Annotated in this window: 226 protein-coding genes, 3 tRNA genes, 1 other RNA gene and 2 pseudogenes (1 of these 232 only partly in view); 123 read left to right on the top strand and 109 right to left on the bottom strand. The window is 69.6% G+C overall.

Annotation, left to right across the window (positions count from 1 at the left end; genetic code table 11):
* A protein-coding gene (locus AB0H54_RS23760; protein ID WP_357347932.1) for a hypothetical protein crosses the window boundary here: on the top strand, positions 1-473 show its final stretch. 496 nt of this gene lie to the left of the window's left edge; 473 of the gene's 969 nt are visible here — the last part of the coding sequence; the start codon falls outside the window, past its left edge; the stop codon is at positions 471-473.
* Between the two features lie 36 nt (positions 474-509).
* Positions 510-1,217 (top strand): MafI family immunity protein, encoded by a 708-nt coding sequence (locus AB0H54_RS23755; protein WP_357347930.1) that lies wholly within the window; start codon positions 510-512, stop codon positions 1,215-1,217.
* A gap of 18 nt (positions 1,218-1,235) precedes the next feature.
* Here the strand turns inward: AB0H54_RS23755 and AB0H54_RS23750 are convergent, their stop codons facing one another.
* A complete protein-coding gene (locus tag AB0H54_RS23750) occupies positions 1,236-2,846 on the bottom strand; it encodes a GMC family oxidoreductase N-terminal domain-containing protein (protein WP_357347928.1) in 1,611 nt (536 codons plus the stop codon).
* Between the two features lie 137 nt (positions 2,847-2,983).
* Here AB0H54_RS23750 and AB0H54_RS23745 point away from each other — a divergent pair, with 137 nt between their 5' ends.
* Positions 2,984-3,832, top strand: a complete 849-nt coding sequence (locus tag AB0H54_RS23745) for a hypothetical protein (protein ID WP_357347926.1) — start codon at positions 2,984-2,986, stop codon at positions 3,830-3,832.
* 6 nt (positions 3,833-3,838) lie between these two features.
* Here the strand turns inward: AB0H54_RS23745 and AB0H54_RS23740 are convergent, their stop codons facing one another.
* The 10 genes from AB0H54_RS23740 to AB0H54_RS23695 all read right to left on the bottom strand — a co-directional run bounded on the left by AB0H54_RS23740 (position 3,839) and on the right by AB0H54_RS23695 (position 11,576).
* The gene (locus tag AB0H54_RS23740; RefSeq protein WP_355278765.1) at positions 3,839-4,609 is read right to left on the bottom strand and encodes an ESX secretion-associated protein EspG; all 771 of its coding nucleotides are present in this window, start codon (positions 4,607-4,609) and stop codon (positions 3,839-3,841) included.
* The gene (locus tag AB0H54_RS23735; protein WP_357347924.1) at positions 4,596-5,906 is read right to left on the bottom strand and encodes a hypothetical protein; all 1,311 of its coding nucleotides are present in this window, start codon (positions 5,904-5,906) and stop codon (positions 4,596-4,598) included. The genes AB0H54_RS23740 and AB0H54_RS23735 overlap by 14 nt, the downstream gene beginning before the upstream one ends.
* Positions 5,903-6,283, bottom strand: a complete 381-nt coding sequence (locus AB0H54_RS23730) for a hypothetical protein (RefSeq protein WP_357347922.1) — start codon at positions 6,281-6,283, stop codon at positions 5,903-5,905. The genes AB0H54_RS23735 and AB0H54_RS23730 overlap by 4 nt, the downstream gene beginning before the upstream one ends.
* A gap of 10 nt (positions 6,284-6,293) precedes the next feature.
* Positions 6,294-6,875, bottom strand: coding sequence for a DUF3558 domain-containing protein (locus AB0H54_RS23725; protein ID WP_357347920.1), 582 nt, complete (start codon positions 6,873-6,875; stop codon positions 6,294-6,296).
* 128 nt (positions 6,876-7,003) lie between these two features.
* Entirely contained in the window at positions 7,004-7,513 is a 510-nt protein-coding gene (locus tag AB0H54_RS23720; RefSeq protein WP_357347918.1) for a hypothetical protein, read from the bottom strand.
* A complete protein-coding gene (locus tag AB0H54_RS23715; protein ID WP_357347916.1) occupies positions 7,510-9,366 on the bottom strand; it encodes a hypothetical protein in 1,857 nt (618 codons plus the stop codon). The genes AB0H54_RS23720 and AB0H54_RS23715 overlap by 4 nt, the downstream gene beginning before the upstream one ends.
* On the bottom strand, positions 9,366-9,656 hold the full coding sequence (locus AB0H54_RS23710) for a type VII secretion target (RefSeq protein WP_357347914.1): 291 nt from the start codon (positions 9,654-9,656) through the stop codon (positions 9,366-9,368). The genes AB0H54_RS23715 and AB0H54_RS23710 overlap by 1 nt, the downstream gene beginning before the upstream one ends.
* A 127-nt stretch (positions 9,657-9,783) precedes the next feature.
* Complete coding sequence (locus tag AB0H54_RS23705) at positions 9,784-10,233, bottom strand: Fur family transcriptional regulator (RefSeq protein WP_355278784.1); 450 nt, start codon at positions 10,231-10,233, stop codon at positions 9,784-9,786.
* Between the two features lie 4 nt (positions 10,234-10,237).
* Positions 10,238-10,588: a metalloregulator ArsR/SmtB family transcription factor gene (locus tag AB0H54_RS23700; protein ID WP_355278787.1), complete on the bottom strand. Its 351-nt coding sequence runs from the start codon at positions 10,586-10,588 to the stop codon at positions 10,238-10,240.
* Positions 10,589-10,670: 82 nt separating this feature from the next.
* A complete protein-coding gene (locus AB0H54_RS23695) occupies positions 10,671-11,576 on the bottom strand; it encodes a hypothetical protein (protein ID WP_357347911.1) in 906 nt (301 codons plus the stop codon).
* Positions 11,577-11,780: 204 nt separating this feature from the next.
* Between AB0H54_RS23695 and AB0H54_RS23690 the strand changes: the two genes are divergently transcribed.
* Positions 11,781-13,166 carry a glycine--tRNA ligase gene (locus tag AB0H54_RS23690; RefSeq protein ID WP_316573924.1) on the top strand — a complete coding sequence of 462 codons (1,386 nt, stop codon included), beginning with the start codon at positions 11,781-11,783 and terminating at the stop codon, positions 13,164-13,166.
* 149 nt (positions 13,167-13,315) lie between these two features.
* Complete coding sequence (locus AB0H54_RS23685; protein ID WP_357347909.1) at positions 13,316-14,587, top strand: acyltransferase; 1,272 nt, start codon at positions 13,316-13,318, stop codon at positions 14,585-14,587.
* 18 nt (positions 14,588-14,605) lie between these two features.
* Here the strand turns inward: AB0H54_RS23685 and AB0H54_RS23680 are convergent, their stop codons facing one another.
* Both AB0H54_RS23680 and AB0H54_RS23675 read right to left on the bottom strand, forming a co-directional pair.
* On the bottom strand, positions 14,606-15,424 hold the full coding sequence (locus AB0H54_RS23680) for a MerR family transcriptional regulator (protein WP_355278799.1): 819 nt from the start codon (positions 15,422-15,424) through the stop codon (positions 14,606-14,608).
* A gap of 45 nt (positions 15,425-15,469) precedes the next feature.
* Positions 15,470-17,443, bottom strand: coding sequence for a TPM domain-containing protein (locus tag AB0H54_RS23675; protein WP_357347906.1), 1,974 nt, complete (start codon positions 17,441-17,443; stop codon positions 15,470-15,472).
* 114 nt (positions 17,444-17,557) lie between these two features.
* Between AB0H54_RS23675 and AB0H54_RS23670 the strand changes: the two genes are divergently transcribed.
* The 4 genes from AB0H54_RS23670 to dnaG all read left to right on the top strand — a co-directional run bounded on the left by AB0H54_RS23670 (position 17,558) and on the right by dnaG (position 22,907).
* Complete coding sequence (locus AB0H54_RS23670) at positions 17,558-18,235, top strand: MBL fold metallo-hydrolase (protein ID WP_357347904.1); 678 nt, start codon at positions 17,558-17,560, stop codon at positions 18,233-18,235.
* A 759-nt stretch (positions 18,236-18,994) separates the two neighbouring features.
* The gene (locus AB0H54_RS23665) at positions 18,995-19,687 is read left to right on the top strand and encodes a YdcF family protein (protein ID WP_355278805.1); all 693 of its coding nucleotides are present in this window, start codon (positions 18,995-18,997) and stop codon (positions 19,685-19,687) included.
* A 6-nt stretch (positions 19,688-19,693) separates the two neighbouring features.
* Positions 19,694-20,947, top strand: coding sequence for a deoxyguanosinetriphosphate triphosphohydrolase (locus AB0H54_RS23660; RefSeq protein ID WP_355278807.1), 1,254 nt, complete (start codon positions 19,694-19,696; stop codon positions 20,945-20,947).
* Positions 20,948-20,972: 25 nt separating this feature from the next.
* Positions 20,973-22,907, top strand: a complete 1,935-nt coding sequence (gene dnaG, locus AB0H54_RS23655; protein ID WP_357347902.1) for a DNA primase — start codon at positions 20,973-20,975, stop codon at positions 22,905-22,907.
* Between the two features lies 1 nt (position 22,908).
* On the opposite strand, the gene AB0H54_RS23650 is transcribed toward dnaG, so the two are convergent.
* Positions 22,909-23,154, bottom strand: a complete 246-nt coding sequence (locus AB0H54_RS23650; RefSeq protein ID WP_355278813.1) for a hypothetical protein — start codon at positions 23,152-23,154, stop codon at positions 22,909-22,911.
* 214 nt (positions 23,155-23,368) lie between these two features.
* On the opposite strand from AB0H54_RS23650, the gene AB0H54_RS23645 reads away from it, so the two are divergent.
* The 5 genes from AB0H54_RS23645 (at position 23,369) to AB0H54_RS23625 (ending at position 27,549) form a co-directional block, all read left to right on the top strand.
* A tRNA-Asn gene (locus tag AB0H54_RS23645) sits at positions 23,369-23,441 on the top strand.
* 728 nt (positions 23,442-24,169) lie between these two features.
* Positions 24,170-24,547 (top strand): hypothetical protein, encoded by a 378-nt coding sequence (locus AB0H54_RS23640; RefSeq protein ID WP_357347901.1) that lies wholly within the window; start codon positions 24,170-24,172, stop codon positions 24,545-24,547.
* A complete protein-coding gene (locus AB0H54_RS23635) occupies positions 24,544-25,446 on the top strand; it encodes a hypothetical protein (RefSeq protein ID WP_357347900.1) in 903 nt (300 codons plus the stop codon). The genes AB0H54_RS23640 and AB0H54_RS23635 overlap by 4 nt, the downstream gene beginning before the upstream one ends.
* A gap of 97 nt (positions 25,447-25,543) precedes the next feature.
* Entirely contained in the window at positions 25,544-26,512 is a 969-nt protein-coding gene (locus tag AB0H54_RS23630) for a hypothetical protein (protein ID WP_357347899.1), read from the top strand.
* Between the two features lie 191 nt (positions 26,513-26,703).
* Positions 26,704-27,549 carry an ImmA/IrrE family metallo-endopeptidase gene (locus tag AB0H54_RS23625; protein ID WP_357347897.1) on the top strand — a complete coding sequence of 282 codons (846 nt, stop codon included), beginning with the start codon at positions 26,704-26,706 and terminating at the stop codon, positions 27,547-27,549.
* Positions 27,550-28,099: 550 nt separating this feature from the next.
* Here AB0H54_RS23625 and AB0H54_RS23620 read toward each other — a convergent pair.
* Together AB0H54_RS23620 and AB0H54_RS23615 are read right to left on the bottom strand one after the other, a co-directional pair.
* Positions 28,100-28,864 (bottom strand): ABC transporter permease, encoded by a 765-nt coding sequence (locus AB0H54_RS23620; RefSeq protein WP_357347895.1) that lies wholly within the window; start codon positions 28,862-28,864, stop codon positions 28,100-28,102.
* Positions 28,865-28,945: 81 nt separating this feature from the next.
* Complete coding sequence (locus AB0H54_RS23615; RefSeq protein ID WP_357347893.1) at positions 28,946-29,767, bottom strand: sterol desaturase family protein; 822 nt, start codon at positions 29,765-29,767, stop codon at positions 28,946-28,948.
* Positions 29,768-30,044: 277 nt separating this feature from the next.
* Here AB0H54_RS23615 and AB0H54_RS23610 point away from each other — a divergent pair, with 277 nt between their 5' ends.
* From AB0H54_RS23610 to AB0H54_RS23580, 7 genes are all read left to right on the top strand, one after another.
* A complete protein-coding gene (locus AB0H54_RS23610; protein ID WP_355278821.1) occupies positions 30,045-31,064 on the top strand; it encodes a trypsin-like peptidase domain-containing protein in 1,020 nt (339 codons plus the stop codon).
* Positions 31,065-31,075: 11 nt separating this feature from the next.
* Positions 31,076-32,230, top strand: a complete 1,155-nt coding sequence (locus AB0H54_RS23605) for a S8 family serine peptidase (protein ID WP_357347891.1) — start codon at positions 31,076-31,078, stop codon at positions 32,228-32,230.
* A 71-nt stretch (positions 32,231-32,301) separates the two neighbouring features.
* Entirely contained in the window at positions 32,302-36,510 is a 4,209-nt protein-coding gene (locus AB0H54_RS23600) for a TIR domain-containing protein (RefSeq protein WP_357347889.1), read from the top strand.
* 3 nt (positions 36,511-36,513) lie between these two features.
* Positions 36,514-37,398 (top strand): DUF4231 domain-containing protein, encoded by an 885-nt coding sequence (locus AB0H54_RS23595; protein WP_357347887.1) that lies wholly within the window; start codon positions 36,514-36,516, stop codon positions 37,396-37,398.
* A 251-nt stretch (positions 37,399-37,649) separates the two neighbouring features.
* On the top strand, positions 37,650-38,876 hold the full coding sequence (locus AB0H54_RS23590) for a serine hydrolase domain-containing protein (RefSeq protein ID WP_357347885.1): 1,227 nt from the start codon (positions 37,650-37,652) through the stop codon (positions 38,874-38,876).
* Positions 38,877-39,526: 650 nt separating this feature from the next.
* Entirely contained in the window at positions 39,527-41,416 is a 1,890-nt protein-coding gene (locus AB0H54_RS23585; RefSeq protein WP_357347883.1) for an NACHT domain-containing protein, read from the top strand.
* A gap of 384 nt (positions 41,417-41,800) precedes the next feature.
* Positions 41,801-42,010 (top strand): TOBE domain-containing protein, encoded by a 210-nt coding sequence (locus AB0H54_RS23580; protein WP_357347881.1) that lies wholly within the window; start codon positions 41,801-41,803, stop codon positions 42,008-42,010.
* A 12-nt stretch (positions 42,011-42,022) separates the two neighbouring features.
* On the opposite strand, the gene AB0H54_RS23575 is transcribed toward AB0H54_RS23580, so the two are convergent.
* The 3 genes from AB0H54_RS23575 to AB0H54_RS23565 all read right to left on the bottom strand — a co-directional run bounded on the left by AB0H54_RS23575 (position 42,023) and on the right by AB0H54_RS23565 (position 44,436).
* On the bottom strand, positions 42,023-42,889 hold the full coding sequence (locus AB0H54_RS23575; protein ID WP_357347879.1) for an alpha/beta hydrolase: 867 nt from the start codon (positions 42,887-42,889) through the stop codon (positions 42,023-42,025).
* Between the two features lie 69 nt (positions 42,890-42,958).
* Positions 42,959-43,540, bottom strand: coding sequence for an NAD(P)H-dependent oxidoreductase (locus AB0H54_RS23570; RefSeq protein WP_357347877.1), 582 nt, complete (start codon positions 43,538-43,540; stop codon positions 42,959-42,961).
* On the bottom strand, positions 43,540-44,436 hold the full coding sequence (locus AB0H54_RS23565) for an alpha/beta hydrolase (RefSeq protein WP_357347875.1): 897 nt from the start codon (positions 44,434-44,436) through the stop codon (positions 43,540-43,542). Before AB0H54_RS23565 ends, AB0H54_RS23570 begins: the two co-directional genes overlap by 1 nt.
* A 108-nt stretch (positions 44,437-44,544) precedes the next feature.
* On the opposite strand from AB0H54_RS23565, the gene AB0H54_RS23560 reads away from it, so the two are divergent.
* Positions 44,545-47,781: a BTAD domain-containing putative transcriptional regulator gene (locus AB0H54_RS23560; protein WP_357347873.1), complete on the top strand. Its 3,237-nt coding sequence runs from the start codon at positions 44,545-44,547 to the stop codon at positions 47,779-47,781.
* Between the two features lie 88 nt (positions 47,782-47,869).
* Here AB0H54_RS23560 and AB0H54_RS23555 read toward each other — a convergent pair whose 3' ends face one another.
* Positions 47,870-48,763, bottom strand: coding sequence for a sterol desaturase family protein (locus AB0H54_RS23555; RefSeq protein WP_357347871.1), 894 nt, complete (start codon positions 48,761-48,763; stop codon positions 47,870-47,872).
* Positions 48,764-48,850: 87 nt separating this feature from the next.
* On the opposite strand from AB0H54_RS23555, the gene AB0H54_RS23550 reads away from it, so the two are divergent.
* Entirely contained in the window at positions 48,851-49,456 is a 606-nt protein-coding gene (locus AB0H54_RS23550) for a TetR/AcrR family transcriptional regulator (RefSeq protein WP_357347869.1), read from the top strand.
* A gap of 48 nt (positions 49,457-49,504) precedes the next feature.
* On the opposite strand, the gene AB0H54_RS23545 is transcribed toward AB0H54_RS23550, so the two are convergent.
* Positions 49,505-50,089 carry a TetR/AcrR family transcriptional regulator gene (locus tag AB0H54_RS23545; protein ID WP_357347868.1) on the bottom strand — a complete coding sequence of 195 codons (585 nt, stop codon included), beginning with the start codon at positions 50,087-50,089 and terminating at the stop codon, positions 49,505-49,507.
* A gap of 76 nt (positions 50,090-50,165) precedes the next feature.
* Here AB0H54_RS23545 and AB0H54_RS23540 point away from each other — a divergent pair, with 76 nt between their 5' ends.
* Genes AB0H54_RS23540 through AB0H54_RS23520 form a run of 5 tightly spaced genes read left to right on the top strand, consistent with a single transcriptional unit; the run spans position 50,166 to position 52,711 of the window.
* Positions 50,166-50,555 carry a nuclear transport factor 2 family protein gene (locus tag AB0H54_RS23540; RefSeq protein WP_357347866.1) on the top strand — a complete coding sequence of 130 codons (390 nt, stop codon included), beginning with the start codon at positions 50,166-50,168 and terminating at the stop codon, positions 50,553-50,555.
* 17 nt (positions 50,556-50,572) lie between these two features.
* Positions 50,573-51,052, top strand: a complete 480-nt coding sequence (locus AB0H54_RS23535) for an anthrone oxygenase family protein (RefSeq protein WP_357347864.1) — start codon at positions 50,573-50,575, stop codon at positions 51,050-51,052.
* Positions 51,053-51,095: 43 nt separating this feature from the next.
* Positions 51,096-51,425, top strand: a complete 330-nt coding sequence (locus AB0H54_RS23530; RefSeq protein WP_355278857.1) for a metalloregulator ArsR/SmtB family transcription factor — start codon at positions 51,096-51,098, stop codon at positions 51,423-51,425.
* Complete coding sequence (locus AB0H54_RS23525; protein ID WP_357347861.1) at positions 51,425-52,096, top strand: cation transporter; 672 nt, start codon at positions 51,425-51,427, stop codon at positions 52,094-52,096. The genes AB0H54_RS23530 and AB0H54_RS23525 overlap by 1 nt, the downstream gene beginning before the upstream one ends.
* 15 nt (positions 52,097-52,111) lie before the next feature.
* Positions 52,112-52,711 carry an isoprenylcysteine carboxylmethyltransferase family protein gene (locus tag AB0H54_RS23520; protein WP_357347859.1) on the top strand — a complete coding sequence of 200 codons (600 nt, stop codon included), beginning with the start codon at positions 52,112-52,114 and terminating at the stop codon, positions 52,709-52,711.
* Between the two features lie 18 nt (positions 52,712-52,729).
* Here the strand turns inward: AB0H54_RS23520 and AB0H54_RS23515 are convergent, their stop codons facing one another.
* A complete protein-coding gene (locus AB0H54_RS23515; protein WP_357347857.1) occupies positions 52,730-53,398 on the bottom strand; it encodes a response regulator transcription factor in 669 nt (222 codons plus the stop codon).
* Positions 53,395-54,495, bottom strand: a complete 1,101-nt coding sequence (locus AB0H54_RS23510) for a histidine kinase (RefSeq protein WP_357347855.1) — start codon at positions 54,493-54,495, stop codon at positions 53,395-53,397. The genes AB0H54_RS23515 and AB0H54_RS23510 overlap by 4 nt, the downstream gene beginning before the upstream one ends.
* Before the next feature lie 212 nt (positions 54,496-54,707).
* Between AB0H54_RS23510 and AB0H54_RS23505 the strand changes: the two genes are divergently transcribed.
* On the top strand, positions 54,708-55,100 hold the full coding sequence (locus AB0H54_RS23505) for a DUF6223 family protein (RefSeq protein WP_357347853.1): 393 nt from the start codon (positions 54,708-54,710) through the stop codon (positions 55,098-55,100).
* A gap of 98 nt (positions 55,101-55,198) precedes the next feature.
* On the opposite strand, the gene AB0H54_RS23500 is transcribed toward AB0H54_RS23505, so the two are convergent.
* The 4 genes from AB0H54_RS23500 to AB0H54_RS23485 are packed head-to-tail and all read right to left on the bottom strand — an operon-like array spanning position 55,199 to position 58,093.
* On the bottom strand, positions 55,199-55,825 hold the full coding sequence (locus AB0H54_RS23500; RefSeq protein ID WP_355278873.1) for an MBL fold metallo-hydrolase: 627 nt from the start codon (positions 55,823-55,825) through the stop codon (positions 55,199-55,201).
* Positions 55,822-56,907, bottom strand: coding sequence for an S-(hydroxymethyl)mycothiol dehydrogenase (locus AB0H54_RS23495; protein ID WP_357347851.1), 1,086 nt, complete (start codon positions 56,905-56,907; stop codon positions 55,822-55,824). The genes AB0H54_RS23500 and AB0H54_RS23495 overlap by 4 nt, the downstream gene beginning before the upstream one ends.
* Positions 56,908-56,960: 53 nt before the next feature.
* A complete protein-coding gene (locus AB0H54_RS23490) occupies positions 56,961-57,179 on the bottom strand; it encodes a three-helix bundle dimerization domain-containing protein (protein ID WP_357347849.1) in 219 nt (72 codons plus the stop codon).
* A gap of 38 nt (positions 57,180-57,217) precedes the next feature.
* Complete coding sequence (locus AB0H54_RS23485; RefSeq protein WP_357347847.1) at positions 57,218-58,093, bottom strand: hypothetical protein; 876 nt, start codon at positions 58,091-58,093, stop codon at positions 57,218-57,220.
* A gap of 247 nt (positions 58,094-58,340) precedes the next feature.
* Between AB0H54_RS23485 and AB0H54_RS23480 the strand changes: the two genes are divergently transcribed.
* Together AB0H54_RS23480 and AB0H54_RS23475 are read left to right on the top strand one after the other, a co-directional pair.
* Positions 58,341-59,108, top strand: coding sequence for an ankyrin repeat domain-containing protein (locus AB0H54_RS23480; RefSeq protein ID WP_357347846.1), 768 nt, complete (start codon positions 58,341-58,343; stop codon positions 59,106-59,108).
* A 65-nt stretch (positions 59,109-59,173) separates the two neighbouring features.
* Entirely contained in the window at positions 59,174-60,094 is a 921-nt protein-coding gene (locus AB0H54_RS23475; protein WP_357347844.1) for an alpha/beta hydrolase, read from the top strand.
* A gap of 100 nt (positions 60,095-60,194) precedes the next feature.
* Here AB0H54_RS23475 and AB0H54_RS23470 read toward each other — a convergent pair whose 3' ends face one another.
* On the bottom strand, positions 60,195-60,713 hold the full coding sequence (locus AB0H54_RS23470) for a hypothetical protein (RefSeq protein ID WP_355278885.1): 519 nt from the start codon (positions 60,711-60,713) through the stop codon (positions 60,195-60,197).
* Positions 60,714-60,829: 116 nt separating this feature from the next.
* Here AB0H54_RS23470 and AB0H54_RS23465 point away from each other — a divergent pair, with 116 nt between their 5' ends.
* A complete protein-coding gene (locus tag AB0H54_RS23465; RefSeq protein WP_357347842.1) occupies positions 60,830-61,504 on the top strand; it encodes a TetR/AcrR family transcriptional regulator C-terminal domain-containing protein in 675 nt (224 codons plus the stop codon).
* Between the two features lie 7 nt (positions 61,505-61,511).
* Here AB0H54_RS23465 and AB0H54_RS23460 read toward each other — a convergent pair whose 3' ends face one another.
* Entirely contained in the window at positions 61,512-62,165 is a 654-nt protein-coding gene (locus AB0H54_RS23460; RefSeq protein WP_355278890.1) for a TetR/AcrR family transcriptional regulator, read from the bottom strand.
* A 162-nt stretch (positions 62,166-62,327) separates the two neighbouring features.
* Between AB0H54_RS23460 and AB0H54_RS23455 the strand changes: the two genes are divergently transcribed.
* Positions 62,328-64,361 (top strand): CocE/NonD family hydrolase, encoded by a 2,034-nt coding sequence (locus AB0H54_RS23455; protein ID WP_357347840.1) that lies wholly within the window; start codon positions 62,328-62,330, stop codon positions 64,359-64,361.
* 54 nt (positions 64,362-64,415) lie between these two features.
* Here AB0H54_RS23455 and AB0H54_RS23450 read toward each other — a convergent pair whose 3' ends face one another.
* Complete coding sequence (locus tag AB0H54_RS23450) at positions 64,416-65,168, bottom strand: DUF72 domain-containing protein (RefSeq protein WP_357348478.1); 753 nt, start codon at positions 65,166-65,168, stop codon at positions 64,416-64,418.
* Between the two features lie 90 nt (positions 65,169-65,258).
* On the opposite strand from AB0H54_RS23450, the gene AB0H54_RS23445 reads away from it, so the two are divergent.
* The 4 genes from AB0H54_RS23445 to AB0H54_RS23430 all read left to right on the top strand — a co-directional run bounded on the left by AB0H54_RS23445 (position 65,259) and on the right by AB0H54_RS23430 (position 69,912).
* Positions 65,259-65,945 (top strand): rhomboid-like protein, encoded by a 687-nt coding sequence (locus AB0H54_RS23445; RefSeq protein ID WP_357347838.1) that lies wholly within the window; start codon positions 65,259-65,261, stop codon positions 65,943-65,945.
* Positions 65,946-66,101: 156 nt separating this feature from the next.
* Positions 66,102-67,004 carry a metal-dependent hydrolase gene (locus tag AB0H54_RS23440; RefSeq protein ID WP_357347836.1) on the top strand — a complete coding sequence of 301 codons (903 nt, stop codon included), beginning with the start codon at positions 66,102-66,104 and terminating at the stop codon, positions 67,002-67,004.
* Entirely contained in the window at positions 67,001-68,107 is a 1,107-nt protein-coding gene (locus tag AB0H54_RS23435; protein ID WP_357347834.1) for a PDR/VanB family oxidoreductase, read from the top strand. The genes AB0H54_RS23440 and AB0H54_RS23435 overlap by 4 nt, the downstream gene beginning before the upstream one ends.
* Before the next feature lie 32 nt (positions 68,108-68,139).
* Entirely contained in the window at positions 68,140-69,912 is a 1,773-nt protein-coding gene (locus AB0H54_RS23430; protein ID WP_357347832.1) for an SDR family oxidoreductase, read from the top strand.
* A gap of 7 nt (positions 69,913-69,919) precedes the next feature.
* Here the strand turns inward: AB0H54_RS23430 and AB0H54_RS23425 are convergent, their stop codons facing one another.
* Entirely contained in the window at positions 69,920-70,423 is a 504-nt protein-coding gene (locus tag AB0H54_RS23425) for a hypothetical protein (protein WP_357347830.1), read from the bottom strand.
* A gap of 74 nt (positions 70,424-70,497) precedes the next feature.
* Between AB0H54_RS23425 and AB0H54_RS23420 the strand changes: the two genes are divergently transcribed.
* Complete coding sequence (locus AB0H54_RS23420; protein ID WP_357347828.1) at positions 70,498-70,857, top strand: hypothetical protein; 360 nt, start codon at positions 70,498-70,500, stop codon at positions 70,855-70,857.
* An 89-nt stretch (positions 70,858-70,946) separates the two neighbouring features.
* Entirely contained in the window at positions 70,947-71,951 is a 1,005-nt protein-coding gene (locus tag AB0H54_RS23415) for a zinc-binding dehydrogenase (RefSeq protein WP_357347826.1), read from the top strand.
* Positions 71,952-72,141: 190 nt separating this feature from the next.
* Here AB0H54_RS23415 and AB0H54_RS23410 read toward each other — a convergent pair whose 3' ends face one another.
* Complete coding sequence (locus AB0H54_RS23410; protein ID WP_357347824.1) at positions 72,142-72,582, bottom strand: nitroreductase family deazaflavin-dependent oxidoreductase; 441 nt, start codon at positions 72,580-72,582, stop codon at positions 72,142-72,144.
* Between the two features lie 106 nt (positions 72,583-72,688).
* Here AB0H54_RS23410 and AB0H54_RS23405 point away from each other — a divergent pair.
* Positions 72,689-72,762 (top strand) — tRNA-Ile (locus tag AB0H54_RS23405).
* A 248-nt stretch (positions 72,763-73,010) separates the two neighbouring features.
* Here the strand turns inward: AB0H54_RS23405 and AB0H54_RS23400 are convergent.
* Positions 73,011-73,562: a TetR family transcriptional regulator gene (locus AB0H54_RS23400; RefSeq protein WP_357347822.1), complete on the bottom strand. Its 552-nt coding sequence runs from the start codon at positions 73,560-73,562 to the stop codon at positions 73,011-73,013.
* Positions 73,563-73,617: 55 nt separating this feature from the next.
* A complete protein-coding gene (locus AB0H54_RS23395) occupies positions 73,618-74,118 on the bottom strand; it encodes a hypothetical protein (protein WP_357347820.1) in 501 nt (166 codons plus the stop codon).
* An 83-nt stretch (positions 74,119-74,201) separates the two neighbouring features.
* Between AB0H54_RS23395 and AB0H54_RS23390 the strand changes: the two genes are divergently transcribed.
* From AB0H54_RS23390 to AB0H54_RS23380, 3 genes are all read left to right on the top strand, one after another.
* Entirely contained in the window at positions 74,202-74,594 is a 393-nt protein-coding gene (locus AB0H54_RS23390; RefSeq protein ID WP_357347818.1) for a PPOX class F420-dependent oxidoreductase, read from the top strand.
* 66 nt (positions 74,595-74,660) lie between these two features.
* Positions 74,661-75,011, top strand: coding sequence for a hypothetical protein (locus AB0H54_RS23385; protein WP_357347816.1), 351 nt, complete (start codon positions 74,661-74,663; stop codon positions 75,009-75,011).
* 90 nt (positions 75,012-75,101) lie between these two features.
* Positions 75,102-75,962, top strand: a complete 861-nt coding sequence (locus AB0H54_RS23380) for an alpha/beta hydrolase (RefSeq protein WP_357347814.1) — start codon at positions 75,102-75,104, stop codon at positions 75,960-75,962.
* Here AB0H54_RS23380 and AB0H54_RS23375 read toward each other — a convergent pair.
* Complete coding sequence (locus tag AB0H54_RS23375; RefSeq protein WP_357347812.1) at positions 75,959-76,552, bottom strand: TetR-like C-terminal domain-containing protein; 594 nt, start codon at positions 76,550-76,552, stop codon at positions 75,959-75,961. The genes AB0H54_RS23380 and AB0H54_RS23375 overlap by 4 nt on opposite strands.
* A gap of 86 nt (positions 76,553-76,638) precedes the next feature.
* On the opposite strand from AB0H54_RS23375, the gene AB0H54_RS23370 reads away from it, so the two are divergent.
* Positions 76,639-77,508, top strand: coding sequence for an alpha/beta hydrolase (locus tag AB0H54_RS23370; RefSeq protein ID WP_357347810.1), 870 nt, complete (start codon positions 76,639-76,641; stop codon positions 77,506-77,508).
* Here AB0H54_RS23370 and AB0H54_RS23365 read toward each other — a convergent pair.
* Positions 77,445-78,047 carry a helix-turn-helix domain-containing protein gene (locus AB0H54_RS23365; protein ID WP_357347808.1) on the bottom strand — a complete coding sequence of 201 codons (603 nt, stop codon included), beginning with the start codon at positions 78,045-78,047 and terminating at the stop codon, positions 77,445-77,447. The genes AB0H54_RS23370 and AB0H54_RS23365 overlap by 64 nt on opposite strands.
* A gap of 181 nt (positions 78,048-78,228) precedes the next feature.
* Between AB0H54_RS23365 and AB0H54_RS23360 the strand changes: the two genes are divergently transcribed.
* Together AB0H54_RS23360 and AB0H54_RS23355 are read left to right on the top strand one after the other, a co-directional pair.
* Positions 78,229-80,016 (top strand): ABC transporter ATP-binding protein, encoded by a 1,788-nt coding sequence (locus AB0H54_RS23360; protein WP_357347806.1) that lies wholly within the window; start codon positions 78,229-78,231, stop codon positions 80,014-80,016.
* Positions 80,013-81,722: an ABC transporter ATP-binding protein gene (locus AB0H54_RS23355; protein ID WP_357347804.1), complete on the top strand. Its 1,710-nt coding sequence runs from the start codon at positions 80,013-80,015 to the stop codon at positions 81,720-81,722. Before AB0H54_RS23360 ends, AB0H54_RS23355 begins: the two co-directional genes overlap by 4 nt.
* Before the next feature lie 87 nt (positions 81,723-81,809).
* On the opposite strand, the gene AB0H54_RS23350 is transcribed toward AB0H54_RS23355, so the two are convergent.
* The 5 genes from AB0H54_RS23350 to AB0H54_RS23330 form a co-directional block, all read right to left on the bottom strand.
* Positions 81,810-83,009, bottom strand: coding sequence for an FAD-dependent oxidoreductase (locus AB0H54_RS23350; RefSeq protein WP_357347802.1), 1,200 nt, complete (start codon positions 83,007-83,009; stop codon positions 81,810-81,812).
* A gap of 75 nt (positions 83,010-83,084) precedes the next feature.
* A complete protein-coding gene (locus tag AB0H54_RS23345; protein ID WP_357347800.1) occupies positions 83,085-83,396 on the bottom strand; it encodes a hypothetical protein in 312 nt (103 codons plus the stop codon).
* An 11-nt stretch (positions 83,397-83,407) separates the two neighbouring features.
* The gene (locus AB0H54_RS23340; RefSeq protein WP_357347798.1) at positions 83,408-83,905 is read right to left on the bottom strand and encodes an alpha/beta fold hydrolase; all 498 of its coding nucleotides are present in this window, start codon (positions 83,903-83,905) and stop codon (positions 83,408-83,410) included.
* 66 nt (positions 83,906-83,971) lie between these two features.
* Positions 83,972-84,730: an ATP-grasp domain-containing protein gene (locus tag AB0H54_RS23335; RefSeq protein ID WP_357347796.1), complete on the bottom strand. Its 759-nt coding sequence runs from the start codon at positions 84,728-84,730 to the stop codon at positions 83,972-83,974.
* A 51-nt stretch (positions 84,731-84,781) separates the two neighbouring features.
* A complete protein-coding gene (locus tag AB0H54_RS23330; RefSeq protein WP_357347794.1) occupies positions 84,782-85,360 on the bottom strand; it encodes a TetR/AcrR family transcriptional regulator in 579 nt (192 codons plus the stop codon).
* Between the two features lie 133 nt (positions 85,361-85,493).
* On the opposite strand from AB0H54_RS23330, the gene AB0H54_RS23325 reads away from it, so the two are divergent.
* Positions 85,494-86,513: an aldo/keto reductase gene (locus AB0H54_RS23325; RefSeq protein ID WP_357347792.1), complete on the top strand. Its 1,020-nt coding sequence runs from the start codon at positions 85,494-85,496 to the stop codon at positions 86,511-86,513.
* Between the two features lie 2 nt (positions 86,514-86,515).
* On the opposite strand, the gene AB0H54_RS23320 is transcribed toward AB0H54_RS23325, so the two are convergent.
* Positions 86,516-87,136, bottom strand: coding sequence for a helix-turn-helix domain-containing protein (locus AB0H54_RS23320; protein WP_357347790.1), 621 nt, complete (start codon positions 87,134-87,136; stop codon positions 86,516-86,518).
* A 38-nt stretch (positions 87,137-87,174) separates the two neighbouring features.
* Here AB0H54_RS23320 and AB0H54_RS23315 point away from each other — a divergent pair, with 38 nt between their 5' ends.
* From AB0H54_RS23315 to AB0H54_RS23275, 9 genes and pseudogenes are all read left to right on the top strand, one after another.
* Entirely contained in the window at positions 87,175-87,858 is a 684-nt protein-coding gene (locus tag AB0H54_RS23315; RefSeq protein ID WP_357347788.1) for a hypothetical protein, read from the top strand.
* A 109-nt stretch (positions 87,859-87,967) separates the two neighbouring features.
* Positions 87,968-88,909 (top strand): annotated as a pseudogene (locus tag AB0H54_RS23310) (ABC transporter ATP-binding protein).
* On the top strand, positions 88,906-89,709 hold the full coding sequence (locus AB0H54_RS23305; RefSeq protein WP_357347786.1) for an ABC transporter permease: 804 nt from the start codon (positions 88,906-88,908) through the stop codon (positions 89,707-89,709). Before AB0H54_RS23310 ends, AB0H54_RS23305 begins: the two are co-directional and overlap by 4 nt.
* Positions 89,706-90,848, top strand: a complete 1,143-nt coding sequence (locus AB0H54_RS23300) for a histidine kinase (protein ID WP_357347784.1) — start codon at positions 89,706-89,708, stop codon at positions 90,846-90,848. Before AB0H54_RS23305 ends, AB0H54_RS23300 begins: the two co-directional genes overlap by 4 nt.
* The gene (locus tag AB0H54_RS23295) at positions 90,845-91,465 is read left to right on the top strand and encodes a response regulator transcription factor (RefSeq protein ID WP_357347782.1); all 621 of its coding nucleotides are present in this window, start codon (positions 90,845-90,847) and stop codon (positions 91,463-91,465) included. Before AB0H54_RS23300 ends, AB0H54_RS23295 begins: the two co-directional genes overlap by 4 nt.
* A gap of 64 nt (positions 91,466-91,529) precedes the next feature.
* Positions 91,530-92,522, top strand: coding sequence for a hypothetical protein (locus AB0H54_RS23290; protein ID WP_357347780.1), 993 nt, complete (start codon positions 91,530-91,532; stop codon positions 92,520-92,522).
* Between the two features lie 85 nt (positions 92,523-92,607).
* Positions 92,608-93,846 (top strand): VWA domain-containing protein, encoded by a 1,239-nt coding sequence (locus AB0H54_RS23285; protein ID WP_357347778.1) that lies wholly within the window; start codon positions 92,608-92,610, stop codon positions 93,844-93,846.
* A gap of 150 nt (positions 93,847-93,996) precedes the next feature.
* On the top strand, positions 93,997-95,334 hold the full coding sequence (locus tag AB0H54_RS23280) for a carotenoid oxygenase family protein (protein WP_357347776.1): 1,338 nt from the start codon (positions 93,997-93,999) through the stop codon (positions 95,332-95,334).
* A 72-nt stretch (positions 95,335-95,406) separates the two neighbouring features.
* Positions 95,407-95,934 carry a cupin domain-containing protein gene (locus AB0H54_RS23275; protein WP_355278964.1) on the top strand — a complete coding sequence of 176 codons (528 nt, stop codon included), beginning with the start codon at positions 95,407-95,409 and terminating at the stop codon, positions 95,932-95,934.
* A gap of 30 nt (positions 95,935-95,964) precedes the next feature.
* Here AB0H54_RS23275 and AB0H54_RS23270 read toward each other — a convergent pair whose 3' ends face one another.
* Positions 95,965-96,978 (bottom strand): TIGR03617 family F420-dependent LLM class oxidoreductase, encoded by a 1,014-nt coding sequence (locus AB0H54_RS23270; protein ID WP_357348476.1) that lies wholly within the window; start codon positions 96,976-96,978, stop codon positions 95,965-95,967.
* A gap of 118 nt (positions 96,979-97,096) precedes the next feature.
* Here AB0H54_RS23270 and hpnE point away from each other — a divergent pair, with 118 nt between their 5' ends.
* Positions 97,097-98,455 (top strand): hydroxysqualene dehydroxylase HpnE, encoded by a 1,359-nt coding sequence (gene hpnE, locus AB0H54_RS23265; RefSeq protein WP_357347774.1) that lies wholly within the window; start codon positions 97,097-97,099, stop codon positions 98,453-98,455.
* A 3-nt stretch (positions 98,456-98,458) separates the two neighbouring features.
* On the opposite strand, the gene AB0H54_RS23260 is transcribed toward hpnE, so the two are convergent.
* Both AB0H54_RS23260 and AB0H54_RS23255 read right to left on the bottom strand, forming a co-directional pair.
* Positions 98,459-99,421 (bottom strand): antibiotic biosynthesis monooxygenase, encoded by a 963-nt coding sequence (locus AB0H54_RS23260; RefSeq protein WP_357347772.1) that lies wholly within the window; start codon positions 99,419-99,421, stop codon positions 98,459-98,461.
* A 1-nt stretch (position 99,422) separates the two neighbouring features.
* Entirely contained in the window at positions 99,423-99,989 is a 567-nt protein-coding gene (locus tag AB0H54_RS23255; RefSeq protein WP_355278973.1) for a nucleoside deaminase, read from the bottom strand.
* A 279-nt stretch (positions 99,990-100,268) separates the two neighbouring features.
* Here AB0H54_RS23255 and AB0H54_RS23250 point away from each other — a divergent pair, with 279 nt between their 5' ends.
* Complete coding sequence (locus AB0H54_RS23250; RefSeq protein WP_355278975.1) at positions 100,269-100,757, top strand: FBP domain-containing protein; 489 nt, start codon at positions 100,269-100,271, stop codon at positions 100,755-100,757.
* Between the two features lie 166 nt (positions 100,758-100,923).
* On the opposite strand, the gene AB0H54_RS23245 is transcribed toward AB0H54_RS23250, so the two are convergent.
* Complete coding sequence (locus AB0H54_RS23245) at positions 100,924-101,196, bottom strand: hypothetical protein (protein ID WP_110040220.1); 273 nt, start codon at positions 101,194-101,196, stop codon at positions 100,924-100,926.
* Positions 101,197-101,400: 204 nt separating this feature from the next.
* Between AB0H54_RS23245 and AB0H54_RS23240 the strand changes: the two genes are divergently transcribed.
* Positions 101,401-101,691, top strand: coding sequence for a hypothetical protein (locus AB0H54_RS23240; protein WP_110040221.1), 291 nt, complete (start codon positions 101,401-101,403; stop codon positions 101,689-101,691).
* A 41-nt stretch (positions 101,692-101,732) separates the two neighbouring features.
* Here AB0H54_RS23240 and AB0H54_RS23235 read toward each other — a convergent pair whose 3' ends face one another.
* Positions 101,733-103,916, bottom strand: coding sequence for an MMPL family transporter (locus AB0H54_RS23235; RefSeq protein ID WP_357347770.1), 2,184 nt, complete (start codon positions 103,914-103,916; stop codon positions 101,733-101,735).
* 89 nt (positions 103,917-104,005) lie between these two features.
* Between AB0H54_RS23235 and AB0H54_RS23230 the strand changes: the two genes are divergently transcribed.
* Positions 104,006-104,611 (top strand): TetR/AcrR family transcriptional regulator, encoded by a 606-nt coding sequence (locus AB0H54_RS23230; RefSeq protein WP_357347768.1) that lies wholly within the window; start codon positions 104,006-104,008, stop codon positions 104,609-104,611.
* Here AB0H54_RS23230 and AB0H54_RS23225 read toward each other — a convergent pair.
* Complete coding sequence (locus AB0H54_RS23225) at positions 104,608-106,410, bottom strand: TerD family protein (RefSeq protein WP_357347766.1); 1,803 nt, start codon at positions 106,408-106,410, stop codon at positions 104,608-104,610. The genes AB0H54_RS23230 and AB0H54_RS23225 overlap by 4 nt on opposite strands.
* Positions 106,411-106,566: 156 nt before the next feature.
* Here AB0H54_RS23225 and AB0H54_RS23220 point away from each other — a divergent pair, with 156 nt between their 5' ends.
* Positions 106,567-107,055, top strand: coding sequence for a hypothetical protein (locus AB0H54_RS23220; RefSeq protein WP_357347764.1), 489 nt, complete (start codon positions 106,567-106,569; stop codon positions 107,053-107,055).
* Here the strand turns inward: AB0H54_RS23220 and pabB are convergent.
* Positions 107,052-109,100, bottom strand: a complete 2,049-nt coding sequence (gene pabB / locus AB0H54_RS23215) for an aminodeoxychorismate synthase component I (RefSeq protein WP_357347762.1) — start codon at positions 109,098-109,100, stop codon at positions 107,052-107,054. The genes AB0H54_RS23220 and pabB overlap by 4 nt on opposite strands.
* 124 nt (positions 109,101-109,224) lie before the next feature.
* On the opposite strand from pabB, the gene AB0H54_RS23210 reads away from it, so the two are divergent.
* From AB0H54_RS23210 to AB0H54_RS23200, 3 genes are all read left to right on the top strand, one after another.
* On the top strand, positions 109,225-110,214 hold the full coding sequence (locus tag AB0H54_RS23210; RefSeq protein ID WP_357348474.1) for a phosphotransferase family protein: 990 nt from the start codon (positions 109,225-109,227) through the stop codon (positions 110,212-110,214).
* 70 nt (positions 110,215-110,284) lie between these two features.
* Positions 110,285-110,809, top strand: coding sequence for a DinB family protein (locus tag AB0H54_RS23205; protein ID WP_357347761.1), 525 nt, complete (start codon positions 110,285-110,287; stop codon positions 110,807-110,809).
* 105 nt (positions 110,810-110,914) lie between these two features.
* Positions 110,915-112,045: an NDMA-dependent alcohol dehydrogenase gene (locus AB0H54_RS23200; RefSeq protein ID WP_357347759.1), complete on the top strand. Its 1,131-nt coding sequence runs from the start codon at positions 110,915-110,917 to the stop codon at positions 112,043-112,045.
* Between the two features lies 1 nt (position 112,046).
* Here AB0H54_RS23200 and AB0H54_RS23195 read toward each other — a convergent pair whose 3' ends face one another.
* On the bottom strand, positions 112,047-112,403 hold the full coding sequence (locus AB0H54_RS23195) for a DUF1801 domain-containing protein (RefSeq protein ID WP_357347757.1): 357 nt from the start codon (positions 112,401-112,403) through the stop codon (positions 112,047-112,049).
* Between the two features lie 48 nt (positions 112,404-112,451).
* Positions 112,452-113,126, bottom strand: coding sequence for a zinc ABC transporter ATP-binding protein AztA (gene aztA, locus AB0H54_RS23190; RefSeq protein ID WP_357347755.1), 675 nt, complete (start codon positions 113,124-113,126; stop codon positions 112,452-112,454).
* Between aztA and aztB the strand changes: the two genes are divergently transcribed.
* From aztB to aztD, 3 genes are all read left to right on the top strand, one after another.
* A complete protein-coding gene (gene aztB, locus AB0H54_RS23185) occupies positions 113,118-115,196 on the top strand; it encodes a zinc ABC transporter permease AztB (protein ID WP_357347753.1) in 2,079 nt (692 codons plus the stop codon). The two genes, aztA and aztB, sit on opposite strands and share 9 nt — an antisense overlap.
* Before the next feature lie 218 nt (positions 115,197-115,414).
* Positions 115,415-116,323, top strand: a complete 909-nt coding sequence (aztC, locus tag AB0H54_RS23180; RefSeq protein ID WP_357347751.1) for a zinc ABC transporter substrate-binding protein AztC — start codon at positions 115,415-115,417, stop codon at positions 116,321-116,323.
* 26 nt (positions 116,324-116,349) lie between these two features.
* The gene (aztD, locus tag AB0H54_RS23175; RefSeq protein ID WP_357347749.1) at positions 116,350-117,516 is read left to right on the top strand and encodes a zinc metallochaperone AztD; all 1,167 of its coding nucleotides are present in this window, start codon (positions 116,350-116,352) and stop codon (positions 117,514-117,516) included.
* A gap of 49 nt (positions 117,517-117,565) precedes the next feature.
* On the opposite strand, the gene AB0H54_RS23170 is transcribed toward aztD, so the two are convergent.
* The gene (locus tag AB0H54_RS23170) at positions 117,566-118,762 is read right to left on the bottom strand and encodes a serine hydrolase domain-containing protein (protein ID WP_357347747.1); all 1,197 of its coding nucleotides are present in this window, start codon (positions 118,760-118,762) and stop codon (positions 117,566-117,568) included.
* 38 nt (positions 118,763-118,800) lie between these two features.
* Here AB0H54_RS23170 and AB0H54_RS23165 point away from each other — a divergent pair, with 38 nt between their 5' ends.
* The 3 genes from AB0H54_RS23165 (at position 118,801) to AB0H54_RS23155 (ending at position 120,668) form a co-directional block, all read left to right on the top strand.
* The gene (locus tag AB0H54_RS23165) at positions 118,801-119,616 is read left to right on the top strand and encodes a serine hydrolase domain-containing protein (protein ID WP_357347745.1); all 816 of its coding nucleotides are present in this window, start codon (positions 118,801-118,803) and stop codon (positions 119,614-119,616) included.
* Between the two features lie 101 nt (positions 119,617-119,717).
* A complete protein-coding gene (locus tag AB0H54_RS23160; protein ID WP_355279011.1) occupies positions 119,718-120,254 on the top strand; it encodes a DUF3145 domain-containing protein in 537 nt (178 codons plus the stop codon).
* A gap of 237 nt (positions 120,255-120,491) precedes the next feature.
* Complete coding sequence (locus AB0H54_RS23155; protein ID WP_357347744.1) at positions 120,492-120,668, top strand: hypothetical protein; 177 nt, start codon at positions 120,492-120,494, stop codon at positions 120,666-120,668.
* Positions 120,669-120,683: 15 nt separating this feature from the next.
* Here the strand turns inward: AB0H54_RS23155 and AB0H54_RS23150 are convergent, their stop codons facing one another.
* From AB0H54_RS23150 to AB0H54_RS23140, 3 genes are all read right to left on the bottom strand, one after another.
* Entirely contained in the window at positions 120,684-121,373 is a 690-nt protein-coding gene (locus AB0H54_RS23150) for a hypothetical protein (protein ID WP_357347742.1), read from the bottom strand.
* Positions 121,370-121,969 (bottom strand): GNAT family N-acetyltransferase, encoded by a 600-nt coding sequence (locus AB0H54_RS23145; RefSeq protein ID WP_357347740.1) that lies wholly within the window; start codon positions 121,967-121,969, stop codon positions 121,370-121,372. The genes AB0H54_RS23150 and AB0H54_RS23145 overlap by 4 nt, the downstream gene beginning before the upstream one ends.
* Before the next feature lie 116 nt (positions 121,970-122,085).
* Complete coding sequence (locus AB0H54_RS23140; protein ID WP_357347738.1) at positions 122,086-122,901, bottom strand: NAD(P)H-binding protein; 816 nt, start codon at positions 122,899-122,901, stop codon at positions 122,086-122,088.
* A gap of 182 nt (positions 122,902-123,083) precedes the next feature.
* Here AB0H54_RS23140 and AB0H54_RS23135 point away from each other — a divergent pair, with 182 nt between their 5' ends.
* From AB0H54_RS23135 to AB0H54_RS23105, 7 genes are all read left to right on the top strand, one after another.
* Positions 123,084-123,425: a DUF4377 domain-containing protein gene (locus tag AB0H54_RS23135; RefSeq protein WP_357347736.1), complete on the top strand. Its 342-nt coding sequence runs from the start codon at positions 123,084-123,086 to the stop codon at positions 123,423-123,425.
* A 124-nt stretch (positions 123,426-123,549) separates the two neighbouring features.
* Positions 123,550-124,659 carry an NAD(P)/FAD-dependent oxidoreductase gene (locus AB0H54_RS23130; protein ID WP_357347734.1) on the top strand — a complete coding sequence of 370 codons (1,110 nt, stop codon included), beginning with the start codon at positions 123,550-123,552 and terminating at the stop codon, positions 124,657-124,659.
* Between the two features lie 53 nt (positions 124,660-124,712).
* Positions 124,713-126,338, top strand: coding sequence for a response regulator transcription factor (locus AB0H54_RS23125; RefSeq protein WP_357347732.1), 1,626 nt, complete (start codon positions 124,713-124,715; stop codon positions 126,336-126,338).
* Positions 126,339-126,484: 146 nt separating this feature from the next.
* Positions 126,485-127,057: a hypothetical protein gene (locus tag AB0H54_RS23120; RefSeq protein WP_357347730.1), complete on the top strand. Its 573-nt coding sequence runs from the start codon at positions 126,485-126,487 to the stop codon at positions 127,055-127,057.
* 215 nt (positions 127,058-127,272) lie between these two features.
* The gene (locus tag AB0H54_RS23115; protein WP_357347728.1) at positions 127,273-128,079 is read left to right on the top strand and encodes a methyltransferase domain-containing protein; all 807 of its coding nucleotides are present in this window, start codon (positions 127,273-127,275) and stop codon (positions 128,077-128,079) included.
* Between the two features lie 153 nt (positions 128,080-128,232).
* Positions 128,233-128,793 (top strand): RNA polymerase sigma factor, encoded by a 561-nt coding sequence (locus tag AB0H54_RS23110; RefSeq protein ID WP_355279037.1) that lies wholly within the window; start codon positions 128,233-128,235, stop codon positions 128,791-128,793.
* Positions 128,783-129,064 (top strand): hypothetical protein, encoded by a 282-nt coding sequence (locus tag AB0H54_RS23105; RefSeq protein ID WP_357347726.1) that lies wholly within the window; start codon positions 128,783-128,785, stop codon positions 129,062-129,064. The genes AB0H54_RS23110 and AB0H54_RS23105 overlap by 11 nt, the downstream gene beginning before the upstream one ends.
* 30 nt (positions 129,065-129,094) lie before the next feature.
* On the opposite strand, the gene AB0H54_RS23100 is transcribed toward AB0H54_RS23105, so the two are convergent.
* The 4 genes from AB0H54_RS23100 to AB0H54_RS23085 form a co-directional block, all read right to left on the bottom strand.
* Entirely contained in the window at positions 129,095-129,424 is a 330-nt protein-coding gene (locus tag AB0H54_RS23100) for a hypothetical protein (RefSeq protein WP_357347724.1), read from the bottom strand.
* Positions 129,425-129,447: 23 nt separating this feature from the next.
* Positions 129,448-130,080: a histidine phosphatase family protein gene (locus AB0H54_RS23095; protein WP_357347722.1), complete on the bottom strand. Its 633-nt coding sequence runs from the start codon at positions 130,078-130,080 to the stop codon at positions 129,448-129,450.
* 234 nt (positions 130,081-130,314) lie between these two features.
* A complete protein-coding gene (locus AB0H54_RS23090; protein WP_357347720.1) occupies positions 130,315-130,803 on the bottom strand; it encodes a hypothetical protein in 489 nt (162 codons plus the stop codon).
* Between the two features lie 4 nt (positions 130,804-130,807).
* Positions 130,808-131,683: an alpha/beta hydrolase gene (locus tag AB0H54_RS23085; RefSeq protein WP_357347718.1), complete on the bottom strand. Its 876-nt coding sequence runs from the start codon at positions 131,681-131,683 to the stop codon at positions 130,808-130,810.
* A 190-nt stretch (positions 131,684-131,873) separates the two neighbouring features.
* On the opposite strand from AB0H54_RS23085, the gene AB0H54_RS23080 reads away from it, so the two are divergent.
* A complete protein-coding gene (locus AB0H54_RS23080) occupies positions 131,874-132,512 on the top strand; it encodes a TetR family transcriptional regulator (protein WP_357347716.1) in 639 nt (212 codons plus the stop codon).
* Between the two features lie 72 nt (positions 132,513-132,584).
* On the opposite strand, the pseudogene AB0H54_RS23075 reads toward AB0H54_RS23080, so the two are convergent.
* The 5 genes and pseudogenes from AB0H54_RS23075 to AB0H54_RS23055 all read right to left on the bottom strand — a co-directional run.
* Positions 132,585-132,722 (bottom strand): annotated as a pseudogene (locus AB0H54_RS23075) (ATP-dependent DNA ligase); the annotation flags it as partial.
* A gap of 14 nt (positions 132,723-132,736) precedes the next feature.
* A tRNA-Val gene (locus tag AB0H54_RS23070) sits at positions 132,737-132,808 on the bottom strand.
* Positions 132,809-132,840: 32 nt separating this feature from the next.
* Positions 132,841-133,305, bottom strand: a complete 465-nt coding sequence (locus AB0H54_RS23065) for a peroxiredoxin (protein ID WP_218718893.1) — start codon at positions 133,303-133,305, stop codon at positions 132,841-132,843.
* A gap of 73 nt (positions 133,306-133,378) precedes the next feature.
* Complete coding sequence (locus tag AB0H54_RS23060) at positions 133,379-133,801, bottom strand: DUF3052 domain-containing protein (RefSeq protein WP_189033190.1); 423 nt, start codon at positions 133,799-133,801, stop codon at positions 133,379-133,381.
* Positions 133,802-133,918: 117 nt separating this feature from the next.
* The gene (locus tag AB0H54_RS23055) at positions 133,919-134,476 is read right to left on the bottom strand and encodes a hypothetical protein (RefSeq protein ID WP_357347714.1); all 558 of its coding nucleotides are present in this window, start codon (positions 134,474-134,476) and stop codon (positions 133,919-133,921) included.
* Positions 134,477-134,810: 334 nt separating this feature from the next.
* On the opposite strand from AB0H54_RS23055, the gene aceE reads away from it, so the two are divergent.
* From aceE to AB0H54_RS23025, 6 genes are all read left to right on the top strand, one after another.
* Positions 134,811-137,705, top strand: coding sequence for a pyruvate dehydrogenase (acetyl-transferring), homodimeric type (gene aceE, locus AB0H54_RS23050; protein ID WP_355279056.1), 2,895 nt, complete (start codon positions 134,811-134,813; stop codon positions 137,703-137,705).
* A 44-nt stretch (positions 137,706-137,749) separates the two neighbouring features.
* Positions 137,750-139,051, top strand: coding sequence for a helix-turn-helix domain-containing protein (locus AB0H54_RS23045; RefSeq protein ID WP_357348472.1), 1,302 nt, complete (start codon positions 137,750-137,752; stop codon positions 139,049-139,051).
* A 127-nt stretch (positions 139,052-139,178) separates the two neighbouring features.
* Positions 139,179-140,093, top strand: coding sequence for an ACP S-malonyltransferase (locus tag AB0H54_RS23040; protein ID WP_355279059.1), 915 nt, complete (start codon positions 139,179-139,181; stop codon positions 140,091-140,093).
* Positions 140,094-140,174: 81 nt separating this feature from the next.
* Positions 140,175-140,474: a meromycolate extension acyl carrier protein AcpM gene (gene acpM / locus AB0H54_RS23035; RefSeq protein ID WP_019046010.1), complete on the top strand. Its 300-nt coding sequence runs from the start codon at positions 140,175-140,177 to the stop codon at positions 140,472-140,474.
* A gap of 10 nt (positions 140,475-140,484) precedes the next feature.
* Complete coding sequence (locus AB0H54_RS23030; protein WP_218718888.1) at positions 140,485-141,735, top strand: KasA/KasB family beta-ketoacyl-ACP synthase; 1,251 nt, start codon at positions 140,485-140,487, stop codon at positions 141,733-141,735.
* Between the two features lie 129 nt (positions 141,736-141,864).
* Positions 141,865-143,295: a carboxyl transferase domain-containing protein gene (locus tag AB0H54_RS23025; RefSeq protein WP_218718887.1), complete on the top strand. Its 1,431-nt coding sequence runs from the start codon at positions 141,865-141,867 to the stop codon at positions 143,293-143,295.
* A gap of 76 nt (positions 143,296-143,371) precedes the next feature.
* Here the strand turns inward: AB0H54_RS23025 and AB0H54_RS23020 are convergent, their stop codons facing one another.
* Positions 143,372-143,818: a DUF4279 domain-containing protein gene (locus tag AB0H54_RS23020; RefSeq protein ID WP_357347711.1), complete on the bottom strand. Its 447-nt coding sequence runs from the start codon at positions 143,816-143,818 to the stop codon at positions 143,372-143,374.
* Between the two features lie 677 nt (positions 143,819-144,495).
* Here AB0H54_RS23020 and AB0H54_RS23015 point away from each other — a divergent pair.
* On the top strand, positions 144,496-145,971 hold the full coding sequence (locus AB0H54_RS23015; RefSeq protein WP_357347709.1) for a hypothetical protein: 1,476 nt from the start codon (positions 144,496-144,498) through the stop codon (positions 145,969-145,971).
* Positions 145,972-146,246: 275 nt separating this feature from the next.
* Here AB0H54_RS23015 and AB0H54_RS23010 read toward each other — a convergent pair whose 3' ends face one another.
* Genes AB0H54_RS23010 through AB0H54_RS22995 form a run of 4 tightly spaced genes read right to left on the bottom strand, consistent with a single transcriptional unit; the run spans position 146,247 to position 150,318 of the window.
* Positions 146,247-147,287: an MlaD family protein gene (locus tag AB0H54_RS23010; protein WP_357347707.1), complete on the bottom strand. Its 1,041-nt coding sequence runs from the start codon at positions 147,285-147,287 to the stop codon at positions 146,247-146,249.
* A 38-nt stretch (positions 147,288-147,325) separates the two neighbouring features.
* Positions 147,326-148,042: an MBL fold metallo-hydrolase gene (locus tag AB0H54_RS23005; RefSeq protein ID WP_357347705.1), complete on the bottom strand. Its 717-nt coding sequence runs from the start codon at positions 148,040-148,042 to the stop codon at positions 147,326-147,328.
* Between the two features lie 7 nt (positions 148,043-148,049).
* Positions 148,050-148,976 (bottom strand): fumarylacetoacetate hydrolase family protein, encoded by a 927-nt coding sequence (locus AB0H54_RS23000; protein WP_357347703.1) that lies wholly within the window; start codon positions 148,974-148,976, stop codon positions 148,050-148,052.
* 4 nt (positions 148,977-148,980) lie between these two features.
* A complete protein-coding gene (locus tag AB0H54_RS22995) occupies positions 148,981-150,318 on the bottom strand; it encodes an alpha/beta hydrolase (protein WP_357347701.1) in 1,338 nt (445 codons plus the stop codon).
* Positions 150,319-150,419: 101 nt separating this feature from the next.
* On the opposite strand from AB0H54_RS22995, the gene AB0H54_RS22990 reads away from it, so the two are divergent.
* Positions 150,420-151,049, top strand: coding sequence for a TetR/AcrR family transcriptional regulator (locus AB0H54_RS22990; RefSeq protein ID WP_357347699.1), 630 nt, complete (start codon positions 150,420-150,422; stop codon positions 151,047-151,049).
* 62 nt (positions 151,050-151,111) lie between these two features.
* Positions 151,112-151,576, top strand: a complete 465-nt coding sequence (locus AB0H54_RS22985) for a helix-turn-helix domain-containing protein (RefSeq protein WP_357347697.1) — start codon at positions 151,112-151,114, stop codon at positions 151,574-151,576.
* A gap of 72 nt (positions 151,577-151,648) precedes the next feature.
* Here the strand turns inward: AB0H54_RS22985 and AB0H54_RS22980 are convergent, their stop codons facing one another.
* Positions 151,649-152,344, bottom strand: a complete 696-nt coding sequence (locus AB0H54_RS22980) for a nitroreductase (protein ID WP_357348470.1) — start codon at positions 152,342-152,344, stop codon at positions 151,649-151,651.
* A gap of 123 nt (positions 152,345-152,467) precedes the next feature.
* Entirely contained in the window at positions 152,468-154,321 is a 1,854-nt protein-coding gene (locus AB0H54_RS22975) for a VWA domain-containing protein (protein WP_357347695.1), read from the bottom strand.
* A gap of 208 nt (positions 154,322-154,529) precedes the next feature.
* On the opposite strand from AB0H54_RS22975, the gene AB0H54_RS22970 reads away from it, so the two are divergent.
* Positions 154,530-156,485, top strand: a complete 1,956-nt coding sequence (locus AB0H54_RS22970) for an N-6 DNA methylase (RefSeq protein ID WP_357347693.1) — start codon at positions 154,530-154,532, stop codon at positions 156,483-156,485.
* On the opposite strand, the gene AB0H54_RS22965 is transcribed toward AB0H54_RS22970, so the two are convergent.
* From AB0H54_RS22965 to AB0H54_RS22950, 4 genes are all read right to left on the bottom strand, one after another.
* A complete protein-coding gene (locus AB0H54_RS22965; RefSeq protein ID WP_357347691.1) occupies positions 156,479-157,102 on the bottom strand; it encodes a TetR/AcrR family transcriptional regulator in 624 nt (207 codons plus the stop codon). The genes AB0H54_RS22970 and AB0H54_RS22965 overlap by 7 nt on opposite strands.
* A 13-nt stretch (positions 157,103-157,115) precedes the next feature.
* Positions 157,116-157,298: a hypothetical protein gene (locus AB0H54_RS22960; protein ID WP_357348499.1), complete on the bottom strand. Its 183-nt coding sequence runs from the start codon at positions 157,296-157,298 to the stop codon at positions 157,116-157,118.
* Positions 157,299-157,414: 116 nt separating this feature from the next.
* The gene (locus tag AB0H54_RS22955; RefSeq protein WP_355279100.1) at positions 157,415-157,930 is read right to left on the bottom strand and encodes a gamma carbonic anhydrase family protein; all 516 of its coding nucleotides are present in this window, start codon (positions 157,928-157,930) and stop codon (positions 157,415-157,417) included.
* 7 nt (positions 157,931-157,937) lie between these two features.
* On the bottom strand, positions 157,938-158,894 hold the full coding sequence (locus tag AB0H54_RS22950; protein ID WP_357347689.1) for a helix-turn-helix domain-containing protein: 957 nt from the start codon (positions 158,892-158,894) through the stop codon (positions 157,938-157,940).
* A gap of 71 nt (positions 158,895-158,965) precedes the next feature.
* Here AB0H54_RS22950 and AB0H54_RS22945 point away from each other — a divergent pair, with 71 nt between their 5' ends.
* From AB0H54_RS22945 to ald, 3 genes are all read left to right on the top strand, one after another.
* Positions 158,966-159,736: an MBL fold metallo-hydrolase gene (locus AB0H54_RS22945; protein WP_357347687.1), complete on the top strand. Its 771-nt coding sequence runs from the start codon at positions 158,966-158,968 to the stop codon at positions 159,734-159,736.
* An 80-nt stretch (positions 159,737-159,816) separates the two neighbouring features.
* On the top strand, positions 159,817-160,422 hold the full coding sequence (locus tag AB0H54_RS22940; protein WP_357347685.1) for a hypothetical protein: 606 nt from the start codon (positions 159,817-159,819) through the stop codon (positions 160,420-160,422).
* Between the two features lie 60 nt (positions 160,423-160,482).
* On the top strand, positions 160,483-161,595 hold the full coding sequence (gene ald, locus AB0H54_RS22935) for an alanine dehydrogenase (protein ID WP_357347683.1): 1,113 nt from the start codon (positions 160,483-160,485) through the stop codon (positions 161,593-161,595).
* Between the two features lie 53 nt (positions 161,596-161,648).
* On the opposite strand, the gene sigJ is transcribed toward ald, so the two are convergent.
* The gene (gene sigJ / locus AB0H54_RS22930; RefSeq protein ID WP_357347681.1) at positions 161,649-162,587 is read right to left on the bottom strand and encodes an RNA polymerase sigma factor SigJ; all 939 of its coding nucleotides are present in this window, start codon (positions 162,585-162,587) and stop codon (positions 161,649-161,651) included.
* Between the two features lie 118 nt (positions 162,588-162,705).
* On the opposite strand from sigJ, the gene AB0H54_RS22925 reads away from it, so the two are divergent.
* Complete coding sequence (locus AB0H54_RS22925) at positions 162,706-163,638, top strand: cobalamin biosynthesis protein (RefSeq protein WP_357347679.1); 933 nt, start codon at positions 162,706-162,708, stop codon at positions 163,636-163,638.
* A 55-nt stretch (positions 163,639-163,693) separates the two neighbouring features.
* Complete coding sequence (locus AB0H54_RS22920) at positions 163,694-164,245, top strand: dihydrofolate reductase family protein (RefSeq protein WP_357347677.1); 552 nt, start codon at positions 163,694-163,696, stop codon at positions 164,243-164,245.
* 13 nt (positions 164,246-164,258) lie between these two features.
* On the opposite strand, the gene AB0H54_RS22915 is transcribed toward AB0H54_RS22920, so the two are convergent.
* Both AB0H54_RS22915 and AB0H54_RS22910 read right to left on the bottom strand, forming a co-directional pair.
* On the bottom strand, positions 164,259-165,116 hold the full coding sequence (locus AB0H54_RS22915) for an SURF1 family protein (RefSeq protein ID WP_357347675.1): 858 nt from the start codon (positions 165,114-165,116) through the stop codon (positions 164,259-164,261).
* Entirely contained in the window at positions 165,116-165,619 is a 504-nt protein-coding gene (locus tag AB0H54_RS22910; protein WP_357347673.1) for a low molecular weight protein-tyrosine-phosphatase, read from the bottom strand. The genes AB0H54_RS22915 and AB0H54_RS22910 overlap by 1 nt, the downstream gene beginning before the upstream one ends.
* A 71-nt stretch (positions 165,620-165,690) precedes the next feature.
* Between AB0H54_RS22910 and AB0H54_RS22905 the strand changes: the two genes are divergently transcribed.
* The 6 genes from AB0H54_RS22905 (at position 165,691) to AB0H54_RS22880 (ending at position 171,536) form a co-directional block, all read left to right on the top strand.
* The gene (locus AB0H54_RS22905) at positions 165,691-166,986 is read left to right on the top strand and encodes a pyridoxal phosphate-dependent aminotransferase (RefSeq protein WP_357348468.1); all 1,296 of its coding nucleotides are present in this window, start codon (positions 165,691-165,693) and stop codon (positions 166,984-166,986) included.
* A 257-nt stretch (positions 166,987-167,243) separates the two neighbouring features.
* Positions 167,244-168,359 (top strand): Nif3-like dinuclear metal center hexameric protein, encoded by a 1,116-nt coding sequence (locus AB0H54_RS22900; protein ID WP_357347671.1) that lies wholly within the window; start codon positions 167,244-167,246, stop codon positions 168,357-168,359.
* Between the two features lie 161 nt (positions 168,360-168,520).
* Positions 168,521-169,258 carry a C4-type zinc ribbon domain-containing protein gene (locus tag AB0H54_RS22895; RefSeq protein WP_355279123.1) on the top strand — a complete coding sequence of 246 codons (738 nt, stop codon included), beginning with the start codon at positions 168,521-168,523 and terminating at the stop codon, positions 169,256-169,258.
* A 4-nt stretch (positions 169,259-169,262) separates the two neighbouring features.
* Positions 169,263-170,414: a bifunctional RNase H/acid phosphatase gene (locus AB0H54_RS22890; protein WP_357347669.1), complete on the top strand. Its 1,152-nt coding sequence runs from the start codon at positions 169,263-169,265 to the stop codon at positions 170,412-170,414.
* Positions 170,415-170,543: 129 nt separating this feature from the next.
* On the top strand, positions 170,544-171,248 hold the full coding sequence (locus AB0H54_RS22885) for a S1 family peptidase (RefSeq protein ID WP_355279129.1): 705 nt from the start codon (positions 170,544-170,546) through the stop codon (positions 171,246-171,248).
* A 75-nt stretch (positions 171,249-171,323) separates the two neighbouring features.
* Entirely contained in the window at positions 171,324-171,536 is a 213-nt protein-coding gene (locus AB0H54_RS22880) for a GNAT family N-acetyltransferase (RefSeq protein WP_357347667.1), read from the top strand.
* A gap of 5 nt (positions 171,537-171,541) precedes the next feature.
* Here the strand turns inward: AB0H54_RS22880 and AB0H54_RS22875 are convergent, their stop codons facing one another.
* Complete coding sequence (locus AB0H54_RS22875) at positions 171,542-172,333, bottom strand: helix-turn-helix transcriptional regulator (protein WP_357347665.1); 792 nt, start codon at positions 172,331-172,333, stop codon at positions 171,542-171,544.
* A 111-nt stretch (positions 172,334-172,444) separates the two neighbouring features.
* Here AB0H54_RS22875 and AB0H54_RS22870 point away from each other — a divergent pair, with 111 nt between their 5' ends.
* On the top strand, positions 172,445-172,840 hold the full coding sequence (locus AB0H54_RS22870) for a hypothetical protein (RefSeq protein ID WP_357347663.1): 396 nt from the start codon (positions 172,445-172,447) through the stop codon (positions 172,838-172,840).
* Here the strand turns inward: AB0H54_RS22870 and AB0H54_RS22865 are convergent.
* Both AB0H54_RS22865 and AB0H54_RS22860 read right to left on the bottom strand, forming a co-directional pair.
* Positions 172,827-173,369 carry an NUDIX hydrolase gene (locus tag AB0H54_RS22865; RefSeq protein WP_357347661.1) on the bottom strand — a complete coding sequence of 181 codons (543 nt, stop codon included), beginning with the start codon at positions 173,367-173,369 and terminating at the stop codon, positions 172,827-172,829. The two genes, AB0H54_RS22870 and AB0H54_RS22865, sit on opposite strands and share 14 nt — an antisense overlap.
* 54 nt (positions 173,370-173,423) lie before the next feature.
* Positions 173,424-174,311 carry an alpha/beta fold hydrolase gene (locus tag AB0H54_RS22860; protein ID WP_357347659.1) on the bottom strand — a complete coding sequence of 296 codons (888 nt, stop codon included), beginning with the start codon at positions 174,309-174,311 and terminating at the stop codon, positions 173,424-173,426.
* A gap of 36 nt (positions 174,312-174,347) precedes the next feature.
* On the opposite strand from AB0H54_RS22860, the gene rnpB reads away from it, so the two are divergent.
* Positions 174,348-174,752, top strand: an RNA gene (gene rnpB, locus AB0H54_RS22855) — RNase P RNA component class A.
* A 63-nt stretch (positions 174,753-174,815) separates the two neighbouring features.
* Here the strand turns inward: rnpB and AB0H54_RS22850 are convergent.
* A complete protein-coding gene (locus tag AB0H54_RS22850; RefSeq protein ID WP_357347657.1) occupies positions 174,816-175,187 on the bottom strand; it encodes a hypothetical protein in 372 nt (123 codons plus the stop codon).
* Positions 175,188-175,600: 413 nt separating this feature from the next.
* On the opposite strand from AB0H54_RS22850, the gene AB0H54_RS22845 reads away from it, so the two are divergent.
* From AB0H54_RS22845 to AB0H54_RS22835, 3 genes are read left to right on the top strand one after another with little or no spacing between them, the layout of a single operon-like run.
* The gene (locus AB0H54_RS22845; protein WP_019046039.1) at positions 175,601-175,933 is read left to right on the top strand and encodes a hypothetical protein; all 333 of its coding nucleotides are present in this window, start codon (positions 175,601-175,603) and stop codon (positions 175,931-175,933) included.
* 20 nt (positions 175,934-175,953) lie between these two features.
* Positions 175,954-177,384 carry an RNB domain-containing ribonuclease gene (locus AB0H54_RS22840; RefSeq protein WP_357347655.1) on the top strand — a complete coding sequence of 477 codons (1,431 nt, stop codon included), beginning with the start codon at positions 175,954-175,956 and terminating at the stop codon, positions 177,382-177,384.
* A 38-nt stretch (positions 177,385-177,422) separates the two neighbouring features.
* Positions 177,423-177,602, top strand: coding sequence for a hypothetical protein (locus AB0H54_RS22835; RefSeq protein WP_357347653.1), 180 nt, complete (start codon positions 177,423-177,425; stop codon positions 177,600-177,602).
* 10 nt (positions 177,603-177,612) lie between these two features.
* Here the strand turns inward: AB0H54_RS22835 and AB0H54_RS22830 are convergent, their stop codons facing one another.
* The 4 genes from AB0H54_RS22830 to panB form a co-directional block, all read right to left on the bottom strand.
* On the bottom strand, positions 177,613-178,470 hold the full coding sequence (locus AB0H54_RS22830) for a CHAD domain-containing protein (protein ID WP_357347651.1): 858 nt from the start codon (positions 178,468-178,470) through the stop codon (positions 177,613-177,615).
* Between the two features lie 3 nt (positions 178,471-178,473).
* Positions 178,474-179,436, bottom strand: a complete 963-nt coding sequence (gene pip, locus AB0H54_RS22825) for a prolyl aminopeptidase (protein ID WP_357347649.1) — start codon at positions 179,434-179,436, stop codon at positions 178,474-178,476.
* The gene (locus AB0H54_RS22820; RefSeq protein ID WP_355279160.1) at positions 179,436-179,876 is read right to left on the bottom strand and encodes a hypothetical protein; all 441 of its coding nucleotides are present in this window, start codon (positions 179,874-179,876) and stop codon (positions 179,436-179,438) included. The genes pip and AB0H54_RS22820 overlap by 1 nt, the downstream gene beginning before the upstream one ends.
* Positions 179,877-179,998: 122 nt before the next feature.
* The gene (gene panB, locus AB0H54_RS22815) at positions 179,999-180,856 is read right to left on the bottom strand and encodes a 3-methyl-2-oxobutanoate hydroxymethyltransferase (RefSeq protein ID WP_357347647.1); all 858 of its coding nucleotides are present in this window, start codon (positions 180,854-180,856) and stop codon (positions 179,999-180,001) included.
* A 212-nt stretch (positions 180,857-181,068) separates the two neighbouring features.
* Here panB and AB0H54_RS22810 point away from each other — a divergent pair, with 212 nt between their 5' ends.
* From AB0H54_RS22810 to AB0H54_RS22800, 3 genes are all read left to right on the top strand, one after another.
* Positions 181,069-182,601, top strand: a complete 1,533-nt coding sequence (locus tag AB0H54_RS22810; RefSeq protein WP_357347645.1) for an alpha/beta hydrolase — start codon at positions 181,069-181,071, stop codon at positions 182,599-182,601.
* A gap of 121 nt (positions 182,602-182,722) precedes the next feature.
* Positions 182,723-184,060: a type I glutamate--ammonia ligase gene (glnA, locus tag AB0H54_RS22805; RefSeq protein WP_218721857.1), complete on the top strand. Its 1,338-nt coding sequence runs from the start codon at positions 182,723-182,725 to the stop codon at positions 184,058-184,060.
* Positions 184,061-184,120: 60 nt separating this feature from the next.
* Complete coding sequence (locus AB0H54_RS22800; RefSeq protein ID WP_357347643.1) at positions 184,121-187,132, top strand: bifunctional [glutamine synthetase] adenylyltransferase/[glutamine synthetase]-adenylyl-L-tyrosine phosphorylase; 3,012 nt, start codon at positions 184,121-184,123, stop codon at positions 187,130-187,132.
* A 57-nt stretch (positions 187,133-187,189) separates the two neighbouring features.
* Here the strand turns inward: AB0H54_RS22800 and AB0H54_RS22795 are convergent, their stop codons facing one another.
* On the bottom strand, positions 187,190-187,393 hold the full coding sequence (locus tag AB0H54_RS22795) for a cold-shock protein (RefSeq protein WP_218721900.1): 204 nt from the start codon (positions 187,391-187,393) through the stop codon (positions 187,190-187,192).
* Positions 187,394-187,615: 222 nt separating this feature from the next.
* Between AB0H54_RS22795 and AB0H54_RS22790 the strand changes: the two genes are divergently transcribed.
* A complete protein-coding gene (locus AB0H54_RS22790) occupies positions 187,616-188,635 on the top strand; it encodes a hypothetical protein (RefSeq protein WP_355279168.1) in 1,020 nt (339 codons plus the stop codon).
* Positions 188,636-188,751: 116 nt separating this feature from the next.
* On the top strand, positions 188,752-191,265 hold the full coding sequence (locus tag AB0H54_RS22785; RefSeq protein ID WP_357347641.1) for a DUF262 domain-containing protein: 2,514 nt from the start codon (positions 188,752-188,754) through the stop codon (positions 191,263-191,265).
* A gap of 15 nt (positions 191,266-191,280) precedes the next feature.
* On the opposite strand, the gene AB0H54_RS22780 is transcribed toward AB0H54_RS22785, so the two are convergent.
* Both AB0H54_RS22780 and AB0H54_RS22775 read right to left on the bottom strand, forming a co-directional pair.
* Positions 191,281-191,946 carry a phosphoribosylanthranilate isomerase gene (locus AB0H54_RS22780; RefSeq protein ID WP_357347639.1) on the bottom strand — a complete coding sequence of 222 codons (666 nt, stop codon included), beginning with the start codon at positions 191,944-191,946 and terminating at the stop codon, positions 191,281-191,283.
* A 28-nt stretch (positions 191,947-191,974) separates the two neighbouring features.
* Complete coding sequence (locus AB0H54_RS22775) at positions 191,975-192,259, bottom strand: hypothetical protein (RefSeq protein ID WP_357347637.1); 285 nt, start codon at positions 192,257-192,259, stop codon at positions 191,975-191,977.
* 106 nt (positions 192,260-192,365) lie between these two features.
* Here AB0H54_RS22775 and AB0H54_RS22770 point away from each other — a divergent pair, with 106 nt between their 5' ends.
* A complete protein-coding gene (locus AB0H54_RS22770) occupies positions 192,366-193,316 on the top strand; it encodes an endonuclease/exonuclease/phosphatase family protein (protein ID WP_357347635.1) in 951 nt (316 codons plus the stop codon).
* A 76-nt stretch (positions 193,317-193,392) separates the two neighbouring features.
* The gene (locus tag AB0H54_RS22765) at positions 193,393-194,838 is read left to right on the top strand and encodes a metallopeptidase (RefSeq protein WP_357347633.1); all 1,446 of its coding nucleotides are present in this window, start codon (positions 193,393-193,395) and stop codon (positions 194,836-194,838) included.
* Here AB0H54_RS22765 and AB0H54_RS22760 read toward each other — a convergent pair whose 3' ends face one another.
* The 3 genes from AB0H54_RS22760 to AB0H54_RS22750 are packed head-to-tail and all read right to left on the bottom strand — an operon-like array spanning position 194,839 to position 197,573.
* Positions 194,839-195,303, bottom strand: coding sequence for a 6,7-dimethyl-8-ribityllumazine synthase (locus AB0H54_RS22760; RefSeq protein WP_355279183.1), 465 nt, complete (start codon positions 195,301-195,303; stop codon positions 194,839-194,841).
* 24 nt (positions 195,304-195,327) lie between these two features.
* The gene (locus tag AB0H54_RS22755; protein ID WP_357347631.1) at positions 195,328-196,164 is read right to left on the bottom strand and encodes a lysophospholipase; all 837 of its coding nucleotides are present in this window, start codon (positions 196,162-196,164) and stop codon (positions 195,328-195,330) included.
* On the bottom strand, positions 196,161-197,573 hold the full coding sequence (locus tag AB0H54_RS22750; protein WP_357347629.1) for a M20/M25/M40 family metallo-hydrolase: 1,413 nt from the start codon (positions 197,571-197,573) through the stop codon (positions 196,161-196,163). The genes AB0H54_RS22755 and AB0H54_RS22750 overlap by 4 nt, the downstream gene beginning before the upstream one ends.
* A 127-nt stretch (positions 197,574-197,700) precedes the next feature.
* On the opposite strand from AB0H54_RS22750, the gene AB0H54_RS22745 reads away from it, so the two are divergent.
* Positions 197,701-198,444, top strand: a complete 744-nt coding sequence (locus AB0H54_RS22745) for a DUF4191 domain-containing protein (protein ID WP_357347627.1) — start codon at positions 197,701-197,703, stop codon at positions 198,442-198,444.
* A gap of 56 nt (positions 198,445-198,500) precedes the next feature.
* Here AB0H54_RS22745 and AB0H54_RS22740 read toward each other — a convergent pair whose 3' ends face one another.
* Positions 198,501-198,884 (bottom strand): YrdB family protein, encoded by a 384-nt coding sequence (locus AB0H54_RS22740; protein ID WP_357347625.1) that lies wholly within the window; start codon positions 198,882-198,884, stop codon positions 198,501-198,503.
* A gap of 40 nt (positions 198,885-198,924) precedes the next feature.
* On the bottom strand, positions 198,925-199,380 hold the full coding sequence (locus AB0H54_RS22735) for an RDD family protein (protein WP_357347623.1): 456 nt from the start codon (positions 199,378-199,380) through the stop codon (positions 198,925-198,927).
* 251 nt (positions 199,381-199,631) lie between these two features.
* Here AB0H54_RS22735 and glnA (AB0H54_RS22730) point away from each other — a divergent pair, with 251 nt between their 5' ends.
* Positions 199,632-201,068, top strand: a complete 1,437-nt coding sequence (gene glnA, locus AB0H54_RS22730; protein WP_357347621.1) for a type I glutamate--ammonia ligase — start codon at positions 199,632-199,634, stop codon at positions 201,066-201,068.
* A 77-nt stretch (positions 201,069-201,145) separates the two neighbouring features.
* Here the strand turns inward: glnA (AB0H54_RS22730) and AB0H54_RS22725 are convergent, their stop codons facing one another.
* Positions 201,146-201,736 (bottom strand): TetR family transcriptional regulator, encoded by a 591-nt coding sequence (locus tag AB0H54_RS22725; protein WP_357347619.1) that lies wholly within the window; start codon positions 201,734-201,736, stop codon positions 201,146-201,148.
* Between the two features lie 44 nt (positions 201,737-201,780).
* Here AB0H54_RS22725 and AB0H54_RS22720 point away from each other — a divergent pair, with 44 nt between their 5' ends.
* Entirely contained in the window at positions 201,781-202,686 is a 906-nt protein-coding gene (locus AB0H54_RS22720; protein ID WP_357347617.1) for an SDR family NAD(P)-dependent oxidoreductase, read from the top strand.
* A gap of 60 nt (positions 202,687-202,746) precedes the next feature.
* Here the strand turns inward: AB0H54_RS22720 and AB0H54_RS22715 are convergent, their stop codons facing one another.
* Both AB0H54_RS22715 and AB0H54_RS22710 read right to left on the bottom strand, forming a co-directional pair.
* Positions 202,747-203,217 (bottom strand): hypothetical protein, encoded by a 471-nt coding sequence (locus AB0H54_RS22715; RefSeq protein ID WP_357347615.1) that lies wholly within the window; start codon positions 203,215-203,217, stop codon positions 202,747-202,749.
* Between the two features lie 109 nt (positions 203,218-203,326).
* Entirely contained in the window at positions 203,327-203,953 is a 627-nt protein-coding gene (locus AB0H54_RS22710) for a TetR/AcrR family transcriptional regulator (protein ID WP_357347613.1), read from the bottom strand.
* Between the two features lie 108 nt (positions 203,954-204,061).
* Here AB0H54_RS22710 and AB0H54_RS22705 point away from each other — a divergent pair, with 108 nt between their 5' ends.
* Together AB0H54_RS22705 and AB0H54_RS22700 are read left to right on the top strand one after the other, a co-directional pair.
* The gene (locus AB0H54_RS22705; RefSeq protein WP_357347611.1) at positions 204,062-204,862 is read left to right on the top strand and encodes a thioesterase family protein; all 801 of its coding nucleotides are present in this window, start codon (positions 204,062-204,064) and stop codon (positions 204,860-204,862) included.
* 60 nt (positions 204,863-204,922) lie between these two features.
* The gene (locus AB0H54_RS22700; protein ID WP_357347609.1) at positions 204,923-206,575 is read left to right on the top strand and encodes a CocE/NonD family hydrolase; all 1,653 of its coding nucleotides are present in this window, start codon (positions 204,923-204,925) and stop codon (positions 206,573-206,575) included.
* Positions 206,576-206,735: 160 nt separating this feature from the next.
* Here AB0H54_RS22700 and AB0H54_RS22695 read toward each other — a convergent pair whose 3' ends face one another.
* Positions 206,736-207,671, bottom strand: a complete 936-nt coding sequence (locus AB0H54_RS22695; RefSeq protein ID WP_357348466.1) for a nitronate monooxygenase — start codon at positions 207,669-207,671, stop codon at positions 206,736-206,738.
* Positions 207,672-207,842: 171 nt separating this feature from the next.
* On the opposite strand from AB0H54_RS22695, the gene AB0H54_RS22690 reads away from it, so the two are divergent.
* The gene (locus tag AB0H54_RS22690; RefSeq protein ID WP_355279213.1) at positions 207,843-208,139 is read left to right on the top strand and encodes a hypothetical protein; all 297 of its coding nucleotides are present in this window, start codon (positions 207,843-207,845) and stop codon (positions 208,137-208,139) included.
* On the opposite strand, the gene AB0H54_RS22685 is transcribed toward AB0H54_RS22690, so the two are convergent.
* A complete protein-coding gene (locus tag AB0H54_RS22685; RefSeq protein WP_357347607.1) occupies positions 208,072-208,653 on the bottom strand; it encodes a helix-turn-helix domain-containing protein in 582 nt (193 codons plus the stop codon). The genes AB0H54_RS22690 and AB0H54_RS22685 overlap by 68 nt on opposite strands.
* Before the next feature lie 100 nt (positions 208,654-208,753).
* On the opposite strand from AB0H54_RS22685, the gene AB0H54_RS22680 reads away from it, so the two are divergent.
* On the top strand, positions 208,754-209,410 hold the full coding sequence (locus AB0H54_RS22680; RefSeq protein ID WP_357347605.1) for a methyltransferase domain-containing protein: 657 nt from the start codon (positions 208,754-208,756) through the stop codon (positions 209,408-209,410).
* A 62-nt stretch (positions 209,411-209,472) separates the two neighbouring features.
* Entirely contained in the window at positions 209,473-210,114 is a 642-nt protein-coding gene (locus tag AB0H54_RS22675; RefSeq protein ID WP_357347603.1) for an HD domain-containing protein, read from the top strand.
* 860 nt (positions 210,115-210,974) lie between these two features.
* Here AB0H54_RS22675 and AB0H54_RS22670 read toward each other — a convergent pair.
* From AB0H54_RS22670 to AB0H54_RS22645, 6 genes are all read right to left on the bottom strand, one after another.
* Positions 210,975-211,700 carry a copper homeostasis protein CutC gene (locus tag AB0H54_RS22670; RefSeq protein ID WP_357347601.1) on the bottom strand — a complete coding sequence of 242 codons (726 nt, stop codon included), beginning with the start codon at positions 211,698-211,700 and terminating at the stop codon, positions 210,975-210,977.
* Between the two features lies 1 nt (position 211,701).
* Positions 211,702-212,481, bottom strand: coding sequence for a glucosamine-6-phosphate deaminase (gene nagB / locus AB0H54_RS22665; RefSeq protein ID WP_357347599.1), 780 nt, complete (start codon positions 212,479-212,481; stop codon positions 211,702-211,704).
* Positions 212,481-213,656 carry an amidohydrolase family protein gene (locus tag AB0H54_RS22660; RefSeq protein ID WP_357347597.1) on the bottom strand — a complete coding sequence of 392 codons (1,176 nt, stop codon included), beginning with the start codon at positions 213,654-213,656 and terminating at the stop codon, positions 212,481-212,483. The genes nagB and AB0H54_RS22660 overlap by 1 nt, the downstream gene beginning before the upstream one ends.
* 364 nt (positions 213,657-214,020) lie before the next feature.
* Positions 214,021-215,685 carry a phosphoenolpyruvate--protein phosphotransferase gene (ptsP, locus tag AB0H54_RS22655; RefSeq protein WP_357347595.1) on the bottom strand — a complete coding sequence of 555 codons (1,665 nt, stop codon included), beginning with the start codon at positions 215,683-215,685 and terminating at the stop codon, positions 214,021-214,023.
* Complete coding sequence (locus tag AB0H54_RS22650; protein WP_357347593.1) at positions 215,685-215,945, bottom strand: HPr family phosphocarrier protein; 261 nt, start codon at positions 215,943-215,945, stop codon at positions 215,685-215,687. Before AB0H54_RS22650 ends, ptsP begins: the two co-directional genes overlap by 1 nt.
* A gap of 4 nt (positions 215,946-215,949) precedes the next feature.
* Positions 215,950-217,296, bottom strand: coding sequence for a PTS transporter subunit EIIC (locus tag AB0H54_RS22645; protein ID WP_355279233.1), 1,347 nt, complete (start codon positions 217,294-217,296; stop codon positions 215,950-215,952).
* 227 nt (positions 217,297-217,523) lie between these two features.
* Here AB0H54_RS22645 and AB0H54_RS22640 point away from each other — a divergent pair, with 227 nt between their 5' ends.
* Entirely contained in the window at positions 217,524-217,754 is a 231-nt protein-coding gene (locus AB0H54_RS22640) for a PTS glucose/sucrose transporter subunit IIB (RefSeq protein WP_218721810.1), read from the top strand.
* Complete coding sequence (locus AB0H54_RS22635; protein ID WP_357347591.1) at positions 217,751-218,206, top strand: PTS glucose transporter subunit IIA; 456 nt, start codon at positions 217,751-217,753, stop codon at positions 218,204-218,206. Before AB0H54_RS22640 ends, AB0H54_RS22635 begins: the two co-directional genes overlap by 4 nt.
* Before the next feature lie 72 nt (positions 218,207-218,278).
* On the opposite strand, the gene AB0H54_RS22630 is transcribed toward AB0H54_RS22635, so the two are convergent.
* Positions 218,279-218,596, bottom strand: coding sequence for a hypothetical protein (locus tag AB0H54_RS22630; RefSeq protein ID WP_357347589.1), 318 nt, complete (start codon positions 218,594-218,596; stop codon positions 218,279-218,281).
* Between the two features lie 166 nt (positions 218,597-218,762).
* On the opposite strand from AB0H54_RS22630, the gene AB0H54_RS22625 reads away from it, so the two are divergent.
* On the top strand, positions 218,763-219,818 hold the full coding sequence (locus AB0H54_RS22625; protein ID WP_357347587.1) for a class I SAM-dependent methyltransferase: 1,056 nt from the start codon (positions 218,763-218,765) through the stop codon (positions 219,816-219,818).
* Here the strand turns inward: AB0H54_RS22625 and AB0H54_RS22620 are convergent.
* Both AB0H54_RS22620 and AB0H54_RS22615 read right to left on the bottom strand, forming a co-directional pair.
* Positions 219,800-223,117, bottom strand: coding sequence for an AAA domain-containing protein (locus tag AB0H54_RS22620; protein ID WP_357347585.1), 3,318 nt, complete (start codon positions 223,115-223,117; stop codon positions 219,800-219,802). The two genes, AB0H54_RS22625 and AB0H54_RS22620, sit on opposite strands and share 19 nt — an antisense overlap.
* A 93-nt stretch (positions 223,118-223,210) precedes the next feature.
* Positions 223,211-223,405 carry a hypothetical protein gene (locus AB0H54_RS22615; protein WP_355279243.1) on the bottom strand — a complete coding sequence of 65 codons (195 nt, stop codon included), beginning with the start codon at positions 223,403-223,405 and terminating at the stop codon, positions 223,211-223,213.
* A gap of 215 nt (positions 223,406-223,620) precedes the next feature.
* On the opposite strand from AB0H54_RS22615, the gene AB0H54_RS22610 reads away from it, so the two are divergent.
* Positions 223,621-224,190: a hypothetical protein gene (locus AB0H54_RS22610; RefSeq protein ID WP_357347583.1), complete on the top strand. Its 570-nt coding sequence runs from the start codon at positions 223,621-223,623 to the stop codon at positions 224,188-224,190.
* Between the two features lie 100 nt (positions 224,191-224,290).
* Here the strand turns inward: AB0H54_RS22610 and AB0H54_RS22605 are convergent, their stop codons facing one another.
* Positions 224,291-224,872: an ElyC/SanA/YdcF family protein gene (locus AB0H54_RS22605; protein ID WP_357347581.1), complete on the bottom strand. Its 582-nt coding sequence runs from the start codon at positions 224,870-224,872 to the stop codon at positions 224,291-224,293.
* Positions 224,873-225,444 lie beyond the last annotated feature (572 nt).

Here is a 225,444-nt window from a genome sequence, read left to right as displayed (position 1 = left end):
GCCGCCTCGCCGGCCTGCTCACGTTCGGCGTCGCCGGTGGTCTGCTCAGCACCCTGGTCTTCCACACCTGGCTCTCGATCGTCCCCGGCTCCTACCTGGAACTCGCCGCGATCGCCGGCCTGGCCGCCTTCGCGGTCTCCGCCACCATCGTCGGCCTGGCCGCCGCCATCGGCCGCCCCGGTATCGGCCTCGGCGCGCTGCTCATGCTCCTCATCGGCAACCCGTTCTCGGCCGCCACCTCCGCCCCCGAACTCCTGCCGCAGCCCTGGGGCGCCATCGGCCAGCTGTGCCCGCCCGGCGCGGCCGCGTCGCTGCTCCGCTCGGTCGCCTACTTCGACGGCGCGGGCGCGCTGGCTCCGCTCGCGGTGCTGCTCACCTGGTCGGCGGCCGGTCTCGCCCTGCTCGGCGTCGGCGCACTGCGCTCCTCGGCCACCCCGGAGGCCACCCCGGCACCGGTCGCCGTTCCCGCCTGAGATTCCTCGCGAAGATGCTCCGCACGAACGACTTTCGTGCGGAGCATCGCCGTGTCAGCGGTCCGCACGTCGATGCAGCCGTGGCACGCCGGGATCGACTTGGCTACGGTGGCGAAGAAAGCGGAGTCCGAGGGGGGAAGTCATGAGTGCGGACCGGAACCGACCCGCATCGGCCCACGCGATGGCATCCCCCGCACCCTCCCTCCTCGATTCCTTGGTGGTCTGATGAACGAAGACGACACGATGTTGCTCGGGTTGGTCGACGATTCACCGATCACCTCGTCCGCGATCTGTGACGACATTCGGGAGTTGGTCGGGGCGGGCGAGTACGGAATCGCCTTCGACACTCTGTGTTCGTCGCTGTACGAGGACGAACACCAGATCACTCGTGCGTATTTCGAGCGGCTCCAGGCTGCGGCGAAGTCGCTCTACCTTCCTCGAACTACCGATGGCCTGTGCGAACTGATAGCCGACACGAGCATCGAAGCGATGGCCACACGCGGCGACTACGCGCTGCTCAGATGGTTCGGACGCAAGTTTCCCGGTCTGCTCGTTCAGGGTGACACGCTCAGCGTCCTGAACGAGACCCTCGCCGAACTGAAAGACCTCCTGAACACCGGCGACATCGAGGAGGCCACCTTCGTCCTCGGCGAATTGACTCGAACGATGCACGGTCTACAGACGTCGTACGAGGACATGATGAAGTCGGCGAAGATCGCGCTTCCCTATGCGAAGCGCGACTAGTCCGGAACTTCAGCCGTCTCAGCCGTTCAGGATCAGGGCGGCGCATTTCTCGCCGATCATGATCGTGGGGGCGTTGGTGTTGCCGCCGGTCACGCTGGGCATGATCGAGGCGTCGGCGACGCGGAGGCCGTCGATGCCGCGTACGCGGAGGTCGGGATCCACGACCGCGCGGTCGTCGACACCCATGCGGACCGTGCCGACCGGGTGGTAGACGGTGTGGATGCGGTTCGGTAGTTCCGCGCGCATCGCGGCCGGGTCGGTGAAGTCCGCGCCCGGGATGATCTCGCCCTGGTTGTCGCCGGTTCCCGCCATGATCGCGCGGACCATGTCGATGCCTTCCAGGAGCACCTCGGTGTCCGCGGGCGCCGTCAGATAGGCCGGATCGATGAGTGGCGCTGCCCTCGGATCGGCCGAGGCCAAGCGGACGGTGCCCCGGCTCTCGGGGTAGATGAGCGCGGGGAAGACGCTCTGACCCGGCTTCTTGGTAGCCGGGACGACGCGCTTGTCGGAGTCCTGATTCGGTGACGGATACACCCAGTACAAACTGAGCAGTTGCAGGTCGGGGATCTCGCGCGCGTGCGAGGTGCGCACGAAGGCGACGGACTCGAACGAGGAACCGGCCGCCCACGACGATCCCGGACGGAGCTGCTCGGCCGCCAATCCGCGCAGGAAATAGGGCGCTGTCGGCTTGCGCAACGCCGACCGCATCCGGAAGGAGAGCGGGACGAACAGATGGTCGTGCAGGTTGTCGCCCACCGGCAGATCCGCGACGACCGCGATACCGTGCTCGGCCAGGTGCGCGGCGGGGCCGACCCCCGACAGTTGCAGAATCTGCGGCGACCCGAACGTGCCCGCCGAGACGATGACCTCGCGCGACGCCCCGATCACCCGCGTACCGCCGTCGACCAGGATCTCCACCCCCGTCGCCCGCGAGCCGTCGACGACGATCCGCGTCACCGTTGTCTCCGTGAGCACGACGAGATTGGGCACCGGGTCCTCGTGTAGGTAGCCCTTGGCCGCGGAGTACCGCACACCGTGCGCGGCGCTCTGCTGGAAGACCGCGACACCTTCCTGACTCGCCCCGTTGTAGTCGTCGATCTCCGGCACACCCAGGCGTGCCACGGTGGCGTCCATGAAGGCACGTGCCGCGTCGGTGATGCCGTGCTGGCGGGTGACCTTGATCGGACCGCCCGCCCCACGCCATGCGTTCGCGCCGCCCTCCCAGTCCTCCATCCGCTGGAAGTACGGCAGCACGTCCTCGTAGGCCCACCCGCGACAGCCTTCGGCGGCCCAGTCGTCGAAGTTCTGCCGGTTACCCCGGACGAAGAGCATGCCGTTGACCGAGCTCGACCCGCCGAGCACCCGGCCGTGCGTCATGGGAATCCGGCGGTCGAGCGCATGGTGCTGCGGTGTCGACTTGTCGCCCCAGTCGAACAGCTTCTTCAGCTGCGGCGTCGAGTGCATGACATTGATCGCGCCGGGAATCCGGAACAGCGCCTTCGCCCAGCCCTTGTCATCGGCCGTACCCGCCTCGATCAGCACCACGGCCGCGCCGCTGTCGGCGAGCCTGCGCGCGACCGCACAGCCCGCGCTCCCCGCTCCCACGACGATGTAGTCGGCTTCGGTCACAGTGTTCTCCGGTCAGGAGTCGACCTCTACGAACCCCGAATTCTATCGCGATCTCCCGCGCGCCGGAAACGTCTCGCTAGCATCGGGGAAGGCGACCGACGGTGTCGTAGTTGCCGATTCTGATCGGAGGAATCGTCGTGGGTGGTGTGGTGGTGGCGCCGCGCGGGATGCGGTTGTCCGGGCGTGGGGTCGCGGGGCTCGGCGGGATGGCGGTGTTGCTCGGCATCGCGTTCGTGCTCGTTCCGGGGATCGTGGCGGGATGGGGATCCGAGGGCGGGATCGGCAGTGAAGGAGAGCTGCGACGGGCGCTGCGGGTGGCCTTCGCCGGGTACTGGAGTTCCGGGGACGGGGAGTTCTCGCCCGCGCTGAACGACGTGGTCGAGTACTGGTTTCGGTACCACCTGGTCAAAGGGCTGATCGCCGTTGTGCTGCTGGGGGTGCTGGCGGTGCTGGCCGCGGTGCTGTGGGATGCCGTCGGGCGGGACAGCGATGCGGGGTGGGTGCGTCGGCTCGCGCTCGGCACGGCCGGCGCGGTGGTCACGCTGTTCGCGGTCCTCGCCCTGCTCGCGGTGATGGCGAATGCGCAAGGCGCGGTGGCGCCCTACGCGTCGGTCTTGCCGATGCTGTTCGACGATCCCGTCGGGCCCGAATTGGCCGGGACCTTGGCGGAGGTGAATCGGCAGTTGGCGGTGTCGGCCGAGGCGGGTTCTTCGCCCGCGCTCGAGGTGATGATCGACGACTTCACGCGCTATCACGTGGCGATGGTGGTGATTTCGTCCGTGGTCGCGGTGGGCTTCGGCATCGCGACCATGGTGCTGTGGACACGGCGGGCGGGGAAGTCGTCGGGGGAGCGGGCGGTGCTCGCCGGGCTCGGGTTGCTCGCGATGGGGTTGGCCGTGGTGTTCGTCGTTGTCGCCGTGGCGAATACGACGACGGTCGCGGAACCGCTGCCCGCGCTGCGAGCACTGTTCGACGGTGGGTGGTGACGGCGCTCAGGCGAGGCGTTCGTCGGGCTCGCCGAATTCCTGGTGGTAGCGCTGGGCCCGGGCGAGCATGCGACGGATGCCGGCGATCATCCGGTCGGTGGGCAGCGGTTCGGCGATGATCGGATCGCCGGTTTTCACGTAGTAGCGGCCGTCGTCGTAGTCCATCCACCAGAAAGTGCGGCCGGGACCGGGCCGGGCGTCCACGGCGGGTCCGGAGAAGGCGGAGATCTCGCCGAAGGCGTGGCGTTTGCGGCGGAAGACGCGATTGAGCTGGTCGGCGGAGCTGAGCTGGCCCGCCCGGTATTCGAAGTGTTCCTCTTCGGCGGCGAGCTGTTCGCGCCGGACCTCCACCGGCGGCTTGGTCCCCGCCTTCGCGCGGGGCAGGGCCGCGACCGCGAGGGCGGCGACCTGATCGGCGGTGCAGTACGTCATGACGACGTCACCGCCGATGTCCTCGGCCGGACCGCGGGCCTGCGTCAGGGTCGCGCCCGCGCGGCCGCGGATCGCGCCGTGGAAGCGCACGACATTCGAGTCGTCCTGCCCGACATAGCCTTTGGATTCGACCCTGGCCTCGGGTTCGAGCAGCACGGCCAGAGCGTATTCGACGGCGGGGTCGTACTTGCCGAGCAGCTTCTCGACCGCCGCCTCCCGGTGCCGCTTCAACTCGTCGAAGTCGGTGATGTCGGTGCGGTACTGCAACGGGTAGGGCAGCCGGTCCCGACCGTAACCCGACCACAGGATCTCGAACTCGATGCCGGTGAATTCAGCCCGCTGCACTGTCGCTGTCTCCGCCGATCACCGGGGGCACGGTCCGGAGCCCGTCCGTGCCGATCAGTAGTTCGCCGTTTTCCTGGGTGATCAGGTAGTCGGGGACGCCCTTCGTCCGTTCGTCGTCGGATCCGCCGCGACCCGCGCCCGGCGCACCCATCCCGCCCATGCCCGCCGCACCGCGCGCCCCGGTCGCCGCACCCGCGCGACCCGCCGCGGCGGCCGCGGCGGCGGGGGACTGGCTACCGGGAGTACTGCGACCCGTTCCCGGCGTCGACGGCGACCCGCCGCCGGGTGAACCGCCCGAACCGCGCCCGGTGCCGGTGGGGCGACCTGTTCCCGGCGTGGTCGTGCCCGGGGTCGTCGTCCCGGGAGCGGTCGTCGTTCCCGGGGTGGTCGAACCCGGGGTTGTGGTGTTCCCCGTGGTGGACTGCGGCGTGGTGCTCTGCGCCGTGGTCGACCCGGCGTCGGTGGACGACGGCGTGGTCGACGACGAGGTGTCGGTGTCCTCGGGGGAGGTGCCCTCGCCCGGCGTCTCCGGCACCGTGCCGTCGGTGGTCGCACCGTCGGTCGTGGTCCCGCCTTGGGTCCCACCGGTATTCGTGCCGCCGTTGCCGCCCGTCACGCCGGTGTCACCGGTCCCGCTGGTGATCGTCGGCGCGGAGGGCAGAAAGGGGACACCGTTGTCGGTCTGGACGGCCACCTGACCGTAGACGGTGCGCAGGATCCGGCGACCCTCGTCCTCGGCTTCCTTCTGGTTGTGCTCGTCGACCTTCATCACCCCGTCGCCGGGCAGGGTCTTGCCGGTGACCGACTCCCGCGCGGTCAGACCCGGCATGAGCGCCTGGGTCTCCTCGATCCCGGTCCGCATCTCGGACAGTTTCAGGCTGATCGCCGTCGCCGCCTGAGACAGCGGAATCGACTGCTCCGCATAGTTGTTCACCGCGGTCACCGCCGCCGACGCGGCGGCGCCCGTCCACCCGCTGTGCCCGTTCGCGCCGGTGACGGTGCGGGCGAACTCCTGATTGAACTTGTAGAACGTCCCCATCAGGTTCATCCCGATATTGGCCCACGCCGTCACCGCGTCGTCGACGAGTTTCGGCTTCATCGCCGCCACCGCGGCCTGCATCTGCGCGAGCGACATGCTGTCGTAGCTGTCGGGCGTGGTGATGTGCGGGGGCTGGGTGTCGCCGCCGAAGATCGTGGCGTAGTTGCCCTGCTGCTGCCGGTCGTAGATGCGGGTGCGCTCGTCGTTCCACTGCTGCTGCGCGGCGATGACCCTGCTCTTGTACTCGTCGTAGGTCACTGCGGTTCTCCTGTCGCGGAGATCTCGGTGGCGAGGGCGCCGTCCTGGGCGACGAAGTTGGCAATCGCTTTGGCGACAACCTCTTTCGCGGTCTGGACTGCTTCGATGTGCTGCTGGATCACCGTATCCAACGCTCGGTCGCTCCCCGAGGCGGTGAGGGAGAACTTCTTCTCCAGAGTGACACCCGAGTTGAGGGTGCCGAAACCGGAGATGAAGCTCACGGTGCCGATCTTTCCCAGCACCTCTTCGAGCCGATCGAGGTGGTCGTCGCAGACCCTGTCCAGGTCTCGGCCGACCTCAGGATCTAGAGCCAACTCTCCCGAATTTGCCTGGGAGAGTAGCTGCTTCCACTCGGTTGGATTGATGCCTAGTGGCATGTGCGCCCCCTCACACCGTAGGAAGGTACTGGGCCAGTGCCCCGCTAACGCGCTGGGCTTCGCTGCACGGAGGGAGCGCTCCGACTGCGCTGTACCGGTTCTGCACCTTGAAGACAACTGTTCCGGCAGGTACCTCGACGGCAACGAAGCAGGTTTGATCGTGGATGGCGCCCACCGGACGGAACTCGAGCGCCGCACGTGAGCCGATGGTGAGTGTGTTCCACTCGCTGTAGTCGGTTCGCTGCCTGACTTCGGCCAAAGAACGCTCCGACGACATGACAGCGAGACCGTATTTCCGGCCCTGATCGTTCCAGTTGCAGACTTTCCATCCGGTGAAGTCGACGCCCGCGGCTCCTGATTCTTTGCTACCGGCCTTCAGCCCGGCCGCATCGATCGCCGAATCCGGCAGCGAACACGGATCCCACACCTTCGCCTCGGCATCCACCGAAGTCGGGCTCGCCGCCACGCTCACCGCGGTCGTCGTCGGCGCGGCCGTTCCCCCTCCGCTGTCTCCGCAACCGGCGACCACCAGCCCGATGGCGGCGATGCCGACGGCCTTCCACGCATGGCCTCCCACTGTCATGTCGACCATCCCCTCCTGGTGTAGACAGCTGTGCGCTCGTGCCCGAGCGATGACGGCTGTGCAGAGTCTAGTCCGAACCTCGATCGCACTGCCGGGTCGTCCGATGGCGCGCGGTGCGGTGCCCGGCCGGTCGGCCGTCACTCCGCCGCGCACGGGGAGGTGGAGGCCATGATGAACCGCACCTCCTCGTTGTTCTTGCCGACCCGCGTCCGCGACGACGCCACCGAGAACCCGCGAGAGTCCCGGTAGTACCTGCTCACCGGGTCTTCGGAGGGATTCTGGCTGGGCACGAGGGTGAAGCCGCGGGCGGTCATCGCCTCGAGATTCGCCATGGCGCGGTCGATGAATTCCTGCGAGGGATTGACCTCCTGCCTTTCGTACCTGGGGTGCCAGGGCGGGCCTTCCGAACGCAGCGAGTTCGGGTCGGTCCGGCAACCTGCCCCCAGATCGACCTTGTCCGGCTCGACGGTGATCGGCCTAGGCCAGATGAGCTCGAAATTGTCCGCGACGATGGGGCGTGCGGCGGCCACGGTCAAACCGGTGGTGTCCTTGACCTGTTGATTGGTTGGACCTTCGTGAATCCAGCCGGAACATCCGGCGAGGGTGACCGTCACGATCGCGAGAGCGGCAAGCGTCATCGATTTCATGAGATATCGATCTTCGGGCCGAGTTCGGGGTTGTCCGTGATACGTGGGTTCGCGTAGGGGTCGATCTCGAGGCCGAGCGCCCCGGCAGCACGGCCGGCTGCTGCTGCTTTCGCGGCATCGAAGCCTTCTTTGCTGCCGTTGCCGTTGTCGCCCAATCCGATATCGACGTAATCCGTTTCGATCCCACGCTCGACATATCCGGTGGCCTCGGTGCCCTTGATGACGCCGACGATGTTCTCGAACGCGGTGGACCCCGGATCGTCCCAGTAGTCGCCGTGGCCCTCAGCTCCGAACACCACCTCGTCCGCGTGCTCCCGGGAAGTATCGCTGTAGAAGCCGGTGTCCAGGCGAATGACGCCAGGCACCTCGTCCGGATCCCCACCCAGCGCCTCGGACGCGTGCGGATTGCCGGGGAGATGGATTCCGCCCGGAATATTCAGTCCCCCTTCGGGATACGACTGCACCACCCCGATCAGATCGCCCGGCGCCGTCATCGAGTACCGCTGCACGTTCGGGTTCGGGTTGTTCCAGCCGGTGTCGAATACGCCGGTCCCCGCGGAGGAGGCGTGCAAGGCGCGATCCGCGCGCAGACCGAGCTGCTCGGCGGAGCCGACGATCGAACCGCCGTAGGAGTGGCCGACGTAGGTCACCGGAGTGCCGGGGGTGCTCGCGGCCACCTCCCGGTCGATCTCCTGACCGAACTCCACCAGCTTCGGTGCCATGTCGGCGGCGAACCGGGGGCTCGGCGCACCGTCGGAGAGGCTGGTCAGACTCTGTGGGAAATCGCCTTCCATATAGAGGAAGACGGGGCTGCCGGTCTGGTCGGCGAGATTCCACGCGGCGACGTGATTGGAACCGGACCCGTTCAGGTTGGTCGAGGTGCCGGGAACGTACACGCCGACACCGGGTGAGCCCGCCTTCATCGAGCCGAGCATCTCGATCATCCGGCCGTTGCCCTCGGTGCTGAACATGACGAACTTGCGGTCGACCATGTCGAGCCGGGGCGTCGCGTTGTCGCCGGTCGCGGCGGCGGCAGCGGTGAGCGTGCCGGTGCCTTCGGGATTCGGGATCGGCGCGAGCATCGCCTCCAACTGCTTGACCCGTGATTCGTCGGGATCCGGTTTCGCCTTCTCCGTCGTCAGCGCGTTGCGGATGTTGATCTCGTTGGCCTCGATCCGCAGGGCGAACGGCACGCCGTTGAGATTGCCGAGTTTCTCCGGCGCGGCGATCACCAGCTGACGTTGCGCCTCGGGGCTCAGCCCGGCCAGGAAGGTCGCGCGCTCGTCGTCCGACATCGCGGCCAGCTGGATCGCCACGGCATCGGGGTCGCGGACGGTGCCGTCGGCGAGGGTGATGTCGGGCTGGCCGTCGCGGATCGCGGTCAGGTCGGCCAGCGATTCCTTCAGCCGGGTACCGAACTGGCTGTCCAGGCGCTCGATTTCGTCCAGGCCGCCGAACAGGTTCAGCTGGAAGACGCCCGCCGCGCCCTCCTTCTCGGGATCGGAGTGCGAGACCCGGCCGTCGGGCTCGACCTGGAAACCCTGGCCAACGGCCGAGGTTCGCTGGTCGAGGACGTAGGTGCGGGCGTGCTTCAGGCCCTGGTACGCGTCTTCGGCGTCGTCGGCGATCCGCAGCAGCACGGTGCGTACTTCGTAGCCGTGGTCGACTTCCTCGTCGATCCGGCTGCCCGCCGCGTCCCTGGTCCGGCCGTGCCAGCCGCCGGCCGTGGCAATGGCGCGCGAGCAGTCGTCGACCGAGGTGGACACGACATCGGCACTGGCGCGCGCGGCGTCGGCGGCGCGGTGCAGGCCGTCGAGGTTCCAGCCGTCGAGCTGGGGGAGGGTCGGGCGCATCAGCGGGAACCCAGCTTCCCGATCTCGCCCGCGATCTCGGCGTCCTTCGCCTGGATGTCGGCGGAGAACTTGTCGATCAGGTCGGCCAGGGTGGTGTATCTGGTCGAGATCGAGGACATCGCCTGCTGCGCGGGGTCGGTCATGGCGCGGACGGTGGCGAGGACATCGCTGCCCTCGCCGGTGGCCTCGCCCATGGCCGACCAGGCGAGCGTGCCGACCGTGTCGGCCTCCTGCCGCCACGTCGTCGCCAGCGATTTCAGTTGATCGGGTTCGACACCGAGTGTGCTCACGATTGCCCCCTCCTTCGGCGCCGAGGCGGCCACGGGCCGTCGGTACCACCGTGCGGATCGGTCTCTTCGTGAAGGTTGGACGGGGCAGTCGAACCGGGGGTTCCATCATGTGACGTGAGTCACATAGCTAGACCGTCGCGGTCTCGTCCTTCTCGGCGCGGGCGCGGGCGTCGACGCACTCGCGGCAGGTGCCGAAGATCTCCAGGGTGTGGCTGACCTCGGTGAAGCCGTGCTCGCCCGCGATGGTCGCTGCCCACGCCTCGACCGTCGGGCCCTCGACCTCGACGGTGCGGCCGCAGTGGCGGCAGACCAGGTGGTGGTGGTGCCCGCTCGAGCACTGGCGGTAGACGGACTCGCCGGAGTCGGTGCGCAGCACGTCGACCATGCCCGCGTCGGCCAGCGACTGCAGGGTCCGGTAGACGGTCGTCAGGCCGATGCCCTCGCCGCGCTTGCGGAGCTCGTCGTGCAGTTCCTGGGCGGAACGGAATTCGTCGATATCGCTGAGCAGCGCCGAGATCGCGCTGCGCTGCCGGGTGCTGCGGATCCCGACCTGCTTGCCGGAGGGATTGTCTGCCACCGGATTACCCTTCCTCGGCGTGGGCGACGGCGTCGACGACGATGTGTGCCAGATGGTCGTCGACGAGTTCGTAGAGCACCTCGCGGCCCGAGCGCTCGCCGTGCACGACGCCCGCCGACTTGAGGATGCGCAGGTGCTGGCTGACCAGCGGCTGGGTGACCCCGAGGGCGTCGACCAGTTCGTGCACACAGCGCGGCGACTCGCGCAGCTGCAGCACGATCGCGATCCGCACCGGAGCGGCCAGCGCGCGCAGCAGCTCGCCCGCGTCCTCGAGCACCTGGCGCGCGGGCACCGTGGCGGGGGCGGGGGAGTGATACGGGCTGTGCGCGTGTGCGGCCGTGGCATCGGTGGTCATCAACCAACTCCTTAATGGAAACCGATGCCATTTTGACATGCAGACGTGCGCATGTCGAACGTGGCGCGCTGAGCTGCGGCGATCAGCAGTTGCTGTGCTCGTCCAGCGGCGCGTTCGGATCGAAGTAGGCCTCCACCGGCTGGCTGCTCGGGCCGGTGGCCAGGCCGGTGTCGCTGTAGCCCGGCGCCAGGAACCCCCTGCGGACCATCGGGCAATTGGCGCCGAAGGTGAACCCGCGCGTCGCGCCGAGGTGCAGGCCCTGGGACTCCTCGGCGTACCGCGAATCCTCGACCCACTCGTAGTCGACCTCCCAGCGGTCGACGGCCACGATATCGAGTGGGTCGTCGAGCTGGGTCACGTTCCAGGCCTCGAAGGCGTAGGCCACCAGGTAGTTGGTGCTGATCACCAGTTCGCCGTCGGGGCCGACGCGCGGCGTCATCGTGCCGATCACCCTGGGCGTCGCGGGCAGCAGCGAATAGCCCTCGGCGATCTTGGCCGACACCCACCAGGTCTCGGCCTCGTTGCCCGGCCGGATCAGTTCGCGCGCGCCGGTGGCCGCCTGGGCCGACAGCAGCGCGAGCACCGGCTCGGCGTCGTGGGATTCGAGCACGTGGCGATTCAGCCGGGCGGCGACGATCACCTGCCGCACCCGCTCCATCACCGCGGCCACCTGCTCGGCCGGGTACCGGCCCACCGCTGTCGCCGGGGCGACGACGACTCCGGCCTCACCTTCGGCCCAGGTGATCGCGGGCGTATTCAGGAACGGCCGCGCCGGATCGATCGCGGCTCGCTCGGGGACCCTAGGCAGCACCAGGGTGGGCGCGGCGCCGCGGTCCATCCGCAACAGCACCAGGGTCACCGCGAGCAGCAGCGTCGCCACCAGTGTCAGGACGGCGACGGCGGCCGCCCGTTTCGACCGCGGTCGCACGGACTCGGCCGGGCGACGCGGGGCCGCGGCATCGAACGGATCGGATGGCAGCTGATGCATGACGAACCCCCCGGTTCGAACTCGACTGCCTCCATTGAAGAACACCGGCGGACACCATGCCGCCGGTTGTTCGAGAATGTGCCGAACCTGTCGCCGAGCGGCCGTCGCGGCGCTACTTCGCCCGTGCGGTGCAAAACCGGTTGGCCGGTGCCGATACCCTTGTCGACATACTTGTCCGACTCCCAAGGGATGGAGAAATCTCGCGTGGCACCCAAGTCGAAGGTGGACACCGTTGCCAACCTCGCCAAGCGCCGGGGCCTGGTTTACCCGTGCGGTGAGATCTACGGAGGCACCAAGTCGGCGTGGGACTACGGTCCGCTTGGCGTCGAACTGAAGGAGAACATCAAGCGGCAGTGGTGGCGGACCATGGTCACCAGCCGCGACGATGTCGTCGGCCTCGACTCCTCGGTGATCCTGCCGCGCCAGGTCTGGGAGGCCTCCGGCCACGTCGAGACCTTCTCCGATCCGCTGGTCGAGTCGCTGCACACGCACAAGCGCTACCGCGCCGATCACCTGCTCGAGGCGTACGAGGAGAAGCACGGCCACCCGCCGGCCAACGGCCTGGCCGACATCAACGATCCCGAGACCGGCCAGCCGGGCAAGTGGACCGAGCCGAAGAACTTCTCCGGCCTGCTCAAGACCTTCCTCGGCCCGGTCGACGACGAAGAGGGCCTGCACTACCTGCGCCCCGAGACCGCGCAGGGCATCTTCGTCAACTACAAGAACGTCGAGACCACCGCGCGCAAGAAGCCGCCGTTCGGCATCGCCCAGATCGGCAAGAGCTTCCGCAACGAGATCACCCCCGGCAACTTCATCTTCCGAACCCGCGAGTTCGAGCAGATGGAGATGGAGTTCTTCGTCAAGCCCGGCGAAGACGCCGAGTGGCACAAGTACTGGATCGAGACCCGCCTGGCCTGGTACACCGACCTCGGCATCGATCCCGACAACCTGCGCCTCTACGACCACCCCAAGGAAAAGCTGTCGCACTACTCGGCCGGCACCACCGACATCGAGTACCGCTTCCGCTTCCAGGGCAGCGAGTGGGGCGAGCTCGAGGGCATCGCCAACCGCACCGACTACGACCTGCGCACGCATTCGGAGCACTCGGGCACCGACCTGAGCTACTTCGATCAGGCCTCCGGTGAGCGCTACATCCCGTACGTCATCGAGCCGGCGGCCGGTCTGACCCGCTCGCTGATGGCGTTCCTGGTCGACGCGTACACCGTCGACCAGGTGCCCACCGCCAAGGGCACCACCGAGGAGCGGATCAGCCTGCGGCTGGACCCGCGGCTGTCGCCGGTCAAGGCCGCGGTGCTGCCGCTGTCGCGCAACGCCGACCTGACGCCCAAGGCCAAGGACCTCGCCGCGCAGCTGCGCAAGCACTGGAACGTCGACTTCGACGACGCAGGCGCCATCGGCCGCCGCTACCGTCGCCAGGACGAGATCGGCACCCCGTTCTGCATCACCGTCGACTTCGACACCCTCGACGATCAGGCCGTCACGATCCGCGAGCGCGACTCGATGGCGCAGGAGCGCATCGCCCTGGACAAGGTGGAGTCCTACCTCGCCACCCGCCTCCTCGGCGCCTGATACCGACCGCCCGGAGCCCGCGTCGCCACGTGCGACGCGGGCTCCGCGCGTTCCCACGCGACGATCGCGCACGGGCTGCGGCGTGCAGGTGATCACAGTACGTACCCGGCGGTTTGCGTCGGTGGGCCGCGTGCCTCACTCTTTCCGTTGTGCTGTGGGAACCGGAAGACGTGCTGCGGGAGCTCGACCCGTCGGAACAACGATTCGTTCGGCACGCCACCTTCACCGGACGCTCGGTGACCCTGCGCGGTGAACTCGACGCGGCCGCCCTCGGCGCGGCCTTCGCCGCACTGCAACACGCCTTCCCGATCCTGGTCTGCCGGATCGTCGAGGACGACACCGAGACCGGAATCCTGGTGCGCCCCGGGCACATCGAGCCGGTCGGCGCCTGGGTGAGTTTCGGTGATCCCGACGAGGTACGCATCCCGACCGAGTCGATGGATCCCGGCGCCCAGCTGGGCTATCTGGATGTGGTTCTCGCCGAAGAGGATCGGGCCAGGGTCACGCTGTTCGTGCACCACAGTGTCGCCGATGCCGGGCACTGTGTGGAGCTGTTCGAGCGGCTGTGGGGGTACTACACCGACCACGTGGAGACCGGCACCATCGCGGCCGCCGCCCGGGATTACCCGGTATCGCTGGAATCGCTGCTGGCACGGCGGGGGACCACGCGCGGACCGAAGTCGGGGCTCGAAGCCGTGATCCGGCCGCTGGTCGTCGCCGACGCGGTCGGGGTCGTCGAACCCTCGCCACCCGCGACGCCCGCGCTGGCGCGGCCGGACCGGATCCACCTGGATCCCATCGAGACGGCGCGGGTCCTGGAACTGGCGCGCACCCACGCGGTGAGTGTGAACGGGCTGGTCACCGCGGCGGCGTTGCGCGCCTTCGCCGCGCTCTACGATGTCGCGCAGGTCGGTTGTCTCTACCCGGTCGATATGCGCAGGCGCCTCGACCCGCCGCTCGCGGCCGCCGCGGGCACCAATATCTCCGGCCTGGCCGCGTTCACCACCGACGTCACCGAGACCGACGACATCGTCGCGCTGGCCCGCCGGATCGGCACCGCGCTGCACGACGACCTGGCCGGTGGCGTGATCGAACAGTCGGTCCTGCACTTCCCCGACTTCTTCGGTCCCACCCGCGTGCACTCCACCGCCGGGCACATCGCCCTGACCAATACCGGCACCGTGCCCACCTTCCGCGCGCCGGCCGGGCTGATCCTCGACGACTACGAGATCGTCTACCTCTCGGCCCACCCCCGCCCGTCCACCGGCGCCTCGGCGGCCGTGACCTTCCTCGTCTACACCTACCTCGGCCGGCTCACCCTGGCCAGGCTCGGCGGCGGACCGCGGGCGAGCGAACTGCTGCCCGCGCTCGCCGCCGAGCTGACCGGCCGCCCCGCGGCGGCGGAGGCGGCCAGCGCCTGACCGGGCCTTCCGCGGCAATCAGCGCGGCGCGATCGGTTCCTGGAGCTCGGTGACCCATCCGGCGGGGTCGGGCGTCCACTCCAGGGTGACCTCGCGGACCGGAGCCGCGGTGCGGTACCCGTTGTCCTCCACCCAGCGGCCCAGCGCCTGCCAGGCCGCGCCGATCCCGTCGACACTGCCGCGGTGGATGGTGGTCGCCACCCGGCCCTGGGCGGGCAGGTCGACGATCGAGAATCCCGGCGCGGCATCGGGTTCCACGTCGACCGGCACGCACGCGTGGATACCGACGGTGCCGTCGGGCAGCTCGCGGTAGTACGCGATGGCGGGCCCGACCACGGGGATCCCGGCCTCGGTGATCTGCTCCCAGAGCCCGCCGAACAGCGGCTGGATCACGGGGCTGATCGCGGCGGGCTCGAATCCCGCGGCGACCCCGGTCGATTCGGCCACCCGGACCGCGGGCAGCGACTTGACGACGACATCCTGATCGGGCATGACGCCCTCCTTCTCGATGATGCGGAGTCGCACCTCGACCTCGGTCAGCCGAGCGCCGTCGGCCGCGATCCGCTGCTCCAGCTCCGCCCGGCGCACCGCGAGCATGCCGCGCAGCTCGTCGGGCCCGGGGCCGGGGTCGAGCATCCGGCCCACCTGTTCCAGGGTGAACCCGAGCTCCTTGAGCGCGACGAGCCGGTTGAGCCGGGCCAGCTGGGCGGCCGCGTAGAACCGGTAGCCGGTGGCCGGGTCGACCCGGGCCGGCCGCAGCAATCCGACGGCGTCGTAGTGGCGCAGCATGCGCACCGACACCTGACCGTGTCTGGCGAAATCTCCGATACTGAACATGACGCCTTCCGGTGTACGGCCTCACACGGTGTGAGGGTCAAGCGCTCAGAATCGGCCGCCCCGGCTGACCCGGCGCGACCCCGACGAGCCGCCGTAGGACCCCGGCCGGTACCCGCCGCCGCCACCGAAACCGCCGCCACCGCGCCGGGTCGCGCCGCCGATCGAGCCGCGCAGGAAGCCGTCGAGCAGGATGCCGCCGAGCACCGCACCGGCCTGTGAACTGCCCGCCACGGGCTGTCGCGACTCCCACGCGCGCACGCTGGCCTGCGCCTGCTGCAAGGCCTGTCCACCCAGATCGGCGGCGGTCTGCGCGCTGACGAGCGCGCGCTCCGGCGCGGTGGCCGCGAGCCCGCGGGCCTCGGCGAGATGACGCTGGGCCTCCGAGAGCCGGGTCCGCGCCTCGGCGTCGACGCCACCGCGCCGGGTGGTGATGAACGAGGACGCGGCGTCGATGCGGGCGGCCGCGTCGGTGAGCGTCCGATCGAGCCTGCGCCGCAGATCCTCCACGGCGAGTTTGCGATCCGAGGCGGCCGCGATGGCCCGGTCCAGCTCGGCGTCGGCGGTGACGGCGTCGTGGAAGGCGTCGAGCGGATCGGATTCGGCACCGGTGGCGGCGGTGTTCAGCGTCGTGGTGGCCGCGCCGACGGCCGCGGCCAGTTCGGGCCCGCCGTACTCGGTCAGGGCCGCCGCGGCCGCGAGGTCGGCGCGGAGTTCGTCGAGGGCGGCGGGCAGGCCGTCGCGGGCCTGCTGGATGTTGGTCGCGGCCTGGTCCACCGCGTCGAGCAGCGTGCGGGCCTGGCCGATCGCGCCCTCGGCCGCGCGGATCGCCGCGACCGCGCCGCCCTGCTGCCCGACCGGCTGGGTCAGCGCGGTGCGGGCGGTGTCGATGTTCTGCTCGGCGAAGGTGATCCGTTCTGTCGCCATCCGCACGTTGTCGTGGATCGGCGCCAGCACCGAGGCGGGGTAGGCCGAATCCAGCCGGGCCAGTTCGGTGTCGGACGCGGGTGTGCGCGCGGTCAGGTCGACGATGTCGCGGGTCAGCCCGTCCAACCGGGCGGGCGCGTCGATGAGCAGATCGCGCATGGCGTCGAAATCGGCCACCTGGGCGTCGAGTTCGCGGTCGGCCTTGCCCGCGGTGGAGATCAGGTCGATCAGCATGCCGCGCTGCTGGTCCGGGGTTTCCGGGACGGCGTCGTCGAGCTGCTGGCGGATCGTGAATGCCTTCGCGGTCGCGGCGCGGGCTGCGTCGAGCGCGGTGCGGAACGGCGTCACCGCGGTCTCGCCGAATTCGCTGGTGGCCAAGGCCAGTTCCTCGGTGCTGGTGCGCACGGCGTCGTCGATCTCGACGAGCCGTTCGCGCGAGAGCGCGTGCAGCGTCGGCAGTGACAGCTTCGCCAGCGCACCCGAATCCGCCGGGTCGACCGCGCGGGCATTGCTCAGTTCGGCCCGGTCCCGATCGCGACGACGCTTGCGGGAGAACAGGATCAGCCCGCCCGCCCCGACGACGACCACCAGCCCGATGCCGACCAGCCAGCCCCACGGCACGCCGGCGCCGCGCATCGCCGCGCCGATGCCGTCGGCGGTATCGACCCCGGCCTGCGCCCATTTGCGTTCGCGCAGATCGGGTTCCACCGTGCTCGCGAGCAGCGTGTCCAGCTCGCCATCGGTGACGCCGTCGGGCAGGGTGCCGTGCAGCCAGTAGCCGCGATCGTCGACGGCGACCGCGAGCAGCAGATCGCGGTCGGCGAAGCCGGAGAGCTCGGCGGTCCGGGCGGCCCAGTCCCGCGGCGCCTGCGCGGCGAAGTTCCGCACGTAGATCACCCAGAGCTTGACCTGGTGATCGCGGTAGAGCTGATCGACGGCCGCGAGCACCCTGGCCTCGTCGGCGCCGCTGAGCACCTCGGCGGTGTCGACCACCTGCGGTCCCATCCGCGCGGGTGGCTCGGCGGTCGCGCCCGCCGCGCACAGCAGGCTCAACGCGGCCAGCACCGCGCAGAGCAGACCGGCCGTGGCGCGCACCGGAACCGATCGTGGGGCCGAACTCTTCCTCGACTGCCGCATGTGTCGAATCTAACGGGCGCACGGCAACGACGCGGGTACGACAGCGCGCAGCGTGGCTTCTACGATCGGCGGATGGCCACAGTCGATCGTCTCTACACCGGACATGTCACCGCGACCGGAGCCGCCCAGCAGCGGGATGTCCCCGGCGCCCGCATCGTGAAGATGTCGGTCGGTCCGATGGACAACAACACCTACCTCGTGCAGAGCACGGCCACCGGCGCCGCGATCCTGATCGACGCGGCCAACGACGCCGCCCGCATCCTCGAGCTCACCGGTCAGGAGACCCCCGGCCAGATCGACCTGATCGTCACCACCCACCAGCACCCCGACCACTGGCAGGCACTGTCCGAGGTCACCGCCGCGCTCGGCGTCGAGACCGCGGCCCACCCCCTCGACGCCGACCCCCTGCCGGTGCGGCCCGACCGGCTGCTCGCCGACGGCGACACGGTCCAGGTCGGCGATATCGTCCTCGAAGCGATCCACCTGCGCGGCCACACGCCCGGTTCCATCGCCCTGGCGCTCGTCGACGGCGCGGGCCGCGCCCACCTGTTCACCGGCGACTCCCTGTTCCCCGGTGGCGTCGGCAAGACCCACAACCCGGCCGATTTCGACACCCTGCTCACCGACGTCACCACCAAGCTGTTCGACCGCTTCGCCGACGACACCGTCGTCTATCCGGGCCACGGTGACGACACCACGCTCGGCGACGAGCGCCCGCACCTCGCCGAATGGCGGGAACGAGGCTGGTGAACCGGCCAGAGACGGAGCAACGGCACCAGGCCCGGGCCCTGATGCCGTTGCTCCGACGGTTCTGACGCCGCCTACTCCAAAACGGTGATCACACCGCCGACCCGATGGACCTTCTTGATGGTCCGGGGACGGAATATCCAGTGGAAGATGACTGAATCTCCGCGGGACACCGTCACCGCGAAGGTCTCGTTGTCTAGCTGGGTCACGTGGCCGCTCCGGAATCGAGATTCGGGGAGGTCGCGCGGAGATACCTGTTAGGGCGGGCACCCCCTTCGAGGAGCCGTGAAAAACACAACAAATCAGGTTCGCGCATCCTGGTTGTGGGAAACCCTTATGTGGAACCTTCTGCGGCCGGTCCACGGGGATCGACCGATGCCGCCCGGTGCGCGGGCGACCGTGGGAGGGACACCCGGTTGCCCGGACCACCCAGCAGAGGTGTCCTGGTGTCGTAGCAGGCCACCGTTTTCAGTACACGCCCCTGACCAGGCAATTGTCGAGTAGTTGGACTACTCGAATCGAAGCGGCGCGCTCGTTCCCGCCACAGCCGTGACCACACCGGCGCCGGACACCGCGGCATTCGGCGCGAAACTCACCCCCGCCGGGCTGGTTGGCACACAGCCCGCTGGTCCGTTCGATGGTCGAGATCGCCGCGCGGATCACCTGGGCGGACGGTCCCGCTGTCGGTCGTTCACCGGACCGGAATCCGGTGGTGACCGCTGGCATGATCGGTCGTCGGCCGGACCTGGCACACTGATCAGGATGAAATCGGGTTTCCCGCGCACGGCCGCACCTGCCCCGGATGCTCGTCGCCCGCACGGGCTCGCGTCGTCGGTCTCGCGATGGATCGGCCGGTTGATCGCCGGTGCGGTGCTGATGGGCGTGGTCCTCGTGGCCGGGACCGCCTTCCGGGTGTGGCAGGTCGCCCGCATCGACGACTACACCAAGGCCGACGCGATCGTGGTGCTCGGCGCCGCGCAGTACTCGGGCACCCCCTCGTCGGTCTTCGAGGCGCGGCTGTACCAGGCGTGGCGGCTCTACGAGGTCGGCGTCGCGCCCCGGGTGATCACCGTCGGCGGCAAACAAGAGGGCGACCTCTACACCGAGGCCGCCTCGGGCAAGCGCTACCTCGAGGACAAGGGCGTCCCCAGCGAGGACATCCTCGCGGTGGAGACCGGATCGGACACCCTGCGCAGCGTCGAAGCGGTCGCGACCGCGATGACGGCGCGCGGGATGTCATCGGCCGTACTCGTCAGCGATCCGTGGCATTCACTGCGGACCAGGACGATGGCTCGCGACGCCGGACTGGACGCGTGGACCGCGCCGACCCGCACCGGACCGGCGGTCTACACCAGGGAATCGCAGTTCCACGGCATCGCCCGCGAGACCGGCGCGCTGCTCTGGTACCAGCTGACCCATTTCTCGGCAGACTTCTCTTACACGGCGGGACAGTGAGATTCGATGAGCGACAGCTACACCCCGCACGACCGGGAACGGATGGTCCACGAGCCGGGCAAGACCGCCTGGCCGGGCGCCGCGGACAAGGGCCACCGCAGTGAGTTCTCCCGCGACCGGGCCCGCGTGCTGCACTCGGCGGCGCTGCGCCGCCTCGCCGACAAGACCCAGGTCATGGGCCCGCGCGAGGGCGACACCCCGCGCACCCGGCTCACCCATTCGCTCGAAGTGGCCCAGATCGGCCGCAGCATCGCCGACGGCGTCGGCGCCGACCCCGATCTCGTCGACCTGGCCGGCCTCGCCCACGACATCGGCCATCCGCCCTACGGCCACAACGGCGAACGCGCCCTCGACGAATTCGCCGACGAATACGGCGGTTTCGAGGGCAACGCGCAGAACCTGCGCATCCTGACCCGCCTCGAACCGAAGGTGCTCGACCCGGCGGGGGAGAGCGCCGGGCTCAACCTGACCCGCGCCGCCCTGGACGCGACCCTCAAATACCCGTGGGGCAGAAGCGGTTCCGGCACCAAGTTCGGCGCCTACGAGGACGACCTGGAGCGCCTGGCCTGGGTGCGCAAGGACGCGCCGGACCGCAAGCAGAGCCTGGAATGCCAGATCATGGACTGGTCCGACGACGTCGCCTACTCGGTGCACGACGTGGAGGACGGCGTGATCGTCGGCCGGATCGACCTGCGCGCCCTGGCCGACCCCAGCGAACAGGCCGCCCTCGCCGAGCAGGGCCACGGCCAGCACCCGGACCAGTCGATCGACGCGCTGGCCGCCGCCGCGCAGCGCCTGTCCGAACTCGACGTCGTCGCCGACGCGGTGGACTACGACGGCACCTTCGCCGCCTCGGTGGCGCTCAAGCGGCTCACCAGCGAGCTGGTCGGCCGGTTCGCGACGGCCGCGATCGCCGCCACCCACGAGCGGTACGGGCCGGGCCCGCTCATCCGCTACGAGGCCGACCTGATCGTGCCGCCGATCGTGGCCGCCGAGGTGGCCGTCCTCAAGACGGTCGCCCTGCGCTACGTGCGGTCCGACCGCGGCCACCTGGCCCGCCAGCAGACCCAGCGCGAACGGGTGCAGGCCGTCGCCGACCGCCTGCTCACCACCGCGCCCGCCCACCTGGACGACCAGATGCTGCCCTGGTGGAACGCCGCCACCGACGACACCGCCCGGGTGCGCGTGGTGATCGACCAGATCGCCTCCTACACCGAGAGCCGCTTCGAGCGCGTCGCCGCCTCGCTGGACTGCCGCTGAGCCGGCCCGACTAGACTCACTGATCGTGGCCGGACGAATCCCAGATCGCGATATCGCGGCGATCCGTGACCGGGTCCGGATCGAAGATGTCGTCGGTGAGTACGTCGCGCTCAAGCGCGCGGGCGCCGACTCGATCAAGGGCCTGTGCCCCTTCCACGACGAGAAGTCGCCGTCGTTCCACGTGCGGCCCAACCACGGCCTGTTCCACTGCTTCGGCTGTGGTGAGGGCGGTGACGTCTACAAGTTCCTGCAGCAGATCGAGCACATCGGCTTCGTCGAGGCCGTCGAGCAGATGGCCGACCGCATCGGCTACCAGATCAACTACGAGGGCGGCGGCACCTCGGTCCAGCGCGACCGCGGTACCCGCTCCCGGCTGGTCGCCGCCAACGCGGCCGCGCACGAGTTCTACATGGCGCAGCTGCGCGAGCCCGAGGCCGAGACCGCGCGCAAGTACCTGACCGACCGCAACTTCGACGGCGCCGCCGCCCAGCAGTTCGGCTGCGGCTACGCGCCCGGCGGCTGGGACGCGCTCACCAAGCACCTGCTGCGCAAGGGTTTCGAGTTCAAGGAGCTGGAAGCGGCCGGGCTGTCCAAGCAGGGCAAGCGCGGGCCGATCGATCGGTTCCACCGCAGGCTGCTGTGGCCGATCCGCAACCTCGGTGGCGAGGTGATCGGGTTCGGCGCGCGCAAGCTCTTCGACGACGACACCATGCCCGGCAAGTACGTGAACACGCCGGAGACGTTGCTGTACAAGAAGTCCCAGGTGCTCTTCGGGCTCGACCACGCCAAGCGCGAGATCTCCAAGGGGCATCAGGCCGTCGTCGTCGAGGGCTACACCGACGTGATGGCCATGCACCTGGCCGGGGTGAAGACCGCCGTCGCCTCGTGTGGCACCGCCTTCGGCGAGGAGCACCTCCAGGTGCTGCGCAGGCTCCTGATGGACGACAACTTCTGGCGCGGCGAGATCATCTACACCTTCGACGGTGACGCGGCGGGCCAAGCCGCCGCTCTGAAGGCGTTCAGCGGCGATCAGCGCCTGGCCGGCCAGACCTACATCGCCGTCGCCCCCGACGGTCAGGACCCGTGCGAACTGCGCCAGCACTCCGGTGACGCCGCGGTCCGCGATCTGGTCGCGCGCCGGACCCCGCTCTACGAGTTCGTGATTCGCGGTCTGCTCGCCGAACACAACCTCGACGACGTCGAGGGCAGGGTCGAGGCGCTGCGCCGCACCGTGCCCGTGGTGGCCCAGATCAAGGACAACGCGACCCGCAAGGGCTACGCGACCAAACTGGCGGGCTGGGTCGGCTGGGACGACATCCAGCTCGTCGTCCGTCGCGTCGGCGAGGAAGCCAAGAAGAACCGGATGGGCGGTGCCGCCGGTCCGGGCAAGCAGGCCGGAAAGGCGAGCGCCGAACCCATTGCCGCGCCGCGAGTCGAGGAGAGCTCCTCGGTGCGCCCGGCGCCCAACGACCCGGTGCTGCTCGCGCAGCGCCAAACCCTCAGCGCCGCACTGCAATACCCCGGCATCGCGGGTGTGGTGTTCGACTCCATCGACACCGCCGCGTTCACCCATCCGGCCTATGTGGCCGTGCGCATCATGATCGCGCAAGCCGGTGGCACGGCGGCCGGGCTCGGCGGCGCGGAGTGGGTCGCGGCGGTGGCCGACCACACCGACGATCTGATGACGCGCGCGCTGGTCTCCGAGCTCGCCAACGAGCAGCTGCCGGTGCGCTCCCAGAACGACATCCCGCGCTTCATCACCGGCGTGCTGGCGCGCACCCAGGAAGCCTGGGTCGGCCGTCAGATCGCCGAACTGAAGTCGAAGCTGCAGCGACTGTCGGCCAGCGAGGAGCCCGACACCTACATGACCCTGTTCGGCGACCTGGTCGCGCTCGAGCAGTACCGCAAGAGCCTCGCCGCCCAGGCGATGGGCAGCGAAGGCTTCGCGGCGGGCGCCTGAGTCAGCGGCGCAGCTGGTTGTGCGGCACCAGCACCGTGGTGCGCTCGTCGATCGGCGTCATCGGCTCCAGCTTCGGCTGCGTGCTCAACTTGTCGGACAGCTTCTGCCGGCTCACCGACACCAGCTTCTTCGTCACCGGGCTCCCCGCGACGGCGCGCGTCGCCGCACTGATCTGCTCGTAGCGCGCGCGCCCGGCCTTGGTGCCCAGCACATAACCGGCCGCTACGCCGATGATCAACCGCAGCATCTCCTGGAGCTCCTCCCACGTCTGTGTGCGGGCTCCATCCTGCCCCAGTGGCCCCACCCCTGTCGATCCGGCCACCGTTCGTCAGCACATCGTTATACGCCGCATGTCCGCAGGTAGCGGCCCGATTTGGGAACCTGCGATGCCATGCGCTAAAGTTTCATCTCGGTCAGCCCGCCAAGGCAGACCGCCTGAGTCTAACGGTTCAGGAGAGTATTCCCCTATAGCTCAATTGGCAGAGCAGCCGACTGTTAATCGGCAGGTTTCTGGTTCGAGTCCAGATGGGGGAGCAGTAGAAAGGCCCCTGACCAGAGGTTCTGTCCATTTGGTCAGGGGCTTTTTCATGTCTGGCAGTGGAAAAGGTCCGGCATGGGTCCGTTGACCGTATGTCTGCAGGTCACGCCCGGCGTGTCTGCCCTGGGCGCCGTCCGAGTGCGGCTCGGTGGTCGATTTCGGCATTGCGGGCGGCGTAGTAGCGGGCGGCGACCAGGGGCGAGTCGGCGTGACAGAAACGACTGGAACCGATTGCTTGGCATCGGCATCCATGTGAAGGACTTACCTCCTTGGTTCCCCGCAGCGGTTGTCCCATCTGAAATCCGACGTCAGTATCCGGATCTCCAGCCTGCCGACCGATACACCACCAGCAATGAGGATGTCGCTAGAGGCATTGCTGCCCAAGTCCTCGATATCGAGTCCCGGTCCGTCTAACCGGCGGACAGTTTCCGGCCGGTCCGCCGTCCCGTCCCTCGGACGGATGAAGGGAGGTGATCGAAGTGGCCAAAGGCAAGCAGACCAGCAAGGCTGCCGCGCAAGCGGCATCGAAGGTCTTGCGGGACGGGCGCACCAGCAAGGCGTCGAAGACAGCAGCGGGTTCGGCGTTGTCGCAGACCCCACGGAAACGGGGGTCGAAGTAAGTCGGATGGCCGGGCGGAGCGGGTAAGCCCGGCTACCTGATCGATTGGTGTCCAGATCGATTGCTCGCGTCGGCCAGATGCGGGAGGCATGAGGAGGAGACAAGGTGGCATCCGGGCTTCCACCGGCGCAGCCGCATCCCACAGGCACACCTGGCGTCGGTGACGTGTACTGGTTAGACACCGTGTGTTACGGCGGCAACAAGAAGCCGACTCGCCCGGCCGTGGTGATCAGAGGCCCGATTCCGGGACTGCTCGATGATGTCATCGTGATCTGCCGCACCAGCAAACAGGAATACTCGCACACACATGTCCGCCATCCGGCAGATCTGGCACTCGGATTGGATCGCCCCGGGGCCTTCGCCAAGAGCTATCGGCGTCACGTGGACCTCGGGTTCTTCACCCAGCCGCAGTTCACCAGCTATCAAGGACAACTCGGCGAACCGTATCTCGATCAGATTCTGCGAATGACGGGTATGGCATGAGCATCCTCGACAATCTCCTGGCCGGGCACCTTGACGCACAGGGCGCCCAGTTGCTGTACGCCACCGTGTCGAAGATTGGTCGCGGCCGCAACTTTCCGCCTCCCACAGGGTTTCGTGCCTGGAACCAAGACGCCGTGATCACGACAGCTCACGACTTCTTGACATCCACCCGTGCTGTCGAGCGCCTGGTACAAATCGCGGCGACCGCCTACGACGACGACTCACTGACCAGGCTTCTCGAGACCGCCGTCTTGAACTTCCTGCGCGACCAAGCTCGCCAGACGGTCATCGGTACCCAAATCCGGCGGCTGAAGACCATCCTCGCCGCAGACGACACGTTCGTGATCCACGGGGAAACCGTCGGGTTGGCAGGAGGGCCCGCCGACCCGTATGCCGCCGACGAAGCGGTCCTGGTCCGCGCCGCGCGTCGAATCGACGCCGGGACGCGGCGGTGGCGCCCAGATGCGAAGCGGCAGGGCCCATTGGCCACCAAGGAAGAAATGGTCGCTCTCATCGTGGCAGTGCTCACCGCTGCGGAAGCAAGACTGACGTTCGCGTCATTGGCGCGCGTGATCGCCCGTCGGTTCGACCTGGACCCTCTCGCCGCCACGACGGAAATCGACGCACTCGACCCGACTCCGCAGCACTCCTATGACGAGGTCGACGTCGGCGACCAAGCCGCGCATATCCTGGATCAGCTCACCGACCGCGAACGGCTCGTTCTGCCCTACCTGGACATGAGCACGCGGGAAGCCGAACAGCTGCTCCCACTGGGCCGCACCACCATCGCCAACACCCAACTGCGCCTAAAGACCTTGCTGGCCGACCTACTGCCACATGGTGATGCAGGCGCAGCCATCCTGCGCGTTTTGACCAGGCTGATCACGACCGCCGACTAGGCGGCGGACACCTGATAGATGGTTCGCCGTCTTGGTACTACGTACTCGTTGAGAGGCACTCGTAATAGAACGGAACGCAGCGGAGAACGGAGGCATGATGGGTGACGAGGACGATTTCGGAGCCGACATCGGCGCTGCCTCGCTGACTGAGAACATCCAACTGCCCGGTGCGGTTGCCGACGCGCTCCAGAGTGTCGGACGCCTGCCGCGGCAAGCTGTTCCGGAGGTGAGAGCCGGGCAATTGTGGCGCGTTGTCTGGGAAGAAATTGCCGTACTGGGGGCGATTCTGGAATCGAATGATGGCTACGCCGACTTCGCACCGGTGACCGTGGACACTCACTACGCCGATCCATACACGGTGATAGTGGCGGCCGCCGACAGTCCTATGCCGGTGGATGTCGCAGTGTATTCGAGCATGACTACCCCTATTCCAGAATTCACCCTACACGCGTGCCTGGGAGTGTTCACCGATAATGCGGTCGCAGAGATCGAAACAATGTGGCGCGCATGCCGCTCGGGTCGCGCGGTGGAAATGCGATCTGGCGCATCGAGTGCTGACGCCGACGCTCTGGAGGCACGCCGCGGCTTCAGGCGGAGCGTGACCGCCCAACTCGGGAAAATCGCCGCTGCTGACGCCGGTTTAGACGACCGAACTGAGGTGGGCGAAAGGCTGCCCGAAATCCTCAAACGCGCTGGGATCGGGCCGTCGAAGCTGGCCGAAATCCTCACCGTGCCCTTACAGAATGCGATATCTATTGCGCGTGGCGATCTTCCGCTCGATGATGAGCAAGCGGCGAAGCTGTCGCCGATGGTCGGCGGTGGTGATCCCGAGTTTCTCATCCGCTCGGTGCAGCCGATTCCGGAAGGACTGAAAATGGCGCTAAGGGCACCAGCCCAGTTCGCGCGTATTCGAAAGATTGCGACCAAGAATAATATTACCTATGAGCGGGCAGCTCGAGATATTGCCTGTTCTCATGCAGCTCGCACCGCAGGCGCAATCAAGAAAGAAGAATCGGTCGACTATTGGAATGGTATTTTGGACAATATCGGAATCGGAGAGCCATAATGTCCAGGAGCGGAAGGCCGACCCGAGAAATCAAACACCTCGCCGTAGGCCTGCTGCACCGGAGAGAATGTCAGGAACCAGGTCTTTCCGTCCGTCTGCGAGATGACCTGGACCAAGAGATTCGCAATCGCGCGGACCTCGTCGTCGAGTTCGCAGCAGAGGCATTGCAGTCCGAGTGCTCTATTGCGGCCATGCTGATCAAGACCCGGGTTCCCGCCGCTATCGTCCTGGCCCCCTCGTACAGTACGGGACGGCAACTCTTCAGCCTCGGACACGAGTTCTGTCACTTCCTGATCGGCCAGGACGCCGAGTTGGCCGATCTGCTTTTCGAGGAGCCGGACGAGGGCAGAGCTCTTGAAGAGGACATCTGCGACGCTTTCGCCGCGATGGTCCTGATCGATGATGCGTTGGTGAAGCGTAGCCTCGACGGCGGGGTTACCGCATCCAACCTCGTCCGCCTTTTCGAGGCCTCCCAGGCCAGCCGCGCAGCATGCGCCATCGCGGTGTCCGAGTACCTCAAGGTGCCCGGGTACGTCATCATTGCCGAAGTCGACCGCGCTGAGTCCGCCGTCCGAACGCGGATCGCTGCTGGCGCACATGGAGTACTTCCTATTCGACACGGAACCGTGCAAGAGGGAACCTTGCTTGAAGTAGCCGCGCGAACAGGACATGCTAGGGGGACCGGTCAGCTTCGCTTTGCTTCCGGTGCCTACACCGATACATTCCATTGCGATGTCATCTGCCGCGGCGGTTACGTCTTTGCGGTCATGGTCAACGATGGCCCCGCGTGGGAGAGCTTGTCGGTGCATCCGGGGGTCCGCGGCGGGTTCGACCACGAGTACTGCGCGCATTGCAGCGCAGAATTCTACCCTGCCGGCGCCGCCTGCCAGCTGTGCGGAAGCCATACCTGTTCGACCTGTCGCCGCTGCTCGTGCGAAGCCGCTGCACCGCCTCGAGCGCGAGTGTGTAAGGCGTGCTTCCTCGAGAAGCCCGGCAGCTATTTCGACGGAGACTCCTGCCTCGACTGCACGGGCTGATCCAGCTCGTCTGCAACTGCGGCAGCATGACGCGAAAGTCTCGGTCGGCGAGTCCAACAGAATGTTGGCTCGGACCCACCGTCAAGGGCGAGTTGACGACCACCGCCGTGGTGTGGGCGAAGGATGCGCGTGTCGGTCTCGGCGATTTGCGCCAGGCAGCCTTGGCCCAGGCGGGAGTCGGCTCGTACAGTTCCTTGTCGTGCGGCTGGACGGATGGACTCGTCATACAGGGCCGGATCGAGAACTCACAGCGCGGGACTTGAACCGCAACACGGAAACAACACGGATTCAACGGGAATCAACGGGCCCGAGTGGGATCCAGCGGGAACTCCTTGAATGTCAAAAATGCAGGTGATGGGAAGTTTCGGGATTCCTTGAAAAGTGTTGAGATGCAAAGCATTTGGATCGGCAGGTTTCTGGTTCGAGTCCAGATGGGGGAGCATAACCAACAGGCCAGGCGCGATTCTCGTGCCTGGCCTGTTTCAGTTTGTGGGCTGTGATCCAGGGGAATGCCGAGAATTCCGGTGCGAATTTCCCGGCCGCGGCAGTCTCACGACAGGCAGCTGCCGGACCGGCCTGGATGGTCGCGGTGCACCCGGCCCCGGGCGACCAATTCGACCGTCACCGCTACCGCACAAGCCTGTGACAGCATCAATCCGATCAGGACCAGGATTTGTACGGCGCCTGCTTGCACGGCCGAACCGCTGGTGAGCAGCACGCCGATGAAAGCGCCGGGGAGAGTGACCAATCCGACCGTGCGGGCCTGGTCGACGCCGGGGATCAGCGCGTCGATCGCGGTGTCGCCGAGGACCACCAGGCGGGCCGTCCTGGCGCCGAATCCCAGGCTCAACGCGGCCTCGACCTCGCCCCGGCGTCGGGTGACGGCGTCCAGGCCCCGGCGGGCGGCCAGCGAGGTCGCCGTCATGGTGCCGCCGAGCAGGATGCCGCCGATCGCTACGAGGGTGACTCCGTGGATCGGGACGACTCCGCTGAGCAGTGTCGCGGGCAGCACCGCGGTGATACCGGCGGCGATGGCCAGTCCGAGCCAGGATCCCGACCGGCCCGCCTCGGCGCGTCGCGCGGCGGTGACGGCCGCCGCGCCGAACATGACGAGCAGCACGAGCACCGCCGACCACACGTGCCGCACGGCCGCGGCGAGAATCAGCGCGACCGCGCCCAGTTGCAGTACCGCTCGTCCCGCCGCCGCGGGCACCACGGCCGGTCCACCCAGGTGGGCCAGCCGGTAGACCAGGGCCGCGGCGGCCACCAGTCCCAGGCAGAGCAGGGCCAGGCCGAGACCGGGCGTGACCACCATGCTGTCTCCTCACCGCGAGATCAGCCGAATCCTACGGATCATGCGGCGTGGGCTGGGATCGCCGGATCGGATCCCGGCGGCTCAGGTGGGCTGTGGCTGCCACCCGGGCCCACGGAAGAGGTAGCCGAGCCTGTCCGAGAAGGACGACGCGTTCCGGACGTCCCGCCAGATCGCGATCAGCTCGCGGGCGTTGATCTTCGCGATGTTGTAGGTGTCGACGTTGCTGGTGAGGCCGTAGACCGCCCGCTCGCCCTCCGGCTCGAAGGTGCCGAAGAGGCGGTCCCAGACGATGAGCACGCCACCGTAGTTGCGGTCGAGGTAGTCGGCGTTGGAGCCGTGGTGCACGCGGTGATGGCTCGGAGTATTGAACACGAATTCGACAGGCGCCCAGAGTTTGTCGATGACCTCTGTGTGGATGCCGAACTGGTACAGCAGGTTGATCGCGTAGGCGGCGGCGATGATCCTGCCGTCGATTCCCGTCAGCGCCAGTGGCACCAGGAACGGCAGCGAGGTGACGACCAGCCACGGCGTGCGCAGTGCGGTGGTGAGGTTGAAGCTCTCGCTCGAGTGGTGCACGACGTGGACCGACCAGAACACCCGGATCTCGTGGTGGGCGCGGTGGAACCAGTAGTAGGCGAAGTCGACCCCGATCAGCGCGACGGCCCACGCGACCCAACCCTCGAGCTGCCACGGCACCAGCGAGGAGACAGCGGCGAAGATCGCGAGCTCCACCAGCGCCCAGGGGATGTTGAGGAGCTGGTAGCCCAGACCGGCGGCGAGGGAGGTCGCCGAGTCACGGAAGTCGTAGGACTTGCCGTGACGCTTCAGGTACACGATCTCCGCCACGACGGCGACGACGAACACCGGTACCGCCAGCCAGATCAGCAGGGTCGAGACGTCCATCACCACACCTGGGGGGTCGATGTCGTTGCTGTCATAGGTCAACTGTCGTCCGCGGCGCCGTACCGGACCAGGGACCCAAGGGGTGGCCGATAGCCACCTCGTTGCGGGGCCGGGCCGCGTGATCCGGCGGCGTAGTACGCAGGTAGTACGCCCGGGAATTGGGGTAGCCGTGTACTCGCGTCGACCGGTGCGCGTCTTCGTACGTTGAGAGCGGCCAAACAATCCGCGGCTGACGTGGCGATGGGCATCGGAAGCCGCTCGGAAACGAGGAGTCCGCATGTCTACCGCCATGACCACCCTGACCTCGCCCAAAGGCAAACCGCTGACGCTGGTCGGCGACGCGAAGGTGTCACCGAACTCGGTGTACCCCCGCGTCGAGCCGCCCTACGGCGACGAGCTCGGCTCCGTCCTCGAACTGTCGGACTACGAGCTCGCCGAAGCGCTGCGGCCGGTGATCTACAACGAGGGCAAGGAGTACACGACCGACGCGCCGAACACCTCGCTCGTCGAGTTGCTGCGGGCCGACCGCGCCCGGCAGACGTCGTCCTACACCGCGCTGCCGCGCTCGGAGTCCGAGCACATCGATTCGAAGTCGCTGCACGCGCTTTCGGGCATCATCGGCCCCGACAACCGGGTCGTGCGACGCGACAACACCGCGTATCCGATGAGCACGGTCACCTATCTCGCGCTGCCGGGTGGGAGCTACTCCGGGTCCGGGACGATGATCGGGCCGTCGACCGCGCTGACCGCGGCACACGTCGTGCACAACGGGACGAATTGGCTGCCGTTCGCCTCCTTCGCGCCCGGTACCGACCGTCAGGACGCGACTCCGATGCCGTTCGGCAGCCACGGCGGCTACAACGTGACGGTGCCCGGCGGCTGGGTCAACAACGCGGGCGGTGACGCGCGCTTCGACTACGCCGTCATCGAGTTCTCCGGCTACGGCGACTTCCCCGGCCGGGCGTCTGGATGGAAGGGCCTGTGGGTCGCGCCCGACAATGTGGTGACCGGCAACCGGATGTATCTGTACGGGCACCCGAGTGACAAAGCGCAGCCGCAGATCTGGGGCAACGAGGGCAACGGCCTGCTCAACGGCCAGTACATCAACTTCTTCATGGACGCCTGGTACGGCGACAGCGGTTCCGGCCTCTACGTCTACGACACCGACGGCTGGCCCTATGTCGTCGGCGTGCTGCGCGGTGCCACCGGCGCGATCGGCGACAACTCGAAGCCCAATTTCGGCAGGCGGATGACCCGCGACGTCTTCGACTTCATCGTCGAGTACTCGGCGCTGTAGGAGGAATCATCATGTCCGACATCATCTCCGCCGAGCCGGAAGCCGGCGTCGCGTTCGATACGGTCGTGCCCGTCGAGCAGCCGTTGCAGTCCGACCTGTCGGTGCTGCCCGAACTGCTCGAGGTCGATCTGCTGGTGCGCGCGGCCGAGGCGCGCGCCAAGTTCAATGTCGACGGAACCGGTTTGACCGTCGCCGTCCTCGACACCGGTCTGCGCACCACCCATGTCGATTTCGCCGGACGGGTCAAGGCGAGCCGGAATTTCACCACCGACAACAACGGTTCACCCACCGACGCGAAAGACGGGCAGGGCCACGGCACCAATGTCGCCGGCATCATCTGCGCGGGCGGCGTGCACACCGGGATGGCGCCGCGCGCGAACGTCGTGCCGGTCAAGGTGCTCGACAACTCCGGTGGCGGTAGCTTTCTCGCGATCCGCGACGCCCTGCGCTGGGTGCTGGCCAATCGGGCGGCGCTCGGGATCTCCGTCGTCTGTATGTCGCTGGGCGCCTCGGACAACAACACCACCGACGCCGGTTTCGCGGGAGACGGCGTCGGCGTGGAGTTGCGCAAACTCACCGACGCCGGGGTCGCCTGCTGTGTCGCGGCGGGTAACGACTACTTCGGGCACAGCAGTGCCCAGGGGATGAGTTACCCGGCGATCTTCCGGCAGACGATCAGCGTCGGCGCCGTCTACGACGCCGACGAGGGATCGTTCAGCTACGGATCGGGGGCGACCGCCCTGTCCACGGCACCGGACCGGATCACGCCGTTCTCGCAGCGCCTGCACGCGACCGCGGGCGGCGACTGCGCGACCGACATCTTCGCGCCCGGTGCCCCGACGACCTCGTCGGGAATCCGCAACGACACCGGTGAGTCCATCCAGCACGGCACCAGCCAGGCCACGCCCGTGGTCGCCGGGGTCATCCTGCTGGTGCAGCAGCTGCACCTGCGGGCGACCGGGACGATGCCGTCGGTCGCCGACGTCCGCAAGTGGCTGCTGGCCGGTGCCGTGCCGATCGTGGACGGCGACGACGAGCACGACAATGTCGTCCACACCGGGCAGACGTTCAGCCGGATCAGCGCGTTCGGTGCGCTCACCGCGTGCGCGAAGGACGTCGCGCGGACGGCACTGATCGAAGCGGGCATCGACCGTTCCCGGGCCTGACCACCATGAACGCCGATCGCTGCGCCGGGCGCGGGGTTGACCCGCGCTCGGCGCGAGCGCATTCTGGCACAATGGCCAGGCTGTTCCTCAGCCATTCGAGCCGGGACAGCCGCGAGGCGGTCGCGCTGCGGGCGTGGCTGATCGAGGCGGAGCCCGGTCTGGCAGGCGAGATCTTCCTCGATCTCGACCCGGACACCGGGATTCCGGCCGGCGTCCGATGGAAGGACGCGTTACGTCGGGCGGGTGATCGCTGCGAGGCGGTCATCTGCCTGTTGTCGAACAATTGGGACAATTCGCACGAGTGCAAGGTCGAATACCGCCAGGCCGAGTCGCTGAACAAGCCCATCTTCACGGTCCGCCTCGAACCGCTGACCGGGCGTGACATGACCAGCGAATGGCAGCGCTGCGACCTGTTCGGCGACGGACCGAAGACCGCGATCACCGTGAACGGGGACACGGTCGAGTTCCTGACCGAGGGGCTACAGCGGCTCCGGCACGGCCTGCGCGCCGCGGGCATCGGCGCCGACACCTTCGCCTGGCCACCGCCCGGCGACCCCGGCCGCGCGCCGTTCCGCGGCTGGGAACCACTCGAATCGATCGACGCCGCAGTGTATTTCGGCCGCGACGCGCAGATCGGGCGGGCGATGGACACGGTGCGCGGGCTGCGTAGCCTCGGCGGCGGCCATCTGTTCGTCGTCCTCGGTCCGTCCGGTGTCGGCAAGTCGTCGTTCGTGCGCGCCGGGCTGCTGCCGCGGCTGACCCGCGACGACCGCCACTTCCGCACGATGGGAATCGTTCGCCCGCACCGCAAAGCGCTCACCGGTGACGCCGGCTTCGCCCGGTCGATCCACACGCTGCGCGTCGACGTCGGGCTGCGCAGGCCCGGACTCACCGAGATCGAGGACGGCATCCGCGATATCGAACAGGTCAGGGCCTGGCTGATCGAAGCGCAGCGGGCCGCGCGCGACCGCGTCCTCGATCCCGACAGCGACGACCCGGCGCCGACGCTGATCCTGCCCATCGACCAGGCCGAGGAACTGTTCGGACCCGAGGCGGGCGAACAGGCGGGCGTGCTGCTCACCCTGCTCGGCGGCCTGCTCGATCGCGACCGCGGCATATCGATGATCGCGATCGCCACCATCCGCTCCGACCGCTACGAACCGCTGCAGACCGCGCCCATGCTCGCCTCGGTCGCGGTGCGGCCGTTCGACGATCTGAAACCGATGCCGCAGGCGCAGTTCAAGGAGGTCATCGTCGGGCCGGTGCGGCGGGCGCGGGAAGCGGGCGCGGAACTGTCGTTCGCACCGGACCTGGTCGAACGCCTGCTGGACGACTGGTCGCGCGGCGCCGATACCCTGCCGCTGCTCTCGCTGACCCTCGCCCGGCTGTATCAGGACTACGGCGACGGTGAGATCACCCTCGCGCACTACGAAGCCCTCGGCGGACTACGCCGCGTGGTGCAGCGTGAGGTCGACGAACTGCTGGACGACGATCCCGAGGTCAGAGCCGAGCAGTTGGCGATCCTGCGCCGGGCGTTCGTGCCGTGGCTGGCCACCATCAACTCCGGCACCGACCAGCCGATGCGCCGACCGGCCCGCTGGTTCGACCTGCCGCCGGAGAGTCATCCGCTGCTCGAGCGGTTCGTCGCCCGCAGGCTGCTGGTCAAGGACGAACGCGACGGTGCGATCGTCGTCGAGGTCGCGTTGGAAAGCCTGCTACGCCAATGGGATACGCTCGCCGACTGGTTACGAGTGGAGGCCGCCGATCTCGAGGCCGCCGACAATCTCGAGCGGGCAGCGCAGGCGTGGGAGCAGAACGGGCGCCGCGAGGAATGGTTGCTGTCGGGCTCTCGGCTCTCCGACGCCGAATCACTCGCCGCCGCACCGGGATTCCGTGAGCGGCTCAATCCCGTCCGGGGCCTGCTGCTGGCGTCCCGGCAGGCCGAGGACGAGCAGATCGACGAGGAACGTCGGCATCGGGAAGAGGAGTTGCGGGCCGCGCGGGAGCGGCAGGAGGCGGCGGAGACCTTGGCGGCCACCGAGAGCCGGGCCAAGGAGGACGCGCAGCGGAGCGCGTTGGCGTTGCGGCGGCGGTCGCGGATTCTGCGGGCGGCGCTGGTGTTGACGATGGTCGCGGCGTTGGTCGCGGCGTTTCTGTGGGTGCGTGCTGATCGGGCGCAGGAGCGGGCTGTCACCCAGAGCAGTCGGGCATCCGTATTGGCGTTGTCGGCGAATTCGCAACTCATGCTTGCGGGGAGATGGCCGGGCAAGAGCAACGACATTCTGGGAATGCAGATGGCAATCGCCGCGTACCGCATTCCGGCCGAAATTCCGCGGGAATTCGCCCTGCTCAACGCCGTTCATCAACAAGGCAAACTCCGAAAGATTGCCTCTATGGGTAGCGTCGAGGTCGCCGATGTCGCCTATAGCCCGGATGGGAAAACGATCGCGGTGGCGGGCGGTACCGAGATCCAACTCCTCGACTCCGCTACCTGGAAGCGGATCGGTGCGTTGATGACCGGGCACACTGCTGAGGTGACACGCATCGCGTTCAGTCCGGACGGAAACGTTCTCGTATCCGCGGGCGCGGACGGGACGGTGCGCCTGTGGGATGCAGGATCTCAGCAGCAGGTCGGTGCCGAAATGCACGGCCACGCAGGACGCGTGACGGGAGTCGACTTCAGCCCGGACGGCCAGTTCGTCGTTTCGGCGGGCGCGGACAAATCCGTCTTGCTCTGGAGTGTCGACACGCATCGGCAGGTCGGTGCGATGCCCGGACACACCATGCCGGTGATCTCGGTGGCGTTCGGCGGAAACGGGCTCATCGCTTCGGGTGATTTCGGCGGCACCATCCGTTTGTGGGACGCCCGATCCGGGCTGCCCTCGGGCGAGCCGCTGACCGTGTACACCGCCAGCGCGGTGAACCACCTCGCCTTCGATCACAGCGGGGACCGGCTCGTGGTTGCGGGATTCGATATCCAGCAGTGGGATACCAAGACCCGCCAGTTGATCGGTGAGCCGTCACGGGGCCACTCCGCAGCTGTCGAATACGTCGCGTACAGCCGGGACGGGACGGAAATCATCTCGGCAAGTGATGACAAGACGATCCGGCTGTGGGATGCCGCGACAGGCCAACCCCTGGGTGAGCCACTGGAAGGGCACGAACTCGTCGTGTCCAGCGTCGCGTTTCACCCGGACGCCGGGCGAGTCCTGTCCGGCAGTCTGGATTCCACTGTCCGTGAATGGGATCTGGGCGGAGAGCGGCCTATACGCCACGGCGCCATGGTTTTAGGCGCGGACGTGAGCTCGAACGGCAGGCAAATCGTCTCGGGGGCCACGGATGGCACCATCCGGCAGTGGGACTCCACCACCGGTGCACAGATCGGTCCGGTGATCCACGGCGAACCCGGCATCTTCCAGTCGGCGGAATACACAGCCGATGGAACGCAGGTGGTATCTCTCGGATTCAGCCCCGAGTCCATCACCCTGACCGATATTCGGTCCTGGGACGCCGCATCGGGCACCCCGATCAGGCCACCGATCTCGCTGCCACCGAGCACTACGGCGCTTGCCTTCGATCCCGGGTGGCGCAGGGTGGTGACCAGAGTCGGCGGCGACGCCCAGATCTACGACATGGCGACCATGCGGCCGATCGGACCGGAGCTTCGCCATGACAAGGCCACCATTCAGACATTGTCGATCGACAATGCCGGACGGCGCGTCGCCACCGGCGCCGCCGACTACTCGGTGCGGTTGTGGGATGCGGACAGCGGCGAGTCGGTGGGCGAGCCGATGGTCGGCGAGGCCTGGGTCAAAAGCACTACCTTCAGCCCTGACGGTCGTCTGCTCGCTGTTGGCTACGAAGACAAATCGGTTCGCCTCTGGGATACCGAGACCGGCAAGCAAATCGGGAAGGCACTGTGGCAGGACGGTCCTGCGGGCCTGATGCGGTTCGCTCCGAACGGCCGTGCGCTCGTCACGGCCGGCATCGACAACCGATTGCGACTGTGGGATGTGGCGACACAACAGCAGATCGGCCCGGCCTTCGTCGGTCACGGTGCCCCCATCACCTCGGTCGACTTCACACCCGACGGTGCACGGATCATGTCGGCCAGCGTGGACGAGACCATCCGGATGTGGTCCGTTCCGACCGCCTCGCCCGAGCAACTCTGCGCCAAGATGACGCACAACATGAGCCGGGAGATGTGGCGGATCTGGGTGTCCCCGGAAATCGACTACATCGAACTGTGCGAGGGATTGCCGATCGCGGGGGAGGAATAGTCGATGTCCGACGATCTCCTGAATTCCCTCTGGCAGCGGCGAACCCGCTGGTCCCGCACCGCGACCCACCTCAAGCGCCGCCTCGACCGAACCCGCCTCGCGGTACTCCTCCTCGGCAGCTGGGGCGCGATCGCCACGGCCTCGACCACGACGATCCTCCGCTCGGCGGGTATCCCGACCCGCATCATGGCCCTCTCCGGCGCGGTGGCGCTGGCGGTGGCGACCTTTCTCACCGCCCAGTACCTCACCGCCGAATCGACCCGCCGATGGACCAGGGCCAGGGCGGTCTCCGAAGGCATCAAGCAGCGAATTCTTGCCTACTGCGCCACCGGGTATCCGGAACAGCCGGGGCGATTGCAGGCCGATATCGCCGGGATCGAGCAGGCGGCCGACGACTTGCGTCCGCTGCTCGCGCCTGCCGATACGACTGTGCGAGCGCCGCGCCCGATGCGTCCCGAGGAATACGTCCACGACCGGGTGCTGGCCCAGATCGACGACTACTACCTGCCGACCGCCCGCCGCTACAGCGCCCGCGCGGCGAGGCTGCGGCGCGCCGCCATCGGCCTCGGCCTCGCGGCCACGATCGTCGCCGCGATCAATACCGGTGTCGGCGCGGAGGCGGCGGGGCGGATCGCGCCCTGGGTGGCGGTGATGACCACGCTGAGCGGCTCGCTGCTGGCCTATCTCGCGGTCAAGCGATACGACTTCCTGGTGATGACCTACCTCGCCACCGCGGACCGCCTGCACCGGCGCCTCGACCGGTGGCGGGCCGACGGATCACCCACCGACCGGGACCGGTGGGGGGAGTTCGTGGCGGACTGCGAGAACACGATCTCGCTGGAGAATGCCAGCTGGATGGCCAAGTGGAGCGAGCGCGCGGAAGCGTGATCGAGAGCGGCTCCGGGCGGTAGCGGACCGCTCGACCTACGGCGTGTTCCGTGGCCGGAGTCGACTAGTTGGTCGTCTGAGACAAATTTCGCCGGGGAATTTCTCCGTTCGAGAGGAATGTGCGCGGTCGGGTCTCGAACGGGCCTCGCGGTCTCGAAATGCCTGTTGATCTCGGGTAACGTAAACCCTCCGACTGATTGCGGACGGTGATCCGGAATTCGTCTGTCAATGGTGACATGTGAGGTTTTCTAATGCTTGGAGCATCGTCTCGTCCGGGGCCGCCGACCACCGCGATTCGCGGTAGTGCCGCACCTCAGTTCCGGGAAGCCATCGATCGGTTCGGGCGGTTGTTCGACGGTGGGCGAGGCGGCGGCGCGCTGGCGGTCTATCAGCACGGACGGCCGGTCGTCGACGTGTGGGCCGGATACGCGGACGCCACCGGTGCGATGCCGTGGCAGGAGAACACCGCGGCGCTGTCGTACTCGACGTCGAAGGGCGTCACCTCGACGGTGCTGCATGTGCTGGCCGAACGCGGGCTCGTCGATTACCAGGCGCCGGTCGCGGAGTACTGGCCGGAATTCGGCGTGAACGGCAAAGCGCGGATCACCGTCGCGGAGGCGATGAGTCATCGGGCCGGGCTGTCGCGGATCGGCGTCTTCGCGCACACCGCCGACGATCTCGCCGACCACCGGCTGATCGAGGAACGCCTCGCCGCCGCGGCACCGGACCGATTCCGCGGAATCCCTGCCTACCACGCGATTTCGTACGGAACCATCATCGCGGGGATCGCCAGGGCGGTCACCGGCAAGAGCATGGGCGAGCTGTATCGCACGGAGCTGGCCGAACCCCTCGGGGTGGACGGACTGCACCTCGGGGCTCCCGGTCCCGGCGCGCGCGCCACGGTGGCGGCGACGCACGGATCGACCACTCCGCTCGGAATTCCCCAGGCCGAGATGATGATCCGGTTCGCCGCGCGAACCCCGGTCCCCGGCGCGGGCTTCCTGCGGTCGATCTACACCGAGGGCATCGACCGCCTGGCCCACGGTGCCGACCCGGCCATCCTGCGCGGTGAACTCCCCGGCGCGAACGGCGTGTTCACCGCGCGCTCCCTGGCCGCCGTCTACAACGCGATCGCCACCGAATCGCCCCTGTTCTCGCGACAGCGGGTGCGCGCCATGGCACGCCTGCAATCGGTCCTGCCCGACCGCAACCTGTTGCTGCCGATGGGCTGGCGGCTCGGCTACCACTCGATGCCGGTGCCCGGCGCGCGAAATGCCTTCGGGCACATCGGCTTCGTCGGCTCCGGCGGCTGGGCCGATCCCGCCTCGGGCCTGGCCGTCGGATTCGTGCACAACTGGGCACCGGAGGCGCTGCTGCTGCCGCGCGATCAGTTCGTCCTGCTCGGCCTGCTGGCCGCGGTGGTGCGCGGCGCGGGTGCGGAAGCGGGCGATCCGGTCGAGTTGCCGCTGGCGGTCTGACCGGGAAGCGCCGCGATGCCGCCGTGGAGCATGAATTATCCTGGAAGCCATCATCATCGTCGTGCTGGCTGCGGCGCTGCCAGGACAGGAGAGGGTTCGAGTGCCACTCGCCGGACGACTCGGCCGATTCTGATGCTTCTCTGCTGCTCGGTGCTCATCGCCCTTGCGTTGCTAGTCGTCCTATGGGCAGGAGTGGCCTTCTTCGGGCCCCTGCTCTTCCTTGTTTAGTGGAACCACGGCGCTGGTTCTCCGGTTCCGCCTCGGTGTGAGTGGACATCCGGACTACTCTCCGCTGGAGGTGGAGGGCATCCACGACATGAGTAGTGCTTCATTCGCGCTCGCCAGCGACAATGAGGCAAACGTTGGTTCGGCATCTGTGCGGTCAGCGCCGACGGTGATCTCTGGGCGGTTCCTGGCAGGTGGCTGGTAGCAGCATGAGCTGTGAATTTGATTGGGTAGCAGCACCTTAATCGGCTAGTTGTCCTCGCTGGGCATAGTCTGATGCGAAGCGAGGTTCGGGGTGTTACGGCACCAAGGGGAGGCTGAACGTGCCTGGGATAGAGCTTGCCGGAGCAAGTCGGATGGTGGTACCGGCGGCGAGGGGCGTCGGGTGGCTTTGGAGGAAATGGCGCCCGGACCTCTCGTCCAAGATGCTGCCGTTCTACGTGGAGGAGCTCTCCGAGATCGTTGCTCAGGTCGAGCTACGTCGACTCGGGGAGCTGGGGCTGGTTCGTCACGAGGGAGTCGAAGTTCGATGGAACGAGCATAATGGCAGAAACTTCGTTGGCAGCGGTGAATTCGGTTCGCCACGAGCTGTGTCCACGTATTTTTCGGAACTGCAGACCAGTCGAATCATGTTCATCGGCGAATCGGGAGCTGGTAAAACCGTTGCCGCTATGAATCTACTGTTGGATCTGATCGATCGACGTAGAGAGTCTGAGTCTCCGTACGATCCAGTTCCTGTGCGGGTCAACGCATCCGGTTGGGACCCTGGATCTTGTTCATTTTCCGAGTTTGTAGCGCGACGGATTTCAGATGATTACTCCATCCGGGTGAATATTGCCCGTAAATTGGTCGGTAGTTTGAGAATAATGCCGATTCTGGATGGTCTCGATGAAATGGATGATGACAGTCCCGATCCGCATCGCGCGAGAGCCGCTTTGGATGAATTGAATAGCGTCGAGTGGCGTGGAAGGCCGGTTGTGGTTACCTGTCGGTCGGACAGCTTCCACCGTATTCGTTCCCTGAGGGGTAACGGCACCGGTCTCCGTGATGCTAGGACTATTGACATAAGGCCACTTGCCGCGGCGCAGATAGCTCGATATATCGCGGATTATGGCGCGGACTTCGTTGCGGAGGGTGATTCTTGGTCGGGCATTCGTGAAAAGATTGAGACAGAGCCATCGGGTGTGCTTGCTCAGTCGATGCGAACCCCGTGGATGCTGACTATGACGGTGAACCTTCTATCGTCATCCGACGTTGTGAAAGTAAAAGAACTAGTCGAGGCTACTGACCGTGACGTTGTCGAGAACATTCTATTCTCCGAATTGGTTCCTGCAGCAGTTGCGTCGATTCCTCGCGACTCCCACGGGAACAAGATGTACTCCGAGGATCAGGTGCTCATTTGGTTGGCTACGTTGGCACGTCACCTAGGGGTGAACAGATCCTATGGTCGAGGTAATTCTATTGCGTTAGACGGATTATGGATGATAGCCAAGAGTCGGACATGTAGGGCGCTGCACGGAATCTTGTCAGCGTGCGTTGCGTTCATTTCAGCACTTCCGCTAGCTGTCTACTTGACCTGGTTGGAAGCCCTCTTTGCTGCGGCGCTCTGCGCTGTCGTTTGTGGAATTCGAGGTGCCTGGCCCGTGCAGTTGCGGGCTCACAAAGTGATCTGGAGAACTCGCAAGCGAGGTGAACGGATTGCGCGGCGATGGCTCGTCGGTGGTCTGTACGGTGGTTTGTCGGCGGCTGCGGTAGGGGTCTGCGTCGGCCTCACATATGAGGAGCCGAATGAGTTTGCCGGCCTCTCCGATCCTCTGTCCGTGGTCGAAATGGCTATTATGTGGAGTGGTGTTGTCGGGCTTAGTGTGTTTCTTGCGGTAAGCCTCACTGCACATCGGCGGCCAAACCTGGATGAACGGCGATTGATACGGGAAGATGTACTAGCTGGCTTGCAGATCGGCCTCTTTTCTTGGATCTCATTGGGTGTCGTGATCTTTCTTCTGGCGCTTCCGAGGTTAGAGGCCAAAGTTGCACTCGCATCGCTTGCGGTGGCCCCGTTGTCGGTGTTAGCAATGACAATAGTCGCATCCCCAATGGGGGTTCTAATTGTGGCCCTGATCATGCTGGCCCGTTCGAAGGCTAGTATTCGTTTTCTCAGCGCGAAGCTTGTTTTTGCGGCATCGGGAGAATTTTCCAGCGCGCCCGGGCCATTCCTTAATTGGGCGCGTGATGTGGGGCTGCTTCGAGTCACTGGCGCGGCGTATCAATTTAGGCACGAAACCTATCGAAGGTGGATTTCGATGCTTAGTGGCTAGAAGTAGCCGGCGGTGCGGTGGTCTCGTCCCAGTAACGCAGTGGTCGCTGCTGATATACGGGGCCGGTCCAGTTGAGGCTTGGTTTACAGAGCTCAATTCTGGAAGATTGCGTTATGGGCGTGGATGAACCGGTGTGGATGGAAATGGATTTGCGCCTGCTCGCCGGGATCTTCGACCCGTCCTTGAGTTCGGGTACATGCCACATATGCTCGATGGCAGGAAACTGCGCGTCGGGTTGGATGTCGATTACCCCCTCCTGGCCAGCTTCTCCGTCAACGAGTTGATCACCCGGTTGGGCGGTAGCCACCTAGTTCTGCCGACCAGGACTGACGGACCTACGCGTGTCGACGGAAAACCACAGGTGATCGATCTAGGCTGCGGTGCATGCGACTGAGCACACGGAATCAACTCGACGGCACGGTGGTCTCGGTGACGCGCGGGGAGGCGATGGCGGTGGTGCGGGTGCGCCTCGCCGGTGGTGACGAGATCACCTCGTCGATCACCCGCGACGCCGTCGACGATCTCGGGCTGGCCGAGGGGTCGGTGGTGAAGGTGCTGATCAAGTCGACCGAGGTGACGCTGGGGATCGAATGATCGGCGGCGCGGTCAGCTGTCCGGCTGCTGTGCCACGAGGGCGGTGCGCACCCGGTCCCAGGTGATAGCCGGGAGCTCGTGGCCGATGCCGTCCAGGGGGAGCAGTTCGGCGCCGGGGATCTCCCGGGCGAGGGCGAGGGCGTTGCCGTAGGGGAAGAAGGGGTCGTCGGTGCCGTGGACGACGAGGGTCGGCGCGGTGATCTCGCCCAGTCGCTCGCGCCAGCGGTCGCCGGAGTCGACGTAGGCCAGGTTGAGGACGCTGGCGGACATATCGGTCGTGCGATCGACCATCCGGGTCGCGTGCAGCCGTGCCGTCGGTTCGTCGAATCCGTGGGTGCCTGCCAGCACCCGGGCCTGTTCGACGCGGTAGTCGATCACCGCCGCTCGGTCGGACCAGTCCGGGGGCGCGGTCCGTTTGAAGAACGCCATGACCCGGTCGGCATGTTCGGGCAGGTCGGGGTCGACGGGGCCGGGCGCGGCCGGGCGGGTGTTGATCAGGGCCAGGGCGGACACCCGGTCGGGGTGGTCGAGGGCGGCCAGCTGGCAGATCCATCCGGCCACGGAGCAGCCGACGAGCTGGGCCCGCGGCAGGTCGAGGGCGTCCAGCAGGCCGATGAGGTCGGCGACCAGGTCGCGGAGGGTGTAGCCGGGGGAGCCGGTCGGGTAGGCGGTCGACCGGCCGGTGTCGCGGATGTCGTAGCGCAGGACGAACCGGCCCGCGTCGGCCAGCTGTTCGCACCAGGAGTCCTCCCAGAACAGCCGCGCGGTGCACGGCAGCACGATCGCGGGGTGCTGCCGGTCACCGAAGGTGGTCACACACAGGTCGGCATCGCCGACGGCGACCAGCTGCTCGGGTGACTGTCGGACGGAAGATGGCATGACGACTCCTCTGCTGATTGCGTCTCCCTGGAACAGACGGCTCCCACCCCCGGAATTCATCGGTGTTCGTCACGGTACGAACGGGGCGGTGGTGCGGGCGGTGCGCAGGGCGGTGGCCCACCAGGTGAGCTGGTCGAGGGTGCACTCGACGGTGTCGTCGAGTTCGGGGTCGCGGCGGGGCCAGGAGCCGTCGACGGCGAAGCGCTGCCAGGCTTTCGTGATGGTGACGGTGCGGCGGATCGGGACGGCGTTGAGTTCGCCGAAGACCTGCCGGAGCTGCGCGGCGCCGTGGCCGCCCTCCGTGTCGCGGCAGTAGGTGACGACGCAGACCGGCTTGGCGGCCCATTCAGTGTCGAACCAGTCGATCGCGTTCTTCACTGCGGCCGGGAAGCTGCGGTTGTACTCGGGGGTGACGAGCACGAACGCGTCGGCGGCCGCGAGCCGGGAACCCAACGCGCGCACCGGGTCCGGATGTTCTTCGTCGAGGTCGGGGAGCTGGTGTGGGAGGGCGGCGGTGGCCAGGTCGATCCGGTCGAGGCTCAGGTCACGGCGGCGGGCGAGGCGACCGGCGAACCAGTCGGCCACCAGCGGGCCGAAACGGCCTGTGCGGGTGGACCCGACGATCAGGGCCACCCGCATCGGCTCGCGCATCAGGCGTCCTCGACCGGCGCGTCGAGGAAGGCCGGGATCATCGGCAGCAGCAGCTCGGGGCGATGCGGCGCGGTGATGTGGGAGGTGCCGGGCAGGATCGCGAGCTGGGCGTTGGGCAGGCCGGCGGGGGTGTCGCCCATGATGCCGCCGCCGAAGAGCCGGAACATCTCCACGGCGTGCTCGGGCCGGACGATGTCGGAGTCGCCGATCACGGTCAGTGTCGGGGCCGTGATCGTGCGGGCGGCCTCCGAGGAGACCGACGGCATGCCGTTGACGTCGTGGTCGATCACCCGGGCCACCAGCTGGGGGAAGTCCTCCGGGCGCGGCGCGTTGGCCAGGTAGTCGGTGTGGAAGGTGGAGCCGTGCAGGTGCTCGGGCTTCAGTTCGTCCATTCCTTCCATCAGACCGGGGTGCATGGCCTCGGCGCCGAGCCCGCCGGAGAGCAGGACCTGCTTGCGCACCAACTCCGGGTGGCGCAGCGTGATGTCGAGCGCGACGCCGGCGCCCATGCTGTAGCCGAGCAGGTCGATGCGCCGGATCCCGAGCTGACCGAGCAGCGCGACGGTGTCGTCGGCCATCTGCGGCGTCCGCAGCGGGCGGTCGATATCGGCGGTGCGGCCGTGCGCCTGCTGTTCGATCGCGATCACCTCGCGGGTCTTCGACAGCTCGGGGATCAGCTCGGCGAAGTCGGTGCCGATGCCGGAGAGCGCGCCGTGCAGCAGCACCAGCGGCGGCTGCTCGGTGGCGACGCCGTGGCGCTCGTAGTACATGCGCAGGCCGTTGACCTCGGCGTAGGCGCCGGGCGGCGCGGGCGCGGGGGCCCGGTCGGCGCCGCAGGCGGTGAGCAGCGCGGTGGCGGCGATCCCGGCGATGAGGGCGAGGGCGGTGAGTTTCATGTCGTTCTCCTGTGGGGTGTCGATCTCGTTGGGACCACAGTGCGCCCGGGGCCTTCCGGTTTGTTTACGGTCGATTCCGGTGCGCCCGGAACCCGCTAGGGTGCGGTTATGCGTTTCGGTGTGCTCGGTCCGCTGACGGTGTGGACCGACGGTGGTGACGTCGTCGCGGTTCCCGGGACCAAGGTCAGGGCCCTGCTGGCCGATCTGCTGCTCGCCGCCGGTCAGCCGGTGTCGGCCGACCGGCTGATCGACGACATCTGGGGCGAGGACCCGCCCGGCAACCCCGCGGGCACCCTCGCCGCCAAGGCCTCGCAACTGCGCCGCGCGCTCGAGGACGCCGAACCCGGCAGCCGCGATCTGGTGGTGTCGCCGCCACCCGGATACCGCCTGGCCACCACCGCGGTCGATGCGCTGCGGTTCCGGGCCCTGCTGGCACAGGCCCGCACGCACACCGACACCGGGCCGCGGATCGCGATGCTGACCGAGGCGCTGGGACTGTGGCGCGGACCGGCTTTCGACGACTTCCGCGACGCGGAGTTCACCCGTTCGGCCGTCGCCCAGCTGGAGGAACTGCGCCTGGTCGCGGTCGAGGAGCTGGCCGAGGCCCGGCTCGCCGAGGGCGAATACGGTGCGGTGGTCGGGGAACTCACCCGCTTCGTCGCGGAACACCCACTGCGGGAACGGCTGCGCGCGGCCCAGCTGCGGGCACTGTACGGCGCGGGCAGGCAGGCCGACGCGCTCGACAGTTACGAGGACCTGCGCAGGCAACTCGCCGACGAACTCGGGTTGGACCCGAGCCCGGAACTGGTCGACCTGCACCGGTCGATCCTCGGCCAGGACCCCGGCCTGGTGATCACCCGCCCGCGGGCCGTCGTCCGCAGGCGCACGACCAACATCCCCGCGCCCCGCACCGAATTGATCGGCCGGACAGCCGATCTCGACGCGTTGAGCCGGGCCGTCGACGGCTCACGACTGGTGACCCTGATCGGTCCGGGTGGCGTCGGCAAGACCCGCCTCGCCACGGCGACGGCGGCGGGCCGCGCCGAGCGCCATCCGCACGGAACCTGGCTCGTCGAGCTCGCGCCGCTGGCCTCGGCCACCACCGACGCCGACCGCGTCGCCGACACCGTGGCGCAGGTCGTCGGCGTGCGGCTCGAGGACGGCGCAGGCTCGGCGATCGCACTGGGGGAGGCACTGGCCGAGCAGGACATGCTGCTGGTGCTGGACAACTGCGAACACATCGTCGAGCAGGTGGCCGACCTCACCGAGGCCCTGCTCGGCGCCGCCCCGCGGCTGCGCATCCTGGCGACCAGCCGCGAACAACTGCGCCTGGCGGGCGAGGACGTCGTCACCGTCGAACCGCTCACCGTGCCGTCGCCCGGCAGCGACGTGACCGCGATCGCCGAGTCGAACGCGGTGCGGCTGTTCGTGACCCGCGCGCGGGCCGGTGCCAGGGAGTTCGCGCTCGACGCCGGGAACGCCGACGCGGTCGCCACCCTGTGCCGCAGGCTCGACGGCATCCCGCTGGCCCTGGAACTGGCCGCCACCAGGGTGCGCGCTCTCGGCGTGCACGAGATGGTGGCCCGGCTCGACGACCGGTTCCGGCTGCTGGCGACCGGGCATCGTGGCGCTCCGCCGCGTCAGCAGACCCTCGCCGCCATGATCGATTGGAGCTGGGGGCTGCTCGACGAGGACGAGCGAGTCGTGCTGCGCCGCTTGGCCGTCCACGCGGGCGGGTGCACGCTCGACGCGGCCGAGTCCGTGTGCGCCGCCGAGGTCGACGGCGCTCCGGCGCCGGTCGCGCCCGCGCTGATCGCCGATGTGATCGCGCGGCTGGTGGACCGATCGCTGGTCCAGCAGAGCGGGCGCCGGTATCGGCTGCTCGAGTCGGTGGCCGCGTTCAGCCTGGACCGGCTGGCCGAAGCGGGCGAGGACGTCGCGGTGCGCCGGGCACATCACGCGTACTACCTCGCGCTGGCCGAGCGCGCCGCGCCGGAACTCTACGGCGCCGACCAGCACCGATGGTTGGTGCAACTCGACAGCGACGACGCGAATCTGCGGATGGCGCTGGACGACGCGCTGCGCGAGGGCGACGCCGAGACGGGACTGCGGCTGACCGACGCGCTGGCGTGGTACTGGCTGCTGCGCGGCAGGCTCGGCCTGGCCCGCCGGTGGTTCGACGCGGTACTCGCGCTGGGCGGTACCGCGCGTCGTCGGGCGCCGGTCGCGGCGTGGCAGCTCACCGCCGCCTTCCAGCAGGGCGATTTCACCGACGCGAGCGCGCGCCGCGCCGCGGTGTCGGCGGGGCTCGCGGAACTCGACGACCCGGCCGTGCGGGTGCGGGCCGAAGTCGTCCTGCTGATCTCGGCGCTGGACGCGGGCGCCGACCAGGACCTGGAAACCTCGGTGCGCGAACTGCTCTCGCAGTGCCGGGACCTCGGTGACCGCTGGAGTGTCGCGACCATCCAGGTGGCCCTGGCGAAGTCCGCGCACAGCCGGGCCGACGTGGCGGCCCTGGACCGCTACGCGAAGGAGGGCGCGCGGCTGTTCGCCGAGCTCGGCGATCGGTGGGGCCGGTTGCAGGCCGCGGAGTGGCTCGGCGGCCTGGCCGAGCTGACCGGCGATCTGGCCGGTGCCGCCGAGATCCATCGGGAAGCCCTGGTGCTGGCCCGAGAGCTGGAACTGTGGGGGCAGGCGGCCTCGCATCTGTGCTGGCTCGGCTGGATCGCCATGCAGCACACCGAGTTCGACGCCGCCCGGGAGTTCGCCGAGCAGGCCATGGTGCTCGCCGCCGAACAGGGTGACGGCGCGGGCCGGTTGTTCGCCTCGATCGTGCTGGCCTTCACCGCGCGCCGGGACGATCGGCCCGACGAGGCGGAGCGGCTGCTGCGCGCCCTGCTCGCCGACGCCGCCACCGACCCCACCGCCGAGGAGGAGATCCCGCTGTTCGTCCCGATGCTCCAGGTCGAGCTGGGCTATCTGCTGGAACAGCGCGGCGAACCCGCCGCGGGCCTGACCGAACACCTGCGCGCTTTCGACGGCTCTCAGCGCATGGACGCCCCCCGCGACGCCGCGTTCGCCCTCGGCGGCGCGGCCGCCGCCACCGCCGCCATGGGTGAATTCGACACGGCCGCCCGCCTGCTCGGCGCCGCCCAAGCACTGCGCGCCGGCACCGGCATGCCCCTGCTCCCCGCCGAACAACCCGACGTCGACCGCGCCACCGCCGTGGTCCGCACCGGCATGAGCGCGGCCGAGTTCACCGCCGCCCACACCGCCGGTCTCGACCTGACCGCCACCGCGGCGCGCGAACTCTTGGACGTCGTCGCGGCGTCCCGCGCGGGCTAGTGGCCCACTGCCGCGGTGACGAGTTTGCCGTGGGGTGTCGGACGCCCACACACGGCGCGCAGGACCAGCGCCGCGAGGTGCACCGAACTCAGGCCGCCTGCTTCGTTTCGGCGATATCGGATCGCTGATCCGCGGGCTGCCAACCGGGTGGCGCGAACACGTACCCGAGCCGGTCGCGCCATCGGGTCGCGGCGCGGACGTCGCGGATGATGTTGCCGTACTCGTGGTACTGCAGGCGGAGCAGGTTGTAGGTGCCGACCGGGGTGGTGAGTCCGTAGGACGGGGTGTGCAGTTCCGGCTGGAAGGTGCCGAACATCCGGTCCCAGACGATCAGGATGCCGCCGTAGTTGCGGTCCAGGTATTCCGGGTCGCTGCCGTGGTGGACCCGGTGATGTGACGGCGTGTTGAAGACGAATTCGACCGGGCGCCACAGCTTGCCGATCGTCTCGGTGTGGGTGAAGAACTGGTAGATGAGGTTCAGCGCGAAGGCGACGTAGATGGTCCACGGCGCGAAGCCCAGCAGCGGGAGCGGCGCCCAGAAGATGGCCTCCGACCAGGGATTCCATTTCTGCCGCAGTGCCGTGCCGAGGTTGAAGTACTCGCTGGAGTGATGCGCCTGGTGCGCGGCCCAGCCGATGCGCACGCGGTGCGAGAACCGGTGATTGCAGTACCAGGCGAGGTCGACGACGAGCATCAGCACCGGCCAGTACCACCACGCGGTGGTCGGGAGATGCCAGGGCGCCAGCTCGGTCCACAGGATCACGAACAGGACCAGGGTGAGCAGTTTGAACAGCGCCATCGCGCCCAGCGCGCCGAAACCCATGCTGAGGCTGGTGCGGGTGTCGATCGGCGAGTACGCGCGCGGGCCGGCGTCGGCGCTCGCGTGCCGCAGGCTCACCGCCTCGATCGCGATGAACACGACGAAGAACGGGACTGCGTAGAGCAGGGGGTTGTTGATGTGGTCCCAGACCGCGGAGAACATACCGGCTCCTAATATAGACGTAGGAGTAATTTACTAGGTGGTCAATTCGGAGTCAATGGCTGTCCCCGGCGATGGTTGGATGGGGGAGTGAGCACCGCCGGAACCAAGGGCGTCCCCCGCGCCGAGCGTGAACAGCTGATCCTCGACGCCGCCGTGGCCGAGATCGGCCGGGTCGGTTACGCCGGGCTCGGGCTCACCGCTGTCGCTCAGCGTGCCGGCGTGTCCAAGCCGCTGGTCTACACCTTTTTCCGATCCAGGGACGAGGTGTACATCGCGTGTGTGACGCGGGCCGCCGCCCTCCTGGATGACGCGATCGAGTCGGCCATCACCGCCGGTGACGACCTGTCGATGGCTCGACGGACCCTCGACGCGATCTTCGCCGCACTCGAGCCACGCCCGCACGACTGGAGCGTCGTGTTCGATCGATCCCATCCGGAGGATGGCGAGGCCGCCGACGCCGCCCGCGCGGCCCGGCGGGGGATCGCGGCTCAGGCGGCGAGGGGAGTCGCGGATGTCCTCGGCACGGTCGAGCTCACCGATCCCGCTGATCTGTCGGCGCTGACCGATGTCTGGATGGGCTCGGTGACCTCGCTGATCCAGTGGTGGCTACGGCACCCCGATCAGTCCGCCGCGCAGATGAGCGCGCGCAGCCACCGCCTGATCGAGGCGCTGGTCGCCGCCGTCACCCGCTGAGCGGCACCCGGCCCCGCGTCGGGAATCTCGCGGGTGGGCCGGATCGCCTCACGTCTGGTCGACGCCGCCGACGAGGCGGAGCACGCTGTCGCGCAACACGATCTGGGCCTCGGGCTGGGTCATCCGGCCCGCCCTGACCTCGTCGCCCGCCGCGTGGCTGACCGCGACGATCGCCGCGACCAGCCACTCGGGGGTGACGGTGCCGATGAATTCGCCTGCCTGCTGACCGCGGGTGACGAGGCGGAGCAGGCGGTGGTTGATGGGGAGCTGGCGGTCCTCGTCGCGTTGCCGGGCGAACGCGCCCACGTGGTGGGCCAGCGGGGAGACGCGGAAGAACTGCCAGCCGACGTCGAGCATCCGGAGCAGGGCGGCGGTGGCCGGGCCGCTGTCGAGGTCCGCGGCGCGCATGGCTTCGGCGGCCCGGGTGGTGGTGCGCTCGACGACCGCGTTGATCAGGTCGTCGCGCGAGGCGAAGTGGGCGTAGACGGTCTGGCGGGTCACCCCCGCCTCGGCGGCGATGGCGGCCATGCCGGCGTCCGGCTGGGTGGCGAGCAGCCGGGTGGCGGCGTCGAGGACGGCCGCCCGGCTGCGGGTGGCGTCGGCGCGCCGCTTCGGTTCCCGTGATCCGGTCAAATCTTACACCCTTGTCAAAGTTATCCGATCGAGTTTAACCTTTACATCGCTGTAAGAATTCTACGACTGGAGTGTCATGGATCCCGCATCCCCCCGCTCGCCCGAGCGGTTCATCGCCGACTTCTTCACCGAATTCACCGCCGCCGCCCTCGCGGCCGACGCCGATCCGGCCGAGGTGGTCGACCGGTTCCACGCGCCCGAGGTGGTCCAGATCGCCGACGGGATCCGGCTCGACCGCGACCGGCTCGTCGCGCACCTGCGTCCCATGCGAAAGAACCTGCGCGACTATCGCTTCGAGGTGCACGAGGTGATCGCCGACGGTGCCAGGATGGCTGCCCGCCTGACCATCCACGCCACGATGCGCACGACGGGGACCGTGGCCACCGAGGTCTTCCTGTTCGGCGAGTTCACGCCGGACGGCAAGCTCCGGCGCGCCGACCAGCTCACCCGTCCCGTCGCCGCGTGATCGGCCGAGGAGAACCCGTGCTCATCCGCTCGCTCGCCCTGTTCACCACCGGCCTGCTCGCCGGCGCCTTCGGCTACGGCGCCGCCAATCTGGTCCCGACCTTCCATCGCGTTCCGCTGCAGATGCGCCTGGAGTTCCATACCGAACTCATGCAGAACAACAGCATCAGCATGCAGGCCACCATGGCCGCCGCGGCGCTGAGCTGTCTGGTTCTCGCGGTGCTGTCCGCGGGGCGGCGCCGGGTCGTCGCCGCGGTCGCCACCGTGCTGGTGGTCGCCTCGTTCCTGATCACCCGCCTGGGCAATGTGCCGATCAATCACCGGATCAACCAGTGGGTGATCGACGGGCCGCCGGCCGACTACGCCGCGATCCTCACCCGATGGGATCTGTTCCATTTCCTGCGCACCGGAACGGCTTTCGCGGCGTTCGCTCTGATCATCGCGCTGGTCGTGGGGCTGTGGCAGTCGGCCGAGGGACGCGCCGACCGGCCGGATTGATACATCCTTTTCTGAATACAGAATCAGCTGTACTATTCGGAGCATGAGCACCGCGATGCACGGCGACGCGCTGTCCCGCTTCGGCTACGCCCTCTCCGACCCGACCCGGACGCGCATCCTGCTGAGCCTGCGCTCCGCGCCCGGGTATCCGTCGGAGCTGGCCGACCAGATCGGGGTATCGCGGCAGATCCTGTCGAACCATCTGGCCTGCCTGCGCGGCTGCGGGCTGGTCGTCGCCGTGCCCGAGGGCAGGCGCAGTCGCTACGAACTGGCCGATCCGCGCATCGGGCGTGCTCTCGACGACCTGGTCGGGCTGGTGCTCGCGGTCGACCCGGCCTGCTGCCCGGCAGCCGCCACGCAGGACTGCTGCTGATGACCGATCTCGGTGTGCCGCTGCTGCTCCCGGACCGGCGCCGGGTGCTCACGACCCGGATCCGCCGGCTGGTGGCGGCGACGATCACCTACAACGTGGTCGAGGCGAGCATCGCGCTGGCCGAAGGCACGCGGGTGTCCTCGACGGCGCTGATCGGATTCGGGCTCGATTCGGTGCTCGAGGTGTCGTCCGCGGCGGCGGTGGCCTGGCAGTTCGCCGGCCGGGATCCGCACGCGCGGGAGCGGGTCGCCCTGCGGATCATCGCGTTCTCGTTCTTCGGCCTGGCCGCCTACGTCACCGTCGACGCGATCCGCGCGCTGACCGGCGCGGACGACGCGCGGCACTCCCCGGTCGGTATCGCCTTGGCGGCGCTGAGCCTGGTGATCATGCCGGTGCTGTCGACCGCGCAGCGCCGGGCGGGCCGCGAACTCGGGTCGGCCTCGGCGGTGGCCGATTCCCGGCAGACCATGCTGTGCACCTACCTGTCCGCGGTGCTGCTGGTCGGGCTCGTCCTCAACGCGCTGCTGGGCTGGTCGTGGGCCGACTCGATCGCCGCGCTGGTGATCGCGGTCATCGCCGTCAAGGAAGGGCGAGATGCCTGGCGGGGCGACACCTGTTGTCCGGCACCGCCGCTCGGCACGGTCGCGACCCGCGACTGCTGCGATGGATGAGAAAGGACACCGGTCATGGCTCTCACGGCACTGGTCTTGTACGTGATCTTCGGCGCGCTCGGCTTCGGGTGGCGCAGTTGGCGGCAGTATCGGACGACGGGTTCCACCGGGTTCCGTGGCATCAGCGGGCGGCCCGGCTCGCTCGAATGGCTGGCCGGGGTCGGCTTCGTCGCGGCGATCGTCGTCGGCCTGGCCGGGGTGGTGCTCCAGCTGGCCGGTGTCCTGGACCCGCTCGAATTCCTCACCGCCACACCGATTCAGCTGATCGGGATCGTGCTGGCCGTCATCGGAATCGGTGCCACCCTCCTCGCCCAGGTCCAGATGGGCGAGTCCTGGCGGATCGGGGTCGATGCCGACGAGACGACAGCGCTGGTGCGCACCGGCGTATTCGCGCTGGTACGCAACCCGATCTTCACCGCGATGCTCGTCTTCGGGGCGGGTATCGCGCTGATCATCCCGAACGTCGTCGCCCTGGCGGGGTTCGTCCTGCTGCTCGCGACGATCGAACTCCAGGTCCGCGTCGTCGAGGAGCCGTATCTGGCCCGCGTCCACGGCGCCGGCTACCGCGAGTACTGCGCCGCGACAGGCAGATTCGTCCCGGGCATCGGACGCTAGTCCCGGGGCCGTTCGCGATCACGGTCGCGTGCGCGGCGTGACCAACCCGGATTCATAGGCGACGACGACGAGCTGAGCCCGGTCGCGGACGTGGAGTTTGGCCATCGCGCGGTTGATATGGGTCTTGGCGGTGTGCGGACTGATCACCATGTGGGCGGCGATCTCGTCGTTGGACAGCCCGTGGGCGGCCAGGGCGACGGCTTCGCGTTCGCGGGTGGTGAGTTCGCGCAGCGCCGAATCCGCGCCGGGCGCGTGCGGCGGCTGGGTGACGTAGCGGGCGATCAGGCGCCGGGTGATGGACGGCGCGAGCAGGGCGTCACCACGGGCGGCCACCCGGATCGCGTGCAGGAAGTCCTCGGGTTCGATGTCCTTGACCAGGAAGCCCGCCGCGCCGGCGCGCAGCGCGTCGAAGACGTATTCGTCGAGGCCGTAGTTGGTCAGGATGACGACGTGCACCCCGGCCAGGGCCGGATCGGCCGCGATGCGGCGGGTCGCTTCGATGCCGTCGACCACCGGCATCTGGATATCGACGAGGGCGATGTCGGGCAGGTGGCGGCGGGCCAGCTCGACACCGTCGCCGCCGTCGGCCGCCTCGGCGACGACCTCGATATCGTCCTCGATCTCGAGCAGCGCGCGGAATCCGCTGCGGATGAGTGGCTGGTCGTCGACCAGCAGAACCCGGATCATGATCGCACCACCGGCAATTCGGCGTGCACGGCGAATCCGCCGCCCGCGCGGGGCGCGGCACGCAGGTGCCCACCGAGCGCGGTCACCCGCTCGCGCATCCCGAGCAGGCCGACGCCGGGCCGTGGCGCGTCGGCGGGCGTGGCGCGACCGTCGTCGGCCACGTCGACCACCAGGGTGTCGGGGCCGTAGTCGATGCGCACCGAGGCGGTGGCGGCGTTCGCGTGGCGGGTGACATTGGTGAGCGATTCCTGCACGATCCGGTAGCCGGTCCGGTCGACCGCGGCGGGCACGTCGGTGCGGGTGCCCGCGATGGTCAAGGTCGTCTCGATCCCCGAAAGGCGCACTCGCTCCACCAATTCGGCGACCTGAGCGAGACCGGGCCGGGGCGCGCCGTCATCGCGCAACGCTTCCAGGGTCGCGCGCAGTTCGCGGGCCGCCTCGCGGCCGGCGTCCCGGATGGCGAGCAGCGCCTCGGGGACGTCCTCGCCGCGTTTGCGCGCCACATGCACGGCCGCCTCGGACTGCACCTTGATCACCGAGATCTGATGGGTGAGCGAATCGTGCAGTTCCCTGGCGATGTGCAGGCGTTCCTCGTCGGCGCGGCGGCGCGCGGTCTCCTCGCGCGTGCGTTCGGCCTCGTCGGCGCGGCGCTCGGCCTGCCGCAGCGCCTCCCCGGCTGCGGCGGCGGCGATCAGCCAGGCGATCTCGAGCGCGTCGCGGGACCGGGCGAGCGCGGCGGCGGTGTCGTGCAGCGAGAGCATCGCGGCGAACGGCAGGGTCGCCAGGAGCAGTAGCGCGGCGGCGAGCGTCATCCAGCGGTGGCCCGCGCGCATGGCGAAGTACACCGCGAACAGGAACGCGACGGCGGGTACATCGAATCCGAGTGCCTGCGAGCCCAGTGCGCACGCGCCGGTCGCCACCAGCACGGCCACCGGCGCCCGGCGGCGGGCCGCCAGCGCCAGTCCACCGGCTACCAGCAGCGAATACCCGAGGGGGCGCAGGTCTGCGGGGGACGGTTGCCGGGTCAGCGCGGTGACCAGCAGCACGGCCGCGACGCCGACCGCGATCGCCGCGTCGCCGATCCATGCCCTGCTCATGTCAGCACCCTAGCCCGGTGCGCGGCGCGGCGAGTCCGCCGACGGGGTGATCTCGCGACTACCGCGCCCGCGGTATCCGCGCCGGTGGTACCGCCTCGGCGGTAGCCGCTACCGCGGGCGCGGCAGCGCGGATTGTCCACGGTCGCACGACGACCGGACCCGGGGTCCCGGCCGAAGATCGAGCGGTACACAGCAGATCGAAGGAGTACGCCATGTCGTCTTTCCGTCACCTCCCCGGTACCGTCGCCGCCGTCCTGGCCGCCGGGCTCGTCGCGGCCGCGCCCGCGTCGGCGTCGACCGTCCTGGTCGCGGACGCCTACGGGTTGACCGCCGACCGCGCGATCGCGACCTCGGCCGCGTTTCTCGCCCTGTTCGGGGCGATCCTGGGCGGCCTCGCGCTGGCACGGCCGTCGAGTCTCCGGGCTGCGTTCGCGGTGGGCGCCGGGATGCTCGCCGCCGTGGTCGGGGTGTTCGTCGTCGTCACCGCCGACGGTGGGCTCGGCACCGGGAACGGGATCGCGGGCGGGTACATCGCCGGTGTCCTCGGTGTCCTGGGCGCGGCGCTGGGTGGCGTGGCGCTTGTCCGCGTCCGCCGAGCAGGCTGACCGCCGATCCGGTTGCGGTGCCGCGGAATTCGAGGCGTGGCTGTGGGCCGGTGCCAGGAGTGCCCGCCGAAGGCGTGGCGGACACTCCCGACCCGAACTCAGTGGCCGCGGGCGATCCAGTCCGCGAGGGCGGGCCGTTCGGTGCCGATCGCGGTGTCGGGGCCGTGGCCGGTGTGCACCGTGGTGTCGTCCGGGAGGGCGAACAGGCGGTCGCGGATGGAATCGATGATGGTGCCGAAATCGGAGAAGGAGCGGCCGGTCGCGCCCGGTCCGCCCGCGAACAGGGTGTCTCCGGTGAACAACGCCGACAGTTCCGGCAGGTGCAGTGACACCGAGCCGGGGGAGTGGCCGGGGGTGTGCAGCACATCGATATCGGTGCCGGCCACCGTGATCCGGTCGGTGTCGGCCAGCGAGCGGTAGGCGGCGTCGGGGTGGGTCATCCGCCACAGCGGCTCGTCGCCGGGGTGCAGCAGCACCGGGGCGTCGAGGCGCCGCGACAGCTCCGGCGCGACGGTCACATGGTCGTTGTGCCCGTGCGTGCACAGGATGGCGGTGACGTGCCGGGAGCCGACCGCCGCGGCGATGGCGTCGGCGTCGTGGGCGGCGTCGACGATCAGCACCTCGGTGTCGTCGCCGATCAGCCACACATTGTTGTCGACGTCCCAGGTGCCGCCGTCGAGCGCGAAAGTGCCCGAGGTGACGACCTTCTCGACGCGGGCACTCACCAGACCACCACCGAGCGCAGCACCTTGCCCTCGCCCATGGCGGTGAACGCCTGCTCGACCTCGTCGACGCCGATGCGCTCGGTGACGAAGCGATCCAGCGGCAGCCTGCCCTGGCGGTGCAGGTCGACGAGCATCGGGAAGTCGCGTTCGGGCAGGCAGTCGCCGTACCAGGACGACTTCAGCGAACCGCCGTGCGAGAACAGGTCGATCAGCGGCATGTCGAGGGTCATGTCGGGAGTCGGGACGCCGACGAGCACCACGGTGCCCGCGAGGTCGCGGCCGTAGAAGGCCTGCTTCCAGGTCTCCGGACGGCCGACCGCGTCGATCACCACGTCGGCGCCGAAACCGTCGGTGAGCTCCTTGATCCGCTCGACCACGTCGGTGCTGCTCGCGTCGATGGTGTGGGTGGCGCCGAAGTCGCTGGCCCACTCCAGCTTTCGCGGGTCGCGGTCGATCGCGATGATCGTGCCCGCGCCGGCGAGACGGGCGCCGGCGATAGCGGCGTCACCGACGCCGCCGCAGCCGATCACCGCGACACTGTCGCCGCGCGAGACCGCGCCGGTGTTCACCGCCGCGCCGATACCCGCCATCACGCCGCAGCCGAGCAGGCCCGCCACCGCCGGATCGGTCTCGGGATCGACCTTGGTGCACTGCTTTTCGTGCACCAGCGTCTTGTCGGCGAACGCGCCGACGCCGAGCGCCGGGGTGAGCGGGGTGCCGTCGGTGAGCGTCATCGGTGTGCTGGCGTTGTGGGTGTCGAAGCAGTACCACGGGCGACCGCGTCGGCAGGCCCGACATTCGCCGCAGACCGCGCGCCAGTTCAGGACGACGAAATCGCCCTCGGCGACATGGGTGACCGCCGCGCCGACCGACTCGACGACACCCGCCGCCTCGTGCCCGAGCAGGAACGGGAACTCGTCGTTGATGCCGCCTTCGCGGTAGTGCAGGTCGGTGTGGCAGACCCCGCACGCCTGCACGCGGACGACCACATCGTGCGGCCCCGGATCGGGAATCACGATGTCGACGGTTTCGGCCGGCGCGTTCTTCGCGCGGGCGATGACTCCGCGGACGGTGTCGGGCATGCGGACCTCCTAGGTTGACGTCGCCGCCAACGCTAGCGGGGTCCAGCCACCGATCACATCGGGATGGGTGGGATCCGCCCCGTCCTGGTGCCGAGCTCGTCCTGCACATGGTGTTCGACGAGCAGCGGGACGAAGTCGCGGACGTTGGCCTCGGCGAAATGGCGGTAGGTCTGCCGGACGATATCGGCGATCTCGGCGGGGGCGACGGTCGGGTACTTGATGGTCAACCGTTCGATGACCTCGTCGAGTTGCTGGTCCTCGTGAGTAGTCATATCCCAGGGTTACCCCGGGACCCACCCGCGTCAACCGGTTACTTCTCGTCGAAGACCAGATCGGTCGGCGGGTGGGTCAGGCGCACGGTCGGGCCGTCGATCACGGTGATCGCGTCGAGGCCGGTGGTGGAGTGGCCGGTGGAGAGGATGAAGAAGCGGTCGGCGGCCTGGGCGAGGAAGGCGGGGAAGCCGTCGAGCGAGAGATCGCCGTCGCCGAGGGCGAGGTAGTCGGCGAGGCGGCGGAACAGCTTCGGCAGCATCACCACGTCGTCGGACAGCGACGTCGGCGTGGTGATCGCGGCGCCGCTGGTGGTGATGTCGGCCGCCCAGACGCCGAGCGGGGTCGGCGCGGTCGCGGCGGCCGTGGCGACGGCGGCGAATTCGGCGCGCAGGGCGGGGAACAGGCTGCGATAGAACGTCGGGTAGGCCAGGCCGGTCGCCAGCTGGTGGTGGTTGAGGGTGAGCCGCAGCAGGGCCACGTCGACGAACATCTCGGTGCCCGTGCTGCCGGGGGACGCGCCGCGCCCGGCGAACGCGACGCAGCGGCCGTGCAGATCGGCACCCCTGGTCAGGATGAACCCGGGCACCGCGGCCTGATCGGTGCTGGTCACGGTCTCGTTCGCGTCCCGCACCACGCCGGTGAAGCCGAGCCAGGCGAGCAGTTCCGCGGCCGCCGCGCGTGCCAACGGCAGCGGTTGATGGGTGCGCGTGCCGTGGCGGGGCGTGTAGTGGGTCTCCAGCGAGTCGATGCCGTCCAGGCGCAGCTGCGCGGCACCGGAGGCATTGCGCTTCACCCGGTGCGGGCCGCCCACCCGGTCCCACAGGGCTGGGTCGTCGGGACGGAAGCGCACCGAGTCACCGTCGGGCTGTGCGCCTTCGGCGACGAAGACTCCGGAGATCAGCAGAAACGGCATCGCGCGTCCTTCGGCTCGTGATGATCGCCGCCCGTCGTCGTGCACGGGCCAGGTGGTCGACCGGCTCCCAGTCTGGACATCGGCTGCCGCGCAGGGCAATACGGCGGGGGCGATGGTTCTGTGCTGTTCATCCGGCGGCTACCGCGATCCGCCATAGACGGTGTCGATGGTGATGATCGGTACTGCGTCCTGGACGCGCGGTGGCTCGATGGGCACGGTGGAAGGGACCTGACCAGAGGAGAAACCCATGAATCCGGCTCGCCCGACAGTCCGTGGCACCCGCGCGAGCGTGCTCGCGCTCGCCGTGCTCGCGGTGGGTATCGGCGCCTGCTCCGCCGACCCGGACGTGCCGCAGTCGGCCCCGGTCCCGGTGACCGCCGCCGCGCCCGCGCAGGCCGAGGTGCCGCCGACCACCCGGCAGTTCGACCACAGTCTCGACGACGAACTGTTCGCCGCCGCGGTGAACAACGACGCGGCGCGGGTGCGTGACCTGCTCGCCCGCGGCGCCGATCCGGAGACCCGCGGCGACCAGGACCGGACTCCGCTGGTGGCCGCCACCAAGAACCGGGCCAGCGCGGCCGCGGTGGCGCTGATCGAGGCGGGCGCCGACGTGAACGCCAAGGACGACCTGCAGGACTCCGCCTACCTCTACGCCGGCGCCGAGGGCTTCGACGAGATCCTCGAGCCGGCCCTGCGGCACGGCGCCGACCTGCGCAGCGTCAACCGCTACGGCGGGACGGCGCTCATCCCGGCGAGCGAGCACGGGCACGTGAGCACCGTGCGGATGCTGATCGCGGCGGGGGTCGAGGTGAACCATGTCAATACCCCGCGATGGACGGCACTGCAGGAGGCGATCGTCTACGGCGACGGCTCGCAGCGCTACCAGGAGACCGTCACCGCGCTGCTCGACGCGGGCGCCGACCCGGGGATTCGCGACGCCGAGGGCCGCACCGCGCTGCAGAACGCCGAGCGGAAGGGCCAGGACGCGATCGTCGCCCTGCTGCGGGGGCGCTGACCAGCCGCTGGCGTGCCGACCGCGACTGTGGGATTCGTTCAGGTCAGCGGGCTACGCTCGGCGATATGGCCGCCGACGGATTGTTCCTCGATCCCACGATCGGCCGACCCACGGACAAGGTCGGACACTTCACCGACCAGACGGGCTTCGAGCACTTCGCCGCCGCCTACCGCGCGGGCATGGCCGAACTCCCGCCGCCGGACGCCATCGCCGCGGTGCCGACCTCGTTCGGCCCGGTGCGCGCCTATCGATTCGGCCCCGGCGGCGATATCCCGGTGGTCCTGCTCGCCGGCCGCCAGGCCTCGACCCCGATGTGGGCCGCCAACCTGCCGGGCCTGATGGCACGGCGCACGGTCTGGTCGGTGGACAGCGTGGGCGAACCGGGCGCGAGCGGGCAGACCCGCGCGCTGACCGACGGCGCCGATCAGGCGACCTGGGTCGCCGAAACGCTGGTGGGACTGGGTGTTCGGCGGGCCCACCTGCTCGGGGTCAGCATCGGCGCGAACCTGGCCGTGCAGACCGCGCTGCATCGCCCGGAGCGCGTCGCCTCGATCACCCTGCTCGATCCGGCCAACACCTTCGCCCCGCTGAGCTGGAAGATGATCGTGGTCTCGCTGGGCAGCGCCGTCCCCGCCCTGCCCGCCGGGGTGCGACACCGATTGCTGGGCTGGATCTCCGGTGGCGTTCCGGTCGACGACTCGCTGCCCGAGGCCAGGCTGATCGCCGCCGGGATGACGGATTACCGCGGCGCCCAGCCCCTGCTCCCACGCCCCACCGAGGACCAGCTGCGCGCGCTCACGGTCCCGGTCCTCGCGCTGTTCGCCGGTCGCTCGATCGTGCACGACTCCGAGAAGGCCGCCGCCACCGCGCGCCTGATCCCCGGCGCCCAGGTCGAGGTCTGGCCCGACGCGTCGCACGCCATCAACGGCGAGTATCCCGACCGCATCGCCGAGCGGTTCACCGCCTTCGCCGCCGGGATCGCTTGACCTGCTTCGGAAGACGGCACGAAGGCGGAGGTCTGCGGCAGGTCGCAGTGCTCGGCCCACGCACGACGAAGCCCCGGCCGGAGCCGGGGCTTTCATGGGTTCAGCCGAGGATCGAGATCGCCAGCCCGAGCAGCGCGCCGCCGAAAACCACGGTGTTGCGGACCTTCTGGAGCGTCCAGGTCCAGGCCGGGAACCCGGCTTCGGCGCGGTCGAGCAGCGCGGGCACGTCGATCCGCGCCAGTTCGGGGTCGCCGGTGCGGGCGAAGGCCGCGGTCACCGAGCTGACCGCGGTGTGGTTGCTGTAGACGATCACGCAGTTGCCCAGGAACACCAGCCCCAGCACCACCCAGTTCACCGGGCGGGCGATGTCGAGACCGGCCAGGTTCAGCGCGGCGGCGGTGAGCATGATCGCGGCGACGCTCAGCGGGGCGGCGCTCTCGTGGCCGCTGGCGTCGAAGCGCATCCCGTGCTCGTGCAGCGCCGTGGTGCGCACGCCCTGGCGGGACAGCTCGGCCTGCGCGGTCGCCATGGCGGCCTTGCCGTAGCGGTTGCGCACGATCGGCATGCTCACGAAGGCGGCGGCGATGGCGATCTCGATGGCGGCGACGAGGGTGTTCATGGTGTGCTCCGATCCGGCTTGAACTAAGTAAAAGAACCATAGCTCCCGACTTGAACTAAGTGCAAGAGATTTCTTGAACTTTGTAAAAGTGGCGGCGGCGCGCCTATCGTGGCCGCATGGCACGCGACACCTTGACCAGGGAACAGATCGTCGGCGCGGCGATCGAGCTGCTCGACGAGGAAGGGCTGGACGGGTTGAACATGCGCAGCCTCGGGCAGCGCCTCGACTCCGCCGCCACCGCCATGTACTGGCACGTGAAGAACAAGGACAACCTGGTGCGCCTGGCCGTCGACGAGGTGTGGGGCGAGATCGAGCTCCCCGATCCCGATGCCGCCGACTGGCGCGCGGCGGCCGAGGCGATGGCCACCGGCATGAACGCGACGCTGGCCAGGCACCCCTGGCTGGTGCAGGCGCAGGCGAGTCACCTGCTCTACGGCCCCAACAAGTCCCGGCACGACGAGAACGCGCTCGCGGTCTTCGAGGCGGCCGGCTTCGACGACGAGGAGGCCGATCGCGCGGTCGCCGCGCTCTTCCTGTTCGTGCTCGGCAACGCCACCGGCCCGGCCGCCAACGTCTCGCTGCGCAGGCGACTGGGCAAGGGTGGCGCCGACCCGGAAACGCAACTGGCGCAGGCGATGACGGAGGCGACCGAGATCGCCGCCGCCTTCCCCCGGCTCCGTGCCCGGATCGACCGCGCGGCGGGCACCGGCTACAACGCCGCCCCCGACAGCACCTTCCGGTACGGGCTGAGCGCGCTACTCGACGGCATCGGCGCGCGGAAGGCGCGCTAGCGCAACGCTATTCGGCGTCGGCGCGAATCCGGGCCAGTACCGCGCCGACTACCAGGAATCCGCTGTCGACGACATCGGCCAGCGGCTGGCGGTAGTCGTCGAGCACCCATTTCTGGGCGATGATCAGAATCGCGCCGACCAGGCCGAGCACCACCATCCGCGCGCTCGGCGCGGGGTGGGAGTCCAGGTCGACATACGGTGTCAACAGCGCCAGACAGATGTCGACGAGCGCGTCGAGCACGTCGTGGTAGGCGCGGTCCACCGTCGGGCTCACCCCGAGGATCTCGAAGAAGGCGATCCGCGGCACGCGGGGGTCGTCGAGGATGAGCTGGAAATACGCCGTGAGCGCCCCGCGCACCCTGGTGTCGATATCGGCGTCGACGTCGCCGATGCCGACGTGGATCGCCTCCAGCATCCGCGCGGTGACCTCGCGATACACCTCGAGCAGCAGATCCTCGCTGTCGGTGAAGGACTCGTAGAAGTAGCGCTTCCCGACGCCAGCCGCGGCGCAGAGCGTGGTGACTGTGGTGTTGCGGTAGCCGTCGGTGCCGAAGGCTTCGGTGGCCGCCTCGATCAGCCGGGCGCGGCGGTCCTGCTGGCGCTGCCCCGGTGCGGCGCCGCGGTACCTGCGTCCGTCGGCATCGAGTTCGGGCGCGTTCACGCCATCGATTCTGTCAGGTGGCCCGCGGGGGTCGGTGCGGCGGTTGGTGGTTGCGGGGAATCGGCCGAGAACATGTTCTTGCGATCGAACGTGACGCAGGCTACGTTACTTCCCGGTACGGGAACGTCGTGGTTCCCGATGGTGGAGGGCTGAGACCGAAGCATGATCAAATATCGAGGGCGACTGGCCGCGCTGGTCGCATCCGTCGTCGTGTTCACGGGCGCCGTCGCATCGGCCCCGGTCGGCCAGGCGCTGCCGGCGAACGGGGGGCTGGACGCGCAATTCGTCGCCACCCACAACGGCCCGCAGCAATACCCGAACGTCTTCATCGAATGGGACGTGCCGATCACGATGAGTGACGGAACGGTATTGAAAGCCAACGTCTATCACCCGGCCGGTGCCGACGGTCAGCCGATCACCGAGCCGACGCCGACGATCGTCAACATGACGCCGTACACGAAGCTGGTGTCCAACGTCGCCGACTCGGCGCTCGCGGTGCCCGGCCTGTCGGACGTGCTCATGCCGGTGCTGCAGAACCTGGACTTCTCGGCCTTCGGCTTCAGCAGCCTCAGCGACATGATGAAGGCGCTGCCCGGCGGCGCCGCCCGAACCTTCGGCGTCGACCGGAACCTGATCCGCGGCGGCTACACCCAGGTGGTCGTCGACGTGCGCGGCACCGGCTTCTCGCAGGGCACCTGGCAGGTGTTCGGCGAACGCGAGCAGCTCGACGGCGTCGAGGTCGTCGACTGGGCCGCGACGCAGGGCTGGTCCAACGGCAAGATCGGGATGAGCGGCATCTCCTACTCGGGGATCAACCAGCTCCAGACCGCGCAGCGGCACCCCGCCGCGCTGAAGGCGATCTTCCCGATCGTGCCCGGCAGCGACCTGATCCGCGACGTCGCCGCGCCCGGTGGTGCGCTCGGCGTCGGCTTCATCCCGCCGTGGCTGCTCGCCGTCGACGGCGCGAAGCTGCTGCCGGACCTGGTGTCGATCCTGAACGGCAAGTTCGACTGGACCTGGCTGGGCGACCGGGTGCGCGATCCGTTCACCTTCTTCAACGTGCTCATCGCGGCCCTGACCACACCGAGCGTGGACCAGATCCCGCCGGAGATGGCCAGCATCCTCGACGACGAGAGCCCGCTGCGCACCGCCTGGGTGGGGCAGCCGGACCAGGTGCAGGTGCCGACCTTCCTCTACGGCGGCTGGCACGACATCTTCACCTACTCGACCCCGCGCATCTACAACGCCGTCGATGTGCCCGCCGAGCAGAAGAAGCTCGTCATGGGCAACGTCTACCACGTGACCGTGAGCTCGGGCCTCGGTCAGGCCGGTGCGCCCGCGCCGCTGGAATCGTTGCAGCGCGCCTGGTTCGACAAGTGGCTCAAGGGCATCGACAACGGCGTCGACCGCTACGAGCCGGTCACCCTGTGGCAGCAGGGTAGCGAGCAGTGGACCACCGACGTCGCCTTCCCGCGCCCCGGCATGCAGTACCGGCGGATGTATCTCGACCCCGCGTCCTCCGGCTCGGCGCCGGGCGCCCGCTTCGACGGCAGCCTCGTCGGCGCGCCCGGTGCGGCACAGCGGGTCTCGGTCGATCCGAGCCTGACCACCATCTGCTCGCGGGACGCCGCGCAGGGCACGGCGGGGCTGATCCCGCTGCCGGATGTGTGCGCCAAGGACGCGCGGATCAGTGAGGGCGCGGCGCTGACCTTCACCACCGCGCCGGTCACCCAGCCGACCCGGATCTCCGGCGCGATCGCCGCGCACCTGAACACGGTGCTCGACGCCACCGACGGGTACTGGACGGTGACGGTGAACGATGTCGCGCCCGACGGCCGGTCGACGGTCTGGTCGCAGGGGCAGCTGGTGGCCTCGCTGCGCGCGATCGACGACGCCAAGTCGACCCGCTCGCCCAACGGCGACTACACCGACCCGTACCCGATCCTCACCCTGGACACCCGGCAGCCGGTCGTCCCTGGCGAGCCGACCACGATCGAGATCGGCATCCGCGCCACCGACGGCGTGCTGCTGCCGGGCCACCGCCTGCGGATCGACGTGTTCGCGAGCAACTTCCCCAGCGGAATCCCGCTGCGGCCGTTGCTGAACGAGAGCGGCCTGCGCACCCAGCACCTCGAACTCGACCCCGCTCGCCCGAGCTGGATCAACGTCCCGCTGGACACCGATCCCGGCTGGTGATGTCCGCCGCGCGCACCCCCGTCTCGATGTCGAGGCGGGGGTGCTGTGCTGTCGCTACCAGGGCACCCTGGTGACCCGCGCACCCGCCGCGTCGGCGAGGCGGGCGAAGGTGACGGCGTCCTCGACCGCGGCACCGCCGTGGTCGTTGTCGAAGTAGACGAACATCTCGGCGTCGTCCGGCCAGGTGCCGACCAGGCGATCGACCCAGCTCGCCAGTGCGCGGCGACCGTAATGCGGTGGGGGAGAGGCACGTCCGGCGTGCAGGCGCAGGTAGGCCCAGCCGGTGGTCCGCCAGCGCGGGGTGACCGGCCGGGAGTCGCGATCGGCCCAGGCCAGCGCCGCGGCGCGGGATTCGAGCACGGCCCGGATCTCGTCGGTCCACCAGGAATCGTGGCGTGGTTCCACCGCGACCCGCACGGTGGCGGGGAAACAGCCAAGGCAGTCGTCGAGCAGAGCGGCGTCCGCGCGCAGGGTCGGCGGTAGTTGCAGCAGGATCGGGCCGAGCCGATCGCCGAGTCCCGCCGCGCGGTCGAGCAGCCGCGCGACCGGTTCCGCCGGGTCGCGCAGCCGCCGGATGTGGGTGAGATAGCGGCTGGCTTTCACCGCGACCAGGAAGTCGGCGGGTGTGCCGTCGCGCCAAGCGGCGAAGGTCTCCCGGCTCGGCAGCCGGTAGAACGCGCTGTTCGATTCGACCGTGGCGAACGCCTCGGCGTAGCGCTCGAGCCACCGCCGCGTCGGCAGGCCGTCCGGATATAGCACGCCGCGCCAGTCGCGGTACTGCCAGCCGGAGGTGCCGACGCGGATCACCGCACCCACCTGCCTCTCGCTCGCGCGGTCGATCGGGGAAGGGGTCGTGCCTTCCATTGTGGTCCCGGGCGGATCCGGCAGACTGGGGTGGTGAGCGCAGCTGGCAGCGGGCGGGCTCGACGAGGCGCGGTAGCGGTGTGGCGGTGGGTGCGCAGCGCGCCGGGCACCTATCTGTGGCTCGCCGCGCTGGCGGTGACCACGGTGATCATCCGGCGACTGCCGGACGACGAGGCGCGCCAGTGGCTGGGCCACCGGTCGACCAATCTGCACCATCTGGCCGAGGACCCCGTCCGGGTGCTGATCGGCAGCGCGTTCTGGACCGACGGGGGCAGCTGGTTCGCCTACGCGGTGCTGTTCACCCTCTTCCACGCCAACACCGAACGCTGGCTCGGCACGCTGCGCTGGCTCGCGGTGGCCGTGGTCGCCCATGTGGGCGCCACCTACCTCAGCGAAGGCGTGCTGCTGTGGGCGATCCGCAACGACGACGCGCCGGCGCGGGCGATGTACACCCTCGACGTGGGCGTCAGCTACGCGCTGGCCGGGGTGGCTGCGGTGCTGGCCTATCGGCTGGTGACGCCGTGGCGATGGCTCTACATCATGGGTGTGCTCGCGGTCGTGCTGCCGCCGGTCTTCGTGAATCGCACGTTCACCGATGTCGGGCACGCGAGCGCGGCCGCCATCGGCTTCGCCTGCTACCCGCTCACGAGGGGACGCGGCGGCACCTGGAACCCGGGTGTGCTCGTGCGCCGGTTCCGGCGTCGCACCTCGGCCGGGTGACCCCGTCACCCGCTCGCGGCCGGATTTCGGGGAAATCGCTGCAAAATAGGTGTTACCTCAAATACTACGTACATGTATCATTTCCTTACCGCACGACCGGCGCACCGTGGCGCCCGGCGCTCGACCGAGCAACGCGCGGTAGGACGAGGAGTACCGATGAAGCTACTTCGCCGGGCCACACGGCGACCGGAGGTAGATCCCGGCAAGGTCGCCCTGCACGCTCGCAATGTGACCTTCGACTGGTCGGATGTCGACCTGCAGTGGATGTCGGCAGAGCCGTACGCGTCACACCTGATCAGCGCACTGAACATGCTGCTGCCCGAGGGCGAGCGCATGTTCATCGTGACCTACCGCGAGGCACTGGCCCTGGTGAAGGACGAGAAGCTGCGCGAGGACATGCTCGGCTTCATCGGGCAGGAATCGATGCACGCGGAGACCCACGAGAAGGTCCTACGGGACGTGCTCACCGCCAACGGCATCGACGCGGGCCCGTACGTGCGGCAGATGGAATACCTGTTCCGCAAGACGCTGGGCCCGCGCGGCGGAGACGACCGCGCCGGACGGCAGATGCTGATCGAACGCCTCGCGTTCATCGCCTGCCTCGAGCACTTCTTCGCCTGGCTCGGCGACTGGGTGATCAACGCCGACCTGGAGAAGTTCGGCGCCGACCCGCGCATGGCCGACCTGTTCCGCTGGCACGGCGCCGAGGAGGTCGAGCACCGCAACGTCGCCCACGATGTCGCCGAGTACTTCGGCGTCGGCTACGTGCGCCGCTGCGCCTCGATGATGCTGGTGTTCCCGATCTTCATCGCGCTGGTGGTGCGCGGCGCGAAGTTCCTGGTGCAGCAGGATCCGCAGCTGCCCGATCACGGCTATCCGCGGGTGATCACCTCGATCCTGGGCGCGATGTGGCGGGGCGCGTTGCCGGGCATCCCGTCGCTGCTGATCAGCGCGCTGTCGACCTTCCAGCCCGGCTACAGCCCGGAGACCGTCGGCTCGACCGCGCAGGCCGTCGCCTACCTGGCGCAGTCGCCCGCGGCGCGGGCGGCGGCCTCGTGACCGTGCGCGACGTGCCGCAGGCGCTGCCCGGCGACCTCTACGGCAAGCATCGCCACGACCCCGGCACCCGGGTGCTCGACGCGATCGCGACCGCCCGGCTGCGCTGGAGCGCCCTGGTCAATCGCCGTGATCCGCGTCCGCGCGTCGACGATCGCCGGTTCCCGGTGGTGGTCACCGAGCGCCGGATCGTCGCGCACGACCAGGACGTGGTGAGCTTGCGCCTGGAAGCGCCCGACGGCCGGGTGCTGCCCGCGTGGCGCCCCGGCGCGCACCTGGATCTCGAACTGCCCTCCGGCCTGCTGCGCCAGTACTCGCTGTGCGGTGACCCCGCCGACGAACGCGCCTACCGGATCGCGGTGCGCCGCATCCCCGACGGCGGCGGTGGTTCGCGCGAGGTGCACGACGAACTGCCGGTGGGCAGCCGCTTCGTGGTGCGCGGCCCGCGCAACGCCTTCCCGTTCGCGGTCCCCGGCCACGGCTCGCCCGCCCGGCGCCTGCACTTCGTCGCCGGCGGCATCGGCATCACCCCGATCCTGCCGATGGCGCGGCTCGCGCACCGGCTCGGCGTGCCGTGGACGATGGTCTACACCGGGCGTTCCCGCGACACCATCCCGTTCCTGGCGGAACTGGAGAGCTTCGGCGAGCACGTGATCGTGCGCACCGACGACGAGCACGGTCTGCCCGACGCGGCCGCCCTGCTGCCCGAGGTCGGGGCGGGCACGGCGGTCTACGCCTGCGGCCCGACCCCGATGACCTCGGCGATCGTCGCCGCCGTGCGCACCATGCCCGAGGTGGAACTGCACTTCGAGCGGTTCTCGCCACCGCCGATCGTCGACGGCACCGCCTTCGAGATCGAACTCGCCTCCACCGGCACGGTGATCGAGGTGCCCGCCGACCGCAGCGCCCTCGACGCCATCCTGGCGACCCGCCCCGACCAGCCCTACTCGTGCAGGCAGGGTTTCTGCCGCACCTGTGTGGTCCGGGTGCTCGCGGGCGAGCCCGATCATCGGGAGAACACCCTCTCCGATGCCGACCACGCCGCGGGCGACATGCTCGCCTGCGTATCCCGTTCGCACGGTGAGCGATTGGTGCTCGACCTGTGAGTTCGATTCCAGGACAAGGAGTCCGAAGAGATATGTCTGTCGACACCACGCAGGCCGCCAACCGGCGCACCGTCCGCAACGGAGAGTTCGACCTGGCCGTGTTCGAATACGGCGACCCCGCGGCCGACACCGTCGTGCTCGTGCACGGCTGGCCCGACACCCACCACCTGTGGGACAAGGTGATTCCGCGGCTGGCGCAGCGCTTCCACGTCGTCGCCTACGACACCCGCGGTCACGGCGAGTCCACCCGCACCCAGCGCACCGCCGACTTCCGCCTCGACGAACTCTCCCGCGACTTCTACGCCGTCATCGACGCGGTCAGCCCCGACCGTCCGGTGCACGTGCTCGCCCACGACTGGGGTTCGGTGCAGGTCTGGGAGGCCGTGTGCGAGCCGCAGGCGACCGAGCGGATCGCCTCGTTCACCTCGGTGTCGGGCCCGAACCTCGACCACCTGGCCGCCTGGGTGCGCGACCGCCTCTCCCGGCCGACCCCGCGCAACATCTGGCAGCCGGTGACCCAGGCGCTGTCCTCGGCCTACACCGCGTTCTTCATGACCCCCGTGCTGCCGCGCGCCACCTTCACCGCGATCGGCACCGAGAAGGTGTGGCAGCGCGCCGTCGCGCTGATGAACGACACCGCACCCGGCAATGTCGTGCTCGGCCCCACGTTCCGCCGCGACATGGTCGACGGCCTGCTCATCTACCGCGCGAACATCGTGCAGCGCATGCTGTCCCCGCGCGAGCGCCGCACCGAGGTGCCGGTACAGCTGATCGTGGCCGGTCGCGATGTGGCCGTGCGCCCCGCGGGCTACGACGATTCCCGCAAGTGGACCGCGCGCCTGTGGCGTCGCGACGTCCCCGCCGGGCACTGGATGCCGTTCTCGCACCCCGAACTGCTGGCCACGGCCACCACGGAACTGATCGACGCGCTCGCCGGCGGCGACGTGCCGCGCGGCCTCGCGCGCGCCGAAGTAGGCCGCACCCGGAAGGAATTCGACCACAAGCTGGTGGTGATCACCGGTGGCGGCAGTGGTATCGGCCGCGAGACCGCGCTGGCCTTCGCCCGGCTCGGCGCCGAGGTGGTGCTCTCGGACGTGAACGAGAACGCCGCCAAGGAGACCGCCGAGCTCGTCGGCACCGAAGGCGGTGTCGCGCACGCCTATCCGCTGGACGTCTCCGACGAGGCCGCGGTGCGCGAACACGCCGCCGACGTGATCGCCGCGCACGGCGTGCCCGACATCCTGATCAACAACGCGGGCGTCGGCCAGGCGGGCGGCTTCCTCGACACCCCGTCCGAGGAATTCGACCGGGTCCTGCGGATCAATCTGGGCGGGGTGGTCAACGGCTGCCGGGCCTTCGGCGCGGCGATGGCCGAGCGCGGCCTGGGCGGGCACATCGTGAACCTGTCCAGCATGGCCGCCTACAGCCCGCAGCGTGACATGGCCGCCTACGCCACCAGCAAGTCGGCGGTGTTCATGTTCTCCGACTGCCTGCGCGCCGAGCTGGCCGAACGCGGGATCTCGGTCTCGACCGTGTGCCCCGGCATCGTGCACACCAATATCGTGGCCACCACCCGCATTTCGGGTGTCTCCGCCGAGGACGAGGCGGCCACCCAGCGCAAGTTCGACAAGCTCTACGAGCGGCGCGGCTACACCCCCGACAAGGTCGCGGCGCAGATCGTGAAGGCGGTGCGCGGTGGCCGCGACATCGTGCCGGTGACGCCGGAATCGTGGGTGCAGTACCGGATCAACCGCCTCGCGCCCGGCGCGGTGCGCTTCGCGGCCCGCCGGATGAAGCTGGTCTGACGCGCGGTCACGCCCGGCGCAGTCGCTCCTGTACGGCGGCGACGTGCCGGGCGTCCACGCCCCACGGCCGCTCCACGCCGACCTGCCGGTCGAGATCCCACAGCACACACCGCTCGTCCGGGCCCGCCACCAGCGACCAGGCCACCACGGTGCGGCCGAGCTGGTCGAGCATCGATCCGTGGTCGGGCGCGCTGTCGCCCGCGCCGTCGGGGAAGTGGTGCAGGAAGCGGCCGTAGGCCTCGGCGCAGAATCGCGCGTACTGCTGGGTGCACAGGATGAAGCCGTGCCAGGCCTCGTCGACCGCGTGCGAGGGCATGCCGATCACCTGGTCGTCGCGCATCGCCGCGCCGCAACAGCGCAACCATTGGCGCAGACCGGTTTCCACCAGGTCCCGCGGCTGCCAGGGACAGGTCTTGAAGATCGCGTCGGGGAACCGCAGGTCGGCGACCGTGCGATCGACCGCGGTGAGGTCGATCGGTCGCGGTCCGCGTCGAAGGAACGAGAGCGCCACGAATTCACTGTAAGCCCCCTGGGTGGTCGTCCGTAGGCGCTGCCAGCGACGGATCCGGCGGTTAGCCTGCAGACATGGTTGTCATGCTGTTGATCGTGCTCGCGTTCGTGGTGGTCGGTATCGCGGTGCTGGTCACGGCGGTCGTGGTGCTGGTGCGCAAGCTGAGCCCGCCGCGCGGGCCCCAGGGGTTCGTCGACCAGAGCTGGCTGGCCGGGTCGGCGGGGAGTTACGGATTCTTCGACGGGTCGCCGGGGCCGCACGGTTCGGGATCGAGCTGCGGCGGTGGTTCGGGCACCGGGTGCTCGGGAGGCGGCACCAGCGGGTGCGGTGGCGGCTCGAGCAGCAGTAGCTGTAGCGGCGGCTCGAGCAGCAGCTGTGGCGGCGGGTCCAGCAGCAGCTGCGGTGGTGGTTCGAGTTGTGGCGGCGGTTCGTGATCGTGTGATCCACCTCGCACACCGCTTGACCTGAACTCGACTTCAGGTTCCAAGCTGAACGCGTCCGTGAATACCACGAAGGAGGCGCGATGCGTGCGGTGCAGGTCAAGGAATTCGGCGGTCCGGAAGTGCTCGAGGTGCGGGAAGTCCCTGTGCCGCAGCCCGGTCCGGCCGAGGTGGTCGTCGACGTCGAGGTCGCCGACGTGATGTTCCTCGATACCAGGCTGCGCAGCGGCTGGGGCGGCGACTTCTTCGCGCTGAGCCTGCCGTACGTGCCCGGCGGCGCGGTCGGCGGCGTCGTCTCCACGGTGGGCGCCGAGGTCGACCCCGGCTGGCTGGGCAAGCGTGTCGTCACCCAGACCGCCGCGAGCGGGGTCGGCGGCGGCGTCCCCACCGGCGGCTACGCCGAACACGCCCTGGCCAAGGCCGAGACACTGGTGGAGATCGCCGACGGGCTGAGCACCCAGCAGGCCGTCGCCCTCGCCCACGACGGCCGCACCGCGCTCGCCGTCTTCGACAGCGCCGCCGTCGCACCGGATTCGTGGGTGCTGATCACCGCGGCCGCCGGCGGACTCGGCACCCTGCTCATCCAGCTGTCGGTGGCGGCGGGCGCCAAGGTGGTGGCCGCCGCGCGCGGTGCCGACAAACTCGCCCTCGCCCAGCGGCTCGGCGCGCACGCGGTCGTCGACTACACGGTCGACGGCTGGGAAGCGCGGGTGCGGGAGATCACCGGCGGGGGCGCCGATGTCGTCTTCGACGGCACGGGTGGCGCGATCGGCGGCCAGGCACTGACCGCCGCGGCGGACAGCGGATCGTTCCTCGGATACGGGTCTGCCGCAGGTGATTTCGCTCACGTCGACGCCGATGCGGCCGCCGCTCGCGGGGTCACGGTCGTCGGTTTGTTCGATGTCGTCGCCGGCGAGATCGACTGGAATTCGATCGCCCGGCGCGCACAAGCCGAGGTCGCCGCAGGCAGGCTGGAGGTGGTGATCGGTCAGACGTTCCCGATCGAGGAAGTCGAGCGCGCGCACGCGGTCATCGAGAGCCGATCGGCGCTCGGCCGGACCCTCTTGACGATCGGCGCGTCATTGTAACTTAGTCTGCGCCGCAACGGAATACGCTATAAGTTCATACTGTGCAGGGAATAATTGTTATAGCGGTGATAGTTGCGGTGCTTCTGCTGGTTGTCGGCGTGATCAAGCTAGCGAGCAACCCCGGGGGCAAGATCGAACGTCGCGACCGCGAGGAGCGGGCACGCGTGCAGCGGCAGAAGGCCGAAAAGGCTTAGCCGGTTTCGGTTCTCGGGTTCAACACCACCACGGCGATCGGTCGCCGCGTCTTCGTCTGATAGCCGCGGTACCGGTCGCCGTTGACTGCGTTCACCAGTTCCCAGCGCCGGGCGTAGTCGGGATCGTCCGGGTAGGTCGCCCGCGCGGTCACCGCGATCGTGCGCGTCCCCACCTGGATCTCGCAGTCCGGTCGCGCTTTCACATTCGCCAGCCACCCCGGCGGCCGCGGCGACCCACCGTTCGACGCGGTCACCAGAAATTCATTCCCGTCCTTCGCGTAGGTCAACGCCGACGTGCGCGCCTGCCCGCTCTTGCGCCCGACCGTCCGCAGCAACAGCGTCGGATTCCCGAACAGCAACCGGTGCCCCACCAGTCCACCGCTGTGCTCGTGCACCCACTGATGCCCCCGCAGTACCCGCACGAAAAGATCGGCCATACCCCCATCCTCGCCCGCCCCGCCGACCCCCGCCACCCGGCTCGCCGAGTGGTCAACGTCGTACCCACCGGGTACCATGCGACTCGCCCGCGGACACCCGCGGCCAGGGGCGGTAGCTCAGTCGGTTAGAGCCGCGGACTCATAATCCGCTGGTCGTGGGTTCGAGCCCCACCCGCCCCACTTTCCCTCTGACCAGCGGATATCTCAGCAAACTGCCGCCGGGTCGATCGGCGCAGTGCATCTGGACCAATGGATTGTCGACCTGCCCGTGGTGCCACGGGGCGACATCGAGCACCCCGCCGACACCGCTGAATTTCCTTATCGGCCAACATCTTCCGCTGCGACGCCCGAAGCTCGACGACGTGGTCGATTTCTGGGCCTTGCTCTCGACCTCGCCCGGCACGCTGCCTCGGTTGCCCTGCGCGTGCCTACAGCAGGTGGCGCACGGCGTCGACGATCGCGCGGCGGCGGTCGGCGGTGCTCTCGGTCGGGGAGGTGGCCATGTTCGCGACGTTGCTCGGGGTCCAGGCCAGGGCGAGGCTCAGGACGAAGGTCAGTAGCGCGGTGGGGGAGAAGTCGGAGCCTGGGCCGCTGTTCTTTCGTGCTGAGGTGAGTGCCGCCAGCTTGGCCTCGCGCGCCGGTGACATGCCTGCCGGGTCCTGGTCGCCGCGCTCCAGGCGGTGCCAGGTGGCCAGGCGGATGACCTCGGGGTGCTGCTGGCAGTAGTCGAAGATCTGTCCCGCGTATTCGGGGAGGTCGTCGGGGGTGAAGGGGACCGAGTCGAGGCCGTGGGTGACATTGGCGTCGAGGACCGCGTCGAAGAGTTGCTCCTTGTTGCAGAAGTAGACGTAGATGAGGTTCTTGTTGGCTGCCGCCGCCTTGGCGATCCGGTCCACCCGGGCTCCGGCGATGCCATAGGTGGCGAACTCGTCGGTGGCGGCCTGGAGGATGCGGGCCTTGGTGGCGTCGGCGCGGGACATATCGGCCATCGTAATTCGGACTAACTGGTTAGTTGCCTGTGCCAACCCCGTTGTGTCAGCCGATCCCGAAGACGGCGAACGCCGCGTCCGAGGCGAACAGCAGCACGGTGCACCACAGGGCGATCCCGGTCGTCAGCCACCGGATCAGCCGCCAGCGGGGGATGCCCAGCGCGGCTCCGAGCAGGGCTGAGCCCCAGGTGCCGAAGAGGGCGGGTCCCGCGATACCGAAGCCGATGACGCCATACCGGTCGAGGACGCGCCGTGCCCGTCGCCCCGCGCTGCCCGAGAGGCGAGCGGCGGGCGCCGCGCCGCCGACAACGCTTTCGCCGTTCGCCGAACCGGCTGATACCGCAGCGGGATTCCGGCGCGCCCGCCAGGACTGCCAGCGCAGTCGAACGCGTTCCATGACGAACACCGCGAAGACGACACCGCACGCCGCCCCCAGCAACACCGCGACCAGCGTGATCGGGCCGGGCAGGGAGAGCGAGAGGCCGAGGGGGACCGCGGGGGTGCCGAGCGCGAAGCCCGCGAGCAGGGTCCAAACGAATCGCCCCATCCGGGTTTCCTTCCGACTGCCTCGTGCGCACCGTCGAGCGGCTCCGACGACCACGAATATAACTAACTGGTTAGTCTTTCTCCATGGAACACATCGACACGGTGCTGAGCGAGTTGGCGGCCGGCAAGTATCTGCTCCTCACCACGTTCCGCCGGGACGGGCGAGCAGTCCCCACCCCGGTCTGGGTGATGCGCGACGGTCGGTCGCTGGCGGTGTGGAGCGCTGCGGACACCGGAAAGGTGAAGCGGATTCGCAACGGTGGCCGGGTGACGGTCGCCGCCTGCGACTGGCGCGGCAGGCCGCTGGGCCCCTCGGTGCCCGGATTCGCCGAGGTGCTGGCGCCGGACGCGAGTGCGCACTTCCCCGGTCTGATGAAGCGCAAGTACGGACTTGCCGCGCGGGTCGGGCTGCTGGGTAGTGCGCTGCGCGGAGGGCCCGAGCGCATGGCGGGCATTCGGATCCGGCTGGACGGGTAACCCCGTTCGCCCCTCCGGCCAGCGGATGTATTGCCGCTTGAGGACGACATCGGGTTCACTGAGAGGGTGAGCACCTCCGCGGCATCCCGCGACCACGCCAGGCTGGCTGATCGGTTGGGCGGCACCGCGATCGGATTCCTGGCTGTCGCGCTGGTCGCCTTCGTCTGGGTGCTGGATCAGCCTTCGGTGGACCTGCCGTCCCCCGCCATCACGCTCGGGAGTTTCACGGTGCCCGCGGCGGTCGCGGTGGCATTGTCGGGCGCCGGTCTGGCGATGGCCCGCAGGGCGGGCGTTCGATCGTGGCTCGCCCCCGTGGCGTTCCGGCTTTCCGTGGGCTTCGTCGTGATGCTCGGAGGCGGGGTCGCTATCGGCATCCTGATGATGCACCGGATGGGCGACGCCCTGTCGTCATTCTGACCTGTTCGCGGCCGTCGTGATCGCCGGACCCGATCCGATGTCGCCGGAACCCGCCGATGAGTTCTCGCCTGCCGACACGTCAGTACCAGCATGACGACACACGAGCTCGAAACCTCCGGTGCGACTCTCACCTACGACGTCCATGGCCCGCTCCCGACCGCCGACGGGCGGCCGCCGCTGCTCATGACCGGACTCCCGATGGACGCCGCTGGGTTCACCGCGCTCGCCGCGCATTTCCCCGATCGCACGGTCGTCACCTACGACCCGCGCGGACTCGGGCGCAGCGTCCGCACCGACGGTGAGGTCGACAACGTCCCCGCGGTGCATGCCGAGGACGTGCACGCCGTCATCGAGGCCCTCGGTGCGGGTCCGGTCGAGCTGTTCGCCAGCAGTGGTGGAGCCATCGTCGCGTTCGCGCTCGTGGCCGCCCATCCCGAGGACGTGATCACCCTGGTCGCGCACGAACCGCCGTTGCTGTCCGCGCTCCCCGACGCGGCGGCGGCCCAGCGCGCGGCGGCCGGGTATCGCGACGCCTACGCGGCGAAGGGCTTCGGCGCGGGCATGGCCACGTTCATCGCGATGACGTCCTGGCAGGGCGAATTCACCGACGGCTATTTCGCCGCGCCCGCCGTGGATCCCGCGATGTTCGGCCTGCCGGTCGAGGACGACGGCGTGCGCGACCACCCGCTGCTGGCGGAGCGGTCCAAGCCGGTCCTCGACTACCGCGCCGACATCGCCGCTCTCACCGCGGCACCCACCCGGATCGTCCTCGGCTACGGCGAGGAGTCGGCGGGCACGGTCACCGAGCGCACCTCGTCGGCGATCGCGGAGCAGCTCGGGGACAAGCCGATCGTGTTCCCCAGCCATCACGGCGGGTTCGCCGGTGAAGAGTCCGGCTACCCGGGGCAGCCGGAGGCTTTCGCCCGCGTCCTCCGGGGTGTTCTCGACTAGCGCTCTCCGGAGCGCCAGCCCGCCAGCATCGCGTGAACGGCGCTGTCCAACAGGGTGATTCGATCGGCGGGCACACCGCTCGGGATCTTGCCCGCCGCGGCCAGCCCGGCGATGCCGTGCACGGTTCCCCAGACCATCGCGGTGCGCCGGGCGACGTCGGCGTCATCCACTCCGGCCGGCTGGTTGGCGGCGACGGTGGAGGACAGCACGGTCCAGTAGCGGGTCGCGGCGGCTTGCAGGGCGGGGTCGTCGTTCATGGCGACGAGGGGGCCGAACGCGAGCGCGTGCACGTGGGGCCGTGTATCGACGAAGTGGACGTAGGAGCGCACCAGCGCGCGTAACCGGTCCTCGGGGTCGGCGCCCGCGGCGGTGACGGCGACTTCCGCGTCGGCCGCGGCGTCCGCGAGTCCCGCACCCGCGACGGCCGCGAGAAAGCGGCGACGATCGCCGAAATGCACGTACGGAGCCTGGTGGCTCGTGCCCAGCGCGTGTGCCACCTTGCGGATGCTCAAGGTCTCCGCGGGTTCGTCGCGGAGCAGCTCGAGCGCGGCCGCGATGAGCCGGTCGCGCAGCGTCGTCTTCGCAGGCACGAGCACCTCCCGCCATGGTTGACAGTGTCAATCCAGGGGACGATACTGATCCCAGGTTGACAGTGTCAATCGAAGGGATGGCAGCGATGTCCGAGCAGATCATCGAGACAATCGTCGGCCCGCTGGTCGTACGCGACACGGGCCGGGACGGCACGCTCCCGACCGCCGTCCTCTGGCATAGCCTCTTCGTCGACAGCCGCAGCTGGGCGCGGGTCGAACCCTCGCTGGCGCGCGAGCGGCGGCTCGTTCTCGTGACCGGTCCCGGGCACGGGGCCAGCGGCGATCCCGGCCGCCGCTACACGATGGCGGAGTGCGCCGAGGCCGCGCGCCAGGTGCTCGGGCGGCTCGGCATCGAGGGGGCCGTCGACTGGATCGGGAACGCCTGGGGAGGTCACGTGGGCATCCTGCTGGCCGCCCAGCACCCCGACCTCGTGCGCACGCTCGTCACCGCGGGCACGCCGGTCCGCGCGTACACGTGGAAGGGGCGTCAGCGGACGCGACTGCTGCTCGCGCTCTACCGCGTGCTCGGCCCGGCCCGGTTCCTGGTCGACATCCTGAGCCAGGTCCTGCTCTCGCCGCGCACGGCGGCGAGCGATCCCGATGCCGTCGCGATGGTGGGCGAGGAATTCCGGGCGGCGGACCGGCGGGCGATGGCGAACGCGATCGTCTCGATCTCGCTGCGGCGCCGCGACCTCACCCCGGTACTGTCCGCGATTCACGCGCCGACGCTGTTCCTCACCGGCAGCGAGCATTCCGACTGGACGGGCGAGCAGGCGCGGGCCGCCGCGGCGACCCTGGCGGCGGGGTCGGCGGCCGTCATCGACGGCGCCGCCTACCTCCTCCCGCTCGAGCGCCCGGACGAGTTCGTCCGGGCGGTGGCGGAGTTCTGGATTCAGGCGAGTCGGTCGTCGGACGGCCAGAGCGCGCGCAAGGGGCGCAGGCCCTCCTCGACGTAGTCGGCGATGGGCCGTTCGCCGCCGTCGAGGTACCACTGTTCGAGGGCGGCGAAATAGCCGAAGGTCAGGGCATTGGTGGCGACTCGGGCCTGGGTTTCGGTGAACTTGCCGGTCGACGCGATCAGGGGCAGCAGCCGCCGGCTGGTGCGGTCGGCCGACGCGCAGGCGGCCATCCGGACCGAGGGCTCGGTGAAGTGGTAGCGGACCCGGCGCCACGGGCCCTGGTCGGCCGGGGCGGATTCGTCACCGGCGGGGGCGGATTCGTCGGCGCGGACCGAGCGCAGCAGGCTCTCGACGGGATCGTGGGGGTCGACCATGGCGGCGATCTCCGCCTCGCTCATGGTGTCGAACTCGTCGGCGACGATGATGCCTTCCTTCGTGCCGAACAGGCGATAGACCGTCGACGGTGACACCTCGGCGGCGGCCGCGATCTCCTCGATCGTGACCGCGCCGAACCCCTTCTCGTCGAAGAGATCCAGGGCGCGTTCCTGGATGGTGTGCATGGCCTTGAGCCGCCACCGCTCGCGAAGTCCGGTCATGCGAGCAGATTAGCAAGAGCCACTCGTTACAGAAAGTAACTCGCTACAGACATTGACTGTCTGAATTGGCTTACCTACAGTCACTCGCTAGAGACAGTGACTTTCTCGAACGACGCGAGGCTCGGCGTCAGGTCGCCGACCAGTGCCGATGCCGCGGTCACGCGAGGAGAAGGGGAAACCGATGACCACCACCGACCTCGTCGAGGTAGCGGAGACTTCCGCCGCGCCACCGGACGCCGGACCCGCGGGGCCGAGCCTCACCGCGCTGCTGCGCCCGCATCTCGGGGGATTCGCGGCCGTGATCGTCCTGCAGATCATCGGCGCCGTCGCGGGCCTGGCCCCGCTGCTGGCCGTGGTCGAACTGGGGCGCACCCTGCTGTCGTCGGGGCCGATCGATCGCGGTCATGTGTGGCTCGTGGTCGTCCTCGGGGCGGCGGGACTGTTCGTCCGGCTGGTGTTCACCGCCGCGTCCGCCGGGCTCGGGCACCTCGTCGACGGCGCGGTGCAGCTGTCGTTGCGGCGGCAGCTGGCCGCCCATCTGGGGCGGGTGCCGATCGGGTGGTTCTCCCGGCGCGGCACCGGCGAGCTGGCCAAGGTGGTCGGCGAGGATGTGAGCGCGGTGCATCCGTTCCTCGCTCACGCGCCCGGCGAATTGGTGTCGGCGTTCGTGGTGCCGCTGGTGTCGCTGGTCTATCTGGTGACCGTCGACTGGCGGCTGACCCTGATCACGCTGATCCCGGTGCTGCTGGCGATCGCGCTGGTCCCGCTCATGATGACGCCGGTCAGACAGCGCGAGCAGACCGAGTTCGACGCGGCGATGAGCCGGATCGCCGATGCGGTCGTGGAGTTCGTGCAGGGCATCGCCGAGGTCAAGGCGTTCGGTGGCGGCGACCGCGCGCACCGCCGATTCCGCTCGGCGGTGGACGATTTCGCCGACACCTTCCTGCGCTGGGCGCGCGGGATCTCGCCGATCGCCGCCGGGATGCAGCTGGCGCTGTCGCCGCCGTTCGTGCTGCTGGTCGTCCTGGTGGGCGGCGCCTGGCTGATCACGAGGGGCGGGCTGGCCCCCGTCGATCTCCTGCCGTTCCTGCTGCTCGGCCTCGGGCTGACCGCCCCGGTCGCGGCCCTGGGCCACGGCTTCGACGATCTACAAGCGGCGGGCCGCGCGGTGGGCCGGATCACAGACGTCCTCGACGTCGCACCGCTGCCCGAGCCGGTCGAACCGATCGCGCCGCGCGGGCATCGCGTGGAACTGCGCGGCGTCCGGTTCGGCTACGACGCCGAGCGCGAGGTGCTGCGCGGGATCGATCTGGTCCTCGAACCGGGCACGGTCACCGCCCTCGTCGGACCGTCGGGCAGCGGCAAATCCACTCTCGTGCAGCTGCTTCCGAGGTTCTTCGACCCCACCGGCGGCGCGATCACGCTCGGCGGCGTCGACCTGCGCGAGATCGGCAGCGACCGGCTCTATCGCGAGGTGTCGTTCGTCTTCCAGGACGTGCGATTGCTGCGCGCGTCGGTGGCCGACAATATCGCGCTGGCCGTCCCGGACGCCGACCACGAGCGGGTGGTCCGCGCGGCCCGGCTGGCCGGTATCCACGACCGGATCACCGAACTCCCGCGCGGATACGACACCGTGCTCGGCGTGGAGGCCGGGCTGTCCGGTGGTGAGGCGCAACGCCTCGCCCTGGCCCGCGCCCTGCTGGCCGACACCCCGATCCTGGTGCTCGACGAAGCCACCGCCTTCGCGGACCCGCGGACCGAACAGGCTGTGCGGCAAGCGCTGTCGAGCCTGCGGAAGAACCGCACGATCCTGGTCATCGCGCACCGGCCGGAGACCATCGCCGACGCCGACACCGTCGTCGTGTTGGAAGACGGCGTGATCGTCGAGCGCGGCGCGCCCGCGCGGCTCCTGGCGGGCCACAGCACCGTCGCCGCGTTCCGGCGATCCCACGGAGGAGACGAATCATGATCCGGACCCTGTTGCGCGTGCTCGGACATCAGTACGCCGGACCGGTGCGCCGCACCGTCGCGCTGATGACGGCCACGGCGGTCCTCGAAGGCCTGTCCTACGCCCTGCTCGTGCCGGTGCTCCGAGAATTGTTCGGGGCCGACCCGAACGGCGCCGAGCCGTGGCTGCTCGCGTTCGGGATCGCGGTCGCCCTCTACGGCGCCCTGCGCTATCTCAGCGACCTGGCCGGTTTCCGCGCGGGCACCACCCTGCTGCGCGGGACCTATCACCGGCTCGGTGATCACCTCGCCAGGCTGCCGCTCGGCTGGTACGGACCCGACCGGGTCGGCGAGGTGTCGGTGCTCGCGAGTCGCGGTGTGCTGGAGGCGATGAGCGTGATCGCGCACCTGCTCGCGCCGTTCGTCGGCGCGGTGGTGACGCCGCTGACGATCGTGGTCGTGCTGCTCGCGTTCAACTGGCAGCTGGGGCTGGCGGCGCTGGTCGCCGTTCCGCTGGTGGGCGCGATCCAGGGCTGGACGGGCCGGGCGATGGCCGCCGCCGACGCCGATCGCCACGACCGCGATCACCAGGCCGCCGGCCGGGTCATCGAGTACCTGCAGGCCCAGCCGGTGCTGCGCGCCGGTGGCCGCACCACCGAGCGTTTCGGCCTGCTCGACGACGCCCTGCGCGGACTTCAGCGCGCCGCTCGCCGATCGGCGCTGTCGGCCCTGCCCGGCATCGTCGGCCTGACGCTGGCCGTGCAGGTCGGGTTCACCGTGCTGCTCGCCCTCGGCGCCTACCTCGCGCTGGGTGGGCGGGTCGGCGCGGCCGAACTGCTGGCGATCCTCGTCCTGGCGGCCCGCTGCGCCGAACCGCTGCTGTCGCTGGCCGAGATCGGCGGCCGATTGCGCAGTGCGCGAGCACAACTGACCCGCCTGGACGACCTGCTCCAGCTGGCACCGCTGCCCGAACCCGACCACCCGATCGCACCGGACCGGCACGACCTCGAGTTCGACGCCGTCGGCTTCGCGCACGGCGACCGACCCGTCGTCGACGACCTGTCACTGATCGTGCCCTCGGGACAGCGGTTCGCGATCGTCGGTCCCTCTGGCGCGGGCAAGAGCACCCTGCTCCAGCTGCTCGCGCGTTTCCACGACGTGGGCGCGGGCGCCGTCCGGATCGGCGGCGTCGACGTGCGCGAGATCGACACCACGACCCTGATGTCGCGCATCGCCATCGTCTTCCAGCACGTCTATCTCTTCGACGGCACCATCGAGGACAACATCCGGCTCGGCCGCCCCGACGCCACCGACGCCGAGGTCCGCGCCGCCGCGACGGCCGCCGGCCTGGACGAGGTGATCGAGCGACTGCCCGGCGGCTGGTCCGCCGACGTGGGCGAGGGCGGCGCGCTGCTCTCCGGCGGTGAGCGGCAACGGGTTTCGATCGCCCGTGCGCTGCTGAAGGACGCGCCCATCGTCCTGCTGGACGAAGTCACCTCCGCCCTCGACCCCGTGAACGAGGCCGCCGTGCACCAGGGCATCGAGCGGTTGATGGCGGGGCGCACCGTCGTGCTGGTGGCGCACCGGATGCGGACCGTGGCGACGGCCGACCGCGTCGTCTTCGTCGACCGGGGGCGCATCGTCGAGGAGGGCACCCATCGTGAGCTCTTGGAGCTGGGTGGTCGCTACGCCGACTTCTGGAGCATCACCGCGACGCCGAATGCCTGAGTAGCGCCGTCCTTTTCACTGCTGTTCGGCAGCGTGCGCCCGAGCCGGTGGCCCCGATGACTTGCCGCGGTCGTCGGGGCCGATCGGTCACCGGCGCCCGGCGGTCGCGGCCGCCGGGTCGGTGTCGGTCCGGTCCCGCAACAGTTGCGCGCGCTGGTCGCCCTTGGCCCAGGTGTGCGTGCCCGGCTTGCGCGCCTCGGTCGCCAGCTGCTTGATGGTGTGGCCGCACACGAACTCCTTCACCTTCGCGCCGGGGCGGCCGCCGAGGTGGAACCACTTGGCGGCGTCGTCCTTGTCGGCGAACTGGAAGACGCCCGCGTGGCGGCCGAGACTGATGCACTGACCGGCGAAGCCCAGATCGATCGGGGTGGGACGCTCGTCGGCGATCCGGTGCAGGATCGTGTCGGCGGCGTGCGCGCCCAGTGGGCCCGCGGCCTGGCAGCTCATCCGGAACGGCAGGTTCGACGGTGCCGCCGAATCGCCCGCGGCGACGATCCGGTCGTCGTCGATGCTGGTCAGGGTCTCGTCGGTGAGCAGGCGGCCGACGGCGTCGGTGCGCAGGCCGCTGCGGGTGGCCAGATCGGGGACGCCGAAACCGGCGGTCCAGATGGTGACGGCGCTGCGCAGGACATGACCGCCGCTGAGCCGCACGGACTCCGCGGTCACCTCGACAACCTTCGCATCGGGGCCGTCCAAGATCGTCACGCCGAGGGCGGTCAGCCGCTTGGTGACCGCGCGCCTGCCGCGGGCATGCAGGTACGGGCCGAGCACGTCGCCGCAGACGAGCGACACGGCGCGACCCTGTTCCGCCAGTTCGGCGGCGGTCTCGATCCCGGTCGGCCCCGCGCCGACCACCGTCACCGCGGCCGTCGCCGCCGCGGCGTCGAGCACCGGGCCCAGCCGCTGCGCCTCCTCCAGACTCGCGATGGGATAGGCGAATTCGGCCGCACCCGGCACCCGCGGCGCCGCACTACCGCTGCCCACCGCGTAGATCAGGTAGTCGTAGCCGATCGTGTCGCCGCCGCCCAGCGCGACGGTGCGCCCGGCCGCGTCGATCCCGGTCACCGTGTCGACCACCAGCCGCACCCCGGCCGCCAGCACATCGCCGTACTCGGCCACCGCGTCATCGGTCCCGCCCACCAGCTGATGCAGCCGAATCCGCTCGACGAACCGCGCCCGCGGATTGACCACCGTCACCGCCACATCGTCACATTGGGTCAGCCGATTGGCCGCCATCACACCCGCGTACCCGCCACCGACCACGACCACCTGGATCTTCTCGCTCATCGGTCTCTCCTTCACTCGAGGGCTTCGGGCATGAGACGCCGCCGGGCCATGCGCTGTGACAGGACGTGACACAGGTCACCGAGTCGAGGTGTGAGCGTCGAGAATCGCGGCGATCCGCGCCGCGTGCAGGCATGCGCCCAGATGACTGGCCGCGACCGTGTGCACGGTGAACGGGTTGTCTGGAGTCAGGGCATCCGCTTCGGCGATCATCCGGTCCTGCATGTGCGGCGGGATCGCCCGATCCTGGGACAGGCGAATGTAGGTGCGGGGGATCCGGCCCCAGGTGGCCGCCCGTACGCGACTGTCGGCGGTGAGCACCCGCGCCGAGTCGGCCGGTTCGAGCAGGTTGAGGCAAGCGCGGAATTGATCGTCGGTCGCGTCGGCCATCAGGCCCTGCTTCAGCGCGGCCAACTGGGCGGCATCGGCAGAGCGCCAGTTGACCAGCGTCTCGGCGACACCCTGGGCAACTCGACACAACACCACGCCGAGAGGTAGACGATTCCGGTCAGGAGCTCCGGCACCGCGTTCCCGACACCGGAGATGGTCGCGCCGCCACCGCTGGTGCCCACCAGCACCACGGGACCGTGTGCGTGGACCTTCCGCACCGTGTCGATGACATGGGTGACGTTGTCTTCCAACGTGATCGAGGCCAGCGGTGACGGTCGCGCGGTCAACGCGTCGAGGTCCTGTGGCGCCTGGTAGGCGAGTGGGAAGTGGGCGTCGAGGCCGTGTCCGGGCAGGTCGACAGCGAGCGCGCGGTGGCCGAGCAGCGCGAGCTCACGGAGCAGGGCGGACCACGCGGCGGCGTTGCCGTGCGCGCCGTGGACGAGGACGAACGTCGGTCGCGGCTGCGGGCTGGGTCGGCGGGCGAGTCGGATTTCTTCGAGGTCGGGCACGTCGTCGACGGTAATCCCGTCGAATCGGCAGGCGCGGAAAGCCAGGACGGCGCGCGGAACGCGGACTCAGGCGCCGGAGGTGGTGAGGAGTTCGGTCCAGCGGCGGAGGACGAGTTCGGTGTAGTCGTCGGCGGTGATGTCGTAGGCGCCGAGGGCGTAGCCGTCGTTCGCTTCGACCAGGGCGGTGCGGCCGTCGGCCAGGACGCCGAAGTCGATGCCGTAGGCGATCGGCGCGGTGTCGGTCCGGTGGTAGGCGGCGACGGCGGACTCGACCACGGACATGTCCAGGGTGACGGCGCGGTCGCCGTCGTAGTGGTCGACGGTCACGATGCGGCCGTCGATCACGTAGACGCGGTATTCGGTGCGCCAGGCCACCACCTCCGAACATCGGACCCGGCGGCGCCTGCTGGTGCTGTGCCACGCGGTGGCGTCGCGTTCGGAGTAGCAGACGGTGCCGGTGAAGCGCTTGCGGCGGTCGGCCGGTTTCACGAAGACCGGTGTCGCCGAGCCGGTGTCGAGCGCGCTCTCGACCTCGCCCAGGGTCGATGTCCACACCCTGCGCCCGAGATAGTCGCGCAGCGCCTCGGGGTAGTCGTCGGGTTCGGGCACCGGAATGCGCAGCTGGCGCATGGCACCGTGCATGGCGTCGGTGTCGCCGGCGATGAAGGTGGTCGGCCCCAGTGGCAACTGCCGATGGTGGATCCGCTTCCAGCTGTAGTAGCGGATGGGGATGCCGCGCCGCGCCAGGCCTTCGGAGAGTAGCCGCTCCTCGTGCCGCATCGGACCCGAGCCGGCGTATTGCAGAAACGCGACATCGAACCTCATCCTTCCGATCATCCTCCACCGCAGGATGATTCGCTCGGTGATCACGGATTCCTAGGTCCGCAACCCCCGGACGAGCAGGGCGACCACGCGGCGCGGCTGGTAGCGGGGGTTGTTCCCCGCGCCGATACAGAGATTGCCGACGGCGCGCAGGAATTCGTAGGGATCGGTGCCGGGACCGATCTCGCCCGCCGCCGCGGCGGCGTCGAGCAGCTCGGCGCAGACGGGGAGCAACCGGTCGAGGAAGTAGGTGTGCAGGGTGTCGAAGGCGGCGTCGTCGGACTGGAGTGCCTCGGCGAGACCGTGTTTGGTGACGAGGAAGTCGACGAACAGCTCGATCCACGCGGCGAGCGCGGCGTGCGGTGAGTCGTCGGTCGCGAGCAGGGCGGGGCCCGCCGCGGCGCAGGCGTCGACCTGGTGCCGGTAGACGGCGACGATCAGGTCGGCGCGGGTGGGGAAGTGGCGATAGATCGTGCCGACGCCGACGCCCGCCGCGGCGGCGATCTCGCGGACCGGGACGTCGACGCCCGCGGCGACGAAAGCCGCCGCCGCCGCGTCGAGCAGGGTCTGCTGATTGCGCCGGGCATCGGCGCGCTGACGCGGCGCCGCGGGTGCGCTGTCGTGGTCGGTCACCGTGCTGTCACCTCCGAGGGTTGGCAAACGGAACCGTGTTCCGTATGTTGATTAGCGGAACGTTGTTCCGTTTGTTCAGGATGTCAGATCCGGCGGCCTGGACCAAGTCGCACAGCTCACGGAGGAGCAACCCATGCAGTACCGCAGCCTCGGTCGTACCGGTGTCCAGGTCAGCAGTCTCGTGCTCGGCGCGATGAACTTCGGCGCGCTGGGCAGGTCCACCCAGGACGAGGTCACCGCCATGATCGACGTCGCCGTCGAGGGTGGTGTCAACCTCGTCGACACCGCCGATGTCTACGGCCGTGGCGAGTCGGAGGAACTGGTCGGCAAGGCCGTCGCGGGGCGTCGCGACGATCTACTGCTGGCCACCAAGGCGAGCCTGCCGATGGGGGAGGAGCGCAACCATCGCGGCGGTTCGCGCCGCTGGCTGGTCACCGCGCTCGACGACAGCCTGCGCCGCCTCGGGGTCGATCACGTCGACCTCTTTCAGATCCACCGGTGGGATCCGAGCGTGAGCGACGAGGAGACGCTGTCGGCGCTGACCGACCTGCGGCAGGCGGGCAAGATCCGCTACTTCGGCTCGTCGACGTTCCCCGCCTACCGCATGGTGCAGGCGCAATGGGCGGCGCGGGAACACCACCTGGGCCGCTACGTCACCGAGCAGCCGAGCTATTCGATCCTCCAGCGCGGCATCGAGACCCACGTCCTGCCGGTCACCCAGGAGTACGGGCTCGGCGTGCTGGTCTGGAGTCCGCTCGCCTCGGGCTGGCTCTCCGGCGCCATTCGCGCCGATCGCGAGATCGCCACCAGCCGTTCGGCGTTCATGCCCCACCGCTTCGACACCACCGTCCCGGCCAATCGAGCCAAGCTGGCCGCCGTCGAACAGCTGGCCGAGGTCGCCGACCAGGCCGGGCTGACCATGATCCAGCTCGCCCTCGGTTTCGTCACCGCCCACCCCGGCGTCACCAGCGCCATCATCGGCCCGCGCACCCCGGCACACCTGCACGCGCAGCTCGCGGCCGCCGACACCCGCCTGTCCGCCGATGTCCTCGACGCCATCGATGCCATCGTCGTTCCCGGCACCGACCTCGCCCCCGCCGAGAAGAACGACGCCCCACCGTCGCTCCTTGATCCCGCCCTGCGCCGCCGCTGACGTCAGGCCAGGAGTTCGCGGGACAAGGTGGTGGCCCACCATTTCTCGACGCGGTCCGGGGACCAGCCGCGTTCGGTGGTGAAGGTGGTGAAGACGTCGATGGTGCACAGGGCGGCGTAGATGTCGACGGCGGTGTCCAGGTCGTCGCGGAGGGTGCCGTCGGGCCAGGAGGTGAAGACCTGGACGCGGACGTCGTCGGCGCGGCGGCGGGCGTCGCGGTAGGTGGTCGCCAGCTCGGGTTCGGTGCGACCGGCTTCCCGGACCAGGGCGATCACGTCGGCGGCGCGTTCGAAGAGGCGGCGGTCGTAGCCCGCCATGGCGGCCAGCTGGCGCGGTGGATCGCCTGCGGCGGCGTCGAGTTCGGCGAGCATGCGCGGCCCGTCCGCGGACAGGTCAGCGGCGTCGACGATCGCCTGGACCAGGCCGGTTTTGCTGCCGTACGCGGAGTACACGGTGGGCGCCGAGACACCCGCCTCGCGGGCGACCTCGCGGACGGTGGTCGCGGCCCAGCCCTGGGCGACGAACAGGCGGCGCGCAGCGTGGGCGATCTCGGCGCTGGTCGCCTTGGCCTGCAGGGTGCGGCGCAGTGAGTCGTAGCGGCGGCGCGGTGGGTCGCTCGGCAACGGTTCCCCTTTCGTTTTACGGTCACTATATTCAAAACATGAGTGATAAAGCCAATATCTCGGCCGAGGTGCGATTCCAGCGGATCGCCGGGGTGGCGGGAATCGTGTTCGTCCTGGTCATCCTCGGTGCGAACCTGGTTCTCGTGCCCGCTGGGCTGCCGACGCCCGGCACCGAGTCCGGCGCGGCGGGCGCGTTCTTCGCCGACCATCGCGGTCTGGTCGCCGCGGCCATGGCGCCGACACCGCTGGCGTGGTTCTGCGCGGTGGTGTTCGGCGCCGGTGTGCTGACGGCGGTGCGGCGGGCCGAACGCGCGGCGGGCACCGGGTGGTCGCTCGTCGGCTTCGCCGGATTGCTGTTGCAGAACGCCGCTTTCACGGTGATCGTCGCGATCCGCTACGCCCTGGGTCTCGCGCCCGAGACCAGGGCGCTGTGGGTGCTCCACGATGCGCTGCTCGCGCTCAACGGCACCTTCCTGGCCCTGGCGCTCGTCGGCCTGACGCTGGCCGGACGACTCGCCGGGCTCGTTCCGCGCTGGCACGCGGTGATCGGATTCCTCGCCGCCGCACTGCAATTCACCGCGGCGACCCTCGCGCCGGTGGTCATCGACGAGAAGGGTCCGCTCGGGATGGTCGGCCTGTCCGGCTGGCTGCTGTGGACGATCTGGTTCGGGGTGTACGGGATTGCGCTGCTGCGGAATTCGTCGGTCGCCGAGCCCGCATGACTTTTGTCATCGGCTGTCCGTGCGGGATTCATCGCTGATCGGTGATCGCGCTTACTACTGGGGAGAGCCGGCGTCGACGACCGTGGAAGGTGTGAGAAAGGGGCACACGATGAACGACATCGTCATCGCCGCGCGCGGGCTGCGCCGCACCTATGGTCGCGGTGCGCGGGCCTTCGAAGCCGTCGCAGGGGTGGATCTGGACATCGTCGAGGGGGAGGTGTTCGCGCTGCTGGGGACCAACGGCGCGGGCAAGACCTCGACGCTGGACATGCTGGAGGGACTGGCCGCGCCGTCGGCGGGCCGGGTCGAGGTGTTCGGCCTCGACCCGATCCGGCATCGCGATCAGGTGCGTCCGCGGGTCGGGATCATGCTGCAGTCCGGGGGACTGCCCGCCGAGCTCACCGTCGCCGAGACACTGGCGATGTGGCGCGGGACGTGCAGCACGCCGACCACCGTCGACACCATGCTCGCCCAGGTCGGCCTGGCCGACCGCGCGACGGTGCGGGTCGGCTCGCTCTCGGGCGGTGAGCAACGCCGTGTCGACCTGGCCTGCGCATTGCTCGGGCAGCCGCGCCTGCTGTTCCTGGACGAGCCGACCACCGGCCTCGACCCCGAAAGCCGCCGCGCGACTTGGCGATTGCTCGCCGACCTGAAGGCGGCCGGGGTGACGATGGTGCTCACCACGCACTACCTCGACGAGGCCGAGTCGCTGGCCGACCGCATCGTGATCATGGACAAGGGCGCGGTGGCGCGGCGCGGGACCCTGCGCGAGATCGTCGACGGTCATCCGTCGCGGATCGTCTTCGACCATCCCTGACTGCCGGTGCCGCCGCTGCGCGGCGCGCGGATCGACGCGCGCGAGCGCGTCACCGTGAGCACCGACGACCTGCAGGGACACCTGTTCGCCCTGCTCGACTGGGCGCGCGAGGCCGGCGTCCGGCTGGCCGGGCTCGATGCCCGCGCCGCCTCCCTCGAATCGGTCTTCCTCGACATCGCGGGCGACCACGACGCCCCCGCGCCCGCCACCGAACTGATCGGAGCCCGACGATGACCACCGCGACCGCGCCCCGCCGCCGTCCGCTCGCCGCCCTCGCCGCGGCCGAGTGGATGCAGTTCCGGCGCAACAAGACCCTCGTCTACCTGGCGACGCTGTTTCCGGTCGGGATTCCGCTGGCCACCTACTTCATCGCCCGCAAGGACACCGCGCCGACGGCCGCCATGGCCGCGGTGGCCGTGGAGATGCTCGCGCTCATGGCATTGGTATTCGTGCAGTACTACTCGGTGCTGTCGATGGTGACGACCCGCCGCAGCGAGGGTGTGCTCAAACGGTTGCGCACCGGCGAGGCCGCCGACTGGCAGATCCAGGCCGCGCCTGCGGTTCCGGGCATCCTGGTGACCTCGGCGTGCACGGTCGCTGTCACCGCCGTCGTCTACGGCAGCGGAGCGCCCGCACCGGTCAATCCGGTATTGATGATCGCGGCACTCGTCGGCGGGATCGGGGTGTTCGCGCTGCTCGCGCTGGCGACCAGCGCGGTCACCAAGAACGCCGAGGCCGCCCAGATCACCTCGCTGCCGGTGATGCTGCTGGCCATGCTCGGGCTCGCCTCGATCCGCACCGTCCTGCCCGACCGGCTGGCCGTGCTCGCCGACTGGACGCCGTTCGCCGCCGTCTCCGACCTGGTGTTCCTCGGCGTGTCCGGCAAGACCGCGACGGCGGGGGACGCCGATCCGGTGCTGAGCCCGGTCGAGACCGTCACCGCGTCGGGCCCCGCGTTTGCGACACTGGCGATATGGACGGCCCTGGCATTCGCGCTGACCCGCAAGAGCTTCCGCTGGGACGATCGGGGATGAGGCGCTGGACCGCCTGGTGGCACGAGTTGTCGAGCGCGACGAAGTTCCGGTTGTACTCGCGGCTCACCCTCCAGGCGGCCATCGTCACGGTGGTGGCCGCGATGGCCCTGTCCGCCTCCTCTGGCCTGTCGATCCCGGTGATCGTCCTCGGCGGGATCGCGGCCGTCGCGGCGGTGGAAGCGCAGCCCGATCTCGCCACCAGGCGCGGAGTCGTGGCGCGGCCGTGGCTGCTGCCGCTGGCCACGGCCACGCTGGCCGGGCTGTGGGGGATCGGCGCGGTGGTGTCCCTGCTGGCCACCGACGAGCGGATCGTCGACACCGCGCGGGCGGCAGGCGGATTCGCGACGATGTTCGCGATGTTCGCCGTCGTGCCGTTCGTCCGGCACAGGTGGTGGCTGCTGATCGGACTCGCCCTGGCCACGGCGCTGGTCTTCGGGCTCCCACAGGGAGCCGCGCCGCAGGCCGCGGCGGTGTTCCTCGGCACCGGCTTCTTCGCCGTCGGGGTCACGCTGCTGACCGTGTGGGGACTGGGCATCATCGACGAACTCGACCGCGCGAAACTCGTCGAAGCCGAGTTGCAGGTCGCCGAGGAACGCTTGCGCTTCGCGCGCGATCTGCACGATGTCGTCGGGCGGGGATTCTCCGCGATCGCGGTGAAAAGTGAACTGGCCGTCGCGCTTTCCCGATCGGGTCAGCACGCGGACGCGGAGTCGGAGATGGAGGCGGTGCGGATGCTCGCCGTCGAGTCGATGGGTGCCATGCGCGCGCTGGTCCGTGGCTACCGCGATATCGACCTGCGGGGCGAAGTCGCCGGGGCCAGGTCGCTGCTCTCGGCGGTCGGCTGCGAGCTCGTCGTCGAAGGCGACGCGGCCGCCGTGCCGCCGCGATTCCACGAGGTGGCGGCCTGGGTGGTGCGCGAGGGGACGACCAATATCGTCGAGCACTCCGCCGCGACCACCGCGACGCTGGCCCTCGGCGGCGCCGGGATGTCGCTGCGCAACGACCGCCCGCATGCTGCGATCGGCGCGCGCTCCGGGCTGCGCGGCCTGGCCGAGCGGCTCACCGCCGTCGGCGCGACCCTCGACGTCGACGCGATCGCCGACGAGTTCACCCTCGAAATCCACTGGGAGACGATGTGATTCCGATCTACCTCGCCGACGACGAGACGCTCATCCGAGCCGCGCTCGCGACGATGCTCGGGCTCGAGGCCGATCTGACGGTCGTCGCGCACGTGGGTTCGGGCACCGAACTCGTCGACCTGTGGCGGCGTCGCGCCGACGCGGACGAGCCGATGGCGGTGGCCGTCATCGACCTGCAGATGCCGGGGATCGACGGCATCGATACCGCCGTCGAGCTGCAGCGGATCACCCCGGGCGCGGGCACGCTGATCGTCACCAGCCACGGCAGGCCCGGCTATCTCAAACGCGCGCTCGCCGCCGGGGTGCGCGGCTTCCTGCCCAAGACGACCTCGGCGGCGACCCTGGCCGAGGTGATCCGCACCGTTCACCGGGGCGGCCGCTATGTCGACCCGGAGCTGGCGGCCGAGGCCATCAGCGCGGGCGACACCGTCCTCACCGCGCGCGAGGCCGACGTCCTCGAATTCGCCGCCGACGGCGCCTCCGTCGACGACATCGCCCGCCGCGCCCACCTGTCCCCGGGCACCACCCGCAACTACCTGTCCTCGGCGATGAGCAAACTCGGCGTCTCCAACCGCTACGAGGCCGCCCTCAAGGCCAGGGAGAAGGGCTGGATCTAGTACGCGCCCAAGGTCATCGGCGCTCGACCCGACACCCGTGCCGGCCGCTGGCAGGATGAATGTCGTGCGTTTCACTGTGCTCGCCCTCGTGTCGTCGCTGGCGGCGATCCTGCTGACCGGATGTTCCCTGTTTCCGCAGGGTCCGGATCAAGCCGAGCGCGACCGCTGGTCGCGGGTGATCGAGTCGGCGGTCGAGGACCTTCCCGGAGTGGCCGACGCGGCCCACTCGTTCGACTACCACCCGTACGGCCACAACTCGTACTACACCTCGAAGCTCGATGTGCGGCTCGACGACGAGGCCACCCCGGCCGAGGCGGCGGCTGTCGTCCGGACCATGGCGGCCCAGCAGCTCCCGCCGCAGTATCACGGCGAATCGACCCTGCTCGATATCGACCGTGGGTCGGACTCCTACTACGGAAGTTGGCTGTTCGGGCGGAACGTGGACGTGGAAGCGAACGCGGTATCCGATTGGTCCCGGCTGTCGGCGGCCCGGACCGGTGCGAAGATCCGCTGGTCCAGCACCATCGAAGTCAGCGCAGGCTCGGCGACCGAACCCCACCGCGCGACGGCGGCGATGCGCCGGATCATCGCCGGGTTTCCCGAACTGGCAGCCAACTTTTGGGCGGTGTCCTCGGATCATGCGAAGTGGTCGACCAGCGGGCATTCGTCACTGGAGCCCAGTCTGGGTTACGGGAGCCGCAGCCGCCGCTTCCCGTCCGACAGTGAACTCGATCTGTGGGAGCGGCTGCTGACCGATCCACCCACCCGAGCGATCGTCGAGATATCGGTCATCGACCCGCCCGACACCGCGGGGCGCGCCATGAAAGTCATGGTGTTCCCGCCCGATACGGAGAAATTCAGCGCCGAACAGACGCGGCAGCTCGCCGAATGGCATCTTCCGCACCTCGCCCGGCTCGGTGCCGTGGTCGACTACCAGATCGTCCGGCGCGATGGTCCCGATCTCGGTTTCGGCGTGCTGGTGGGCGGCTGTCCCGGATCCGAGCGGGAGGTCTCGCCCGAGTCGACAGATTTCGCGCGCCGGTACGAACGCTGCTGACAGCGGTATCTGGTCGCGGGATCGCGCTGCCCGCCTGCGTCGCGGCGCTTAGGGTGTGGGCAGGACGGCCGATGGAGGAGTGACAGTGGCTGCTGAGCTGGTGAAGGGGCAGAACGCGGGGTTGGCGCAGCCGGAGGTGGTGCTGACCGTGCGGGGCGGTGTGCCGGCCGATCTGTCGGCGCTGCTGGTGACCGGGGCCGGGAAAGTGCGCTCCGACGCCGATTTCGTGTTCTTCAACCAGCCCGAGGCGCCGGGTGTTCGGCTCGACGGGACGGCGCTCGCGGTGACGTTCGCGGCCGTGCCCGCCGACATCGAGCAGATTCGCGCGGTGATCACCGTCGCGGCCGAAGGGACGACGTTCGGCGGTGCCGTCGCACCGGTGGCCGCGGTGGCCGACGCGACGGGGAATCCGCTGTACGAGTACGTGATCGACGGGCTCGACCGGGAGTCGGTGGTGATCGCGCTCGAACTGTACCGGCGGGGTGAGCAGTGGAAGGTGCGGGCCGTCGGCCAGGGGTATGCCGGCGGGTTCGCCGATCTGGTCACCGATCACGGAGTGAGCGTCGACGACGAGCCCGCGGTGGCGACCCAGCCCGAGGTGCGGACCGTCCCCGGCGAAGCGGCCCTGTCGTTCGAGAAGCGCGAGAAGCTGGACCTGCGCAAGCGCGAGGTCGCGAAGGTGCTCCTCGACAAGAGCGCGTTCGGTACCAGGGCGCGGGTCGTGCTGGTGATCGACAAGACCGGCAGCATGCAGAAGCTGTATCGCGGCGGCACCGTGCACCGCGTGGTGGAACGGATGATCCCCGTCGCCACCCAGCTCGACGACGACGGCACCCTCGAGGCCTACCTTTACGCGCTGACCTTCGCCAAACTGCCCGACATCACCGTCGCGGGCGGCGAGCAGTGGGCCCAGACCTACCTGCACCTGACCGGCACCCACGACGGCATCGACTACGACAGCATCGGCGGCCGCAACGACGAACTCCCGGTGATGCGCGCCGTCATCGACACCCTCACCGCGGGCGCCGCCCCCACCCTGGTCCTGTTCTTCACCGACGGCGGCTTCGCCAAGAAACGCGAAATCGCGGCTCTCATGCGCGAAGCCGCGGCCTTGCCCGCCTTCTGGCAGTTCATCGGCCTCGGCAAGGCCAACTTCGGCGTCCTGCGCACCCTCGACGAACTCGACGGCCGCGTCGTCGACAACGCGGGCTTCTTCGCCATCGACGACATCGACCGCGTCGACGACGCCGAGCTCTACCGCCGCCTGCTCGGCGAATTCCCCGACTGGCTCCGCGCCGCCCGCACCGCGGGCATCCTCCGCTAGCCCCCCGGGACACCGCGTCGGCCGAGAATTCTGCGGCGCTGTGACCTGCGCTCGGTCCGACCGGCTGACAGGGGCGGGAAGAACAAGACTGTTTCCGCGCGGATTGTCGCGGCATCCTGGGCGTCCTGATCGAGGAACAGGAGTGCGGCGATGACAGCGACCGAGGGGCCCTTGCATCTGGTGGGGAACAACGCGCCGGTGACCGAGGAGGTGACAGTGGCGCCGTCCGAGGTGATCGGTGAGATCCCGCGCGACCTCGACGGTGTGTTCGTCCGCAACGGACCGAACCCCCGTACCGGCACCTCGACGCACTACTTCGCCGGCGACGGCATGGTGCACGCGGTGTCGCTCGCCGACGGTCGGGCGGCGTGGTACCGCAACCGGTATGTGCGGACCCCGCTGGTGGCGAATCCGGGGAAGTCCCGCTTCGAGCTGGCCTTCGACCCGGTCGCGGGCACGATGGATTTCCGCGTCACCACGGCGAACACTCACGTGGTATCCCACGCGGGCCGGGTGCTGGCGCTCGAGGAGGGCGGGTTCCCGTACGAGATCACCCCCGAGCTCGAGACGGTGGGACCGTTCACCTTCTGCGACGCGCTGCGCACGCCGATGACGGCGCATCCGAAGATCTGCCCGATCACCGGCGAGCTGGTGTTCTTCGGGGCGCGGCAACGACCACCGTTCCTGACCTACTATCGCGCGGCGGCGACCGGAGAATTGCTGCAGGCGAAAGAGATTCCCGTTCGGCGGGCGACAATGATGCACGACTTCGCGATCACCGCGACGTCGGTGATCTTCCTGGATCTCCCGGTCGTGTTCGACCCGGCCGCCGCGGCCGCGGGGTTGCCGTGGCGGTGGGACGACGCGCACGGAGCCCGCTTCGGGGTCATGCGCCGCCACGGTGGCGACGTGCGCTGGTTCGAGGTCGAGCCCTGCTACGTGTGGCACACGATGAACGCCTACGACGCAGGGAACGCGATCGTCGTCGTCGGGGGCCGCATGCCGACCCTGTGGCGGGACGGACCGGCCGACCTCGGTGGCGGTCTGCCCCGGCTGCACCGCTGGACGCTGCACCTCGATACGGGCACGGTCACCGAGGAACCGCTCGACGACGCCGATATCGAGTATCCGCGGGTCGCCGATGCCGATGTCGGTCTTCCCCATCGTTTCGGGTACGTCACGAGCTTCTCCCTGGACCCGCGGCCCTCGCATTCCGAGATCTACAAATACGACCTCACTCCCGGTGGTGCTCGTCAGGTGCTGCGCTTGCCTGCCGGAAACACCTGTGGCGAGGCGGTATTCGTGCCGCGGACCGACACCGAAGGCGACGACGACGGATACGTGATGACCTTCGTCCACGACCGCGCCCGCGACACCAGCTCGCTGGTGATCATCGATGCGACCGATCTGGGCCACGGCCCGATCGCCGAGGTCCGGCTCCCGGTCCGGGTGCCCACCGGATTCCACGGCAACTGGCTCCCGAGGTAGTGTGATATAAAATACATTATCCATGAACTATGGGGTCAACGTATGTTCGGCTCCGGATCGAAGGGTGATGTCATGAGTGGTGAGCATCTGGCCAAGGTCGCGCGGCGCGTGATCGCGGGGCTCGACGCGGACGGCAAGTCGACCATCGCGGTCGACGAGAACACCGCGACGCGGGTCGCGCTGCCCGCGTTCACGGTGAACGACGTCTGGCGGGTCGACGCGCTGCCCGCGGCCATGGCCGATGGTGACACCCTGGCCGCCGACGTAGAACTGGATCCGCCCGCGGCGGGCGTGGTGGTTCGGCTGGCGACCTTCCCGCCGGATGCCGAGATCGATCCGGCGGTGTACGCGGAGTCGATCGGCAACCTGCACGGCGAGGACGCCAAGGCCGAGGACGACGCGATCGTCGGCCTGCACGCCACCGAGACCGTCGACATCGCCACCATCATCGACGGCGAGATCTACGCGATCTACGAGACCGGCGAGACCCTGCTGCGCGCGGGCGACACCGTGATCAATCGCGGGATCAAGCACGCCTGGAGCAACCGGACCGACAAGCCGGTGACGATGGTCGCGGTGATGCTGCCCGCCAAGCGCTGAGCGGACAGTCGCCCCTGGTCGCCGCGTAGCCTACGAGCCGTTTCGCACCGCGGCGATCAGGTCGCGGATGTGGGCGTCGGCGACGGCGTAACCCGGGAAATAGCAGCAGATCCGGTCGGCGAAGCCGCCGAAGCGCGCCCGGATGGCGGCGGCGCACTGCTCTGGTGTGCCGTGGACGGCGAGCGTGCCGAGCATCCGGTCGTCGACCAGATCGGTCATGGCCGCGATCGCGCCGCGCTTGGACAGCGCGTTGAGCTCCGGCTGGAGATCGGACCAGCCCTCCACCTCGAGCACCGGGCGATAGGCGGGCGTCGATCCGTAGAAGGCGAGCAGCCGGCGTGCGCCCACCGAGGCCGCGTCCAGCTCGGCGGCGGTCCGGCCCATCGCGACAATCACCTGTGGATACACCGCCAGGTCGGCGCGTTGCCGCCCGGCGCGGTCGAGCCCGTCCTCGATCGCGGGCCAGGTGCGTTCGGCCAGATGGCGGGCGCTGTTGAAGGGCATGATCAGGAGACCGTCCGCGACTTCGGCGGCCACCCTGGTCATGATCGGGCCGAGGGCGCCGAGGCAGACTTCGGGCATCCCATAGGGATTGGGACCGGGATCGAAGGTGGGTGCCATCAGCGTGTGCCGGGTGAATTCCCCGTCGAAGCGCAGCGGAGTCCGGTGCTGCCACGCCGTGAGGATCGCCTTGACCGCGAGCACGGTTTCGCGCATGCGGGCGGCGGGTCGCGACCACGTCGCGCCGTAGCGCTTCTCGATATGCGGACGGATCTGCGAACCGAGCCCGAGCCGGAACCGGCCGTGGCTGAGCAATTGCAGATCGTAGGCGGCGTGCGCCAGGTGCAGGGGACTGCGCGGCAGCGCGATGGCGACATTGGTCATCAGGTCGACCGGCACGGTGCCGGCGGCCAGTGTCAACGGCAGGAAGACATCGTGCGGGCCTTCGAAGGTGAACAGGCCGTCGGCGCCACAGGCGGCCAGCTCCGCCGCCCGGGACGCGGCGTTGTCCGGGCGGCCGTCCAGCTGGAGATCCACCTTCAGAGGTCCTCGTGTCATCCCCGCATTCTGCTTGCGCCCGAACGTCTGTGTCCGCGCTACGGGCGGATGCCGCTCCGCCGTTCTGGCGATATAAAGAGAGCAATTGAATTACATTGTCTCAATGGTGGGTGCACGCGATTCGCGCCGGTTCGTCGTCATCGGGGGTGGTCTGGCCGGGTTGGCCGCCGCGGTGTGGCTGGCGGAGGCCGGGAAACAGGTGACATTGCTGGAGCGGCGGGCTCGGCTGGGCGGTCGCACGCAGGCGATGCGTGTCGCCGAGGTGGACGACCTCGCGGACAACGGCCAGCATGTGGTGGCCAGCGGGTATCACAGCCTGTGGCGGTATCTGGACAGCGTCGGCACCCGGCAGTACGTGGAGTTCCCCGGCGCCGGGAGCCTGCGCTGGCCGGGCGGGCGCGCGGTCATGTTGTACACCAAGGGTTTCGGCGCGGTGCGCACGCTGATGGGCGCGCACCCCGACGCCGGCCCGCTGGAGCGGTTGCGTGCGCTGCGCTCCGCGCTGACGCTGGTCCGGCAGGCGCTGTGGCAGCCGCGCGACCTCGCCGACCTCACCACCGCGCAGTGGTTCCAGCGCGTCGGCATGCCGGCGAAAGCCCGGGAAGCCCTGTGGGACTGGCTCGCGCTCGGGATCGCGGCGGAACCGGTGGACCGGGAGTCGGCGAAGGTGTTCGCCGACGTGCTGGCCACCGGGGTCCGGATCGGCCTGCGGGACCGGGCGGCCGTCACGATCGGATACCCCACCGTGGACCTGGACACCCTCTACATCGCCGGAGCCGAGCGGGTCTTCGAACGCCACGGCGTCGACGTGCGCTACCGGGCGGTGGCCCGCAAGATCGTCGTCACCGAGGGCAGGGCGACCGGTGTGCAGCTGGCCGACGGCACGGTGCTCGAGGCCGACGCGGTGATCTGCGCGGTCCCGAACTCCAATATCGGCGGCCTCCTCGACGACCTGCCCGAGCATGCCGAAATCTATGCCGCCGCCGACAAACTGAACGTCACCCCGATCGTGAGCACGAACCTGTATCTCGACCGGCCGCTGAAGACCGCGTCGGCCATGGAGGCGCTGATCGGCGGCACCGGGGTGATCGATCAGGTCTTCGACCGGCAGCGCATGCACGGCCGCACCCCCGACGGCACCTGGCTGTACTGCCTGACCACCAGCGGCGCCTACGAGCAGATCCACAAGAGCAACGAGCAGATCGTCGCCGAGCAGATCGACCTCATCCGCCGCTACTACCCGGAAGCCGCCGAGGCGAAGGTCGTGACCGGCCACGTGGTGAAGATGCCCAAAGCGACCTTCTCCCAGGTCCTCGGCACCGACAACCTGCGCCCCGACCAGCGCACCTCGGTCCCGAACCTCATGCTGGCCGGGGACTGGACCCGCACCGACTGGTCGGCGACGATGGAAAGCGCCGTCCAGAGCGCCGAACGCGCCGTCGCGGCGCTCCTCGACCGGTAGCACTCACGGCAGGGTCCAGAACACCCTCGTCACCAGATAGAAGAACAGCGCGGCCAGGGTCAGGAACCCGATCGAGCAGACCAGGCCGAGCACGTCGGTGCGGGCGTGGCGGTCGGGGCCGGGACTCATCCAGAAACCCAGCGCGCGGGTGACGATCGGCATCACCACCCAGGTCAGCAGGCTGACCGACAGGATGTTGCCGATCAGCAGGCTCAGCCACAGCTGGGCGCTCGGCCACAGCTCGTCGATCGCCAGGGTGAGGATCACCACCGTCGGATACAGGCCGACCAGCACCGACAGGGCCGTCTTCCACGAGGCGGGACCGTCGTCGGGCCCGGTGGTCGGCGGAAACCACGACCCGTAGGGGTTGGCGATGCGGTGGACCTCGAAGTCGCGGAAGTCGGGGGCCTCGGCCAGCAGCGCCTGGCGCTCGGGGGACTCCAGCCAGCCGTTCAGATGCTCGACCGAGGCGTAGGAATAGACGATCGTCCACTCGTCCTGCACGCCGGGAATCGGCCGGTGCAACGCGGACCCGCGGAAGCCGCGGAAGGTCCGCTCGGCTTCGGTCACGCGGGCCTGCCAGGCGACGAATTCCGCCTCGCGGTCGGCGGGCACGGGATGCGAGACGACGACGGTCGCCACCTCGCCGTCCGGCTCGTCGACCAGGACGTGCTGGGTCGACGGCCGCTCGAAGAATCCGGTTCCGCGCGCGAGCAGGTCCCGCCGCGTCTCGCTGTCCAGCCAGCGTTTCAGATGGTCGATGCCGTCGAACCGGTACAGCACCGACCACTCGGCCCCGGTGTCGCCCGGCGGGGTGACATCGGCGCCGAGGAACCCGGGGAAACCGGCCGCGGCGTCGTTGACCTCCGCCTGCCACCGCCGGAACTCGGCCTCGCGGCCCGCGCGCAACCGCTGGGTGATGATCACCGTCGCCGCGGCGGGCGGCACGGCCTTCGCGGCCGGCATGTCAGTACGGGTGCTTGTCGGGCTTCTCGGCCCACGCCTTGTACGCGACGGCGCCCAGATCGCGGCGGAACTGTTCGATGCGCACCCGGCGCTCGGACAGCGGCCGCGTGAAGTCCTCGTATTGGAACGCGTCGTCGAATCCGATCTCGCTGGTGTCGGCCAGGTCGCTCGCGAAATGCACGGCGTCGAGGCGCGCCCAATAAATGGCGCTCATGCACATGGGGCAGGGTGCGCCGCTGATGTAGATCTCCATTCCCATCAACATTTTCGCGCGTTCGGGCAGCTTGTCGGCGGATCCCTCCGGGCGCGGGACCAATGTCAGGGTCGATTCGTTCTGGTGTTCCCGGGAAATGGACGGCGCTTCCCCGTTGAGGACCTGGGCCGCCTTGCGGATGGTCTCGATCTCGGCGTGCGCGGTGACGTCGCCGGTGAGCAGTACCCGGTTCTGACCTCGTGCGATGATCTCGCCGTCCTTCGCGATGACGGCGCCGAACGGTCCACCCCAATTGTTGTCGACCGACTCCTTGGCCAGCCTGCATGCCTCTTCCATGAGTTCATCGGGCGTCATCGAAATCATCCCTCGCGGTGTCGGTGCCACGGCTGAGTGTGGGCGTAATTTCCTGGACATCCGGAAAGATCGCCGGTGTCCTGTCGACGGCAGCTGTGTGCCGTAATGGCGGCGGTGACCGATCGAATCCGCCGCCTCTCGAATCTACCTCCGGGCCGGTTCGCGCGGAATAGCGGCGATTCCGGTGCCCAGGTCGGGGGCGGAAAATCGGTTGTCGACCACGAGCGGCATCGTTAGCCTGTCTACCGTTTGTGACCACCACACCGAAAGGACATTCCGATGGAACCCGTCACCGAACGCGACATCAGGTCGTCGTTCGTCAACTGCTCGAAGGGCGACGCCAAACGGCTGTCCGTGCCGCGCGACCTCGACGACCGTCCCTGGGACGATCTCGACTTCCTCGGCTGGACCGACCCGTCGTACCCGGGCCGCTGCTATCTCGCGGTCCCGCGCGACGGCGAACTGGTGAGCGTCGCCCTGCGGCACGAGACCGGCGGCTCGGGCAAGACGCAGATGTGCGCGTTCTGCCTGACCACCCACACCGGCGGCGGCGTCTCGCTGATGACCGCGAACAAGGCCGGTGAGTCGGGTCGGCGCGGCAACACGGTCGGCAGCTATCTCTGCACCGACCTGGCCTGCTCGCTGTACGCCCGCAACAAGAAGCGGCCCGCGCTGGGCAGCCGGTATCGCGAGGACCTGACGCCGGAGGAGAAGGCGCAGCGGGTCCGCGAGAACCTGTTCGCCTTCCTGGACCGCCTGTACACCTAGCCGACCCGCCCCACCGCACGTAAGGAGGTAGCTGCCATGGGCCGACACTCGAGACCCCGCACGCCAGACGACCCGAGTTCTCCTGCCGAACAAGAGAACTCGGGTCGCGATGCCTTGCCGGTCGAGGTGGCCCGGAGTTGTCCGGACCGCGCCGAGCGGACGGGGATCAGAGCATGGCGTTCATGATCGTGCCCGCGCTGGTGGCGACCGCGCCGCCGATCATCGCGCCCGCGATCATCTTCGGCGACTCGAGTCCGCCGCCGGTCCACTTCTCCCAGGCGAACTTGCCGCCGGCGTAGGTGATGGCGATGACGCCCGACAGCAGGATGAACCAGGTGAAGTAACGCACCAGCTGCAAGATCTTGTCCGACATCGGGGGTGCTTCGGGAGTCGGATTGCCGATCTGCGCCAGGGTATCGGTGACGGCGGCCAGAATCATGTTTGCTCTCACTCGGTACTCGGGGGAACGGCGATGCACTGCTGTCGCTGATGTTATCCGGTCGAATCGGGTGCCGCAGCCGCCCACCCGGAGCGGACCGATCGGTTTTGTTGGTGTGCCGGGGGTGCGCGCCCGTATCCTGGACTCGTTCGAATACGGCAGTGCTGGAACGCAGTTCGCATCACGCGAAAAGGGGAGCAGGCTATGAGCATCATTCTGACGTCGATGGCCGAGACTGTCACGACGTTCGCGCAGGTCGGCAACCCTACGCCCGAGGCGCCGCCGCTGTCGGACAAGATCATGCAGATGGTCCAGTACCTGACCTGGTTCATGATCTTGTCGGGCGTGCTGGCGATCACCGTCGCGGGCGGAAAGTTCGCCTGGGAGAAGTGGAACGGCAGCGCCATGGAGTCGCCCAAGATGATCGCCGGCGCCATGATCGGCGGCGTGGTGGCCACCAGCGGTGGCACCATCATGAACGCGATTCTCGGCTAGCCGCCGCGAGCGACTCCGCGGGCGGAGTCGCTCGCGCTGTCTCACACCAGCGCTCCGTTCCGGCCGGGGGAACTGTCGGCGTGCTGCGCCTCGTGCAGCCCGACGCGCTCGTGCAGCCTGCGCAGCGGCCCAGGCGCCCACCAGTTCGCCCGCCCTGCCAGGCGCATCAACGCTGGGACGAGTACGCCGCGGACCAGGGTGGCGTCTACGGCGACGGTGAGCGCCATGCCGATGCCCAGTTGCTGTAGGAAGACCACCTCGCCGGTGCTGTACACCGCGAACGAAGCGGCCAGGATGAGCGCGGCGGCGGTCACCAGCGGGGCCGAGCGCGCGACGCCACGGGGTATGGAACCGATCGGGTCACCGGTGCGGTCGTAGTCCTCCTTGATCCGGGCGAGCAGGAAGACCTCGTAGTCCATCGACAACCCGTAGGCGATGCAGAACATGAGGATCGGGATGCTCGGCTCGATGCTCCCGGTGGGGGCGAAGCCCAGAACGTCGGCCAGCGCGCCGTTCTGGAAACCCCACACCAGCACGCCGAACATCACCGACATCGACAGCATGTTGAGTACCGCTGCCTTCAGCGGAGCGAGCACGCTGCCGGTCATCAGGAACAGCACCGCGTAGGTGACTGCCATGATCAGCAGGGCGACGAGGGGGAGTCGCGCGCTGATGCCGTCGCGGTAGTCGGCCAGCTCGGCCGGGTAGCCACCGACAGCTACCGCGAAAGGCGCGGGCACAGCGCGGATCTCTGCGACCAGACCGCTCGGGTCGGCCAGCAGTCGCTCGCCGGTCGGCAGAACGCGCAGCCACGTCGTCTGCCCGGCGGACATGCCGGTGGACGGCGGCCCTGGGACCGCGGTGCCGTCGGCGAACGAACCCGCCGCCGAATCCACCCGGAGCACACCGGGAACCGACGACAGCGTCGCCGCGTATGCCTCCACTTCGGCTGGATCGGCTTGCCGGGCCAGCACCTGGAGCGCATCGGCCTCTTCAGTCGCGAAGTCGGCGCGGATCGTGTCGTACATCGAGCGCACCGGCGGAGCTCCGCCGAGCACGCGGTCGTCGGGGGCGCCGAAGTTCATGCCGAGTGCCGGGGCGCCGAGCACGAGCAGCACGAGCAGGGCGGCGCCGCCGGTCGCCACCGGTCTACGGATGACGGTGTCGGCCACGCGATACCAGAATCCGCGGTCGAGTGCACGGGCGGGACGGGCGGGCGCCGCCCGCTGCCCCAACAGGTACAGCGCCGCGGGCAGGATCACGACGGCGGCGAGCGCCGATACCGCGGCGACGGCGATACCGGCGTAGGCGAACGACGACAGGAACGGGAAACCGAAGACCAGCAGCACCGCCAGGCTCGCGCCGACGGTGACTGCGCTGAACACGATGGTTCGCCCCGCGCCCGCGACGGCACGCCGGACCGCGGTCGGGACCTGGGCTCCGGCCGCCAGCTCCTCGCGGAACCGGTAGATCATGAACAATCCGTAGTCGACGCCGAGTCCGATGCCCATGACCAGTGCGATATTCGCGGCGAAGGTGGAGATTTCGGTGAAGACGGTCGCGACCCGCAGCAGCGCCAGCGTGCCGACCACGCAGAACAACCCCATGCCGATCGTCACCAGCGCTAGGGTCCACCGTCGCAGCACCGCCCACAACAGCAGCAGCACCAGCGGGAGCACGATCAGTTCAGCTCGCAGGAAGTCTGTCGACGCCTGGGCCGCGACCTCGCGGAACACCTGGTCGGCGCCACCCAGGGTGATCGTCACCGCGGGATCGACCTCGGTGAGCAACGTGGTCTCGATCGCGGGCAGCACCACCCGCCGGACATGGTCGGCATCGCCCGGCACCACGGCCAGGATCAGCGCATGCCGGAAGTCTCTGCTCGCCAGCGTCTCGGGGGCGCCGGGTTGCCAGAACGAGCGGACCTCGACGACGTCGGGGAGCACGGCGAGTTCATCGGTGAGCGCCTGACCGATCGCGGTGACGCGGTCGCTGCGCACGTCGCCGTCCGTCGCGGTCACCAGCATCGTGATGTTGGGGCTGCCGGTCGCGAAGGTGTCGATGAGATCTCTTCGTACCAGGGAAGATTCGGAGTTCTGTCGTTCGAAACGGTTCAGTGCGAAGCTGTCCAGCGCGCCGCTCGCGCCGACGGTGAGCAAGCAGAACACGGCCAGTGCCAGTGCGAGCACGGCACGTGGGCGACGGGTGAGGATTGATCCGAGCACAGCGGCCCCTCTGTTAGGCTGCGAAAAATGCGAGTGAGCGCTCGCAAAAGAGAATACGAGCGAGTACTCGTATTTGCAACAGGAGGAACATGGCTGAGGTGCGCCGTCAGGAACGCGGTCGCCGCCGGATGGAGGACATCCTGCGCGCGGCCGCGGCTGTCTTCGCCGAGCGCGGATACGAGGGAACCACCACGAACGCGGTCGCCGCCGCCGCGGGCATCTCGCCCGGTTCGCTGTATCAGTACTTCCGGAACAAGGACGAGATCGCCGCCGCGCTGGCCGAGTTCTACCGGGGGCAACTCGAGTCACTCGGCACCGAAGTCCCCGACGAATCGGCCGGACTCGACATCGACGCCCTGCTGGGCGCGGTGCTCGATACCCTGGTCGAGTTCAACGTCGCCCACCCCGGCTTCAAGGCGCTCTTCGCGCGCACCGACATGCCCGCATCGCTCGGCGCGGCCATCGCGCCGGCACACGGCGCGCTGCACGCGCGCTTCGAGACGCTGCTCGGCGTCGCTTTCCCGGAACTCGCGCCCGACGATCGCCGACGCGCCACCACCGTGGCCATCCAGCTGGTCCGCGGCATGATGCCACTGATTGTCGAGGCGGAACCGGCGCAGCGCCCGGCGCTCGTCGACGAACTCCGGCTGGTCCTGCGCTCCTACCTGCTGTCGCGGGCGGGCCGGGTCGGCTAGATCCGAGCGCCCTTGGCGCGGTTGCAGGCTCGGCACAGGATCTGCAGGTTCGCCGCGCTCGTCGCACCACCGCGGCTCAGCGGGATGATGTGATCGAACTCCAGGTAGTGGCCGTCACCGCACTCGACGCAGCGACCACCGTCGCGTTGCCACACCTGGGCCTTCACGTCCTGCGGGATGCTGCGGCTGTCCCGCTGGCCCGGCGTCAGGACCAGGCGTTTCGCCACGCGCAGCGCACCTTCCAGCGCGGCAGCCACGTAGTCGGGATCGGTGACGCCGAAGGTGGCGCCGCCGCGCGCCGAGGTGGCGGCGAGCACCACGGTGCCGTGCTCGGGATGCACGGAGACGACACGGTTCCAGGGCAGCTCGATGCCGGTGCCGTCGCCGACGAAACGCAGCTTCTTGGAGCTGCCGATCAACCGGCCCTCGGTATTGCGCGGGCCGCGCGCGAGCATCCTGATGTGCACGGCGGGCAGATCCAGGTGCACGCGTTCCTCGGGATCCAGGTGCAGGCCCGGGGTATCGATGGTGGGTAGCTCGCCCGCGCGGAGCCGGGACAGGGTGCGACCGCGGTGCATCCGGCGCCGCAGGTCCTCGACCATCGGGCCCGACAGGGCCAGCTCGCTGACCACGTGCTCGAACGCGTCGAGCTCGTCGGCGAAGACCTCGCCGTCGGCGAAGGCGAACGCGACCATCCGCTCCACCTGGGTCAGCCCGGCCTCGCGCAGCACCGCGCGGCCGCGTTCTTCGTCGATGCGCTGGTAGCGCAGGGCCGCCCACACCTCGATCCAGTCCTCGGACAGGGTGCCGGGGCCGGTGAGCACCCGGCGGGCGCGGGTGCGCCAGTGGGTGAGGAACTCCTCGATCTCGCCCGCGCACGCCCGGCACGGGCCGTGCCCGCCGAAGAGTTTGCGGCGCAGCGGGTTGTCGCAGCGGGGACAGCGGGCGCGATTGTCCCGCACGTGCGTGCGGGTGCTGGTCGTCCACTGGTCGCCGTCCCACCAGCGCAACTGATCGGGGACCTGCGGGTCGGGATGCCAGTCGGCGAGTTCCGGATCCGGCGGCGGTGGTGGCGGGACGTCGATGACGCGGCGGGTGAGCGCGGGCGGACGCGGCAGGGCGCGTCCGGAGAGCGCGGGGTCGAACGGATCGTCGGTCGCGGTGTCCGCGTACCCGGCGGCGACGGAGGCATCGCCGTTCGAACCGAGGGCGACCTCCGCGCGATCGACGACGCGAGCGGACATCGCCGGAGCGGGCCGCGCGGGCACTCCGGATCGATCCGCGGCGGCCCGGCCGGGTTCGTCCACGGTGACGCCGAATTCGGTGGCCAGCCCGGCCAGCCCACCGGACCAGCCCTGCCCGATCGCCCGGAACCGCCACTGCCCGTCGCGCCGATAGAACTCGCCGAACATCATCGCCTGCACGTCCTCGATGGCGTCCAGCGGGAAGGTGGCCACCGGCCCGTCGGCGGCGTGCACGGTGAGCGTCAGCTCGGCGAGCTGATCGAAGGTGCCTTCGTCGAGCGAGGCGCTGACGACGATGCGCGCCACCTCCGCCTCGGTCCGCGGCAGCGACACACTCAACCGCGCCGTGCCGGGCGCGGGCTCCTGGTCCAGGGTCACCGCCTGCGAGGCGTGCCGAGGGGCGTTGAAGAACACGAAATCCCGATCGCCACGCACCAGCCCCGACTCGGTGACCAGCAGCGCGTGCGCGTCGACGGCATGCGCCGACCGCCATGAAAGAACCACGGCGAGAAGCGATGTCGGGACCGGCGCGTGCGCGCCCTTACGGAGTTCCATGGTCCTCGCATGATGCCACGCGCCACCGACAGTGTTCATGGAGCGCTGGCGCGCTCGAGTCGCGGCCCCTCCGGTCCCGCCGATCAGGTGCCGTTGTCCCAGGACACGGTGGGGTGGATCCCTGCGTCCTGGTGTTCGGTGCGGCACAGTGGTGGCATGACGAACCCGAAGAAGCGGGGACGCGCCGCGGAGCCCCCGCCGGAGCCGCAGGGGCGCAAGGTGCCGGGGGCTGATCTGCTGTCCGCGGCGCAGGCCGCGGTGGGGGCCGCGCAGACGGCGGCGGGGCAGGCCATCGACGCCGCGCAGCAGACGGCGGGCTATGCCTTCGACGCGGCGGTGCGGCTGCCACCGGCATCGGCGCAATTGGCCGCGCAGCTGCCGGATCTGGTGGAGAACCTGTCGATCGCGGTCGACCGGCTCAACAGCACCATCGACCGGCTCGATCGCACCCTGGCGCTGGCCGACCCGGTCTTCGCCACCTACGACCGGCTGCTGCCCCGGCTCGAGGCGATGATCTCGCTGGGCGAGGATCTCTTCGGCGCGCTGGCGAAGCTGCCGGGTGTCGGGTTGCTCGGCCGGATCACCGGCCGCGCGGGCGAGGAGCCACCGCCGGACACCGGCAAGAGCAAGGGCAAGCGCCGCTAGCGCAGGGCCCGGAAGGTCGCGGCGGCCTTGAGCACCATCTCCGCGTACTCGTCCTCGGCGTCGGAATCGAGGACGATCGCGCCGCCCGCGCCGATCCGCCATTCGTCGTCGTACCGGACCGCCGTGCGGATGACGATGTTCAGGTCGGCGGTACCGGCGAGCCCGAGGAAGCCGATCGTGCCCGAATAGATCCCGCGCGCCTGCGTTTCCAGCTCGTCGAGGATCTCCATGGTGCGCAGTTTCGGCGCGCCGGTCATCGAGCCGCCCGGGAAACAGGCCCGCAGGCAGTCGATCACCCCGGCCTCGGGCCGCAGCGTCCCGCGCACCGTCGACACCAGCTGGTGCAGGGTCGAATAGGTCTCGGTGGCCATCAGCTCCGGCACGTGCACCGAGCCGACCTCGCAGACCCGGCCCAGATCATTGCGCAGCAGGTCGACGATCATCAGGTTCTCGGCCCTGGTCTTCGGATCGTCGGCCAGCGACAGCCGCAGATGCTCGTCCTCGGCGACGGTCCGCCCGCGCGGCGCTGTGCCCTTGATCGGCTTGCTCTCCACCACCCGGTCGCGGTCGATCTTGAGGAATCGCTCCGGCGACGAACAGGCGACATCGAGCCCGTCGAACCGCAGATACGCCGCGTACGGCGCCGGATTGCAGCGGCGCAACCGCCGGTAGAAGGCGAGCCCGTCGTCCGGCGTCGCGGCGACCGCCACGGCGTCGGTCAGACAGATCTCGTAGGACTCGCCCGCGTGCAGCCGCTCCTGGCAGACCGCGATATCGGCCAGATAGCGGTCGCGACCGCGCACCAGATGCGCCTGCACGGCATCCGGATCGGCGGGCACGGGCAGGTCGGCCGGATTGACCCAGGTCGGCAGATCGGCCAGGGCCGCGGCGGTCTCGGCCAGCCAGCGATCCGCCGCGGCGAGATCGTGCTCGGTCAGCGCGAGCAGATGCGTGTGGCCCGCTTCGTGATCGACGACGATCAGCCGGTCGGCGAAGATCCACTGGGCGTCCGGGGTGGGGGAGCGGTGGACCGCGCTCGCGCCGCAGTCGGCCTTCACCTCGTAGCCGAGATAGCCGACATATCCGCCCGCGAAATCGAACGGCAGGTCGGGAGTATCGCAGTGCCGGTGCCGCAGTTCGCGGTCGAGATAGTCCAGGACGGTGCCGGGAACGGACCGGGCGCCCGCGGCGTCCGTCACCGTGACGGCACCCTCGCCGACCCGGTAGCCGACGATCTCCGCGTGCGGACCGGTCGCGTCGCCGAGGAAGGAGAACCGGTCCAGCCCCGGCTCGACGTGTTCGCTGTCGAGCCAGAACGCGGTCGGCGACGCGGCGTAGCGGCGCAGGAAGATCGCCTCGGTGTCGATGGCCCGCTCGATCACGCTGTGCCGCAGCCGGAATCGCCGCTCCGGTGCCGTCCGGTGCGGCTCCTCGCGCGGTCCGCGCACGATGATCGGCGCGCCGTCGCGCGTGCGCGCCTTGGTGAGGTCGGCGAAGTTGCGCAGCAGCGCCGCGCCGAACTCACTCGACACCGACTCGGGATGGAACTGCACACCCCACTGCGGCCGCTCGCGATGCCGCACCCCCATGATCACGCCGTCGCTCGTCGACGCGGTCACCTCGAGCACCGGCGGCAGCGGCTCCCGCGCGGCCAGTGAGTGGTACCGGACGACGGTGAAATCCTGCGGCAGCCCGGCGAACAGGTCCCGGTCGTCGTGCGCGACCCGATCGAGGTAGCCGTGCCGGGCCTCGGGCGCCCGGCCCACCGTGCCACCCGCGCCGATCACGATGCCCTGGTGCCCGAGGCAGACACCGAGCAGCGGCAGGGTCGACTCCGCGATCACCGCCGTCGACACCCCCATGTCGCGCGCGCGATCGGGACGGCCGGGGCCGGGCGAGATCACCACATTGTCGAAATCGGCCAGCGCGAGCCCGTCGGCCTCGTCATTGCGCACGACGATCGGCTCGTTCCCGTTGACCTCGCTGATCAGCTGATAGAGGTTGTAGGTGAACGAGTCGTAGTTGTCGATCAAGAGCGTCCGCATCGTGGCAGAAACCCTACGCCGGGCCCACGGACGACCCGCCTCGGGCACAATGATCGCCATGTCTGTTTCGCAACCGGTCGACGTGGACCCGGCGATCGCGGATTTCGCGGCGATCGGCCGATGGATGGACGAGCGTGGCCTGCCCGTCGGCGAGCTCGGCCCGGTCAGCGCGATCGGCGGTGGCACGCAGAACATCATGTTGCGGTTCCGCCGTGGTGATCGCGAGTACGTGCTGCGACGCGGACCCAAGCATCTGCGCGCCAAGAGCAACGACGTGATCCGCCGCGAATCGCGGCTCCTGGGCGCGCTCGACGGCACCGAGGTGCGCTCGCCCCGGGTGATCGCCGCCTGCGACGACGAGACCGTGATCGGCGCGGTCTTCTATCTGATGGAGCCGATCCACGGCTTCAACCCGCAGACCGAACTGCCCGAGCTGCACGCGAACGATCCCGAGATCCGCAGGCAGATGGGCCTGTCCGCGGTGGAGGCGATCGCGCGGCTCGGCGCGCTCGACTATCGGGCGCTCAGCCTGGACGACTACGGCAAGCCCGAGGGTTTCCTGGAACGTCAGGTCCCGCGCTGGTTGCGCGAACTCGACTCCTACACCGCCAACGAGGGCTACCCCGGCCCGCGGATTCCGGGGGTCGAGCAGGTCGGTGACTGGCTCGAGCGCAATCGGCCGAGCAGCTGGACGCCGGGCATCATGCACGGCGACTGCCACCTGGCCAACATGATGTTCGACTACGACGGCCCGCAGGTGGCCGCGATGGTCGACTGGGAGATGTCGACCATCGGCGATCCGCTGCTCGACCTGGGCTGGCAGCTGGCCACCCGGCCGGTGCCCGGCACCGTCGGCGCCGGCCTGATGGGCACTCTCGGCACGGTCGGCGGCCTGCCGACGCCCGCGGAGATGATCGAGCACTACGGCCGGTTCTCCGACCGCGATCTGAGCGCGGTGACCTGGTACGAGGTGCTCGCCTGCTTCAAGCTCGGCATCGTGCTCGAGGGCACGCACGCCCGCGCCTTCGCGGGCAAGGCGCCCAAGCCGGTCGGTGACTTCCTGCACGCGGTGACCCTGGAACTGTTCGAGAAGGCCCGTCAGCTGACCGCGTGATGCCCGGATCTCGCCGATGGTTGGCGGAATATCGATGGATCGCAAGATTCAGACATCCTAGGCTGGGGGCATGATCGTTCCCGACACCAAGAACTGGACCTGGGTCCTCGAACGCGCCTGTCCCGACTGCGGATTCGACGCCGAGGCGACCGCCTACGCGGCGGTGCCCGAGCGGACCCTCGACAGCGCCGCGCGGATCGGCGCCGCGCTCGAGCGCGACGACGCGCGGGTCCGTCCGGACGACGCGACCTGGTCGGTGCTCGAATACGGCGCCCACGTGCGCGACGTCTGCCGGATCTTCGACACCCGGCTGGCCCTGATGCTGGCCGACGACGGCGTCGAGCCGCCGCGCTTCGAGAACTGGGACCAGGACGCGACCGCCGTCGCCGACCGCTACGACCGGCAGGACCCGGCGGTGGTGGCGACCGAACTCGCGGCCGCCGCCGATCGGGTCGCCGCCGCCTTCGCCGCGGTGCCTGCGGATCGGCTCGGCGCGCGGGGCGCGCGTAGCGACGGATCGCTGTTCACGGTCACCTCGCTGTCCCGATACTTCCTCCACGACCTCGTCCATCATGTCCATGACGTGCGCGGATAGATTTTTCTCGGACAATTTCTAGAACGTGTTTCAGAATTGGCCGATTCTTCGTTAGGGTGAGTGCAGTCACAACGAGGCACAAGCTTGGCGAGAGGTCGACCGGACATGAAGACGAAGGGCGCGATCCTGTGGGGCATCGATCAGGAATGGTCGGTGGAGGAGATCGAGGTCGGCGATCCCGTCGCCGGTGAAGTGCAGATCCGGATGGAAACGGCGGGCATGTGCCACTCCGACCATCACATCGTCACCGGCGCGACGCCGATGCCGGGCTACCCCGTGATGGGTGGCCACGAGGGCGCTGGTGTGATCACCAAGCTCGGCCCGAACTGCCCCAGCGACCTGGCCGTGGGCGACCACGTCATCCTGTCGTTCATCCCGGCCTGCGGCCGCTGTCCCGCCTGCGTCGCGGGCAACATGGCGCTGTGCGACCTGGGCGCGGGCCTGCTGATGGGCCAGGCGATCTCGGACGGCACCTACCGCATCCAGGCGCGCGGCGAGAACGTCATCCCGATGTGCCTGCTCGGCACCTTCGCCCCGTACATGACGGTGCACCACACCTCGGTCGTGAAGATCGACCCGACCATCCCGTTCGAGGTCGCGTGCCTCGTCGGCTGTGGCGTGCCGACCGGTTTCGGCTCCTCGACCCATGTCGCCGAGGTGAAGCCGGGCGAGACCGTGGTGATCGCCGGCATCGGCGGCGTCGGCATGAGCGCGCTGCAGGGCGCGGTGCTCTCCGGCGCGTCGAAGGTCATCGCCATCGACCCGAACCCGTGGAAGCGCGAGCAGGCGCAGAAGTTCGGCGCCACCCACACCTACGAGAGCATGGCCGCCGCGATCATGCCGATGATCGACGCCACCGAGGGCCGGATGGCCGAGAAGGTCATCCTCACCATGGGTGAGATGCACGGCGACTACATCGAAGAGGGCCTGATCCTCACCGGCAAGGCGGGCACCCTGGTCGTCACCTCGATGGGCCGCATGGACGCCGGCGACGTGAAGATGAACAGCTTCCTGCTGTCCATGCTGCAGAAGACGGTGAAGGGCTGCATCTTCGGCGGCGGCAACGCCCGTCAGGACGCGCCGCGCCTGCTGTCGCTCTACAAGTCGGGCCAGCTCAACCTGGACGACATGGTCACCCGCAGCTACTCGCTCGAGGAGATCAACCAGGGCTACCAGGACATGCTCGACGGCAAGAACATCCGCGGCATCATCCGCTTCACCGAAGCCGACTGGTAAGTCAGCGAGCGCGTTCCCGCTCGGCGAGCCGGACCGCGACCTGCGCGATCAGGTCGTACGGAATCGGTTCCCCGAGCGGGAATTTCAGGGTGCCACGGCCCGCGACGTAGGGCGCGACGGCACGTTCGAAGGCCTCGTCCCCATCGGGGATCGGGTACACACTCACATGTTCCTTCCACCCGGCGAAGGACATGAACGCCCGGCCGTCGAGGGTGACGGCCGGGATGGCGTAACTGATCTTCTCGCCCGTCTCCGGCAGCACGCGATGAATCGTCTCGCGGATCCGCTGGAGCGCGGCGCGCTGGGCTTCCGGTTGATCGGCCAGATAGGCGTCCACGGAGATCGGTGTCGCGGCCATGATTCCTCCTGCTGCGCGGCGAGCGGGTGGAGCGGATGCCCCGCGATTCTACGACCGGGCACCCACCTCACCGGGCCGACCCGCGGCGATTCGCCCCTCGGCCAGCGTCACCAGATGATCGGCCCTCGCCGCCTCGGCCGGATCGTGGGTGGCCTGCACGACGGTGACCCCGGCCGCGCCGACCTCGGTCAGCACCTGGGCGATCGCGGCCTGCGAGTCCGCGTCCAGGCCGGTCGCCGGTTCGTCGAGTAGCAGCAGGTCGGACTCCTGGGCCAGGGCCTGGGCGAGCAGGGCACGCTGGCGTTGTCCACCCGAGAGGGTGTCGAGCCGCCGCGTCGCCAGTGCGGTGAGATCCATCCGCTCCAGGCAGGCGTGCGTGATCGCCCTGTCCGCGCGGGTGAGGCGGCGCCACGGTCCGCGCCGCGCCCACCGTCCCATGGCCACCGTGTCGCGCACGGTCAACGGCAAGGTCGGTGGAATCGCCGTGTGCTGCACCACGATCGCCGGTCGCCGGGTGGTGTTGCGGGTCATCCTGCCCGCCTGGATCGGCACCGTGCCTGCCAAGACGCCGAGCAAGGTCGATTTCCCCGAACCGTTGGGGCCGACGATCGCCGTCACCCGTCCGCGCGGAATCGTCGCCGACACCTCGGTGAGCACCGGCGTCGCGCCGTAGCCCGCCGTCAAGCGCTCGATCGTGATCGCGCTGTCCTCTGTGTGCTGCATCTCACCTCAATTGAAACGATAATCATTTTCAGTATATCGTCTCGCGCTATGGATTGGCTGTTCGCCCCGTTCGAGGTGGCCTTCGTGCAACGCGCGCTGTGGGGTGGGCTGCTCGTGTCGTGCGTGTGCGCCCTCGCCGGGACCTGGGTCGTGGTGCGCGGCATGGCCTTTCTCGGCGACGCGATGTCGCACGGGATGCTGCCCGGCGTCGCGGTCGCGGCGCTGCTCGGTGGGAACCTGCTGCTCGGCGCCGCGATCAGTTGCGCCGCCATGGCTTTCGGGGTGTCGGCGCTCGGCCGGAGCAAGCGATTCGCGCCCGATACCGCGATCGGGCTGCTGTTCGTCGGCATGCTCGCGGCCGGGGTGATCATCGTGTCGCGTTCGCAGTCGTTCGCCGTCGACCTGACCGGGTTCCTGTTCGGTGACGTGCTCGCGGTGCGGTCGCGTGATCTGGGGTATCTCGGTGTGGCGCTGGTGGTCGCGCTCGTGGTGACGGTGCTGGGGCATCGGGCGTTCGTCGCCTCGACCTTCGATCCGCGCAAGGCCCACACGCTCGGGCTGCGGCCGAAGCTCGCCCAGGTGGCGCTGATCGGACTGGTGACGCTGGCCATCGTCGCGTCGTTCCACGTCGTCGGGACGCTGCTGGTGTTCGGCCTGCTCATCGCGCCGCCGGCGGCGGCGATGTACTGGTCGGACCGGATTCCGGTCGTCATGCTGATCGCGGCGCTGCTCGGCGGTGCGTCGACCGCCGTCGGCCTGCTCGTCTCGTGGCACGCGGAAACCGCGGCGGGCGCGACGATCGCCGCCGTCGCGGTCGGTGCGTTCTTCCTGTCGGCGATCCTCGCCGCGCTGCGCGACCGCTTCGGCGCGCGCCGGCTCGGTGCCGCGTCGGTGGCCGCGCTCGCTGCCGTGCCGCTGGTCGGGTGTGGGTCGGGGGAGCCGCCGATGGTCGAGGAGCCACCACACGGGTTCGTCGCGGGGGGCGAGGAGATGGCCGAGCCGCAGACGCGGCTGATCGTGACGGATGCGGGGACGGGGGAGGTGCGGGTCGTCGACCTGCTCACCGAGCAGGTGACCACTCTCGATGCTGTGGAAACTGGTACCCCGCAGGCACATTCGGTGGGCACCGGCGTGAACGGGGTGCGGCTGGCCGGGGACGGCCGCTTCGGCTTCGTCGCCGCTGGTGGCCGGTTGTCGATCGTGGACAGTGGGGCGTGGACCGTCGATCACGGCGATCATCGGCACTACTACAGCGCACCGATTCGGAGGGTCGGGTCGACCGATTTCCCGGCGGCGGAGCCGGGCCCGATCGCGGCGCACAGTGATCCCGTTGTCACAGCGGTCGTTTCGGAGGGTGGCGAGACGATGCTGTTCGATCGGGCCGCGCTGGGCGAAGGGACGGTGGGGGAGCCGCGGCGGATCGATGGTGTGGCGGTGCCGTACGCGGAGCGGTTGATCGTCGTCGATCGTGCGGGGCGGGTGGAGGTGCGCGGGCGCGACGGCGCGGCGGGGGAAGCGCAGCCGGTGACGTGCGCTGAGGCGCGGGGGCAGGCGGTGACAAGGCGTGGGGTCGTCTTCGGTTGCGCCGACGGTGCTCTCGTCGTCACGCAGCGCGACGGCGCGTTCGTCAGCGAGAAGATTCCGTACCCGGCGTCGTCCGCCGAGCGCGCGACCGCCTTCACCCATCGGCCGGGAAGCAACACGCTGACCGCGCTCGCCGGGCGTACCGGGGTGTGGACGCTCGACATCAGGGCGAAGACCTGGACGTCGACCCCGATCGCCGACGCGGTGGCGGTGAACACCGCGGGCGAGGGGTCGTCGCTGCTGGTCCTCACCCGCGACGGCGTCCTGCACGGCCTCGACCCCGTCACCGGAACGGAGACAGCACGCCTCGGCCTCGTCGGCGGACCGGTCGAGACCGCGACGATCCATGTCGATCCGGATCGCGCCTACGTCAACGACATTCGCGCACGTGCCGTCCATGAGATCGCCTACAACGACAACCTTCGTGTGGCGCGCGACTTTCCGCTGGATATCGCGCCGACGCTGATCGTGGAGACCGGACTGTGAACGCGACACCCCGCCGACGCGCAGCAGCGCCCGGCCAGACTGTGGACCGCAGCCCGAACCGCTGTCTCGGCTTGGGCCGCGACAACGTCCTGGCCTTCGACGGCCTCTCCCACTCGGCGCCACCACCGTCGCGCGACGTCGTTCCTTCCTGGTGGCCGAGGATCCTGGTGCCGGCTCGGCGCTGCCCTCCACACCGGCGGAGGTCGTGGCCCGCCGCGATGATCTCCGCGCTGAGCGTGGCCGTGCTGATGTCGCTGATCAGCGCCTGTTCGGCCGACAGTGATCGCTCCGGGATCGTCGTGACGACCAATATTCTCGGCGATCTGACCAAGGCGGTCGTCGGTGACACCGTGCCGGTCACCGTGCTCATGCAGGCCGGGGCCGATCCGCATTCGTTCGCGATCTCGGCCAGGCAAGCGGCCGAGATCGAACGGTCGGCGCTGGTCGTGCACAACGGGCTCGGCCTCGAAGAGGGCGTTGCACGGCACGTGCGGGCGGCGGCCGCGGCGGGCGTGCCCACGCTGGCGGTGGCCGAACGGGTCGACCCGATCGCGTACACCTCCGACGAATCGGCGGGCAAGCCCGATCCGCACTTCTGGACCGACCCGCGGCGGGTCCGCACGGCCGTCGAGGCGATCAGCGCGGAAGTCCTCGCGCGGGTGGACGGCGTCGACGGCGCGGCGGTGCGCGCGAACACCGAGCGCTATCTCGCCGAGATCGATCAGCTCGACCGGTGGATGACCGATCGGTTCGCGGCGATCCCCGCCGACCGCAGGCAGCTGGTCACCGACCATCACGTCTTCGGTTATCTCGCACAGCGATTCGGCTTCCGGGTGATCGGTGCGGTGATCCCCAGCGGCACCACCCTGGCCTCGCCCAGCGCCGCCGATCTCGACGGGCTCGCCGCCGCCATCCGGGCCGCGGGCGTGAGCGCGATCTTCGCCGATTCCGCCCAGCCCGACCGGCTCTCGCGCGTCCTCGCCGAGCACACCGGTCTGACGGTGCGGGTGATCGGCCTGCACACCGAATCGCTCACCGCGCCCGGCGGCGGCGCGGCCACCTATCTCGAGATGGCCCGCGCCAACACCGAGGCCATCGCCCGCGGGCTGGCCGGGCCGACAACGTAGTTCACGCAGGAGAAATGGAGCAGCACATGCACAGTCGGTCACGGACCACCACGCTGGTGGCCCTGTCCGGGGTCTTCGCCTCGGTGGTCGCGCTCAGTGGCTGCGGCACGGACGACGCCGCGCACGACCACGAGCACACGCCGGGCGCGGAGCCGATCGCGCTCACCTACAACGGCGGCATCTACGTCCTCGACGGCGCCACGCTGGCCCAGCAGGGCGAGGTGCGGCTCGACGGCTACAACCGGCTCAACCCGGCGGGCGACGACGACCACCTCATGGTGTCGACCAAGGACGGCTTCCGCGTCTTCGACGCCTACGACCGGGAATTCACCGGCACCGAGTTCCCCGCGCGCAAGCCCGGCCACGTCGTGCGGCACGCGGGCAAGACCGTGCTGTTCGCCGACGGATCGGGTGAGGTCACCGTCTTCGACTCCGATCAGCTCGCGCACGGCACGCCGAAGACCGAGGTCTACCGGGCGGCCGCGCCGCACCACGGTGTCGCGATCGAGCTGAGCAACCGGCAGCTCGTGGTGACCCTGGGCACCGAGGACAAGCGGGTCGGCGCGGTCGCGCTCGATCAGGATCGCAAGGAGCTCGCCAGGAACGAGGACTGCCCCGGCGTGCACGGCGAGGCGACCGCGAAGGACGAGGCGGTGGTGATCGGCTGCCAGACCGGTGCCGTGGTCTATCGCGACGGGAAGTTCACCAAGGTCGCCAGCCCGGATCCGTACGGCCGGATCGGCAATATGTCCGGCAGCGCGGAATCACCGATCGTGCTCGGCGACTACAAGGTCGACAAGGACGCCGAACTGGAACGGCCGCAGCGGATCTCGCTGGTGAACACCGCCGACGGCTCCCTGCGCCTGGTCGACATCGGCACCAGCTACACCTTCCGCTCCCTGGGCCGCGGCCCGCGGGGCGAAGCGCTGGTGCTGGGCACCGACGGCAAGATCCACGTCGTCGACCCGGTCGCGGGCACCGTCACCCGGACCATTCCGGTGCTCGGCAGCTGGCAGGAACCGCTCGACTGGCAGGACGCGCGGCCCGCGCTGTTCGTGCGCGGCGGGATCGCCTACGTCTCCGACCCGGCGGCCAAGCAGGTGCACCGCGTCGACCTGGCGGACGGAAAGGTCACGGCCACCGCCACCTTGGCGGCGGCGCCGAACGAGATCAGCGGCGTCGCCGGACACTGATCGACCGACGGCGCGCATCGGTGGGATCTACCACCGATGCGCGCCGAGGTCAGCCGGCGCAGCGCAGGACGGCCTCGCGCAGATTGCGGCTGCGGACGTCGTCGAGGATCGCCATGCCGAGGCGGTTCATGCTGTAGCCGAAGCCGAGGCCCGTCGTCGGGTCGGCGAAACCGAACGAGCCGCCGAGGCCGGTGGTGCCGTAGGCGCGCTTGTCCGAGCCGAACCGGAAACTGCCGCGCGACTTGCGGAAGCCCAGGTGGTAGCGGCTCTTGGTGTGCAGCACCAGGTCGTCGGCGGGCACGTCGTCCGCAGTGTCGGCCGCGGCGAGCAGGTCGAGCACGGTGTCGCTGATCGGCAGCGCGCCGGTGCGCCCGGCCGCCGCGCCGTAGACCCGGGCCAGCGCGCGGGCGTTGCCGACGCCGTTCATGCCCGGCCACTCGATCTCCAGGAATTCCCGGCGGGCGGCGCGGGCGGGCGCGCCGGGGCGCGGATTGGTCAGCGCCGCGTAGGAGAGCCCCCGCTTGGCGTAGACCTCGGCGCCGATCCGCACCGGGATGTCAGCGAGTTCGTAGCGCAGGATGTCGAGGCCCTTCGTCGCCGACAGCTCGGCGACCCGCTCCATCGGCTCGGTCCCGGGCAGCCCGATGAACAGGTCGGCCTCGACCGGGGCGGCGATCTCCTCGGCGAAGAACCGGCCCAGGCTGCGGCCCGCTGGATCGACCCGGCGCAGCAGCTCGCTCTGATAGAGGCCGAGGGTCAGCGCGTGGTAACCGTGCCGGGTGCCCGGCCGCCACGCCGGCTTCTGCTCGGCCAGCAGCGTGCCGAGGGCGTCGCGATCGGCGAGCTCGCGCAGTTTCACGATCCGGTCCAGCCCGGACAGCCCGGCCTGATGGTCGATCAGCTGCCGGACGGTGATCGCGTCCTTGCCGTTGGCGGCGAACTCCGGCCAGTACTTCGCCACCGGCTGCTCGTAGTCGAGCAGGCCGCGCGAGACGGCGGTGGCGATCGTGAACGCCGACATCCCCTTCGAGGAGGAGAACACCGGCACGATGGTGTCGCGCTCCCACGGCACCGCGCGAACGCGGTCGCGATGGCCTGCCCACAGGTCGACCACAGGCTCGCCACCTGCGTAGACGGCCACGGCGGCGCCGATCTCCCCGTGCTCGGTGAAGTTGCGGCGGAAGGCGTCGGCGACGGGGCCGAAACCGGCCGCCACGTCGCCGTGGATCGATGGTGCGGGACTCATGGTGACTCGATCGTAGCGGCGTCTCGTACGCTGCCGATATGCGTTCGTTCGAGCAGATCCAGCACTGGCCGGTCGCCAACGCCGCCGCCGCGGTCGTCACCGCGGGCGGCGTGTCGACCACCGGCGACACCGCGCGGGTGTTCCGCCTGGCCTCGGTCACCAAGCCCCTCGTCGCCTACGCCACGCTCGTCGCGATCGAGGAGGGCGCGGTCGAGCTCGATCAGCCCGCCGGCCCGCCCGGATCGACCGTGCGCCATCTGCTCGCGCACACCTCCGGCGTCGCCTTCGCCACCCCCGAGGTCATCGCCGCGCCCGGTGCCCGGCGCATCTATTCCAGCGCGGGTTTCGAACTGCTCGCCGATTTCCTCACCGCGAATACCGGCATCGCCTTCCCGCACTATCTGCACGAGGCGGTATTCGAACCGCTCGGTATGCGCACCGCGGTCCTCGACGGTTCCGCCGGGCACGCGGCGAAGGCCTCCGTCGACGACCTGATTCGATTCGCCATCGAGTTGCTGACACCTCGATTGATATCTGAGCAAACCCTCGCGGACGCGACCTCGGTGCAATTCCCCGGCCGCGACGGAGTCCTGCCCGGATTCGGCTCCCAGCGCCCCAACGACTGGGGATTGGGATTCGAAATCCGCGACGGGAAATCCCCGCACTGGACCGGATCCGCCAATTCCGGGCGGACCTACGGACACTTCGGGCAGTCCGGCACGTTCCTCTGGGTCGACCCGGAAATAGGAGTGGCGACGATCGCGCTGAGCGACGAGAATTTCGGCGACTGGGCTCGAGCGGCGTGGCCGAAATTCAGCGATTCCGTGATCGCAGAGACACACAACACGCTGTGAAGTAACACCCGTACCACCGAACACTTCAGTACACTCGGGCCACGCCAGTCCGACGGGTCGTTGGGGAAGACGCTCCTTGTCGAGGCTGGAGGTGTTGTGTAGTGCGCGCATCGAGTCAGTTCGCTGATGCGACGGCGGGTGTGGTCTACATCCACTCATCGCCCGCCGCGTTGTGCCCGCACGTCGAATGGGCACTGTCCACCGCGCTCTCCGCCCCCGCGAAATTGCGCTGGACCGCGCAACCGGCCGACGGACAACTGCGCGCCAGCAGCGATTGGATCGGCCCCGTCGGCACGGCATCGCGGATTGCCCAATCATTGCGCGCCTGGCCGGTGCTGCGCTTCGAGGTCACCGAGGACCCCAGCGAGGGCGTCGACGGCGAGCGCTACAGCTTCGTCCCCGCCCTGGGCCTGTGGCACGGCTCCACCGGCGCCAACGGCGATGTGATGCTCGGCGAGATGCGATTACGCGCCTTACTCCAGGCCGCCAGGGAACTCGGCGGCCACGGCACCTACGACCTGTCCGCCGAGATCGATCGTGCCCTGGGGACCGCGTGGGACGAGGACCTCGAGGCCTACCGCCAGGGCACCGACTGCGTCGGCGCCGAAGTCACCTGGCTGCGCCGCGACGTCGGCTGACCGCTCGATCCGCGCGCGAGCTCCGACGCTGCTACCTTCGTCGGTATGACACGTGGGGGCGGGACATTCGGGTGGCCGATCGTGCTCGTCGGCGCCGTACTGGCGCTGACAGGCTGTTCCGGTGACACGGCGGGGACGGCGACACCCGCGTCATCGACCGCGGCACCATCGACCGCGGCGTCGTCGACCAAACCGAGCACATCCGGCGCACCGGTCCCCGCGGGGGATCTGACAACCATGACCTGCGCCCAGTTCCTGGCCCTCGACGATCCGACCCAGAAGTCGACCCTGCCCGCGCTGGCCGACCAGCTCGGATACAAGACACTCGTGAACCCGAGCAATTACAAGATCGTGCAGGCGATGTGCAAGACCGACGGCACGAAACTGGTCAAGGAGTGGCTCGGCCGCGCTTGACCGGCCGTAGTCCCGTCAGTTCCGAACGGCGGGAATGGATTCGACGGACTCGGGTGCCACCGGGCGGTTGAGATAGGTCGCGTGGGCGGCGAACACGACCGCGCAGACCGCGAAGAGAGCGGCGGTGGCGGCCAGAATCCGGTTGTTGCTCACGCCGGTTCGGCGAGGGAGGAAAACCGGGGCGAGCGCGCCCAGAACGGCTGTCAGCAGGGTGTAGCCGAAGGACCAGTCGTCGACCGAGCGCAGGACCCGCATGATGATCCGCGAAGCGCTGTCGGCGGTGGCGCCGTCCACCAGCCGGGCAGTCCAGGTCGCCGCGACGACACCGGACAGTGCGGCGAAGGGCCACAGCACGGCGGCGCCCGCGATTCCGGCGGCGCCGCATCGGCCGAGGAACGCGCGTGGACTCCGGCCCGCGATGGCGGAGTCGGCCAATGCCGCTGCGGGAAGGCCGATTCCGACGGTGACACCGGCTCCGATCGCCACCGGAACGACCACCATCCAGAGATAGACGCCCCCGGTGGCGAGGACCGTCAACCGGTCGGGCGCGTGGACCGCGGCCGCGATCCCGGTGCTCACCGCGCCGCCGATCGCCGCGAATACGAGCACGGTCACCACCGCTGACGCCGCGGCGGTGGCCACGGCCCACCCCAGGCCGCTGTTCGGCCGCCCGGTCACCGCGCCGGAACGCGTCGCATCGCTCACCCGGCCACTGTAGGGCCGCGATGCGCGGACCGGTCCATGACCCAGAGCATGCCGCGGCCTGATTCGCCTGGGGTGGAGACGACTCGGGGGCCGGTGCTCGCGAGGCGGTAGCCGATGCGGCGTGCCACCGCGGCGCTGCGGAGGTTGGCCGCGTCGCAATGGATTTCGATGCGGTGGATGCCGGGGAGGGTCAGGGCGATGGTGGTCAGGGCGCCGGCGGCGCGGGTGATCACGCCGCGGCCGACGTGCTCGGTGTGGCACCAGTAGCCGATTTCGAGGGTGGCCGGGCCGACGCGATCGTGCAGGCCGACGACACCGAGCAGCGAGCCCGCGCGATCGAAGACGCCGTAGTTGAATCCGCCGTCCGGTGTCGGCCACGCCGACAGATTCGCGTGGTTCGCGGCCACGTCGTCGAAGTCCGGCGGCTCGGCCGCCCATTCCATCCAGTGATGCAGCTGCTCGAACGACGCGTTGATCGCGGCGAACTTGGCGTCCAGGTCCTCGGCCTGCCACCGCCGAATCACGAGGTCCCCGACCAGCACTCGGTCGGGCGGCACGATCCCCGGCGGCAGTGCTGGGGGATATTCGGTGTCCACACCCCGATGGTCGTCCACCGATCCGCACGCGCGCAATGCGAATTCGATCCGCCGATCGCGGACGCCCGTGGCGGGTGACCGCAGTGAAGGCCGGGCGGCTCGCCGGCGCGGAGATGTCAGGGGGCGAGGAAGCGGGACGCGTTGGTGGCGGCCCACTCGGCGAAAGTGGTGCCGGGGCGGCCGGTGATGTCCTGGACGCTGGTGATGGGGAGGGTGCCGGGGTCGGGGGCGTAGTCGGTGAGGACGTTCTCGACGTACCAGACAGCGTTGTCGCCCATGGTGGGCGTGAGGGCGGCGATGGTTTCCTCGCGGGAGGACTGCCGGAAGGCCAGATCGCGCCCGAGGGCGGTGGCGAGGTGGGCGACGAGGGCGGTGCGACTGAGGATTTCGGGGCCTGCCAGCGGGTAGGCGCGGCCCTGATGGGTGTCGGAGAGCAGGGCGGTGGCGGCGACGGCGGCGATGTCGTCCATGGCGATGGGCGCGGTCGCCGTGTCGGGGTACGGCTCGCGGATGGTGGCGGTGTCGCGGATCTGCTGCGACCAGGTGAGCGTGTTCTCCATGAAGTCGGCGGGCCACAGGTGGGTCCAGGCCAGCCCGCTGTCCTCGACGGCCGTGCTCACCGTGCCCCACCAGCTCTCCGGTTCACCCGACAGATCGACGACGTGCTTCACCCCCGCCGCGCGGGCCAGCGCGAGCACCTCGGCCACCGTGTCGGGGGTGGGTGCCAAGTACACCCGCTCCACGCCGTCGAACGCCGCGGGCAGCGTCTCCGGGCGGCGCAGATAGCCCTCGACCACCTCCACGCCTGCGGGCAACGCGGCCTTGCGTGGATCGGTGGTGAGCGCGCGGACCTCGGTGTGTCCCGCGGCGAGCAGGTGGTCGACGACCTTGCGGCCGATGTTCGCGGTGGCCCCGGTTACCAGGATGGTCATGTATTTCCCTCCGGTACTACTCGATGAGGTCCCCATTCTGCCAACGGAATTCGTCGGCGGCACGTAGCAATTTTCGACTCCGGGGCCGCAGGTCGAGGATGGCTACCGGGGTGATGGCTACCGGTCAGCTACTCTGGCGGGGGTAAGCGATCGGTTCCTCCCGACGGCCGAAGGACAGCATGATGCGACGACTCCTCCCGCTCGGCGCGGCGCTCGCCGTCGGCGTCCTCGGCTGTGCGAGTCCGGCCGATGAGCAGCCGACAGCGCACGACGAGACGGTCCGGATGCTCGTCGCACCCGAGCAGGTCGATTGCGTCGGGGTCGCGCCCATGCGCTGCCTGCAGATCAGGTACGCGCCCGACGAGCGCTGGCAGCTGTTCTACGAGGGCATCACCGGGTTCACCTACGAGCCCGGCTACGCCTACGAGCTGACCGTCCGGGTCAGCCCGGTCGACAACCCGCCCGCCGACCACTCCAGCCGTCGCTACGACCTCGTCAGCGTCGACTCGAAAACCCTGGCCTGAGCCGACTGCGTGAATCGACCCAGACCGTGAGGGCAGCGGATGGGTGATCCAGTCGATGCGGCGGTGACGGCTCGCTCCCTAGCGTCGGAATCCAGGACGCGAACCCAGGAGCCAGGAGGCCGTCATGGCCATCCAATACATCGACACACTGATCATCGGCGCAGGTCAAGCCGGTTTGTCGACCGGTAGTGCGCTGCGAAGGGCGGGACAACCGTTCCTGATCGTCGATCGCGGCGAGCGCATCGGCGACAACTGGCGACGGCACTACGACTCGCTGCGCCTCTACACCCCGGCCAAGTACGACGGCCTGCCCGGCCTGCCGTTCCCGGCGGCCGACCGCTGGAGCTATCCCGGCAAGGACGAGGTGGCCGCCTATCTCGAGCAATACGCCCTGCACTGGGATCTGCCGGTGCGGATGCGGACCGGGGTCGACCGGCTCACCGCGCGGCCGGGCGGCGGCTATCTGGCCCATCTCGGTGACGACGTCATCCGCTGTGACAATGTCGTCGTCGCGACGGGCACCTTCGGCCGCACGCCGCACGTGCCGGATTTCGCGGCCGACCTGGATCCGTCGATCACCCAACTGCATTCGAGCCGGTATCGCGGTCCCGCCCAGCTCGGCGACGGGCCGGTGCTGGTGGTCGGTGCCTCGCATTCGGGCACCGATATCGCCTACGAACTCGCCCGCACCCACCCGACGATCCTGTGCGGTCGCGACTGCGGGCAGATTCCGCTGCGCTGGGACTCGCGGGCGATCCGGGTCGCGCTGCCGATCCTGGTGTTCGCCTGGCGGCACATCGTCACCCGGCGCACGCCGATCGGCCGGAAACAGCTGCGCGAGGTGCGTTTCCACGGTGGACCCATGCTGCGGGTCAAGCGGGCCGATCTCGCCGAGCGCGGCGTCGAGCGGATCACCCAGCGGGTGCGCGGGGTGCGCGACGGTCGGCCCGAGCTCGACGACGGCACGCTGCTCGACGTCCGGAACATCGTGTGGGCCACGGGATTCCGGCAGGTGTTCGACTGGATCGACCTGCCGGTCTTCGACGAGAACGGCTGGCCGCGAGAGTATCGCGGGGTCGTCGACGACGCGCCTGGGCTGTTCTTCTGCGGATTGAGCTTCCAGTACGCGTTCTCCTCGATGGTCTTCTCCGGCGTCGGCCGCGACGCCGAGTACCTCGCCCGCCGGATCGTGGCCCGCTCGCGTGACATCGCACCGAACGTAGCCGCGGCCTGACCACCGACAATCGCTGTGACCTGCGCGTATCCTCCTAGACAGGGTGATGTGCGATGAGCGTGGTCGACAGCTTGCTGCGGGCTCGGGAGGCCTACGAGCGCCGGGAATGGGTGGCCGCCTTCGAGGCGCTGTCCGGGACCGACGCCGACCTGCTCCGGGCCGAGGACTTCGCCCGCCTCGCCACCGCGGCCCATCTCACCGGGCGGACCAACGACAGCATCCAGGCCATGCAGCGCGCGTACCAGCTGCACCTGGACGCGGGCGCGGTCACCGCGGCGGCGCGCTGCGCGTTCTGGCTGGCGATGACCCTGCTGAACAGCGGGGAAGCCGCGGTCGGCAGCGGCTGGGTGGCCCGGGCGCAGCGGCTGCTGGCGGAGGTCCCCGGCGAGGTCGTCGAGCACGGCTACGTGTGGGTGGCCGTGCTGCACCGGCATCTGGCCGCGGGCGAATTCGGTGAGCTGGGGGCCTGCGCGGACCGCGTCACCGACTACGGGCGCCGCTTCGAGGTGCCGGAGCTGATCGCGATGGGCCTGTCGGTGCAGGGCCGGGTGGCCCTCTACGCGGGCCGGGTGCGCGAAGGACTCGCCCTGCTCGACGAGGCGATGGCGGCGGTCGCGGCGGGTGAGGTGTCGACGCTGTTCGCCGGCGAGATCTACTGCTCGCTGGTCGAGGCGTGTCAGGAGATCTCCGATTTCGCGAGAATGGAGCAGTGGACGCTGGCCCTGACCACCTGGTGTGCCGATCAACCGGGACTGGTGCTGTTCACCGGGCAGTGCGCGGTGCATCGCGGACAGCTGATGCGGGTGCACGGCGCCTACGACGCCGCGCTGGAGGAATACGAGTCGGCGCTCGGGCGCTATCTCGCGGCCGGGACCGTCGCGCCCGCCGGTCTCGCGCTGGCGGAGCGCGGTGACGTGCTGCGCCTGCGGGGCGCGTTCCCCGAAGCCGGTGACGCCTACGCCGAGGCCGTCGGATACGGCCATGATCCCCAGCCAGGGCTGGCGCTGCTCTGGGCGGCCCGTGGTCACACCGCCGCCGCCGTGGCCACCGTGCGGCGGCTGGTGGCCGAGACACCCGATCCCGTGCATCGCTCCCGGGTGCTGCCCGCCGCGGTCGACATTCTGCTCACCTCAGGGGAGTTGGCCGAGGCGAGCGCGTTGAGTGTCGAATTGTCAGCGGTGGCGGAGGGATTCGGCTGCACCGCATTGCGAGCGGCGGCCGCGCACGCGGCCGGCTGTGTCGCGGCGGTGAACGGTGACCCGGTCGGCGCGGTCGGCGAGCTGCGCCGCGCGGTCCGGCTGTGGTCGGCGCTCGACGCGCCGTACGAGACCGCCCGCTGCCGCGCCGATCTCGGGCGCGCGCTGCGGGCGCTCGCCGACGAGGACTCGGCCCGGATGGAATTCGCCGCCGCGCAGCGGATCTTCGCGCGGCTCGGCGCCACTCCGGCCGCCGACGAGGTGGCGCGATTGCTCACGCCCGCCCTGCCCGGCGGGCTGACCGCTCGCGAGGTCGAGGTGCTGCGGCTGGTGGCGGCGGGGCGCAGCAATCCGCAGATCGCGGGGGAGCTGGTGGTCAGCGAGAAGACCGTCGCCAGGCATCTGTCGAATATCTTCACCAAGCTCGAGGTCGGCTCGCGGACGGCGGCGGCCGCCTTCGCCTACGAACACAACCTCACCTGAATTCGCGCGGATCCGGTGATGTTTTTCCGGTATCACCGCTGGTGGGGTTTCCTGTGATCGTTAACGATGCGAAAATGTGCGCGGATCGAGATCCGGTCCAGCAGAGGATGTTCCGCCGATCTCGGCGGGCAGACTGGAGGGGCAAGATGTTTTTCTCGTCTCGAACGAGTTCCAGCGCACGACGATTCGGCACCGTCGCCGTTCTCGCGGCAGGGGCTCTCGGCCTCGCGGCCACCACCGCGCACGCCGGACCAGCAGCAGTTCCGACCGTCCAGGGCGTCGAAGGGGGAGTGGCGTTCACGGCGAGTCCGCTCGCCGACGGCTCCGGACTCACCGCCGCCGTCGCCGACGGCACCTTCCGGCTCGCCGGGGGCGTCGTCACCCTCTCCGACCGGTCCGGGCGGGTGGTGGCGGCCGTGCCGACCCGCATCGTCACCGGCGCGGGCGATGTCGAGCTGGCCGCGGGGATCGCCGCCGACGGGCAGTCGGTCACCTTGCGGCCGGTCACCGCGCCCGCCTTCGTCACCGACAACCTGGCGACGTTCGTCGACGAAGCGAGCGACACCCTCGCCCGCAAGCAGCACAACGCGGGCATCGGCGCCCTGGTCGGGGCCGGTATCGGCGCGGTCCTCGGGTTCTTCCTCGGTGGTGTCGGCGCGCTGATCACCATTCCGATCGGTGCGGGCATCGGCGCCCTCATCGGCTACTCGACGCCTTAGTGAATAGATGCGGTGGTCGGGCGATCCGGCCACCGCATCGTCGACAGCGACGGAATCTCTTCCTCGACCTGTGGCGCGCCGAACACGAGCCTGTTCGCGCTGCCGATCCGACGCTCTACGCTGGAGCGGGGGGACTCGGTGGCGGTCGCGCCGGTGACGGCGGATCGGGCGCACGGCGTCCTGCGCGATGTCCGGTCGAGCGTTGAGGGGATCCGGTGACAGAACCAGAGGACAAGCCTGCCGAGGTGTTCGACTACGACGCCGAGCTGCGCCTGCACAATGCCCATTTCCGGGCCGCGGCGCGGGTCCGCGTCCACGACCGGGTGCTCGACATCGGGTGCGGCGCCGGGCAGACCACGCGGGAAGCGGCGCGCGCCGCCACGGAGGGCACCGTCGTCGGCGTCGACGTGTCGGAACGGATGCTCGCGCACGCCCGTCGCCTCAGCGCCGACGAGGGTCTGGCCAATGTGAGTTTCCAGCTGGCGGACGCTCAGACGCATCCGTTCCCGCCGGGATACTTCGACGTGGGCATCAGCAGGTTCGGCTCGATGTTCTTCGCCGACCCCGTGGCCGCGTTCACCAATATCGGTCGCGCGCTGCGCCCCTCGGGGCGGCTGGTGCTGCTGGTGTGGCAGGGGCGCGAGCGCAACGAGTGGACCTCGGTGATCCGCGAGACCCTCACGACCGAGGCGGCGATCGCCGGGGACGGTCCGGGGGCGTTCGCGCTCGCCGATCCGGCCGTCACCGAAGGCATCCTGGCGGCCGCCGGGTTCACCGATATCGCGTTTACCGAGGTCGACGAGCCCGTCTACTACGGCCGGGACAGTGCCGCCGCCTTCGACAATGTGCTGCGGCTGGTGGAGTTCCGCGACATCATCGCCGGTCTGGGGCCCGCGGGCGCCGAGGCGGCGCGGGAGCGGCTGCGGGCACTGCTCGACGCGCATCACACCGGTGACGGCGTGTACTTCGACTCGCGCGCGTGGATCGTCACCGCTCGCCGACCCCCGCGATCGGGTGTCTGAATCCTTTTTCGCGGCCGGTGCCTCTTATCCATGTCCCGACGACAATGTCGGGAACGGAAACGGAGGTTGCTGTGCTCATCGGAATCGGAATTGTCGTCGGGCTGGTGGCGCTGTGCACGTGCATGGTCGTCGTGCGGCGCAAACGAGCCGGGCGTGGCTGAGGCGAGCTGGCCCGATCATCAGCTGATCGTCGCCGCGCAGGGCGGTGATGTCGATTCGATCGCCGCGCTGGTGTCGGGCTCGCACCCCACCATCCAGCGCTTCGCCCGATCCCTGTGCGCCACACCGGAAGACGCGGAGGACGCGGCGCAGGAGGCGCTGATCATCCTGTATCGCAAGATCGGGATGCTGCGGGCCTCCGGGGCTCTCGCGTCGTGGATGTTCCGCATCGTGCGCAACGAGTGCCTGCGGCGCGCGCGGCTCGGCCTGCGGGATCGCCCGCCGGTGCCGCCGATCGCGGCGGCCGCGTCGGCCGAGGACGAGGTCTTGCAACGTCTCGAAGCGGGCAGGGTCGCGGCCGCGGTCGCCGCCCTGCCCGTCGATCAGCGCCGCGTGCTGATCATGCGCGACATCCAGGGCTACAGCGGCCGCATGGTCGCCGACACCCTCGGCCTCAGCACCGCCGCGATGAAGTCACGCCTGCACCGTGCCCGCGCGGCCGTGCGGGACACCCTGCACACCGACCCGGTCCCAGGAGAACACGATGACACCTGACGCCCCCGACTACGCGAGCTCATCCCTCCCCATCCACCTGCTGCGCGGCGCCCTCGGCTTCCTCGCCCTGACCGGCTCCGTCGCCCTCATCCCGCTCACCGGCCTGCTCAGCCTGCTGCTCCTACCTGTCGGCCTGTTCGCCCTGCGCGGCTGCCCGACCTGCTGGGCCATCGGCCTGATGCAAACCCTCTCCCGAGGAAAACTCCAGCGCTCCTGCGAAGGCGGCGTCTGCACCCTGACCGTCGCCGACCGCGACAAGGTTGCCTCGTAGTTCATGGCTGACACAGCGTGCCCCACGAAATCACCGTGGGGCACGCTGCGTCATGGCCCGCCGGGCCGCCGCCCAGATCTTCTCGAATTCGTCCGGGCCGATCACTTCGAGCGAGCTGTCGGCCAGGTCCCAGCTGTCGGCGTTACCCTCCGCGAGCACGCCATATCGCCGTTCGTAGTCCTGAACCGCACTGAAGCCGCCCTGATCGCGAGCACGCAGCACCTCGTCGAGTGCCGCGGCGGTCACCGGTACGCCATCCCGGCCACGGAGGTCGACCTGGCGGACCGGGTGGCCACCGTCATCGAGTTCGATCAGCAGCCAGACACCTTCGTCCGCGTAATAGTCACGAATCCACCGCACCGGGCGAGTATGACCCGCATGGACTACCGGTCGGCGAGGTGGCTGGTGTCGTTGAGGGTGTGGAGTTGGCGGTTGTGGAAGTAGTCGTCTTCGCGGAGTTCGGTGATGCCGCCGGAGGTGGCGTGGAAGTGGGCGTAGCCCGCAGCGTCGAGGGGCATGCGGATCCAGGCGGCGATGACGAAAGTCAGTGCGCCGCCGTGGGTGACGATGATCTGGTGGCGGCAGTCGCTGCGGAGGATGTCGTCGAGGGCGGGGTAGATGCGGTGGGCGAGTGCGGCTTTGGTTTCGGCGCCGGGGATGCCCTCGTCGTGGGTCATCCGGTCGCCGACGGGCGGGGGTGGGCGGAAGCGGTCGTCGAGCCAGCGCTGGGGGCGGCCACCGGCGTCGCCGTAGGACTTTTCGCGTAGCCGGTCGTCCAGTGTCGCAACGACTCCCAGTCGCGCGGCGAGGGCATCGGCGGTCTGGACGGTCCGCCGCAGATCCGAGGAATACAGCTCGACCTCGGCGTCCTCGGGGATTCGCGCGCGGACGGCGGCGGCGATGGCTTCCGCGTCCCGCAACCCGGCGGGGGTGAGCGCGGAGTCGTACCAGCCGCCCACCAGACGGTCGACGTGATGCGTCGCTTCCGGATGCGTGACGACGTAGACAGTGCGCACGGTGCACCCTTCTCGTGGGAGCCGATCGGCACGGATCAGATGACGCTGTGGGTGGGCGTAGAGGGGATCGAACCCCCGACCGCCGGTGCGTAAACCGCGCAGGCTCTCCGCCCGGGTTCCTTTCTACTCCAACGACTGAGGTCACGGCCACTATCCGGCCGAGTCGCATCGTTCGAACCGAGAACGGCCCCGGAATCTCATGGTTCCGGCGCCGTTCGTCGTCCTCATGCCGGTTCAGTTGAGCGGGACCGGGTGGTCGAGCAGGCGGAGGACGGGGTCGATGCAGGCGGGAGCGTCGGCGAGGGCGTGGCTGGTGAATTCGATGATGGCCAGTTCATGACGGACGACGTAGTCGAAAAACTGTGCCTCGGCGGTGTTTTCGTAGTGGCGGGCAAGACGATGAAAGGCAGGCAGGTAGCGGGTGGTCGTTTCGCGGACCGCGCGCAGTTGCAGCCCGTAGGGCATCAGGTGCAAACCGCTGCCACCGATGCGGCCGAGGGTGTCGGCCATGGCATTGGTCGATGGGATAGCCAGATCGGCGCGTTCGAGGAAGGCGCTGACGCCGGCCTGGGTCCGGATCTCCAACTCGTGCAGGGCTTGCCAGCCGGCGCGGCGGCGGGACGAGGCGTGGTCGGCAGCGGCGGCGAAGAAGGACGAGCCGAGATCTTCCGATTCGACGAGTCGGTGCAGATCGGCGGCGATGCGCGTGGGGATCGTGGTCATGAGTTCACCTGGATTCTGTGTCGGTGGAGAGGAATTCGGTGACGAGCAGATTGAATTCGTCGGGCTTTTCGAGCATCGGCAGGTGTCCGGCACCGGAAAGGACTTCCACCTGCTGCACTGCCGGGTTGTCGGCGGCGAAGCCGCGCAGGTCGGCCGCTGGGGCGATCCGGTCGAGCTCGCCGCCGATCAGCAGTGTCGGACGGGTGAGCGTCAGCGCGGCGGTGAAGTCGTAACCGAATCCCTGTCGCAACGTCGACAGGGTGCCAGGACCGCCCACACCGGCGAGGAAGTGGCCGAACGTCTCCGGGGAGATGTCGTCCGGACGCGGAACATACGGTGCCAGCGCCAATTTTCGCGCCCACGGGGTTCGAACGATCAGTTCCTGGATCGAGGACGGCAGCGGTAGCCCCGCGGTCGCCGCTTCGACCAGGAAATTCACCAGCCCGGGGTCGCGGCGCAGGGTGGTGATCGGCGCGTCGAACAGCGCCAGCACCGAGGTGATCGGGCCACCGGCCAACACGATTCGGTCCACCGTGTGGGGAAGTCTGGCCGCGACCTCGCACGCCACCAGAGTGCCCATCGAATGCCCGACCACATCGATCCGCTCGACCCCGCACCGTTCCCGCAGTGCGTCGATCACCGCCACGGCGTTGCCCATGCTCGACACCTGCGGCTTCTCCGAATCGCCGAATCCCGGCAGGTCGACCGCGAGGACGCGGTGCGTGCGCGCCAGTGCCGGGATCGTCGCGGCCCAGTGCCGCCAGCACCCGCCCAGTCCATGGACGAGGACACACACGCGTTCACCGGCACCGGCCTGCACGTAGGCGACTCGGCGCCCGTCGACAACGACGTCGTGCCGCGTCGGTTCCGGTCGGCTCACGGATTCGACGCTGACTGTGGAGTTTCTGCCCACCCTGGCTCCCGCCTCGCACTGTCGGTAGTCCGAAGTTCGTCCCACCGCGCTGAATGTCACTTGCTGCCTGAAAGTGACTTTCAAAGACTAGCGCCGCTCGAGGAAGTTGTGCAAGTCACTGTCAGTCGTCGGCAATGGGCTCGCGTATCGTTTCGGGGTGCCCGATCCCGTCCGTCAACCGCAACCGCCCGGCCTGCTCGAGCGCCGCAAGATGCAGGCGATGCTGGAAATCCAGGACGTCGCCCTGGGATTGTTCGAGTCCGACGGCTACCGCAAGGTGTCGGTGGAGCAGGTCGCCGCAGCGGCCGGGGTCTCGGCGAGCACGATCTACCGCTACTTCGGCACCAAGGAACAACTGGTTGTCTGGGACCACGTCGACACCCAAGCCCTCACCCTGCTGACCGCAGGCACCGACGTCGTCACGACGGCCGAGCTACTGGCCGCGGTCACCGCCGTCGCGCCGATGGTCATTGCGGCCCTTGCGCATTCGAGTGAAGAGCAACGTATCCGGCGCCGAGTCCGGCTGATGACGTCCGAGCCCGAAGTCCGCACCGGTGAGCTGCAACAGATCCACCGCCTGGAGCGCCAGATCCAGCACCTGCTGACCCAGCGGCTCGGGCGCGACGACATCGACCTGACCATCCGCTACGCCGCTGCCCAGGCTGCCTGGGGGTACCTCGCCGCCGTCGACCACTGGGCGGCAACCGAATTCACCGAACCCCTGACCGATGTCCTCCAGCGCACCACCGACCTGATGGTCGAAGCTGTCGGCGCCGTACTGAACACCCCCGGCTGACCAGTACACAGCCAGCCGGTCCGCAGCAGCTGGTCGGCCGGCGACCGATTCGGTGGAACCCGTCGGGGCGACGAGTTCGCCGTCGAGCAGCATGGTGCGGCTGTCGGCGACTTCGGCCAGAGCTGTGATGACTTCGGGGTAGAAGCCGGTGATCTCACGCTGGTTCCGGCTACGCAGGGTGACACTGTCGCCGGTGTAGCGGGCGATCACGCGATCTTCGTGGGTGGGCGCAGAGGGGATCGAACCCCCGACCGCTGGTGTGTAAAACCAGTGCTCTACCGCTGAGCTATACGCCCTGGCACCGCCGGCGGGAACCGGCGGTGACGGTTTATGAATCTAGCGCGGCGAGCGCTTTCTCCCAAGCCGCCTGGTCACGGGCCTCTCCGGGCCCGTTCATCTCGGCGAAAGTGATGTAGCCGGACTTGTCGACGACGAAGGTGCCGCGGTTGGGGTAACCGGACTTCTCGTTGAAGACGTCGTAGGCCTGGGTGACCGCGCCGTGTGGCCAGAAATCGGACAGCAGGGGGAACAGGTAGCCCTGTTCGGCGGCCCAGATCTTGTGGGTGGGCGGGGGACCGACGGAGATCGCGAGGATCTCGGCGTCGTCGTTCTGGAACTTGGGCAGTTCGTCACGCACCTTGCACAGTTCACCCTGGCAGATGCCGGTGAAGGCGAGCGGATAGAACACCAGCAGGACGTTCTTCTTGCCGCGGTAATCCGACAGCGAGACCGGCTGGTTGTTCTGGTCCTTGAGCGTGAAGTCCGGCGCGAGAGTGCCAACCTCTAGCGGCATACAGCGAATCCTCCGTCGTGTCGGGTCTCAGCCGAGCGTTCTCGTCCGGCTGAGACCTTAGCGAACGGCGGATTCAGCGCTGTTTGGACGGTGCCTTCGGCTGGACCAGGCGTGAGCCCGTCCAGCTGCCGAGGCTGATGGTCGAGGTCTGGGTCAGGCCGGCCGTGGGCGCGGCTTCGGCGATCTCGCTCGGATCGACATGGCCCGATTGACCGGTCTTGGGGGTGAGGACCCAGATGAAGCCTTCGTCGGCCAGCGGGCCGATGGCGTCCATCAGCTCGTCGGCCAGATCGCCATCACCTTCTCGCCACCACAACAGGACGGCGTCCACGACCTCGTCGGAGTCCTCGTCGACCATCTCGCCGCCGCTGACCTCCTCGATCTCGGCGCGCAAATCGTCGTCGGTGTCCTCGTCCCAGCCCAATTCCTGAACGACCAAGCCGTGAGAAATGCCAAGCTTCTGAGCGTAGTTCTGCGCGTCCGCCGCGGCGACCACGGTGGTGTCCTCCCTAAACTGCCGACAGTAGATACGTGCAAGCGAACATGGTTATCGGCCGCAGCGCAAGCCGATCGGATGAATTGGGACCGTATGCCGCGTGTCGGCGGGGCGAATTCAGCGGCTCGGGCAGGCGTCGTGGACCGCGGTGCGGGCCTGGTTGATCTTGCGGCTGGCGTCGTTGAGCCGGGTCACCTGGGAGCTGTAGGTCATCTTCCTGGTCTCGGCGGACAGCTCGCGCGCGGCCACGACATAGGCGGTGAACTTCTCGGCGAGATCGGCGGGCAGCGCCCCCGCCGCCGCGGTGACGCCGGTCTCGACCTTGGTCGCGGCGTTGTCGAGGGTGGTAGCCGCGGCCTCGCGCTTGTCGGCGTAGTCGGGGGCGTTGTGGTCGTGCGCGGTGACGAACTCGTTGAAGGCGGTGACGCCGGCGCCGGTGGTGGTGGGGAACTGGGTGCAATTGTCGCTGATCGCCTTGGTCTGCGCGGCGGCGGCCTTCGACGCGGCGGCGGCCGAGGCGGACGCGGCGGCGGAGGTCTGGTAGGCGGCGACCTCGGCGGGGTCGGTGGTCGCGGTGCCGGGCACCTGCTCGGCGCAGCCGGCCACGACCATGCCCGCGGTCACGGCGACAGCGGCACAGACCAGCCCGAGCCGGCGCACGTCCAGCAGCCTCATCGTTCCCCGATCCCTCTCGCTCGGTTGCTTCCCCTGCAGAACTTAGTCGAATCCGCCGACGCGTGGATCGGCGCTGCTCCGGGACTTCCGTTCGGTCCGGAATCCATAGGGAAGTGATATGAATGAGGCAGCAGGGGCCGCTGGGGGAGCGGTAGGCCGTGGTCCAGCGAAATACCGGGCAGTACCTGCTCGGGAGGGATGCCCCGGGCAGCCTTTTCGGTAAGGATGAAAGGTGCGCCCGAAACTTTCGTGACGGGTGGCCCGCACACCAAGCGGGCAGGCCCGGGGATAGCGACGCCAACAAGCAGTTCAGCCCCCAGTACGAGGAGCAGATTTGACCGACCTGATCCACTCTGTATCAGCGAATTCCGCGAACGACCCCGCCGCGGCGGCACCCGCCGCAGGCGCCGAGTCCGCCACCAGACCTACCGGTGAGCGGGTTCGGGTGATCCGCGAGGGAGTGGCGTCGTATCTTCCGGATATCGACCCCGAGGAGACCAGCGAATGGCTGGAATCCTTCGACGACATGCTCGACCGCGAAGGTCCGGGCCGCGCCCGGTACCTGATGCTGCGACTGCTCGAGCGCGCAGGTGAGCGCCGCGTCTCGATCCCCGCGCTCACCTCCACCGACTACGTCAACACCATCCCCACCGAGAACGAGCCCTGGTTCCCCGGTGACGAGGAGGTCGAGCGCCGCTACCGCGCCTGGATCCGGTGGAACGCCGCGATCATGGTGCACCGCGCGCAGCGCCCCGGCATCGGCGTCGGCGGCCACATCTCGACCTACGCGTCCTCGGCGGCGCTCTACGAGGTGGGCTTCAACCACTTCTTCCGCGGCAAGGACCATCCCGGCGGCGGCGACCACATCTACATCCAGGGCCACGCCTCGCCCGGCATCTACGCGCGCGCCTTCATGGAGGGCCGCCTGAGCACCGACCGGCTCGACGGCTTCCGGCAGGAATACAGCCACGGCGGACCGGGCCACGGCCTGCCGTCCTACCCGCACCCGCGGTTGATGCCGGACTTCTGGGAGTTCCCGACGGTGTCGATGGGCCTTGGCCCGATGAACGCCATCTACCAGGCGCGGTTCAACCACTACCTGCACGACCGCGGCATCAAGGACACCTCCGACCAGCACGTCTGGGCGTTCCTCGGCGACGGCGAGATGGACGAACCGGAGTCGCGCGGCTTGATCCAGGTGGCCGCCAACGAGGCGCTCGACAACCTGACCTTCGTGATCAACTGCAACCTGCAGCGGCTCGACGGTCCGGTGCGCGGCAACGGCAAGATCATCCAGGAGCTGGAGTCGTTCTTCCGCGGCGCGGGCTGGAACGTCATCAAGGTGGTCTGGGGCCGCGAGTGGGACGCGCTGCTCGGCGCCGACCGCGACGGCGCGCTGGTGAACCTGATGAACACCACCCCCGACGGTGACTTCCAGACCTACAAGGCCAACGACGGCGCGTACGTGCGCGACCACTTCTTCGGCCGCGACCCGCGCACCAAGGCGCTGGTCCAGAACATGTCCGACAGCGACATCTGGAACCTCAAGCGCGGCGGCCACGACTACCGCAAGGTCTACGCGGCCTACGCGGCGGCGATGGCGCACAAGGGCCAGCCGACGGTGATCCTGGCCAAGACGATCAAGGGCTACACCCTCGGCAAGCACTTCGAGGGCCGCAACGCCACCCACCAGATGAAGAAGCTGGCGCTGCAGGACCTCAAGGACTTCCGCGATCTGCAGCGCATCCCGATCACGGACGCCGAGCTGGAGAAGGATCCGTACCTGCCGCCGTACTACCACCCCGGCATGGACAACCCGGCCATCCAGTACATGCTGAGCAGGCGTCAGTCGCTCGGTGGGTTCGTGCCGGAGCGGCGCACGGCGCCCAAGCCGCTGACCCTGCCCGGCGACGAGGCCTACCGCTCGGTCCGCAAGGGCTCGGGCAAGCAGAAGGTCGCGACCACCATGGCGCTGGTGCGCCTGGTCAAGGAGCTGCTGCGGGACAAGGAGATCGGCAAGCGGATCGTGCCGATCATCCCGGACGAGGCCCGTACCTTCGGTATGGACTCGTGGTTCCCGACGCTGAAGATCTACAACCGCAACGGCCAGCTCTACACCTCGGTCGACGCGGAGCTGATGCTCGCCTACAAGGAGAGCACCGTCGGCCAGATCATGCACGAGGGCATCAACGAGGCCGGTTCCACCGCGACCTTCACCGCGGCGGGCACCTCCTACGCCACCCACGGCGAGCCGATGATCCCGCTCTACATCTTCTATTCGATGTTCGGTTTCCAGCGCACCGGCGACAGCTTCTGGGCCGCCGCCGATCAGCTGGCGCGCGGTTTCGTCCTCGGTGCCACCGCGGGCCGCACCACGCTGACCGGCGAGGGCCTGCAGCACAACGACGGACAGTCGCTGCTGCTGGCGTCGACCAACCCGGCCGTGGTGACCTACGACCCGGCGTTCTCCTTCGAGATCGCGCACATCATGCGCGACGGCCTGCGCCGGATGTACGGCGGCGCGACCCCGGAGACCAGCCCGCTACCCGGCACGAATCCGCCGGAGACCGGCGCCTTCGCCGGGGAGAACATCTTCTACTACATCACCCTGTACAACGAGCCCTACCAGCAGCCCGCCGAGCCGGACGACCTCGACGTGGCCGGTCTGCTCAAGGGTCTCTACCTGTACCAGCGCGGTGGTGAGGGCAGCATCCGCGCCCAGATCCTGGTCTCGGGCGTGACCGTCCCCGACGGTCTGCGCGCCCAGGAGATCCTGGCGCAGGAGTGGGGCGTGGCCGCCGACGTGTGGTCGGTGACCTCGTTCGGCGAACTGCGCAGGGAGGCGCTGGACAAGGAGATCCAGGCGCTCAAGCACCCCGACACCGATCCGGGCGTGCCCTACGTCACCCAGGCGCTCGCGCAGACGCAGGGCCCGGTCGTGGCCGCCACGGACTGGATGCGCGCGGTCTCCGATCAGATCCGGCAGTGGGTGCCGGGCGACTACATCACCCTGGGCACCGACGGGTTCGGTTTCTCCGACACCCGCCCGGCCGCCCGCCGGGTGTTCAACGTCGACGCGCAGTCGATCGTGGTCGCGGTGCTCGAGGGCCTGGTCAAGGACGGCACGCTCGACAAGGCGAAGGCGGTGGAAGCGGCGGCGAAATACCGTATCGACGACGTCTCCGCCGCGCCCAAGCCCAGTGCGGACGCGGGCGAGGAACTCGCGTAGCGGACTATTGGACTGTGGAGCGCAAACCGCCGCGGCCCCGTCGGATCACCGAGGGCACCAGCGAACACGAGGTCTATCTGCCGACCGGGGCACTGTCCCCGAATCGGCAGACCCGTGATCCGCTGCCCGACACGCTGCTCAAGCGGGTCAAGCAGTTCTCGGGCCGGCTGTCCACCGAGGCGGTGGGGTCGATGCAGGATCGGCTGCCGTTCTTCGCCGATCTGGACGCCGCGCAGCGTGCGGGCGTCCAGATGCTGGTGCAGACGGCGGTCGTGAACTTCCTGGAGTGGTTGCAGGATCCCGATTCCGACATCCGCTTCAGCCTGGACGCGTTCCAGGTGATTCCGCAGGATCTGGCGCGGCGGCTGACGCTGCGCCAGACCGTGGACATGGTGCGGGTGGCCATGGACTTCTTCGAGCAGTGGCTGCCCGCCCTGGCGCGCAACGACCGGCAGCTGGTCGCGCTCACCGAGGCGGTGCTGCGATACGGGCGTGAGCTCGGCTTCGCGGCCGCCTCGGTGTACGCCAGCGCCGCGGAGTCGCGTGGCGCGTGGGACACCCGCCTGGAGGCGCTGGTGGTCGACGCGGTGGTCCGCGGCGACACCGGTCCCGACATGCTCTCCCGCGCGGCCACGCTGAACTGGGACGCCACCGCGCCCGCCACCGTGCTCGTCGGCACCCCACCGGCGGATCAGGGTGTCTCGACGGTCGGCGCGGTGCACACCATCGCGACCAGGCACGGCAGGGCCGCGCTGGCGGTCGTGCAGGGCGCGCGGCTCGTGATGGTGGTCAGCGGGCATCTCGGCGACGCCGGGATCGCCTCGCCGTTCCTGGCCGATCTGCTGGCCGACGTCTTCTCCGACGGCCCGGTGGTGATCGGCCCGACCATGCGCACCCTGGGCGCCGCGCACGCCAGCGCGATCGAGGCGCTGGCCGGGATGGAGGCCGTGGTGGGCTGGCGTGGCGCGCCAAGGCCCGTTCACGCCTCGGAATTGCTGCCCGAACGCGCCCTGCTGGGCGATAGAGCTGCGATAGAGGCGCTGAACGAGTATCTTGTGCTCCCGTTGGCTGCTGCCGGATCTTCGTTGTCCGACACACTCGACGCCTATCTGGATTGTGGTGGAGCAGTAGAAACGTGCGCGCGTCAGCTGTACGTCCATCCAAATACCGTTCGGTACCGTCTCAAACGAATCGGCGAGATCACCGGGCGTGATCCCATGAATCCCCGAGACGCTTATGTGCTCCGAATCGCGGCGACAGTGGGCCGTTTGACACGAACGCATAACGAATCATCACCCCCCGTCACAGAAACCCCGCCTACCCCAGTGGGCTACGAGCCCCTGTAACGAGATCGGCGAATCGGTCGATCGGGACACCCCACCTCGGATTTTGTGGGACCCCTACAAAACCCGTTCGAAAGCTTCATTCGCGCCGACATCTCATGCGGCGGGGGTCACAGTGTTTTCTTAGGGAGTGATCGCGTTGTTCACCCCTGGACAGGGGTCCCAGACACCCGGCATGCTCGCGCCCTGGCTCGCCCTCCCCGGTGCGACCGACCGCCTCGAGCTGTGGTCGAAGGCCGCAGGCCTCGACCTGGTCCGTCTCGGTACCACCGCGACGGCCGAGGAGATCGTCGACACGGCGGTGACCCAGCCGCTCGTCGTCGCGTCCGCACTGCTCGCGTTCGCCGAAATCGCCCCCGAGGCGATCCCGGCGGATACCATCGTCGCCGGACACTCGGTCGGCGAATTCGCCGCGGCCGCTGTCGCCGGCGTCATCACCGCCGACGAGGCGGTCACCCTGGCCGCCATCCGCGGCCGGGAGATGGCCAAGGCGTGTGCGCTGGAGCCGACCGGTATGTCCGCTGTGCTCGGTGGTGACGAAGCCACCGTGCTCGCACGGCTCGCCGAGCTCGACCTCGTCCCGGCCAACCGCAACGCGGTCGGCCAGATCGTGGCGGCGGGTCGCTTGGAAGCTCTGGCGGAGCTCGCCGCGAACCCGCCGGAGAAGGCACGGGTCCGCGCATTGCCCGTCGCCGGTGCGTTCCACACCGTTTTCATGGCCCCGGCCCAGGCTGCTGTCGCCGATGCCATCGCGCAGATCTCGCCGAGCGACCCGATCCGGACGCTGCTGTCGAACTTCGACGGCAAGCCGGTCACCTCGGGCGCCGACGCGATCGATAAGCTCGCCGCCCAGGTCACTCGCCCCGTGCGCTGGGACCTGTGCACCGAGACCGTCCGCGAGGCGGGCGTCTCCGCTGTGGCCGAGCTGCCGCCGGCGGGCACCCTCGTCGGTATCGCCAAGCGGGAGCTCAAGGGCACGCCCAACCTGGCCCTGAAGACTCCGGAAGACCTCCCCGCGTTGGTCGAACTGACCATCTCCGGCTAGCTTTCCCCCCGGCGGTCGCGCACGACGAGGTGCCGGCCGTACAAGACCCCTACAAATGAGAACAAGAAGGGAGCCACCAAAGTGGCCGCTCTGACCCAGGAACAGATCGTCGAAGAACTCGGCAAGATCATCGAAGAGGTTACGGGTATCGAACCCTCCGAGGTGACCATCGAGAAGTCCTTCGTCGACGACCTGGACATCGACTCGCTGTCCATGGTCGAGATCGCTGTGCAGACCGAGGACAAGTACGGCGTCAAGATCCCCGACGAGGATCTGGCCAGCCTGAAGACCGTGGGTGACGCTGTCTCCTACATCCAGAAGCTCGAGGCGGAGAACTCCGACGCCGCCGCGGAGCTCAAGGCCAAGTTCGACGCCGAGTAGGGCTGAACCAGTGACCACTCCTTCCACCTTGAACGGGAATTTCCCCAACGTCGTCGTCACCAGCATGGCGGCGACCACGTCGATCGCGGGTGATGTCGATGCGACGTGGAAGGGACTCCTCAACGGTGAGAGCGGAATCGACGTTCTCGAGGATTCCTTCATCGAGGAATACGACCTGCCGGTGCGTATCGGCGGTCACCTGAAAGTCAGCCCCGACACCCTCCTGAGCCGGGTCGAGATCCGCCGTATGGCGTATGTCGAGCGCCTGGCGACCGTCCTCGGTCGCGAGGTGTGGAAGAACGCGGGCAGCCCGGAGGTCGACCCCGACCGCCTGGGCGTCGCGATCGGCACCGGTCTCGGTGGTGGCGACGCGCTGATCGACTCGGTCGACAAGCTGAAGAACGGCGGCTACCGCAAGATCTCGCCGCTGGCTGTTCAGATGGTCATGCCGAACGGTCCGTCGGCCGTCGTCGGTCTCGAGCTGAAGGCCAGGGCGGGAGTGGTCACTCCGGTCTCGGCGTGCTCGTCGGGTTCGGAGGCCATCGCCAACGCGTGGCGGATGATCGTGATGGGTGACGCCGACATCGTCGTCACCGGTGGCGTCGAGGGCTTCATCGACTCGGTGCCGATCGCGGCGTTCTCCATGATGCGGGCGATGAGTACTCGCAACGACGATCCGAAGGGCGCCTCGCGTCCGTTCGACAAGGATCGTGACGGCTTCGTCTTCGGCGAAGCGGGCGCGCTCATGGTCATCGAGACCGAGGAGCACGCCAAGGCTCGCGGTGCCACCATCCACGCTCGACTGCTGGGTGCCGGCATCACGTCCGACGGCTTCCACCTGGTCGCTCCTGATCCCGCGGGCACCGGTGCGGCCAGGGCGATGACCCGCGCGATCCAGACCGCCGGTCTGACCAAGCAGGACATCACCCACATCAACGCCCACGCGACCGCGACCCCCATCGGCGACACCGCCGAGGCCAACGCGATCAACCTGGCCGTGGGTAACCACGCTTCGGTCTACGCGCCGAAGTCGGCACTGGGCCACTCGATCGGCGCCGTCGGTGCCCTCGAGTCCGTGCTCACCGTGCTCGCCATCAGGGACGGCGTCGTTCCGCCGACGCTGAACCTGGACAACCAGGATCCGGAGATCGACCTCGACGTGGTGCACGGGCAGGCCCGGCACCAGGAAATCGAGTACGCGATCAACAACTCCTTCGGTTTCGGTGGGCACAACGTCGCGCTCGCCTTCGGTCGGGCTTAGCCGCACCGATCGACTGCATTCACGATCCCCGGTGGGGTCGCGCCAACTGAATGGTTCGACCCCACCGGCGGTTCGCCATACGCAGCCGCCGTAGCGGCAACTCTTCTTCGAAGGCAGGAGACGAACGCGATGACCATCATTGCTCCCGCGTTTCACGACACGACGACCGATCCGCGCGACCCGCTCGGCCGACTGCAGCGGTTCTTCGATCCCGGCACGGTGCTGCCCCTGCACCCGCGGGACAAGTCCGGTGTGCTGGCCGCGATCGGCGAGGTCGACGGTGTGCGCACCGTGGCCTACTGCTCGGACGCCACCGTCATGGGCGGGGCGATGGGCGTCGAGGGATGCAAGCACATCGTCGACGCGATCGACACCGCCATCGATTCCGGCCTCCCGGTCGTCGGCCTGTGGCACTCCGGTGGCGCCCGCCTGGCCGAGGGTGTCGAGGCTCTGCACGCGGTAGGCCTGGTCTTCGAGGCCATGGTCCGCGCGTCCGGCCTGGTTCCCCAGATTTCCGTGGTCCTCGGCTTCGCCGCCGGTGGCGCCGCGTACGGTCCCGCGCTCACCGACATCGTCATCATGGCGCCCGAGGGCCGCGTCTTCGTCACCGGTCCCGACGTGGTGCGTTCGGTGACCGGCGAGAACGTCGACATGGAGACCCTCGGTGGTCCCACCACACACTTCAAGAAGTCGGGCGTGTGCCACATCGCCGCCGACGACGAGGCCGATGCCATGCATCGCGCTCGCCGGCTGGTCTCGATGTTCGCCGAGCAGGGCGAATTCGACCAGGCCGTCGCCGAGCACGGTGACGTCGACCTGAAGGCGATGCTGCCCGCCTCGGCCAAGCGCGCCTACGACGTGAAGCCGATCATCCACGAGCTGCTCGACAACGTCGACGGCGAATCCTCGTTCGAGGAACTGCAGGGTGGCTACGCCCGCAGCATGGTCGTCGGCCTGGGTCGCCTCGGTGGCCGCACCGTCGGCGTGCTCGCCAACAACCCGCTGCGCCTGGGCGGCTGCCTGAACTCCGAGAGCGCCGAGAAGGCGTCGCGGTTCGTGCGCCTGTGCGACGCGTTCGGCATCCCGCTGATCGTGGTCACCGACGTGCCCGGCTACCTGCCCGGTGTCGGTCAGGAGCTCGAGGGTGTCGTCCGCCGCGGCGCGAAGCTGCTGCACGCCTTCGCCGAGGCCCGTGTCCCGCGCGTCACCCTGGTGACCCGCAAGATCTACGGCGGCGCCTACATCGCGATGAACGCCCGCTCCCTCGGCGCCACCGCCGTCTACGCCTGGCCCGGTTCCGAAGTCGCCGTCATGGGCGCCAAGGCCGCGGTCGGCATCCTGCACAAGAAGGCACTCGCGGCCGCCCCCGAGGACGAGCGCGAAGCCCTCCACGAGCGCCTGACCGCCGAGCACGAGCAGATCGCGGGCGGCGTCGAACGCGCCGTCGCCATCGGCGTCGTCGATGAGGTCATCGACCCCGCCAAGACCCGCAGCATCATCGCCGCGGCCCTGGCCTCGGCCCCGGCCCGCAAGAGCCACCACAAGAACATCCCGCTCTGACCCCAGCGCGAGACCCATACCCCGGCCGCCGCCGTTTCCCGAAAAGGGAAGCGGCGGCGGCCGTTTCGCGTGCGCCTCAGTTGTATTCGTCGACATCGAGCTCCGCTCGCGTCGCCACCAGGAACTCGAGGACGGCGGTCGTGAGGTGCCATCCCAGGGGACGCGGCCACTTGTGGACATCGGCAAACGCTGTGCCGCCGGGCGCGCCGTGAACGCCGTCGGGGTCGTCGTAGTGGCGCACGACCTGCATGCGCGCCTCGACGTCGGGACGGTCGAGTAGCGAGAGCAGTTGGGGGCGGTGCGGTGTCAGCCGGTCGATGAGATGCTCGATCTGCTCGTCGATGCTCTCGGTGCTGTGCCGGGTGATTTGCCAGCTGTGGGATCGGGGAATGCGATTTTCCGCGGACTTGCTTCTGAATACTCGTGTCTCGTCGGGCTCCACGCCCAGGTGGGCGGTCAGGTCGACCGCGGTCATCGTCTCGCTGTACAGCGCGAAATAGGAATATTGGCGGATCTTGATCACCGCGAGATCCCACCACGCGGTCGGGCCGTTGCCGAGCGATTATTCGTGGGTGCGGGTTTCGACAGGCTGGAAACTCGGGTGCGGTGTGGCGGACCGATCCGTAGCCTGACCTCGACACGGAGGGATGGGGGATCGGTGGTTCGGCGGAGTCCGCAGGAGAAGAAGGCGCTCAGTTACGCGAAGGATCGTCGGAACTGGTACGGCGAGAACGACAAGAGTTCGCGGAAGAACATTCCGCGCGCCAAGCGCAGACGGAATCGGGTCGACCGGCGCCGCGAAGGCGTTGTCGCCAGGGCGACCGGGCCGGTGGATCTGGTTGCGGCCGAACAGTGTGAGGCCGAACTGTGGTCGATCCGGCCGGGGAAAGGTTGCTGGCGGAAATGGCCGGACGCGCCTCTGCGCGTTGTGGTGGCGGCCAGGCTGCGACGGCGGGCGCGGGTGAACGCGGTGGCGAACGAGGCAGATGGGTGAGCACTGGTGTTCGCGGGTGGGGTCGGTTACGGTGTGGCCGTGAATAATTCTCGTGGAAAGGGCGCCGTGCGCCCCTGCCGGTGAAGCCCGGCGCGTGGCTGGTCCCCGATGACGACCAGACCACGTATCTCGCTCATGCGCTCGCACTCGCCGCCGTGCACGGTCCGGGACCGTGGCCGCGGGAGGGACATCCGTATCCGGATGAAGTGCCCGATGAGCGGCAGATTCTGAGTTCTACTGTTCTCGACGGTATCCAGACGCATCACTTCGCGAACGAGACCGCGCCCGCGGCCGAGATCGTGGCGGCGGTGCGGGTGCTCGTCGAGGAGCCCGATGACGCCGCGATGGTGGCGCTGCACGATGCGCTCGCCGAACAGCGCGCGCTCGCCGTGGCCGACGACCTGTGCCGGGAATTGCGTTCCGCCGCACTGCCCGCCGAGCGGGTGCGGTCGGTGGCCCGGCAATTGACCGATCTGGGGACGCGCCGCAACGCGGTGGCGCTTGGCATCGTGATGCTCGGGGTGGTCGGCGACAGCCGGGACCGGGAGGTCCTGCTGACCCTGGGCGCACTGGGTGATCTGACCCTGTATGCGGCAGTGGCGCTATCCAATTCGCAGCCGGATCGCGATCGCGCGGTGTTCGAGCTGGCCCGCCGGGTCGACGGCTGGGGACGGATCCACGCCGTGGAGCGCCTGGCCCGCACCGGTGACACGGAGATCAAGGGGTGGCTGCTGCGGGACGGCTTCCGCAACGAGGTGATGAACGAATACCTCGCGCATCTCGCCGCGACCACCGGTGATCTGCGGGCCGCGCTCGCCGAATCCGTCGTCGACGACGCACTTCTCGACGGCGCGGCCGAGATTATCGACGCGCTCTCGGGCATCGGTGGCCCGGCCTCGGACATGCGACAGTACCCGGACGCGCTGCCGGTCCTGGCACGGTTCGCCGAGCTGCTGGCCGCCGCGGAACCCACACTGAGCCGCATCTCGGCCGCCCAGGCGATCCGAAACCTGCTGCGGGAACCGCCCGCCGAAGTGGACTGGCCACCGGCTGAGACGACCCGGTTGGCCGAGGTCTGCGCGGCATTGCTGGATCGTCCCGACTGGGCCGAGTACGTGACCTCGCGGCTTGCCGACCCGCACGGTCCCTTCGGGTTCAACACGGCGCTGCGGTTGTCGAAAGCCGTTGGAATCGATGCGTACGCACAGGCCGTGGCGCACCTCGGCGACGATTCCCGCAACGGGTACGTGTGGGCGTGGGTCGCGCAGCGAACGCCGGACGACGACGTGGCCCGCATCGCCGAACTCGCCCGAGCGCTGCTCCCGCTCGACGAGATCGCGTGCGGTCCAGGGGCCGCGGTGATCCGATGGGGCGAAGAAGGCATCAGCGACAGCATTCTCGAATCCGTGCTGTCGATGCTGGGTCGCGCCACGCCGGGCACCGGGGAACCGTTGGTGCTGGCCGCGTTACGTGGCTATCCCGTGCGGCTGCGTCGTGCGGCGATCGACGTCCTGACCTCCTGGTACGGCCACGATCTGCCGACCGAGATCGCCGGTCTGGTGGCGGCGGCCGCCGACGTCGAACCCCACGACGATCTCCGTGCGCAACTCCTCGGGTACCTTCGCACGTCGAGGAATCGTCGCCCTGCTGCGCGCGGGACGGGTACCCCGCGCACCCGATGAGCGCACAGGGTGACGGCCGGTCAACCCTCGGCGCGGAAACCATCGGGGGCGTGCAGGATTCGAGCTGATCCGGCACGCTGTGCGCGATCGAGCGCAGGATGGTCGATCCTGACGCACACCTGAGCACCCAGCTCGCGAAAACCCAGTGCCCGGGCGACAGCTCGGGACTGGGGGACTCGCGCGCGCCATTGCGGGAACAGACCGGCCGCCAGGGCGTGCGCCACCGCGGCCGACGCGGTAGCCCGCGGCACAGCGGGAAGACGGCCTCGGAGTGATCATTTCGTCAGCCCGAGCAGTGCGGCGGTGAGCCCGTAGTCCGGGCCGAAGTCCTGCATGTTCCCGGAACGGCAGCCATCGGACTTCATCTGGACCCGCTCACAGAACACGCTGACGATCTCGCCGGAAAGCGCGGTGCCGACCAGAGCGTGTATTCGCACGAATCGCCGATCGTGGTCGATCGCGCCGTCGATGTTCTGCATCAGCAGCGGCACGATGTCGACGATCTCGACCATCGCACCCGAGTTGGCGCGCAGCTGGTTGGTGACGTTGGTCAGACCGGTCAGCGAGGTCTCCAGCTCGTCGGCGTGCTCACCGAACATCGTGGAGGTGTTGGCCAGGAACGCGTTCAGCTGATCCAGGGTGGCTTGCAGGCCGGGGGCCTGTTCGGCCAGCAGGCCCGACATGGCGGTGACCCGGTTGCTGAAGTCGCGCACCGACTGGTCGTTGTCGGCCAGCATCGTCGTCAGCTCGTTGAGCTCGAGGATGATGTTGGAGATGGCGTCCTTGTTGTCGACACCGATCTTCAGTGCGCTCGACAGGGCGTCGAGGGTTTCGCGGATCTTCTGGCCGTTGCCGTTGAGGACCGGGTAGAGCACCCGGCCCGAGAGCGGGCCGAGTCCTTCCTGGCCCTCTTCCGGCTCGAGCGAGGCGGAGAACTGGTCGATGGTCTTGATCATCGTGTCCAGCTCGACCGGGGTCCTGGTGCGTGCCTTGGGCAGGTGCTCACCGGACTTCATCGACTCACCACCGGTGAAGGGCGGGGTGATCTCGATGTGCCGGTCGGTCACGATCGACGGCGAGATGATCGCCGCGATCGCTTCCTTGGGGATCTTCACGCCGCCGTCGATGGTCATGTGGACCTCGACGTAGGTGCCCTTGGGGATGATCTTGTCGACCTTGCCGACCGCCAAGCCCAGGACCATGACGTCGTTGCCCTCGTACATGCCTGCGATGTTCTCGAAGTCGGCCGTGATCTCGGTCGGCGCGTCCGGCAGCGGTGAACAACTGCCCAGCGCCAGCACGGTGGCGCCCACCATGATCGAGCGCGCTGCTGTTCGGTGTCGTGGTCGCCGGGTCATCGGACGGTGTCGGTGAAGTCGGCGAGGACGAGCCGGGTCGGCTGCCCGTGGCCGGGGACGAGGGTGTGCGCGGGCTGCCGGGTGAGCGCGCGAGCGCTGTCGAGGGTGCGGGCCAGGTCGTGGTGGAACACCGGTGGCAACAGTTGCGGTCCGGTCCGGCGGGACAGCGGGTGACCGGTCACCAGCGCGTCACCGGAGAACAGCACCCCTTCGGCGGGAAGGAGATACGCGGTGTGCCCGTCGGTGTGACCGGGGGTCGGCAGGGCGACGAGTCCGCCGGGAAGCGTCGATGCCGCTGTCGCGGTCGGCACGCTGGTACCCATACCGCCACGGACCGCGCGCAGTGTCTGCGCGACCCAGCGCGCCCCGCCGGGCGCGACCAGCGTCCGCACCAGCTGGCCCGGCGTGATCTGTTGCAGATACTCACGTTTGGCGTGCCGGACCTCCTCGGCACCGGTGTGGACCGGGACGTTCAGCAGGTCGACGAGCCGGGGGACAGCGCCGATATGGTCCAGATGCGCGTGGGTCAGCAGGACGGCGGTGATGTCGGCGAGCTCGTGGCCGATCTGGCGAATCGAGTCGAGCACGAGCGGGGTGTCGGCGGGGTACCCGGCGTCGACAAGGGTCACGCCGGTGCCGTCGCTGATCAGCGCCCAGTTGACATTCGTTCCGGCGACGACATACACGGAGTCGGAAACCTGATCGATGGTCACGTCGCACTCACCCCTCGATCCGGTGCTCGATGACACCGATCTCGTCGATCTCCAGCCGCAGGACATCGCCGGGCGCGAGCCATCGGCCCAGCTCCATCCCGCTGCCACCGGGCAGCGTTCCGGTCGAGATCAGCTCACCGGGGAACAGCTGTTCGCTCCGGGACGCGTGGGCGATCGCCGCGCCCAGACTGTGGCGCATGCCGTGGGTGCCGGTCCGGGCGACGGTGTGTCCGTTGATCCGCACCGACGCGGTGAGCGCGTCGAGCCGGTCGGCGACCGCCGAGCCCGCCACGGCGGTCGCCGACATCGAGGTGGCGAAGTGCTTGGACTTCTGCGGCCCGAATCCCGAACGCATCTCGGCCAGCTGGACATCGCGCGCGGAGAAGTCGTTGATCACGACGACGGCGCCGATCGCGGCGATGGCCTCCGCCGGGGTCGCATCGCGCAGCGGCGCACCCAGCACGACGCCCAGTTCCAGCTCGAAGTCGAGCGCCGTGCTGTAATCGGGGCAGGTGACCGGAATTCCCGACGGGAGCATCGTCGACGCGTTGGACATGTAGTACAGGGGCTGCTGATTCCAGAGCCGATGTGGCCGGTAGGGCGGGAAGGTGCGCCGGGTCAGGGCCTCGAACAGGAGTCCGAGTCGATAGCCCGCGGGCACGAAGCGCCGTGCCATTCCGCGCGCGGCATCGACGGCGTGCTTCTCGTAGACCATGAAATCGCGAAACGACACCGGGCAGACGGGAAGCACCCGGGCACCGTCGGGGACGCCGAGCAGTTCGTACCGGGCGATCTCGTACTCCTCGGTGAAGGCCGCCGGGACAGCGAACGAGGGCGGGTCGTCGGTGGCCGTCCACCCGGCGCCGGTGTCGGCGTGCAGGGTGATGCGGCGGGCGTCGAGGTCGAGTGTTCGGTGGATCCGGGGCAGCGACATCGGATCAGCACCCCACGTTCTGCCGGACGACCAGGTGCTCGCGCAGGAATCGCACCGACAGCGCGCTCCATTCGTCGCTGTGTCCCATGGCGCAGTGGTCGTCGTCGGCGTAGAGCACCAGCTGGGCGCGCGGCGCTCCGATGGCGATGTCGACGGAGTCCTGGGTGCTCAGCAGGGTGTCGTCGGCGCCGTTGATGACCAGGAGCGGAATGTCGATGTGCCGGTACAGGTGTGCGATCGAGAGCGCGCGCAGCTTGCCCGCCATCTCGCGCAGAGTCGCCGATCCGGTCGCCTCGCGCAGCGTCGACACCATGATCTCCGGAAGGCCGAGTGCCGCCGCCGAAGTGAAGCTGCGGTGCGCGGGCGCGCCGTTGGCGACCGCGACCGAGAGCCGCGGTTCGACCGCCGCCATCCGGGTCGCCCAGTAGGCCCCGAAGCTGACGCCGAGCATCCCGATGCGATCGCCGTCCACCCGCGCATGCGCGGCGAGGTGCTCGATGACCGTCGAGTACACCCGCTCCACCTCGGGCGCCAACGGCTGCCGGTAGGAGTAGGTGCCGGGCATCTCCATGACGAACAGGGCCATCCCGGCACGGCGATGGGCCAGCATCGGCAGGAACAGCTCCGCGAGGGTGCCCTCGATGCCATTGCTGCACACCACGATCGGTACCTCGGCCGCATCCTGATCGAGCGGGAACATCAGGTATCCGCGGACCACGTCGTCGCCCGGGACCGGAACGCGCACCGGCTCGATAGACACGCCCATCGCCGGCGCCAGGCAGGTGAGGACGAGTTCGGCCAGGCGGTGCGATCGCTCGTAGGCCGCCAGCCGGTGCGGTGTCCAGCCCGGCCACGCGGCGACGAATTCGTAGACCATCGCCTTGATCAGGCCGTCCAGCACGATGGCCTGCTGCGCGGCATCGGGGTGTTCGGCGCCGAACGTCGCCACCGCGTCGGGGTCGGCGACCGGGCCGCGGTCGGCGAGCAGGGTGACCGCCGGCGCCAGTCGCGTGCCCAGCTCCGCGCGTGGCTCGGTAGTCGTGAGGAGCGTGTCGGTGTCCGGCATGCCGAGCTGGGCGAGGGCGTCGTTCGCGCGGGCCACGTGCTGCCCGGCGATGGTCTGCCAGTGCGTGGTCCACCGCGCGTCGTCGAAGGATCGGCAGGCGTCGAGCTGGGCGCGGAACTCCGCGTCGGCGATCCCGCCCAGATGGGTGAAGCGGTCGACGAACAACGCGGGCAGGAACGGGGCGGGGCCGACCCGGCGGGTCGCGTATTCGGTGGTGCCGGTCAGTGCGCAGATGCTGACCAGCATCTTCTTCGCCCATGCTGACAACGATGTCATCGGTGAACCTCTCCAGCTCAGAAAAAGCAGAATTTTCTGCTTCAGTGAGCGTAAGGCGCCTCGGCGATCAAAAGCAAGGAATTCTGCTTTAAGATCGGGGAGTGGCGACGACAGAGGAAGACACTCCGCAGCGGCGGCCCGGGGGCCGGTCGGCGCGCGTGCGCGAGGCTGTGCACCAGGCGGTGCTGGACGCGATCGTCGAGCACGGTGTCGATCGGGTCGGGATTCCCGACATCAGCCGGCGGGCCGGGGTGCGGGACAGTTCCATCTACCGGCGGTGGGGGAGCCGGGAGAATCTGCTCCTCGACGTGCTGCTCGACTACAGCGGGCAGGTGCTTCCGCTGCCCGACACCGGGACGCTCCGGGGTGATCTGGCCGGGTTCGCCACCGAACTCGCGGCCTATCTCGAGACGCCGCTGGGCGGCGGATTGTCCCGCGCGCTCGCCTATGTCACCGATACCGAGGAGATGGCCGAGGTTCGCGCCGCGTTCTGGGACAGCCGATTCCACGCGGTGCGGCCACTGTTCGAGCGCGCTGTCGAACGTGGGGAGATCTTGCCGGACACCGATCCGCGCTTCGCCCTCGAACTGCTCATCGGGCCACTGCATTTCCGCACCACGCTCAGTCGGCAGCCGGTCGACGCCGACGTCGTCGAGCGGTTGGTCGCGCATGTCGTGCGGGCGCTGCGGGCTGAAGGGCCGATCGCCGACGAGTGCGGTGGAACGGGATGAGTGCCCCCGGTCGGTGCTGACGCCTGCCGCCGTCGAGTGGTGGCGACGCGCATAATGGCAGGGTGCGCTACGAAGAACTCGCCGACGTCCCGTGCTCGATCACGCGGCCGCTGGTGATCTTCGGCGACCGCTGGACACTGCTGGTGCTCAAGTACTGCTTCACCGGTATCCGGCGTTTCAACGCCTTCCAGAGCGCGCTCGGGATCTCCCGCAGCCGGCTCCAGGACCGCCTCGACCGGCTGATCGAGCACGAGATCCTGGTCAAGCAACCCGCGAAAGACGGCGCCTACGAGGAATACCGCCTCACCGAAAAAGGCCACGCCATCTACCCGATCCTGATGGCCATCCGCGACTGGGGCGACACCTACATGGCCCCCGACGGACCCCCGGTCGAATACCGCCACAAGGACTGCACCGGCGAGGCCCACGTCCACCTCACCTGCGACGAATGCGCCGCCGAAGTCACCGCCCGCGACATCACCCCCGAACCGGGCCCCGGCATCACCACCACCGCCCGCCCCGCCTGATCTCGTCACCCGGACGAACGAGCACCACGCGCGGGGTGCGTCGTGCGGCACCTCCGCGCGTGGTAATCGAGATCAGCTGGTGTGCCAGGTGATCTGGTCGGGGAGGGGGGCTCGGGCGGTGCGGAAGGTGTTGATGGGGTGGGTGGGGTCGGGGTGGCCGAAGGAGACGCCGAAGACGACCTTGCGGTGGTCGGGGAGGTCGAAGTAGTCGCGGATGAAGGGGGAGTAGGAGGCGAGGGCGGCCTGGGGGGCGGCGCCGAGGCCGAGGGCCTGGGCGCCGAGCAGGAAGCTCTGCAGCCAGAGGCCGCAGTCGACGGCGCCGTAGGTGCCGAGGTCGGCTTCGGAGGTGACGATGGCGACGTGTGGCGCGTCGAAGAGTTCGAAGTTGCGCACCATCTGGCGCATGGTGTTCTCGTGGTCGCCCTTGGCGATGCCGACGCTGTCGTAGAGCTGGAACCCGCACTCGCGCCTGCGTTCACGGTAGACGCCCGCGTACTGCGCGGGGAACTCGAAATCCGGTGCGGCGCCGCTGGTCTGGATGTGGGTGAGCAGCGCCTTGCGGAAGCTCTCGGTGCCTTCGCCCGCGGTGACGACGACCTGCCACGGCTGGGTGTTGCACCACGACGGGGTCCGTGCGCCCAGGCTCAGCAGCTGGTCGATCGAGGCCCGGTCGACCTCGTCGGGAAGGAACTGCCTGCAGGTCCAGCGGGCGTCGGCCAGGCGCTGGAGGGCGGCGAAATCACTGCTGTCGTGGTCGGTCGGCGCCATCGCGCGGCTCCCTCGGTCGATCAGGAGAACTAGTCTCATTTTGAGACCACGGTAGCAGTCGGGCCGGAAACGCGGAACCCGCCCGCACCACGAATTCTGGTGCGGGCGGGCTTCGGTGGTGGATCAGGCGCGACGCCGGGCGACCACCCAGATCGCGACGCCGATGCCGATCAGCGCGACCACGCCGACCCCGATGCCGACGATCGCGAGCCACGGCGTCGACGACTCCGAACCACCCACGGCCACCGACTTCTCGGTGCCGGGCTGCGACTGCTCGCCGACCACGTCGGGGCTGGCGGTCACGTAGGTCGGACCCGCTTCGGCCTCGCCCGCGACGACGAGGTCGAGTTCGATCGGCGTCGGCGGCAGGGACGTGACGCCGGACGGCATGCCGACCTTGACCGCGAGGTAGTACCACCCGGCCACCGACTGACGCTGGGCCTCCGGGCCGCCGCCTTCCCGGTTGGCGTAGCGGATCGGCACGGTCGCGCCCTCGAGCGTCGTGGCCTGCCGCCCGGTGTAGGCGTTCGTGTCGTCGTCGATCTCGCCGCCCAGCGGCGAGTACAGGGTCGTGGTGACATTGGTGGCGGTGGTGTAGCCCGCGCCGCCGGTCTCGGTGAAGCGCACGCGATAGGCCAGGCCCTGGCCCCAGTTCAGGCGCACCTTGTAGAAGACGTACTCGCCGTTCTGGATCGTGTCGGTGTACTTACCGCTCCCGTCCAGACTGGTGGCGACGGTGAACGAGCCGCCGCCGCTGACCGGCTTGCGCGCCCCGGCGGGTTCGGCGAACGCCGTCTTCGCGGTGACCGCAGTCGGTCCTGGATCGGTGACGCCCGGTTCGATGCCGATGATCAGCTCCACCGGCAGCCGCGCGGGCAGGCCGCCGGGGGCCTCGTCCCAGTGGAGTTCGTAGTAGTAGCGGCCGCCGCCCTTGCAGGAATCGGAGCTGCCGCCGCTGGGTTCCTCGGTGGCCCGCTCCAGGGTGTTGCTGATCGTGAAGGCCACGCCGTCGCCGCTGCGGGATTCGAGCTCACGTTCCCGGATGTTGCAGTAGGTGCCGTCGCGGCCGTGGACGCGCAGTTCCAGCACGGCCAGTCCGTCGGTGGCCGCGCCCGCGGCCGCGCGCGGGAAGGCGACGATGCCGGTGAAGTACGCCGTCGCGCCGGCGGGCACGTCGACGGCGTACCACCGCTTCTCGTGCTGGCCGATGGTGTCGAGGTACTGGCCCGCCTTCGCGACCGGGGCGGTGCCGTGGGTGGCGGTGCCGGTGATCGGGGTGCCGGTGGCCTGGTAGTTGCGCAGCGCCGCCGAACTCACCCGGGGCAGAATGCGTTCCAGCGCCGCGCCGTCGGCGGCGTCGCTGTAGGTGCCGCCGGTGGCCTGGGCCATGCAGGTGAGCTGGGCGCGCGCGGTGTCGTCGACGGCGAAGCCGATCGAGTGCACGACCAGGTCGACACCCTGCTGCTTCAGTTCCCTGGCGACCTCGCACGGGTCCGGCGGCGCGCAGGTGTCGTCACCGTCGGAGACGAGCACGATCGAGCGCGCTCCCGACGACGGCAGCGCCTCGGCGGCCTGGCGCAGCGCGGTGCCCATGGGGGTCCAGCCGCGCGCCTCGATGCCGTCCACGGCGCTGGTCAGCGCGGGCTTGTCGATGGTCGTCGGCGGCTGCAGGATCCGGACGTCGCGGCAGCCCGCCGCCTTCTCGGCCTCGGTGTTGCCGGTCCCGGTGCCGTAGGTGGTGAGGCCGACCTTCGCTTCGGCCGGGGCCGACTCGACGAAGGTGCGCACGGCCTTCTTGGCGGAGTCCATCATGGTGGCGCCCTGGTCGGGACGCTGCATCGACCCGGACGCGTCCAGGATGAGCATGGTCGGCGCGTACTGCCCCGGGTCGGCGTCGGCCGTCGCGGGAAGGGCTGCGGGGAGCAGGGTGAGCGCTGTGGCGGTCAGTGCCGCGGCCAGCGTCCGGAATCTCGACATCGTCCTCGAACTTCATCACTCGGAATGAAACCGGACAGACGATACAGACTGGTCAGGGCCGGGAGTAACCCCAAAAACGGTGGCACAAACCACCGTTTGCCGGACGAAATGATGTTTCAGCAGGTAACGATCGGTTTTTCGCCCGGATACCGGTCCGCGGCCTCGTGCCTGCGGCACGACGACGGCCTCCCGGGGCAGAATCGAGCGCATGGCTTCGCAGGCCCGCGACGCGCAGGAGCGCAAACGGCACGGCAGGCACTACACCCCGCCGGCGCTGGCGCGGTTCCTGGCGCGGCGGGCACTACTCCACGCGCCGCGCGCCGGTGAGCTGCGGGTACTCGATCCGGCCTGCGGCGACGGCGAGCTCCTGCTGGCGGTGCACCGGGAACTGGCCGCGGCCGATGTCACGGTCCGGCTGACCGGTTACGACCTGGACCGCAGCGCGGTCGCCGACACGGCCGCGCGGGCCGCCGCCGAGGGGGTCGAGATCGAGTGCCGGGCAGGGGATTTCCTCGCCGCGTCGGCCCGGATCGCCGACGGTTCCTTCGACCTGGTGATCAGCAATCCGCCGTACGTGCGGACCCAGCAGCTCGGCGGGTCGACCGCGCAGCTGCTGAGCAAGCAGTTCGGGCTGCGCGGGCGGATCGACCTCACCCATCCGTTCGTGGCGATCACCCCCCGGCTGCTCAGCGCCGACGGCGTCCTCGGATTGCTGTGCGCCAACCGGTTCCTCACCACCAGGGCGGGGGCGAACCTGCGCCGGATCCTCACCGGCGAGCTGCATCCCGCCGAGCTCTACGACCTCGGCGACACCAAGCTCTTCGCCGCCGCGGTGCTGCCCGCCGTCACCGTCGCGACGCGGGCACCCAGGGATCGCGACTGCCGCTACGTCTCGGTGTACGAGGAGCTCGGCGCCGAACCCGACTGTGCCACCGACCTGTTCGACGCGCTGGCCGGGGACACGGACTGCCTGGTCGGGACGGGTGGCCGGGTGTTCGCCGTGGAGGTGGGGGTCCTGTCGACCGGGGCGGTCGGCGGGCGGTCGGCGGCGGGTACGCCGGACCCCGACAACACACCGAAAGGGTCCGGCGAACGTCCTGCGGGACGACGAAGCGGCGATCCGAAGCGGAGCCGGCCCTCGGCGCGGGCGGAAGGCCACGCGGGAGCGACCCGACCGGAGTCCGACCGGCTGCCGGTGACTGAAGCGCGGAGTCGCCCCGGCGAGCTCGACGGGCCGCCGGTGGTCGAAGCGCGGAGTCGCCCCAGCGAGCTCGACCGGCCGTCAGTGCTCGAAGCGCGGACCCGGCCCGGCGCGCCCGGTAGGCCGGGTGCCGTTCCCCCCGGCGACTCCGCCTGGCGCATGTCGCGCCCCGCCGTCGACCGCTGGCTCGGCCGGATCGCCGAGCGCACCTGGCGCACCTTCGGCGACACCGCCCGCATCCGCGTCGGCATCAAGACCACCGCGGACCGGGTGTTCATCTCCGATCGCTGGGACCAGATGGATCCCACCCCGGAGCCGGAACTGTTGCGGCAGTTGATCACCCATCACGACCTGCAACCGTGGCGGATCGGGCGGGATCGCGGCACCAGGGTGCTCTACCCCTACGACCTCGGGCAGCCGCGCCGCACGCCCATCGATCTCGCCGAATTCCCCGGCGCGGCCGAGTATCTGCGCTCGCACGAGCAGGTGCTCTCGGGGCGGCGGTATGTGCTCGACGGCGGCCGGAAGTGGTTCGAGATCTGGGTGCCGCAGCGTCCGCACCTGTGGGGTGCGCCGAAACTGGTGTTCCCGGATATCAGCGAGCGGCCGCGGTTCGCGCTGGATCGCTCCGGCGCGGTGGTCAACGGTGACTGCTACTGGATCTCGCTCACCGATCTCGGAAGCGGCGAGCAGGCGACCGAGCTCGCGTATCTGCTGATGGGCGTGGCGAATTCGGCGCTGGGACTGCGGTTCTACGACGCGGTGTGCGGCAACCGGCTGTATTCGGGACGACGGCGCTGGATCACCCAGTACGTGGCCCGGCTACCGCTGCCCGATCCGGCCTGCCCGGCCGCGGCCGCCGTCGTCGGGCGGGTGCGCGGTGTGCTCGAGGACGGCCTGCCCGTGGCGGCGGCGGGCATCGACGAGGCCGTCGCCGCCGCGTTCGGGGTGCCCGCTCAGTGACCGACGCGGAGGCCGACCATCGGCAGCAGGGTGCGGCGGGCGAAGTCGCGGCCCGCCGCGGGGTCGTCGAGGGGGATGAGACCGTCGGGGGTCAGCGCCAGCGACAGCGCGAGCCGCGCCATGACCTCGGCGACCAGATCGGGTTCGAAATCGGGCACCGTCGAGGTCGCCTGGAGTTCGCGTAGCTTGTCGGCGAGATACTCGCGGCCGACCGCGAGGATCGGGCCCGCTTCGGTGGTGAGCTTGGGCAGGATGATCTCCGGCTCGGTGCTGAGCAACCTGCGTAGCAGCTCGTTGCCCGCCAGGGTCGTCACGAACGCGACGAAGATCTCCACGAGCTGTTCGCCCGGCTCGGTGACCGCCCGCACCCGCTCATCGATCTCGCCCACATAGCGCTGCGCCTCCCGCACGCCGACCGCTTCGACCAGGTCGTTCTTCGATTCGAAGCGCCGGTACAGGGTGGCCGGACTGATCCCCGCCCGCCGGGCGATCTCGCCCATACTCGTGCGTTTGATCCCGAAATCGAGAAACGCCGACAGCGCGCTGTCGAGCAGCTTCTCCCCGTCGGTGACGGGCTTTTCCAGTATCCGCGCGAGGATGGACGAGACAGTGGGCATCTCCCCATTATCCCTACGGCGACAGATCCAGGGCGGCCATCTCTTGTTCGATCGCGTTGGCGGCGAAATGGACTCCGCGGGAACGTAGTTCGTGAACCCGGCACTGGAGTGCCTCGATTCCGCCGGGTTGGGCGGCGATGTCGGCCACGCTGAGCCGTCCCCCCGCTCGGTGCACACCGGACTGCATGTATGCCACCGTGATACCTCCTGCCTCGCGTATCCGGTGCCGGCCGCCACACTCATTGGCCGGACGCAATACGCAGGGCAAATGCTATCAGGGATCCCTACTGGTCACTTGCTCAGTGTGACTTCTCACACGATCTCGGCATCCCGATGTGTCGCCAGATTGTGCAGGTATACGGCGGCATTGAGCTTGATCCCGTCCAGCTGTGCCTCGGTGAGCTCGCGGCGCACCTTGCCGGGGACACCGGCGACCAGCGATCCGGGCGGAATCTGCGCGCCCTCGGGGATCAGGGCGTTGGCCGCGATCAGGCTGCCCGCGCCGATCACGGCGCCGTTGAGCACGGTCGCGCCCATGCCGACCAGCACGTCGTCGCCGACGGTGCAGCCGTGCAGGATCGCGTTGTGGCCCACCGAGACTCCGCTGCCCACGGTGAGCGGGAAGCCGGGGTCGGCGTGCAGCACGCAGCCGTCCTGGATGTTGGTGCGCGCGCCGATGGTGAGCTGTTCGAGATCGCCACGCAGCACGGCCGAGTACCAGATGCCGACCTCGGCGCCAAGGCGCACCCGGCCGATGACGGTCGCGTTCGGCGCGATCCAGGCAGTGTCGTCGATTTCCGGCGCGAACCCGGACACCTTGATGATCATGCGGTGATTATTGCGCCGCCCCGCGGAACTGGGCGCGGTGGGCCGCCGGACTGGTGCCGAGCATGCGGTGGAAGTGGTGGCGCAGGCTCACCGCGCTGCCGAAGCCGGTGTCGCGCGCGATCCGGTCGACGGTCTCGTCGGTGGATTCCAGCAGCAGCCGGGCGTGGTCGGTGCGCTGCTGCAACAGCCACTGCTGCGGGCTGGTGCCGGTGCGTTCGCGGAACCGGCGGGTGAAGGTGCGCCGCGACATGAGCGCCTCGCGCGACCAGTGGTCGAGGTCGATCCCCGCGTCGAGGTGGGTGCGCGCCCACACCATGGCGTGCTCGATCGGGTCGTCGCTGTCGTCGTCGGGGACCGCGACCGGGATGAACTGCGCCTGCGAGCCGTTGCGGTGCGGCGCGGTGACCAGCGCGCGAGCGAGGTCGGTGGCGGCGCGGGCGCCGAGATCGCCGCGCACGATGTGCAGGCAGCAGTCCAGCGCGGCGGCCACGCCCGCGGAGGTGATCACGTCGCCGAGGTCGGTCCACAGGGTGTCCGCGCGCACCCGCACCCGGGGATAGGCGCGGGCCATGGCCTCGGCGGCGGCCCAGTGCGTGGTGAGTTCCCGGCCGTCGGCCAGCCCGGTCGCCGCGATCGCCCACGAACCCAGGCACAGGCCGACCAGCCGGGCGCCGTCGGCGTGCGCGGTGTGCACGGCCTCGTCGAGCGCGGGGGAGAGGTCCAGGTCGCGGAGCCAGCCGGGGAAGACCACCATGTCGGCGGTGGCGACGGTGTCCAGGCCGTGGTGCACGGTGATGTCGAAACCGGCTGCGGTGGACAGGGTTCCGGGGTGTTCGGCGCAGACCCGGACGTCGTAGGGTGAGTCGTCGAAGACGCCGGTGCCGGAGCGGCCGAAGACCAGGGTCGGCACCGACAGGTGGAAGGGACTGATCCCGTCGAACGCCACGACCGCCACCGAACGCATGGCCCGATCTTAACGATGGTCGGCCTGGAGGCCACTGTCGTGGGGCGCCGCGCTCGGCGACAGTTGAGCGCATGACCGAGACGATCACCCGCCCCACCCTGCTCGACGTCCTGCACATCGGTGGTCCGACCCTGCGCTTCCGGTACGGGGGCCTGACCTGGCTCACCGACCCAACCTTCGACGAGCCGGGTGACTACCCCGGCCCGATCACCCTGCACAAGCTCAGCGGCCCGGCGGTGCCGGTCGAGGCGATCGGCGCGATCGACGTCGTCCTGCTCTCGCACGACCAGCACGCCGACAATCTCGACACCGCGGGCCGCGCCCTGCTGGCCGAGGTCGAGACCGTGCTCTCGACTCCCGATGCCGCCGAACGGATCGCGGGCGTGCGCGGGCTGGCGCCGTGGGAGGTCGTGACCGTCGGCGCGGTGGAGGTCACCGCGGTGCCCGCGCTGCACGGTCCCGAGGGCTGCGAGCCGCTCAGCGGCGTCGTGACCGGGTTCGTGCTGCGCGCGGCGGGTGAGCCGACGGTGTATGTCTCCGGCGACAACGCGTCGGTGGAACTGGTCGAGCGGATCGTCGAGCGGTTCGGGCGGATCGACGTCGCGGTGCTCAATATCGGCGCGGCCAATGTCGGCCGGTTCGGCGACAGCGACGTCACCCTCAATGCCAGGACCGCCGTCGAGGCGGCCACCGTCCTCGGTGACGCGGTCGTCGTCGCGGTGCACGCGGAGGGCTGGGGTCACTTCAGCGAGTCGCTGGACTACCTCGAGCGCACCTTCGCCTACGCCGAGCGCGCCGCGCAGCTCCGGATTCCGGTGCGGGGTGAGGTGTTCGCGGTCTGAGACCGCCTCGACCACAGATTTTTCCCAGCACCCGCGCCCGAATCATCGGGCGCGGGTTTCCCACGATGGCAGGAGAAGAGTTGCCGAACAAACGGATGGGCCGCCGGTCGCGCACGATGGTGCGGTTACTGCTGGCCCTGGTCGCGCTGGTGCTCGCGTTGTCGGCGTGTTCGTCGAACGGGTCCGGTTCGGATCAGCCGGGGTCGAGCACGGTGTCCAAGACCTCGGCCACCCCGACGACGCCGGCGACGAGTTCGGTGACACCGTCCGCGAATCCGGGTGGCGCACCCGGTGACGGTGCGTCCGTGCCGGGCAACGGCGGCCAGGCGGCGCCGGAGTCGTCGTGGTATCAGTCGCCCACGCCGGCGCCGGAGTCGTCGTGGTACCAGTCGCCGACGCCACCGCCGGGATACAACTGTGTGCCCGGGCCGGAGTGCGGCACGGACAGCTGTGGACACAACGAATGCGGACTACCGCCGGGCCACAACTGCATGCCGGGTCCGGAGTGCGGTACCGACAACTGTGGCCCCGGCCAGTGCGGCGAAACACCGCCGACGACCACCGTCGCACCGCCGGCCACGACACAGCCGGTGACGACCACGCCCGCGGCGGGCTCCGCCCCGCCGTCCGCCACGACCACCACCGCCGCCGCTCCCGCAGCGGCCTCGGTGACGCCGTCACCCTGAACCCGACACGCGACGTTCCAACGGGCTGACTCCCGTCGGTGGGCGTCCTAAGCTGGCGCAATGACGGGAACAGGCGGAACGGTCGGTGTGCCGGCGGAGGTCAAACCGCAGGAGTTCCGGGTGGCGCTCACCCCGGCGGGCGCCACCGAACTGACCGCGCACGGACACCGGGTGCTCGTGCAGGCCGGGGCCGGAACCGGATCGGGCTTCGGCGACGAGGACTATCTCGCCGCCGGCGCGGTGATCGTGCCCGACGCCGACACGGTCTGGGCCACGGCCGGACTGATCCTCAAGGTGAAAGAGCCCATCGCGCAGGAGTATTCGCGGATGCGGCGCGACCAGGTGCTGTTCACCTATCTGCACCTGGCCGCGTCGAAGGACTGCACCGACGCGATCCTGGACTCCGGGATCACCGCCATCGCGTACGAGACCGTGCGCGCCGCCGACGGATCGCTGCCGCTGCTCGCGCCGATGAGCGAGGTCGCGGGCAAGCTCGGCACACAGGTCGGCGCGTATCACCTGATGGCGCCGATGGGCGGCGAGGGGGTGCTGCTCGGCGGCGTCCCCGGTGTCCGCCCCGCCGATGTGGTGGTGCTCGGCGGCGGCGTGGCGGGCACCAACGCGGCGAGCGTCGCGGTGGGGATGGGTGCCAGGGTGAGCGTGCTCGACACCAATCTGCGGCGGCTGCGCGAGCTCGACGCCCGCTTCGGCGGCCGGGTCGGCACTCTCGCCTCGCACGCGCTGGAGATCGAGAAGGCCGTGCTCGCCGCGGATCTGGTGATCGGGTCGGTGCTGGTGCCCGGCGCGAAGGCGCCGAAACTGGTGTCCGACGAGCTCGTCGCCGGGATGCGCCCGGGCTCGGTGCTCGTCGACATCGCCGTCGACCAGGGCGGTTGCTTCGCCTCCACCCGTCCGACGACGCACGCCGATCCGACCTTCCCCGTGGCGGATTCGCTGTTCTACTGCGTCGCGAACATGCCCGGCGCGGTGCCGCACAGCTCCACGGTCGCGCTCACCAACGCCACCCTGCCCTTCGCGATCGCCATCGCAGACAAAGGCTGGCGCGGCGCCTGCGCCGCCGACCCCGGCCTCGCGGCCGGTCTCACCGCCGTCGACGGCAAGCTGCTCTCCGCCGAAGTGGCTGCGGCCCACGGGTATTCGCTGACCGTGTGAGCCGGTGACCGCGCTCCGGTGGACGACTGCCACCGGAGCGTGGTGACCCCCTGCTACTGCCCCGCGCCCAGGTACCAGTCGGGGGCGCCCTCGGTGGGGAGGTCGTGCAGCTTGTCGGGATTGCGGACGATATTGATCGCCACGATGCGGCCCGCGTCGACGACGAACGAGAAGACGCCGGTGTTGGCGCCGTCGAAGACGACCAGGCCCGGCGCGCCGTTGACCAGCACCGCGCGGCCCCAGGCCCCCGACGCCGACGGCGCGTGGTACCAGCCGAGCAGGGCCTTGGCGATGAGCTCGGCGCCGTGCAGCGGCTTGCGGATCGCGGGCACCTTGCCGCCGCCGTCGGCGGTGAGCACGACGTTCTCGTCGAGCACGCCGAGCAGCGAGCTCAGATCACCCGAGCGCCAGGCCAGCGCGAACGCCGAGACGACCTTCTCCTGTTCGGCGGGTGACGCGGGGAACCGCGGGGTCCCGGATTCGACGTGCTTGCGGGCGCGGGAGGCGAGCTGGCGGACCGCGGCCGGGGTGCGGCCGACGACCTCGGCGACCTCGGGACCGGTCATGCCGAACACGTCCTGCAGCACGAAGGCCGTGCGTTCGGCGGGCGACAGCGATTCCAGCACCACCAGCAGCGCGGTGGTGACCCGCTCGTCCTGGGAGATCCGGTCGGCCGGGTCGTCCCAGGTGGTGACCTCCGGCTCGGGCAGCCAGTCGCCGACGTACTGCTCGCGGCGGGCGCGCGCCGACCCGAGCTGATCGAGGGCCAGCCGGCCGGTGACCGTGGTCAGCCAGGCGCGCAGGTTGTCGATCTCGCCCGCCTTGCCCGCCGCGTGGTGACGTTGCAGGCGCAGCCACGCGTCCTGCACGACGTCCTCGGCGTCGGTGAGGCTGCCGAGCGTGCTGTAGGCGAGTCGGCGCAGGTAGGGGCGGTGTTCCTCGAAACGGCGAGCCAGTTCGGCCTGGTCGATCTGCTGCGGTAGGTCGGTCATCGTGGTTCGCCGTTCGGTCGTCTGGCCCGGGGACCGGGCGAGTGTATGGGGTCGTCGCACTGATGACGAACCAGCGGGGCGGGGTGTGACATTCCCGGTGTCGGCTACCCTCGGCCGGGTGCAGAAGGGGACATCGACCGCGGTCGGGCTGGTGCTGGGATTCGCGCTCGATCGAGTGCTCGCCGATCCGCGCCGATGGCATCCGGTGGCCGGATTCGGTTCGGCGGCAGCGGCATTGGAGCAGGCGACCTACGCCGACGATCGGCGGGCCGGGGTGGTTCACGAAGTGGTCGCGGTCGGTTCGGTGGTGGGTTTCGGAGTGCTCGCCGCGCGCGGCGGCGTGGTCGCGACCGCGCTGGCCACCTGGACCGCGCTCGGTGGACGCAGCCTGGCCAGGGCCGGTCACGCGATGGCCGAGCGGCTCGACGCCGGGGACATCGACGGAGCCAGGGAACTGCTGCCGTCGCTGTGCGGGCGCGATCCGTCGGTCCTGGACGCGGACGGGCTGGCCAGGGCCGCGCTGGAATCGGTCGCCGAGAACACCGCCGACGCGACCGTCGCGCCGCTGCTGTGGGGTGCGGTCGCGGGGGTGCCGGGGCTGCTCGGGTACCGGGCCGTCAACACCCTCGACGCGATGATCGGCTACCGCAACGAGCGCTACCTCCGATTCGGCTGGGCCGCCGCGCGCACCGACGACCTGGCGAACGTGGTGCCCGCCCGGGCGACCGGGCTGCTGACGGCCGCGCTGGCCCCGCTGGTCGGCGGCAGGCCCGCCGCCGCGTGGCGCGCGTGGCGGCGTGACGCGAGCAAGCACCCGAGCCCGAACGCGGGCGTGGTGGAGGCGTCCATGGCCGGGGCGCTCGGTGTCCGGCTCGGCGGGCGCACCCAATACCGGCACGGCGCGGAACTGCGGCCGACCCTCGGTGACGGGCCCGCGCCGACCACCGCCGATCTGCGGCGCGCGGTGCGCATGTCGGAGGCGGTGCAGGTGGGGTCGCTGGTGATCGCGGCGGCGGCCGCCGGAGTGTTGGGGCGGGCGCGCCGCCGTTAGCCTGCTATCTCTTCGCGGACCGATGAGTTTCGAGGGCGGAGGAGGTCTACACGGTATGAGGAAACTGATCTATGGGTTCGGCCTGTCCGTGGACGGGTACGTCAACGACCGCGACGGCAAGATCGACTGGACGGAGCCGGACGACGAGCTGCACCAGTTCCACAACGACCGGTTCCGCGATCTCGAGATCATCCTGAACGGCCGTCGGCTGTACGAGCTGATGGCCGAGTACTGGCCGCACGTGCCCGCGGACGCGCCGCCCATCCAGCAGGATTTCGGCCGGCTCTGGACCGACATGCCCAAGGTCGTCTTCTCCCGGACGCTCACCGAGGTCCAGTGGAACAGCACGCTGGTCGCGGAGAACGCGGTCGAGGAGGTGCGCAGGATCAAGGCCGAGGGCGACGGCGTCATGGAGGTCGGTGGCGCGAGCCTGGCGGCCACGCTGATGCCGCACGGGCTCATCGACGAGTACCAGATGTTCATCTCGCCGGTGGTCCTCGGCGGCGGCACCCCGATGTTCCCGGCGCTGGACCAGCGCATCGGGCTCCGGCTGGTCGAGACCCGGCATTTCGAGACGGCGGTGCTGCTGCGCTACGCCGCCGAGTGACGGGAACGGGTGATCAGCGGTTGCGACCGTAGCGGTCGGCCAGGCGGGCTTCGGTGGTCGGCGCCACCGGAGCGCTCGGCGCGGCGGTCGCGGTCTCGGCCGGCGTTTCCGCGCGGTCGCGACGGCGCGCGCGCATTTCGGCCACGACGAAGTAGCCGAGGCCGAGCGGGGCCATGATGCCGAAGGCCAGCCATTGCAGGCCGTAGGACAGGTACGGGCCCGCGTCGAGCTGGGGGAGCGGGCTCGGGGTGAAGGCGCCGGGCTGGCCCTCGGCCAGCTGGAGGTAGCCGCCCTTGTCGGTGCCGGTGGGGATGGGAGCCAGGGGCAGGCCGAGGACGGTGGCTTCCTGGCCGGTGTCCACGGTGTAGACCTGGCGATACCCGTCCTGGGTGCTCGGCGGCTTGTCCGCGACGACCCCTTCCGAGGCGCGCACGCGGGCTTCCAGCCGTTGCGGCCCGGCCGGGGGCGCGGCGATCACCGGCGGCCGGGTGCCGTCGACGGCGGCGACCAGGCCGCGGTCGACCAGCAGGGTGCGGCCGTCGTCGAGGCGGAACGCGTCGAGCACGGCGTAGCCGGGGGCGCCGTCGAGGTGACGCAGCCGGACCAGGACGGTCGAATCCGGGACGTACGTACCACTCGCGGTGACCTTGCGCCATTCGGTGTGCGCGCTCGGGTCGCCGTCGAGGACGCTGTTCACGGTCACCGGATCGGCCTGCACGGAGTCGGCGATCAGCTGGTTGCGGTGCTCGGTGCTGGTGTTCTTGCCCAGCTGCCAGGGCGCGAGCACGGTGAAGCACAGGTAGGCGAACGCGACGACGATCACCGCGAGGATGAGCCAGCTCGGGCGCAGCAGGAACGTGAGTTTGCGCATCAGCGGTGCGCGTCGGCGGTGGTACGGGCGTCGAGTTCGGCGCGCACCCAGTCGAGCAGGCCGGGGACGGCGGCCTCGATCTGGTCGCGGACCAGGTCGAAATCGGACTGGTCGCCGTAGTACGGATCGGGCACGTCGCGGCCGTCGGCGGCGGGGTCGAAGCTGCGCAGCAGGCGGCGCTGGTCGGTGCCGATGCCGCGCTGGGCCAGTTCCCGGTCGTGCACGGTGTCCAGGGCGATGATCAGGTCGGCGTCGCGATGCTCGGGACCGAAGGTGGCCGCGGTGTGCTCGGTGGGGTAGCCCGCCCGGCGCAGGGTCGCCTCGGTACGCGGATCGGCCGGATCGCCGACATGCCACGATCCGGTGCCCGCGCTGGTCACCCGTACCCGGTTCGCGAGACCGGCACGGTACAGATGCGCTTCGAACATCTTCGCCGCCATCGGCGACCGGCAGATGTTCCCTGTGCAGATGAATGACACGTGCAGCTGACCCACGCCTGCCATTGTCGCCCGAGCCGCCGAATCGCCGCCACGTAGGGTGTTCAGTTGTGTTCCAGGACTCTGTCGACCCCGCGATGTTGCGCCACCACGGCGACGTGGACGCGCGCCCTGGAATGCTCGATTTCGCCGTGAACGTGCGCGGCACCGCGCCGCCCGCCTGGCTGCGCGATCGCCTCGCCGCCCGCCTGGACGACCTGGGCCGCTACCCGAGCGCCGAGGACGAGGCCGCCGCCCGCGCCGCCGTCGCCGCCCGGCACGGCCGCCGTCCCGACGAGGTCCTGCTGCTCGCCGGCGCGGCCGAGGGCTTCGCGATGCTGCCCCGCCTGGCTCCGCGCCTGGCCGCGGTGATCCACCCGTCCTTCACCGAGCCCGAACTGGCGCTGCGGGAGGCAGGCGTGCCGGTGACGCGGGTGGTCCTGGAACCGCCATACACGCTCGACCCGGCACTCGTTCCCGAGGAGGCCGATCTGGTCGTCCTCGGCAACCCCACCAATCCGACCTCGGTCCTGCACCCGGCGGCCGTCATCGAGGCGTTGCGCCGGCCGGGGCGTCTCGTCGTGGTCGACGAGGCGTTCGCCGACGCGGTCGCGGAGAGCACCGCCGGTGGTGCGGCAGTAGACGGCGGATCTGGCGACAACGTGCCCGGCGCTGCCCGGAACGTCGCGTCCGGTGCCGCGATGCGCGGCGCGGCGGCCGGTCCCGGCGGTGCGCGGCCCGCGTCGTCGTCCGCTGGCAGGACGCCGGGCCTGTCGTCGACCCCGAGCGCGCCGGATGCGTCGTCCCTCCGGACGGCGTCGGCCGTCGACGTGGTTCCGGGAGCGCCGGTGCGGTCGACCTCCCGTCCGGGGTCGGGTTCGGCGACGCCGCACACCGTCGGGGAACCGGAGTCGCTGGCCGGGCTGTCCGCCCCGGACGTGCTCGTCCTGCGCAGCCTGACCAAGACCTGGGCGCTGGCCGGGCTGCGGTGCGGCTATGTCCTCGGCGCGCCGGAGGTGCTGGCCCGGCTGACCCAGGGCCGTCCGCACTGGCCGCTGGGCACCCTGCAGCTGGAGGCGATCAGCGCCACCGCCGAACCGGCGGCCGTCGCCGCGTCCCGGCGGCATGCCGACGAGATCGCCGCCGAGCGCGCGGCCATGATTGACCGCCTCGCGGATCTGGGCGTCGAGGTGCACACCCCGGCCGCCGGTCCCTTCCTGCTGCTGCGCGTTCCCGACGGCGAACTGCTGCGCAAGCGCCTGGCCGATCGCGGCATCGCGGTGCGCCGGGCCGATACCTTCCCCGGACTCGGTCCCGATCACCTGCGGGTCGCCGTACGTGGGTCGGCCGAGGTCGACCGGTTGATCGAGGGTCTGCGAGCAGCGTTGTGGTGACTGGAGCGGGCGGTGCCGTGGTGACCGGGCAGCGGCGCCGTGGCGACCGGGCAGCGGCGCCGTGGCGACCGGGCAACGGTGCCGAGGCGACCGGGCAGCGGTGCCGAGGCGACCGGGGCGGACGGTGCTGTGACAGGGGACCGGCCTGCGGCAACGGCCGTTGCGCGGCGCGAGACGGTCGTGGAAAGCATTGTGGTGCAAGGTGATCCCGTCGCTTCGATGGTGACGGGTTAGGCAGCGGAACGAAGGAGGCGGCGGTGACCGACCTGGCCGAACTGATCGGGGTGCTCGACGCGGCGTATCCGCCGCGGCTGGCCGAATCGTGGGATTCGGTCGGGCTCGTGTGCGGCGACCCGGGTCAGGAGGTGACCAAGGTGGTGTTCGCCGTCGACGCCACCGCCGCCGTGGTCGACGAGGCGATCGAGTGGGGCGCGCAGGCGCTGGTCGTGCACCACCCGCTGCTGCTGCGCGGTGTCGACACCGTGGCCGCCGACACCCCCAAGGGCGCGCTGCTGCACCGGCTGATCCGCTCCGGCTGCGCCCTGTTCTCCGCGCACACCAACGCCGACTCCGCCGACCCCGGCGTCTCGGACGCGCTCGCCGCCGCCGTCGGCCTGACCGTCACCGGCCCGCTGGACCCGAAACCGACGGCCTCCGTGGACAAATGGGTGATCCAGGTCCCGCAGACGCACACCGCCTCGCTCATGTCGGCGCTGTTCACCGCGGGCGCCGGCGCGATCGGCGACTACCGCGAGGCCGCCTGGTACACCTCCGGCACCGGCCAGTTCCGGCCGCTGCCCGGCGCGAACCCGGCGATCGGGGCGATCGGCACGGTCGAGACCGTCACCGAGGACGCCGTCGAGGTGGTCGCGGCGCCGACCTCCCGGCTGGCCGTCCTGGCGGCGCTGCGCGCGGCCCACCCGTACGAGGAACCCGCCTACCACGTCACCGAGCGCGCGCCGCTGCCGTCCTCGCTGGGCATCGGCCGCATCGGCGAACTCCCCGAGCCCGAGACCCTGCGCGATTTCACCGCCCGGGTCGGCGTCGGCCTGCCGCGCACCGTCTGGGGCGTGCGCGCCGCGGGCGACCCGGACCGCGTCATCCGGCGGGTCGCCGTCTGCGGCGGCGCGGGTGACTCCTACCTGACCGCGGCCATCCGCGCGGGCGTCGACGCCTACCTCACCTCCGACCTGCGCCACCACCCCGTCGACGAGCATCTCCGCCGCGGCGGCCCCGCCCTCATCGACGCCGCCCACTGGGCCACCGAATTCCCCTGGTGCGGTCAAGCGGAACAGTTCGTCCGCACGGCCCTCCCCGGGATCGAGACCCGCGTCTCCACCCTGCGCACCGACCCGTGGACGGTCACCGGCTGAACGCGGCGACCAGCCTCCCCACGTCGACGGGGGCGGGCGCGTACCGGGACACGCCCGCCCGACAGCGGTCGCCCGGTCCTCGGGTCATGGCGTGCGCGTGCCCCGTGGCGCGGTACGGTTGACGAACCCATCCGTCCACCGTGTTCAGGAGTTCGTGCGCGTTGAATGTCGAACCGTCGGTCCAGTCCAAGCTGCTCCAGCTCGCCGCTGTCGATGCCGAGTTGACGCGGATCGCGCACCGCAGGAACGCGCTGCCCGAACAGCAGGAGGTGGCGCGCCTGTCGACCGAGCGCAACGGCTACAAGGACGCCGCCGTCGCGGTCGAGATCGGCATCGACGATCTGGACCGCGACATCCGCAAGCTCGAGGGTGAGGTCGACGCAGTGCGCAAGCGGGAGGACCGCGACCGCGGCATGCTCACCGCGGGCACCGTCGCGGCCAAGCAGCTCTCCGAGATCCAGCACGAACTGGGCAGCCTGGAGCGGCGCCGCTCGGTGCTCGAGGACGAACTGCTGACCGTGATGGAACAGCGCGAGGCGATGGCCGCCGATCACGACCACGCCGGCGCCCGGCTGAGCAAGGCCGACCAGGATCTCGCCGACGCCGAACGGCTGCGCGACGAGGCGATGGCCGATCTCGCGGTGGCCCAGCAGCGGTGCGAGACCGACCGGGACGGACTGGTCGGGCTGTTCCCCGCCGACCTGCTCGCCGTCTACGACAAGCAGCGCGCGGCCCACGGGGTCGGCGCCGCCCTGCTGCAGGCTCGGCGCTGCGGCGCCTGCCGGATCGAGATCGATCGCGGCGAGATGCAGCGCATCGCCAAGGCCGCCCCCGACGCCGTCCTGCGCTGCCCCGAGTGCAGCGCGATCATGGTGCGCACCAAGGAATCCGGGCTGTAACCGGATGAACGAGGTGATCGTCGAGGCCGACGGCGGGTCGCGCGGCAACCCCGGCCCGGCCGGCTACGGCGCGGTGGTGTTCGCCGCCGACCATGTGCGGGTGCTGGCCGAGCGCAAGGAATACGTCGGCGTCACCACCAACAACGTGGCCGAGTATCGCGGTCTGATCGCCGGTTTGGCCGCCGCGGCCGAGCTGGGCGCGCGGGTGGTCGCGGTGCGGATGGACTCCAAGCTCGTCGTCGAGCAGATGTCGGGACGCTGGAAGGTCAAGCACCCGTCGATGATTCCGCTCGCCGAGCAGGCTCGCGGGCTGGTCGCCGGGTTCGACCGGGTCAGCTTCACCTGGATTCCGCGCGCGGAGAACTCCCACGCCGACCGGCTGGCGAACGAGGCGATGGACGACGGCGCGGTCGTCGGCACCGTCCGCGACGCCGTGGCGGCCGGGCACGCGGCGGGCGACCAGGTCGCGGTGCCCGCCACCGAGACCCGCGATTCCGCTGCCGCCCAGCGCATTCCGGTCACGCCCGGCTGGACCGGCGCGATCGGCAGGCCGACCCGGCTGTTGCTGCTGCGGCACGGGCAGACCGAACTGTCGATCGAGCGCCGCTACTCCGGTCGCGGCAATCCGCCACTGACCGACCTGGGTCGCGAACAGGCCGAACGGGCCGCGAAGATGCTGGCCGCCAAGGGCGATATCGCCGCGGTGGTGACCTCGCCGCTGCAGCGGGCCCGCTCCACCGCCGAGGCGGCCGCCGCCGCGCTCGACGTGCCGCTGCGGGTGCTCGACGACCTCATCGAGACCGACTTCGGCGACTGGGAGGGCCTCACCTTCGCCGAGGCCGCGCAGCGCGATCCGCAGCTGCACGCGGACTGGCTGGGCGACCCGTCGGTGCCCGCGCCCGGTGGCGAGAGCTTCGATCAGGTGCGCGAGCGGATCGAATCGGTCCGGCGCGATCTGGTGGCGTTGTATCCGGGCGAGAACGTCGTCGTGGTCAGCCATGTCACGCCGATCAAGACGCTGCTGCAACTGGCGCTCGGGGTCGGCCCGTCGCTGCTGTATCGCCTGCACCTGGACCTGGCGTCGCTGTGCATCGCGGAGTTCTATCCCGACGGCGGCGCTTCGGTCCGTCTGGTCAACGACATCTCGTATCTTTAGCGCTGGCCGCCTGTCACCCGGGCACGGTACGGTCGGCCCCGGTTCGCGGTCGGCGTAACGACTATGCCCCGGCGCCCGAGAAGCATCTCGGGCGTGCGGAGATACCGCGGCCGTCGAGAAAGGTACTTGATGAGGTTTCTACGGATGGCGGCGTTCGCGGCGGCCATCGCGGGGGCGCTCACCGCGTCCGCTGGTGCGGGCAGCGTGTCGGCCGATCCGAGCGTGGTGCTCGGCGCGGCCTCGGGCATCGTCTTCGACAACAACTCCGGTTGCTCGCTGACCGCCATCGGCCACGACAACGCCGGTCGCCTGGTGGGTCTGACCGCCGGGCACTGCGCGCCGACGGGGGCACGGGTCGGCGCCGAGCAGGCGCTGAACGCGGGCGTCATCGGCACCGTCGCGTTCTCCGACGACGGCGACTACCTGGACTTCGCGGTCCTGCAGCTGGACGCGTCGAAGGTGCTGCCGGTGCGCACCATCGGCCAGACCACCGTCGCGGGCATCGGCTCCGCGCCCGGCCCCGGCACCACCGTGTGCTCCGACGGTCGCACCAGCGGTCGCAGCTGCGGCGTGGTGTGGGGTGAGCTCGAAGGCACCTCGATCAACCAGTACTGCTCCCAGCCCGGTGATTCCGGCGGACCGGTCGTCGTCGGCGACCGGCTGGTCGGCATGAACCAGGGCAGGCTCACCGGCCTCGGCCCCGTCGACTTCGACGTCCCGTGCACCGGTGGCGCCAACCCGATCCACTCGCCCGCCTACTTCCAGCCGATCCAGGTCATCCTGGACGTGCTGAACCGGGCGGGCGGCGTCGGCGCGGGCTTCCAGCCCATCTGATCCTCGGCTCGACCCGACAGGGGCGCATCACCGATCCGGCGATGCGCCCCTGTCGCCGTCTCCACCCGAAACCCGTTGCCCCACCGCCGCGGGCATGCTGCAATCACCGGCACCGCGCTGTCCTGGGCGGCCGGGCACGGCTGCACCGCGGTGTGCCTGGAGGTGACCGAGGGCAACGCCGCCGCCGAGAACCTGTACCTGCGCCACGGTTTCGTGCCGACCGGCCGGCGCGGGCCGGTGGAACCGGGCGACCCACGCACCGAGTTCGAGATGCGCCGCCCGCTCTGAGCCGCTCAGCGCGCCGCTGCGGCTATGGCGCGCAGGGCGGCGGCGGTGGTGTCGTCGAGGGGGTAGAAGAACTCGATGGCGAGTTCGGAGAGGGTGACGTCCGCCGGTGCGCCGAAGGTCGCCATGGTCGAGAACATCGTGAGGGGGCCGAGCGGTGAGCTGATCCGGATCGGGACCTGGAACGGGCCGACCGGCTCGGGTTCGCCGGGCGAATCCGCCGGGACCGGATAGCTTCGCACCTCGTCGTAGAGGGCGCGCAGCCGCGCGTCACCGGTCGCGCCGAGCTGGCGCAGTAGCCGGTCCAGGAACAGTTCGCGCACCTGGTGCAGGTTCTCCAGCCGGCGCGCGAGTCCGTCGGGATGCAGGACCAGCCGGAAGACATTGGGGCGCGGCGTGCGCAGGTGCTCGGGCACCCCGGTCATCAGCACGGGCATCGCGGCATTGCCCGCCACCACATCCCACCAGCGATCGACCACCACCGCCGGATACGGCTCGTGCGCGGCGAGCATCGTCTCGATCGCGGCCCGCGCGGGCGACAGCGCGACGTCGTCGAGCGCCGACTCCCGGAACGCGGGCGCGAAATCGGCGGCCAGCAGCAGCGTATTGCGTTCCCGCAGCGGCACATCGAGGGTGTCGCACAGCCGCAGCACCATCGCCCGGCTCGGTTTGGACCGCCCGGTCTCGAGGTAGGACAGGTGCCGCGAGGAGGTGTCGGCGGCCAGGGCGAGCTCGAGCTGGCTGAGCTTGCGCCGCTGCCGCCATTCCCGCAGCAGCGGCCCGATCCGGGCGTCCGTCATCGGCCCAGCGTATCCACCGGCGCGGACGTCCCGCTATGACCTCGGAGGTCATTGCGACGATGACCCGCGCCGCCGCACAGTGGGCTCACCACCCGAGAACAGGAGCCGACGATGACCGACACCCGCCCCAGCCCACTCGCCACCGTCCTGCGCGTAGACGGTTGGAGCACAGCGCTGTTCGGAGTCGCCCTGACCGTGTCCGCGCCACTGTTGCGCGCGCCGCTCGGCCTGCCGACCCCGCTGTCGCTGCTCTTCGGTGTCGTCATGGTCGCCGGTGGTGCCGCACTGCTGACCATCGCGCGGCGCGGTCCGCACCGCTACGCCCGCCCCGTCGTCGCCGTCAACGCCGCCTCGGCGCTCGGCATGACCGTGCTGGCCTGCTCCGGTCTGCTGCCGCTCACCGGCCTCGGCATCGCCTTCCTGCTGGCCGGTGCCGCCCTGGTCGCGACCTACGCCGCACTCGAGCTGCGCGCTGCCGCGCTCGCGGAGCCGGTCACGGTGTGCTGAGGCCGCGTTCGTGCATGAGCAGCAGGCCGTAGGCGGCGACCGCGTGGGAGTCGGTGATCTCGCCGCGCAGGATCATCGCCTCGAAGCGGGCGCGGGAGAACCAGGCGGTGCGCATGTCCTGTTCCTCGGGCTCGCGCTGGGGCTCACCGGGGGTGAGGCCGGTGGCCAGGAAGCAGTGGCCGCGCTGGTTGCTCGACGCGGGCGCGGTGGCCAGCGTGCCGAGCAGCGTCATCCGGTCGGCGCGCAGGCCGGTTTCCTCCCGCAACTCGTTGTGCGCCAGCTCGACCGGCGACGGCGCCGTGCCGGCCGGCGGGGTGCCGGCGGGGAACTCCCAGCACCGCGCGCCCAGCGGGTACCGGTACTGCTCGACGAGGTGGAATCCCTCGCCGTCGAACGGGATCACCATCGCCCAGTCGACCTTGTCGACCACGGCGTAGATCCCGACGGACCCGTCGGAGCGGCGAATGGTGTCCTCCCGCAGCCGCATCCACGGATTGGTGTAGATCGTGCGCGAGCTGAGCTGTTCCATCTCCCCATCGTGCCCCACCGGCACCGCCCAGCCGGGCGGATCAGGCGGCGGCGGTCACGGACGCAGCACCGAGACCAGGAAATCGGTCTGATCGCGCACGACCTGCTCGAAGACGTCGTCGAAGTACACGTCGAAGTGGCCGACCGGGTACTGCTTGACCACCGCGTGCTTGGTGCGCTCGGCCGCCTTGCGGGTCGGGCCGGGCGGGGCGACCGAATCGTTCTCGGCGATCGCGTAGAACACCGGCACCTTCAGCGCCTTCGCGCGGCGGCCCGGCGCGTCGAACAGGGTCGACAGGGCCACCCGCGCACCGACTTTCGGCCGGTAGGTATCGCTCTCCTCGGCGAGCCTGCCGAAGCCCTCCGGCACGTCCGGCGCGCTCATCAGCGCCGCGGCCCGCTTGCGGCCGGCCAGCCGGATCCGCACCGGCTTGCGCCGGATCGGGCCGATCAGCAGGTCGGTGGCGGCGATGGTGGCGACCTTGGTGACGCTGATCGGTCCCTTCGCCATCGCCGAGGCCCACCCGCTGGTGAACGGCACCTGCGCGACGACCGCGGCGAGATAGTCGTCGTCGGGCGCCACGGATAACACGTGCCCGCCGCCGAACGAGGTGCCCCACAACGCGATCCGGGTCGCGTCGAACCCCCGGATGCTGCGCGCGTAGGCGATTGCGGCCTTCCAGTCCTGCCGCTGCCTGGCGATGTTGAGCACCTGGCGGGGATCACCCTCGCTGGCGCCGAAATGCCGGTAGTCGAACGCCAGCACCCCCATCCCCGCCGCGACGAACCGCCGCGCATATCGATCCAACCCCATTTCGCGGGTTGCCCCCAGCCCGTGTCCCATGATCACCAGCGGGCGCGGCCGGGGCGCACCGTCGGGCAGGTAGAGCCAGGCAGCGCACTGCTGGTCACCCGAGGGGAAACTGACGTCGACACGTTCCATGGCTCGTAACCGTACCGAGTACTCTGTACGAGCGGACGAGTCGGCCGGGCGACCGCGGTGACGAGAACGGGCGCGCGAGCGCCGCCGCTCGGTACCGAGGAAAGTCCGGACTCCACAGAGCAGGGCGGTTGCTAACGGCAACCCGGGGCGACCCGCGGGACAGTGCCACAGAAAACAAACCGCCGCACACCAGTGCGGTAAGGGTGAAACGGTGCGGTAAGAGCGCACCAGCGCCCCGGGTGACCGGGGCGGCTCGGTAAACCCCGCCCGGAGCAAGGTCGAAGGTCGCACCTCGCGGTGCGGCTGCGCAGGTGTTCGAGGGCTGCTCGCCCGAGCCTGCGGGTGGACCGCTCGAGGCACCCGGCGACGGTGTGTCCAGATGGATGGTCGTCCCCCGGTGCGAACCGGGGACAGGATCCGGCTTACAGGCCGGCTCGTCCGCCTTCGAACGACGAGGCGGCGGCTCCCCGAGGGAGCCGCCGCCCGGTCGGGCCGGTAGCCGGCTCAGCACATCAGGGTGGACATCTGGTAGATCGCCCTGGCCTCGTCTTCGGTCGCGGCGTCGGCACCGTTCTTGGTGGCCTTGATGATCCCGGCGATGGTGTCGGCCTCGGACTTCCCGGCCTTGATGTCGCCACAGGACTGGTTCAGCACGGTCGCGACGGCGGCGTCGTCACGCCCCGCGGACAGCTTCGGGAAGGCGTTGCGGTAGCTCACCACGAACATGCCCGCCTTGCTCGGATCGACCTTGTATTCGGGCGTGGTGGCGGCCGAGGAGCCGCCGGCGGCGGCGGAAGAGGAGTCGTCGCCGCAGCCGGCCAGAAGCAGGGCGAAGACGGTGGCGCTGGCCGCGAGAGCGGCGGTAGTTCTACTCACGCGCGGGATGCTAGCGCCCCAGAAAACAAGCCGCCTCCCGTGAGGTTAACGGGAGGCGACAGTTGCTCGATCCGATCGGTGAGCTAGGCGGGGTTGATCACCAGCAGCTGGGCCCAGTAGGACGCCTGGTCCGGGCCGAGGATCGGCAACAGGTAATCGAAAATCAGCGACGACATACGCTCGGAACTCCCATTTATCGACGTGGGTGGCGCACTGCCCGGCGTTTGCCGGGTGTGCCGACGCCACAGTAACAACTGGCGCGACGGTGGCGGGAAAAGTGTGTCGCCTGCGTGAAAATGCGCAGGAAGTCGCCGGAAACGTGAGCGAGGTCATAGAGTGTTCGCCGTCGGCAGGGCTCGCTGCCCGGGTGGTGAGCCCAACACAATTCGATCGCGGAAGCAGGTCACATTTACATGCGGGTAGTTCGTTCCATTGTCGCCGGTGCACTGATCGCCGGAGCCGCTGCGGTTTTCACCTCGCTGGGTGCCGGATCGGCGAGCGCGGTCGCGGTGACCCCGCTGGCGGGCGGGGTCCAGGTCGACCTCAGCCCGGCCGATACCGCCTGGGTGCACCAGACCCGGTTCGGTCTGACCGTCGCCGGTCTGCCGCACCCCTCGGCGGCCTCGTTCGGCCAGGCGCTCGACGCCGCGGCGACCGTCTCCTCGGCGGTCCCCAACGGTCGGGTCACCTTCACCGTGTACGGCCCGTTCGACCAGCTCAACGGCACCATGCTGGCACTGCAGTAGGTAGTCGCTAACCTGCCAGGATGGAACTCCATCAGCGGATCGTCTCGGCGCCGGTCGACTTCGGCGCCATCCGTTCCGAATTCGGGCTGGCCTCGGACTATCCTGCCGAGGCCGTCTCGGAGGCCCGCGACGCGGTCGACGCGTTCGCGGGTACCCGGGTCGACCGGACCGACATCGAGTTCGTCACCATCGACCCGCCCAGCGCCATGGATCTGGACCAGGCGCTGCACATCGAACGCACCCCCACCGGCTTCACCCTGCATTACGCGATCGCCGATCTCGGCGCCGTGATCGTGCCGGGCGGTGCGCTCGCCCGGGAATCGGAATCCCGCGGCCAGACCTTCTACCTGCCCGACGGCAATGTCCCGCTGCACCCGACGGTGCTGTCGGAGGGCACCGCCAGCCTGCTGCCCGGTGTCGACCGGCCCGCGGCGCTGTGGACCATCGACCTCGACGAGCACGCTGTCCCGCGTGCCTTCTCGGTGACGCGCGCCCTGGTGCGCTCCCGGGAGCGCTTCGACTACGCGCAGGTCCAGGCCGCCGCCGACGCGGGCACGCTGCACCCCTCGCTGGCCGCGCTGCCCGAGTTCGGCAGGCTGCGGATCGAGGCCGGGCTCGACCAGGGCGCGATCTCGCTGCGGCTGCCCGCCCAGGACGTGGTGCGCGACGGCGACAACTGGCGCCTCGAGCTGGAACCCCGCACCGCCGCCGACGACTGGAACGAGCAGGTCTCGCTGCTCACCGGCATGTGCGCGGCGCGGATCATGCTGGCGCACAAGGGAACTCCGATCGGCCTGCTGCGCACCATGCCGCCGCCGCCCGACAGTGCCATCGCCTCGATGCGGCGCACCGCGGCCGCCCTCGGCGTCACCTGGCCCGCCGACATGCCCGTCGGCCGGCTGCTGGCCGGGCTCGACGCGAACACCCCCGCCGCGCTGGTCCTGATGTCGGAGGCGACGAGCCTGCTGCGCGGCGCCGGCTACACGATGCTCGGCGACCTCGACCAGCCCACCGCCGACCAGCTCACGCACAGCGCGATCGGCGCACCCTACGCCCACGTCACCGCCCCGCTGCGCCGCCTGGCCGACCGGTTCACCACCGAGATCTGCCTGGCCCACTGCGCGGGCACCGAGGTCCCCGCCTGGGTGGTCGACGGTCTCGGCCCCGCCGCGGACACCCTGCGCCGCACCGACTCGGTGGCGAGCAAGGTCGACCGCGCCTGCGTCGACCTGACCGAGGCGACCGTCCTGGCACCCCGGATCGGCACCGAGTTCTCGGCCCTGGTCCTGCGCGAGGCCAACGGCACCCGCGACGCCGAAATCTTCGTCACCGAGCCCCCGATCCTGGGCCGCTGCGAGGGCAAGCCCCCGGAAGGCAAACACGTCTCCGTCCGCCTGGTGACCGCCGACGTCGCGACCCGCACCATCGGATTCGACTACGCCGCAACCTGATCCGACGCGGGCGGGTTTACCCGGGTCGCGCGCGGCAGTTGACCTACCTCGACCTGCACCGGCCGGGCGTGGTCCGGACTCTGATCGACCTCGCGCTGACCGGCGGCGCGGATGTCGACCGCACCACGGAGCTCGACGGCTGGCAGCTGTTCGATCAGACGCTCCGGGACCGCGGTGAGCGGACAGGTGTCCGTGACGAACCCGGCGGACGCGGGTAACGGCCGAGAACTAATCGGCGGCGGAGACGAACGCGGCGGCGGCAGGGTAGCGGGCGATGGCTTGCCCCGCGGCGACCTCCTCGGTGTCGGCGAGGAGTTCGTAGAGGGTGGCGGTGGAGCTGGGGGCGGTGGCGGCGGCCGCGAGGATGGCCTCGCGGGATTCGACGGCGTCTCGGTGGTCGCCGAGGACGGTTTGCAGGCGTTTGGCGCGGGTGCCGAGGTCGGTGGCGTCGGTGCCGAGGACCTCGCCCGCCGCCTCACAGGAATAGCGTAAGCGCTTGGCGCCCTTGCGGATATCGTGCAGGAGCTCGACGCGATCGGCGGGGGCGGCGGTGGGTTCGGCGAAGACGAGTTTGCGCAGGCGCTTGCGGTCGCGGCGCAGGACGTCGTCGAAGGCGTCGGTCGCAGGCGTGCGGGCCAGGTCGCGATCCAGTGGGGGATCGGTGCGCCAGGCGGTCAGGGTCTTGGTCAGGCGCCGGTAGCGCTTGCCGTCGAGCGCGGTCAGCACCTCGGCGTGGGCGCTGGTATAGGCGTCGCGGGAGGCGCCGACCAGCGCCTGGGTCACCTCGTCAGGGACCTGCTCGTGCGCGGCGAGCAGATCGGTGAAGCGCTCGGCGCGGACCTCGGCGTCGCGGGCCACGCCGAGCAGATCGGCCAGCCACTTGAGCTCGGCCTCGGTGGTCGCTGCCGCGTCCGCGTCGAAGAGCTTGCGGTAGGACCGCAGCACGCTGCGCAGGCGGCGGGTGGCCACCCGCATCTGGTGCACCGAGTCGTAGGCGTCGGCGCGCACGTCGGGTTCGGCGGCCAGCAGCCGGTCGATGTCGTCCCGCAGTGCCGCGACGACGGCTTTTCCGGCCTTGGGCGCCATGATTCAGCCTCGCTTCCCGAACAGATCGGTCGCCTCGACCAGGTGGTGGGTGATGCCGGGCTCGTGGGCGGTGTGCCCGGCGTCCTCGACGATGTGCAGGGTCGAGCCCGGCCAGGCGGTGTGCAGATCCCAGGCGCTCACCGCGGGGCACACGATGTCGTGGCGGCCCTGCACGATCACTCCGGGGATGTCGGCGATCCGGTCCATGTCACGCAGCAACTGTCCCTCGTCGAGGAATCCGCCGTGCCGGAAATAGTGGTTTTCGATCCGCGCGAAGGCCAGCGCGAAGCGCGCCTCGCCGGTCTCGGCGATCCGATCCGGTTGCGGCAGCAGCGAACTCGTCGCGCCTTCCCACGTCGACCAGGCCACGGCGGCGTCGAGCGCCACCTGTGGGTCGGGGGAGTGCAGCAGCCGGTGGTACACCTCGACCAGGTCATCGCCGCGCTCCGCGACGGGCACCGGGGCCAGGAACTTCGCCCACTCGGCCGGGTAGACGTTGCCCGCCGCGCCGTTGTAGTACCAGTCGATCTCCTTGCGCCGCAGCAGGAAGATCCCGCGCAGCACCAGCTCGGTGACCCGCTCGGGATGGGCCTGGGCGTAGGCCAGACCCAGCGTGGAGCCCCACGAACCGCCGAACACCTGCCACCGGTCGACGCCGAGGTGCGCGCGCAGCAGCTCCATGTCGGCGATCAGGTGCGTGGTGGTGTTGACGTCGAGGTTCGCGCCGTCGGCGATGTGCGGCACCGACCGTCCGCATCCACGCTGATCGAACAGCACGATGCGGTACACGGCGGGATCGAAGAAGCGCCGTTGCAGCGGTCCGGTGCCACCGCCGGGCCCGCCGTGCACGAACACCACCGGCTTGCCGTCGGGATTGCCGCTGACCTCCCAGTACACCGACTGGCCGTCGCCGACGTCGAGCAGCCCGTGCTCGAACGGCTCGATCTCCGGGTACAGGGCGCGCATCAGAACGCCAGTCCCGCCGCGAGATTCGGCAGATCCAGGGCGGTCATCGCCTCGGTGCGCACGTCCGCGCAGGCCCCGGTGGTGACGCGGTCGACGATCGCCTTGTCGGCCAGCACCTGGGCGTTGATCCCGCCGTTGCGCAGTGCCCACTCGTGCACCATCGCGTTGAGCGCGAAGCGCCCGAGGGTCGGCCCCTGCACCCGGAAGTTGGACAGCTCGGGGCGGATCATGTCGCACAGCTGCGCGGCCGCGGCGTCGGTGATCGTCGGGCTGCCCGCCGGGGCGGTGGTGGTCGGCTTGGCCGCGCTGGTCGTCGAGGTCGTGGTGCCGGAGCTACCGGTCGGTGTGGTTTCCACACTGCCGCAAGCGCTCAGGCTCGCGACGGCGAGCGCGCCCGCGAGCAGCAGCACGGGACGGGTCTTCCAACGGCGGTGCGGCATCGATACCTCTACTCGTGTCGACTATGTCGGTATCGAGTCTGCCACCCGGCGCGACCCCGCACATCCGGCCGAACCCTGAGAACGGCCCGCCGCTCGTGGCGACGGGCCGGGTCGGTGGTGGCTCAGAAGCTGTGCTCGGGGCCGGGGAAGGTGCCCCGGCGGACCTCGTCGGCGTAGGCGGCTGCGGCGGAGCGCAGTTCGTCGCCGACATTGCCGAAGCGCTTGACGAACTTCGCGGTCTTGCCGCTGGTGTAGCCGGCCATGTCCTGCCAGACCAGCACCTGGGCGTCGCAGTCGGCGCCCGCGCCGATGCCGACGGTCGGGATGGTCAGCTTGTGGGTGACCTGGCCGGCCAGCTCGGCCGGGACCATCTCCATGACGACGGAGAACGCGCCCGCCTCCTGCACGGCGATGGCGTCGGCGATGAGCTGCTCGGCGCCGTCGCCGCGACCCTGCACCCGGAATCCGCCGAGGGTGTTCACGCTCTGCGGGGTGAAGCCGATGTGGGCCATCACCGGGATGCCCGCGGCGGTGATCAGCGCGATCTGCTCGGCGACGCGTTCGCCGCCCTCGAGCTTGACCGCGTGCGCGCCGCCCTCCTTCATGAACCGGGTGGCGGTGGCCAGCGCCTGCTGCGGCGAGGACTCGTAGGTGCCGAACGGCAGGTCGGCGACGACCAGCGCGTGCGGGGCGCCCCGGACGACGCCGCGCACCAGCGGGATCAGCTCGTCGACGGTGATCGGCACGGTGGTGTCGTAGCCGTACACCACGTTGGCGGCGGAATCGCCGACCAGCAGGACCGGAATGCCCGCTTCCTCGAAGAGACGCGCGGAGGAGTAGTCGTAGGCCGTCAGCATCGACCAGCGCTCGCCCTCGGCCTTCATCTGCTGCAGATGCTGGACGCGGGTCTTGCGGCGGGGCTTGGCAACGGCTTCGGGAGCGGCACCGTAGGCAGGGGTCTGCTCATCGGATACGGACATCATCGTCCCTTTCGTCTGGTTCCTCGAGGCCCGTACCGGGTCCCCGGGTTTTTCTGACGGATCCAGTGTGCCACCTCGGGCCGAGCCGATTTAAGGGCCGGTGCCGGTGTGATCGGTCACAGCGGTGGTTCGGCTACCGTGAGGGCGAGCCCCTTCGCGCGGATCGGGCGCATCGTGTTGTGCGCCGTGCGGCGCGGAAAGGTGGGCCCACTGTGCAGCGTGGCAGGCTCGTCGTGCTCTGGGGCGCTCTCGCGGCGCTGATCGTGTCCGGCTGCACCAGCGCCGAGACCAGCACCCCGCGCGCGCAGCTGCCGCCACCGCCGCCCGGGCTGGAGAAGTTCTACGACCAGCAGGTCGACTGGGGTTCGTGCGAGGGCTTCGGCAGCCCCGAGGACCGGCTGCCGCCCAAGACCGAATGCGCCCGCGTCAGCGTGCCCGTCGACTACGCGCGCCCGGACGGTCCGACCGCCCAGATCGCGCTGTCGCGGATCCCGGCCTCCGGCGACAAGATCGGCTCGCTGCTGATGAACCCCGGCGGCCCCGGCGTCTCCGGGCTGTCGATGGTCACCGTCGGCAACCGCACCGAGCTGGCCGAGAAGTTCGACCGGGTCGGTTTCGATCCGCGCGGTGTCGGCTCCTCGCTGCCCGCGATCGTGTGCCTGACCCCGCAGCAGGCCGACGCCGAGCGCGCCGAGCCGCCCACCGACAACACCCCGGCAGGCATCGCCGACGCCGAGGCCGACAACCGCGAGTACGCCGACCGCTGTGCCCAGCGCACCGGCACCGACCTGCTCGCCCACGTCGGCACCCGCGAGGTGATCCAGGACATGGACGTCCTGCGCGCGGTGCTCGGCGACGCGCAGCTGAGCTACCTCGGCTACTCCTACGGCACCCGGCTCGGCTCGGCCTACGCCGAGAAGTACCCGCAGAACGTGCGCGCCCTCGTCCTCGACGGCGCGGTGGACTCCTCTCAGGACCCCGTCCAGGAGTCGCTGCGCCAGGCCGCGGGCTTCCAGGGCGTGTTCAACGCCTACGCCGCCGACTGCGCGAAGAACGCCGACTGCCCGCTCGGCACCGATCCGGCTCAGTCCGTGGCCCGGTTCCGCGCGCTGGTCGCCCCGCTGGAGAGCAAGCCCGCCGCCACCGCCGACCCGCGCGGGCTCAGCTACGGCGACGCCATCACCGGCGTCCAGCAGGCCCTCTACACCGACGACCTGTGGAACGTGCTCACCCAGGGCCTGACCGAACTGCGCGACGGCCGGGGCGACACCCTGCTGCAACTGGCCGACATGTACGACGGCCGCCGTGAGGACGGCACCTACGCCAACACCCAGGACGCGTTCAACGCCATCCGCTGCGTCGACGATCCGCGCGTCACCGATCCGGCGATCACCGGCCGCCAGGACAGCGAGTACCGCAAGGCCGCGCCCTTCCTCGACGACGGCAAGGGCACCGGTGCCGCCCCGCTGGAACTGTGCGCCTCCTGGCCGGTGCCCAACACCAGCACCCCGCACCGGGTGTCCGCGCCCGGCGTGCCGAAGACCGTCGTGGTCTCGACCACCGACGACCCGGCCACGCCGTACCAGGCCGGGGTCGACCTGGCCGCGCAGCTGGGCGCCGATCTGATCACCTTCCGTGGCAACCGGCACACCGCCGCCCTGGTGGCGGGCGACCGCTGCCTCGACGAGGCCGTCATCGACTACCTGGTCGACCTCGCCGCGCCCGGCGCCGGTCTCACCTGCTGAACCGGATCGGCGCGCACCGCGCCCCGTCACGGCGGGTGAGATGTGCGGACGAGGTGACGAGATAGCAAACGCGAGCGCGTATGTAACACGGATTTAACGCCGGGTGCTTACGCTCGCCGGTATGGATCGCCAGAAGGAATTCGTGCTGCGGACGCTCGAAGAGCGGGACATCCGCTTCGTGCGTCTCTGGTTCACCGACGTGCTGGGTTACCTGAAGTCCGTCGCCATCGCGCCCGCCGAGCTCGAGGGCGCCTTCGAGGAGGGCATCGGGTTCGACGGCTCGGCCATCGAGGGCTTCGCGCGCGTGTCCGAGGCGGACATGGTCGCGCGGCCCGATCCGTCGACCTTCCAGGTGCTGCCCTGGGCCACCTCCAAGGGCCACCAGCACTCCGCCCGCATGTTCTGCGACATCACCATGCCCGACGGCTCGCCGTCCTGGGCCGACCCGCGCCACGTGCTGCGGCGTCAGCTCAACAAGGCCGCCGACGTGGGCTTCAGCTGCTACGTGCACCCCGAGATCGAGTTCTTCCTGCTGGAGAACGGCCTGAAGAACGGCGCGCCGGTGCCCGCCGACAACGGCGGCTTCTTCGACCAGGCCGTGCACGACTCGGCCCCGAACTTCCGCCGTCACGCCATCGACGCGCTCGAGTCGATGGGCATCTCGGTCGAGTTCAGCCACCACGAGGGCGCCCCCGGCCAGCAGGAGATCGACCTGCGCTACGCCGACGCGCTCTCGATGGCCGACAACGTGATGACCTTCCGCTACCTCATCAAGGAGGTCGCGATCGACGAGGGCGTGCGCGCGACGTTCATGCCCAAGCCGTTCGCCCAGTACCCGGGCTCGGCCATGCACACCCACATGAGCCTGTTCGAGGGCGAGTCCAACGCCTTCGCCGACCCCGACGATCCGGAGAACCTGTCCGCGACGGCGCGCTCGTTCATCGCGGGCATCCTCGAGCACGCCCCCGAGATCAGCGCGATCACCAACCAGTGGGTGAACTCCTACAAGCGCCTGATCCACGGCGGCGAGGCGCCGACGGCGGCCTCCTGGGGCCGGTCCAACCGCTCCGCGCTGGTCCGCGTGCCGATGTACACGCCGAACAAGTCGTCCTCGCGGCGCGTCGAGATCCGCAGCCCAGACTCGGCCTGCAACCCGTACCTGACCTTCGCGGTGCTGCTCGCGGCCGGTCTGCGCGGCATCGAGAAGGGCTACACGCTGCCGCCGGAAGCCGAGGACGACGTGTGGTCGCTGACCGACGCCGAGCGTCGGGCCATGGGCTTCCGCTCGCTGCCCGGCACCCTCGACGAGGCCCTGCAGGTGATGGAGCGCTCCGAGCTCGTCGCCGAGACCCTCGGCGAGCACGTCTTCGACTTCTTCCTGCGCAACAAGCGCCGGGAGTGGGCCGCCTACCGCAGCCAGGTGACCCCGTGGGAGCTCGAGGAATACCTCAGCCTGTGACACCGCGCCCGGCATACCGGGCGTGACACGGTCGATGCGCGGACCATGTACTTTGAGGGCATGGTCCGGCCACCGACTGCCCGCTCCGCTGTCCCCGGCGTCGGCCGGCTCGGCTTGCTCGAGCCCACCGCAGCGGATTCCCTGCACCAGCTCGGCTGGGACAATGTCGACGGGGTGCCCGTGCTCTGGGCGCTGTCGCGCGCGCCCGACGCCGACCTGGCGTTGTCCACGCTGATCCGGTTGCGCGAGTCGCTCGGAACCGACTGGGCCGAACTGGATTCGGCGCTGCGCACCGATGGCACGTTGCGCGGCAGGTTGTTCGGGCTGCTCGGTTCGTCCACCGCCTTCGGCGATCATCTGGTGGCCGCGCCCGCCGCGTGGAAGCTGCTGCGCGCGAATCGGCTTCCCGAACGCGAGGAACTGCTCGCCGACCTGCTCGACGCGGTCGAGGCGAAACCCGAGGACGGACCCAACGCGGGGCCGATGCTGTTCCGGGCCGAGATCGCCGGTCCGGAGGCGATCGCGTTGCTGCGCAGCCGGTATCGCGATCAGCTGATGCTGCTGGCCGCGTTCGACCTGGCCTCCACCGTCGAGAACGAGCCGGTGCCGCCGTATCTCGTGGTGGGCAGGCACCTGTCGGATCTGGCCGACGCCGCGCTCACCGCCGCGCTGTCGGTGGCCGTGGCGCGGGTGTGCAAGAACGGCCCGGTGCCGGTGCGGCTGGCGGTCATCGCGATGGGCAAATGCGGTGCGCGCGAACTCAACTACGTCAGCGATGTCGACGTGGTGTTCGTCGCCGAACCGGCCGACGCCACCGCGACCAGGCTGGCCGCGGAGATGATGAGCGTCGCCAGTTCGGCGTTCTTCGAGGTCGACGCGGCGCTGCGGCCCGAGGGCAAGGCGGGCGCGCTGGTGCGCACGCTCGACTCCCACCTCGCCTACTACAAGCGCTGGGCCCGCACCTGGGAGTTCCAGGCGCTGCTGAAGAACCGGCCGATGACCGGTGATCTCGACCTCGGACAGCAGTACCGCGACGCGCTCATGCCGATGGTGTGGGCCGCCTCCGAACGCCCCGACTTCGTCGCCGACGTGCAGGCCATGCGCCGCCGGGTGGAGGACCTGGTCCCCGCCGACCTGCGCGAGCGTGAGCTCAAGCTCGGCGCGGGCAGCCTGCGCGATGTCGAATTCGCCGTGCAGCTGCTGCAATTGGTGCACGGCCGGGTCGACGACGCGCTGCACGTCACCAACACCGTCGAGGCGCTCACCGCGCTGGCAGCGGGCGGGTACGTCGGCCGCGACGACGCGGCCAACCTCACCGCCTCCTACGAGTTCCTGCGCCTGCTCGAGCACCGGCTGCAACTGCAGCGGCTCAAGCGCACCCACACCCTGCCCGCCGCCGACGACGAGGAGGGCATGCGCTGGCTCGCCCGCGCGGCCCACATCCGGCCCGACGGCCGTCAGGACGCGGTCGGGGTGCTCGAGACCGACATCCGGCGCAACTCCATGCGGGTGCGCAGGCTGCACGCCAAGCTGTTCTACCGGCCGCTGCTCGAGTCGGTCGCCCGGCTCGACTCCGACGCGCTGCGGCTGAGCCCCGACGCCGCCGTGCGTCAGCTCGCCGCGCTCGGCTACGGCGCGCCCGCCAACGCGCTCGGCCACCTCAAGGCGCTCACCGGCGGCGTCTCGCGCAAGGGCCGCATCCAGGCGCTGCTGCTGCCGACGCTGCTCGAATGGCTCGGTGACACACCGAATCCCGACGCGGGCCTGCTCGCGTATCGCCGGGTCTCGGAAGGTCTCGACGATCAGATCTGGTTCCTGCGCGAACTGCGCGACGAGGGCGCCATCGCCCAGCGGCTGATGATCGTGCTCGGCTCCTCGGAGTACCTGCCCGATCTGCTGATCAACGCCCCCGAGACCATCCGCATGTACGCCGACGGACCGGCGGGCCCGCAGCTGCTCGGCCCGCAGCCCGAGGACGTCGCGCGCGGCATCCAGACCGCCGCGGCCCGCTACGACGACCCCGCGCGTGCCGTCGCCGCGGCCCGGTCGCTGCGCAGGCACGAGCTCGCCCGGGTGGCCTCGGCCGATCTGCTGGGCATGCTCGACGTCCCGCAGGTGTGCGCGGCGCTGTCCTCGGTCTGGGTCGCGGTGCTCGAGGCCGCGCTCGCCGCGGTCATCCGGGCCTCCGAGGCCGAGCGGGGCGCGCCTGCGCCCGCCGACTTCGCGGTGATCGGCATGGGCAGGCTCGGCGGGATGGAACTGGGCTACGGCTCCGACGCCGACGTGCTGTTCGTCTGCGATCCGCGCCCCGGCGAGGACGAGACCACCGCGGTGAAGTGGGCGATCGGCGTCGCGGAGAAGGTTCAGCGCCTGCTCGGCGCCCCGAGCACCGATCCGCCGCTGCAGGTCGACGCGGGCCTGCGCCCGGAGGGCCGCAACGGCGCGCTGGTGCGCACCCTGGCCGCCTACCAGGCCTACTACGACCAGTGGGCCCAGCCGTGGGAGGTGCAGGCGCTGCTGCGCGCGCACCAGGTGGCGGGCGATCAGCAGCTGGGCGTGCGGTTCCTGCACGTCATCGACCCGATCCGCTACCCGGCGGGCGGCGTGTCCGCCGAGTCGGTGCGCGAGATCCGCCGGATCAAGGCCCGCGTCGATGCCGAGCGCCTGCCGCGCGGGGCCAACCCCGCCACTCACACCAAGCTGGGGCGCGGCGGGCTGGCCGATATCGAGTGGACCGTGCAGCTGCTGCAATTGCGGCACGCCCACGAGGTGCCCGCGCTGCACAACACCTCGACGCTGGAATCGCTCGACGTCATCGAGGCCGAGGGCATCCTGGAACCCGACGACGTCGCGCTGCTGCGGGAATCGTGGATCACCGCGACGGCGGCCCGCAACGCGCTCGTGCTGGTCAAGGGCAAGCCGACCGATCAGCTGCCCGGCCCGGGCCGCCTACTATCGGCGGTCGCGCGGGTGGCGGGCTGGCCCACCGACGACGGCAGCGAGTTCCTCGACAACTACATGCGCATCACCCGCCGCGCCAAGGCGGTCGTGGAGCGGGTGTTCGGGGGGTAGCGGAGACGAGAAAGGCCCCGCACCATGGGTGCGGGGCCTTTCTCGTTCACGCCGGAATCAGATGGCGCGGACGTCCTGAGCCTGGGGGCCCTTCTGGCCCTGGCCGACCTCGAACTCGACCCGCTGGCCCTCTTCGAGGGACTTGAAGCCGGAGCCGCTGATGGCCGAGTAATGCACGAAGACGTCGGGGCCGCCTCCGTCTTGGGCGATGAAGCCGAAGCCCTTCTCGCCGTTGAACCACTTAACAGTGCCTTGAGTCATGTGTTTTACAAGTCTTTTCAGTCGGTGAGCCATGGCGATCTCTGTGATCAGCCCAGTCTCAGCAGCCAAGTATGCCATACTCGCCGACAAACTGCGCGTACGGGCCTGCCGCACCGCGATCTGGGCGGAGTCTGCGTGCCACGCCCGGCGTGTCGGGGCCGAAGATCATCCCCGGGTGCGCCGAGGTCACACCGGCGCGCGCGATATGCCAATCTGGGCGACATGGGTGAGACCAACGATGCGCACTCCGGACACGTCGACCTGGCACTGCGGGTGCTCGACGCGCACGTGGCCTTCACCAAGGAGCAGCTGCGCACGCCCACCGGGTTCCTCGAGCTGGTCACCGAGGAGGTCGACGGCCTGCTTGCCGAATGTGCCGTGCTGACCCTGGCCGAGGCCGTCACCCGCGAGCAGATCAAGGGCGTCGCGCACAAGTACGCGGTGCAGATCCCGGTCGAGGGCGCCATCCCCGAACTCGTCGGCGAGATCGCCGCCCGGCTCTACAACCACCGCGCCCAGGACGAGATCCCGGTCGGCGCGGTGGTCGACAACCGCCGCTTCGACGAACTGGTCTCGGCCGTGGCCGATATGGAGGTCGCGCACCGGCTGGTGCGGCTGGTGCTCAACAGCCCGGTCACCGTCGACGCCTGTGTCGAAGCGGTGCAGCGCGCGGTCGTCACCGCCGTCGACGAGGGCAAGCACGCCGACGGCGGCGGCCTGGCGCGGTCGCTGCGCGGCGCGCTGGCCCGGCTGGCCGAGCCGGCGCTGCCGGTGATCGAGAACGGCGTCGGCCGGATCACCCGCACCGGCGCGCGATTCGTCCTGCGCGGCAACCGCGACGACGCCGACGACGTGCTGCTCGACGCCGCCCGCGAGACCTGGCGCAAGCACACCGGCGATTCGATCGGCTCGTTCCGGGAACTGGTCTCGGCCAACGACGTGGAAGACGCGGTCGTGCTCACCTTCGAGTTCTGGCGCACCTTCCGCGACACCGACTACTTCCACGCGCTGCTCGACGAGGGCATCGATCACGTCTTCGACAAATACGGCGACACCCCGCTGGCCGAATTGCTCACCGAGCTGGGCATCGGGCGCGCGGACATGATCGAGGAGGCGCTGCGGTTCGGCCCCTCGGTGCTCGCCGAACTGGACGAGCGCGGCTATCTCGACACCGTGGTCCGGCGCAGGCTGGCGCCGTTCTACGCCTCCGAGGCGTTCCGCGCGGCGGTGGCCGGAACGTAGCACCCGCGAGCCCGCGGACCGCGAGTTCTGTTCGGCCGCTGGCGCGTCGGTGTTTGTCGGTACGATCCGTGCAACGATGGAGCGCTTGCGCTACCGGATCGCGATGAAAGGCTGCCGTGACACGTCTGTCCTCCCTGCTCGACCAGATCGACTCCGGAGCGGTGCTGCTGCCCGAATTCCAGCGCGGTTACGTCTGGAACCGGGATCAGGTGCGCGGACTGATGCGGTCGCTGTACCTCGGTTATCCGGTCGGCGGGCTCCTGGTGTGGGAGACCGGATCCGAGGACATCGCCGTGCGCGGCCAGGGTGGCGGCTCGGGGCTGCGCCAGCTGCTGCTCGACGGCCAGCAGCGCATCACCACCCTCTACGGCATCCTGCGCGGCACCGCGCCGTCGTTCTTCGAGGGCGACGCCGTCGCGTTCACCGGGCTCCACTTCGATGTCGACCGTGAGGTTTTCGAGTTCCAGGTGCCCGGTCGTGACACCGCCCCGACCTGGATCGATGTCACCGAGTTGTTCGCCCTGGGGCCGGTGCACTACCTGCCCCGGTTCACCGAGGTGCCGCCGGAGACGCTGGCGGTCTACCTCGACCGGCTCAACAAGCTGCGCGAGATCACCCATCGCGAGTTCAACGTCGAGACCATCACCGGCTCGGACCGCACCGTCGACGAGGTCGTCGACATCTTCAACCGCGTCAACTCCGGTGGCACCAAACTGTCCAAGGGCGACCTGGCGCTGGCGACGCTGTGCGCGCAGTGGCCGCAGGCCCGCGGCAACCTGCGCGACCATCTGATCCGCTGGGACAAGGACGGCTACACCTTCACCCTGGACTGGTTGCTGCGCAATGTGATCGCCGTCGGCAACGGGCGCGCGCACTTCGACGCGCTGGGTGATCTCTCGCCCGCGGAGTTCGAGCAGGCGCTCAGCGACACCTCGACCCAGGTCGACACCTTCCTCGACACCGTGGCCGGCCGCCTCGGCCTCGATCACGACCGAGTCCTGATGGGGCGCTATGCGATTCCGGTGGTCACCCGGCTGCTGTTCCTCAACGGCGGCCGCTTCGACGACGACCTGCACCGCGACCGGGTGCTGTACTGGTACATCCACTCGGCGCTGTGGGGCCGGTTCAGCGGGTCCACCGAGACCTTCCTGCAGCAGGACTACGAGACGCTCGAACGCGGCGGCATCAACGGCCTCATCGGCTCGCTGGAGCGGCTGCGCGGCGGCTCGCTCGACCTGTGCGCCGACGACTTCGGCGGCGCGACCCGCGGCTCGCGGTTCTATCCACTGCTCTACCTGCTGACCCGCGTCGACGGTTCCCGCGACCTGGGCACCGGCGACGAACTCGGCATCGAGCAGTTCGGCGAGCGCACCCCGGTGCAGGTGCACTACCTGTTCCCGAAGACCACGCTGCGCGACGCGGGATACGAGCGCAACGAGATCAACGCCATCGCCAACTTCTGCTTCCTCAGCCCCGGCTCGGAAGCCGAACTGGGCGAACGCGAACCGGCCGACTACCTCGCCGAGGTGGAGCGGCGGCACCCGGGTGTGCTCGCCTCGCAGTGGATTCCGACCGACCCGGCACTGTGGCGGGTCGAGAACTACCGCGAATTCCTGCGCGCGCGGCGCAAACTGCTGTCCACGGCGGCCGACGCGTTCCTCGAGCAGCTGCGCACCGGCACGCTGCACCGGCCGACGCTGCTGTCCGTCGGTGTGGCCGGGGTGAGTCTCGGTGACCCGGCCGTCGACCTGGTCAACGCGCTGGTGGACGACCTCGTCGCCGACGGCTTCGGCTTCCCGCTGCTCGACAGCGAGGTCTCCGACCCGGTGACCGGCCGCGAACTCGCTGTCGCCGAGGCGTTCTGGCCCGAGGGCCTGCAACCCGGCGTCGGCATGCCGGTGGTGCTGGTGCTCGCGCCGGCCAGCGCCGACCTCACCCGGCTGGCTCAGCTCGGCTACGCCGTGTTCACCTCCGTCGACGCGCTGCGCGGCTATGTCGACAACCTGCGCGTCGAGGTGTCCGGCGACACCGGCCTCTACGGCCCCGCCGCCGACGTGGCGACGCTGGCCGATCGCCTGCCCGCGACCTGGGTCGGCAACTCCGAGCAGGTCTGGTTCCGCTTCGCCTGGAACCAGCTCGAGCGCGACCGCGCCGACGGCCCCGACGCGGCACTCGAACCCGAACAGGTCGCGCTGCGCTACATCGCCCTGTGGGCGCTGACCCGCACCTTCTACATCCACGCCTTCGATCAGGGCAATCCGGGGGAGTGGCGGTACTACCTGGGCGACGCGATCGGCCCGAACCCGCTGGTCCCGCGCGACTGGCTGGCCCGCCGCGCCGTCGCCTCCGGTGCCCTTGCCCCCGGCGCCACCCCCGGCGACGAGGACATCGCCATCGCCATGGTGCACGGTGTCCTCGAGGTGGTCGAGGACGTCGCCACCGCCCTGTCCCACCTGCTCGGCGGCCCCGGCCTGTTCGCCTCGCTGTGGGCGTCGGCGGGCGCCGCCGAACACTACGGCTACCCCCTGTCCACCGACCAGATCAACGACCTCATCAACCAGGTCGTCAACGACCCGGCGTCCCGGAAGATCCAGGCCTACAACTGGATCGAGGCGGGTCTGCCGCTCTGACCGACGCGGCGCGGCTCAGCTGTGCCGCGCGCCGTGCGCGGCGGCGACGAAGCTGTCGCACGCCTGCTGCGACTTGTCGCCCGAGGCGTCCTCGACACCGCTGTTGACGTCGACCCCGAACGGCTTCACCGCGCTGATCGCCGCGCCGACATTGGCCGCGGTGAGCCCACCGGCGAGCACGACCGGGCAGCCGAGCGCGGCCAGCTCCGTGACGATGCGCGCGCTGACCGTCCAGTCGTGGGTGCGGCCGGTGCCGCCCAGCCGATCGGCGGTGCGGGAATCCAGCAGCACCGCGTCACAGTCGGCGGCAGCGGCTTTCGCGTCCAGGATCGCGTCCGCGCCGGCGACATGGACGGCGCGCAGGATCATCCGGCCCCGGGCGGCGGCATTGACCTGCCGCAGTGTCTCCGCCGAGACCAGACCGTGCACCTGGATGGTGTCCACGCCGAGCTGATCGGCCAGCTCGATGATCTCGTCCGCCGCCTCGAGATGGGTCACCAGTACCCGGTTGACGAACGGCGGGACCAGCGCGGCCAGCCGGCGTGCCGTCGCGGCGTCGAGCGCGTCCTCGCTGACATGGGTGATGCCGCTGATGAAGCCGACCGCGTCCGCGCCGGCCGCGAGCGCGATCCGCAGGTCGGCTTCCGAGCGGATTCCGCAGATCTTGGCGCGCACGGTCACGGGCGAAGACCAGCCGGACGGGCGCGCCTCAGCGGGACGCTCCGGTAACGCGCTGGAAGGTCGCGACGAAGTCGCGCAGGGCGGTGCGGTCCTCGGTGTCGGCGGGGCGGTAGCCACGGGCCGCTTCGACGGTGATCGGGGTGCCCGCGCGGATGGGGAGTTCGGTCCAGCAGACCGGCAGGACCGGCAGCTGGACGGTGCGATCGGCCACGGTGAGGGTCAGCGCCGAGGTGTAGCGGCCAGCGACGGTCATCAGCGCGTCGACGGCGTCCTCGGTGAGCGGGCCCGCGGCGGGGAATTCCTCGATGTACACCGGCTACCTCCTTCTGCGGCGCCAGTGTAGGCCGCCACCGGCACCTCAGAGAACCTTTAGCGCCGCCATAAGGGCGCGACAAGGACGCCAGCCTAGGCTCGGCCTCATGATGCGGAAATGGTTGGACCGGGCGTTGCTGGTCCTGGGGTGGGGCGCGCTGATCGCGGCGGTGGCCGGGATCGTGTTGCATCTGGGCAGCTGGCGTCAGCAGTCGCTGGTGCTGCTGGCGTCGGGGGCGATGTGGCTGATGCTGGGCGCGGTGCTCGGGCTGGTCCTCGTTCTCCTCGCGCGCGGCTGGCGCAGCGCGATCGCCGGGGGCGTGGTGCTGGCGGGCGCGGCCTGGCTGATCGTGCCGGGCTACATTCCGGCGGCCGGTGCGGCCGACGGACCGCAGCTGCGGGTGCTGCAGTCGAATCTGCTCTTCGGACAGGCGGATCCGGCCGCCGTGGTCGCGGCGGTGCGCGACAACGACGTCGATGTGCTCACCGCCGACGAACTGACCACCGACTCGATCACCCGGCTGCGCGCGGCCGGACTGGAAGAGCGGCTGCCCTACTTCTACCTGGAACCCGCGCAATCCGGCGGTGGCGGCACCGGCATCTACAGCCGATACCCGTTGCGCGAGAACACCAAGTACGACGGCTTCATCATGAGCAATATCTCCGCGACGATGGATCATCCACAGCGCGGCCCGATCTCGGTGTTCGCCTTCCACCCGATCCCGCCCAATATCGACTTCGCCGCGTGGACGGCCGAGCTGCGCCGCGTGGACGAGATCCTGGCCACGGCCCCTACGCCCGCGATCGTCGGCGCGGATTTCAATGCGACGCAGAATCATTCGGCCTACCGCGCGCTGCTGGACGGTCCGTTCGCGGCCGCCGCGGACCAGACCGGCGACGGTGTCCTGCTGACCTATCCCGCGGATCGTCGCTGGGGCCCGGTGATCGGCATCGATCACATCCTCGTCGCAGGTGGCGTGGCCGAAGAGGTCCGCACGCTGACCATTCCGGGGTCGGATCATCGCGCGCTGCTCGCCACGGTCCGGATGCGGGATTGACCGCGTCGATTACCATGTGAGCGCTCGACATCGGACCGCTCGGCGTCCGTGTCATTCCCCGGGGAGGAAACAGCGGATGATCAAACATCGGTTCGCCATGGCTGTGGCGGCACTGGTGAGCGTCGGCCTGCTCGCCACCGGTTGCTCGGCGACGACCGTCGCCAGTGACCAGGCGGTGCCGGCGATGGACAACCCGTGGGAGGTGGCGGGCGCGACGTCGAACACCGGGCCCAGCGGCACCCGTCCGGGGGTGCCCGACACCGACAAGAAGGCGGAGAACGGCGACAACGGCAAGATCGACAAGCTCGCGCTCAACGCCATCGCCGATATCGAAGAGTATTGGCAGACCGAGTATTCCAAGACGTTCCGGGGCAACTTCAAGCCCGCCTCGAAGTACATCTCGTGGTCGGCGAAGGCGCCGGAGTCGGAATCGGTGCAGTTCTGCAAGAGCAGCACCTACAAGCTGGTCAACGCCGCGTACTGCCCGCTCGACCACACCATCGGCTGGGACCGCTCGGTCCTGCTGCCGCTGCTGGTCGACAAGTACAGGGAGATGTCGGTGGTGATGGTGCTGGCCCACGAGTACGGCCACGCCATCCAGTCCCAGGCCGACCTGCTGCGCGGCTTCCTCACCGACGCGCTGGTGAAGGAGCAGCAGGCCGACTGCCTGGCCGGAGTCTTCCTGCGCCACGTCGCCGAGGGCAGGTCCAAGCACTTCACCCTCAACACCACCGACGGCCTCAACGGTGTGCTCGGCGCGACCGTCGCCGTGCGCGACCGCGACCCCAATGATCCCGACGCCGTGCACGGTTCGGCCTTCGAGCGGGTCACCGCGGTGCAGATGGGCTACACCGAGGGTGCCGGGTCCTGCAAGGGGATCAACAAGGACGAGATCGAGAAGCGCCGCGCAGGCCTGCCGGTCACCTTCGAGGACGGCGAGCGCGATCAGCAGCTGCCGGTGAACAAGGAGAACCTGAGCTCGCTGGCCACCCAGCTGGGCAAGTCGATGCCGGTGAAGAACGCGCCGAAGTTCGACTACGCGGGCGTCACCCGCAACTGCGCCTCGACCACCACCACCGAGCCGGTGTCGTACTGCCCGGGCAGCAACACCATCGGCACCGACCTGCCCGCCATGGCCAAGCGCGCGGGGGAGGGAACCACCGGCAAGGAGGAACCGCTCTCGGCGATGGTCACCGGCGATTACAACGCCGCGGTGGTCTTCGTTTCCCGCTACGCCCTTGCGGTGCAGCAGGATCGCAAGCTGTCACTGACCGGCGCCGAGTCGGCGGGCCTGCGCACCGCGTGCCTGTCCGGGGCACTGACCACGAAACTCAGTGAGCCGGGCAGTGATCCGCGCCTGTCGGCCGGCGACCTCGACGAGGCGGTGTCGGGCCTGCTCGCCGACGGCCTCGCGGCCGCCGACGTCAACGGCAAGGTGGTGCCGAGCGGTTATCAGCGCCTCGAGGCGTTCCGCACCGGCGTCCTCGACGGCGAACAGGCCTGCCTGACCCAGTTCAAGTAGTCAGCGGGCCGCAGGCAGTGATCGCAGGGAGCTGAGGGTGTTCGCCACCGCGCGGGCGGCCTCGGCTCCCTTCGTCACGAAATGGTTGGTGTAGTAGTCGACGTGCTCGCTGTGCTCGTGGAAGTGGTGCGGCGTGAGCACCACCGAGAACACCGGGACGTCGTTGTCGAGCTGCACGCGCATCAGGCCGTCGATCACCGCGGTGGCGACGAAGTCGTGGCGGTAGATGCCGCCGTCGACGACCAGCGCGGCGGCGACGATCGCCTCGTAGCGGCCGGTGCGGGCCAGGCGCTGCGCGTGCAGCGGGATCTCGAAGGCGCCGGGGACGTCGAACACCTCGACGGCGGCCGGGTCGAAACCCAGGCCGGCGTATTCGGCGACGAAGCCCTCGTGGGCCTTGGTGACGATGGAGCTGTGCCAGCTGGCGCGGATGAAGGCGACGGCGCCGGTAGACGTGGTTCCCATGCGCGGAGTCTACTAGGTTCTAAGTTACTCGTCGGTAATATGCCGCGAGAGCCAGTCGACGACGTCCGCGATCACCTGGTCGCGCTCGGGCTCGTTGAACACCTCGTGGAACAGCCCCGGGTAGCGCAGCACCGTCACGTCGGACGATCCGGCGTCGCGTTCGAGCAGGTCGGCGCTCGACGGCGCGGCGATGGTGTCGGCGGTGCCGTGCACCACCAAGAGTGGCGGGGTGAGCGCGTCGAGGCGCTGCTTGACCAGCGCGGTGTGCTGCAGGATCTCCACCGCGGTGCGGGCGGGCAGCTTGCCGCGGAACACCAGCGGGTCGTCGTCGTAGGCGCGCACCACCGCGGGATCGCGGCTGATCGTCGACGAATCCAGGGTCAGCACACCGAGATTCGGCGCGATCCGGGTGAGCAGGGGGGCGGCCAGGCGCTGCACCGGATTGCCCAGCGGGATGTCCAGCGGCGGCGCCGACACCACGACCCCTGCCACGTCGACCGGGCCGCGGGTCGCCAGGTGCAGCACCACCAGGCTGCCCATCGAATGACCGAGCAGGAAGCGGGGGACGCCGGGATGGGCCTTGCCCGCGAGGTCGAGCAGCGCGGCCACATTGTCGGCGGCGGCGTGCATCGAGCCGATATTGGCCGCCGCGCCCTCCGACAGACCGTGCCCGATGTGATCGAGCGCGTACACCGCGAACCCCTGCGCGGCCAGCGCGTCGCCCACGTACTCGTAGCGTCCCGAATGCTCGGCGACACCGTGCACCAGCACCACCACCGCACGCGGGGTGGAGGTGGGTTGCCAAGCGCGCCAGGCGATCCGGCCGCCGTTGCCGGCGAATTCGCCCGTGTCCGTCGTCATCGCTGCGCTGCTCCTTCGTCGCCGGGCGCCACCGCGAGCCGCTCGATCAGGCGCCGATTGAACTCGATCAGTCGAGCGTAGTTGAGCCGGGAGATCCGCTCGTCGGTTCCGTGGATCCGTTCCAGGTCCGCCGCGGTCAGCACGATCGGCGCGAAGTTGCAGCGGGTGGCGGCGAGCCCGTCGTAGTGCCGGGAATCGGTGGCGCCGGGCACCAATCCGGTGGTGGTCACGACGCCGGGGACGATCTCGGCGGCGAGCTCGGCGATCAGCGCGTAGGACGGGCCGGGCCCGGTGACGCGCGAGGGCTCCGACGCGGGCCCGACCAGCTCGATCGCCACCCCGATGTCGCGGATCACCCGGCGGCAGTGCGCGAGCACGGTCGACACCGAATCACCGGGCAGGATACGGAAATTCACCAGCGCCTCGGCGCTCTGCGGCAGCACATTGGCCTTCACCCCGCCACGGATCACCGTCGGCGCCGTCGTCGTGCGGACCAGCGCCTCGGTGGTGGGGCCCGCCGCCAGGATCCGGGTGACCAGCGGCCCCGCCAGCGTGGCCAGCCCGCGGGTATCGGCGAGTTCGAGCAGCTTGCGGCGCGGTTCCGGCAGCGCCACCCGCATCCGGGCGAGCATGTCGGTGATCACCGGCGTCAACCGCAGCGGCATCGGATGGTCCTGCACCCGGGCGACGGCGCGGGCCAGGCGGCCGACCGCGGTCTGCTTGCCCGGCATGGACGAGTGCCCGCCGGTCTCGCTGACCGACAGCCGCACCGTCGCGTACCCCTTCTCGCCCAGCATGATGCTCGCGACCGGCCGCTCGACCCCCTCGGCCACGCCCTCGGTGATCACCCCGCCCTCGTCGAGCAGCAGCTCGGCCCTGACCTGCTCGTCCCGCAGGTGCTCGGCCATCCGGACCGCGCCGCCGTCGCCGAAGACCTCTTCGTCGTGGCCGAAGGCGAGGTAGACGGTGTGCCGGGGACGCACACCGGCCGTCAGCGACTGCTCGACGGCCTCGAGCACGGCCAGCACCCGGCTCTTGTCGTCGATCGCGCCCCGGCCCCAGATGAACTCCGCGTCGACGACGCCGGCGAACGGGGGATGGGTCCAGCGCTGCGCGTCGTCGACCGGGACCACGTCCTGGTGGGCCAGCAGGATCGCCGCGACCGGTCCCGGCTCGGCGCCGTCCCAGCGGTAGAGCCTGCTGCGGCCGAAGGTGGTCACGGTCAGCTCGACGTGCACGCGCGGGAACGATGTCTCGAGGTGCTCGGCGAGCCGGGCGAACTCCGCGTCGGCGGTCTGGGTGGGGTCCTCGGTCGACACCGTCGCGCAGCGCAGCGCCGCGGCCAGCCGCTCGGCGACCGCGTCGTCGACCCCGGCGGTGACGGGGGATCCGGTCGGTTTCTCGATCATCGGGCGCACCCTCGCCATTGTTGCCCGTGCCCGGCGGATTCGCCGTGAAAGGCGCCCGAATCGCCGTGTTCGAGGTCGGTGCGTATGCGGTCCGACGGCCCGGCGGAGGGCCATCTAAGCTGACACTATGGCAGGAGGCAAGGGCGGCAAGCCGTCGAAGGAAGCCAAGGCCGCGGCTAAAGCGGCCCGTAAGCAGGCATCACGCGAACGGCGTCAGCAGTTGTGGCAGGCGTTCAACATGCAGCGCAAGGAAGACAAGGCGCTGCTGCCGCTGATGATCGGCGCACTCGTCGGCACCGCGGTGGTCTTCTTCGTCGTCGGTCTGATCTTCGACATGCAGTGGTTCCTGCTGCCGCTGGGTCTGCTGCTCGGTGTGCTGTTCGCGTTCATCATCTTCGGACGTCGGGTGCAGAAGAACGTCTACCGCAAGGCCGAGGGCCAGGCGGGCGCGGCGGCGTGGGTGCTGGAGAACCTGCAGGGCAAGTGGCGGGTCGCCAACGGCGTCGCGGCCACCACCCAGCTCGACGCGGTGCACCGCGTCATCGGTCTGCCGGGCGTGGTCTTCGTCGCCGAGGGCTCCCCGCAGCGGGTGAAGTCGCTCATCGCGCAGGAGAAGAAGCGCACCGCCCGCCTCATCGGTGACACCCCCATCTACGAAGTGATCGTCGGCAACGACGAGGGCCAGACCCCGCTCAAGGATCTGCAGAAGTTCCTCACCAAGCTGCCGCGCAATATCGACGTCAAGCGGATCGACCAGATCGAGGGCAGGCTGACCGCGCTGAGCTCGCGCAGCGGCCCGGCGATGCCGAAGGGCCCGATGCCCCCCGGCGCCAAGATGAAGGGCATGCAGCGCGCGATCCGTCGCCGCTGAGCCCGCCTACCACCACGAGCCCGGCACCTGATCGCAGGTGCCGGGCTCGTGTCATGTCAGGAGTTCGGCGCCCGTCCGGTGAGCAGCCACAGGATCCGGTCGTAGGCCAGCAGGTGGTAGCCGACCAGCACCGCCGTCGAGATCAGCGCGAGCCGGGGCAGTCCAGCGCCCCACAGCGCGGCGGCGCCACCGAAGAGCACGGCGACCTCGATCAGCAGCCGGACCGGGCCCGAGACGGGCACCGGCGCGCCGCCACCGCGGCTCGGATCGTTCGCGAGCGCGAACGTGCCCCACAGCAGCGCGGCCGCGATCGGCAGCACGACGACGAGCAGATATCGCCAGGGCGAGTCGAACGCCCGCCAGCCGAACACCCCGAACGAGGTGATGGCGACGAGCTCGAGCAGGAAACGCACGGCCAGCAGGGCCGGATTCAGTGACACGGCCACAGCGTAAAGGCCGCCCCCGGCCCGCCGCGACGGGTCAGCTCGCGTTGACCAGGGCCGTGCCGGTGGCGCGATCGTGCATGCCGCGCCCGTCGGCGTCGGTGAACAGCGCCGGGATGACGAACACCAGCAGCACCTGCCGCGCCAGCGCCCGCACGAACCCGACCGCGACCGGGGCGTCGATCCGCAGCACCCGCAGTTTCAGGAAGTACTGGCCGGGGGTGAACCCGAACAGCGTCACCGCGGCCACGCCGATCACGAACCACACCAGCAGCGGCACCGACGACGAGGCGAAGCTGCGGGTGATCACGGCGGCGATGCCGACCGCGATGAACCAGTCGACGAACAGCGCGACGACCCGGCGCCAGGTCGGCGCGAGCGAGCCCGCGCCCTCGCGCGGCAGCCCGTACAGCTCGCCGGGGTAGCCGGATGTTTCCGGGTCGCCCGGTTCCGCCGGATTGCCGGAAAGCCATGTGCCGGTGATACGCGCCATGGGTCCCAGGATAGTGGCCGGCTATCGCCCGCTCATGACCGCATTAGCGGAGGTCACGTCACCGCGCGGGGGAACGGATGGCAGGATTACGATGCAGGTCGCGCCCGGATGGCAGACATCACCAGATATCCGGCACGCGTAACACTGGCGAAACACAGCCTTGACTGTAGGGAAACACCGCGTCCATAGCGTCAGCTGGCGACGAACCCATGCATCGCGACTGGCTGGGAACCGATCCGTAAGGAGAACAAGTGACGTTCAGCACGGCCGAAGAGGTCATCCAGTACATCAAGGAAGAGGACATCGAATACGTCGATATCCGCTTCTCCGACCTTCCCGGCGTCCAGCAGCACTTCTCGATCCCGGCCAAGGCGTTCACCGCCGACCTGGCCGAAGAGGGTCTGGCGTTCGACGGCTCCTCGGTGCGTGGCTTCCAGTCGATCGACGAGTCGGACATGCTCCTGCTCCCCGACTTCAGCACCGCGCGGATCGACCCCTTCCGTGCCGCGAAGACCCTGAACCTGAACTTCTTCGTGCACGACCCGTTCACCCGTGAGGCCTACTCCCGCGACCCGCGCAACATCGCGCGCAAGGCGGAGGAGTACCTGCGTTCGACCGGCATCGCCGACACCGCCTACTTCGGTGCCGAGGCCGAGTTCTACATCTTCGACGGCATCCGCTACGGCTCGGGCATGAACGGCTCGTTCTACGAGATCGAGTCGGTCTCGGGCTCGTGGAACACCGGCAACGAGTTCAACCCGGACGGCAGCCGCAACCTGGGCTACAAGGTCCGCAACAAGGGTGGCTACTTCCCCGTCGCCCCGTACGACCACTACGTCGACCTGCGCGACAAGATCTCGACCAACCTGCAGAACGCGGGCTTCGAGCTCGAGCGCGGCCACCACGAGGTCGGCACCGCCGGTCAGGCCGAGATCAACTACAAGTTCGGCACGCTGCTCTCCGCCGCGGACGACCTGCAGCTGTTCAAGTACATCGTGAAGAACACCGCGTGGCAGGAAGGCAAGTCTGTCACCTTCATGCCGAAGCCCCTCTTCGGTGACAACGGCTCGGGCATGCACGTGCACCAGTCGCTGTGGAAGGACGGCAAGCCGCTGTTCCACGACGAGGCCGGCTACGGTGGCCTCTCGGATCTGGCGCGTCACTACATCGGCGGCATCCTGCACCACGCCCCGTCGCTGCTGGCGTTCACCAACCCGACCGTCAACTCCTACCACCGTCTGGTGCCGGGCTACGAGGCCCCCATCAACCTGGTGTACTCGCAGCGCAACCGCTCGGCTGCCGTGCGTATCCCGGTGACGGGCAACAACCCGAAGGCCAAGCGCATCGAGTTCCGCGCGCCGGACTCCTCGGGCAACCCGTACCTGGCCTTCGCCGCCATGATGATGGCCGGCCTGGACGGCATCAAGAACAAGATCGAGCCGCTGGCTCCGGTCGACAAGGACCTCTACGAGCTGCCGCCCGAGGAGGCCAAGAACATCCCGCAGGCCCCCACCAGCCTGGCCACGGTCATCGACCGCCTCGAGCAGGATCACGACTACCTCACCGAGGGCAACGTCTTCACCGAGGACCTGATCGAGACCTGGATCCAGATCAAGCGCGACAGCGAAATCGCGCCGGTCAACCTGCGCCCGCACCCGTACGAGTTCGAGCTGTACTACGACGTGTAAGTCGTACCAGCCGATTCGTCGGTAGCAGTGCCTGAATCGCCCGTCCACGGACTCCGTGGGCGGGCGATTCGCGTTCGCTAGGTGCCGAGTGGCGGCAGCGTCTCGGACAGGGCCGCGCTGGCGGCGGCCACATGATCGGCGAGGTTGCCGCCCTGGCTGAGCCACACCCGATAGGCGGAGAAGAAACAGGCCATGCCGATCTTCGCCCAGAGCGACGGGCGGACATCGGTGCCGACCGCGACGCCGAGTTGCCGGGCCAGGTGGTGTTCGACGAGGTGCTCGACGGCGGCCTGTTTGGCGAGATCGCGGGCCAGCAGGGCCGGGGAGCTCGCGATCAGCTCGTCGCGGGTACGGGCCTTGACAAGATTTTCGCTGCCGAATCGGCCGACCAGGGGAGCGATGACCACGGCGAGCGTGGTCTCGGGGCGTTCGCCCGCGGGGCGTTCGGCGAGCAGCCGGGTCAGGTCGGCGCGCAGTTCCTCGTCCTCGGGGAAGACCAGCTCTTCCTTGCTGGTGAAGTAGCGATGCAGGGTCCTGGTACCGACTTCGGCGGCGGCCGCGATCTCGGCGACGGTGACGTCGTCGAATCCCCGTTCGGCGAAGAGCGTGAACGCCGTGTCGACGATGGATTGCCTGGTCCGTTCCCGTTTGAGATCCCGCAGCGACATCGGAACAGTGTCGCACGACAGTGTCATGTGGCAGACTGTGTCATATGACACCAGGTGACAGAACGATCGTGGTGACGGGTGGCACCAGCGGCCTCGGCTACGAATGTGCCCGCACGCTCGCGCTGGACCCGCGCAATCACGTCGTGATCACCGGCCGGGACGGCGCCCGCACGCGTGCGTCGGCAGCGGCCATCAACGCGCACGGTCGCCCGCTCGACTTGTCCTCGCGCGCATCGGTTCTCGCGTTCGCGACCGAACTCGTAGCGGCCGACCTGCCGCCCCTGCGCGGCCTCGTCTGCAACGCCGGCCTGCAATTCACCAGCCGCGTGCTCACCACCGACGGCATGGAAGCGACCTTCGCGATCAACCACCTCGGCCATGTCGGCCTCATTCGCGAACTGGTCGACCACTTGGTCGCCCCGGCGCGGATCGTCCTGGTGTCGTCGGGAACGCACGATCCCGATCAGTTCACCGGCATGCCACACCCGCTCCACGCGACCGCCCGCGAACTCGCCTACCCACCCGAGTCCGCCGAATCGCCCCAGCGTGATGCCCGGCGTCGATATTCGACATCGAAGCTGGCCAACCTGCAGACGGCCTACCACCTCGCCCGCGAACTCGGGCCGCGTGGCATCACCGTCAACGCCTACGACCCCGGCCTCATGCCCGGCACCGGATTGGCCAGAGACGCAAGCGCTGTCCAGCGCGCGGCCTGGCGAACCATCGCTCGAACGCTGCTCGTGCTCCCCGGTGTGCGAACCCCGCGCAGGTCCGGCGCCGATCTCGCATGGTTGGTCGCGGCACCCGAGCGCGCGGGCGACACCGGCGAATATGTGGTGGGGCGCAAGCCTGTTCGGTCGTCGAAGGTGTCCTACGACGAGGAGCTACAGGCGGCCCTGTATCGCGACAGCATCGAGCTGCTCGACGAATTGGACGCCAGGACGGCCTGACTCGCGCACGCTCAGCGCGCTGCGCCGTTCGGCGCCGGGCCGTGGAACCCCTGTCGGGAACTACGGTGCGGCGAGCTTCGAGTGGATGGCGGCGACGAAGGCGGTGGCGTCGGGGTGGGGGCCGGGGCCCAGGTTGAAGTGGCTGTGGTCGGCCCAGGACCCGAGCATGGTGGCGTCGGAGCGGTCCGGGGGTTGGAGGGCGGCGCGTTCGAGGGTGAAGATCCGCACGTTCTCGGACTCGTCGGGCAGGACGACGGCGACGAAATGCGCTTCCGCGGGGGCGGCCGGTGTCGGGAGCTGGACCAGCAGGAGCCGGAATCCGTCGCCGTCGAGGCGGCGGCCGCTGATGTCGTCGCAGGGCAGCCGGTCGTCGGGGGCGAGCTGCTCACCGACGGTGTCCCACAGGTACTTCAGCTGTTCGGTGTAGCCGAACGGCGGTTCGTCGGTGACCATGCGCGCGCCGAGCCGCTGCGCTAGATCGGGCAGGACCCGATGGGCGAATTGATAGTGATGGGTTCTCGGCTCAGCCACAGTGGGTCCCTCCCGTGACGAGCGAGAATCCCCCGCCCGTGCCCGAGAAACTACCCCTTCGCTCCGACACCTGACCCGCGGGTCCGTGCAGTGCCCGATCTGCGAGGTTTCAGGCCCGGACGAACAGGCGCAGCGACTCCTCGACCACGGCATCGCGGGTCCGCCCGTCCGGGTCGGCCTCGGGGCGGAGCCAGATCGAGGCGTGGTTGAGGATGCCGTGCAGGCAGTGCAGCGCGACCGACGGGTCGGGGCAATCGAATTCGCCGGACGCGATGCCCGCGTCGACGACCTCGCGGAAGATCCGGTCGTGCCGCCTGCGCATGGTCTTGATCGACTCGGTGTGCTCGGCGGGCCACGGCGCCGGGAACGAGAAGAGTTTCCCCACTTCGGGATACAGCGCCGTGAGGACCCGCAGCTGCTCGGCGACGAGCGCGCGCAGTCGATCGGCGGCGGATCGATCCGCCGCCGCGTCGAGCGCGGCGCCCAGGTGGGTCAGGACATCGGAGGTCAGCTTCTCCAGTGCGGCGGAGACCAGTGCGTCCTTGCTCGGAAAGTAGTGGTAGAGGGTCGCTTTCGCGATATCGGAGCGCTCGGCGACATCCTCGAACCGCATCCCCTGATAGCCGCTGCTCGACAGGATCTGCAACGCGGCATCGATCATCTCCGCCTTGCGGCGATCGCGGCGTCTGGCCGCGCGCCCGGCGGGCGCGACGCTCTCGTCCGCCATCGAAGTCATCGGCCGATCATATCGGGCGCCGTCGGCGGTCCCGTGGCGCTGTGAAGTCGACCACAGGGATGGTTAATCGACTGGAAAGATGAAAATTCGACCCGTAGGTTGAATTTTGTGACGGAGACGATCGCCCCCAGCTACTTCCAGCGCGTCGGCACGCACCGCTTCGTGCCCACCGCCAACGCGGGCGGCGCCTGGGCCCGCGACGAACAGCACTTCAGCCCCCTCGGCGGGCTGATCGTGCACGAGATCCTGCGCACGCGAGCGCGCGAACAACGCCCCACGCTGGCGCTGAGCCGGATCAGCTTCGACATCCTCGGCCGCATCGGCTTCGAGGAGTTCGACATCGAGGTCCGCACGGTCCGGCCCGGCCGCACCATCGAACTGGTCGAGGCCACGGTCGTCATCGCCGGTCGCGATGTCGTGAGCGCCCGCGCCTGGCTGCTGAGCGATCAGGACACCGACAGCGTCGCCGGTGGCGAACCCGATCGGCTGCCCGCCCCGGACACCCTGTCCTCGTGGGCGCTGAGCTCGGTCTGGCCCGGCGGCTACATCGCCACCATCGACACCCGCCCCGTCGGGCTCCCGCAGCCGGGACGCACCGCCGCATGGATCCATTCGCCTGTGGAACTGGTGTCCGGCGAATCGAGCGAGCCTCTGGCGTCGTTCATTGCGCTGGTCGACACCGCCAACGGCATCGCGGTCCGCCAGGAGCCGACCAAGTGGATGTTCCCCAACGTCGACCTGACGATCCACCTGTACCGGCAGCCCGAGGGCGAGTGGACCGGCCTCGACACCAGCGTCACCTTCGGCCACACCGGTCAGGGCCTGACCAGCACCGTGCTGCACGACGTCCGCGGACCGGTCGGCGTGGCCCAGCAGATCCTCACCGTCCGCCCGCAACCCCAGCCCTAGTCCGCGGCCCCCCGGATCTCGGGGCTGGACTCCCACGACGCGACCGGCGATAGTCCATCCGTGCGATGGGGTGCGATGGCGGCAAGGGTCGCCGCCGGTGTGGCGTTGGTGCTGGGGACTGCGGCGCCGGTGTCGGCCGATCCGGTGAATGTGGCGTTCCAGTGGACGCAGGAGTACCTGACCGCCCCCGACGGCACTCGCCTGCACGCCGACATCCTGCGGCCGCAGGGCCTGGCCGACGACGTGCGCACCCCGGTGCTGCTGACGGTCAGCCCGTACCGCGCGCACCTCGCCTACCTCACCCAGCCGCGCCTCGAGGGCGGCCCGTCGACCGACAATCTGCCGGTCGAGTGGGCGCTGAAGGCCGGATACACCTATGTGATCGTGGATCTGCGCGGCTACGGCGGCTCCAACGGCTGCCCGGATTTCGGTGGCCCGGGGGAGCAGTCCGACGTGGCCACCGCCGTCGAATGGGCGGCGAGCAGGCCGTGGTCTACGGGTCGTGTCGGCGTGGTCGGCACCTCCTACGAGGGCTGGACCGGCATGCTCGCGCTGGCCGCGAAGCCCAAGGGCCTGGCCGCCGTCGCCGCGTTCGAACCCGTCGTCGACCCGTACACCTACCTGTACATGCAGGGCATCTCGTGGAAGTTCGGCGGAAAACCGCTGACCGAGGACGGACTCCGCCCCGCCGACCTCGCCGGCCCCGAACACCTCGCCATCGCCCACACCCCCGGCCGCTGGGACGACTCACCCGAATACCAGGCCAACGCCGTCGCTCTGACCAAGGAATGCACGGACAACTACCTCGCCCTCACCACCGACCACAACGCCGCCAACACGGGCTGGCGCGACCGCGACCTCGTCGACGACCTGCGCGGCAACACCACCCCGCTGTTCCTCGGCCAGAGCTTCCTCGACTCCAACACCCGCGCCGACCGCGTCCTGGACGCCTGGCAGGCGATGGGCCCCGGCGAGCACCGGGCCTGGTTCGGCCAGTGGGGACACTCCGACTGCCGCAGCCGCTGCGGTACACCGCATTTCACCGATGAACTGGCGGCGTTCCTGGATCGGCACGTCGCCGGTGCCGCTGTCGACGTGCCGGGCCCGCCGGTCACCGTCGGCCAGTTCGACGGTGGCTGGCGCGGCGAGACCGTCTGGCCGCCGGTCGATTCCGAGCGCGTGACCGTCGACCTGCGCACCGGTACCTTCACCGATCGCGGCCTGCTGCCCGGCCCCGACCGTGAGATCTGGTCGATCTCGGCGCCGGTCACCGATGCACTGCACCTGGCGGGCCGGGCGACAGCGACCGTGCACCTGTCCGGACCACCGGAAGCCACCGTCGCACTGGAGCTCTACGACATCGCGCCCGACGGCCGCGCCACCGTGCTGACCCGCGGCATCGCCCCGGTCCGCCCGGAAGCCGCGATCCGCCTGCTCTGGCAGGACGCCCGCCTGGCCGCCGGCCATCGCCTCGGCATCCGGATCACCGATGTGGTCGACGACGTCTGGTCACACGCCCCGGCCAATGCGGCGGTCACGGTGACCTCGGCCCGCCTGGAACTCCCGCTGCTCACCACTGCCCGCGAGACGAATCTGCCCGGCGGCGTACCGATCTGGCATGCCCGCTGGCGCACCGAGGAAACGATCCAGCTCGACCAGGGCATGCTGACCGATCCCGTCCGCGCCGTCGACCTGCGCAATCCTGTCCGCTGAGCCGCTGAGCCGCTGAGCCGCTGAGCCGCTGAGCCGCTGAGCCGCTGAGGCACTGGGCCGCTGAGGGCCTAAGCCGCTTGGCCGTTGGGCTGTGGGCTCTAGAATCGCCTCGTGTCGGACCGGTGAGTCGCCGGACCGGTGAGCCGTAAGACCCGGCCCCTCAGCGCCGCAACAATATGGCCGCGTCCCGGCACAGCCGGTCGACGATCGCGGCAGCGGGCTCGATGTGGGTGATCAGCCCGACGCCCTGTCCCGCGTCGACGGGCGCGATGGTCGCGTCGTCGGCGGCGATCGCTGTGCGCAGCAGATCCGCGTCGGGCCGCGCTTCGTCGGGTTCCGGGCGCGACCACGGATCGGTGAAGTCGTTGCGCAGGACGCGCGCGGGATAGATCGGCGGCCATGGCAGGTCGAGGGTCTCGTCGAAAGCGGTGGTCACCACCGTGTGTGTCGAATCGGCCGCGAGCATCGCCCGGCGCGCGTTCTCGGGCAGCAGGGATTCCTCGGCCGCGGCCAGCGACGTCCCCAGCCAGGCTCCGGCCGCGCCCGCCGCCAGCACCGCGGCCAGCGTGCGCCCGGAACCGATCCCGCCCGCCGCCAGCACCGGCACGGTCGCGGTATCCAGGACCGCGTCCAGCAGTGGCAGCAGGGCGAGCCGGTCGGCCCCGTGACCGCCGCCTTCGCACCCGCGCGCGACCAGCACGTCGATCCCGGCCTCCTGCGCGCGATGCGCCCCCGGCACGTCGTAGACCTGCATGATCGCGAGAATTCCCGCGTCCTGCACGATCGGCACCCACGAGAAATCGGAACCGAAGCTGATCGACAGCGCCCGCGGCCCGGCGGCGATCGCGGCGTCGAGGAGTCCGGTCTCGCGCTGTCGCACCCAGTCGACCAGTCCGATCCCGAACACCGCGTCCCCGGCGAGCGCGAGCTCGCGCTCCAGCGCGGCCACGGATCCGGCACTGCCCATCCCGATCATGCCGAGCCCGCCCGCCGCGGTCACCGCCGCCGCGAGCCGCCCGCCCGCCGCCCCGCCCATCGGCGCGTTCACCACCGGCACGCGCAGGCCGAGCGAACGCGACCACGGTGTCGCCAGGATGTCGAGCTCCGGTGCGGTGGTCATGGGCGCAACACCTCTCGTCGTGGCTGGGCCCACCCATCATGCCAAGCCCACCCACGGTCTCGGGCGATCTGCTCGCGAACGGCGGGGCAGCGCACCGCCCGGCGCGTATGTTCGACAGCAGTGCCGCGACGACCGACGGGGATTCGGATGACGATCAGGGAACGGCTCGAGCAGGCGGTCACCACGCCGCCGACCATCTTCGGCGACCCGGTGCCCGCCGCCGACGGCGCGACCGTGATCACCGTCGCGCGCGGTGGCGGATTCGGCAGGCCCGCGCGGCCGGTCGGCGTGTTCGTCATCCACGACGGCCGCGCGCACTGGACACCCGCCGTCGACACCAACCGGATCGCTCAGCTCGGCGAATGGGTCGGCCTGCTCACGGGCGTGATCGCGGCGCTGGCGCTGCTGCGCCGGCCACCGTGGCCCGACCTGCGTCGCCGCTGAGCCCGTACAGCGCGAGCGTTTCGAAGCGCTGCCACGCGGTCGCGGGCGGCACCGGGTCGCCCGGGTCGATCACGGCGCCGAGGAAGCCGAGCAGTCCCCAGGACAGGAACGCGATGGTGTCGCCGGGCAGCTCCGCGGTGAGTTCGCCGATCAGATCGGCCACGCACTGCCGATAGGCGTGCAGCACGGTCGTGGTCGCCTTCGGCCCGATCAGCGGCTTGTAGACCTCCGGATATTGCGCGGCGAGCGCGAACATCACCCGCAGCGGCGCGAGCGGGGAGCCGGCCACGGTGGTGCGGGTGATCTCGCGGCGCAGGTACTCGGTGCAGCTCACCAGCAGCAGATCGTCCTTGTCGCGATAGTGCGCGTAGAAGGTGGAGCGGCCGACATCGGCGCGCTCGATGACATCGCTGACCGTCACCCGGTCGTAGCCGCGCTCGATCATCAGCTCGATCAGCGCGCGGTGCAGGTTGTCCCTGGTCCGGCGGACCCGTCGATCGGTGTGCTCGGCCATCGTTCCTCCACGGGACGGTTTCGCCGGATGTGTCCGGAAACGGACAGATCCGGCGGTTCTGGTCCTGGTCGCCGCCGTGGCCGCGCCCGACCATGGACCTATGTCAAGGAATCAGCTTCTCACCCCCATGTTCGTCGAGGACAGCGACACCGGCATCGTCATCGCGGGCCTGCGCCGCTACAACCTGTTCACCACGGTGTTCTTCCTCGGCAGGCAGCGTCGGCTGCTCGCCGAGTTCGTCGCGGCCGCCGGGATCGCACCGGAACAGCGCACGCTCGATATCGGCTGCGGGCCGGGCAAACTCGTGCGCGCCTCGGGCGACGCGACCGGACCTTCCGGCGCGGCGGTCGGGGTCGACCCGTCCGCGATCGCCGTCGACGACAATCGCCGCCGTGATCGCGCGGCGCACCACCGCTACGAGCAGGCACCCGCCCAGGAACTGCCCTTCGGCGACGGCGAATTCGACGTCGTCACCTGCACTTTCGTCATGCACCACATCCCCGCCAAGCACCGCACGGCCGCCATCGCCGAGATGTGGCGGGTCCTGCGCCCCGGCGGCCGGTTGCTGCTGGCCGACGCGTCGCTCACGCCGCGAGCGCGCCGGGTGTTGTCCCCGTTCTTCGGCGGCGGCAACCCCTTCGCCGACGCCGATATCCGCCACTACACCGATCAGCTGCGCGCGACCGGTTTCACCGAGCTCGACTTCACCCAGAGCAAGTACCAGACCGGCATCCTCACCGCCCGGAAGCCGCGCTGATTGTCGGTGGCCTCGGCTAGGGTCGATCTCGTCACGATCCGAGTCGAGCACGGGGGTGCGGTATGGAGTTCGATCAGCGGGAATCCGAGGCGCGGGCGTTCGCCCTCGAGTCCCATGGCGACCAACGCTACGGCGACCATCCTTATGTGAAGCACCTGGCGGCGGTCCGGGCCGTGCTCGACGACTTCGGCTACGACGGCGCGGTCGGCACCGCCGCCTGGCTGCACGACGTCATCGAGGACACTCCGGTCACCGCCGAGGACGTCGAATCCCGTTTCGGCCGTGAGGTTCTCGACCTGGTCTGGGCCGTCACCGGCGTCGGCCCGAATCGCAAGGCCCGCAATCTCGACGCCTACACCAAGATCGCCGCCCACCCACCCGCCGTCATCCTCAAGCTCGCCGACCGCACCGCCAACGCCGAGGCCAGCCCGCCCGACAGCAGCTGGATGGGCATGTACCGCACCGAACACCCCACCTTCAAAGCCCACCTGGGTGCCCTACTCGCGGGTGACCTGACAGTGGCCCGCATGTGGGAACGCCTCGAACGCCGACTCGACCTGTCGGTCGCCGCACCCACCGATCAGTGGGCGGAGATCGATCGACTGGTCGCGGCGGGGGAGCACGCCCAAGCCCTGGCGGCGGTCCAGGCGGCATTCGACTGCAATCCCGGCGAAGCGGAACTCATTCTCGCCGAACGCTCTTGAACGTCGGTACAGGCCGTCGACCACGATGCGGTGGTGGGCGGCGGCACTGGTCGCATTGACTCGGGCCACGAACGTAGCCCGACTATCGAGCGCGTTCGAACGAAGTGACCGGTGTCCGCGGATCGTCGAGAAGCCGGTCAACCGGTAGTTTCCCTCGCGCCCGGAGGCGAGGGCTCTGAGTACATCGTCCAGCGCTCGTCGAACCCGCCAGTCCCGGGCGATGCAGGTCCGCGCGCGGGCCGGACAACCAGGACGCACCGCTGCAGGGTTCGGCCTCGCGTCCCGTCTCCAGACCGCGAGACCGTCGCAATCGCGGGTGGGAGGCGGCTGATCCCCGCCGTCAACAACACGGCCGTGCGATTTCGGTGAGTTCGCCGGTGCCAGCCAATTCCGTCACCGAAGCGTGAGCGACGGAGGCCGCTGGTGACTGGACCGGCAGGCAACCGCGGCGCGCTCGGCCAGGGCGAGGCCCAGCTGCGGGGGTGGCCAACGAGATCATCGACGCCGGAACGGACTACGGGTTCCCGCTCGCCCGGCCGGCCGCACGCCACGCCTGCTCACCAGATCGGGCATGGCGTGTCGCGAATCCGGTACCGGATTCCCCTCCCCGTCGTCACTTCACCTACCTGCTGTCGGTCGGCGGTGCGGCCGTTACCGCAGCCGAGCGCCGCTCGGTTCTTTGTTGGCGCGTCCGCCATTGTGGTGGCGGTGTGGGCTAGGTCGCGGTGGTGCTTTGTAGGGGCGGCTTCGGGTGGTTCAGCTGCCAACCTCCGCAGCGCAGCTCGCGTTTACCGGATCGGCGAGCTACATCCAGTGCTGCGGCCGGTCATCGTCTCATGGGGGCCGATCCAGGCCGCTGATCAGCCAGCCGCCGTGGTGCGCAGCCGTGCCGCGACCGCTGCGGCGAGTTCGTCGTCCAGTCGCTCGTGTCCGGCCGTGCCGCCACCCGGCCCACCGTCATCGGCGACGACGCGGCGGGCGGAGAGGTGGATCGCGTCGACTCCGATGTGGGCTAGCGCTGGGATATCGGCCGCGGTGACACCGCCACCGGCCATGATCTGGAGCCGGCCCGCTGCCTGGTGGACCATGGCGGCCAGCTCGTCGAGGCCGTCCGAGCAGCGAGCCGCGCCGCCGGAAGTGAGGACTCTGGTCATGCCCTGGTCGATCAACGTCTCGATCGCCGCCGCTCGGTCAGCGATCTGATCGATGGCCCGGTGAAAGGTGAGTTCGATGTCGTCTACCGGAACCCCGTCGAGTACCCGCTCCAGCACGCCGACATCGACCCGATGGTCCGGGGTGAGTGCGCCGACGACGAGTCCGGCAGCCCCGGCCGATGCCGCCGCTTTCGCATCGGCGTTCATCACCGCGATCTCGTCGTCCTCGGCGTACACGAAACCGCCCGCGCGACAACGGATCAGCGCGTGCACCGGCATCCCGGTCGACACCACCGCCTCGATCATCCCGATACTCGGAGTCAGCCCACCCGTACTGCCCAGCGCCGCGCACAGTTCCACCCGATCCGCGCCGACCCGGCGGGCGCCGATCGCGCCCGCCACATCCTGCACCGCGAACTCGAGCGCGGTCATCTCAGAACGACTGCCAGGCGGGCTTGTTCGCCAGCGCGTACTTGTAGTAGTCGGCCAGTTTCAGCTTGCTCGCGGCGGCTTCGTCGATCACCACGGTGACGTGCCGGTGCCACTGCATGACCGAGGCCGGGCAGAACGCCGAGAGCGGGCCTTCCGCCGCGGCGGCGATGGCGTCGGCCTTGCCAGCGCCGAGCGCGATCATCACCAGATGACCGGCCTCGCCGATGGTGCCGAGCCCCTGGGTGAGCACGTGGTGCGGCACGTCCTGCGGCCCGTCGAAGAAGCGGGCGTTGTCTTGGCGGGTCTGCTCGGTCAGCGTCTTGACCCTGGTACGCGAGGTGAGCGCCGAGCCGGGCTCGTTGAAGCCGATGTGCCCGTCGGTGCCGATGCCGAGCAACTGCACGTCGACCCCGCCGGCCGCGGCGATGGCGGCGTCGTAGCGCCTGCCCTCGCCCGCGATGTCACCCGCTTCACCGTTCGGGCTCAGCACCCGCGCCGGATCGAGATTCACGTGGTCGACGAACTCGGAGCGGATCACCGAGAAGTACGACTGCGGATGCTCTTTCGGCAGCCCGACGTACTCGTCGAGCAGGAACGCGCTCGCCGTCGAGAAGTCGATCGCGCCGTCGCGATACCGCCGCGCCAGCTCCTGGTAGCTGCCCAGCGGCGACGACCCGGTGGCCAGACCGAGGATCGCGTTGCCGCGCTCCACATAGCCGCCGACGATATCGGCGACCGTGGTGGCCACCTCGTGCTCGTCCGCCCGGATCACGATTTCCATCAGATTCCTTCCGTTCCGGCGAGGAACACCCGCCGCGGCTGCAATGACTGGTCGGTGACGAGAAGGTCGGCCCGCATTCCGACGGCGAGAACGCCGCGGTCGTCGAGACCGAGAACCCGTGCGGGCGTGCGGGTGGCGGCGGTGACAGCGTTGACCAACGGGACTCCCGCATTCCGCACGGTCCAGCGCAGCACCTCGAGCAATCGCGCGGTCCCACCCGCGATCGCCCCCTGCGTTCCGTCCTCGGTGGCGAGCCGGGCGACCCCATCGCGCACGCGCACATCGAGCGCGCCCAGTTGATAGTCACCGTCACCGAGACCGGCCGCCGCCATCGCATCGGACACCAGCGCGATCTGCTCGGGCCCCACCGTGTCGAACACCATCGCCACGGTCTCGGGCGCCAAATGCACACCGTCGGCGATCAATTCGAGCACCATGTCCCCTCGACCGGCGGCGGCCAGGCAGGCGCCGACCGGCCCGGGGGAGCGGTGGTGCAAGGCGGGCATGCCGTTGAACAGGTGCGTTGCGGTGATCGGCCCACCGGCCGCGTCCGCGATCCGCGCCGCCGTGGTGGCGGCATCGGCATCGGTGTGCCCGAGACTCGGCAGCACGTCGTTGCGGCGCATAGCGACGAGGAGTTCCTCGAAGTGCGCGGTCTCCGGCGCCAGCGTCATGGATCGGACGGTGCCGCGCGATGCCGCGTAGATCCGCTCGAACAGCTCGGGATCACCGGGAATGATCGCCGCGGGATCCTGCGCGCCGCAACGGCATGCGTTGATGAACGGCCCTTCCAAATGGACCCCGAGCAGCACGCCGTCATCCACCAGATCGGCGAGCAGCTCCGCCTGCTGAATCAACACCTCCGGCTGTGCGGACACGAGACTCCCGAGCAACCCGGTCGTGCCCTGACCACGATGATTCGCCGCCGCGACCCGCGCACCCGCCCCATCGGCATTGGGAAATCCGAACCCACCACCACCGTGGCAGTGCACGTCGATCAGCCCCGGCAACACCAGCTCGTCACTCGCCGACGGAAGCTGCGCGGCCGCAGGATAACCCGCTGCCGCACCCACCCAGGAGATGCGCCCATCCGTGAATTCGACCACCCCATCGGCGATCTCACCGGTGGGCGTTCCCACGAGCCGCCCACGCACGACACCCCGGGCCGTCACCACGCCGCCCCTGGCCTGAGGTGGGTTGCTCGCGTTGGCTGATGCCCGACATCGGCCGTCCACGCCGACTTCTGCGCGGCGCTCGATTCCTGCGACTCCTGCCGGACGACTTCCCGCAATGCCACCTTCTGCCGGTTCGGCCGCGTCGCCGAAGTACCGCGCGCCGTGTCCCGCGCGACTTCGCTGCGATCGACAGGTCGCCCATCGGTGACGCAGGCGAAATCAGTTGGTCGGCAGGAGGCGGGGGAGTGGTTGTGCCCGGTATCGCGCACCGGGCGAACCCTCGTGCTACGCACGAACAACGCCCGGCCACACCCACTGTGCGACGGCCCGACCACCCGCCGGACCGCCAACACACTCCTCCGATTCATGCCCGCCCGACGATCGCCGCGACCGCCTCACGCGCCACCTGCGGATTCCTGGCCGCACAAGCCGCATCGGCAGCGTCCCGGCACGTCTCGATATCCACCGCCGACAACGCCGCCCGCACCCCGGGCAACGCGGGCACCGACATCGACAGACTCGTCACCCCGAGCCCGACCAGCACCGGCGCCAACGTCGGATCCGACGCCGCCTCACCACACACCCCGACCGGTTTCCCAGCCGCCGTCCCCGCCGCACCGACCATCGCGATCAGATCGAGCACCGCGGGCTGCCACGGATCGAGCAGATGCGCGAGCCCACCCGCCATCCGATCGACCGCGCACGTGTACTGACTGAGGTCATTGGTCCCGATGCTGACGAAATCGAGATGCGCCAGCAGATCGGCCGCCCGCAACGCCGCCGCCGGGATCTCGATCATCGCGCCGACCTTGCGCAGCCCCGATTCCCGTGCGAGCGCGGCGAATCCGGCGGCCTCGTCAGCGGTGGCGACCATCGGCGCCATCACCCACAGATCCGCCCCGGTGGCCTCGCCCGCCCTGGCCAGCGCCGTGAGCTGGGTGGCCAGAGTGTCCGGGAACACCGTCCCGATCCGCAGCCCGCGCACACCCAACGCCGGGTTCTCCTCGGTCCCGAGATCGAGGAACGGCAGCGGCTTGTCCGAACCGGCGTCGAGCGTGCGGACCACGACCTTGCGCCCGGCGAACTGTTCGAGAACCGTGGTGTACGAAGCGATCTGCTCGTCCAGGCTGGGCGCGGTCGCCTTGCCGAGATACATGAACTCGGTGCGGAACAGTCCGACGCCTTCGCTGTCGACCGGTCCCGCCTTCTCGGCATCGTCGACGGTGCCGATGTTCACCAGGATCTGCACCGGCGTCCCGTCGGCGGTGTGCCCCGGTCCGCTCGCCGCCGCCAGCCGTGCGGCGTCGGCGGCGGCCTGCTCGATCGCGGCCTGCTGACGCAGCGGACTCGGATCGATCACGACATCACCGGTGCTGCCGTCCAATAGGACCGGTGCGTCCTCGACCAGCCGATCGGTGTCGGGACAGTTCACCACCGCGGGCAGCCCCAGCGATTTCGCGAGAATCGCGGTGTGACTGGTCGGCCCGCCCTCGGTGGTCAGCAGCCCGACCACATCGCTGTCACCGAGCATCGCGGTATCGGCGGGCGCGAGATCGCGGGCGACCAGGACGAAGGGATACCCGGGCTCGGGAATGCCCGGCATCGGTTCGCCGAGCAGCACCGCGACGGTGCGCCCGCCGATATCGCGCAGGTCGGTCGCGCGCTCGGCCATGTACCCGCCGAGCGCCTCGAGCTTGGCGCAGAATCCCTCGAACGCCAGGTGCACCGCGTGCGCGGTCGGCATCCCGTCGGCGAGCTGCTTCTCGGTGGCGGCGACGATGCCCGGGTCGCGGGCCATCGTCGCCGACATCGACAGGATCTCCGCCGCGACGCCGCTCACCCGACCGGCCCTGGCCTGCATTTCGTCGGCCACCCCGCCGAGCGCCGCCTTGACCCGGACCATCTCGTCCTCGACGGAGCCGCCGACCGGGTCCTGCGCGGAGGTCGCCAGCTGCGAACCGAACCGCAACCACGGCGCGACGACCACACCGGGACTCACGCCGAGGCCGCGGATCACCTGTTCGCCCATCAGGCGGCGTCCAGATCCGAGGCCACCAGCGCGGCCAGGCTGTCCAGCACGGCGTCGTCGTCGGCGTACAGGGTCACCTCGGTGCCGTGTTCCGCGCCCAGGGTCATCACCGCGAGGACGCTGGCCGCGTCGACCGGTTCGCCGTCTCCGATGGAGATCCGGACCGGCACGCCGGTGGCCTGCACGGCCTGGGTGAATTTCGCCGCGGGCCGGGCATGCAGCCCCACCTGGGATCCGACGACGACTGTGCGGGTGGTCATGTCCTCACTCACCTTCCAATTTCTTGTCCAGCTTCGATTCGACTTCGGCGACCAGCGGCGCGTCGGTCCGAGTATCGCCGGTCGCCTCGAGCGCCGCCTCGGCTTCGACCGCGGCGACATCGGGCACGCCGGCCTCGACATCGGTCTCCTCCTCGCGACCGGGCGTGCGCAGGTTCCACTTCTTGATCACGAAACTGAAGAGCACGTAGTAGATCACCGCGTAGCCGAGGCCGATCGGGATCAGCAGCCACGCGTCGGTGGCCTTGCCGAAGTTCAGCAGATAGTCGATCGCGCCCGCCGAGAACGTGAATCCGTCGTGGATGCCCAGCGCGTTCACCAGCGCCATCGAGGTGCCGGTCAGGATCGCGTGCACCACGTACAGCGGCCACGCCACGAACATGAACGAGAACTCCAGCGGCTCGGTGATGCCGGTGACGAACGCGGTCAGACCGGTGGAGAGCATGATGCCGCCGACCAGCTTCTTCTGCGAGGGCCGCGCGTTGTGCCAGATCGCCAGCGCCGCGGCGGGCAGCGCGAACATCATGATCGGGAAGAAGCCGGTCATGAAGGTGCCCGCGGTCGGGTCGCCGGCGAAGAACCGGTTGAGGTCGCCGCGCACGAGCTGGCCGGAGGCGTCGGTGTAGTCGCCGACGAGGAACCACACGGTCGAGTTCAGGATGTGGTGCAGGCCGGTCGGGATGAGCAGGCGGTTGGCCGCGCCGTAGATACCGCCGCCGACGACGGTGTTGTCGGCGACCGTCTCACCCACCCAGGTGAGCGCGGAGTTGAAGGCCGGATAGATGAACGCCATGCCGACGCCGACCACCAGGCCGGTGATCGCGGTCAGGATCGGCACCAGCCGCCGACCGTTGAAGAAGCCGAGGAAGTCCGGCAGTTTCGTGCGGTAGAACCGCTGCCACAGGATCGCCGACAGCAGGCCCATCACGATGCCGCCGAGCACGCCGTAGTTGATCAGCGCCTGCGCGCCCTTCGGATCGGTCTTTCCTTCCAGCACGATCGGTGACATCGCCTTGAACACGCCGTCGATCACCATGTAGCCGACCACCGCGGCCAGCGCCGTCGACCCGTCGGCCTTCTTCGCCCAGCCGATCGCGATACCGACGGCGAAGATCAGCGGCAACCACGTGAATACCGCTTGACCGGCCGCCGAGATGACCGCCGCCGTGCTCTCCAGCGCGGAGAACCGGCCGAGCAGATCGTCCTGTCCGAGACGCAACAGGATGCCCGCCGCGGGGAGCACCGCGATCGGCAGCATGAGGCTGCGACCCAGGCGCTGCAACCCCGCGAACACCTTCGATTCTTGCTTGGGACTGTCGGTAACGGCAGACATGTCGACCTTCTTCGTGCCGGGTTTCCGGCGGTCTCGGCGAGCCGAACGGACTTGCGAGTCTGTCCGGGTTAACTGTTGTGAACCGGTGACCCTGACGGGTACTGTCCGGTCATAACCAGTTGTAAGTTTGACCAGGTGGCTGCCGGATGTCAACCGCGAAATATGACGTGGCGCACATTCGAGGCTCCCATACTGGAACCGGCAACCACCGCGGAAAGGGAGAACACATGTCCAAAGCGGAAGCGATCGTCAAGGGTCTGGGTGGCGCGGACAACATCGTCGAGATCGAGGCCTGCATCACCCGGTTGCGCACCGAGGTGAAGGACGGCAGCAAGGTCGACGAGGCCGCCCTCAAGGCCGCCGGCGCGCACGGCGTCCTCAAGGCGGGCTCGGTCGTCCAGGTCGTCGTCGGCCCCGAAGCCGACACCCTCGCCGAGGACATCGAGGACATCCTGTGAGCGTGCCCGTCCTCGCTCCGCTGGCAGGCAAGGTCATCCCCCTCGCCGACGTCCCCGACCCGGTCTTCGCCGGTCAGATCGTCGGCTCGGGCGTTGCCATCGACCCCGACCGCACCCGCGGCACCCTCACGGTCACCGCCCCCCTCGCGGGCAAGATCCTCAAACTCCATCCGCACGCCTTCGTCATCCTGGGCAGCGGCGTCGGCGTCCTGGTCCACCTGGGCATCGACACGGTGAAACTCAAAGGCGAAGGTTTCGGCCTCCTGGCCGCCGAAGGCGACGACGTCGAGGCGGGCGCCCCGATCGTCACCTTCGACCCCACCGAGATCGCCGCCACCGGCAACTCCCCGATCTGCCCGATCGTCGTCATGGACTCCCCGAAGGACTCGATCGTCAGTGCCGCCATCGGCACCGAGATCGCCCCCGGCGCCCTGCTGTTCGATTCGCCGTAGACCGAGCCCGCTGATGCGCGGCGCCTGCGGGGCAGCAGCTATCGGCCAGCGGCACGACGTCCGCGCCGCGCGTCAGCTGGTCTCACAGCCGATCCCGTTGTTGTCACTGTCGAGCCCGTACTCGTCCGGCCCGATCACCCGGACTCGTCCCGTGTACGCCGGACCGTTCCCGTTGCCGCCTTCGCAGTCGACATCGCTGGCGATCGGCACACACGGGTCATACGACGGATGGCAGTCGCTACCAGGTGGTGACGGCGCGGGCGGACAGAACTGGCTCGACCCGCTGTTGCACAGGAAATCGGTGACCGGGTCGGCACCGGCTTCCACCGGCAGCGCGAGGACGATCGTGATCGCGGCGCAAGCGGTCGATCCGAGGATGGCTGTTCTCATGACTACTCCGATCATTCGACACACGCACCGGCCAGTGTCCCGCAAACACACCGCAACCGGCTGGTCGGAGACCGAATCGTTGACTCCGGAATGAACCGCGTGGCGCGCGACCACGTACTTCGCTACAGCGGGCCGACCGGTCCGCGATCGAGCCAGGAGGATCGACGTGACCGCAGCGGAGCAGACCAGTGAGCAGTTCGCCGACCGGCTGTTCGGCGCGGCACTCGGCGCCGTCGACATCCTCGCCGTACACCTCGGCGACCGGCTCGGCTGGTACCGCGCGCTGGCCGAGCACGGCCCCGCCGACGCCGTCGAACTGACCGCGCGCGCCGGCGGCGACCTGCGCTACGCCAGGGAATGGCTGGAGCAGCAGGCCGCGACCGGTGTGCTGACCGTCGACGACGGCCGCTTCACCCTCCCCGCCGGTCCCGCGGAAGTCCTCACCGACCCCACCAGCCTGAACTACCTCGCGCCCCTGGCCAGGATGCTGGCCGGCGCCGCGGTCCAGCTGCCCGGCCTGGTCCGCGCCTATCGCGACGGCGGCGGCGTCGGCTGGTCCGAATACGGCGTGGACATGCGCGAATCACAGTCCGACATGAACCGCCCCTGGTTCGAGCACCGTCTCGCCGTCGACCTGGCCGGCGTGCCCGACATACACGCGAAACTCGCGGGCCAGGACGCCCGCGCCGCCGATGTCGGTTCCGGCGGCGGCTGGTCGTCCATCGCGCTGGCCCGCGCCTACCCGGAACTGCGGGTCGACGGCTACGACATCGACGAACCCTCGGTCGCGATGGCCCGCGACAATGCCGCCGACCTCGGCGACCGCGTCCGCTTCCACCACGGCGACGCCGCCACCGACCTGCCCGAAGCCACCTTCGACGCGGTGTTCGCCTTCGAATGCCTGCACGACATGCCCCACCCCGTCGAGATCCTCACCGCCATGCGCAAGGCACTGCGCCCCGGCGGCGTCGTGATCGTCATGGACGAAGCCGTCGACGCCGAATTCACCGCACCCGCAAGCGATGTCGACCGCCTGATGTACGGCTTCAGCCTGCTGATCTGCCTGCCCGACGGCATGGCCCACCCCGGCTCGGCGGGCACCGGCACCGTCATGCGCACCGCCAAACTGGCGGAGTACGCCGTGGACGCGGGCTTCACCGCCGTCGATGTCCTCCCCATCGAGGACTTCGGTTTCTGGCGCTTCTACCGGCTGACCGTCTGACGCACCGGTTCGTCCTGCACCGTCCACTGCGCGGCCAGCTCCTCGAAATACCGCTGGCTGCTCCACAACCGGTAGTTGCCGATCACATACACCCGCCGCCGCGCCCGCGACACCGCGGCATTGAGCACATTCGGATTCGTCGCCGCCCACCGCCGCGAGCCACCCGCAGCGGGCGAGGTCCCGAGGATCAGCACCACGACCTCGGCCGAATTCCCGTGCATCGCATGAACAGTCCCCACCTGATGCGCCGCGAACTCCGCCCCGAGCACCTCCCGCGCGATCTCCCGCGCCCCGCGCGCGACATCCCGGAACGGACTGACCACCCGAATGTCCCCGGGCGACACACCGTCCTCGGTCAGCTGCGCCAGCAATTCGGCCAGCGCCTCACCCTCGCCGGGAATCCAATTCCCTTCCGCCCGCGCCGATCGCACATCGATCCACCGATCCTGACCGGGGAACTCCGCCCGCTCCGGCGTACCGAAGATCAGCAGATCGTCGTCGTAGGCGATCCGATGCGTCAGCTCGAAAATCGGCAGGTCACTGCGCCGATGCACCCGCAACGGCGCACCGACCCACACCGGTTCGGCGGCATCGGCCGGTGTCAGCCACGTCCCGTGCCGCACTCCGCGATCGGCCGCCCGCCGCGCCGACGCCAGATCCGGCATCCACTCCGCGTCGAGCCCGAACTGCCGCACCAGCGCCTCCTGCGCCGAGGTCGGCAATGTCTCCATCGGCCCCAGTTGACGATGATCACCCACGATCACCGCCCGCCGCGCCCGCCACAGCCCACCGGCCACCGACTGCGGCGCGGCCTGCCCGGCGTCGTCGACGAACAACCAGCCCAGCGCCTCCCGCCCGAGCCCCTCGAACAACCGCGGCGCGGCCGTGAACGTCGTGACCACCAGCGGCACCGCCAGGAACAGCGTCTGCCACGCCGCGGCCACGGTTTCCGGCTTCGGCTCCTCGGCCAGCTCACCCCGGATCAGCGCGATCGCCACGATCAGGTTGTCGCGCACCCGCGGCGCCGCGTCGAGCAGGAACGCCCGGTGCAGCCGCAATGCCGACAGGAACAGCTCCCGCCGCGCGGTCGAATACTGCTCGTCGGCCCACGGATTGCACAGCTGGAACCGCTCGTCGTCCCCGGAGGCGTCACCGAACGGGATGGTGTCGGCCCAGTTCTCCCGCGCCCGCTCGATGATCTCCAGCGCCGCCTCGCGCCGCGCGGTCAGGTCCTGATGCGCCCGGATGAGCGCCCGCCCGTGCTCGGCCGCCTCCGCCCACTGCCCCCGGGTGTACTCGACTTCGGTCTGGCGCCGTCGCATCTCCGACTCGGCGATATGCCGCTCGCGCAGCAATTCGTTGCTCCGGGTACTCCAGCGTCGGCCCGCGCTGAAACCGGTCGACGCCGACGCCGTGAACCCCGGCTTCTGCCCGCCGTGCTCCCCGAGCAGCTTGCCGACCCGGTGCTGGGTGGCCTGTGCCGCCCGCAGGTGCTCGGTCGCCAGCTGATGCCGTTCCCGCCAGTGCGCGTGCGCGGTATCGGCATTGGCGATGTCCGCCGCGATCGACCGCAGCTGCTCGTGCGTGTCGGGCAGTTCGGCCACCGCGTCGGCGACGTCCTGCCGCTCCTGCGCGAGCCTGCGCACCTCGGCGCGCCGACTCGCGAAATCCTGCACCGCCGTCGACCAGTCCGGGATCGAATCCGGGTCGGCCTCGGCCTGTTTGAGAATGTCGAGCATGCCGCCCGCGGTCGACCCGGAGAAGTGCTCGGTGGCGAACCGGTCGCCGAACCAGAAACGCTCACCGAAGGTCCGTCGCTCGTCACCGAGCGCCGCGGCGACCAAACCCCACGCCGGCTCGGCACCGACGAGATCGGCCAGTTCGGTGAAGTGGTCGAACTCGCGGTCGATGGCGTCGCGTCGCTGGATCTCGGAGACCACGTCGGCGGCGGCTTCCTCGCTGCCCGTCGTCAGCACCACCTCGAACCCGGTGACATTCGACGCCAGCCGATGCGCGCCCACCGTGTAGTTCTTCGCGACCTGCACCTGCTCGGTCACCCCGGTGAACACGTCCAGGGGATTGTCGAACGAGGCCAGCTGCGCGGCCCGCTCCACCACGATCCCCGCCAGCAGATCGCGCAGCATCGTCGTCGTGCCGGTCCCCGGCGCGCCGTGCACCGCGAAGATCCCCGCGCCGTCCCGCAATCCGGCCAGCGCGCTGTCGACCGCGAACTGCTGACCCGACACCAGCGGGTCACCCGGCCAGCGTCCGTCCGGAACCAGATGGGGGAGCAGCCCTTCGACCACCACGTCCTGGCGCTCCCGCACATCGATGCGCTCGTGCACCGGCAGCGTCTCGGTGGCGGCGAGGTAGTCCTGCAACGCCGCGCCGACATCGCCGCGCTCGATCGCCGCCACCAGCGTGGCGAGGTCCGCACGCAGACCACTGTTCAGCCGATCCTCGCCGGCGACCGTGTCGCGCGCCGCGACCTGCACACACGCGACGCGCACTCCACCCGCGCGCAATTCCGACCGAATCCCCAGCGCCCCACACAGTTCGCCGGTGAACGTCTGGAGATCGCGGCCGCTGAGGTGCGGCGCTTCGGCGGGCTCCTCCGGGTCCTGGGGTAGGAGCCGCTCGGCGAAGGCCAGCGCGGACATCCCGGCGAGCCCGGGGGAGATGACCCCGTCCGCGCCCGCCGCGATCAGCGAAGCGCCGACACCCCGACCCGCCACGTCCAGCGCCCGCCACCGGGGCGAGTGCTGAATCTCTTCGGGATCGGCGGCCGCGGCTTCGCGCGTCAACGTATCGAAGGCCGCCGTGAACGCGGCCGAATCATGATCGAACCCCTCGGCCCACCCACTGTCCGCCGGCCCGGGCGACCGCAACCGATTCACCGCCCACGCCAACCCCGACAGGCTCGCCGAACCACCGACGACCACCCCGTCCTCGGTCAGCGTCACCGCGAAAGCGGCCGTGGTCCCGGCACGCCGGGCATCGGCTTCGAGCCGGTCCTCCCCGAACGCCCGAACCAGTGCCTCCCGCGCACGCCCGATCCCGAACAGCCCGCCGTACACGACGAACTGCCACACCCGTCCCGCCCGCAGCGGCGGAAGCGCGGTCAGGTCTTCCCACGGCGCGAGATCGTCGGCCGCCGGCTCGACCACGAGTCCGTCCTCGGGCAGCGCCCCGACCTCCGGAACGCGCTGCGGACCGAACAACTCCACGGTCTGCCAGAAACGTACGAGCCGCGCGGCGTGCTCGGATCCGCCCACGATGCACCCCATTCCGTCGGCCATCATGACAACCCCGATCACGGTACGCGATCGCGATTCCCCGAGCACGGCACCCCGATGGTCCCGCCGCGCGTGGCGAGACCATCGGCGCAGGTCCTACAGCCGCGGCAGGCACCCCGCGGCCCGCAGCCGCGCCGCCAGCGACGAGTTCACCAGCGCACTCGACCCACTCCCGCCACCCAGCGCGACGAGCACATCCCCACCCAGCCCGGCACCCACCGAACACCCCAGCACCGACACATCGATATAGATGTTCTCCTTCTGCTCCGGCTCCGCGGCAGCCGAACCCACCCCCACGACTGTGGCGGCCACAACAGCCAGACCGACCGCTACCGCCTTGACGATTCGCACAATATCCTCCTGAAAAGCGCTGATCAGCGCGATGATCGGAATCGGTCCGCACACCTCCCGGACCGACCGACAGGGTTGACCGATCTTTCGCCGAGGAAACGTCGCCCCCCGAAATTCCATTGCCACCCCTTCCTCACCTACCGCACGCTGACCAGATGAACGACCTCGACAGCACCGCCGACCGCTTCGCAGTGGGCGAGCTCTACCCCGAGGATCTGCCGATGGCCGCTGCCGAAGCCCTGGCCCAGGGCCACGACACTCCCGCGCTGGTGGAACTCGCCTGCCTGCACCGGACCGAGACCGGCGACGCGCCTGCCGTGTTCCGGGCCGCGCTGGCAGAGCTGGGGCTCGTCGCGGACACCGAGGCGGCATGGTCCGCACGCGATGTTGATGTACGGATGCGTCGGGCCGAGAAGGCCGCGAAAGCCCTCCTCGCGGGCGAGGGAATCTTCGTCGAGCACCTGACCCGGATAGCGTCCGACCTCGACTACCTCTCGGTCACGCCCGAAGTCGGGAGTCCTGAGCTGGCCGATCTGGCTACCGATTTCGATGGATTCCGCTGGCATCTCGACGACGACACCATCGACCAGGACCTGCTTCTCGACGACATTCACGCGAGGTGCCGGACTCTGTCGGCAGGCCAGCCTTGGGTCCGGCCGGTCGCTGCCACACCCACGCCGACCAAGCCGAGGTGGTGGCGGGTGTGGCTCCGGGGGCGTCGTTGAAGCCTCCGCCACGATGCCCGCTTGGGTAGGTAGGAGTCTGCCGCCCTTCCGAACACCTCGGCTGCTACTCCAGGGACCTATCGGGTCCGACCGAGAACCCTCAGCGCAGCACCATCTCCGCGACAGCCTTGGGCGCGGCCAACCACTCCCTGACGTTGTTGCGCACCTCGGTACTCCGCCGGCAATCGCAGTACGCGACCACCCCATCGGCCTCGATCCCCGCCGCCCGACACAACGCCACCGCCCGCGGCAGATGCTGATACTGACTGACGATGATCGCCCGCTCGACCCCGAACATCGACCGCGCCCGCTCACACGTCTCCCGCGTCGACAGTCCCTCCCCATCGGCCTTCACGATCGCCGGATCGATCCCGCGCTCGAGCAGATACCGCGTCATCGAGGCGATCTCGTCCCCCGACGCTCCACCGGCGTCACCCGACAACAGGATCTCCCCAGCTTTCCCCGCTGCCACCAACTCGATAGCCACATCGAGCCGACCCTGGAGATAGGCCATCGGCGTCCCGTCCGCCGCGACCTTCGCCCCGGGCACGATCACCACGGGAACGATCGGCGCTCCCGCCACATCGCTGCGATGCCCCGACGACAGCGCCCAGGTAGCCATATTCGCCGCAGCCGTCACCACCACCACACCACTGGCGACGACGACACCGACGCCCACCACCCGCCGAACCCACCGTCGCCTCGCGTCCCGCCCCGCCATCGCAGACCCTCCCGTGCCCTCGGCTTGTCCGCGCCACGGTACCGGCCGTCGACGTACCGGCGCGGCAATCGGATTCGACAGCGACACAGCGGCCGCACACCGGCGTGTTTCGCCCGATCCGCCTATGTCGCGCCGGTGAGAACACGTGAAACAACCCCTGACTAGGGAATTTGACATTGCAATTGTCGACACGTAACTTTATTCAAGTCAGAGCGACACGGACACCGACCCGGTACCGAGTACCAGGGAAACGAGGTTGGACGATGAGCGCCGACAACAACAAGTAAGACAGCTCACTTAGCCCGGATTTGCGTCCGGGCACTTGCGTGGGCTAAGTTTGAACCCTGCCTCGCTGAAGCCCCTACGAAATGTTGCGGGTGGATTCTTGTGCGTGTGTTCTTTGAGAACTCAATAGTGTGTCGATGAATGTCAGTGCCAATATTATTATTGGTTCCGGCCTCTCATACCCCCCGGTTGACGAGGTCGGACATTTTGAATGTCAGCAAACTTTTGCTGGTGTTCGGCATTGCTAG

This window comes from Nocardia sp. NPDC050718, assembly GCF_040654235.1.
Lineage (GTDB): Bacteria > Actinomycetota > Actinomycetes > Mycobacteriales > Mycobacteriaceae > Nocardia.
This window is presented reverse-complemented; position numbering and strand designations above follow the sequence as displayed.

Bases quoted from the DNA above. Each gene is read 5' to 3' on its own strand.
- AB0H54_RS23730 (WP_357347922.1), bottom strand. From the start codon at position 6,283: ATGCCACTAGGCATCAATCCAACCGAGTGGAAGCAGCTACTCTCCCAG.
- AB0H54_RS23725 (WP_357347920.1), bottom strand. From the start codon at position 6,875: ATGGTCGACATGACAGTGGGAGGCCATGCGTGGAAGGCCGTCGGCATC.
- AB0H54_RS23720 (WP_357347918.1), bottom strand. From the start codon at position 7,513: ATGAAATCGATGACGCTTGCCGCTCTCGCGATCGTGACGGTCACCCTC.
- AB0H54_RS23715 (WP_357347916.1), bottom strand. From the start codon at position 9,366: ATGCGCCCGACCCTCCCCCAGCTCGACGGCTGGAACCTCGACGGCCTG.
- AB0H54_RS23700 (WP_355278787.1), bottom strand. From the start codon at position 10,588: ATGACCACCGATGCCACGGCCGCACACGCGCACAGCCCGTATCACTCC.
- AB0H54_RS23695 (WP_357347911.1), bottom strand. From the start codon at position 11,576: ATGCATCAGCTGCCATCCGATCCGTTCGATGCCGCGGCCCCGCGTCGC.
- AB0H54_RS23680 (WP_355278799.1), bottom strand. From the start codon at position 15,424: ATGTTCAGTATCGGAGATTTCGCCAGACACGGTCAGGTGTCGGTGCGC.
- AB0H54_RS23670 (WP_357347904.1), top strand. From the start codon at position 17,558: ATGGCCACAGTCGATCGTCTCTACACCGGACATGTCACCGCGACCGGA.
- AB0H54_RS23665 (WP_355278805.1), top strand. From the start codon at position 18,995: ATGAAATCGGGTTTCCCGCGCACGGCCGCACCTGCCCCGGATGCTCGT.
- AB0H54_RS23660 (WP_355278807.1), top strand. From the start codon at position 19,694: ATGAGCGACAGCTACACCCCGCACGACCGGGAACGGATGGTCCACGAG.
- AB0H54_RS23650 (WP_355278813.1), bottom strand. From the start codon at position 23,154: ATGCTGCGGTTGATCATCGGCGTAGCGGCCGGTTATGTGCTGGGCACC.
- AB0H54_RS23635 (WP_357347900.1), top strand. From the start codon at position 24,544: ATGAGCATCCTCGACAATCTCCTGGCCGGGCACCTTGACGCACAGGGC.
- AB0H54_RS23630 (WP_357347899.1), top strand. From the start codon at position 25,544: ATGGGTGACGAGGACGATTTCGGAGCCGACATCGGCGCTGCCTCGCTG.
- AB0H54_RS23625 (WP_357347897.1), top strand. From the start codon at position 26,704: ATGCTGATCAAGACCCGGGTTCCCGCCGCTATCGTCCTGGCCCCCTCG.
- AB0H54_RS23620 (WP_357347895.1), bottom strand. From the start codon at position 28,864: ATGGTGGTCACGCCCGGTCTCGGCCTGGCCCTGCTCTGCCTGGGACTG.
- AB0H54_RS23615 (WP_357347893.1), bottom strand. From the start codon at position 29,767: ATGGACGTCTCGACCCTGCTGATCTGGCTGGCGGTACCGGTGTTCGTC.
- AB0H54_RS23610 (WP_355278821.1), top strand. From the start codon at position 30,045: ATGTCTACCGCCATGACCACCCTGACCTCGCCCAAAGGCAAACCGCTG.
- AB0H54_RS23605 (WP_357347891.1), top strand. From the start codon at position 31,076: ATGTCCGACATCATCTCCGCCGAGCCGGAAGCCGGCGTCGCGTTCGAT.
- AB0H54_RS23600 (WP_357347889.1), top strand. From the start codon at position 32,302: ATGGCCAGGCTGTTCCTCAGCCATTCGAGCCGGGACAGCCGCGAGGCG.
- AB0H54_RS23595 (WP_357347887.1), top strand. From the start codon at position 36,514: ATGTCCGACGATCTCCTGAATTCCCTCTGGCAGCGGCGAACCCGCTGG.
- AB0H54_RS23590 (WP_357347885.1), top strand. From the start codon at position 37,650: ATGCTTGGAGCATCGTCTCGTCCGGGGCCGCCGACCACCGCGATTCGC.
- AB0H54_RS23585 (WP_357347883.1), top strand. From the start codon at position 39,527: ATGCTGCCGTTCTACGTGGAGGAGCTCTCCGAGATCGTTGCTCAGGTC.
- AB0H54_RS23580 (WP_357347881.1), top strand. From the start codon at position 41,801: ATGCGACTGAGCACACGGAATCAACTCGACGGCACGGTGGTCTCGGTG.
- AB0H54_RS23575 (WP_357347879.1), bottom strand. From the start codon at position 42,889: ATGCCATCTTCCGTCCGACAGTCACCCGAGCAGCTGGTCGCCGTCGGC.
- AB0H54_RS23570 (WP_357347877.1), bottom strand. From the start codon at position 43,540: ATGCGCGAGCCGATGCGGGTGGCCCTGATCGTCGGGTCCACCCGCACA.
- AB0H54_RS23565 (WP_357347875.1), bottom strand. From the start codon at position 44,436: ATGAAACTCACCGCCCTCGCCCTCATCGCCGGGATCGCCGCCACCGCG.
- AB0H54_RS23560 (WP_357347873.1), top strand. From the start codon at position 44,545: ATGCGTTTCGGTGTGCTCGGTCCGCTGACGGTGTGGACCGACGGTGGT.
- AB0H54_RS23555 (WP_357347871.1), bottom strand. From the start codon at position 48,763: ATGTTCTCCGCGGTCTGGGACCACATCAACAACCCCCTGCTCTACGCA.
- AB0H54_RS23540 (WP_357347866.1), top strand. From the start codon at position 50,166: ATGGATCCCGCATCCCCCCGCTCGCCCGAGCGGTTCATCGCCGACTTC.
- AB0H54_RS23530 (WP_355278857.1), top strand. From the start codon at position 51,096: ATGAGCACCGCGATGCACGGCGACGCGCTGTCCCGCTTCGGCTACGCC.
- AB0H54_RS23525 (WP_357347861.1), top strand. From the start codon at position 51,425: ATGACCGATCTCGGTGTGCCGCTGCTGCTCCCGGACCGGCGCCGGGTG.
- AB0H54_RS23520 (WP_357347859.1), top strand. From the start codon at position 52,112: ATGGCTCTCACGGCACTGGTCTTGTACGTGATCTTCGGCGCGCTCGGC.
- AB0H54_RS23515 (WP_357347857.1), bottom strand. From the start codon at position 53,398: ATGATCCGGGTTCTGCTGGTCGACGACCAGCCACTCATCCGCAGCGGA.
- AB0H54_RS23510 (WP_357347855.1), bottom strand. From the start codon at position 54,495: ATGAGCAGGGCATGGATCGGCGACGCGGCGATCGCGGTCGGCGTCGCG.
- AB0H54_RS23505 (WP_357347853.1), top strand. From the start codon at position 54,708: ATGTCGTCTTTCCGTCACCTCCCCGGTACCGTCGCCGCCGTCCTGGCC.
- AB0H54_RS23495 (WP_357347851.1), bottom strand. From the start codon at position 56,907: ATGCCCGACACCGTCCGCGGAGTCATCGCCCGCGCGAAGAACGCGCCG.
- AB0H54_RS23490 (WP_357347849.1), bottom strand. From the start codon at position 57,179: ATGACTACTCACGAGGACCAGCAACTCGACGAGGTCATCGAACGGTTG.
- AB0H54_RS23485 (WP_357347847.1), bottom strand. From the start codon at position 58,093: ATGCCGTTTCTGCTGATCTCCGGAGTCTTCGTCGCCGAAGGCGCACAG.
- AB0H54_RS23480 (WP_357347846.1), top strand. From the start codon at position 58,341: ATGAATCCGGCTCGCCCGACAGTCCGTGGCACCCGCGCGAGCGTGCTC.
- AB0H54_RS23475 (WP_357347844.1), top strand. From the start codon at position 59,174: ATGGCCGCCGACGGATTGTTCCTCGATCCCACGATCGGCCGACCCACG.
- AB0H54_RS23470 (WP_355278885.1), bottom strand. From the start codon at position 60,713: ATGAACACCCTCGTCGCCGCCATCGAGATCGCCATCGCCGCCGCCTTC.
- AB0H54_RS23465 (WP_357347842.1), top strand. From the start codon at position 60,830: ATGGCACGCGACACCTTGACCAGGGAACAGATCGTCGGCGCGGCGATC.
- AB0H54_RS23455 (WP_357347840.1), top strand. From the start codon at position 62,328: ATGATCAAATATCGAGGGCGACTGGCCGCGCTGGTCGCATCCGTCGTC.
- AB0H54_RS23440 (WP_357347836.1), top strand. From the start codon at position 66,102: ATGAAGCTACTTCGCCGGGCCACACGGCGACCGGAGGTAGATCCCGGC.
- AB0H54_RS23430 (WP_357347832.1), top strand. From the start codon at position 68,140: ATGTCTGTCGACACCACGCAGGCCGCCAACCGGCGCACCGTCCGCAAC.
- AB0H54_RS23420 (WP_357347828.1), top strand. From the start codon at position 70,498: ATGGTTGTCATGCTGTTGATCGTGCTCGCGTTCGTGGTGGTCGGTATC.
- AB0H54_RS23415 (WP_357347826.1), top strand. From the start codon at position 70,947: ATGCGTGCGGTGCAGGTCAAGGAATTCGGCGGTCCGGAAGTGCTCGAG.
- AB0H54_RS23410 (WP_357347824.1), bottom strand. From the start codon at position 72,582: ATGGCCGATCTTTTCGTGCGGGTACTGCGGGGGCATCAGTGGGTGCAC.
- AB0H54_RS23400 (WP_357347822.1), bottom strand. From the start codon at position 73,562: ATGTCCCGCGCCGACGCCACCAAGGCCCGCATCCTCCAGGCCGCCACC.
- AB0H54_RS23395 (WP_357347820.1), bottom strand. From the start codon at position 74,118: ATGGGGCGATTCGTTTGGACCCTGCTCGCGGGCTTCGCGCTCGGCACC.
- AB0H54_RS23390 (WP_357347818.1), top strand. From the start codon at position 74,202: ATGGAACACATCGACACGGTGCTGAGCGAGTTGGCGGCCGGCAAGTAT.
- AB0H54_RS23380 (WP_357347814.1), top strand. From the start codon at position 75,102: ATGACGACACACGAGCTCGAAACCTCCGGTGCGACTCTCACCTACGAC.
- AB0H54_RS23370 (WP_357347810.1), top strand. From the start codon at position 76,639: ATGTCCGAGCAGATCATCGAGACAATCGTCGGCCCGCTGGTCGTACGC.
- AB0H54_RS23365 (WP_357347808.1), bottom strand. From the start codon at position 78,047: ATGACCGGACTTCGCGAGCGGTGGCGGCTCAAGGCCATGCACACCATC.
- AB0H54_RS23360 (WP_357347806.1), top strand. From the start codon at position 78,229: ATGACCACCACCGACCTCGTCGAGGTAGCGGAGACTTCCGCCGCGCCA.
- AB0H54_RS23355 (WP_357347804.1), top strand. From the start codon at position 80,013: ATGATCCGGACCCTGTTGCGCGTGCTCGGACATCAGTACGCCGGACCG.
- AB0H54_RS23350 (WP_357347802.1), bottom strand. From the start codon at position 83,009: ATGAGCGAGAAGATCCAGGTGGTCGTGGTCGGTGGCGGGTACGCGGGT.
- AB0H54_RS23345 (WP_357347800.1), bottom strand. From the start codon at position 83,396: ATGGCCGACGCGACCGACGATCAATTCCGCGCTTGCCTCAACCTGCTC.
- AB0H54_RS23335 (WP_357347796.1), bottom strand. From the start codon at position 84,730: ATGAGGTTCGATGTCGCGTTTCTGCAATACGCCGGCTCGGGTCCGATG.
- AB0H54_RS23325 (WP_357347792.1), top strand. From the start codon at position 85,494: ATGCAGTACCGCAGCCTCGGTCGTACCGGTGTCCAGGTCAGCAGTCTC.
- AB0H54_RS23315 (WP_357347788.1), top strand. From the start codon at position 87,175: ATGAGTGATAAAGCCAATATCTCGGCCGAGGTGCGATTCCAGCGGATC.
- AB0H54_RS23305 (WP_357347786.1), top strand. From the start codon at position 88,906: ATGACCACCGCGACCGCGCCCCGCCGCCGTCCGCTCGCCGCCCTCGCC.
- AB0H54_RS23300 (WP_357347784.1), top strand. From the start codon at position 89,706: ATGAGGCGCTGGACCGCCTGGTGGCACGAGTTGTCGAGCGCGACGAAG.
- AB0H54_RS23280 (WP_357347776.1), top strand. From the start codon at position 93,997: ATGACAGCGACCGAGGGGCCCTTGCATCTGGTGGGGAACAACGCGCCG.
- AB0H54_RS23275 (WP_355278964.1), top strand. From the start codon at position 95,407: ATGAGTGGTGAGCATCTGGCCAAGGTCGCGCGGCGCGTGATCGCGGGG.
- hpnE (WP_357347774.1), top strand. From the start codon at position 97,097: ATGGTGGGTGCACGCGATTCGCGCCGGTTCGTCGTCATCGGGGGTGGT.
- AB0H54_RS23260 (WP_357347772.1), bottom strand. From the start codon at position 99,421: ATGCCGGCCGCGAAGGCCGTGCCGCCCGCCGCGGCGACGGTGATCATC.
- AB0H54_RS23255 (WP_355278973.1), bottom strand. From the start codon at position 99,989: ATGACGCCCGATGAACTCATGGAAGAGGCATGCAGGCTGGCCAAGGAG.
- AB0H54_RS23250 (WP_355278975.1), top strand. From the start codon at position 100,269: ATGGAACCCGTCACCGAACGCGACATCAGGTCGTCGTTCGTCAACTGC.
- AB0H54_RS23245 (WP_110040220.1), bottom strand. From the start codon at position 101,196: ATGATTCTGGCCGCCGTCACCGATACCCTGGCGCAGATCGGCAATCCG.
- AB0H54_RS23240 (WP_110040221.1), top strand. From the start codon at position 101,401: ATGAGCATCATTCTGACGTCGATGGCCGAGACTGTCACGACGTTCGCG.
- AB0H54_RS23230 (WP_357347768.1), top strand. From the start codon at position 104,006: ATGGCTGAGGTGCGCCGTCAGGAACGCGGTCGCCGCCGGATGGAGGAC.
- AB0H54_RS23225 (WP_357347766.1), bottom strand. From the start codon at position 106,410: ATGGAACTCCGTAAGGGCGCGCACGCGCCGGTCCCGACATCGCTTCTC.
- AB0H54_RS23220 (WP_357347764.1), top strand. From the start codon at position 106,567: ATGACGAACCCGAAGAAGCGGGGACGCGCCGCGGAGCCCCCGCCGGAG.
- pabB (WP_357347762.1), bottom strand. From the start codon at position 109,100: ATGCGGACGCTCTTGATCGACAACTACGACTCGTTCACCTACAACCTC.
- AB0H54_RS23210 (WP_357348474.1), top strand. From the start codon at position 109,225: ATGGACGAGCGTGGCCTGCCCGTCGGCGAGCTCGGCCCGGTCAGCGCG.
- AB0H54_RS23205 (WP_357347761.1), top strand. From the start codon at position 110,285: ATGATCGTTCCCGACACCAAGAACTGGACCTGGGTCCTCGAACGCGCC.
- AB0H54_RS23200 (WP_357347759.1), top strand. From the start codon at position 110,915: ATGAAGACGAAGGGCGCGATCCTGTGGGGCATCGATCAGGAATGGTCG.
- AB0H54_RS23195 (WP_357347757.1), bottom strand. From the start codon at position 112,403: ATGGCCGCGACACCGATCTCCGTGGACGCCTATCTGGCCGATCAACCG.
- aztA (WP_357347755.1), bottom strand. From the start codon at position 113,126: ATGCAGCACACAGAGGACAGCGCGATCACGATCGAGCGCTTGACGGCG.
- aztC (WP_357347751.1), top strand. From the start codon at position 115,415: ATGATCTCCGCGCTGAGCGTGGCCGTGCTGATGTCGCTGATCAGCGCC.
- aztD (WP_357347749.1), top strand. From the start codon at position 116,350: ATGCACAGTCGGTCACGGACCACCACGCTGGTGGCCCTGTCCGGGGTC.
- AB0H54_RS23170 (WP_357347747.1), bottom strand. From the start codon at position 118,762: ATGAGTCCCGCACCATCGATCCACGGCGACGTGGCGGCCGGTTTCGGC.
- AB0H54_RS23165 (WP_357347745.1), top strand. From the start codon at position 118,801: ATGCGTTCGTTCGAGCAGATCCAGCACTGGCCGGTCGCCAACGCCGCC.
- AB0H54_RS23155 (WP_357347744.1), top strand. From the start codon at position 120,492: ATGACCTGCGCCCAGTTCCTGGCCCTCGACGATCCGACCCAGAAGTCG.
- AB0H54_RS23140 (WP_357347738.1), bottom strand. From the start codon at position 122,901: ATGACCATCCTGGTAACCGGGGCCACCGCGAACATCGGCCGCAAGGTC.
- AB0H54_RS23135 (WP_357347736.1), top strand. From the start codon at position 123,084: ATGCGACGACTCCTCCCGCTCGGCGCGGCGCTCGCCGTCGGCGTCCTC.
- AB0H54_RS23130 (WP_357347734.1), top strand. From the start codon at position 123,550: ATGGCCATCCAATACATCGACACACTGATCATCGGCGCAGGTCAAGCC.
- AB0H54_RS23125 (WP_357347732.1), top strand. From the start codon at position 124,713: ATGAGCGTGGTCGACAGCTTGCTGCGGGCTCGGGAGGCCTACGAGCGC.
- AB0H54_RS23120 (WP_357347730.1), top strand. From the start codon at position 126,485: ATGTTTTTCTCGTCTCGAACGAGTTCCAGCGCACGACGATTCGGCACC.
- AB0H54_RS23105 (WP_357347726.1), top strand. From the start codon at position 128,783: ATGACACCTGACGCCCCCGACTACGCGAGCTCATCCCTCCCCATCCAC.
- AB0H54_RS23090 (WP_357347720.1), bottom strand. From the start codon at position 130,803: ATGACCACGATCCCCACGCGCATCGCCGCCGATCTGCACCGACTCGTC.
- AB0H54_RS23065 (WP_218718893.1), bottom strand. From the start codon at position 133,305: ATGCCGCTAGAGGTTGGCACTCTCGCGCCGGACTTCACGCTCAAGGAC.
- AB0H54_RS23055 (WP_357347714.1), bottom strand. From the start codon at position 134,476: ATGAGGCTGCTGGACGTGCGCCGGCTCGGGCTGGTCTGTGCCGCTGTC.
- AB0H54_RS23025 (WP_218718887.1), top strand. From the start codon at position 141,865: ATGACCATCATTGCTCCCGCGTTTCACGACACGACGACCGATCCGCGC.
- AB0H54_RS23010 (WP_357347707.1), bottom strand. From the start codon at position 147,287: ATGGTGGGCGCCACCGTGCTGGCGCTGGGCAGTTGTTCACCGCTGCCG.
- AB0H54_RS23000 (WP_357347703.1), bottom strand. From the start codon at position 148,976: ATGTCGCTGCCCCGGATCCACCGAACACTCGACCTCGACGCCCGCCGC.
- AB0H54_RS22995 (WP_357347701.1), bottom strand. From the start codon at position 150,318: ATGACATCGTTGTCAGCATGGGCGAAGAAGATGCTGGTCAGCATCTGC.
- AB0H54_RS22980 (WP_357348470.1), bottom strand. From the start codon at position 152,344: ATGGCGCCGACCGACCACGACAGCAGTGATTTCGCCGCCCTCCAGCGC.
- AB0H54_RS22975 (WP_357347695.1), bottom strand. From the start codon at position 154,321: ATGTCGAGATTCCGGACGCTGGCCGCGGCACTGACCGCCACAGCGCTC.
- AB0H54_RS22970 (WP_357347693.1), top strand. From the start codon at position 154,530: ATGGCTTCGCAGGCCCGCGACGCGCAGGAGCGCAAACGGCACGGCAGG.
- AB0H54_RS22965 (WP_357347691.1), bottom strand. From the start codon at position 157,102: ATGCCCACTGTCTCGTCCATCCTCGCGCGGATACTGGAAAAGCCCGTC.
- AB0H54_RS22955 (WP_355279100.1), bottom strand. From the start codon at position 157,930: ATGATCATCAAGGTGTCCGGGTTCGCGCCGGAAATCGACGACACTGCC.
- AB0H54_RS22950 (WP_357347689.1), bottom strand. From the start codon at position 158,894: ATGCGTTCGGTGGCGGTCGTGGCGTTCGACGGGATCAGTCCCTTCCAC.
- AB0H54_RS22945 (WP_357347687.1), top strand. From the start codon at position 158,966: ATGACCGAGACGATCACCCGCCCCACCCTGCTCGACGTCCTGCACATC.
- ald (WP_357347683.1), top strand. From the start codon at position 160,483: ATGACGGGAACAGGCGGAACGGTCGGTGTGCCGGCGGAGGTCAAACCG.
- sigJ (WP_357347681.1), bottom strand. From the start codon at position 162,587: ATGACCGACCTACCGCAGCAGATCGACCAGGCCGAACTGGCTCGCCGT.
- AB0H54_RS22920 (WP_357347677.1), top strand. From the start codon at position 163,694: ATGAGGAAACTGATCTATGGGTTCGGCCTGTCCGTGGACGGGTACGTC.
- AB0H54_RS22915 (WP_357347675.1), bottom strand. From the start codon at position 165,116: ATGCGCAAACTCACGTTCCTGCTGCGCCCGAGCTGGCTCATCCTCGCG.
- AB0H54_RS22910 (WP_357347673.1), bottom strand. From the start codon at position 165,619: ATGGCAGGCGTGGGTCAGCTGCACGTGTCATTCATCTGCACAGGGAAC.
- AB0H54_RS22905 (WP_357348468.1), top strand. From the start codon at position 165,691: ATGTTGCGCCACCACGGCGACGTGGACGCGCGCCCTGGAATGCTCGAT.
- AB0H54_RS22890 (WP_357347669.1), top strand. From the start codon at position 169,263: ATGAACGAGGTGATCGTCGAGGCCGACGGCGGGTCGCGCGGCAACCCC.
- AB0H54_RS22885 (WP_355279129.1), top strand. From the start codon at position 170,544: ATGAGGTTTCTACGGATGGCGGCGTTCGCGGCGGCCATCGCGGGGGCG.
- AB0H54_RS22875 (WP_357347665.1), bottom strand. From the start codon at position 172,333: ATGACGGACGCCCGGATCGGGCCGCTGCTGCGGGAATGGCGGCAGCGG.
- AB0H54_RS22870 (WP_357347663.1), top strand. From the start codon at position 172,445: ATGACCGACACCCGCCCCAGCCCACTCGCCACCGTCCTGCGCGTAGAC.
- AB0H54_RS22865 (WP_357347661.1), bottom strand. From the start codon at position 173,369: ATGGAACAGCTCAGCTCGCGCACGATCTACACCAATCCGTGGATGCGG.
- AB0H54_RS22860 (WP_357347659.1), bottom strand. From the start codon at position 174,311: ATGGAACGTGTCGACGTCAGTTTCCCCTCGGGTGACCAGCAGTGCGCT.
- AB0H54_RS22845 (WP_019046039.1), top strand. From the start codon at position 175,601: ATGCGGGTAGTTCGTTCCATTGTCGCCGGTGCACTGATCGCCGGAGCC.
- AB0H54_RS22840 (WP_357347655.1), top strand. From the start codon at position 175,954: ATGGAACTCCATCAGCGGATCGTCTCGGCGCCGGTCGACTTCGGCGCC.
- AB0H54_RS22830 (WP_357347651.1), bottom strand. From the start codon at position 178,470: ATGGCGCCCAAGGCCGGAAAAGCCGTCGTCGCGGCACTGCGGGACGAC.
- pip (WP_357347649.1), bottom strand. From the start codon at position 179,436: ATGCGCGCCCTGTACCCGGAGATCGAGCCGTTCGAGCACGGGCTGCTC.
- AB0H54_RS22820 (WP_355279160.1), bottom strand. From the start codon at position 179,876: ATGCCGCACCGCCGTTGGAAGACCCGTCCCGTGCTGCTGCTCGCGGGC.
- panB (WP_357347647.1), bottom strand. From the start codon at position 180,856: ATGTCCGTATCCGATGAGCAGACCCCTGCCTACGGTGCCGCTCCCGAA.
- glnA (WP_218721857.1), top strand. From the start codon at position 182,723: ATGGATCGCCAGAAGGAATTCGTGCTGCGGACGCTCGAAGAGCGGGAC.
- AB0H54_RS22800 (WP_357347643.1), top strand. From the start codon at position 184,121: ATGGTCCGGCCACCGACTGCCCGCTCCGCTGTCCCCGGCGTCGGCCGG.
- AB0H54_RS22795 (WP_218721900.1), bottom strand. From the start codon at position 187,393: ATGACTCAAGGCACTGTTAAGTGGTTCAACGGCGAGAAGGGCTTCGGC.
- AB0H54_RS22790 (WP_355279168.1), top strand. From the start codon at position 187,616: ATGGGTGAGACCAACGATGCGCACTCCGGACACGTCGACCTGGCACTG.
- AB0H54_RS22770 (WP_357347635.1), top strand. From the start codon at position 192,366: ATGATGCGGAAATGGTTGGACCGGGCGTTGCTGGTCCTGGGGTGGGGC.
- AB0H54_RS22765 (WP_357347633.1), top strand. From the start codon at position 193,393: ATGATCAAACATCGGTTCGCCATGGCTGTGGCGGCACTGGTGAGCGTC.
- AB0H54_RS22760 (WP_355279183.1), bottom strand. From the start codon at position 195,303: ATGGGAACCACGTCTACCGGCGCCGTCGCCTTCATCCGCGCCAGCTGG.
- AB0H54_RS22755 (WP_357347631.1), bottom strand. From the start codon at position 196,164: ATGACGACGGACACGGGCGAATTCGCCGGCAACGGCGGCCGGATCGCC.
- AB0H54_RS22750 (WP_357347629.1), bottom strand. From the start codon at position 197,573: ATGATCGAGAAACCGACCGGATCCCCCGTCACCGCCGGGGTCGACGAC.
- AB0H54_RS22745 (WP_357347627.1), top strand. From the start codon at position 197,701: ATGGCAGGAGGCAAGGGCGGCAAGCCGTCGAAGGAAGCCAAGGCCGCG.
- AB0H54_RS22735 (WP_357347623.1), bottom strand. From the start codon at position 199,380: ATGGCGCGTATCACCGGCACATGGCTTTCCGGCAATCCGGCGGAACCG.
- AB0H54_RS22725 (WP_357347619.1), bottom strand. From the start codon at position 201,736: ATGTCGCTGCGGGATCTCAAACGGGAACGGACCAGGCAATCCATCGTC.
- AB0H54_RS22720 (WP_357347617.1), top strand. From the start codon at position 201,781: ATGACACCAGGTGACAGAACGATCGTGGTGACGGGTGGCACCAGCGGC.
- AB0H54_RS22710 (WP_357347613.1), bottom strand. From the start codon at position 203,953: ATGACTTCGATGGCGGACGAGAGCGTCGCGCCCGCCGGGCGCGCGGCC.
- AB0H54_RS22690 (WP_355279213.1), top strand. From the start codon at position 207,843: ATGACGATCAGGGAACGGCTCGAGCAGGCGGTCACCACGCCGCCGACC.
- AB0H54_RS22685 (WP_357347607.1), bottom strand. From the start codon at position 208,653: ATGGCCGAGCACACCGATCGACGGGTCCGCCGGACCAGGGACAACCTG.
- AB0H54_RS22680 (WP_357347605.1), top strand. From the start codon at position 208,754: ATGTCAAGGAATCAGCTTCTCACCCCCATGTTCGTCGAGGACAGCGAC.
- AB0H54_RS22675 (WP_357347603.1), top strand. From the start codon at position 209,473: ATGGAGTTCGATCAGCGGGAATCCGAGGCGCGGGCGTTCGCCCTCGAG.
- AB0H54_RS22670 (WP_357347601.1), bottom strand. From the start codon at position 211,700: ATGACCGCGCTCGAGTTCGCGGTGCAGGATGTGGCGGGCGCGATCGGC.
- nagB (WP_357347599.1), bottom strand. From the start codon at position 212,481: ATGGAAATCGTGATCCGGGCGGACGAGCACGAGGTGGCCACCACGGTC.
- ptsP (WP_357347595.1), bottom strand. From the start codon at position 215,685: ATGGGCGAACAGGTGATCCGCGGCCTCGGCGTGAGTCCCGGTGTGGTC.
- AB0H54_RS22650 (WP_357347593.1), bottom strand. From the start codon at position 215,945: ATGACCACCCGCACAGTCGTCGTCGGATCCCAGGTGGGGCTGCATGCC.
- AB0H54_RS22645 (WP_355279233.1), bottom strand. From the start codon at position 217,296: ATGTCTGCCGTTACCGACAGTCCCAAGCAAGAATCGAAGGTGTTCGCG.
- AB0H54_RS22640 (WP_218721810.1), top strand. From the start codon at position 217,524: ATGTCCAAAGCGGAAGCGATCGTCAAGGGTCTGGGTGGCGCGGACAAC.
- AB0H54_RS22630 (WP_357347589.1), bottom strand. From the start codon at position 218,596: ATGAGAACAGCCATCCTCGGATCGACCGCTTGCGCCGCGATCACGATC.
- AB0H54_RS22620 (WP_357347585.1), bottom strand. From the start codon at position 223,117: ATGGCCGACGGAATGGGGTGCATCGTGGGCGGATCCGAGCACGCCGCG.
- AB0H54_RS22610 (WP_357347583.1), top strand. From the start codon at position 223,621: ATGAACGACCTCGACAGCACCGCCGACCGCTTCGCAGTGGGCGAGCTC.